Source organism: Acidovorax sp. BL-A-41-H1 (assembly GCF_051942715.1).
In genome coordinates this window covers 673234-899005 of record NZ_JBPVJQ010000006.1, presented here as the reverse complement: position 1 = coordinate 899005, position 225772 = coordinate 673234, and the positions used below count along the sequence as shown (strand labels likewise).

At 66.0% G+C, this 225772-nt stretch carries 212 protein-coding genes, 1 tRNA gene, 2 pseudogenes and 1 other annotated feature (2 of these 216 running past the window's edge); of the genes and pseudogenes, 135 read left to right on the top strand and 80 right to left on the bottom strand.

Going from position 1 to position 225772, the window contains the following annotated elements:
• Positions 1-765, bottom strand: the 5' portion of a protein-coding gene (locus ACTPOI_RS17375; protein ID WP_440111034.1) for a Bug family tripartite tricarboxylate transporter substrate binding protein. Its footprint begins 195 nt before the window's first position; the window shows 765 of its 960 coding nt (coding positions 1-765); its start codon is at positions 763-765; its stop codon lies beyond the left edge, outside the window.
• 115 nt (positions 766-880) lie between these two features.
• Between ACTPOI_RS17375 and ACTPOI_RS17370 the strand changes: the two genes are divergently transcribed.
• From ACTPOI_RS17370 to ACTPOI_RS17360, 3 genes are read left to right on the top strand one after another with little or no spacing between them, the layout of a single operon-like run.
• The gene (locus ACTPOI_RS17370) at positions 881-1582 is read left to right on the top strand and encodes a response regulator (RefSeq protein WP_440111032.1); all 702 of its coding nucleotides are present in this window, start codon (positions 881-883) and stop codon (positions 1580-1582) included.
• Positions 1579-3051 carry a sensor histidine kinase gene (locus ACTPOI_RS17365; RefSeq protein ID WP_440111030.1) on the top strand — a complete coding sequence of 491 codons (1473 nt, stop codon included), beginning with the start codon at positions 1579-1581 and terminating at the stop codon, positions 3049-3051. Before ACTPOI_RS17370 ends, ACTPOI_RS17365 begins: the two co-directional genes overlap by 4 nt.
• A complete protein-coding gene (locus ACTPOI_RS17360; protein ID WP_440111028.1) occupies positions 3048-3473 on the top strand; it encodes an RNA-binding S4 domain-containing protein in 426 nt (141 codons plus the stop codon). The genes ACTPOI_RS17365 and ACTPOI_RS17360 overlap by 4 nt, the downstream gene beginning before the upstream one ends.
• Before the next feature lie 149 nt (positions 3474-3622).
• Here ACTPOI_RS17360 and ACTPOI_RS17355 read toward each other — a convergent pair.
• The 5 genes from ACTPOI_RS17355 to cysS all read right to left on the bottom strand — a co-directional run bounded on the left by ACTPOI_RS17355 (position 3623) and on the right by cysS (position 8126).
• Positions 3623-3715 (bottom strand) — tRNA-Ser (locus ACTPOI_RS17355).
• Between the two features lie 195 nt (positions 3716-3910).
• Positions 3911-4876, bottom strand: coding sequence for a tRNA lysidine(34) synthetase TilS (tilS, locus tag ACTPOI_RS17350; protein WP_440111026.1), 966 nt, complete (start codon positions 4874-4876; stop codon positions 3911-3913).
• 78 nt (positions 4877-4954) lie between these two features.
• Positions 4955-5932 carry an acetyl-CoA carboxylase carboxyltransferase subunit alpha gene (locus tag ACTPOI_RS17345; RefSeq protein ID WP_069103187.1) on the bottom strand — a complete coding sequence of 326 codons (978 nt, stop codon included), beginning with the start codon at positions 5930-5932 and terminating at the stop codon, positions 4955-4957.
• Positions 5933-6032: 100 nt separating this feature from the next.
• Positions 6033-6698 (bottom strand): DNA-3-methyladenine glycosylase family protein, encoded by a 666-nt coding sequence (locus tag ACTPOI_RS17340; RefSeq protein WP_440111024.1) that lies wholly within the window; start codon positions 6696-6698, stop codon positions 6033-6035.
• Between the two features lie 48 nt (positions 6699-6746).
• Positions 6747-8126 (bottom strand): cysteine--tRNA ligase, encoded by a 1380-nt coding sequence (gene cysS, locus ACTPOI_RS17335; protein WP_440111022.1) that lies wholly within the window; start codon positions 8124-8126, stop codon positions 6747-6749.
• A gap of 210 nt (positions 8127-8336) precedes the next feature.
• On the opposite strand from cysS, the gene ACTPOI_RS17330 reads away from it, so the two are divergent.
• The 6 genes from ACTPOI_RS17330 to ACTPOI_RS17305 all read left to right on the top strand — a co-directional run bounded on the left by ACTPOI_RS17330 (position 8337) and on the right by ACTPOI_RS17305 (position 13654).
• The gene (locus ACTPOI_RS17330) at positions 8337-9467 is read left to right on the top strand and encodes a L,D-transpeptidase Cds6 family protein (RefSeq protein ID WP_440111020.1); all 1131 of its coding nucleotides are present in this window, start codon (positions 8337-8339) and stop codon (positions 9465-9467) included.
• 81 nt (positions 9468-9548) lie between these two features.
• Entirely contained in the window at positions 9549-10838 is a 1290-nt protein-coding gene (locus ACTPOI_RS17325; protein ID WP_440111018.1) for a L,D-transpeptidase family protein, read from the top strand.
• Positions 10835-11419, top strand: a complete 585-nt coding sequence (locus ACTPOI_RS17320) for a peptidylprolyl isomerase (RefSeq protein WP_440111016.1) — start codon at positions 10835-10837, stop codon at positions 11417-11419. The genes ACTPOI_RS17325 and ACTPOI_RS17320 overlap by 4 nt, the downstream gene beginning before the upstream one ends.
• Positions 11420-11450: 31 nt before the next feature.
• Positions 11451-11957: a peptidylprolyl isomerase gene (locus ACTPOI_RS17315; RefSeq protein ID WP_440111014.1), complete on the top strand. Its 507-nt coding sequence runs from the start codon at positions 11451-11453 to the stop codon at positions 11955-11957.
• A 39-nt stretch (positions 11958-11996) separates the two neighbouring features.
• Positions 11997-12788: a UDP-2,3-diacylglucosamine diphosphatase gene (locus ACTPOI_RS17310; RefSeq protein WP_440111012.1), complete on the top strand. Its 792-nt coding sequence runs from the start codon at positions 11997-11999 to the stop codon at positions 12786-12788.
• Positions 12789-12826: 38 nt separating this feature from the next.
• Positions 12827-13654, top strand: a complete 828-nt coding sequence (locus tag ACTPOI_RS17305) for a zinc-dependent peptidase (RefSeq protein ID WP_440111010.1) — start codon at positions 12827-12829, stop codon at positions 13652-13654.
• A 63-nt stretch (positions 13655-13717) separates the two neighbouring features.
• Here the strand turns inward: ACTPOI_RS17305 and ACTPOI_RS17300 are convergent, their stop codons facing one another.
• On the bottom strand, positions 13718-14185 hold the full coding sequence (locus ACTPOI_RS17300; RefSeq protein WP_440111008.1) for a nuclear transport factor 2 family protein: 468 nt from the start codon (positions 14183-14185) through the stop codon (positions 13718-13720).
• Between the two features lie 128 nt (positions 14186-14313).
• On the opposite strand from ACTPOI_RS17300, the gene ACTPOI_RS17295 reads away from it, so the two are divergent.
• Entirely contained in the window at positions 14314-14946 is a 633-nt protein-coding gene (locus tag ACTPOI_RS17295; RefSeq protein WP_440111007.1) for a TetR/AcrR family transcriptional regulator, read from the top strand.
• A 45-nt stretch (positions 14947-14991) separates the two neighbouring features.
• On the opposite strand, the gene mdeB is transcribed toward ACTPOI_RS17295, so the two are convergent.
• Positions 14992-17658, bottom strand: a complete 2667-nt coding sequence (gene mdeB / locus ACTPOI_RS17290) for an alpha-ketoglutarate dehydrogenase (RefSeq protein WP_440111005.1) — start codon at positions 17656-17658, stop codon at positions 14992-14994.
• 101 nt (positions 17659-17759) lie between these two features.
• Between mdeB and ACTPOI_RS17285 the strand changes: the two genes are divergently transcribed.
• Positions 17760-18227: an Lrp/AsnC family transcriptional regulator gene (locus ACTPOI_RS17285; protein ID WP_440111003.1), complete on the top strand. Its 468-nt coding sequence runs from the start codon at positions 17760-17762 to the stop codon at positions 18225-18227.
• A gap of 156 nt (positions 18228-18383) precedes the next feature.
• Here the strand turns inward: ACTPOI_RS17285 and ACTPOI_RS17280 are convergent, their stop codons facing one another.
• The 5 genes from ACTPOI_RS17280 to ACTPOI_RS17260 all read right to left on the bottom strand — a co-directional run bounded on the left by ACTPOI_RS17280 (position 18384) and on the right by ACTPOI_RS17260 (position 21661).
• Positions 18384-19055, bottom strand: coding sequence for an alpha/beta hydrolase (locus ACTPOI_RS17280; protein ID WP_440111001.1), 672 nt, complete (start codon positions 19053-19055; stop codon positions 18384-18386).
• A 48-nt stretch (positions 19056-19103) separates the two neighbouring features.
• Positions 19104-19970: a DODA-type extradiol aromatic ring-opening family dioxygenase gene (locus ACTPOI_RS17275; protein WP_440110999.1), complete on the bottom strand. Its 867-nt coding sequence runs from the start codon at positions 19968-19970 to the stop codon at positions 19104-19106.
• Positions 19971-20171: 201 nt separating this feature from the next.
• Positions 20172-20591 carry an alternative ribosome rescue aminoacyl-tRNA hydrolase ArfB gene (gene arfB, locus ACTPOI_RS17270; protein ID WP_440110997.1) on the bottom strand — a complete coding sequence of 140 codons (420 nt, stop codon included), beginning with the start codon at positions 20589-20591 and terminating at the stop codon, positions 20172-20174.
• A 40-nt stretch (positions 20592-20631) separates the two neighbouring features.
• Complete coding sequence (aroQ, locus tag ACTPOI_RS17265; RefSeq protein WP_440112658.1) at positions 20632-21102, bottom strand: type II 3-dehydroquinate dehydratase; 471 nt, start codon at positions 21100-21102, stop codon at positions 20632-20634.
• A gap of 205 nt (positions 21103-21307) precedes the next feature.
• The gene (locus ACTPOI_RS17260) at positions 21308-21661 is read right to left on the bottom strand and encodes a hypothetical protein (RefSeq protein WP_440110995.1); all 354 of its coding nucleotides are present in this window, start codon (positions 21659-21661) and stop codon (positions 21308-21310) included.
• 172 nt (positions 21662-21833) lie between these two features.
• On the opposite strand from ACTPOI_RS17260, the gene ACTPOI_RS17255 reads away from it, so the two are divergent.
• The 3 genes from ACTPOI_RS17255 to ACTPOI_RS17245 all read left to right on the top strand — a co-directional run bounded on the left by ACTPOI_RS17255 (position 21834) and on the right by ACTPOI_RS17245 (position 25179).
• Positions 21834-23657 carry a glutamine--tRNA ligase/YqeY domain fusion protein gene (locus ACTPOI_RS17255; RefSeq protein WP_440110993.1) on the top strand — a complete coding sequence of 608 codons (1824 nt, stop codon included), beginning with the start codon at positions 21834-21836 and terminating at the stop codon, positions 23655-23657.
• 132 nt (positions 23658-23789) lie between these two features.
• Entirely contained in the window at positions 23790-24860 is a 1071-nt protein-coding gene (locus ACTPOI_RS17250) for a DUF1266 domain-containing protein (protein WP_440110991.1), read from the top strand.
• A gap of 103 nt (positions 24861-24963) precedes the next feature.
• Positions 24964-25179 carry a hypothetical protein gene (locus tag ACTPOI_RS17245; RefSeq protein WP_440110989.1) on the top strand — a complete coding sequence of 72 codons (216 nt, stop codon included), beginning with the start codon at positions 24964-24966 and terminating at the stop codon, positions 25177-25179.
• Between the two features lie 72 nt (positions 25180-25251).
• Here ACTPOI_RS17245 and ACTPOI_RS17240 read toward each other — a convergent pair.
• A protein-coding gene (locus ACTPOI_RS17240; RefSeq protein WP_440110987.1) for an IS3 family transposase occupies positions 25252-26477 on the bottom strand; the annotation gives its coding sequence in 2 pieces (ribosomal slippage) (positions 25252-26189 and positions 26189-26477; 1227 coding nt in all).
• Positions 26083-26199 (bottom strand) — a sequence feature (AL1L pseudoknot). Its footprint overlaps the gene before it by 117 nt.
• Before the next feature lie 70 nt (positions 26478-26547).
• Here ACTPOI_RS17240 and ACTPOI_RS17235 point away from each other — a divergent pair.
• The 6 genes from ACTPOI_RS17235 (at position 26548) to ACTPOI_RS17210 (ending at position 29153) form a co-directional block, all read left to right on the top strand.
• On the top strand, positions 26548-27012 hold the full coding sequence (locus ACTPOI_RS17235; protein ID WP_440110985.1) for a hypothetical protein: 465 nt from the start codon (positions 26548-26550) through the stop codon (positions 27010-27012).
• A 113-nt stretch (positions 27013-27125) separates the two neighbouring features.
• Positions 27126-27665, top strand: coding sequence for a DUF924 family protein (locus ACTPOI_RS17230; protein ID WP_440110983.1), 540 nt, complete (start codon positions 27126-27128; stop codon positions 27663-27665).
• A gap of 102 nt (positions 27666-27767) precedes the next feature.
• Positions 27768-28076: a nucleotidyltransferase family protein gene (locus ACTPOI_RS17225; RefSeq protein WP_440110981.1), complete on the top strand. Its 309-nt coding sequence runs from the start codon at positions 27768-27770 to the stop codon at positions 28074-28076.
• Positions 28066-28398, top strand: a complete 333-nt coding sequence (locus ACTPOI_RS17220) for a hypothetical protein (RefSeq protein ID WP_440110979.1) — start codon at positions 28066-28068, stop codon at positions 28396-28398. Before ACTPOI_RS17225 ends, ACTPOI_RS17220 begins: the two co-directional genes overlap by 11 nt.
• A gap of 120 nt (positions 28399-28518) precedes the next feature.
• Positions 28519-28809: a nucleotidyltransferase family protein gene (locus ACTPOI_RS17215; RefSeq protein ID WP_440110977.1), complete on the top strand. Its 291-nt coding sequence runs from the start codon at positions 28519-28521 to the stop codon at positions 28807-28809.
• Positions 28806-29153, top strand: coding sequence for a HepT-like ribonuclease domain-containing protein (locus ACTPOI_RS17210; protein WP_440110975.1), 348 nt, complete (start codon positions 28806-28808; stop codon positions 29151-29153). Before ACTPOI_RS17215 ends, ACTPOI_RS17210 begins: the two co-directional genes overlap by 4 nt.
• A 57-nt stretch (positions 29154-29210) precedes the next feature.
• Here the strand turns inward: ACTPOI_RS17210 and ACTPOI_RS17205 are convergent, their stop codons facing one another.
• Positions 29211-30212 (bottom strand): M14 family metallopeptidase, encoded by a 1002-nt coding sequence (locus ACTPOI_RS17205; RefSeq protein WP_440110973.1) that lies wholly within the window; start codon positions 30210-30212, stop codon positions 29211-29213.
• A gap of 302 nt (positions 30213-30514) precedes the next feature.
• On the opposite strand from ACTPOI_RS17205, the gene ACTPOI_RS17200 reads away from it, so the two are divergent.
• The 5 genes from ACTPOI_RS17200 (at position 30515) to ACTPOI_RS17180 (ending at position 32918) form a co-directional block, all read left to right on the top strand.
• A complete protein-coding gene (locus ACTPOI_RS17200; protein WP_440110971.1) occupies positions 30515-31045 on the top strand; it encodes a YqhA family protein in 531 nt (176 codons plus the stop codon).
• A 25-nt stretch (positions 31046-31070) separates the two neighbouring features.
• Complete coding sequence (locus tag ACTPOI_RS17195; protein ID WP_069103212.1) at positions 31071-31397, top strand: hypothetical protein; 327 nt, start codon at positions 31071-31073, stop codon at positions 31395-31397.
• A 112-nt stretch (positions 31398-31509) separates the two neighbouring features.
• Complete coding sequence (locus tag ACTPOI_RS17190; protein WP_440110969.1) at positions 31510-31827, top strand: DUF2322 family protein; 318 nt, start codon at positions 31510-31512, stop codon at positions 31825-31827.
• 204 nt (positions 31828-32031) lie between these two features.
• On the top strand, positions 32032-32493 hold the full coding sequence (locus tag ACTPOI_RS17185) for an SRPBCC family protein (RefSeq protein WP_440110967.1): 462 nt from the start codon (positions 32032-32034) through the stop codon (positions 32491-32493).
• 170 nt (positions 32494-32663) lie between these two features.
• Entirely contained in the window at positions 32664-32918 is a 255-nt protein-coding gene (locus ACTPOI_RS17180) for a hypothetical protein (RefSeq protein ID WP_440110965.1), read from the top strand.
• A 195-nt stretch (positions 32919-33113) separates the two neighbouring features.
• Here the strand turns inward: ACTPOI_RS17180 and ACTPOI_RS17175 are convergent, their stop codons facing one another.
• Positions 33114-34409 carry a phospholipase D-like domain-containing protein gene (locus ACTPOI_RS17175; protein WP_440110964.1) on the bottom strand — a complete coding sequence of 432 codons (1296 nt, stop codon included), beginning with the start codon at positions 34407-34409 and terminating at the stop codon, positions 33114-33116.
• A gap of 296 nt (positions 34410-34705) precedes the next feature.
• On the opposite strand from ACTPOI_RS17175, the gene ACTPOI_RS17170 reads away from it, so the two are divergent.
• From ACTPOI_RS17170 to ACTPOI_RS17160, 3 genes are all read left to right on the top strand, one after another.
• Positions 34706-35680: a peptidoglycan DD-metalloendopeptidase family protein gene (locus ACTPOI_RS17170; RefSeq protein ID WP_440110962.1), complete on the top strand. Its 975-nt coding sequence runs from the start codon at positions 34706-34708 to the stop codon at positions 35678-35680.
• A 114-nt stretch (positions 35681-35794) separates the two neighbouring features.
• Positions 35795-36331: a pseudouridine synthase gene (locus ACTPOI_RS17165; protein ID WP_440110960.1), complete on the top strand. Its 537-nt coding sequence runs from the start codon at positions 35795-35797 to the stop codon at positions 36329-36331.
• A 131-nt stretch (positions 36332-36462) separates the two neighbouring features.
• Entirely contained in the window at positions 36463-37014 is a 552-nt protein-coding gene (locus ACTPOI_RS17160) for a dihydrofolate reductase family protein (protein ID WP_440110958.1), read from the top strand.
• Between the two features lie 63 nt (positions 37015-37077).
• Here the strand turns inward: ACTPOI_RS17160 and ACTPOI_RS17155 are convergent, their stop codons facing one another.
• On the bottom strand, positions 37078-37572 hold the full coding sequence (locus ACTPOI_RS17155) for a DUF2242 domain-containing protein (protein WP_440112656.1): 495 nt from the start codon (positions 37570-37572) through the stop codon (positions 37078-37080).
• A 563-nt stretch (positions 37573-38135) separates the two neighbouring features.
• Between ACTPOI_RS17155 and ACTPOI_RS17150 the strand changes: the two genes are divergently transcribed.
• Both ACTPOI_RS17150 and ACTPOI_RS17145 read left to right on the top strand, forming a co-directional pair.
• On the top strand, positions 38136-38555 hold the full coding sequence (locus tag ACTPOI_RS17150) for a thermonuclease family protein (protein WP_440110956.1): 420 nt from the start codon (positions 38136-38138) through the stop codon (positions 38553-38555).
• A 190-nt stretch (positions 38556-38745) separates the two neighbouring features.
• The gene (locus tag ACTPOI_RS17145; protein WP_440110954.1) at positions 38746-40047 is read left to right on the top strand and encodes an MFS transporter; all 1302 of its coding nucleotides are present in this window, start codon (positions 38746-38748) and stop codon (positions 40045-40047) included.
• Between the two features lie 3 nt (positions 40048-40050).
• Here the strand turns inward: ACTPOI_RS17145 and ACTPOI_RS17140 are convergent, their stop codons facing one another.
• Positions 40051-40965 carry a DHH family phosphoesterase gene (locus ACTPOI_RS17140; protein WP_440110952.1) on the bottom strand — a complete coding sequence of 305 codons (915 nt, stop codon included), beginning with the start codon at positions 40963-40965 and terminating at the stop codon, positions 40051-40053.
• A 137-nt stretch (positions 40966-41102) separates the two neighbouring features.
• On the opposite strand from ACTPOI_RS17140, the gene ACTPOI_RS17135 reads away from it, so the two are divergent.
• Positions 41103-41555: a TerB family tellurite resistance protein gene (locus tag ACTPOI_RS17135; protein ID WP_440110950.1), complete on the top strand. Its 453-nt coding sequence runs from the start codon at positions 41103-41105 to the stop codon at positions 41553-41555.
• A gap of 129 nt (positions 41556-41684) precedes the next feature.
• Here ACTPOI_RS17135 and ACTPOI_RS17130 read toward each other — a convergent pair whose 3' ends face one another.
• A complete protein-coding gene (locus ACTPOI_RS17130) occupies positions 41685-42035 on the bottom strand; it encodes an ankyrin repeat domain-containing protein (protein WP_440110948.1) in 351 nt (116 codons plus the stop codon).
• 107 nt (positions 42036-42142) lie between these two features.
• Here ACTPOI_RS17130 and ACTPOI_RS17125 point away from each other — a divergent pair, with 107 nt between their 5' ends.
• From ACTPOI_RS17125 to ACTPOI_RS17105, 5 genes are all read left to right on the top strand, one after another.
• Positions 42143-42910 (top strand): pseudouridine synthase, encoded by a 768-nt coding sequence (locus tag ACTPOI_RS17125; RefSeq protein WP_440110946.1) that lies wholly within the window; start codon positions 42143-42145, stop codon positions 42908-42910.
• Positions 42911-42974: 64 nt separating this feature from the next.
• Positions 42975-43940 (top strand): NAD(P)H-dependent flavin oxidoreductase, encoded by a 966-nt coding sequence (locus ACTPOI_RS17120; RefSeq protein ID WP_440110944.1) that lies wholly within the window; start codon positions 42975-42977, stop codon positions 43938-43940.
• A gap of 421 nt (positions 43941-44361) precedes the next feature.
• The gene (locus ACTPOI_RS17115) at positions 44362-44961 is read left to right on the top strand and encodes an MgtC/SapB family protein (RefSeq protein WP_440110942.1); all 600 of its coding nucleotides are present in this window, start codon (positions 44362-44364) and stop codon (positions 44959-44961) included.
• Positions 44962-45106: 145 nt separating this feature from the next.
• Positions 45107-46000, top strand: a complete 894-nt coding sequence (locus ACTPOI_RS17110) for a DMT family transporter (RefSeq protein ID WP_440110940.1) — start codon at positions 45107-45109, stop codon at positions 45998-46000.
• Positions 46001-46167: 167 nt separating this feature from the next.
• Positions 46168-46398: a hypothetical protein gene (locus ACTPOI_RS17105; protein ID WP_440110938.1), complete on the top strand. Its 231-nt coding sequence runs from the start codon at positions 46168-46170 to the stop codon at positions 46396-46398.
• 190 nt (positions 46399-46588) lie between these two features.
• Here ACTPOI_RS17105 and ACTPOI_RS17100 read toward each other — a convergent pair whose 3' ends face one another.
• Positions 46589-47524, bottom strand: coding sequence for a succinylglutamate desuccinylase (locus ACTPOI_RS17100; protein WP_440110936.1), 936 nt, complete (start codon positions 47522-47524; stop codon positions 46589-46591).
• A gap of 100 nt (positions 47525-47624) precedes the next feature.
• Here ACTPOI_RS17100 and ACTPOI_RS17095 point away from each other — a divergent pair, with 100 nt between their 5' ends.
• From ACTPOI_RS17095 to ACTPOI_RS17085, 3 genes are all read left to right on the top strand, one after another.
• Positions 47625-49334, top strand: a complete 1710-nt coding sequence (locus ACTPOI_RS17095) for a hypothetical protein (protein WP_440110934.1) — start codon at positions 47625-47627, stop codon at positions 49332-49334.
• Positions 49335-49398: 64 nt separating this feature from the next.
• Positions 49399-49542 (top strand): hypothetical protein, encoded by a 144-nt coding sequence (locus ACTPOI_RS17090; RefSeq protein WP_197506387.1) that lies wholly within the window; start codon positions 49399-49401, stop codon positions 49540-49542.
• Between the two features lie 368 nt (positions 49543-49910).
• Positions 49911-50330 carry a DUF6980 family protein gene (locus ACTPOI_RS17085; protein ID WP_440110931.1) on the top strand — a complete coding sequence of 140 codons (420 nt, stop codon included), beginning with the start codon at positions 49911-49913 and terminating at the stop codon, positions 50328-50330.
• An 827-nt stretch (positions 50331-51157) separates the two neighbouring features.
• On the opposite strand, the gene ACTPOI_RS17080 is transcribed toward ACTPOI_RS17085, so the two are convergent.
• The 3 genes from ACTPOI_RS17080 to ylqF form a co-directional block, all read right to left on the bottom strand.
• Complete coding sequence (locus tag ACTPOI_RS17080) at positions 51158-51670, bottom strand: hypothetical protein (RefSeq protein WP_440110929.1); 513 nt, start codon at positions 51668-51670, stop codon at positions 51158-51160.
• Positions 51654-52064 (bottom strand): Imm70 family immunity protein, encoded by a 411-nt coding sequence (locus ACTPOI_RS17075; protein WP_440110927.1) that lies wholly within the window; start codon positions 52062-52064, stop codon positions 51654-51656. The genes ACTPOI_RS17080 and ACTPOI_RS17075 overlap by 17 nt, the downstream gene beginning before the upstream one ends.
• A 417-nt stretch (positions 52065-52481) precedes the next feature.
• The gene (ylqF, locus tag ACTPOI_RS17070; protein WP_440110925.1) at positions 52482-53459 is read right to left on the bottom strand and encodes a ribosome biogenesis GTPase YlqF; all 978 of its coding nucleotides are present in this window, start codon (positions 53457-53459) and stop codon (positions 52482-52484) included.
• A gap of 169 nt (positions 53460-53628) precedes the next feature.
• Between ylqF and ACTPOI_RS17065 the strand changes: the two genes are divergently transcribed.
• On the top strand, positions 53629-53886 hold the full coding sequence (locus ACTPOI_RS17065; protein ID WP_440110923.1) for a hypothetical protein: 258 nt from the start codon (positions 53629-53631) through the stop codon (positions 53884-53886).
• A gap of 67 nt (positions 53887-53953) precedes the next feature.
• Entirely contained in the window at positions 53954-54124 is a 171-nt protein-coding gene (locus ACTPOI_RS17060) for an oxidoreductase-like domain-containing protein (protein WP_440112654.1), read from the top strand.
• A 148-nt stretch (positions 54125-54272) separates the two neighbouring features.
• Here ACTPOI_RS17060 and gshA read toward each other — a convergent pair whose 3' ends face one another.
• A complete protein-coding gene (gene gshA, locus ACTPOI_RS17055) occupies positions 54273-55799 on the bottom strand; it encodes a glutamate--cysteine ligase (RefSeq protein ID WP_440110921.1) in 1527 nt (508 codons plus the stop codon).
• A gap of 148 nt (positions 55800-55947) precedes the next feature.
• Entirely contained in the window at positions 55948-56856 is a 909-nt protein-coding gene (locus tag ACTPOI_RS17050; protein WP_291520019.1) for an SDR family NAD(P)-dependent oxidoreductase, read from the bottom strand.
• A gap of 245 nt (positions 56857-57101) precedes the next feature.
• Here ACTPOI_RS17050 and ACTPOI_RS17045 point away from each other — a divergent pair, with 245 nt between their 5' ends.
• From ACTPOI_RS17045 to tolA, 11 genes are all read left to right on the top strand, one after another.
• A complete protein-coding gene (locus ACTPOI_RS17045) occupies positions 57102-57383 on the top strand; it encodes a DUF427 domain-containing protein (RefSeq protein ID WP_069103239.1) in 282 nt (93 codons plus the stop codon).
• 571 nt (positions 57384-57954) lie between these two features.
• Positions 57955-58590 carry a DUF938 domain-containing protein gene (locus ACTPOI_RS17040; protein WP_440110919.1) on the top strand — a complete coding sequence of 212 codons (636 nt, stop codon included), beginning with the start codon at positions 57955-57957 and terminating at the stop codon, positions 58588-58590.
• Positions 58591-58644: 54 nt separating this feature from the next.
• Positions 58645-58938: a 2Fe-2S iron-sulfur cluster-binding protein gene (locus ACTPOI_RS17035; protein WP_440110917.1), complete on the top strand. Its 294-nt coding sequence runs from the start codon at positions 58645-58647 to the stop codon at positions 58936-58938.
• Between the two features lie 232 nt (positions 58939-59170).
• Positions 59171-60310 (top strand): bifunctional 3,4-dihydroxy-2-butanone-4-phosphate synthase/GTP cyclohydrolase II, encoded by a 1140-nt coding sequence (gene ribBA / locus ACTPOI_RS17030; protein WP_440110915.1) that lies wholly within the window; start codon positions 59171-59173, stop codon positions 60308-60310.
• Positions 60311-60386: 76 nt separating this feature from the next.
• Complete coding sequence (ribH, locus tag ACTPOI_RS17025) at positions 60387-60851, top strand: 6,7-dimethyl-8-ribityllumazine synthase (RefSeq protein ID WP_440110913.1); 465 nt, start codon at positions 60387-60389, stop codon at positions 60849-60851.
• Positions 60848-61447: a transcription antitermination factor NusB gene (gene nusB, locus ACTPOI_RS17020; protein WP_440110911.1), complete on the top strand. Its 600-nt coding sequence runs from the start codon at positions 60848-60850 to the stop codon at positions 61445-61447. Before ribH ends, nusB begins: the two co-directional genes overlap by 4 nt.
• Positions 61448-61547: 100 nt before the next feature.
• Complete coding sequence (locus tag ACTPOI_RS17015) at positions 61548-62732, top strand: pyridoxal phosphate-dependent aminotransferase (protein WP_440110909.1); 1185 nt, start codon at positions 61548-61550, stop codon at positions 62730-62732.
• Positions 62733-62742: 10 nt separating this feature from the next.
• Entirely contained in the window at positions 62743-63162 is a 420-nt protein-coding gene (gene ybgC, locus ACTPOI_RS17010; RefSeq protein ID WP_440110907.1) for a tol-pal system-associated acyl-CoA thioesterase, read from the top strand.
• A complete protein-coding gene (gene tolQ / locus ACTPOI_RS17005) occupies positions 63159-63866 on the top strand; it encodes a protein TolQ (RefSeq protein ID WP_291520027.1) in 708 nt (235 codons plus the stop codon). The genes ybgC and tolQ overlap by 4 nt, the downstream gene beginning before the upstream one ends.
• A 15-nt stretch (positions 63867-63881) precedes the next feature.
• Positions 63882-64304 (top strand): ExbD/TolR family protein, encoded by a 423-nt coding sequence (locus ACTPOI_RS17000; RefSeq protein ID WP_440110905.1) that lies wholly within the window; start codon positions 63882-63884, stop codon positions 64302-64304.
• A 32-nt stretch (positions 64305-64336) separates the two neighbouring features.
• Positions 64337-65347 (top strand): cell envelope integrity protein TolA, encoded by a 1011-nt coding sequence (gene tolA / locus ACTPOI_RS16995; protein WP_440110903.1) that lies wholly within the window; start codon positions 64337-64339, stop codon positions 65345-65347.
• Positions 65348-65406: 59 nt separating this feature from the next.
• Here tolA and ACTPOI_RS16990 read toward each other — a convergent pair whose 3' ends face one another.
• Together ACTPOI_RS16990 and ACTPOI_RS16985 are read right to left on the bottom strand one after the other, a co-directional pair.
• On the bottom strand, positions 65407-66270 hold the full coding sequence (locus ACTPOI_RS16990) for a YihY/virulence factor BrkB family protein (RefSeq protein ID WP_440110901.1): 864 nt from the start codon (positions 66268-66270) through the stop codon (positions 65407-65409).
• A complete protein-coding gene (locus tag ACTPOI_RS16985; protein WP_440110899.1) occupies positions 66267-66803 on the bottom strand; it encodes a pyridoxamine 5'-phosphate oxidase family protein in 537 nt (178 codons plus the stop codon). The genes ACTPOI_RS16990 and ACTPOI_RS16985 overlap by 4 nt, the downstream gene beginning before the upstream one ends.
• A 452-nt stretch (positions 66804-67255) precedes the next feature.
• Between ACTPOI_RS16985 and ACTPOI_RS16980 the strand changes: the two genes are divergently transcribed.
• Positions 67256-67495, top strand: coding sequence for a YgjV family protein (locus ACTPOI_RS16980; RefSeq protein WP_440110897.1), 240 nt, complete (start codon positions 67256-67258; stop codon positions 67493-67495).
• Between the two features lie 152 nt (positions 67496-67647).
• Here ACTPOI_RS16980 and ACTPOI_RS16975 read toward each other — a convergent pair whose 3' ends face one another.
• The gene (locus ACTPOI_RS16975) at positions 67648-68988 is read right to left on the bottom strand and encodes an MFS transporter (protein ID WP_440110895.1); all 1341 of its coding nucleotides are present in this window, start codon (positions 68986-68988) and stop codon (positions 67648-67650) included.
• Positions 68989-69244: 256 nt separating this feature from the next.
• On the opposite strand from ACTPOI_RS16975, the gene cyoA reads away from it, so the two are divergent.
• The 7 genes from cyoA (at position 69245) to ACTPOI_RS16940 (ending at position 76292) form a co-directional block, all read left to right on the top strand.
• Entirely contained in the window at positions 69245-70303 is a 1059-nt protein-coding gene (gene cyoA, locus ACTPOI_RS16970; RefSeq protein ID WP_440110893.1) for a ubiquinol oxidase subunit II, read from the top strand.
• 100 nt (positions 70304-70403) lie between these two features.
• Positions 70404-72410 (top strand): cytochrome o ubiquinol oxidase subunit I, encoded by a 2007-nt coding sequence (gene cyoB, locus ACTPOI_RS16965; RefSeq protein ID WP_440110892.1) that lies wholly within the window; start codon positions 70404-70406, stop codon positions 72408-72410.
• Positions 72403-73035, top strand: a complete 633-nt coding sequence (gene cyoC / locus ACTPOI_RS16960) for a cytochrome o ubiquinol oxidase subunit III (protein ID WP_440110890.1) — start codon at positions 72403-72405, stop codon at positions 73033-73035. The genes cyoB and cyoC overlap by 8 nt, the downstream gene beginning before the upstream one ends.
• Complete coding sequence (gene cyoD, locus ACTPOI_RS16955) at positions 73036-73494, top strand: cytochrome o ubiquinol oxidase subunit IV (RefSeq protein WP_440110888.1); 459 nt, start codon at positions 73036-73038, stop codon at positions 73492-73494.
• Complete coding sequence (locus tag ACTPOI_RS16950) at positions 73491-74378, top strand: SURF1 family protein (RefSeq protein WP_440110886.1); 888 nt, start codon at positions 73491-73493, stop codon at positions 74376-74378. Before cyoD ends, ACTPOI_RS16950 begins: the two co-directional genes overlap by 4 nt.
• Positions 74359-75705: an ATP-binding protein gene (locus ACTPOI_RS16945; RefSeq protein ID WP_440110884.1), complete on the top strand. Its 1347-nt coding sequence runs from the start codon at positions 74359-74361 to the stop codon at positions 75703-75705. The genes ACTPOI_RS16950 and ACTPOI_RS16945 overlap by 20 nt, the downstream gene beginning before the upstream one ends.
• Before the next feature lie 38 nt (positions 75706-75743).
• On the top strand, positions 75744-76292 hold the full coding sequence (locus ACTPOI_RS16940; RefSeq protein WP_440110882.1) for a response regulator transcription factor: 549 nt from the start codon (positions 75744-75746) through the stop codon (positions 76290-76292).
• A gap of 269 nt (positions 76293-76561) precedes the next feature.
• On the opposite strand, the gene acnB is transcribed toward ACTPOI_RS16940, so the two are convergent.
• The 4 genes from acnB to ACTPOI_RS16920 form a co-directional block, all read right to left on the bottom strand.
• Positions 76562-79147, bottom strand: coding sequence for a bifunctional aconitate hydratase 2/2-methylisocitrate dehydratase (gene acnB, locus ACTPOI_RS16935; protein ID WP_440110880.1), 2586 nt, complete (start codon positions 79145-79147; stop codon positions 76562-76564).
• 113 nt (positions 79148-79260) lie between these two features.
• Positions 79261-79908 (bottom strand): hypothetical protein, encoded by a 648-nt coding sequence (locus ACTPOI_RS16930; protein ID WP_440110878.1) that lies wholly within the window; start codon positions 79906-79908, stop codon positions 79261-79263.
• A 32-nt stretch (positions 79909-79940) separates the two neighbouring features.
• Positions 79941-81023, bottom strand: coding sequence for an HpcH/HpaI aldolase/citrate lyase family protein (locus ACTPOI_RS16925; RefSeq protein WP_440110876.1), 1083 nt, complete (start codon positions 81021-81023; stop codon positions 79941-79943).
• A 17-nt stretch (positions 81024-81040) separates the two neighbouring features.
• Positions 81041-82027, bottom strand: a complete 987-nt coding sequence (locus tag ACTPOI_RS16920; protein WP_440110874.1) for a malate dehydrogenase — start codon at positions 82025-82027, stop codon at positions 81041-81043.
• A gap of 239 nt (positions 82028-82266) precedes the next feature.
• Between ACTPOI_RS16920 and ACTPOI_RS16915 the strand changes: the two genes are divergently transcribed.
• The 16 genes from ACTPOI_RS16915 to ACTPOI_RS16840 all read left to right on the top strand — a co-directional run bounded on the left by ACTPOI_RS16915 (position 82267) and on the right by ACTPOI_RS16840 (position 100209).
• Complete coding sequence (locus ACTPOI_RS16915; protein ID WP_440110872.1) at positions 82267-83046, top strand: GntR family transcriptional regulator; 780 nt, start codon at positions 82267-82269, stop codon at positions 83044-83046.
• Between the two features lie 134 nt (positions 83047-83180).
• On the top strand, positions 83181-83615 hold the full coding sequence (gene sdhC, locus ACTPOI_RS16910) for a succinate dehydrogenase, cytochrome b556 subunit (protein ID WP_440110870.1): 435 nt from the start codon (positions 83181-83183) through the stop codon (positions 83613-83615).
• 66 nt (positions 83616-83681) lie between these two features.
• A complete protein-coding gene (gene sdhD, locus ACTPOI_RS16905) occupies positions 83682-84047 on the top strand; it encodes a succinate dehydrogenase, hydrophobic membrane anchor protein (RefSeq protein WP_440110868.1) in 366 nt (121 codons plus the stop codon).
• A 25-nt stretch (positions 84048-84072) separates the two neighbouring features.
• The gene (sdhA, locus tag ACTPOI_RS16900) at positions 84073-85881 is read left to right on the top strand and encodes a succinate dehydrogenase flavoprotein subunit (RefSeq protein WP_440110866.1); all 1809 of its coding nucleotides are present in this window, start codon (positions 84073-84075) and stop codon (positions 85879-85881) included.
• A 22-nt stretch (positions 85882-85903) separates the two neighbouring features.
• Positions 85904-86608: a succinate dehydrogenase iron-sulfur subunit gene (locus ACTPOI_RS16895; protein ID WP_069103264.1), complete on the top strand. Its 705-nt coding sequence runs from the start codon at positions 85904-85906 to the stop codon at positions 86606-86608.
• Between the two features lie 4 nt (positions 86609-86612).
• Positions 86613-86948 (top strand): succinate dehydrogenase assembly factor 2, encoded by a 336-nt coding sequence (locus ACTPOI_RS16890; protein WP_440110864.1) that lies wholly within the window; start codon positions 86613-86615, stop codon positions 86946-86948.
• Between the two features lie 57 nt (positions 86949-87005).
• Entirely contained in the window at positions 87006-88316 is a 1311-nt protein-coding gene (locus tag ACTPOI_RS16885) for a citrate synthase (RefSeq protein ID WP_440110862.1), read from the top strand.
• A 494-nt stretch (positions 88317-88810) separates the two neighbouring features.
• Positions 88811-89077: a metal/formaldehyde-sensitive transcriptional repressor gene (locus ACTPOI_RS16880; protein WP_440110860.1), complete on the top strand. Its 267-nt coding sequence runs from the start codon at positions 88811-88813 to the stop codon at positions 89075-89077.
• Positions 89078-89270: 193 nt separating this feature from the next.
• Positions 89271-90389: an S-(hydroxymethyl)glutathione dehydrogenase/class III alcohol dehydrogenase gene (locus ACTPOI_RS16875; protein WP_440110858.1), complete on the top strand. Its 1119-nt coding sequence runs from the start codon at positions 89271-89273 to the stop codon at positions 90387-90389.
• A gap of 259 nt (positions 90390-90648) precedes the next feature.
• Positions 90649-91500 carry an S-formylglutathione hydrolase gene (gene fghA / locus ACTPOI_RS16870; RefSeq protein ID WP_440110856.1) on the top strand — a complete coding sequence of 284 codons (852 nt, stop codon included), beginning with the start codon at positions 90649-90651 and terminating at the stop codon, positions 91498-91500.
• 218 nt (positions 91501-91718) lie between these two features.
• Entirely contained in the window at positions 91719-94703 is a 2985-nt protein-coding gene (locus tag ACTPOI_RS16865) for an EAL domain-containing protein (RefSeq protein ID WP_440110854.1), read from the top strand.
• Entirely contained in the window at positions 94700-94963 is a 264-nt protein-coding gene (locus tag ACTPOI_RS16860; RefSeq protein WP_440110852.1) for a hypothetical protein, read from the top strand. The genes ACTPOI_RS16865 and ACTPOI_RS16860 overlap by 4 nt, the downstream gene beginning before the upstream one ends.
• The gene (locus ACTPOI_RS16855) at positions 94960-95853 is read left to right on the top strand and encodes an HDOD domain-containing protein (RefSeq protein ID WP_440110850.1); all 894 of its coding nucleotides are present in this window, start codon (positions 94960-94962) and stop codon (positions 95851-95853) included. The genes ACTPOI_RS16860 and ACTPOI_RS16855 overlap by 4 nt, the downstream gene beginning before the upstream one ends.
• Complete coding sequence (locus tag ACTPOI_RS16850; RefSeq protein ID WP_440110848.1) at positions 95850-96863, top strand: ATP-binding protein; 1014 nt, start codon at positions 95850-95852, stop codon at positions 96861-96863. The genes ACTPOI_RS16855 and ACTPOI_RS16850 overlap by 4 nt, the downstream gene beginning before the upstream one ends.
• 45 nt (positions 96864-96908) lie before the next feature.
• The gene (locus ACTPOI_RS16845) at positions 96909-98306 is read left to right on the top strand and encodes an HD domain-containing phosphohydrolase (protein ID WP_440110846.1); all 1398 of its coding nucleotides are present in this window, start codon (positions 96909-96911) and stop codon (positions 98304-98306) included.
• A 142-nt stretch (positions 98307-98448) separates the two neighbouring features.
• Positions 98449-100209, top strand: coding sequence for a phosphoethanolamine transferase (locus ACTPOI_RS16840; RefSeq protein ID WP_440110844.1), 1761 nt, complete (start codon positions 98449-98451; stop codon positions 100207-100209).
• A 16-nt stretch (positions 100210-100225) separates the two neighbouring features.
• Here ACTPOI_RS16840 and ACTPOI_RS16835 read toward each other — a convergent pair whose 3' ends face one another.
• Positions 100226-101395: a PA0069 family radical SAM protein gene (locus ACTPOI_RS16835; RefSeq protein ID WP_440110842.1), complete on the bottom strand. Its 1170-nt coding sequence runs from the start codon at positions 101393-101395 to the stop codon at positions 100226-100228.
• A gap of 203 nt (positions 101396-101598) precedes the next feature.
• Between ACTPOI_RS16835 and rnk the strand changes: the two genes are divergently transcribed.
• Positions 101599-102012, top strand: coding sequence for a nucleoside diphosphate kinase regulator (gene rnk, locus ACTPOI_RS16830; RefSeq protein WP_440110840.1), 414 nt, complete (start codon positions 101599-101601; stop codon positions 102010-102012).
• Positions 102013-102078: 66 nt separating this feature from the next.
• On the opposite strand, the gene ACTPOI_RS16825 is transcribed toward rnk, so the two are convergent.
• The 9 genes and pseudogenes from ACTPOI_RS16825 to ACTPOI_RS16785 form a co-directional block, all read right to left on the bottom strand.
• On the bottom strand, positions 102079-103197 hold the full coding sequence (locus ACTPOI_RS16825) for an acyltransferase family protein (RefSeq protein WP_440110838.1): 1119 nt from the start codon (positions 103195-103197) through the stop codon (positions 102079-102081).
• Between the two features lie 297 nt (positions 103198-103494).
• Positions 103495-104628, bottom strand: a complete 1134-nt coding sequence (locus tag ACTPOI_RS16820) for an ABC transporter substrate-binding protein (protein WP_440110836.1) — start codon at positions 104626-104628, stop codon at positions 103495-103497.
• Positions 104629-104913: 285 nt separating this feature from the next.
• Entirely contained in the window at positions 104914-105867 is a 954-nt protein-coding gene (locus ACTPOI_RS16815; RefSeq protein WP_440110834.1) for an NAD(P)H-dependent flavin oxidoreductase, read from the bottom strand.
• Positions 105868-106010: 143 nt separating this feature from the next.
• On the bottom strand, positions 106011-107801 hold the full coding sequence (locus ACTPOI_RS16810; protein WP_440110832.1) for an acyl-CoA dehydrogenase: 1791 nt from the start codon (positions 107799-107801) through the stop codon (positions 106011-106013).
• A 75-nt stretch (positions 107802-107876) separates the two neighbouring features.
• Positions 107877-108809, bottom strand: coding sequence for an electron transfer flavoprotein subunit alpha/FixB family protein (locus ACTPOI_RS16805; protein WP_440110830.1), 933 nt, complete (start codon positions 108807-108809; stop codon positions 107877-107879).
• Positions 108810-109559 (bottom strand): electron transfer flavoprotein subunit beta/FixA family protein, encoded by a 750-nt coding sequence (locus ACTPOI_RS16800; RefSeq protein ID WP_440110828.1) that lies wholly within the window; start codon positions 109557-109559, stop codon positions 108810-108812. It lies immediately after the preceding gene.
• A gap of 250 nt (positions 109560-109809) precedes the next feature.
• Positions 109810-111142 (bottom strand): annotated as a pseudogene (locus tag ACTPOI_RS16795) (mechanosensitive ion channel family protein).
• An 83-nt stretch (positions 111143-111225) separates the two neighbouring features.
• Positions 111226-112017, bottom strand: coding sequence for an enoyl-CoA hydratase (locus ACTPOI_RS16790; RefSeq protein ID WP_440110826.1), 792 nt, complete (start codon positions 112015-112017; stop codon positions 111226-111228).
• Between the two features lie 150 nt (positions 112018-112167).
• Positions 112168-113121: a histone deacetylase family protein gene (locus ACTPOI_RS16785; protein ID WP_440110824.1), complete on the bottom strand. Its 954-nt coding sequence runs from the start codon at positions 113119-113121 to the stop codon at positions 112168-112170.
• Between the two features lie 53 nt (positions 113122-113174).
• Here ACTPOI_RS16785 and ACTPOI_RS16780 point away from each other — a divergent pair, with 53 nt between their 5' ends.
• From ACTPOI_RS16780 to mltB, 4 genes are all read left to right on the top strand, one after another.
• Positions 113175-114095 carry an AAA family ATPase gene (locus ACTPOI_RS16780; RefSeq protein ID WP_440110822.1) on the top strand — a complete coding sequence of 307 codons (921 nt, stop codon included), beginning with the start codon at positions 113175-113177 and terminating at the stop codon, positions 114093-114095.
• Positions 114096-114205: 110 nt separating this feature from the next.
• Positions 114206-115168, top strand: coding sequence for a DUF58 domain-containing protein (locus ACTPOI_RS16775; RefSeq protein WP_440112652.1), 963 nt, complete (start codon positions 114206-114208; stop codon positions 115166-115168).
• A gap of 107 nt (positions 115169-115275) precedes the next feature.
• On the top strand, positions 115276-117336 hold the full coding sequence (locus ACTPOI_RS16770) for a transglutaminase family protein (protein ID WP_440110820.1): 2061 nt from the start codon (positions 115276-115278) through the stop codon (positions 117334-117336).
• A 64-nt stretch (positions 117337-117400) separates the two neighbouring features.
• A complete protein-coding gene (mltB, locus tag ACTPOI_RS16765; protein WP_440110818.1) occupies positions 117401-118528 on the top strand; it encodes a lytic murein transglycosylase B in 1128 nt (375 codons plus the stop codon).
• Between the two features lie 72 nt (positions 118529-118600).
• On the opposite strand, the gene ACTPOI_RS16760 is transcribed toward mltB, so the two are convergent.
• Positions 118601-119959, bottom strand: a complete 1359-nt coding sequence (locus tag ACTPOI_RS16760) for a branched-chain amino acid ABC transporter substrate-binding protein (RefSeq protein ID WP_440110816.1) — start codon at positions 119957-119959, stop codon at positions 118601-118603.
• A 94-nt stretch (positions 119960-120053) separates the two neighbouring features.
• On the opposite strand from ACTPOI_RS16760, the gene ACTPOI_RS16755 reads away from it, so the two are divergent.
• Positions 120054-120443 (top strand): Hsp20/alpha crystallin family protein, encoded by a 390-nt coding sequence (locus ACTPOI_RS16755; protein ID WP_440110814.1) that lies wholly within the window; start codon positions 120054-120056, stop codon positions 120441-120443.
• A gap of 94 nt (positions 120444-120537) precedes the next feature.
• On the opposite strand, the gene tsaD is transcribed toward ACTPOI_RS16755, so the two are convergent.
• Both tsaD and ACTPOI_RS16745 read right to left on the bottom strand, forming a co-directional pair.
• Positions 120538-121584, bottom strand: a complete 1047-nt coding sequence (gene tsaD / locus ACTPOI_RS16750) for a tRNA (adenosine(37)-N6)-threonylcarbamoyltransferase complex transferase subunit TsaD (protein WP_440110812.1) — start codon at positions 121582-121584, stop codon at positions 120538-120540.
• 48 nt (positions 121585-121632) lie between these two features.
• A complete protein-coding gene (locus ACTPOI_RS16745) occupies positions 121633-122793 on the bottom strand; it encodes a branched-chain amino acid ABC transporter substrate-binding protein (protein WP_440110810.1) in 1161 nt (386 codons plus the stop codon).
• Between the two features lie 208 nt (positions 122794-123001).
• On the opposite strand from ACTPOI_RS16745, the gene ACTPOI_RS16740 reads away from it, so the two are divergent.
• From ACTPOI_RS16740 to ACTPOI_RS16725, 4 genes are all read left to right on the top strand, one after another.
• The gene (locus tag ACTPOI_RS16740; RefSeq protein ID WP_440110808.1) at positions 123002-123628 is read left to right on the top strand and encodes an ANTAR domain-containing response regulator; all 627 of its coding nucleotides are present in this window, start codon (positions 123002-123004) and stop codon (positions 123626-123628) included.
• A 450-nt stretch (positions 123629-124078) separates the two neighbouring features.
• On the top strand, positions 124079-125323 hold the full coding sequence (locus ACTPOI_RS16735; RefSeq protein ID WP_440110806.1) for a CmpA/NrtA family ABC transporter substrate-binding protein: 1245 nt from the start codon (positions 124079-124081) through the stop codon (positions 125321-125323).
• A gap of 58 nt (positions 125324-125381) precedes the next feature.
• Entirely contained in the window at positions 125382-126353 is a 972-nt protein-coding gene (gene ntrB, locus ACTPOI_RS16730; protein WP_440110804.1) for a nitrate ABC transporter permease, read from the top strand.
• Complete coding sequence (locus ACTPOI_RS16725; RefSeq protein WP_440110802.1) at positions 126350-127177, top strand: ABC transporter ATP-binding protein; 828 nt, start codon at positions 126350-126352, stop codon at positions 127175-127177. The genes ntrB and ACTPOI_RS16725 overlap by 4 nt, the downstream gene beginning before the upstream one ends.
• A gap of 214 nt (positions 127178-127391) precedes the next feature.
• Here the strand turns inward: ACTPOI_RS16725 and ACTPOI_RS16720 are convergent, their stop codons facing one another.
• The gene (locus ACTPOI_RS16720) at positions 127392-127829 is read right to left on the bottom strand and encodes a CBS domain-containing protein (RefSeq protein ID WP_440110800.1); all 438 of its coding nucleotides are present in this window, start codon (positions 127827-127829) and stop codon (positions 127392-127394) included.
• Between the two features lie 666 nt (positions 127830-128495).
• Between ACTPOI_RS16720 and ACTPOI_RS16715 the strand changes: the two genes are divergently transcribed.
• A complete protein-coding gene (locus ACTPOI_RS16715) occupies positions 128496-128783 on the top strand; it encodes a DUF4148 domain-containing protein (RefSeq protein WP_440110798.1) in 288 nt (95 codons plus the stop codon).
• Between the two features lie 102 nt (positions 128784-128885).
• The gene (locus ACTPOI_RS16710) at positions 128886-129179 is read left to right on the top strand and encodes a DUF4148 domain-containing protein (protein ID WP_440110796.1); all 294 of its coding nucleotides are present in this window, start codon (positions 128886-128888) and stop codon (positions 129177-129179) included.
• Between the two features lie 153 nt (positions 129180-129332).
• Here ACTPOI_RS16710 and ACTPOI_RS16705 read toward each other — a convergent pair whose 3' ends face one another.
• The 5 genes from ACTPOI_RS16705 to ACTPOI_RS16685 are packed head-to-tail and all read right to left on the bottom strand — an operon-like array spanning position 129333 to position 133008.
• Positions 129333-130352 carry a TRAP transporter substrate-binding protein gene (locus tag ACTPOI_RS16705; protein ID WP_440110794.1) on the bottom strand — a complete coding sequence of 340 codons (1020 nt, stop codon included), beginning with the start codon at positions 130350-130352 and terminating at the stop codon, positions 129333-129335.
• 49 nt (positions 130353-130401) lie between these two features.
• On the bottom strand, positions 130402-131706 hold the full coding sequence (locus tag ACTPOI_RS16700) for a TRAP transporter large permease (RefSeq protein WP_440110792.1): 1305 nt from the start codon (positions 131704-131706) through the stop codon (positions 130402-130404).
• A 2-nt stretch (positions 131707-131708) separates the two neighbouring features.
• Positions 131709-132236: a TRAP transporter small permease gene (locus ACTPOI_RS16695; protein WP_440110790.1), complete on the bottom strand. Its 528-nt coding sequence runs from the start codon at positions 132234-132236 to the stop codon at positions 131709-131711.
• Positions 132233-132754 (bottom strand): gluconokinase, encoded by a 522-nt coding sequence (locus ACTPOI_RS16690; RefSeq protein ID WP_440110788.1) that lies wholly within the window; start codon positions 132752-132754, stop codon positions 132233-132235. Before ACTPOI_RS16690 ends, ACTPOI_RS16695 begins: the two co-directional genes overlap by 4 nt.
• A gap of 11 nt (positions 132755-132765) precedes the next feature.
• Positions 132766-133008 (bottom strand): hypothetical protein, encoded by a 243-nt coding sequence (locus ACTPOI_RS16685; RefSeq protein ID WP_440112734.1) that lies wholly within the window; start codon positions 133006-133008, stop codon positions 132766-132768.
• On the opposite strand from ACTPOI_RS16685, the gene ACTPOI_RS16680 reads away from it, so the two are divergent.
• Positions 132926-133951 (top strand): LacI family DNA-binding transcriptional regulator, encoded by a 1026-nt coding sequence (locus tag ACTPOI_RS16680; protein WP_440110786.1) that lies wholly within the window; start codon positions 132926-132928, stop codon positions 133949-133951. The two genes, ACTPOI_RS16685 and ACTPOI_RS16680, sit on opposite strands and share 83 nt — an antisense overlap.
• Before the next feature lie 258 nt (positions 133952-134209).
• Here ACTPOI_RS16680 and ACTPOI_RS16675 read toward each other — a convergent pair whose 3' ends face one another.
• Positions 134210-135859 carry a methyl-accepting chemotaxis protein gene (locus ACTPOI_RS16675; RefSeq protein ID WP_440110784.1) on the bottom strand — a complete coding sequence of 550 codons (1650 nt, stop codon included), beginning with the start codon at positions 135857-135859 and terminating at the stop codon, positions 134210-134212.
• Between the two features lie 423 nt (positions 135860-136282).
• On the opposite strand from ACTPOI_RS16675, the gene nirB reads away from it, so the two are divergent.
• The 7 genes from nirB (at position 136283) to ACTPOI_RS16640 (ending at position 146525) form a co-directional block, all read left to right on the top strand.
• Entirely contained in the window at positions 136283-138730 is a 2448-nt protein-coding gene (gene nirB, locus ACTPOI_RS16670) for a nitrite reductase large subunit NirB (RefSeq protein WP_440110782.1), read from the top strand.
• 20 nt (positions 138731-138750) lie between these two features.
• Positions 138751-139566, top strand: coding sequence for a type IV pili methyl-accepting chemotaxis transducer N-terminal domain-containing protein (locus ACTPOI_RS16665; protein WP_440110780.1), 816 nt, complete (start codon positions 138751-138753; stop codon positions 139564-139566).
• 51 nt (positions 139567-139617) lie between these two features.
• Positions 139618-140001: a nitrite reductase small subunit NirD gene (gene nirD, locus ACTPOI_RS16660; protein WP_440110778.1), complete on the top strand. Its 384-nt coding sequence runs from the start codon at positions 139618-139620 to the stop codon at positions 139999-140001.
• A gap of 923 nt (positions 140002-140924) precedes the next feature.
• Positions 140925-143762, top strand: a complete 2838-nt coding sequence (locus ACTPOI_RS16655; protein WP_440110776.1) for a nitrate reductase — start codon at positions 140925-140927, stop codon at positions 143760-143762.
• Between the two features lie 172 nt (positions 143763-143934).
• Positions 143935-144870 carry a DNA-binding protein YbiB gene (gene ybiB / locus ACTPOI_RS16650; protein WP_440110774.1) on the top strand — a complete coding sequence of 312 codons (936 nt, stop codon included), beginning with the start codon at positions 143935-143937 and terminating at the stop codon, positions 144868-144870.
• Positions 144867-145724: a uroporphyrinogen-III C-methyltransferase gene (gene cobA, locus ACTPOI_RS16645; RefSeq protein WP_440110772.1), complete on the top strand. Its 858-nt coding sequence runs from the start codon at positions 144867-144869 to the stop codon at positions 145722-145724. The genes ybiB and cobA overlap by 4 nt, the downstream gene beginning before the upstream one ends.
• Before the next feature lie 81 nt (positions 145725-145805).
• A complete protein-coding gene (locus ACTPOI_RS16640; protein WP_440110770.1) occupies positions 145806-146525 on the top strand; it encodes a methyl-accepting chemotaxis protein in 720 nt (239 codons plus the stop codon).
• Between the two features lie 17 nt (positions 146526-146542).
• On the opposite strand, the gene ACTPOI_RS16635 is transcribed toward ACTPOI_RS16640, so the two are convergent.
• Positions 146543-147031: an acyl-CoA thioesterase gene (locus tag ACTPOI_RS16635; RefSeq protein ID WP_440110768.1), complete on the bottom strand. Its 489-nt coding sequence runs from the start codon at positions 147029-147031 to the stop codon at positions 146543-146545.
• Between the two features lie 104 nt (positions 147032-147135).
• On the opposite strand from ACTPOI_RS16635, the gene ACTPOI_RS16630 reads away from it, so the two are divergent.
• On the top strand, positions 147136-148269 hold the full coding sequence (locus ACTPOI_RS16630; protein WP_440110766.1) for a sterol desaturase family protein: 1134 nt from the start codon (positions 147136-147138) through the stop codon (positions 148267-148269).
• A gap of 75 nt (positions 148270-148344) precedes the next feature.
• Here ACTPOI_RS16630 and ACTPOI_RS16625 read toward each other — a convergent pair whose 3' ends face one another.
• On the bottom strand, positions 148345-148824 hold the full coding sequence (locus ACTPOI_RS16625; RefSeq protein ID WP_440110764.1) for a DUF4124 domain-containing protein: 480 nt from the start codon (positions 148822-148824) through the stop codon (positions 148345-148347).
• A gap of 208 nt (positions 148825-149032) precedes the next feature.
• Between ACTPOI_RS16625 and ACTPOI_RS16620 the strand changes: the two genes are divergently transcribed.
• The 3 genes from ACTPOI_RS16620 (at position 149033) to ACTPOI_RS16610 (ending at position 151974) form a co-directional block, all read left to right on the top strand.
• Entirely contained in the window at positions 149033-150208 is a 1176-nt protein-coding gene (locus tag ACTPOI_RS16620) for an ABC transporter substrate-binding protein (RefSeq protein WP_440110762.1), read from the top strand.
• A 101-nt stretch (positions 150209-150309) separates the two neighbouring features.
• On the top strand, positions 150310-151563 hold the full coding sequence (locus ACTPOI_RS16615; RefSeq protein WP_440110760.1) for an NAD(P)/FAD-dependent oxidoreductase: 1254 nt from the start codon (positions 150310-150312) through the stop codon (positions 151561-151563).
• Positions 151564-151659: 96 nt separating this feature from the next.
• A complete protein-coding gene (locus ACTPOI_RS16610) occupies positions 151660-151974 on the top strand; it encodes a hypothetical protein (RefSeq protein ID WP_440110758.1) in 315 nt (104 codons plus the stop codon).
• A 21-nt stretch (positions 151975-151995) separates the two neighbouring features.
• Here the strand turns inward: ACTPOI_RS16610 and ACTPOI_RS16605 are convergent, their stop codons facing one another.
• The gene (locus tag ACTPOI_RS16605) at positions 151996-155250 is read right to left on the bottom strand and encodes an EAL domain-containing protein (protein WP_440110756.1); all 3255 of its coding nucleotides are present in this window, start codon (positions 155248-155250) and stop codon (positions 151996-151998) included.
• Positions 155251-155533: 283 nt separating this feature from the next.
• Between ACTPOI_RS16605 and rpsU the strand changes: the two genes are divergently transcribed.
• Together rpsU and ACTPOI_RS16595 are read left to right on the top strand one after the other, a co-directional pair.
• On the top strand, positions 155534-155746 hold the full coding sequence (gene rpsU, locus ACTPOI_RS16600; protein WP_069103317.1) for a 30S ribosomal protein S21: 213 nt from the start codon (positions 155534-155536) through the stop codon (positions 155744-155746).
• Positions 155747-155969: 223 nt separating this feature from the next.
• Entirely contained in the window at positions 155970-156416 is a 447-nt protein-coding gene (locus ACTPOI_RS16595; RefSeq protein WP_440110754.1) for a GatB/YqeY domain-containing protein, read from the top strand.
• Between the two features lie 89 nt (positions 156417-156505).
• On the opposite strand, the gene ACTPOI_RS16590 is transcribed toward ACTPOI_RS16595, so the two are convergent.
• On the bottom strand, positions 156506-157450 hold the full coding sequence (locus ACTPOI_RS16590) for a LysR substrate-binding domain-containing protein (RefSeq protein ID WP_440110752.1): 945 nt from the start codon (positions 157448-157450) through the stop codon (positions 156506-156508).
• Between the two features lie 123 nt (positions 157451-157573).
• Here ACTPOI_RS16590 and ACTPOI_RS16585 point away from each other — a divergent pair, with 123 nt between their 5' ends.
• The 6 genes from ACTPOI_RS16585 to ACTPOI_RS16560 all read left to right on the top strand — a co-directional run bounded on the left by ACTPOI_RS16585 (position 157574) and on the right by ACTPOI_RS16560 (position 163518).
• On the top strand, positions 157574-158677 hold the full coding sequence (locus ACTPOI_RS16585) for a tartrate dehydrogenase (protein WP_440110750.1): 1104 nt from the start codon (positions 157574-157576) through the stop codon (positions 158675-158677).
• Between the two features lie 210 nt (positions 158678-158887).
• Positions 158888-159454 (top strand): lipocalin family protein, encoded by a 567-nt coding sequence (locus ACTPOI_RS16580; RefSeq protein ID WP_440110748.1) that lies wholly within the window; start codon positions 158888-158890, stop codon positions 159452-159454.
• A complete protein-coding gene (locus ACTPOI_RS16575) occupies positions 159451-160467 on the top strand; it encodes an NAD(P)/FAD-dependent oxidoreductase (protein WP_440110746.1) in 1017 nt (338 codons plus the stop codon). The genes ACTPOI_RS16580 and ACTPOI_RS16575 overlap by 4 nt, the downstream gene beginning before the upstream one ends.
• Before the next feature lie 23 nt (positions 160468-160490).
• Entirely contained in the window at positions 160491-160646 is a 156-nt protein-coding gene (locus tag ACTPOI_RS16570; RefSeq protein WP_291517524.1) for a DUF2256 domain-containing protein, read from the top strand.
• Positions 160643-161959, top strand: a complete 1317-nt coding sequence (locus ACTPOI_RS16565) for a DASH family cryptochrome (RefSeq protein WP_440110744.1) — start codon at positions 160643-160645, stop codon at positions 161957-161959. The genes ACTPOI_RS16570 and ACTPOI_RS16565 overlap by 4 nt, the downstream gene beginning before the upstream one ends.
• Positions 161956-163518 carry a cryptochrome/photolyase family protein gene (locus ACTPOI_RS16560; RefSeq protein WP_440110742.1) on the top strand — a complete coding sequence of 521 codons (1563 nt, stop codon included), beginning with the start codon at positions 161956-161958 and terminating at the stop codon, positions 163516-163518. The genes ACTPOI_RS16565 and ACTPOI_RS16560 overlap by 4 nt, the downstream gene beginning before the upstream one ends.
• A 51-nt stretch (positions 163519-163569) precedes the next feature.
• On the opposite strand, the gene pmbA is transcribed toward ACTPOI_RS16560, so the two are convergent.
• Positions 163570-165015, bottom strand: a complete 1446-nt coding sequence (gene pmbA / locus ACTPOI_RS16555; RefSeq protein ID WP_440110740.1) for a metalloprotease PmbA — start codon at positions 165013-165015, stop codon at positions 163570-163572.
• Between the two features lie 64 nt (positions 165016-165079).
• On the opposite strand from pmbA, the gene yjgA reads away from it, so the two are divergent.
• The 3 genes from yjgA to ACTPOI_RS16540 all read left to right on the top strand — a co-directional run bounded on the left by yjgA (position 165080) and on the right by ACTPOI_RS16540 (position 167444).
• Complete coding sequence (gene yjgA, locus ACTPOI_RS16550) at positions 165080-165754, top strand: ribosome biogenesis factor YjgA (RefSeq protein WP_440110738.1); 675 nt, start codon at positions 165080-165082, stop codon at positions 165752-165754.
• Entirely contained in the window at positions 165747-166358 is a 612-nt protein-coding gene (gene mog, locus ACTPOI_RS16545) for a molybdopterin adenylyltransferase (RefSeq protein ID WP_440110736.1), read from the top strand. Before yjgA ends, mog begins: the two co-directional genes overlap by 8 nt.
• Before the next feature lie 111 nt (positions 166359-166469).
• Entirely contained in the window at positions 166470-167444 is a 975-nt protein-coding gene (locus ACTPOI_RS16540; protein WP_440110734.1) for a hypothetical protein, read from the top strand.
• 52 nt (positions 167445-167496) lie between these two features.
• On the opposite strand, the gene cysE is transcribed toward ACTPOI_RS16540, so the two are convergent.
• Together cysE and ACTPOI_RS16530 are read right to left on the bottom strand one after the other, a co-directional pair.
• Positions 167497-168276 carry a serine O-acetyltransferase gene (gene cysE / locus ACTPOI_RS16535; protein ID WP_440110732.1) on the bottom strand — a complete coding sequence of 260 codons (780 nt, stop codon included), beginning with the start codon at positions 168274-168276 and terminating at the stop codon, positions 167497-167499.
• A 32-nt stretch (positions 168277-168308) separates the two neighbouring features.
• Positions 168309-169112: an RNA methyltransferase gene (locus ACTPOI_RS16530; protein ID WP_440110730.1), complete on the bottom strand. Its 804-nt coding sequence runs from the start codon at positions 169110-169112 to the stop codon at positions 168309-168311.
• A gap of 162 nt (positions 169113-169274) precedes the next feature.
• Here ACTPOI_RS16530 and ACTPOI_RS16525 point away from each other — a divergent pair, with 162 nt between their 5' ends.
• Entirely contained in the window at positions 169275-170255 is a 981-nt protein-coding gene (locus ACTPOI_RS16525; protein WP_440110728.1) for an inositol monophosphatase family protein, read from the top strand.
• A gap of 101 nt (positions 170256-170356) precedes the next feature.
• Here the strand turns inward: ACTPOI_RS16525 and ACTPOI_RS16520 are convergent, their stop codons facing one another.
• The 3 genes from ACTPOI_RS16520 to ACTPOI_RS16510 are packed head-to-tail and all read right to left on the bottom strand — an operon-like array spanning position 170357 to position 178965.
• Positions 170357-171487: a response regulator gene (locus tag ACTPOI_RS16520; protein ID WP_440110726.1), complete on the bottom strand. Its 1131-nt coding sequence runs from the start codon at positions 171485-171487 to the stop codon at positions 170357-170359.
• An 18-nt stretch (positions 171488-171505) separates the two neighbouring features.
• Entirely contained in the window at positions 171506-176362 is a 4857-nt protein-coding gene (locus ACTPOI_RS16515; RefSeq protein ID WP_440110724.1) for a PAS domain S-box protein, read from the bottom strand.
• 56 nt (positions 176363-176418) lie between these two features.
• A complete protein-coding gene (locus ACTPOI_RS16510; protein ID WP_440110722.1) occupies positions 176419-178965 on the bottom strand; it encodes a putative bifunctional diguanylate cyclase/phosphodiesterase in 2547 nt (848 codons plus the stop codon).
• Positions 178966-179225: 260 nt separating this feature from the next.
• Here ACTPOI_RS16510 and mutS point away from each other — a divergent pair, with 260 nt between their 5' ends.
• From mutS to ACTPOI_RS16475, 7 genes are all read left to right on the top strand, one after another.
• Entirely contained in the window at positions 179226-181847 is a 2622-nt protein-coding gene (gene mutS, locus ACTPOI_RS16505) for a DNA mismatch repair protein MutS (RefSeq protein ID WP_440110720.1), read from the top strand.
• A gap of 220 nt (positions 181848-182067) precedes the next feature.
• Positions 182068-182895, top strand: coding sequence for a peptidase (locus ACTPOI_RS16500; protein WP_440110718.1), 828 nt, complete (start codon positions 182068-182070; stop codon positions 182893-182895).
• A gap of 44 nt (positions 182896-182939) precedes the next feature.
• Complete coding sequence (locus ACTPOI_RS16495) at positions 182940-183752, top strand: alpha/beta hydrolase (protein ID WP_440110716.1); 813 nt, start codon at positions 182940-182942, stop codon at positions 183750-183752.
• A gap of 156 nt (positions 183753-183908) precedes the next feature.
• The gene (locus ACTPOI_RS16490) at positions 183909-184730 is read left to right on the top strand and encodes a carotenoid biosynthesis protein (protein WP_440110714.1); all 822 of its coding nucleotides are present in this window, start codon (positions 183909-183911) and stop codon (positions 184728-184730) included.
• 26 nt (positions 184731-184756) lie between these two features.
• Positions 184757-186241 (top strand): oxygenase MpaB family protein, encoded by a 1485-nt coding sequence (locus ACTPOI_RS16485; RefSeq protein WP_440110712.1) that lies wholly within the window; start codon positions 184757-184759, stop codon positions 186239-186241.
• A gap of 20 nt (positions 186242-186261) precedes the next feature.
• Positions 186262-188073, top strand: coding sequence for a diguanylate cyclase domain-containing protein (locus ACTPOI_RS16480; RefSeq protein ID WP_440110710.1), 1812 nt, complete (start codon positions 186262-186264; stop codon positions 188071-188073).
• A gap of 212 nt (positions 188074-188285) precedes the next feature.
• A complete protein-coding gene (locus ACTPOI_RS16475) occupies positions 188286-189929 on the top strand; it encodes a diguanylate cyclase domain-containing protein (protein ID WP_440110708.1) in 1644 nt (547 codons plus the stop codon).
• A 24-nt stretch (positions 189930-189953) separates the two neighbouring features.
• Here the strand turns inward: ACTPOI_RS16475 and ACTPOI_RS16470 are convergent, their stop codons facing one another.
• From ACTPOI_RS16470 to ACTPOI_RS16445, 6 genes and pseudogenes are all read right to left on the bottom strand, one after another.
• Complete coding sequence (locus ACTPOI_RS16470; RefSeq protein ID WP_440110706.1) at positions 189954-190892, bottom strand: MipA/OmpV family protein; 939 nt, start codon at positions 190890-190892, stop codon at positions 189954-189956.
• A 1-nt stretch (position 190893) separates the two neighbouring features.
• Entirely contained in the window at positions 190894-191718 is an 825-nt protein-coding gene (locus ACTPOI_RS16465) for an undecaprenyl-diphosphate phosphatase (protein ID WP_440110704.1), read from the bottom strand.
• 204 nt (positions 191719-191922) lie between these two features.
• A complete protein-coding gene (locus ACTPOI_RS16460) occupies positions 191923-193374 on the bottom strand; it encodes an efflux transporter outer membrane subunit (RefSeq protein WP_440110702.1) in 1452 nt (483 codons plus the stop codon).
• Positions 193375-193535: 161 nt separating this feature from the next.
• Positions 193536-196535, bottom strand: a pseudogene (locus ACTPOI_RS16455) (efflux RND transporter permease subunit); the annotation flags it as partial.
• 56 nt (positions 196536-196591) lie between these two features.
• A complete protein-coding gene (locus ACTPOI_RS16450) occupies positions 196592-199696 on the bottom strand; it encodes an efflux RND transporter permease subunit (RefSeq protein ID WP_440110700.1) in 3105 nt (1034 codons plus the stop codon).
• 16 nt (positions 199697-199712) lie between these two features.
• The gene (locus ACTPOI_RS16445) at positions 199713-201056 is read right to left on the bottom strand and encodes an efflux RND transporter periplasmic adaptor subunit (protein WP_440110698.1); all 1344 of its coding nucleotides are present in this window, start codon (positions 201054-201056) and stop codon (positions 199713-199715) included.
• 357 nt (positions 201057-201413) lie between these two features.
• Here ACTPOI_RS16445 and ACTPOI_RS16440 point away from each other — a divergent pair, with 357 nt between their 5' ends.
• From ACTPOI_RS16440 to ACTPOI_RS16415, 6 genes are all read left to right on the top strand, one after another.
• Positions 201414-201824: a DUF2306 domain-containing protein gene (locus ACTPOI_RS16440; protein WP_440110696.1), complete on the top strand. Its 411-nt coding sequence runs from the start codon at positions 201414-201416 to the stop codon at positions 201822-201824.
• Between the two features lie 55 nt (positions 201825-201879).
• A complete protein-coding gene (locus ACTPOI_RS16435) occupies positions 201880-202449 on the top strand; it encodes a DUF6622 family protein (protein ID WP_440110694.1) in 570 nt (189 codons plus the stop codon).
• An 80-nt stretch (positions 202450-202529) separates the two neighbouring features.
• Complete coding sequence (locus tag ACTPOI_RS16430; protein ID WP_440110692.1) at positions 202530-202829, top strand: 2TM domain-containing protein; 300 nt, start codon at positions 202530-202532, stop codon at positions 202827-202829.
• 50 nt (positions 202830-202879) lie between these two features.
• A complete protein-coding gene (locus ACTPOI_RS16425; protein ID WP_440110690.1) occupies positions 202880-203164 on the top strand; it encodes a 2TM domain-containing protein in 285 nt (94 codons plus the stop codon).
• A complete protein-coding gene (locus tag ACTPOI_RS16420; RefSeq protein WP_440110688.1) occupies positions 203161-204261 on the top strand; it encodes a sensor histidine kinase in 1101 nt (366 codons plus the stop codon). The genes ACTPOI_RS16425 and ACTPOI_RS16420 overlap by 4 nt, the downstream gene beginning before the upstream one ends.
• Positions 204258-205112, top strand: a complete 855-nt coding sequence (locus ACTPOI_RS16415) for a LytR/AlgR family response regulator transcription factor (protein WP_440110686.1) — start codon at positions 204258-204260, stop codon at positions 205110-205112. Before ACTPOI_RS16420 ends, ACTPOI_RS16415 begins: the two co-directional genes overlap by 4 nt.
• Positions 205113-205153: 41 nt before the next feature.
• Here ACTPOI_RS16415 and ACTPOI_RS16410 read toward each other — a convergent pair whose 3' ends face one another.
• On the bottom strand, positions 205154-205783 hold the full coding sequence (locus ACTPOI_RS16410; RefSeq protein WP_440110684.1) for an ABC transporter ATP-binding protein: 630 nt from the start codon (positions 205781-205783) through the stop codon (positions 205154-205156).
• Between the two features lie 104 nt (positions 205784-205887).
• Between ACTPOI_RS16410 and ACTPOI_RS16405 the strand changes: the two genes are divergently transcribed.
• The 5 genes from ACTPOI_RS16405 (at position 205888) to ACTPOI_RS16385 (ending at position 209516) form a co-directional block, all read left to right on the top strand.
• Positions 205888-206256: a hypothetical protein gene (locus ACTPOI_RS16405; protein ID WP_440110682.1), complete on the top strand. Its 369-nt coding sequence runs from the start codon at positions 205888-205890 to the stop codon at positions 206254-206256.
• A gap of 118 nt (positions 206257-206374) precedes the next feature.
• Positions 206375-207343, top strand: a complete 969-nt coding sequence (locus ACTPOI_RS16400) for an MBL fold metallo-hydrolase (RefSeq protein WP_440110680.1) — start codon at positions 206375-206377, stop codon at positions 207341-207343.
• Positions 207344-207413: 70 nt separating this feature from the next.
• The gene (locus ACTPOI_RS16395) at positions 207414-208007 is read left to right on the top strand and encodes a histidine phosphatase family protein (protein WP_440110678.1); all 594 of its coding nucleotides are present in this window, start codon (positions 207414-207416) and stop codon (positions 208005-208007) included.
• 309 nt (positions 208008-208316) lie between these two features.
• Positions 208317-209219, top strand: coding sequence for a transglutaminase-like domain-containing protein (locus ACTPOI_RS16390; protein WP_440112650.1), 903 nt, complete (start codon positions 208317-208319; stop codon positions 209217-209219).
• A gap of 126 nt (positions 209220-209345) precedes the next feature.
• Positions 209346-209516: a hypothetical protein gene (locus ACTPOI_RS16385; RefSeq protein ID WP_197506389.1), complete on the top strand. Its 171-nt coding sequence runs from the start codon at positions 209346-209348 to the stop codon at positions 209514-209516.
• Between the two features lie 164 nt (positions 209517-209680).
• On the opposite strand, the gene ACTPOI_RS16380 is transcribed toward ACTPOI_RS16385, so the two are convergent.
• From ACTPOI_RS16380 to ACTPOI_RS16365, 4 genes are read right to left on the bottom strand one after another with little or no spacing between them, the layout of a single operon-like run.
• A complete protein-coding gene (locus ACTPOI_RS16380; RefSeq protein ID WP_440110676.1) occupies positions 209681-212212 on the bottom strand; it encodes a PAS domain S-box protein in 2532 nt (843 codons plus the stop codon).
• A gap of 1 nt (position 212213) precedes the next feature.
• Positions 212214-213053, bottom strand: coding sequence for an ABC transporter substrate-binding protein (locus ACTPOI_RS16375; protein WP_440110674.1), 840 nt, complete (start codon positions 213051-213053; stop codon positions 212214-212216).
• A 34-nt stretch (positions 213054-213087) separates the two neighbouring features.
• Positions 213088-213861, bottom strand: a complete 774-nt coding sequence (locus ACTPOI_RS16370) for an HD-GYP domain-containing protein (RefSeq protein WP_440110672.1) — start codon at positions 213859-213861, stop codon at positions 213088-213090.
• Positions 213862-213863: 2 nt separating this feature from the next.
• Positions 213864-214235: a response regulator transcription factor gene (locus tag ACTPOI_RS16365; RefSeq protein WP_440110670.1), complete on the bottom strand. Its 372-nt coding sequence runs from the start codon at positions 214233-214235 to the stop codon at positions 213864-213866.
• A 138-nt stretch (positions 214236-214373) separates the two neighbouring features.
• Between ACTPOI_RS16365 and ACTPOI_RS16360 the strand changes: the two genes are divergently transcribed.
• Genes ACTPOI_RS16360 through ACTPOI_RS16345 form a run of 4 tightly spaced genes read left to right on the top strand, consistent with a single transcriptional unit; the run spans position 214374 to position 217038 of the window.
• Positions 214374-215036, top strand: coding sequence for a response regulator (locus tag ACTPOI_RS16360; RefSeq protein ID WP_440110668.1), 663 nt, complete (start codon positions 214374-214376; stop codon positions 215034-215036).
• Positions 215033-215803, top strand: a complete 771-nt coding sequence (locus tag ACTPOI_RS16355) for a response regulator (protein ID WP_440110666.1) — start codon at positions 215033-215035, stop codon at positions 215801-215803. The genes ACTPOI_RS16360 and ACTPOI_RS16355 overlap by 4 nt, the downstream gene beginning before the upstream one ends.
• A gap of 15 nt (positions 215804-215818) precedes the next feature.
• A complete protein-coding gene (locus ACTPOI_RS16350) occupies positions 215819-216508 on the top strand; it encodes a glutathione S-transferase family protein (RefSeq protein WP_440110664.1) in 690 nt (229 codons plus the stop codon).
• Positions 216505-217038, top strand: coding sequence for a low molecular weight protein-tyrosine-phosphatase (locus ACTPOI_RS16345; RefSeq protein ID WP_440110662.1), 534 nt, complete (start codon positions 216505-216507; stop codon positions 217036-217038). The genes ACTPOI_RS16350 and ACTPOI_RS16345 overlap by 4 nt, the downstream gene beginning before the upstream one ends.
• A 16-nt stretch (positions 217039-217054) precedes the next feature.
• Here ACTPOI_RS16345 and ACTPOI_RS16340 read toward each other — a convergent pair whose 3' ends face one another.
• From ACTPOI_RS16340 to ACTPOI_RS16310, 7 genes are all read right to left on the bottom strand, one after another.
• Positions 217055-218149 (bottom strand): XdhC family protein, encoded by a 1095-nt coding sequence (locus tag ACTPOI_RS16340; protein WP_440110660.1) that lies wholly within the window; start codon positions 218147-218149, stop codon positions 217055-217057.
• A gap of 76 nt (positions 218150-218225) precedes the next feature.
• Positions 218226-218858, bottom strand: coding sequence for a CoxG family protein (locus ACTPOI_RS16335; RefSeq protein ID WP_440110658.1), 633 nt, complete (start codon positions 218856-218858; stop codon positions 218226-218228).
• Positions 218859-218940: 82 nt separating this feature from the next.
• On the bottom strand, positions 218941-220170 hold the full coding sequence (locus ACTPOI_RS16330) for a vWA domain-containing protein (protein ID WP_440112648.1): 1230 nt from the start codon (positions 220168-220170) through the stop codon (positions 218941-218943).
• 17 nt (positions 220171-220187) lie between these two features.
• The gene (locus ACTPOI_RS16325; RefSeq protein ID WP_440110656.1) at positions 220188-221093 is read right to left on the bottom strand and encodes an AAA family ATPase; all 906 of its coding nucleotides are present in this window, start codon (positions 221091-221093) and stop codon (positions 220188-220190) included.
• 233 nt (positions 221094-221326) lie between these two features.
• A complete protein-coding gene (locus ACTPOI_RS16320) occupies positions 221327-222124 on the bottom strand; it encodes an FAD binding domain-containing protein (RefSeq protein ID WP_440110654.1) in 798 nt (265 codons plus the stop codon).
• An 11-nt stretch (positions 222125-222135) separates the two neighbouring features.
• Positions 222136-224523 (bottom strand): xanthine dehydrogenase family protein molybdopterin-binding subunit, encoded by a 2388-nt coding sequence (locus ACTPOI_RS16315; protein ID WP_440110652.1) that lies wholly within the window; start codon positions 224521-224523, stop codon positions 222136-222138.
• Between the two features lie 35 nt (positions 224524-224558).
• On the bottom strand, positions 224559-225032 hold the full coding sequence (locus tag ACTPOI_RS16310; RefSeq protein ID WP_291518254.1) for a (2Fe-2S)-binding protein: 474 nt from the start codon (positions 225030-225032) through the stop codon (positions 224559-224561).
• A 199-nt stretch (positions 225033-225231) separates the two neighbouring features.
• Here ACTPOI_RS16310 and ACTPOI_RS16305 point away from each other — a divergent pair, with 199 nt between their 5' ends.
• On the top strand, positions 225232-225772 hold the 5' portion of the coding sequence (locus tag ACTPOI_RS16305) for a helix-turn-helix domain-containing protein (RefSeq protein ID WP_440110650.1). 665 nt of this gene lie beyond the right edge of the window; the window shows 541 of its 1206 coding nt (coding positions 1-541); the start codon lies at positions 225232-225234; its stop codon lies off the right edge, out of view.

Genomic DNA, 225772 nt, shown 5'->3' with positions numbered 1-225772 from the left:
CGCGCCGTACACGCCGCGCCAGTTGCCGATCTCCACGTTGATGCCCTGCTCCTTCAGCGTCGGCACGTTCACGCCCTTCAGGCGTGTGGCCGATGTCACACCGATCGGGCGCATCTTGCCGGTCGAGATGTATTCGGCAAACTCGCTGTAGCCGCTGCCGCCCACCGTGACGTTGCCGCCCAGGATGGCCGCGGTGGCTTCGCCGCCCCCACGGAAGGCCACATAGTTGATCTTGGCCGGGTCCACGCCCACGTCACGCGCAATCATGGCGGCGGCAATGTGTTCGGTAGAGCCACGCGAGCCGCCACCCCACTTCACGCTGCCAGGGTCCTTGCGCAGCTGGTCGATCACGTCCTTCATGGTCTTGAAAGGCGAATTGGCAGGCAGCACGAATACGTTGTATTCGCTGGTCAGGCGTGCGAGTGGCGTGACCTTGTCCAGGCCCACCGGTGGCTTGCCGGTGATGATGCCGCCCAGCATCACGGCGCCCATCACCATCAGGGCATTCGGGTCGCCCTTGCTGGCATTGACGAACTGCGCCAGGCCGATGGCGCCCGCTGCACCGCCCTTGTTGTCATAGGTGACGGTGGCCGCAGCACCGGCATCCTGCATGGCCTTGCCCAGCGCGCGGCCGGTGGAGTCCCAGCCGCCGCCCGGGTTGGCGGGAATCATCATCTTGATAGCAGACGCAGTCTGCGCAGACACCGGCAGGGCACCAGCGGCCGCCAGGGCAGCCAGTGACTTGAGAAACATATCGCGACGCATGGGTTGTCTCCTTTTGAGGTTTCCGAACCAGTCGATGATGCGCGAGCCGCCTGTCAAACGGCTGTCCGCAGACTCAGGGAAAACACTCATGCAGGGGGCCCGGCAGGACAGTGCTATGGTGCCGCGCATGCAACTGCTTCTCGTCGAGGACGACCCCACCATGCAGGCCACGCTGCACCGCGCCCTCACGCGCCGCGGCATGGAAGTGACCGCCACGGGCGACGGCCGCACCGCACTCAGCCAATGGATTGCACGCCAGCCCGACGCCGTGGTGCTGGACCTCACCCTGCCCGGGCTGGACGGCCTGCAGGTGCTGCAGCAGGCGCGCGCCAAGGGCCTGCGCACACCGGTGCTGATCCTCACCGCGCGCGGCACTGTGGGCGACCGCGTCATCGGCCTCAACGCGGGTGCGGACGACTACCTGCCCAAGCCTTTCGACCTGGACGAGCTGGAGGCACGCCTGCGCGCCCTGGTGCGGCGCAGTGCCGACCCCACAGGCGGGAGTGGCACAGCGCCCGGCACGGTGCAGATGGGCGCCATCCGGTACGACAAGGAAAGCGGCGCGCTGTACCGCCACGGCGAGGTGATGGAGCTCACTCCGCGCGAGCTTGCGCTGATGCATGCACTGCTGGCCCAACCCGGGCATGCCGTGGCCAAGGAGCGCCTGTATGAACTCGTGTTCCCGGGACAGCTGGATGTGCAATACGAAGCCATCGAGGTGGTGGTGTACCGCCTGCGCAAGAAGCTGGCGGGCACCGGGCTCACGCTGATGACCCTGCGCGGGCTGGGCTACCTGCTGCGGACCGACGAGGCATGAGCACTGCACAGCCCAGCCGCGCGCGCCACCACTCGCTCAGGCGTCGGCTGCTGGTGGGCATCCTTGTGCCTGTGGCGCTTTTCATTGCCTTCAACACCTTCAGCCTGTACCAGCAGACGCTGACGTCGCTCAACACCGCGTACGACCGCACGCTGCTCGCATCGGCCAAGAGCATCAGCGAGCAGCTGGACGTGACAGGCTACGACGCCGCAGCGCAACTGCGTGCCACCGTGCCCTACTCGGCCCTGGAAGCCTTTGAGGCTGACAACCAGAGCCACATGTTCTACCGGGTGTCCACCCTGCGCGGCGAGCTGGTTTCCGGGTTTGAAGAACTGCCGTTCTGGACCGGCACCATCCCCGCGCGCCCGCCGTATGCAGCCCTGGTCGACTTCTACGACGACCGCTTTCGCGAACGCAACGTGCGCGTGGCCGTGCTGCTGCAACCGGTGGCCAGTGCCGAGGGCCGCACCATGGCAGTCGTGCAGGTGGCCGAGACCCTGGAGGTGCGCGAAACGCTGGCGCTGCAGATCCTGTGGAACACCCTGCTGCGCCAGGCCCTGCTGATCGCCGTGGTGGCCTTCACGGTCGTGCTGGTGGTGCAGCGCGCCACCAACCCCGTGCGCCAGCTCAGCCACCAGTTGCAGGCGCGGCGCGAAGGCGACTTGAGCCCCATCGCTGCCCCGTCGGCCCCGCGCGAACTGCAGCCGCTGATCGACGCCACCAACCAGGTCATGCAGCGGCTGCGGCACCTGCTGCGCCACCAGAAGCGCTTTGTGCGCGACGCATCGCACCAGCTGCGCACGCCGCTGGCCGTGCTCAAGACGCAGGTGCAATCTGCGTTGCGCGGCGATGTGGAGCCCGTGCAGGCACTGCGCGAAATCGGCGACACAGTGGACCGCGCCACGCAGCTGGCCAACCAGATGCTGGCGCTGGCCAAGGTCGAGCAGCTGCGCCAGCAACGCGAGCCGCCCCTGTCGCGGCTGGACGAGATCCTGCGGGCCGTGGCGCTCGACATCTCGCCGCTGGTGGCGCAGCGCGACCTCGACTTCGGCATCCATACCGAGCCCGCTCCCGTGCAGGCCCACGAATGGATGCTGCGCGAGCTGTGCCGCAACCTGCTGCACAACGCGATCCGCCATGCCCCGCCCGGCAGCGAACTCACCGTGGATCTGCGCATGCAGGGCAACGTGGTCACGCTCACCATCAGCGACCGCGGCCCGGGCATTGACGACGAACTGGCCGCGCGGCTGTTTCAGCCCTTCTCCGCAGGCGACGTGCGCACCGGCAGCGGCCTGGGCCTGGCCATCTGCCAGGAGATCGTCCAGGCGGTGCAAGGCACCATTGCACTCACCAACCGCTATGACGGCGGCGCCATCGTCCAGGGTCTCGACGCAGTCGTGCGCCTACCAGGGGTTTTGCCCCACGCTGACAGCCGCGCCAGCACCGGCGCAGGACAATCGGGCGCATGAACACGATGGAGTCGATGCGGCTGGACAAGTGGCTGTGGTGCGCACGCTTTTACAAGACGCGCAGCCTGGCCACCGACGAGATCACCAAGGGCCGTGTCACGGTCAACGGGCAGGCGGCCAAGCCCGCACGCGACCTGCGCTGCGGCGATACCGTAGCCCTGCGCCAGGGGCCTGTGGCCCGCACGGTGCTGGTTCGCGGCCTGAGCGCCGCACGGGGCCCTGCCCCTGTGGCCCAGCAGCTCTACGAAGAAACCGCCGAGAGCATCCAGACCCGCGAGAAAGCGGCCGAACTGCGCCGCCTGGCCCCCGAGCCCGCAGCCGCGCTCAGCCAGGGCCGCCCCACCAAACGCAACCGCCGCGACATCGAACGCGCCGGAGCGCAGGGCTGGGGAGACCGGTGGAGCGCGTCGCTGGACGAATGAACGCTTGAAACCTGCACCCCGATGCGCTGTACGTCTTGTGGCAGCGGTCGAATGCATGCCTGACCTGCCGCGCACGGTACTTACGAGACGCTCGACACCCATCCGCCCAAGAAAAAAGCCCAAGTGATCAGATCACTTGGGCTTTATCTTGGCGGAAACGGAGGGATTCGAACCCTCGATGAGGCTCTACACCCCATACTCCCTTAGCAGGGGAGCACCTTCGGCCACTCGGTCACGTTTCCAATCCCTCCATTATGCCTCATTTCATGGGCGCTTTAGACGGGGAAAGGCGGTTCGGGCCACTTCCTGGTGCCGCTCGGAAGCCTTGTGCAGACTGCGCACGGCGACTTCCACATCCTTCTCGTCAGTCACCACCGAGTTATTGATTTTCAAGGTCGGGATGATCTGGACATCGATGCCATCTTCGCTTTGTGCGTTCAGGGCACCACAGCCCCGGCGTCGTACCAATCGAGGAGCAGGCCCGACCGCACGATGAAGCCGCGCCCCACCTTGAGATGGATGTGGTGGCCCCGCGTTGTGCATGCGGCGATCTGGTCCAGCAGCTCGGCCAACTGGGCTGCAGATGGCGTGGTCTGATGGTGATGGCGCAGCCAGTGGCGCAGCGCGTTGGCCTGGCGGGCACGGCTCAGTTGCTGCAACTGCGCGAGGGCCGGGCGCAAACCGACCCGGGCAAGGTCTTCCTGCGCGATTTCCGCCAGCAGCTCCGCTGCCTGCCACGCGTTGGCCGCCGTGCGCGCAAACGTCTCGCGAAACGCCGGGAACACGGCCTCGACGGCCGGCAGAAGCTGGGCCCGGATGCGGTTGCGCGTAAAGCGGGTGTCTCTGTTGGTGGGGTCTTCCACCCAGGCAATGCCCTGCTCGCGCAGCCAGCGGCGCACGTCGGCACCGGGCACCTGCAGCAAAGGCCGGTGCCACGCCACAGCTCCGCGCTCCCACCGGGCGGGCATGGCCGCCAGCCCTGCCACGCCGGCACCGCGCGAAAGGGCCAGCAGCAGGGTTTCGGCCTGGTCGTCGGCATGCTGCGCAATCGCTATTGATTTGATAGCAATATCACCTTTTGCAGCAAGCACTACGGCGTCAAAAGCCTCATATCTTGCCCTTCGCGCAGCATCTTCCGGGCTCTGGCCCGGTGCCGCGGTCGCATCCACCCTGCAAACCGTGAGCGGCACGCCCAGCATGCTGCACAGCGTCTCGCAGTGCTGGGCAAACCCATCTGCCGCTGCCTGCAGGCCATGGTGCACATGAATGGCACGCACCTGCCCGGGCCATCGGCGCGCGCAGGCCACGGCAAGCGCGGTCGAATCCGCCCCGCCGCTCAGCCCTACCGCCAGCGGCAGGGTCGGCGCAAAACCCTCGATGGCGACCTCAAACCGTTGTGCCATGCCCTGCCCCGCGCCCCATAACGCACAACGGCCCCGAAGGGCCGTCAGCAGACAGGATGGCCTGGCAGGACAACCCGGTCAACGGCTGTCCGCCTTGGTATCGCTGAAGCGGCCGTAGCTCTGCAGACGCTCGTAGCGGCGGTCCAGCAGGTCCTTGGTTTTCAGGTCAGCCACCTGGCGGAACGCATCGCCCAGGGCGCGCTTGAGAAACGCGGCCATCTGCTTGTGGTCGCGGTGGGCGCCGCCCACTGGCTCGCTCACGATCTTGTCGACCAGACCGAGTGCCTTCAAGCGGTGGGCTGTAATGCCCAGCGCATCGGCCGCTTCCTGGGCCTTGTCGCTGGTCTTCCAGAGGATAGACGCACAGCCCTCGGGGCTGATGACGGAGTAGATGGCGTATTGCAGCATCACCACCTGGTCTGCCACGCTGATCGCCAGCGCGCCACCCGAGCCGCCCTCGCCAATGATGGTCGTGATGATGGGCACTTCCAGCTGCGCCATCTCGAAGATGTTGCGGCCAATGGCCTCGGACTGGCCGCGCTCTTCTGCGTCGATACCGGGGTATGCGCCGGGCGTGTCGACAAACGTGAACACGGGCAGCTTGAACTTCTCGGCCGTCTTCATCAGGCGCAGGGCCTTGCGGTAGCCCTCGGGCTTGCTCATGCCAAAGTTGCGCATGGCGCGCTCCTTGGTGTCGCGCCCTTTCTGGTGGCCCAGCACCATGCAGGCGTGGCCGTTGAAGCGGGCCAGACCGCCCACGATGGACAAGTCATCGGCGTAGTGCCGGTCGCCGTGCAGCTCGACAAAGTCGGTGAAGATGTCGCGCACGTAGTCGAGCGTGTAAGGGCGCTCGGGGTGGCGGGCGATCTTGGTGATCTGCCAGGGGCTCAGCTCGCTGTAGATGTCCTTGGTGAGCTGCTGGCTCTTCTTGCTGAGCTGGTCGATCTCTTCCGAGATGTCGACAGCGCTTTCGGTCTGCACGTAGCGCAGTTCTTCAATCTTGGATTCCAGTTCGGCAATGGGCTGCTCGAAATCCAGAAATGTCTTTTTCGCCAACGTTTTTCTCCTTGGGATCGCGCCGCTGTGGGCGGGCTGCTGCAAGCGGCTCGCACTTTAACCGAGGCGCAACGGGTTGTGTAGGCTCGTCGGGGAGGCGTCAGTAGGTCACGGGCAGGGGGTCCAGCGAGCGCCAAATATACCAAGTCGCCACGCTGCACCAGGGCTTCCAGGCCTCAGCGACTTCACGGGCCTCGCTGCGGCTGACCGGATCGCCCGAGAAGTAGTTCTGGCTGATGCCGTTGATCAGGCCCACATCATCCAGGGGCAATACGTTGGGCCGCATCAAATAGAAGATGAGGAACATCTCGGCCGTCCAGCGGCCGATGCCGCGGATGGCCACCAGCTCGGCAATGATGGCCTCGTCGCCCATCGCCGCCCAGTCCTTCACATGCAGTTTGCCGCCCTCGAAGTGCATGGCCAGGTCCACCAGGTAGTCCACCTTGCGTGCTGACAGACCTGCGGCACGCATGTCATCGATCTTGAGCTTGAGCACGCTGGCGGGCTTCATGCTGCGCGGCAGCGCCGCAAAGCGCTCCCACACCGTCTGCGCGGCCTTCACCGAAATCTGCTGTCCCACGATGCTGCGCGCCAGGGTGGTGAAAGCGTCGCCCCGCGTCTGCAGGGCGGCGTCACCAAACTGCGGGATGAGCCGTTTCATCACCCGGTCTTTTTTCATCAGGTGCTTGCAGGCCTCGGCCCAGTACTCGGGCGTGGCCAGCACGGGCGCAGCGGCGTCGGCCGCTGTCTTTTTAGTAGCCGCCACCGCTTGCCCCGTATGCCGCAGGGGCCACTATTTCCTTGAACGAAGCGGTCACTGGGCCGCTTCCCAGGTGGTGCCGGCGGCAGAGTCCTTGAGAACGATGCCCTGGGCCAGCAGTTCCTGGCGGATGCGGTCGGCTTCGGCAAAGTTTTTGGCGGCCTTGGCAGCTGCACGGGCCGCGATCTTCGCCTCTATGTCGGTCTCGTCCACGCCTGCGCCCGCCTGCAGGAATGCGCGCGGGTCGCCCTGCAGCACACCCAGACATCCGCCCAGTGCGCGCAGCAGGCCCGCCAGTGCGGGCGTGCGGGTCCTGTTGACCTCGCCTGCCAGGTCAAACAGTACGGCCACGGCCTCGGGCGTGCCGAAGTCTTCGTCCATTGCAGCCTTGAAGCGCGCTGCGTAGGGGTCGGCCCAGTCAATCTGCTCCAGCTCTGCCGGCGCAACCAGGCTGAGCGCTGTGTACAGGCGCTTGAGCGCCTGGCGCGCGTCGTCCAGGTGCGCGTCGCTGTAGTTCAGCGCGCTGCGGTAGTGCGCACGCACAATGAAGAAGCGCACGGTTTCCGCGTCGTACTGCTGCAGCACATCGCGGATGGTGAAGAAGTTGCCCAGGCTCTTGGACATCTTCTCGTTGTCCACGCGCACAAAGCCGTTGTGCATCCAGAACTTGGCCAGCGGCTTGCCGGTGGCGCCTTCGCTCTGGGCAATTTCGTTTTCGTGGTGGGGGAACTGCAGGTCGGCACCGCCGCCGTGGATGTCAAAAGTTTCACCCAGCGTGGCGCAGCTCATGGCCGAGCACTCGATGTGCCAGCCGGGGCGGCCCGCGCCGAAGTCGCTGTCCCATTTGGCTTCCGGCGGTTCTTCGGCCTTGGCCGCCTTCCAGAGCACGAAGTCGAGCGGGTCTTCCTTGGCACCCTCCACCGCGACGCGCTCGCCAGCGCGCAGTTCGTCCAGCGACTTGCCCGACAGCTTGCCGTAGCCCGCAAACTTGCGCACCGAGTAGTTCACGTCGCCGCTGGCGGCACGGTAGGCCAGGCCCTTGCCTTCGAGCTGGCTGATGAGCGACAGCATCTGCGGCACATATTCGGTAGCACGCGGTTCGGCGGCAGGAGGCTCGATGCCCAGGGCACCGATGTCTGCGTGCATGGCGGCAATCATCTCGTCGGTGAGCGCTCGGATGGTGATACCCCGCTCCAACGCGCGCTTGATGATCTTGTCGTCAATATCGGTAATGTTGCGCACATAGGTCACGCGCATGCCGCTGGCCTTGAGCCAGCGCTGCACCACATCGAACGCCATCATCATGCGGGCATGGCCGATGTGGCACAGGTCATAGATGGTCATGCCGCACACATACATGCGCACATGGCCAGGCTCGAGCGGGGAAAACTCCTCCAAGGCACGCGAAAGCGTGTTGTAGATGCGCAAACTCATGGGATTTCAGTAACGGGGAGACCGGATGGAGTGGACCCAAAAGGGGCCCGGCAGCGGCAGGCGGCAGCCCGCGGCAGGGGAGGCCTGCAAGGGGTGCGAAGCCCTCAACAGCAGCGGCAACAGCGTACCGTCATGACAACCCCCTCAGCTACAATCCGCCGCAGTATAAGCCCCGACCGGCCAGTAGCGGCCCAACCCACCGATCCGCACATGAAGCAAGTTCGACGCACCCTTCCACAACTACTGCGCTTGGTGGCCCTGACCGCACTGCTGGGCACAGGCGTGGTCCATGCCGACGACTATGCCGACATTGCGCAGCTGCTAAAGGCGGGCAAACCGGCCGATGCGCTGGCCAGAGTAGAGCAGCGCCTGGCGGCCAACCCGCGCGACCCGCAACTGCGCTTCCTGCGTGGCGTGGCCCAGGCAGATTCCGGCAAGCCGGCCGATGCCATCGCCACGTTCACCAAGCTCACCGAAGACTACCCCGAACTGCCCGAGCCCTATAACAACCTGGCAGTGCTGTACGCCAACCAGAACCAGCTGGACAAATCCCGCACCGCGCTGGAGATGGCGATCCGCACCAACCCCAGCTACGCCACGGCGCATGAGAACTTGGGCGACATCTACGCCAAACTGGCCAGCCAGGCCTACAACAAGGCGCTGCAGCTCGATGCGAACAACGCCAATTCGGTCAAGCCCAAGCTGGCGCTGATCCGTGAACTGTTCTCGGCCGAACCCGCTGGCAAGGGTGCGCGCGCAGCAGCCGCGCCTGCTCCCGTGGTGGTCGCGCAGCGCCCGGCGGCAGCGCCTGCTCCAGCGGCTGCGCCGGCCGCAAGCAAAGCGCCGCAGCCCGCTCCCGCCCCAACGCCCTCCCCGACCCCAGCCCCGGCACCAGCCCCGGCTTCGGCACCCGCCGCAGCCCCTGCCCCAGCGCCTGCTCCCGCACCAGCGCCTGCAGCGCCTGCAGCTCCTGCTGCAGCCGCTCCCGCTGCGGAGGACGCCGCCGCCAAGGCCGTTACCGCTGCCGTGCAGGCCTGGGCTGCTGCCTGGTCCGCCAAGGACATGTCGCGCTACCTCGCGGCCTACGACAAGACGTTCGATCCGCCTGGCAACCAGACCCGCACCGCCTGGGAAAAGGAGCGCGAGGCCCGTATCGTCGGCAAGTCGAAAATCAGCGTGAACATCAGCGACCTGAAGGTTTCGGTCGAAGGCAACAAGGCCACGGCGCGGTTTCGCCAAGCCTACACGGCTGATTCGCTGAACGTGGCCAGCCGCAAGACGCTGGACATGGTCAACAGCAACGGCCGCTGGACCATCGTTCGCGAATCCACGGGCGGCTGAGCGTGCCATCCGAGCCGGCGACCGCACACTGCGTGCGGGCCCTGACCGCCGCCCTGCGCTGACCCGCAGCCGAGAGCCAGCATGTTTGTCGAGCTGTCCGCACGACGTCGCCGGGCCGCGGCTGGCGCACTGGTGCTTGCAGCCCTGCTGCAGGCCACGGCATCACACGCCCAAAGCAACAACAAGCCCGAACGCAGGTCTGCACAGGCCGCTGCAGCCACCACGGCCCAGCCACCTGCCCCCCTGCGCGATGGCGATGCCGAGGAACGCCTGCTTGCCGTCTACAAACTGATCGGCGCAGGCCAGAACCGCGAAGCCCTGCAAAAGGCCGAGGCACTGGCGCGCGACTACCCCAACTTCCAGCTGGCACAGCTGGTGGTGGGCGACTTGCTCACGGCGCGGCTGCGGCCCATACGCCGCATGGGCGATGTGCCCGAACCCGACACGCTGCGCAGCATCCAGGCGGCCGCCACACTCGACGAGCTGCGCAACGAATCACGCCAGCGTGTGGACGCACAGCGCATCCGACCACCGGCTGGCACCATCCCGGCGCAGTTCCTGGAGCTGTCGCCGCGTTCGCGCCACGCCATCGCGGTGGATGCCACCCGCTCGCGGCTGTACCTGTTTGAAAACACCGCCACCGGCCTGCGCCTGGTGGCCGACTACTACGCATCCGTGGGCAAGCTGGGCATCGAGAAAAACCTCGAAGGCGACCAGCGCACGCCACTGGGCGTGTACTTCATCACCAGCCGGCTCGACCCGTCCTCGCTCAAGGACTTCTACGGCTCGGGCGCCCTGCCCATCAACTACCCCAACCCGCTGGACCAGAGCCGCGGCAAGACCGGCAGCGGCATCTGGCTGCATGGCACGCCGCCTGACCAGTTCGCGCGTGCGCCGCTGGCCACTGACGGCTGCCTGGTGCTGGCCAACCCCGACCTGGAGCGCCTGCTGCGCACGGTGGAGCCGCGCTCCACGCCTGTGGTGATCGCGCGCCAGCTGAACTGGGTGGCCCCGCACAGTGTGCAGGCCGACCGCAAGGCCTTCGAAGCCGTGCTGGATGCCTGGAGCAAGGCCAAGACCGACGGCGACATGAAGCGCCTGCTGTCGTTTTACGCCCCCGACTTCCAGAGCCACCGCAAGAAGCCGCTTGATGAGTGGACGCAGGTGCTGCAGGCCGAGGCGCGCGCACTGCGCGGCCGGGAACTCCATCTCAAGGACAAGTCTTACCTGCGCTGGACAGACTCGGCAGACACCATGGTGGTAACGTTCGGTGAGGTTGCAGCCGGCGCCCGCACGGGGCCCGTCAAGCGCCAGTACTGGACCCGCCGCGGCCAGCAGTGGCAAATATTTTTCGAAGGAGTGATTGGATGATTTCCAGAAGAAATTCGGCCCTTGCGCTTGTCGCAATTGCCTCCGCAGCTATGTTTTCAATAGCACCTGCACATGCACAGGGTGCTGCCCCCAAGGTCAAGCTCGCCACCTCCATGGGCGACATCGTGGTGCAGCTCGATGCGGCCAAGGCCCCCAAGACGGTCGAGAACTTCCTGGCCTACGTGAACGACAAGCACTACGACGGCACGGTGTTCCACCGCGTGATCGACGGCTTCATGATCCAGGGTGGTGGCTTTACCGCCGACATGCAGCAAAAGCCCACCAAGGCGCCCATCCCGCTCGAAGCCAGCAATGGCCTGAAGAACGACACCTACACCATCGCGATGGCGCGCACGGGCAACCCCAACTCGGCCACCTCGCAGTTCTTCATCAACGTGAAGGACAACGCCATGCTCAATGCCCCCAGCCCTGACGGCCACGGCTATGCCGTGTTCGGCAAGGTCGTGGAAGGCACCGCCGTGGTCGACAAGATCAAGGCCGTGGCCACCGGCAACAAGGGCCCGCACCAGAACGTGCCCAACACCCCCGTCACCATCAACTCCGCCACGCTGGTGAAGTGATCCCCCATTTATCTGAAGGAAGAAGCATCCCATGAGCAATCCACAAGTCGAACTCCACATCACCGGCTACGGTGTCATCACCCTCGAACTCGACGCCGCCAAGGCGCCCAAGTCGGTCGAGAACTTCCTGGCCTACGTGAACAAGGGCCACTACAACAACACCATCTTTCACCGCGTGATCCCCGGCTTCATGGTGCAAGGCGGCGGCTTCGAGCCCGGCATGACGCAAAAGTCGTCCGACGCGCCTATCGAGAACGAAGCCAACAACGGCCTGAAGAACGCCAACTACACCGTGGCCATGGCCCGCACGAGCGACCCGCACTCGGCCACCGCGCAGTTCTTCATCAACGTGGCCGACAACGGCTTCCTGAACCACACCGCTCCCTCGGCCCAGGGCTGGGGCTATGCCGTGTTCGGCAAGGTCGTGTCGGGCACCGACGTGGTCGACAAGATCAAGGCCGTGAAGACGGGCCGCAAGGGCTTCCATGACGACGTGCCCAAGGATGACGTGGTCATCGAGAAGGCCGTCGCGCTCTGAGCTTGACTGGAATCCGGCGCTGATCTGACTTCAAAGTCCGTGACCACGACCGTGCCCCGGTTCGAGGAGCTTGCCGCTCCTTCGCACTGGCGCACGGTCGATTTCATTTCAGACCTCCACCTGCAGGCCAGCGAGCCCGCCACGGTGGATGCATTTACGCACTATCTGGCGCATACCCGCGCCGATGCACTCTTCATCCTGGGCGACCTCTTCGAGGTGTGGGTGGGCGACGACGCCATTGCAGAGGCCGGCAGCTTTGAAGCCCAAGGCTGTGCCGCTCTCGCAGCCGCTTCCAAGCGCATGCCGGTGTACTTCATGCACGGCAACCGCGACTTTCTGGCGGGCCCGGGATTTGCGCAGCACTGCGGCATCACGCTGCTGGCTGACCCGACCGTGCTCTCGTTTGCCGGCCAGCGCTACCTGCTGAGCCATGGCGACCTGCTGTGCATTGATGACGTGGACTACCAGCGCTTTCGCGTGCAGGCCCGCAGCAGCGCTTGGCAGCAGCAGTTCCTGTCCCAGCCCCTCGCTACACGCCGCGCGCAGGCGCGCGGCATCCGACAGGAGAGCGAGGCGCGCAAGCAGTCGGGCGCGAGCTATGCCGATGTGGACCAGACTGCTGCTGCCGCGTGGCTGCACGCCGCAAATGCACGCACCCTCATCCACGGCCACACGCACAAGCCCGCCACGCACACGCTGGCGCCCGGCCTGCAGCGCGTGGTGCTGAGCGACTGGGACGCCGCCGCATTGCCCCCCCGCCTGGAAACACTGCGTTTATCCGCCGCGGGGCTGGAACGCATTGAATTGACCCCTACCTACCAGCCATCCTGACTGAGGGGCCGTGATCGCGTCCCCGCCCGATCACTGCCATGCCGCCCATCCTCAACCGCCTCTGGCGCCGCGTACGCGCCACCGTCGCCCCCGTGCCCGACATCTCGGCAGACCTGTGGCTGCAGACGCTGCGGCGCTATCCGTTTCTGGCGGCCCTGTCGCTGCCCGAGCAAGCCAAGCTGCGCGCACTGAGCGCACTGTTTCTGGACCACAAGCAATTCCACGGCGCACACGGCCTGCAGGTGACGGATGCCATGGCCATCGACATCGCGGCGCAGGCCTGCCTGCCGCTGCTGCACCTGGGCGAAGCCAGCAAGGCGCTGGGCTGGTACGACGATTTCGTGACCATCGTGGTGCACCCGGCCGAGGCCGTGGCGCGCCGGCAAATCACCGACGAAGCGGGCGTGGTGCACGAGCACACGCAGGTGCTGCTGGGCGAGGCCATGGAGCGTGGCCCGGTGATGCTCAGCTGGGAACACGTGGCCAACGCCACCGAGAACACCGCGCGCGGCCACAACGTGGTGGTGCACGAATTTGTGCACAAACTCGACATGAAAAGCGGCGACGCCAACGGCTGCCCGCCCCTGCCCGCGGGCTTCATGGGCGCACGCACCGGCCGCGCAGCGTACGAAGCCTGGTGGAACACCTGGGAGCCGGCCTACCAGGACTTTCGCGAGCGCGTGATCATGGCCGAGCGCTTTGGCGCCGAGCGCCCCTGGCTAGATGCCTACGGCGCCACGGCGCAGTCCGAATTTTTTGCCGTGGCGTGCGAGGCGTACTTTGTGAACCGGGCCCGTTTTGCGCAGGAGTTTCCAGCGCTGATGCCGGTGCTGGATGCGTTCTTCCGGCGCGAAGAAAGCGCGTAGCCACGGCCCGCCTTTGCCGCGCTTCGCACAGCAAGCCCCGTCCACGCGTGGCGCTGATGCGGCCTACAACCCCAGCGCGCTCAGCGAAGCATGGTCGTCCGGCCTGCGTCCCAGGGGCCAGTGGAACAACCGGTCCTGGGCGCTGATCTGCAGGTCGTTGATGCTGGCATAGCGCCGCTCCATCAGCCCCTGCGCGTTGAACTCCCAATTCTCGTTGCCGTACGAGCGCCACCACTGCCCCGCCGCGTCATGCCATTCGTACGCAAAGCGCACGCCGATGCGCGGGCCGCCAAAGGCCCACAGCTCCTTGATAAGCCGGTAGTCAAGCTCACGCTCCCACTTGCGCTGCAAAAAGGCGCGCACCTGCTCGCGCCCCACCGGAAACTCCGCGCGGTTGCGCCAGCGCGTGTCCTCGGTGTAGACCTGCACCACGCGGCCGGGGTCGCGGGAGTTCCACGCGTCTTCGGCCATGCGCACCTTCTGCGCAGCAGTGTCGGCGGTAAAGGGAGGGACGGGTGGGCGAGATTCCATGGCAAGGGCTTTCAGGGCAGACGAAGACGGACGCGACGCATCGCAAAAATGCCGCGCGATGTGGACAGACCTGTCTACATCTGCACCGCACTCTACCCAATGTAGACAGACCTGTCTATCATCCCGCCATGTCGGTCACATCCTCTATCGCGCCCCCCGCCGCCGCCCCTGACCAGCCCGCGCGCGAGCGCATCCTGTGGACGGCCTGCGCCCTGTTCTATCGCGACGGCGTGCGCGCCACCGGCATCGACCGCGTGATTGCCGAGGCGGGCGTCACCAAGGTCACGTTCTACCGGCACTTCCCGAGCAAGAACGACCTGGTGCTGGCCTTCCTGGTCGACCGGCACACGCGCTGGATGGCCTGGTTTGATGCCGCGCTGCAGCGCCACGGCAACACGCCGGCCGCCCTGGTGCCCGCGCTGGCCGAGTGGCTGGAGGATGAAGGCTTCAGGGGCTGCGCGTTCCTGAACACCAGCGCCGAGCTGGGCGGCAGCGTGGATGGTGTGAACACCCTCACCCGCCAGCACAAAAGCGATTTGGCCCACCGGATCGAGGCCCTGATACCCACAGCGGGGAAAGCCCACCCGGGTACCTTGCCGCCGCCTGCAGCGCTGGCCCGCATGCTGTGCATGGCGATGGACGGCGCGGTCACGCATGCCTTGTTTGGCACGCCGCCCGCGCAGGCGCTGGCGGGCCTGGCGCAGGCCGTGGCCTTGCTGCCCGCGGCATCGCGGCGCAGGCGCCCTGCACCGGCAGCCTGAGCTACCTTGCCCCGGCGTTACCGTTCGCCTGGCTGCACGGCGCGTTCAGCCCGCCTGCAAAGCCTTGCGCGCAGCATGCGCCACGCTGGCCGCATCCACACCGAAAAACTGCCGCAACGCCGCCCGCGTATCGCTGCGACCAAAACCGTCGGTGCCCAGCGTCAGGTACTTGCGCCCTTCGGGAATGAAGGCGCGCACCGTCTCGGGTACGGCGCGCACGTAGTCTGTTGCAGCCACAACCGGTCCGCTTGTGGCGGCCAGTTGTGCTGCAAGCCAGGGGGTACCTGGCTCAACCTCTTCTTCGGACGCCAGCGCGCGCTGCTCGCACGCTACGCCGTCGCGGGCCAGCTCGCTCCAGCTGGTCACGCTGAGCACCGTCACATTGATGCCTTCGGCTGCGAGCAGCTGCGCAGCCTTGACCACCTCGGTCAGGATGGCCCCAGAACCCATCAAAGCGACGTTTTTGGATGAAACAGGGCTGAGGCCTTGGTTATTCAATGCCTGATAGCTATTAAAAACATAGCAACCACGCAATACGCCTTCGGCTGCGCCCTCGGGCAGGTCGGGCTGGGCGTAGTTTTCATTCATCAGCGTCACGTAGTAGAAAACGTCGCGCTGCTCGGTCACCATCTCGCGCATGCCCGCGTCGACGATCACGGCCATCTCGCCCGCATAGGCCGGGTCATACGCCTTGCAATTGGGGATGGTGGCTGCCACCAGGTGGCTGGTGCCGTCCTGGTGCTGCAAGCCCTCGCCGCCCAGCGTGGTGCGGCCCGAGGTGGCGCCCAGCAAGAAACCACGAGCGCGCTGGTCGGCGGCGGCCCAGATGGCGTCGCCCACGCGCTGGAAGCCGAACATCGAGTAGTAGATGTAGAACGGCAGCATGGCCAGGCCGTGCACGCTGTAGCTGGTGGCGGCGGCCGTCCAGCTCGCAATCGCACCGGCTTCGCTGATGCCCTCTTCCAGAATTTGCCCGTCCAGCGCCTCGCGGTAGCTCAGCACCGAGCCGATGTCTTCAGGCGCGTAGCGCTGGCCCACGCTGCTGTAGATGCCGACCTGCTTGAACAGGTTGGCCATGCCGAAGGTGCGCGCCTCGTCGGCCACGATGGGCACGATGCGCGGGCCCAGCGTGGCGTCTTTCAGCAGCGTGCCCAGCATGCGCACAAACGCCATGGTGGTGCTCATCTCCTTGCCATCGGCCTGCAGTGCGAACTGGGCGTAGCTGGCAAGGGGCGGCACGGGCAACGCGTCGCACGTCGTCTCGCGCCGGGGCAGGTAGCCGCCCAGTTGGTGGCGGTGGCGGCGCAGGTAACTCATCTCTGCACTGTCTTCGGCGGGTTTGAAGAAAGCCAGGCTGGTGGCCTGCTCGTCGGTGAGCGGCAGGTTGAAGCGGTTGCGAAACTCGATGAGGTCCGTCTCGTCCAGCTTCTTCTGGCTGTGCGTGGTCATCTTGCCCTGCCCGGCCGTTCCCATGCCGTAGCCCTTTTTGGTGTGGGCCAGGATCACCGTGGGCTGACCTTTGTGCGCAGCGGCTGCGGCGTAGGCGGCGTGGATCTTCACCAGATCGTGCCCGCCGCGCTTCAAGCGGTCGATCTGCTCGTCCGTCATGCCCTGCGCCAGCGCGGCCAGCTCGGGGCTTTGGCCAAAGAAGTTGTCGCGGTTGAAGCGTCCGTCCTTGGCCGCAAAGGTCTGCATCTGGCCATCCACGGTGCCTTGCAGCGTGCGCACCAGCGCGCCGGTCAGGTCGCGGGCAAACAGGCCGTCCCAGTCGCTGCCCCACACCAGCTTGACCACGTTCCAGCCCGCACCGGCAAACAGGCGCTCCAGCTCGTCGATGATGCGGCCGTTGCCGCGCACCGGCCCATCCAGCCGCTGCAGGTTGCAGTTGACCACCCACACCAGGTTGTCGAGGCCCTCGCGCGCGGCCAGGGTCAGCGCGCTCATGCTTTCGGGCTCGTCCATCTCGCCATCCCCAAACACGCCCCATACCTTGCGGCCCGCGCAGTTGAGCAGGTTGCGGTGCGTGAGGTAGCGCATGAACCGCGCGTGGTAAATGCTGCTGATGGGGCCGATGCCCATCGATCCGGTGGGGAACTGCCAGAAATCCGGCATCAACCACGGGTGCGGGTAGCTGCACAGGCCCTGCGCACCGGCGGCGGGTGCGGTCAGCTCCTGCCTGTAGTGCATCAGATCCTGCTCGGACAAGCGCCCTTCCATAAACGCGCGCGCATACACGCCCGGCGCGCTGTGCGGCTGAAAGAACACCAGGTCGCCCCGGTGCTGCCCCTCGCCCAGGCCTTCGCGGGCACGGAAGAAGTGGTTGAAGCCGCTTTCAAACAGGTCGGCCGCGCTGGCATAGCTGGCAATGTGCCCGCCCAGTTCGCCGTACGCCTGGTTGGCCCGCACCACCATGGCCAGCGCATTCCAGCGCACGATGGAGGCCACGCGCTCTTCCACCGCAAGGTCGCCGGGGAACACCGGCTGGTCTTGCACCGCCACCGTGTTCACATAGGGCGTGTTCAGGTCGGGCTGCCAGCCAATGCGATGGGCGCGCGCCAGTTGCACCATCTCTTGCAGGATGAGCCGGGCGCGTTCAGGGCCTTCGGTGGCGACCAGCGCGGTGAAGGCGTCGCGCCACTCGGCGGTTTCCAGCGGGTCGGTATCGGCCAGTGCCGGGGGCTGCAGCAGGGTGTGGGGCGTGGGGGCGTTCATGCAGTCACTGTAGCCAGCCGCCACCCAAATGAGTTGCTGTTTTGGGGCGCTGCCAGGCGTTTTGCAGCATTTAATGCTGCCATTCAAATAAAATGCAGCACATGAAGCTCGGCACACTCGATTTGCGCATTCTGGCCGAGCTGCAGGCCGATGGCTCCCTCTCCAACGTGGAACTCGCGCGGCGGGTGCACCTGTCGCCGTCGCCGTGCCTCGCGCGGGTGAAGGCGCTGGAGGCGGCGGGCGTCATCAGCCGCTACGTGGCGCTGGCCAGTGCGGCGGCGCTGGGCCTGGGGCTCAACGTGTTCATCAGCATCAGCCTCAAGACGCAGAGCAAGGAAGCCCTGGCCGACTTTGAACGCCGCATTGCCGAGCACGACGAGGTGATGGAGTGCTACCTGATGAGCGGCGACAGCGACTACCTGATCCGCGTGGCGGTGGCCGACATCGGGGCGCTGGAGCGTTTCATCTTGGAGCAGCTTTCACCTATACCGGGTGTGGAGAAAATCCGCTCCAGCTTTGCGCTTAAGCAGGTGCGCTACAAGACGGCGCTGCCCCTGCCTGGGGGCTGACGGGCGCGCTACCGCGGGGTGCGTGGGCGCGCGGCATCGGCCGGGGGGGGGGCCAGCACCGCGCTGTGCCCATCGCCGTCGCTGCTCAAGCTGAAACGCAGCGCACGGCTTCGACAGGTTCAGCGAGGGTCTGCCAACACGCCCGTCAAAACCGCATCAAAACGCAGGCGGCGTGGTCGACAACGCCTGCAGCCAGCTCACCGTGGCCGACAGCTCCGCAGGCCGGATTTCGTGCGCACCCGGGAATTCGCGGTACGTCACCGCCACGGGCAGCGGCGCCATGTGGTGCACGATGGCCTGCGCGTGCGCCAGCGGGATCACGTTGTCGTGCGTGCCGTGGCTCAGCCACAGCTGCTTGCCGCGCAGCGCATCGGCGGGGGCGGTCAGCGGCACCACCTGCGGCAGCAGGCGGCTGTGCCACACCATGGCGGCGTGCAGCAGTGCGGGCTGCGTCAGCAGCAGCGACAGCGCCATGATGCCGCCCTGGCTGAAGCCGCCCACCACCACCCGTTCGGGCGGAATGCCCAGCTGGTCTGACGCGGCCTGCACCGTTTGCGCCACCAGCGCGCGGCTCTGGGCTTCTTGCGCCTCGTTGATGGAGCGCTCGCCGTTGGGCTCAATCGAGAAGTCAAACCACGCGTGCGAGCCCGGCCCCATGCGGAACGGCGCGCGCAGGCTGACCACGTGAAAGTGCTCGGGCAGGTGCGGCGCCAGGCCAAACAGGTCCTGTTCGTTGCTGCCCACGCCGTGCATCAGCACCAGCAGCCAGGGGCGCGGGTAGTGGGGCGCAGCGGGGCGCTGCAAAAATGTGAGCGGAAGGTCAAGCATGGATAAGCGCCAGGGGCTGTTTTAAATGGATAAATGGCTGGCAGACCGTCAATGCGCCGCCTGCAGAGCAAACGCGTCCATCGACAGCATGCTGTACATCACCTCGCGGCTCAAGTAATTTGCGTGCAGGTCGTCACCGGCCGCGCCCAGCGCAAAGAAGATGGGCAAGAAGTGGTCTTCGGTCGGGTGCGCGCGCTGGGCGTGCGGGGCCTCTGTGCGGTAGTTCAGCAGCGCCTGCAGGTCGCCCCGCGCCAGGGCGGATTCGATCCAGCGACTGAACTCCAGCACATAGGGCGCAGGCTCGCGCGCGCCGCCAAAGAACTCGGCCAGGTTGTGCGTCATGCTGCCCGAGCCCACCACCAGCACGCCCTGGCTGCGCAGGCTGCGCAATGCGGCGCCCAAGGCATACACCTCGGCGGGGCCGGCCTGGGCGGGCAGCGCCACCTGCACTACGGGCACGTCGGCCTGCGGAACCAGGTGCATCAGCGGCACCCAGGCGCCGTGGTCAAACGGCCGGGCTGCATCGCCCTGTGCGGCCAGCCCGGCGGCATTGAGCAGCGCCAGCACCTCTTGCGCCAGTGCAGGCGAGCCCGGTGCCGGGTACTGCAGCTGGTACAGCGCGGGCGGAAACCCGCCAAAGTCGTGCCAGGTGGCGGGCTGCGGGCCGGTCATCACCAGCGGCGAACGCGCCATCCAGTGCGGTGACATCACGACGATGCCGCGCAACTGCGGAAACTGCTGGCGCAAGGCCGCGCCCCACTGCGTGAGCGCGGGGCCGGTGGTGCCGGCATCCAGCGCAAACAGCGGTGCGCCGTGGGAGACAAACAGGGCAGGCAGCGCCGCGCCGGGCGGCGGTGAAGCAAGGGGCTGGGCGGCTGTTGCGGCAATGGGGAGGCTCTGCAGGGCGGCTGTCATGGTGTGGGCTTTCCGTTCTTGGTTGGACTGTAGACCGAGCGCCGCCCCGCACCAAGCCCTGCGCCACCAACAGATCGTTCCACCCGTGATGTCAATCAAGCGCTATGCACGGGCTGCCCCCGGCTCAGGCACTGGGCACTGGGCACTGGGCACATTCGCCTGCCCCCGCCCGCACCCGTCGCCCGCCTGCGCGCAGCCGGCCTACCCGCCGTCGCGCACCCTGCTCCGCAGGGCCTTGGTCTCCGACCGCTGGGTCTTGCCCTCCAGCCGCCGCTGTTTGGATCCATACGTGGGCTTGGTGGCGCGGCGCACGCGGGGCGGCACGGCCACGGTGTTGACCAGTGCCGTCAGCCGCGCCAGCGCATCGGCGCGGTTTTGATCCTGGCTGCGGTACTGCTGCGCCTTGATGACGACCACGCCCTCTTGCGTGATGCGGCTATCGCGCAGGGCCAGCAGGCGCTCTTTCACATCTTCGGGCAGCGACGATGCCGCCACGTCAAACCGCAGGTGGACGGCGCTTGATACCTTGTTGACGTTCTGCCCGCCCGCCCCCTGCGCCCGCATGGCCGTGATCTCGACCTCGTCCTCGCGGATCTCCAGTGGCGGCGGGGTGAAGGTCATGGCAGCCGCCCCGGCAGTCGCAGGGCGCCAGTCAGCCTGGTCAAGCGGACGCTGCAGGCGGCTGCATCTGCGCCAGCCCGTCAATGGCCAGGCCGTAGCCCGCCACACCAAAGCCGCACATCACTGCCCGGGCGGCTGCGGCCATGTACGAGTGGTGGCGGAACGCCTCGCGCGCGTGTACGTTGCTGATGTGCAGCTCGATCAGCGTGATGCCCGTGCCCTTGACGGCATCGTGCAGCGCAATGCTGGTGTGGGTGTAAGCCCCCGCATTGATCACGGCACCGGCCAGCTGGCCCGCCGCGTGCAGGCGGCCCGCCTCGTGAATCCAGTCCACCAGCGCGCCTTCGTGGTTGCTCTGGTGAAACCGCAGCGCAAAGCCGTGGCGGGCGCACGCCTGGGCGCACAGCGTTTCCACATCGGCCAGGGTTTGCGCGCCGTACACCGCTGGCTCGCGCGTGCCCAGCAGGTTCAGGTTGGGGCCATTCAGGACAAAAACGGTTTTCACAGGCAAACGCTCCACGGCAGGGTGCCCGCCACGGCGGCGGGATGCGCGGAATTATCGGCCAGCCCTGCCACCACGCACGGTGGGCACCGCCCAAAGAAAAGCGGCCCCGAAGGGCCGCTGTAAAAGGCAGCCTGTGCAACGCTGCCTGTGAGCGACTTGCGCGCAATGAATTCAGGCGGTGGGCGTACCGGCAGGGGCACACCCATGCGGATCAGCGGTCCCAGTGACCGTGACCGCGACCGTGGTGGCGGTGCCCGTGACCATAGCCACCGTAGTACACCGGTGCCGGTGGTGCGTAATAAGCAGCGGGCGGTGCGTAGTACACCGGGCGGGGTGGCGCGTAGTACACGGGTGGCGGCGGCGCGTAGTAGATGGGCCGTGGGGCCACATACACCGGGGCCGGAGCGTAGTAGCCGCCATTGCTGGCCCCCACCACCACGCCGGGCACGCCAATGCCTACGGACCAGTTGACGTCACGGGCCTGGGCTGCGCCCGCACCGGCCAGCAGAGCCAGCGCCGCGCCAGCCGAAGCGGCCACGGCATAGATAGAACGGGTTTTCGTCATGAGATATCTCCTGTTTGAGCGAGGGCAGCCAGCCAGACGGACTCTCCTCACTGATGCATAACGCACGAGGTAGCAAAAAGGATGGCACAGGTTGCGCTTTACGTTGTGACTGAACGTACACACCCGTCCCACGGCACCCAGCCACGGCAGAACGCCCCCCTAAAATGGCCCGATGAGCACCCAAACCCCCGCCAACACCGCCGACAACGCCGCCGCAGCCGCCCCGGAAGCCACCAAGACCAGCAACTTCCTGCGACAAATCATTGAAGCCGACCTGGAAAAAGGCACCTACGCCAGCCGCCGTTGGGCCGGCACCCCGGGCGACGCCGCCCACCACGCTGCAGGCCAGCCCGACCCGGCCAAGATCCGCACCCGCTTCCCGCCCGAGCCCAACGGCTACCTACACGTGGGCCACGCCAAAAGCATCTGCATCAACTTCGGCCTGGCGCGCGACTACGGCGGCGTGTGCCACCTGCGCTTTGACGACACCAACCCCGAAAAAGAAGACACCGAATACGTCAACAGCATCATCGACGCGGTGAAATGGCTGGGCTTTGACTGGAACGGCAGCAAGGATGCCGCCCCCTACCAGGCCAGCGACTACTTCGACTTCATGTACCGCGCGGCCGAATACCTGATTGAAGCCGGGCATGCCTATGTGGACGAGCAGACGGTCGAGCAGATCCGCATCAACCGCGGCGACTTCAGCAAGCCCGGTGTGAACAGCCCGTTCCGCAGCCGCACCCCGGCCGAGAACCTGGCCAAATTCCGCGAGATGCGCGACGGCAAGCATGAAGACGGCAGCATGGTGCTGCGCGCCAAGATCGACATGGCCAGCCCCAACATCAATATGCGCGACCCGGCTATCTACCGCATACGCCGCGCCACGCACCACAACACGGGCGACACCTGGTGCATCTACCCCATGTACACCTACGCGCACCCCATCGAGGACGCGTTGGAGCAGATCACCCACAGCCTGTGCACGCTGGAGTTTGAAGACCAGCGCCCGTTTTACGACTGGCTGCTGGATCGCCTGACGGAAGGTGGCCTGCTGGCCGCCCCAGCCCCCCGCCAGTACGAATTTGCACGCCTGAACCTCACATATGTGATCACCAGCAAGCGCAAGCTGGCCCAGTTGGTGTACGACCATAAAGTCAGCGGCTGGGACGACCCCCGCATGCCCACCATCGTGGGCCTGCGCCGCCGCGGCTACACCCCCGCCGCCATCCAGACCTTTGCCGACCGCATCGGCGTGACCAAGTCCGACAGCTGGATCGACTACAGCACCTTGGAAGGCTGCCTGCGTGAAGACCTGGAGCTGAAGGCACACCGCGGCATGGCCGTGCTCAACCCCGTCAAGCTGGTGCTGACCAACTGGGACGACGTAATGGGCGCAGGCCACCTGGAGCCCTGCACCCTGCCCGCCCTGCCCCACCCCCCCGAGGGCGTGGAAAGCCCCGTGCGCCACTTCACCATCGGCAAGGAAGTCTGGATCGAACGCGAAGACTTTGAAGAAGTGCCGCCCAAGGGCTACAAGCGCCTCTTCCCCGGCAACAAGGTGCGCCTGAAGGGCGGCTACGTGATTGAGTGCACCGGCAGCTCCAAGGATGCGAACGGCAACATCACCGAAGTGCTGGCCACCGTGGTGCCCGACACCAAGAGCGGCACCCCAGGTGCTGACACCGTCAAGGTCAAAGCCGCCATCACCTGGGTGGGCGTGGCCGACGGCGTGAACGCCGAAGTGCGCATGTACGACCGCCTGTTCCTGGACGCCCACCCCGACGCGGGCGGCAAGGACTTCATTGAAAGCCTGAACCCGAACAGCCTGAAGGTGGTGACTGCCATCGTGGAGCCGTCATTGGCCAATGCGCAGCCGGATGACAAGTTTCAATTTGAGCGGCACGGGTACTTTGTGGCGGATCGTATTGACCACAAGGCGGAGAAGCCGGTGTTTAACTTGGCTGTGGGATTGAAGGATTCTTGGGGGAAGTGATTGTTATGCCGCGGTCAGACTTAACAGTAGCTTCTCCGCGACGGCCATTCACCCGACAAGTTATCACCAGGATCGCAACCCGCATCGAGTTAGGCGCGACCCAAACACCATCTTGATACGCAACTCTAAGCCATGCTGCAAAACCATCCCGGAGAAACGGAGTCACCCGTTTCCAACGACTGGAGCCCACCCCAAGCCTCCTTGAGGCTCACCGGCGGCGAACGGGCCTTGGCGCATGGCACGTTCAGCCTGAGCTTGCTCACTTTGGGTCCCGCAGTGATTGGCACAGGCATCGTTTCGGAAGCCAAAGGGCCGTTTCCTGCAGGGTGGATGATCGTGGGCGCGCTGGCACTGGTGGGCATCCTGTGCCTGGCAATTACTGCGCTCATGCTCTACAAAGGCGCCACCCGCCGAGTCAAGGAGCAGCTAACCTACTACCAAATCTCGGGGATATCTGGCCGTTACCCAGAAACCCATAGAGAAGCATTGCAGCTTGACGGCGTCAACGCAGTAGGCAATTGGAGCGAAACGCTGGAAAACTGGCCCTGCGAGGTTCGCATGAACCGATCATTGGCGACCTTCAAATCCTTCTCCTTGTGCAGCGTCGATGAAGCCAAGACTGCGCTTGATGAAGACTGGGGGGTGCTCACGCGCGAGGGCTACGACCAAACGGTCAGATCGCTGATGGAAGGCCTGCACACTCGACAATTCCTGCACGAGTCGCTCAGTGGTCATCGACAGTCGATGTTCCAGCGGCTATCGGCACTCACCGGCCTTGCCGCAAACGATATTGAAGCGCTGGTGTCGTCGCCCACCAATGCCCACAGTCCTACACAGCTGATTTGGGCTTGGGACTGGTGGCGCGTGATTCCACTATCACGCAACGCGTTCATGGCAGGACTGATTCCGGAAGAGGTTGCCTGGGAAAACATTCTGACCGTGAGCAGTTGGACCCATGCTCTATTTGACAGCTTGCCCGCCTATCACCGCAACCTTCGGGTCGGCCACGCATTTTGGAGCAACAACTACGCCATGGGACAGGCGCGCAAGACCGTCTTGGACACGTTCGAAAACAGCTCGCTACCGATACGGAAGGTGAAATGGCGAAGCATTGACAGCGGCTTATTGCCGAGATACGTCTTGGACGGACTGGCAGAGGAACGTGACGACGAGCATCACGGTTCGCACGGACTCCTGAACTGAGAACAACAGTATCGGGTGGGATCTTGCCTTTTGTCTTTGTTGACGACTTGAGGCAGATGTAGTCAGCAAGCCACAGCGCTCTGTTTCATGGGGATATACATCAATGGCTAAATTTCTTTCGACAACAGGCACCAACTACCACCTTGAAGAATTAATCAAGAGTGCTTCAGATCGCCTGATTCTGATCAGCCCCTTCCTCAAGCTCAACGACCGGATGAAGGAACTGCTGGCCGATAAAAACCGCCTGAAAATCGACGTCCGCATCGTCTATGGCAAAAGCGAGTTGCAGCCGCAAGAGATTGAATGGCTGGCGGCCTGACCTACATTCGCACCAGCTTCTGCAAGAACCTGAACCGCCCCGGGTTTCGCGGAGGCTGTTTGGTTTAAGTGCTCATGCCACTGCAGCTGATTGCTCGACGAGTTGGCGGTAGTAGTTTGCCTCAGCTTCAGCAGGCGGGATGTAGCCCAGCGGCCCCATCAGACGATGGTTGTTGAACCACGAGACCCACGTCAGCGTGGCGAGCTCGACTGCCTCGCGGGTCTTCCAAGTCCGTCGGTGGATCACCTGGGCCTTGTACAGGCCGTTGATCGTCTCGGCCAGGGCGTTGTCGTAGCTGTCGCCTTTGCTGCCCACAGACGGCTCGACCCCTGCCTCTGCCAAGCGTTCCGAGTACCGAATCGAAACGTACTGCGAGCCGCGATCCGAGTGGTGAATGAGGCTGCTGTCGCGCTCGGGTTGCCGCTCGTACAGCGCTTGCTCCAGAGCATCGAGAACGAAGTCCGTGGTCATCGATGTGCTCACGCGCCAGCCCACGATGCGCCTGGCGAAGACGTCAACGACGAATGCCACATAGAGCCAGCCCTGCCAGGTAGAGACATAGGTGAAGTCCGAGACCCACAGCTGGTTCGGCCGCTGTGCATGGAACTGCCGATTCACCTTGTCCAGCGGGCACAGTGCCTTACGGTCACTGATGGTCGTGCGAATCACCTTACCGCGTCTGACACCCTGCAGCCCCATTCGCTTCATCAGGCGCTCGACCGTGCACCGAGCAACGACCTCGCCCTCGCGGTTCAGCTGCATCCACACCTTGTCGGCGCCGTAGACCTGCAAGTTGGCGTTCCACACCCGCTCGATGGTCGGCATCAACACCGCATCGCGCCGGGCCCTGTGGCTGAGCAGGCCGGTGTCGCGCAACCGGGCTGCATGCCTGCGATAGGCCGACGGGGCGATCTGCAGCAGCCTGCACATCGGCTCGACCCCGTGGACTTCGCGGTGTTCGTCCACGAACCGGTACATCACTTCAACCGGCGGTCGAGCTCCGCCTGGGCGAAAAACGCGCTGGCCAGCTTCAATATCTCGTTGGCCCGGCGCAATTCTTTGACCTCGCGTTCCAGCTCCTTGACCCGTTGGGCTTCGGCCGTGGTGACACCTTCTCGCGTACCTGCATCAACTTCGGCGCGTTTGACCCATTCGTTCAGTGTCTGTGGCACGCAGCCAATCTTGGCGGCGATGGACTCGATGGCGGCCCACAGTGAAGGGTACTCCCCGCGCTGCTCCTGCACCATCCTCACTGCGCGCTCACGCACCTCAGGCGAGAACTTGTTCGTCTTCTTCATGGCTCAATCCTCTCAGAGTGTTGAGCCTCCTCGAAACCCGGGGCGATTCAACCTGCATGCCAAGTGCTACATGAACGAAGAGATGTGCATCATCACCAGCCTGAATCTGTACGAATTCAGCCAGGTGAACAACAACGAGATGGGCATCCTTATTCAGCGCAGCGACGACGGGCAGCTCTACAAAGATGCTTATGAAGAGGCGCAGCGCATCATCCGTATCAGCGATGAGGTGCGCATTTCTCTGGAGCGTGTGGCCAGCAGCGAGCCCGAACCTGCGGCAACGCCTCTTACGGAAGCCTCTGGCCCCGACAGCGAAACAGCCGCCGGCGACAAGATTCCGTCGTCCAAGCTGGCTCAGAAGTTCGGGCTCAAAACGGCACAACTGCTGGACCGGGCCACCGAACTGGGCTATCTGTCGCAGCAAGGGGACAAACACGCGCTCACGGCGAAGGGCGAGCAGGCGGGTGTGGAGTTTGTCGCCAAGTCCCGTTTTGGCCCTTACTTTCTGTGGCCGCAGGATCTGGCCTTGGGCTGAACCGCGGCGAAACGGGATCGCGTCTTGCGGCAACCTCGTCGGGCGGCGAGCACGCGCAGCACGTTTGGAGCCCATCGGCAAACTCAGCATTAGGCGGCGGATATCCTTGTGCGATGCAGCCTCAAAACGTCCTCCACTTCTGGTTCACCGAGCTAACCCCTCAGCAGCACTTCGCCAAAGACGCAGCCCTGGACGAATTCATCCGCGCCCGTTTCGGCCCCACGCTGGAGGCCGCTACCCGCTGCGAACTGTTCGCTTGGCGCTCCACTCCAGAAGGCCGGCTGGCAGAAATCCTGGTGCTGGACCAGTTCTCGCGCAATGTGTGGCGCGACACGCCCGGCGCCTTTGCGCAAGACGCGCTGGCCCTGGCCCTGGCGCAAGAACTGGTGGCCAGCGGGCAGGACCGCAGCCTGCCCACGGCGCAGCGCGTGTTTGCCTACATGCCGTACATGCACAGCGAATCTGCCGTAATCCACGAGCAGGCGCTCACGCTGTTTGCGCAGCCGGGCATGGAAAACAACCTCGACTTCGAGCACCGGCACAAGGCCATCATCGACCGCTTTGGCCGCTACCCGCACCGCAACGCCGTGCTGGGCCGCGCATCCACGCCCGAGGAGCTGGCGTTTTTGAGCGAGCCTGGGTCGTCGTTCTGAGCGGCACGTCCAAGCAGCTACAAACTTCATAGCTGCCCGTCCATACAAATAAAGCCACAGGCCGAAATAGCCGTGTTTCGAGTGCTCGATTAAACTGCGCCCATGCATCCCGCCATTGCCCAACACCGCCCAGGTATTGCCGCCATTTGCCAGCGCTACGGCATTCGGCGGCTAGAGGTATTTGGGTCGGCTGCGAGCGCGAGTGACTTTGACCCGGTCCGCAGCGACGCCGATTTTTTGGTGGAGTTTGCGCCGGGGGTTGAGCCTGGGCTCCATGCGATTTTTGGTGCCAAAGCCGACTTGGAAGCCCTGCTTGGTCGGGGCGTGGACCTGGTGGAGCCGGGCGCGGTCCGTAACCCCTATGTCCTGGACAGCATCAACCGCCACCGCGAGGCCGTTTATGCAGCGTGACACACCCCAGGCCGGGTCGTCGCTGTTCACTCCCACCTTCGCCCACGTAGCACCCGGCCCGCTGGCTGGCCCCTTGCAGCTGCTGCCCGTCAACGCCGGAGTGGTGTCGGTGCACACGGCCGATGGCGCGCATGTGGGCTCGCTCAAGCAGGTGGGCGGGGTGTGGAAGTTCAAGGCCATGGGCTACGACGCTGCCGGCCGCATGGAGCCGGGCCACGGGCCGCTGACGGATCAGCACAACATGGCGTTTGCCGCGCTGGATGCGGCCGAGGTGAGTGCGCGGCTGCTGGGGGCGTTGGGCGGCGACCTGCTGGCGGGCTGACGACACCACTAGCCAGCCGTTTTTTTGTCGTCTGTCGTACTGCAAAGACTGCCCGTCGACGGGACGGTTGGCAGGGTCAGGTTTGACAGAGAAACATGCAGCACCGCTAAACTCAAAGGCATGCGCCCCTCACTCGCCCTCAGCCAACACCGCGATGCTGTTTTTCAGGCAGCTGCGCGTTATCGGGTGGCCAACCCGAGGGTGTTTGGCTCCGCTTCGCGGGGTGACGATCAGGAAGGTAGCGATCTGGACTTGCTGGTGGAGACCTTGCCCGGCACTACGCTGCTGGATCTGGGTGGCCTGCAAGACGAACTGCAGGAGTTGCTGGGCGTGTCGGTAGATGTGCTCACACTGAATGACTTGCCCGCCAAGTTCCGTGACGCTGTAGCGCGCGAAGCCAAACCGCTATGAACGCAAGCAGGCTGCCAGATTACCTGGATCACATGCGGCAAGCCATTGCCGACGCGCAGTCTTTTGTGGATGGCATGGCGCAGGCCGACTTCATGCAGGACAAGCGCACCCAGCAGGCAGTGGTGATGAGCCTGATTGTTCTGGGCGAAGCCGCCACCAAGGTGATGGATCAGCAAGCTGCCTTTGCGGCTGAACACAGCCAGATACCGTGGCGCAGCATGCGAGGCATGCGTAACCGCATTGCCCATGGCTACTTTGACATCAACCTGGAAGTAGTCTGGGACACCGTTCAAACGGCGTTGCCAATGCTGAAATCACAGCTCGACGCACTGCCGCCCACCTGAGCAAGCTTGCCGGAGATGACCAGCCCGGCTGCGCAAGTGCTGCCCAGGCTCATCCTTTCAAGCGATGCTGGTCCCCATTGGCATCGAACCCGACGGGCGATTTGCCCCGCACACAAAATCCACCGCCGCACACACCGCCGCCACCTGCGCGGCAATGCACTGCTCGGGCGTGGCGCGGGGGCTGTCGGGGTACACCTCGGTGGTGGTGGTGTAGCGCGCGCCGGTCGCGCTGGCGCACAGGCCCCAGGCGGCCAGCTGGTAGCGGATGACGCCGGGCTCGGTCATCGGGCTGCCAATGATTTCGTTGTTGGCGTCGGGCGGGGCAATGTGGGTGACCTGGGCCACGGCCTGCAGCACGGCGTGCTGGAAGGCGGGCTGGGGGTTGTCGGTGTCGTCCACCAGATAGAAGCCGTCCGGAATGCTGCCGGGCTCAAACGCCTTGCCGTCGCGCGCGGCCACGGCGGGGCGGTATTCAGATTCGTCGGTGTCGGTGGTTTCGTGCAGGTCGATGTGGGCGGCAAACTGGCCTTGCAGGGGTGCGATCAGCGCCAGCAGCGCGGCGGCCTCTTGCACGTTGGTGCCGGGGCGGAAGCTGCGGTTGGGGTCGATGGCGTCGTGGTTCCAGCGCTGGATGCGCTCCCAGCCCCAGGGGCTGACGCAGGGGGCCACCAGCCAGTTCACGCGGTCGGCATAGCGCTGGCCGTGCTCTTGCACAAAGCGCAGCGCGCCCAGCACGCCGCTGGTTTCGTAGCCGTGCACGCCGCCGGTAATGAGGATGGTGGGGCGGCCTGCGGCCCACTGGCGCGGGCGGATGCATTGCAGGGCGTAGCGGTCTTCGCCATAGGCCACTTCGCCGTAGCTGCGCACGTCAAAGCGATCGCGCAGCGCATCGACCACGGCCAGCACGTCGTGCGCATAGCTGCGCTGGCGCACCTGGCGGGCGCGCCACTGGGCCAGCTCGGCCTGGCCCCAGGGCTGGCCGGGGGTGCCGATGGGGTACGAAGCGGGGGGAAAGGCCGATGCGGGCGCAGTGACGGGGGCGGGGGCCGTAGAGGTCATGGTGTGCGGTGGCTGGATCAGAAAGTGCCGGACAAGGTGCATAGGGCGTAGGCGCCAAGGCACGGATTGTGCAGGGCCTGGTGGCGTGGGTGGCAGGGGCCGTAATGCGCGGATCGCCTGACGCGCCAAAGCGCCAGCCACCGGGGCAACGACAGCCGCGCACGGCACACGGCCGCCCGCACCACCCACTGGCCCATTGCCCTGCCCTGCCGGGCCTTTGCGCCGCCCGCCTATGATCCGGCCCGGCTGCGCGCACGGGTCTGCTTGTGCAGCGCGGCCTTCAATACACAACAAGGGATGTCATGGACAAGATTCTTTCGGGCATGGGCTCGCTGCTGTACCGCATGCGGTTCACCATGCTGTTTTTCTACGTGGGGCTGGTGGCCATCATCTTTGGCATCCTGGGCAAGTTCCTGATGGAAACCTTCAAGCTCATGCAGACGCTGCTGCTGGGCGACCTGGAGAAGATCGAGCTGATCATCAAGGTGCTGGAACTGGTGGACATGACCATGGTGGCCCAGCTGGTGTGGGTGGTGGCGCTGGCGGGGGTGTCGCTGTTTGTGACCACCGGGCACTTTGACAAGAGCGACATGAAAAAGCCCGACTGGCTGGACCATGTGAACACCTATAACCTCAAGCTCAAGCTGGCGTTTGCCATCATTTCGATCTCGGGCGTGCACGCGCTCAAGACGTACCTGAGCGGTGATTTGTCGATGGAGAGCGTGACAGTGGTGACGTACATCGCCATCATCCACTTCACGTTCGTGCTGTCGGCCATCGGCATATCGTTTGCCGAGCGCCTGACGCGCGAGAAGCCGCACGAGGGGCACTGAGCCCCACGGCACCCCACCCCACCGCATGGCCCGCCGCCCACACCACCACGTCTATGTCGTCGAGCTGTCGAAAGACGTGCTGCTGGAGCCGCGCTTTCGCAAGTGCAACCCGGGCTACATCGACGGCAAACCCTGCGTGTACGTGGGCATGACCGGGCTGGACCCTGATGTGCGGTTTGACAAGCACAAGGCGGGCATCCAGGCCAACCGGTACGTTACGCAGTACGGCCTGCGGCTGCTGCCCGACCTTTACGAGGGCTTCAACCCCATGCGCTACGAAGACGCGGTAGACCGCGAGATCGAGATCGGTATCGACCTGCGCTCGGCCGGATTCGGGGTGTGGCAGGCTTGAGGGCGTAGCGCACACCCTGAAGTACACGCAAAGCCAAACGCTATTATTTCAGTAGCATTGAGTGCAAATAAATCTTGGGCTACAGCCTGTTTTCATTCAAAAATCGCTTCCCATGCAGTTTTCAGACCGACTCCAGCAGCTCCCATCCGCCAGCCACCTTGCCGCCCTGCACCTGCTGGGCGCCGATGGCCAGCTGCTGGCCACCATCGAGAACAAGCCCGGCCAGACGGGCTCGATGGTGGTGTATGCCGCACTGGCCGCGCTGTACGGCGGGCGCATCACGCCACAGGCCGCCACCCTGGGGCTGGAGTGGTATGCCGAGCATGTGGCCGATGCGCAGGCCCACCCGGGCAAGCACCCCAACATCGACCGGCTGCTCGGCTGGGCGCACGGCAGCGTGAGCTTTGCGGTGCGGGCCGTGGCGGCCTGACGCGCTGGCGGGGCCACACGTCTAAAACAAGCGGCAAGCCAGCCCTTGCGGCACGCCCGGTAACAACCTGGTGTTGCGCACAGCACGGGGCAGCGCATATCGTGGCGGTCCCGTATGCAGCCGGCTCTGCCACGCAAGCCGGTCGCAAACTCGCTGCCACCCCTGCCACGCCAGCCGCGCGTGTCCACCAAGGAAGGCAAACGCATGACCAGCACCGCATCCACCCCCGGCACCGTCACCCTGCACCGCGTGCTGCGCGCCCCGCCCGAGCGCGTGTACCGCGCCTTTCTCGACCCCGACGCCATGGCCAAGTGGCTGCCGCCGCACGGTTTTACCGGCCGCGTGATCAGCATGGATGCACGCGTGGGCGGCAGCTACCGCATGCAGTTCACCAACCTGGGCACGGGCGGCACCCATGTGTTTGGCGGCACGTATGTAGAGCTGGTGCCCGGCGAGCGCATCGTCAACACCGACCGGTTTGACGACCCCAACCTGCCCGGCGAAATGCGGAACACCGTCACGCTGAAGGCCGTGGCGGTGGGCACCGAGCTGACGGTGGTGCAAAGCGGCATACCGGCCGTGATACCCACTGAGGCGTGCTACCTGGGCTGGCAGGAGTCGCTGCAACTGCTGGCGCTGCTGGTGGAGCCAGATATTCCGGGCTGACGCGGGCTGGGGCTGCGTGTGCCCCACCGCAGTGCACTTGCAAGTGGTCGGGCGTGTGGGCACACCCTGCGGCGCAGTGGCAAACAGGCATCACGCATGGCCTGCGCAAAACCGTCACGCCACTGGGTTACCCTGCGCGTCTTGATTGAAACGCACCAAGGAATCACAGCATGAAGCAACTCACCATCACCATCCAGCTGCAAATGACCGTCCCTGACGACTGGGAAGTGCAGGAAACCTCTGAAGGCACGCCGGTCATCCGCATGGGCGAAGGCAAGTTCCTGGACATGGCCGTAGAGCCCCTGTTTGCCACCGACCCCGAAGACATGTGGAGCAGCACCGACGACGAAGCAGCGCTCGAAGAGATCATGGAGATGGTCGAAAGCGAGGAAGTGACGTACGAGCTGCAGCCAGAGGCCGAGTAGGCGGCGCCACGCGTTTTCCGCGCGCTGGCCGCGCGGCGCAGGGGCCTGTACCGCCGCAGTGCATCGCCCTTGCCCATACCGCGCGCTGACCGGCGCTGTGGCACAAAGCAATTGCCTTGCGATGCCTGCATGGTATTTGCTATTCAATACATAGCATCAGGGCATTATTCCTGCTGGGCTTGGGCCCAGTTTGACTCAAAGCTGCGAGCGCAGCAGCCCTGACAGACGCTCGGCCAGCTTTTCCGTCCACGGGCGGTCCAGCCAGGCCTCGTACGTCACGCGTTCCGACTGCCTGATGTCGGCCTCGAACACCTTGGTCTGCCGCTTGGCAAAGCCCGCGTCGTACACGTTGAGGTTGGCCTCGTCGTTCAGCCGGAACGAGCGGTTGTCGAAATTGGTGGATCCCACCGATACCAGCAGGTCGTCCACGATCAACACCTTGCAGTGGTACATGGTGTGGCGGTATTCATAAATCTCGGCGCCGGCCTGCAGCAGCTGGCCCCAGGTGCCGCGCGATGCTGCCTTCACGGTTTCGGTGTCGGTGTGTTCGCCGGGGGTGATGATGCGCAGCCGCACGCCGCGGCCCAGTGCGTCCATCAGCAATTTGAGCGTGAGGTCATCGGGCACAAAGTACGCGGCCGACAGGTCGATGCTGCGGTCGGCCGCGGTGGTGGCCAGGTGGTACATCAGCTGCATGCTCTCGCTGCCGCTGGATGGCGAGCTGGAAAACATCTGCGCCTTTTGTGTGCCCACGGGCGGGGTCTGCGCCAGCGGCGGAAAGTACAGGTCGCCGTGCAGCACCTTGCCGGTGACCTTGAGCCAGTTGTCCAGAAACGTGGCCTGCATCTGCGCCACCACGGGGCCGCGCACCAGGTAGTGCGAGTCGCGCCAGTGGTCGGGGTCCTGCGCGTTGCCCGTCCACTCGGGCGCTATGCCCACGCCGCCGGTAAAGCCCACCTGCCCGTCCACCACCAGCAGCTTGCGGTGGGTGCGGTTGTTCAGCCGCGCCAGGTTGTACCAGTGGGGTTTGTGGAATTTTTCGATCTGCACGCCCGATGCGCGCATCTCGTTGAGGTAGCTTTCTTCCATCTTGGCCGTGCCCACCCAGTCCAGCAGCACATGCACCTTCACGCCCGCACGCGCGCGCTCGCTCAGCGCATCGGAAAAGGCCTTGCCGATGTCGCCCGACCAGTAGATGTACGTCTCGAACGTGATGGTCTTTTGCGCGGCCTTGATGGCCGCCAGCATGGGCGGAAAGATCTGGTCGCCGTTGAGCAGCTCGGTCACTTCGTTGCCATCCACCAGCGGGGGGCCCAGCAGGCTGCCCAGTGCGCGTTCAAACTGCGGGTCGGCCGTGGAATACAGGCGCGGGAGCTGCTTTTGCACCTTCTTCTCACCGGCAGTGAAGTTCAGGGCCACCAGGCCCAGCACCACGGTGAGGACCACGGTCAGTACAACGATGAGCCAGCGCGAACGGCCGAGTTTTGGCATGGCGCGATTGTGGTGGGCCGCATGAGGGGGGCATGTAGGCAAACGCCGCCACTGTTGAGCTTGCGCCTGCGCCGAAGACGCGCCTTTCGCGCCGCTGCGGGCGTGCAGGCCGGGGCCTTGAGAAGTGCAGCGCATTGCCGATACGCGCTGTTGCCAATGGGTGGCCTTGCGTACGCGGGGCGCAAGGTACAGTCGCTCCCGCAGCGCCCCCCCGGCTACCGGCCTTGCAGTGCGCACCGCCTCCATTCGCATCCTATTCGCCTCTCTTCCGCAAGCAATTCGCCCTCTGCCGCACGATGCCCACCCTGCCCCTTACACCGCCACCTGCTTCTTCCCCTGCCCCCCTTGCCGAGGCAGAACACGCGGGTCACCGCGCCACCGTATCCCGCCGCGCGGCGCTGGCGGCGGCAGGCGCTTGGTTGGCACTGCCCGGCGCGGCCTGGGCTGCCAAGGCGGCGGCTGCAGTGCCCTCTGCCGCCCCCGGCGTGTGGCCGCAGGCGCTGCAGGTGCCCGGCGGCGTGGCGCGCCTGTCGCTCGGCCCGGCGGCCAGTCGGCCCGTGGTGCAGGTACGCCAGGGCGATGCTGATGTACCGGTGCTGGTAACGGGCGATGCCATCGAGTGGACGGCCGTGGTGGGCATTGCGCTGGCGGCGGTGCCGGGCGATGCCCACATCACCGTGCAGCCCACCGCAGCAGGCGCAGCGGTGCGCACGGTGCCCTTCAGCATTGCCGCCAAGCGTTATGCCGAGCAGCAGCTCAAGGTGTCGCCACGCACGGTAGACCTGTCACCCGAAGACCAGGCGCGCTACGAGCGCGAACGCGACCACCAGGCCGTGGTGATGGCCACCTTCAGCGAGCGGCCTGCGGGTGTGGCGCTGCCATCGCTGCAGATGCGCGTGCCGGTGCCCGGGCGTCGCTCCAGTTCGTTCGGGCTGCGCCGCGTGTTCAACGGGCAGCCGCGCAATCCGCACAGCGGCATGGACATTGCCGCCGCCACCGGTACGCCCGTGGTGGCCCCGCTGCCGGCCCGCGTGATCGACGTGGGCGACTACTTCTTCAATGGCGGCACGGTGTGGCTGGACCACGGCCAGGGCCTGCTCAGCATGTACTGCCACCTGAGCCGCATGGACGTGCAGGTGGGTGATGTGCTGCAGGCGGGCGATGCCTTCTGCAAGGTGGGCGCCACCGGCCGCGTGACCGGCCCGCACCTGCACTGGGGCGTGATGCTCAACCGCACCATGGTCGACCCGGCGCTGTTTGTACCTGCCTGACGGTGGCCCCGTGCCAAGGGGCTGCATTTTTGAAAGCCCCAGTCGATCTACATTTGATGCTGCCCGGCACAGGCGCTGCGGGCGCGCTCTTCTTTCGGCCTGACATCTGATCCCATGACCTCCCGCCTGATCCGCTTCAACAAACCCTATGGCGTGCTCAGCCAGTTCACGCCCGAAGGCAAATGGCAGGGCCTCAAGGACTACATCGACCTGCCCGGCGTGTACGTGGCCGGCCGGCTGGACGCGGACAGCGAAGGCCTGCTGCTGCTGACCAGCGACGGCAAGGAGCAAGCCCGGATTGCCGACCCGCGCTTCAAGATGGAGAAGACCTACTGGGTGCAGGTGGAAGGCATTCCGGATGAAGCTGCCCTGGCAACGCTGCGCAGCGGCGTGGTGCTGAACGACGGCCCCACCCTGCCCGCCCGCGCACGCCTGCTGGACCCCGCGCCCGATGTGTGGCCGCGCAACCCGCCCATCCGCGAGCGCAAGGCCATCCCCACCGCCTGGATCGAACTCGTCATCCGCGAAGGGCGCAACCGCCAGGTGCGGCGCATGACGGCGGCGGTGGGCTACCCCACACTGCGGCTCATCCGCGCAGCCATCGGGCCGTACACGCTGGACGGGCTGGCGCCGGGCACCTGGGCCGCGTGACGGACCGGGGCAGCAAGCGCATGCCGAGCCCTGATGGTTGCAGCATGGCTGCACCACACTGCTGCCAATACGGTGTCAGCAGGTGATGCGTACAGTGCGCCGCTTCGCATCTACCCACGGCGCACCGGCCCATGACCACCCAGTTCTACGGCGCATCCAGCCTCGACGGCTTCATCGCCACACCCGACCACGACCTCGGCTGGCTGCTGCAGTTCGGAGACATCGACGGCTCCAGCTACCCCGCCTTCATCCGCGAAGTGGGGGCGCTGGCCATGGGCTCGCACACTTACGAGTGGATGCTGAAACACGCCATCGACGCCGGGCAGCCCTGGCCCTACACCGCGCCGACATGGGTGTTCAGCACGCGTACCCTGCGCGCTGTGGACTGCGCCGATGTGCGCTTTGTGCGCGGTGATGTGCAGCCGGTGCACACGGCCATGCTGCAGGCCGCCGCGGGCCGCAATGTGTGGATTGTGGGCGGGGGTGACCTGGTGGGGCAGTTTCATGACGCCGGGCTGCTCGATGAACTCATCGTGCAGATTGCGCCGGTGACGCTGGGTACCGGCACACCATTGCTGCCGCGGCGCATCACGCAGCCGCCCTTGCGACTGAAGTCCGTCACGATGCTGGGTAGCGTGTTTGCCGAAATGCGCTATGACGTCCCGCGCAAGGCTGACACCTGAGCACACGCGGCCAGTGAACCGCCCGCCGCCTGAGCACGCTTCAGGCACCCCAGGCCTGCCCGGTCACTGGGCCTCGTCAATCACCAGGTAGCGTTTGACGAGGTCAAAGAAGTTCTCGTAGAACGTGTCCTTGGTCACGGTGGCGCTACCCACCTTGACCAGCGAATCGCTGCTGGCCGCAAACGGCAGCGACACCGACCCGATGGCGCCCACGCCCACACTGGCCGAGTTGTTGGTCTTGCGCAGGGCATAGGTATCTTGCAGCGCGGTCACAAAGCCCAGGCTCACCTTGCCCTCGTTGGCCTCGGGCACGCACACCACGCGCACGGTCATCTGCAGGTGCGATTCGGCATCGGGCTGAAAGCTCTTCTTGCCCTCCACCAGATCTGTACTCTGCGCCGCAATGATGTAGCCCTGGCTGAGCAGGGCGCGGCGCGAGGCCTCGCAGGTCTGGGCGGGTGTGGCGTCAAAAAGGCGCGAGAACGTGGTGGCGGAATTGAAGTTTTCCTGCACTTCAAATGTGCGCGGCCCGCTGGTGGCCACGCAGCCCGAGAGCATCACCAGGGCAGCGCCCGTGAAGGCGACCAGCCCGGTCAGCCTTGCGCGGGTCCACCGTCCCGTGGCGGCCACCGGCTCACGGGCTGTGCGGGGGTGCGATGCAGATGGCAGAAGGCTGTAGCGACGGGTCATCGGGTCCTTTGATCGGGCGGCAGATGGGGCAGCCAATGGAAACACTGGTGGCACGGGTGCGCAGCGCGACGCTGCACGCCATTCAGACGGTGACCGGCTGAAACGGTTCCCAACGGTGTCATTCTAGGCAGCGCGAATGCCCATACGGTGCACCCAATGCGTATGCAGCGTGGATGTGTATGCACGGTGTTGCGCACGGGCCCGCCATTGGTTTTTGCACGCGCCACGGATGCACGGGGCGCCCGTGAGCCGCAGCTAAACTGGGCCGCGTGGCACCGGGCGCACGAGCACTGCCAGCCACCTCATCACGGCCTGGGCAGTTCACCGGAAAAGATTGTTTCAGCCGGTTGCATTCAGTTCCCATGGCCTGGCTGTGGCGTATCTTCACATCCCATTTCTTCACCGTTTGATAACCCGTGCCACTGGCCTCCTTGCTCTGCCTCGTCGTCGCCATCCATGACGGCGATACCCTCACCGCGCGCTGTGGCAGCCCCGCCAGCTACCAGCAGGTGCGGCTGCGCGTAGCGGCCATCGACGCACCCGAATCGCGCCAGGCTTTCGGCCAGAAGTCGCGCCAGCACCTGGCGCAGCTGTGCTTTCGCCAGCAGGCCACGCTGCAGCCGGTGGAGAAAGACAAGTACGGCCGCACCGTGGCCCATGTGCGCTGCGCCGGCACCGACGTGGCCGCCGCCCAGGTCGGCGCGGGCATGGCCTGGGTGTATGTGCCCTATGCGGCAGACCGGCCGGGGCTGACGGCCCTTCAGGACCGCGCAAAAGCGCAGCGCACGGGGCTGTGGTCTCAGCCGCGGCCGCAGGCGCCGTGGACCTACCGGCACAGGCACCTGCGGTAGGCACACGCGGCAGTGCGGCCGTCGCGCTGGCAGGCGCTGAACCCTGTGCCGCAGCGCCAGCGCGCTCGCGCACAAGCCGGTAGCATCCAGGGTCAGCATCACGCGCATCACCCGCACATCCCATAGCGCTCCGCGGCCGGTGCGTCCCCTGCATTTCACACCGGCAGCGCGCCGCGATTTCCCTCTGCCCATGCCTGCCCACCCGCCTTCTGCGCCCGGCGCTGATACAGCTTCCCACCCCGCCGGCACGCAGCCCCCGGCCAGCGTTTACCGCCACACCGCGTTCCTGGCCTTTCTGGTCGCCCGCGTGGTGGCCGTGGTCGCCACGCAGGTGCAGGCGGTGGTGGTGGCCTGGCAGGTGTACGACCTCACGCGCAACCCGCTGTCGCTGGCGTATGCGGGCCTGGCGCAGTTTCTGCCCATGCTGTGCCTGCTGTTGCCTGCAGGTGATTTGATCGACCGCTTTGACCGCCGTCGCATCCTGGGCATGGCGTGGTCGGTGGGCGCGGTGTGCAGCGCGCTGCTGTGGTGGCTCACGGGGCATGGCAGCAGCGGGGTGGCGGGCATCTACGCGGTGCTGGTGCTGTATGGCTGCGCCCGGGCGTTCTCGGGCCCGGCGATGCAGAGCCTGCTGCCGCAGATCGTGCCGCGCGCGCAGCTGGCGCAGGCCATTGCCGCCAACAGCATGCTGATGCGGGTGGCCAGCATTGGCGGGCCGCTGCTGGGCGGCGTGCTGTATGCGCTGGGCGGTGGCGAGCTGACCTATGCCGTGTGCTGCGCCTGCTTTGTGCTGGGGGCGTTGCTGCTGCTGCGCGTGGTGGTGGCCCATGCGGGCACGCGGGCGCCTGCGCAGGGGACGATGTTTGAGCGGTTTGGCGCGGGCATTGCGTTCATCCGCTCGCGGCCCATCATCCTGGGCACGATCTCGCTGGACCTGTTTGCCGTGCTGCTGGGCGGCGTGGTGGCACTGCTGCCGATTTATGCGCAAGAGGTGCTGCATGTGGGCCCGGCGGGCCTGGGCGCGCTGCGCAGCGCGATGGCCGTGGGCGAGGTGGGCGCAGGGCTGTACCTGAGCATGCGGCCCTTCAACCGCCAGGTGGGGCGCACCATGTTCATCGCGGTGGCCATCTTCGGCATGGCCAACCTGGTGTTTGCGCTGTCTACCGCATTCTGGCTGTCGTTTGCGGCGCTGATGGTGGCAGGCGCGGCCGACATGGTGAGCGTGTACATCCGCGGGGCGCTGGTGCAGTTCTCCACACCGGATGACATGCGCGGGCGGGTGAACGCGGTGAACATGCTGTTCATCGGCTCGTCGAATGAACTGGGCGAGTTCCGCGCGGGCACCAGCGCGGCGTGGCTCGGCGCCGTGCCCGCTGCGGTGGCCGGCGGCCTGTGCACGCTGGCCGTGGTGGGCGGGTGGATGGCGGCCTTTCGCCCGCTGCTGCGGGTGGACCGGTTCGAGGAGGCCGTGCCTCCTTCTGGGCGAAACTGAGCCTCAGGCGTTGAAGGTGCCGCTGAGCAGCTCGGGCAGCCGCTCGACCTTCATCTTGAAACCGCAGGCCTGTGCGTGGCCGCCGCCGCCCATGCTTTCGGCCAGCGCGATGCAGTCGAAGTTGCGCTGGGCACGCAAGCCCACTTTCACGCCCTTGGCACCTGCGCTCCACATCAGCGCAAAGGTACCGGTCTTGGCCGACAGGATGTCGCCCACCAGGCTGTGGAACATGCCGGGCGCGTTCACCATCAGCCCCGTAATGCCGTTAAACACCAGGGGCTGCGCGCCCTCGGCAATGTCGGCCGCGAGCTTGCGGTACTTCTCGTCCATGGCCGCGCCGCGCGCCATGAACTGCTCCATCTGCGCGGGCGTGAAGCTGGCAATGTCGCGCCAGCGGTCAAAGGTCTGCGGTTCCATGTCCAGCGCCGACAGGAAGCCCGCGCTCTCGGCAAACTCCCACTTCCAGATGTCGCGGTCTTCCACGTATTGCAAGAGCGGCGGCACGGGCGTGTGGGGCAGGAAGAACTCCCACGCCAGGCGCGCGCCCGACTTGTTCATGTCGAAGTGCACCACGCCGCAGCGGCAGGCAAAGCCGGTGAGCTTTTCGGCCGCGCTCTTGTGGTGGTCCAGCATCACCAGTTTGGCGGCGCGCTCGTCCAGCGCGGCCATGATCTCGTTGGCGAACGAAAAGTCCAGGATGTACACCGCCCGGCCGCGCACATCAGGCAGGTCGTCGATGCTGGCAACGTCGCCGTGGTCCAGGCCCAGGTACTCGGCGGTGTCGCCGTAAAAAAGCCAGGCGGCCAGGGCGGCACCAAAGCCGTCGGGGCAGCCGCGGCCGTGGTACAGGATCAGGGGCGCGGGGTCGTTCTTGTCGGGGGCAACCAGCAGTTGCAGGGGAAGAATGGTCTGTTTCATGCCCCCCGATTGTCGCGCGGCGGGACCATGGGGCCTGACCAAAGACCCGAGCCGACAGCGGAACCTATCGCGCCGCGTGCCGTCCACCCTGTATCTCCACAGCGTTGCGCCGCATTGCCTGCCCCGCACATCCACCCATGCTCAAGACCCTCAAGGACCTGTTCGACAGCTTGACCCAACCCTCCCCCACCGAGAACGCCGCCCAGCGCGCCCACGCCGTACAGCTGGCCGCGGCCGTGCTGCTGGTGGAGGTGGTGCGCTTTGACGGCAAGGCCGATGAGGCCGAGCGCGCCGCCATGGTGAATGCCCTGCGCAGCCGCTTTGCGCTGACCGACGACGAGGTCGCTGGCCTGCTGGAGCTGGCCCACACCACATCGCAGACCGCCTACGACTACCAGCGCTTCACCGGCAGCCTGAACGACCATTTCACGCAACCCGAAAAAATCAGCCTGGTGGAGGCCATGTGGCAAGTGGCCTATGCCGACTCCTACCTGGATGCCAACGAGAACCACACCATCAGCAAGGTGGCGGGCCTGCTGCATGTGACGCATGGCGAGTACATCGCCGCGAAATTGCGAGCGAAGCAGTAACCCCCCCCTGAGTCGCCTTCGGCGCCATCCCCCCCGAGGGGGACGCCGCCCGTGCGGCGGGGCGGCCCTTGCACGGCGGCCGCTGGCGTAGGCAGCGCGGGCGCTACCGTCTGGTGGCGGGCTTGGCAGCTACACAGGTAGCCAGCGCCACCAAAACGGCTTCTTGTCGGCTTTAGCGCCCCGGGCTTGTAGCAGCGCGATGAAGTCGGTGCGCCGGTAGCGCTGCGCGGCCTCCAGCGGGGTCATGTCGTCAAAGTCGGAGCGCAACTGCGGATCAGCCCCATGCGCCAGCAGATGGCGCGCAATTTCGTCATGCCCGTGGATGAGACTGGCCACCAGCGGTGTGCACAGGATCTCGGGGTGCTGGTAGTTGGGGTTAACGCCTGCGCTGATGTGGTGGCGCACCAGCGCCAGGTCGCCTGCCACGGCCGCGGCGTACATGTCTTTCCAGTCTCCGGCCGACATCGGGGTTCCTTGCATGGTTTGGAAGATGGCGCCAGTGTAGGCAGCGCCGGCTGCTGCACAATGCGCGCCTTCCCTGCCCTACCGACGAAGGGGTGCGCCGCCTGCGGCCGCACCCGCCTGCCATGCACCACCCCCTGCACATCCTCTGGCGCGACGAGCACCTGGTAGCGGTCTACAAGCCGGCCGGCTGGCTGGTGCACCGCACGGGGCTCGATGCGGGCGAAACGCGCTTTGTGATGCAGACCCTGCGCGACCAGCTGGGCCAGCATGTCTACCCCGTACACCGGCTGGACAAGGGCACCTGCGGCGTGCTAGTGATGGCGCTGCACAGCGACGCGGCGCGGGCCCTGTCGCAGGCGTTTGAACACCAGGCCACGCACAAACGCTACCTGGCCATGGTGCGCGGCTGGGCGCCCGAAGCCGTGGAGGTGGACCACGCCCTCAAGCCTGACGACGCGCCCGACGATGCCCCCGTGCAGGAGGCGCACTCGCGCTTTCGGCGGCTGGCGCAGCTCACGCTGCCCGAGGCCAGCGACAGCCGCTTTGCCACCACGCGCGCATCGCTGGTAGAGGCCATTCCGACCACCGGGCGTCGGCACCAGATCCGCCGCCACCTCAAGCACATCGCCCACCCCATCCTCGGCGACGCCACGCATGGCAAGGGCCCGCTCAACCGCTGGTGGGCCGCGCGGCTGGGCCAGCAGCGGCTGTGGCTGCATGCGTGGCAGCTCACGCTGCCTCATCCCATGACCGGCGAGGTGATGACCTTCGACAGCGGGCTGCAATGGCCGCCTGCCGCCATAGGTGGCGATGTGCCATCCGGCCCCACGGCAGACTGGCAGCAACTGCTGACCACCTTGCCGTGGGAAGCGACGGTGCCCCAGCCGTAACCCGTGCGACATGGCCGCAGCGGGTGCGTCGAAATAATGGCCTCCAACACATACAGGAGACCCCATGACCGCACCCGGCAGCACCGCCAGCACCACCAACCGCGTCCTCGCCCACACCGGCGCGCGCTACCCCATCATCCAGGCGCCCATGGGCTGGATTGCGCGCACGCAGCTGGCATCGGCCGTGTCGCGCGCGGGCGGGGTGGGCATCATCGAAACATCGTCGGGCGAAACGGCCAACTGCCAGGCCGAGATCACGAAGATGAGCGCGCTGGGCCTGCCGTTTGGGGTGAACCTGCCCATCCGCTTTCTGAAGGACGACGCCATGCTGCGCTTTGTGTGCGCATCGGGCGTGAAGTTCGTCACCACCTCGGCGGGCAGCCCGGCCAAGTTCATTGCGCCGCTCAAGGACGCGGGCATCACCGTGTACCACGCCGTGCCCACGCTGGACGCCGCGCTCAAATGTGTGGACGCAGGCATCGACGGCCTGGTGGTCGAGGGCGGCGAAGGCGGCGGCTTCAAGAACCCCGAGGAGGTCTCTACACTGGTGCTGCTGCAGGCCATTCGCGCCCGGGTCGATGTGCCGCTGGTGGCCGCGGGCGGCATCTGCGACGGGCGGGGCATGGCCGCTGCCTTTGCGCTGGGCGCCGAGGCCGTGCAGATGGGCACGCGCTTTGTGAGCTGCGCCGAAAGCCCCGTGCACGACAACTACAAGAACGCCATCGTCAACGCGCCCACCACCGGCACCTGGATGCTCAACACCAAGGCCAGCCCCTGCATCCGCGCGCTGAAGTCCGAACGCACCCGCGCCATCCACGAAGCCGGGCTGATGCCCGCCGACAGCTTTGCGGGCATCCAGCAGGTGTACTTTGGCGGCGACATGGAGGCCGCCCCGGCCCTGGCCGGGCAGAGCGCGGGGCTGATCGATGCGGTGAAGACGGCGCAGCAGATCATTGACGACACGGTGGCGGAGTTCTTTGCCATCACGCAGCGGCTGGGCGCGCTGGGGGCGGCGCGGTCGTTTGGGTGACCGGGCTGGGTTTTTGAGCGGCGCAGCCTTGGGGAGGCGCTGTGCGCTGGCTGTGACCCGGCCAGGTGGATGGCCTGAGTTCGCCGTGCGGATTTCGGTGCTTCGCATCACCCGCCTCGGCAAATTTTGGGCAGGCACCGCGCCTGCCCTTCTCCGGCTGTCACCTGCAAGCACCCCAACAGCGCTGCGTCCTACACGGCAGCCCGCAGCCTGCCGCTACCGCCGCGGCGGTGGCCCGCAGACAGTAAGGGCGCGCCCGCGGGCCCGTGCCGCCTGCTGCCACGCCACCCAAGGACCACGATGTTTTTCTGCCCCCCGATTCCACCCATGCCCGCGCATTGGGCAACGGCCCGCCGTGCCGTGCACCATGCCCCGGCCCATGCTGCCGTTGGCGCTACCTTGGCAAGCACAGGGGTACGACATGGATGACCTCTGGCCCTCCATCGCCCGCGCGGTGGTGCGCGAATTTTCCGACGTGCCCGACGCGGCGCAGGCCACGCGCATCGTGGTGCGGATGCTCATGGCAGCGCTGCTCGGCGGGCTGCTGGGCTGGGAGCGCGCCCATGCGGGCAAGGCGGCAGGCATCCGCACGCACATGCTGGTGGCGATGGGCTCTGCCCTGTTCGTGCTGGTGGCGCAGCAGGGCGGCATCGAGCCCGGGGACAACAGCCGCGTGATGCAGGGCGTGATCGCAGGTATCGGCTTTTTGGGCGCAGGCACCATCCTCAAGGGCAATGCCGAAGGCCAGGTACGCGGACTGACCACGGCGGCGGGCATCTGGATGACGGCGGCCATCGGCATTGCTGCAGGGCTGGGGCAGGAGGCCACGGCCGTGCTGTGCACGGCGCTGGCGCTGGCGGTGCTGTGGCTGATTCCTTCGTCGCAAGACATCCAGCCCGAAGGCGAGGACGTGGAGCGGGTTGCCAAGGATGGAGGGGCCAAGGGCGATCAGGCCGGCCGAAGGGGTAGTGAAGCGGGCTCCACCGGCATGGAAGGTGTGGACCGGCCGCCGGGGGTCTGAGCGCGCCTGCGCGGCGCGTTGCAGTGCAGCGCAGGCGCCCGGGGCGATGTACTTCGTGTTCGGAATGTAACAACCGCTGCCACGGGATGCGCATCCCCTACACTTTTCGGCCGTCCACCGCTGCACCGACTGCCGTTTCGCCCCCATGCACCCCACGCCTCCCACGGCCGCGCAGGCCAACCTGCGTGGCATTCTTGCCATGGTTGCCGCCGTGGGATTTTTCTCGCTGATGGATGCGCTGCTCAAGACGCTGACGGCCAGCTACCCCGCCATGCAGGTGGCCGCGCTGCGCGGCTGGGCGGCCCTGCCGCTGGTGGTGCTGTACGTGCTGTGGCGCGGCGAGGTGCGCGGCCTGCTCAAGGTGCGCTGGCCGCTGCACCTGCTGCGCGGCGGGCTCAACATCAGCATGCTGGCGCTGTTTGCCTATGCGCTCAAGGAACTGGGCCTGGCCGAGGCGTACACGCTGTTTTTCATTGCGCCGCTGATCATCACCGTGCTGTCCACAGTGGTGCTGGGCGAGCGGGTACGCGCATCGCACTGGGTGGCAATTGTGCTGGGCATGGTGGGCGTGCTGGTGGCCCTGCGGCCCAGCCAGGATGCGTTCTTCAGCCTGGGGGCGCTGGCGGTGCTGGGCGCTGCCACGGGGTATGCCGTGTCGGCCGTGACGGGCCGGCTGCTCACGCGCACCGATTCGAGCGCCAGCCTGGTGTTCTGGACCACGGCGCTGCTGGCGCTGGGCGCGGGCACGCTGGCCCTGCCGGGCTGGGTGGCCGTGCATCAGGTGCACTGGCCGCTGGTGGCGGGGCTGGCCGTCACGGGCTTTCTGGGCCAGCTGGCGATTACCGAGGCGTTTCGCCACGGGCAGGCATCGGTGGTGGCACCGTTTGAATACACAGCCCTGGCCTGGGGCATGGGGCTCGACTGGGTGCTGTGGCAGGCCGTGCCTGGCGTCGCCACGCTGCTGGGGGGCGCCATCATCATCGGCAGCGGGCTGTATCTTGTGCGGCAGGAGCGCACGCAGCCTGTGCTCCCGCCCTGACCCTGCCCGTGCTGCCGCCTTGAGGTGGCCCCCGGATCACCCGTGGCATGCGGCGCATTCGCGCTGGGCGCGCGCAGCACACGCCGGCCACGTCTTACACCAGCGTTCGCTGGCGGCCTTTCCAATGGCGTATGAGCGGCAGCCTTCGCTGCCCGGAGAAACACACCATGACCCAGCACGCCACCATCCACGGAAAAGTCACCTTCACCCCCGGCGACGGCGCCCCGCTGCCCATCCCCAAGGGCCCGGTCGAGATCGAAACCGCCAAGGACAGCGCCACGCTCAGCTGGACTGCCGACAACGATGCAGCAGGGTCCGCGGCCCTGCCCAAGGACCAGTTCAACCAGTACGTGCGCGACGGAAAGATCCGCATTGAGGACGGCGAGCCGAAAGCCTGAGGCGTTTGCCCACCCCCAGACTGTTGCGCCGGACCTGCAAGGCAGCAGGTGGCTACCAGTTTGCTATCTATTTAATAGCAGTCAGGGCAAATAAACCAGGCGCTACAGGCCAAAAAGACCAAAAATGGGGCGCCTCCGGACCTCGCAGCGCCCCCTGGCTTGGCGCTGCAGCCCCCTCCAATACTCCGCACTACACCGGCCGGGTCAGATACACCGCCTCACGACCCACGATGGGCTCACGCGTGGGCATGAACACCGTGCAGTCGTCGCACAGCGCGCGAATCTCATGCGGGCCGTCCGTGGCAATGAGATCGCCCTTGGCGAACACTTCAAAGCCCAGTAGCGGCCGGGTGAACTGGAAGTCTGGCGTACGCACCATGCAGGTCTCCAGCAGCTCGTACCGGCGCTGCGCCGCGGCCGGGCGTGCTGCGGTGCGCGGCGCGATGAGACCAAAGTGCGCGAGGAAGTCCAGCGCCACGCCGGTCGCCATGTCTGCAGCCGATTGCAGGAAATGCTGGCCGCATTCCACCACCACGCCCACGCCGTTGCCAGCGGCCTGCCCGTGGCGGCCGTGCTGGATCAGCGGCGTGCCCGATCCCAGACCGCTGGGCATGACCAGATGCGCCGGGGGCGTGCCGATGGCAAGGGCCGCTTCGGCATTGCGCGCATAGGCCGGGTACACCCAGAAGGGCTCCACATCCTGGCTGGTGGAGTGGATGTCCAGGATGTGGTCTGCCGCCGCCACCACGGGCCGCAACTCGCGCGCACGCTGCAGTTCGGGGCTGTGTTCGGTGCCGTCCAGCTCGGCCGCCGACCAGATGCGGTTGAGGTTGTGCACCAGCTGGCGGCTTTCAAACGGCCGGGCTTGGTCAAACGACTCATACGCCGCCACGTTGGCAAGGCTGATGGTGAGCGTGCCGATCAGCGGGCGCACGCCCGTGTCCAGCAGGTGGGTGGCGGCCACCATGCCGCAGATCTCGTTGCCGTGCGTGAGCGCATTGATGAGCACATGCGGGCCGGGCTTGCCGGACTCGAAACGGTGCACATAGTCGATCCCGACATTGCCATGGCGATAGGCCGACAGGTCGCGTGGCAGGACTTCAAAAACAGGCTGGGGCTGGCTCATGGCGGGTAATTAATAAGAGAACACACGATTGTCTGCGCAAACCCGTGCGCGTGCAGTCGCCGGGTGTACGATCCCCGCCGCCTGCCCTGCTTTGTTGCCCATGCCCTCCGCCCGAATTTGCCCGCTGGCCGAAGTGGCCCACCGCCTGTCTGCGGCGAGCCCGCTGGGGGCTGAACCGGGTGCCCTGGCACTCCACATCACGGGCGACATGCACCTGCCGCAGCTGGGCCTTGACGATCCGCTGGCGGACCTGAGTGCCTGGGTGCAAGCCGGGCTGATGGATGCTGGCCCCGGTCTGCACGGAGTGGTGCACGACGGCATCGCAGTCCCGGTAGCAGGCCCACGCATCGCCCTCGTGCTGATCGATGGCAGCCTGCACCTGGACGGAGCCCTCACCGCGCACACGGAGCCTGATGGCGACGCCAACCGCCCCACCCAGCCCGCCCATCTCGTCGTCACAGGCGACCTCCACGCACGCAGCGCCGTGCTGGCCCGCACCCACCTGCACGTCGACGGCGCACTGCACATAGCCGACCTGCTGTGGTGCCATGGCGATCAGGGCACTCTGGCGGTACAGGGCGCGCTGGTGGCCCGCGTGGCGGTGTTCACCGGCGGCCATGCGCTACACATTGCGCCTGCTGAACAGGTGGCCTTTCTCATCGATGAAGTGCGCGGCGGCCCGCACCTGGCGGAGTTTTCTTGCGAAGCGGTGGGTGCCTTGGTTCCCCACGCATTGCTGCGCCGCCTGAGCGACGGCGAGCACGGCGTGGCCGACCTGCTGGACCGCCGCGCCGTGCTTGCCGCCGTGCGCAGTGGCGGCAGCGCGGCGCGCAGCAGCGACGAGATTGCCGCCGCCCTGCCCATCGCCGACGACGTGTTTACCGGCACCGACATCAGCATCGGCAACCTCCGCGCGGCACTGCGCTCGCCGGTGATCCCGCACAAGCAGTTCACGGCCACCGGATGGTTCGGGCAGACGGATTTTTTGCTGTGCCGCAAGCATGTGGATGCCGACGGCGACGCGCGCGACGACCACATCCACATCACGGTGTGGAAGACCTGGGACTTCTATCTGTCGGTGGATGAAGCGCCGGTGCGCACCGGGCTGCGGGCCCGCCTGGGGGCGGCAGCCCGACTGCGCCGCGTGCCCACCGCACCGCGCCTTACGTTGGCCTTCCGTGCCTATGCGGCAGGCGTGCCCGGCCCCTGGCAACCGCTGGATGCCGCCAGCCACCCCGCGGCCTGGCAGGCGTGCGAGCGGGCATGGCGCGGCGTGCTCGACTACGTGCGCCGCGGCGTGGGGCAGCACCGCGCGCACTACCCGCTGCACCACCGCCTGCAGGCCGAGATGACGGCGGCGAGCATCGAAGAATTCACCAGCCTGCCCGTGTTTGCCGAGCGCTGCAGCGACTGGTGGGATGACGCGCACAATGGCTGGTGGGAGGGCGACGTGTGGCTGGGGGCGCGCCAGCCCTGCATGCACAACGGCGTGCCCCGGGCCCGCGCCCTCAAGTTCAGCTGGAAGAATGGCGACGATGCGCCCGGCGACGCGCCAGACACCACGCACAGCACCTACCAGATGGACGTGGACGAAGCCCGCGAAGGCCCGGCTCTGGTGGCGTTCACCTATGCACAGCGCCAGGGCGAGCCGCGCGAGCCCCTGCCGCCCTGCGCGGCCGACCACATGGCGCGGCTGCTGCGCCTTCACCACGGGCTGCAAGCGCAGCTGCGTCCCGTGTCGGCAGCCGATTGCCCGGCAGATGCCGGGCACAGGGCGCCGCCGAATGCAACAGAGGCCCCACCGGGCTGAAGAGGGCCGGTTTGTCCCTTACCATGCGGCACGGTTTCATCCCGAGACCCTTACAGGAGGCAGCATGGCCAAAGGCGAACAACGCAGCAACAAGATGGCAAAGAAACCCAAGAAAGACACCTCGCTCCCCAAGGAGGGCAGCGTGTCTGACCGCCCGATGCCGCCCATGACCGCGGTCATCCCGCGCGGCAAGGACAAGAACAAGTAAGCTTGGGTGGTGCAGGCCGTTAAATGCCTGAACGCTACTCAAAAGATAGCTGCCAGCGCATATACAACAAGCGCCAGCAGCTATTTTTTTACGGATTTTTGACAGCCGGCTGCTGATCCGGCTCACCCGGATTGGACCGTTTACGCTCAATTCATTCCGCCCGGCGAAAGGCTTCGCCAAGCGCCGGGCGGAAAACCACTGCACTTCAGAAATGGCGCTGCTGATCTTTGGGGTTTGTGAGCCGTGCTGAATCGGGAGCGACGGGGACGACAGAACAGGATCTGGATTCCCTTGTGGGGCCTGCGCGGAAAGCTGGTTCTGTCCGGTAGGCGCGGTGGCCAGTTCCCAGCGCCTGTTCCGTAGTGGGTATGGCGGGCACCCGCACGCGGGGCATCTTCCATGGAGACGCCTTGTTGCGGAAGTTCACCCGCCACGCAGCGTCGAGCTGCTGCCATAAGGCGCAGTCGGCAAGCGGCCAAATGCTGACGTTGGGGCGGAGGGTTGACATGAGTATTCATTGCTGTCGCGAGATGACGAGCCATATCGAGGCTGCTGAGTTGCATCTTTCCTACGATTGCCGCTTTCGTGAGTACGGTATTTACTACCGTTCCGAGTGTGGGGGCGCCAGCATCCAGAAGTTTTTGTATTGCCCTTGGTGCGGGTCTCAGTTGCCAGACTCCCTTCGTGATGCCTGGTTCGAAGAGTTGGATCGTTTAGGGCTCGAACCAGAGGACGAATTGCCTACTCCTCTGCGATCGGACGCATGGTGGCGTACGCCGACACAATGACACCCTCCGGCCAGCAGCCTCTGGAGGTGTGCTGCTCCAGGTTCCCCCCTTGAGGCGTTTGGCAGATCGCCGCATGGGCTAGGGAATGGGTTCTACGCGCCAGCGGAACTCGGACGCGAAGTCGCTGAAACACTGGTCGCAAATCCATCTGTACCGGTCGGACGTTGAATAGCCCTCTGACAAAGTGCCCACTTCACCGTTTACGGAGAATTCCACACCGCAAAATTCGCAGTGATCGTGGTCGTTTTGGATACTTGAAGGCGCGTAACCGCACCGTGAAAGCACGGCTTCCTTGAGGTACAACTCTTGATTGGTGAGCCGCCAGTCTTGTGGAGTGGCCATTTGCGGATTTCCCTTCTTGGCGTTGTCGCCTCGTGAATGTCCAGCGTCTAGGCAGCTAAGGGAGACATTAACTATGGGTAGAACTTGCGGGTCAACACTGCATCGCCACGACCTACTCGCCAGCGAGATAGCTGGGTGCTACTACTGCTTGGAAAGTTACGCTCCACGCGCCATCAAGGACTGGTGTGATGGGGACAATCAAGACCAGACAGCCCTTTGCCCTAAATGTGGCATTGATGCAGTAGTTGGGTTCAATGGGCCGCCAGATGATGCGTGGCTCAAAGCTGCACGCGCACGTGCATTCGGGGCGGACTGAGCGGCAGCTGTGGGCCCATCGCAGTCTTCCCGATTGTTCGATTGCGGTCGCTCAACGGAGTGAGTGAGCCGACGTTGTGCAGCAGATTCCCGCTACTGCGAAACGCGGGAGCTAAGAAGCGCAAAAGGCGTTCGACTTGAGCGGTCAGTCGGTATCAGCGCAGTGCTCTTCACTTGTACCGTCTCATTCTTTCAGCGTGGACGCTGCCATCATCGGTCATAGATTGGCTTCTGCCTCCTCCAAAGACGGCGACCCAACCGGCACCGAAAGACAGAACGGCAAACAGAGCTATAAGCCCAAAGTCGGCAAGGACGTCGGCGCTCTGTGCCACGTGCCAGGCCCCTAGCGCGAACAACGCAGAAATGCTCCCCAGGACTAGCCTGCGCCCCCACAGCCACAAGCCCATCATCACCCGCTCACCCAGTGATGGCGGCACTGACGAACCTAGCGTGTCCTCATACATGGCCTGCCACAGCGCCCAGTAAGCGCATAAAAGCAGAGCACCGCCGCCGGTGGCTCTTTCAGGACTGGTTTTGACAAAGAAAAGCCATCCGGCCCATCCCAGCAGACCCGCCGCTATAAGAAGCAGCACGTATCTCTCAATAATTTCCCAGCGATGCATTCGATGTCTAACGTGAATGTCCGGATGTGGCCGACTGCAGCCTTCATTCGAGAACGGCATCCCGCCGCTCCTCAGCAGAGGCCGCCAGGGCCTCCTCGAATATGCCGAAAACATCGCGTCCTGTGCTCGACACGAAGTAGTTGCTTAGGTTGGTGATATGGGATGCGATGTTGTCGCCCCACGGAGGCCTGGACAGGCGGTTGTCGATGTCCCAGACGACCGAAGCGGGAGGCAGATTGATCAGAATCGCCCTCGCCGCATGCAATTCTCCGAGCGCGAGCAAGGCATTCGCATGAGGGAGACGACCGCGATACAACTCGTTCATCATGTGAGGGAAGCGACTCCCCCAGCCAGAGGGCTCGCAATGCGCACTGATGGTCGAGAAAGACGAGTGGACGAACGACGACGCACCAAGCTCGTCTGTGATTGACCCCACCCTCACTCCGACAGCCATCGACAACCCTCATAGTTGATGTCGCCTCAGGCGACAGTCTTGGTCTGATTCCAGCCGATTGTGCCGCAGGGCGACGCCTGCGCACATCCTCAATTCGTGTGATTCGACCAAGGGGCCGCTTTCGGGCGTTCGTCTCCGTGCAGGGCGAAGGTCCGGTTGTGGCCGATTTGGGCCATCGGACCCGCGCGCTCGCTATCGCCCTTGAAGGCTCAGGCCTCGCCATCAATAAAAGCCAAAGATCCGTGGCGTAGGCCCCCCGCGGTCGAATCTACAGTGTCGAGCCCATCGAAACTTCAAAGCTCGCGGTCGAGTGCGGTGGAGGTTGACTGCTGACAGTTTTCGCTGAAGGACCGACGCCACTGCGCACTCAGCCCGAAAGGGTCTTTCAGGTGCAACGAAGCCTGCCCAGCAGTTATCTCAATCACCCTGCGGCGCATCGCCCGCATCCGGGTCGCGCTTGCCAGAGCCCTTGCTTTTGGACTTGGCCCGCGCGTCCTTCTTGGCCTGGCGTTTGGCATCCTCGGCCAGGCCTGCGGCGCGCCAGGCCTCGAACTCTTGCGGCGTCTCCAGCGTGATGCGGCCCAGGATGGCGGTGCGGAAATCGGTCATCACGATCTCGGCCGTTTTTTGCAGGTTGACCCTGCCGCCGCCCAGCATGGCGCCGCGCTTTTTGCCGATGGCTTCCAGCAGTTCGTCGTCCTGCATGGTGGCCATGGCGCCTGCGGGCAGGCCAAGCTTGTAACGGGCCTCCAGCAGTGGCGCATAGTGCCGCTGCAGGCGGCGCAGCAGCTCCAGCGCCACCAGTTCCTCGTCGTACGCGTTGCGGCCCACGGCGCCGCTGGCGGCCAGGTTGTAGCCGCTTTCGGGCACGATGATGCGCGGCCACAGCATGCCGGGCGTGTCCCACAGATAAAAGTCGTCGGCCAGCGTGATGCGCTGCTCCAGCTTGGTGATGCCGGCCTCGTCGCCCGTCTTGGCCTGGCGCTTGTTGCTCAGGGTGTTGATCAGCGTGGACTTGCCCACGTTGGGCACGCCGCAGATCAGCACGCGCATCGGCTTGGCCATGCCGCCGCGGTTGGGCGACAGCAGGTGGCAGGCGTCGATCAGCTTGCGCGTGGGCGCGGGGTCGGACGCATCGAGCGGCAGCGCGCGCGTGTCGCTCTGGGCGTTGTACCAGTCCACCCACAGCGCCGTGCGCGCCGGGTCGGCCACGTCCTGCTTGTTGAGCACCTTGAGCGTGGGCTTGTGGCCCGTGATCTCGGCCAGCAGGGGGTTGGCGCTGGAGCCGGGCAGGCGCGCGTCCAGCACCTCGATCACCACGTCAATGTCCTTGATGCGTTCGGTGATGGCTTTGCGGGTAAGGTGCATGTGACCGGGGAACCACTGGATGGCCATGCGGGGAGTCTTTCTTGGGTTGTCGGGGTGGAGGCTGAGGGCCTGCACTGAAGAGGTTGCCTGGCCATCGCAGTGGCTGCGGCAAAACCGGCCGGGGCGGCACCGTCGGGGTGGCAAGGATAATCGCGGTCTTCCTGGTCCCGGTTCGCACGCCATTTTCTCCTTTCCCATGCCAACACCCCACGCCCCCTCCTCCGCAGCCACCATGAAAGCCGCGAAGGCCGACAAGGAACTGCTTTTCAAGGGCGTGACCTGCGCGCTCATCGGCCTCGTCATCCTGCTGGCGCCGTACATCGCGCGCTCGGGCAGCGTGCGCGAGCTGATGGCCCAGGCCACCGTGGTGGGCTGGTTTGCGCTGGTGCTGGGCATTGCCTTTGGCGTGCAGTACGGCCTGCGCCGCGCCAGGGCGGCCCGCAACGCACCGTGAGCGCCCAGTGAGCGCTCCGCTGCCGCCCCCGCCCCCCGCCGCTGTGGACGCGGCGACTGCGCAGGCCATGTTTGCAGCCCTGCAGCAGCGGGCAGCCGCAGCCGGCATCAGCCTGCGCAACCCGCCGCCCGAGCCCACCACCTGCTGCGGGCGCGGCTGCAATGGCTGTGTGTGGGAAGGTTTCCTGGCGGCGGCCGAATACTGGCGGCAAGAGGCGCTGCTGGTGCTGCAGGGCTGAATTTGCGGCCATATTGGCCGCAAGCCCAGGATTCAAAAGCACTAATAGCTATCAAATCAATAGCGTTTTGCTGCCCCATGCCTGTGCCACCGCGAAACGGGCCGCAGGTGGTGTCCCGATGGGGGGCGGCGGCCCCGCCGCCCGGGGGTCAGCCCAGTTGCGAAACCGACATGTACTGCTCGCGCCACGCCTCAAACGGCAGCGTGTCGGCTGCCTCAATGGCCTTTTGCGCCGCGATGGACTCGTCGGCCATGGCCAGGTAGCGGGCCTGTTGTTCGGGCGTCCACGGCAGGGCCAGCAGCGCATCGCGCGCCTTCTCGGACTGCTGGCGGGCAAAGTGCTCGAAGTGGTGGCCATGGTGGCGCACCATGTCATCCAGCACGCGGGCCGATGGCGTGCGCTCGGGCGCGACCATGAGGGCGCGCGCATCGCGCACCGCGGCGCTGTAGTCAGTGGTGCCGTGGGTGGCATCCAGCGCGGCGGCCAGGGGCTCGCAGGCGGCCAGCACCTCGTCGCCCCAGGTGGTCAGCGCCACGCTGTGGCCGTTGCGGGTGAGATGCAGGCCTGGCTCGCGGCCGCGCTCGGCCGTGAGGTGCTGGTTGTGCTTGAGCTCGGCGATTTCTTCGGGCGTATCGGGCGGGCTGTCAGACAGCAGGCAGTGCAGCAGGAACACGTCGAGCAGCCTCATGGTGGGCGCGGTGATGCCCACGGGCACGAACGGGTCCAGGTCCATCAGGCGCACTTCGACGTATTCCACACCGCGCTCGCGCAGTGCGTGCAGCGGGCGCTCGCCCGTGCGCACCGTGCGCTTGGGGCGGATGGTGCCGTAGAACTCGTTTTCGATCTGCAGCAGGCTGGTGCCCAGCTGGTTGTAGTCGCCACCCGGGTTACGGATGCCCACGGTTTCGTAGGCCGGGTAAGGTTTGGTCAGCGCTTCGTGCAGCGAGTTGGCGTAGCCCGTCAGGCCGTTGTAGCTCACGGCCAGCGTGGCCTGCGCGTCGCTCTGGTAGCCCAGGCGGCCCATGCGCAGCGACGTGGCGTGCGGCAGGTACAGGGCGTGGCCTCCGGGCATGGCCTGCAGGCGGTGCTCGCGCCCTTCCACAAAGCAGGGGCACAGCGCGGGCGATGCGCCAAACAGGTACAGCAGCACAAAGGCATGGCGGCGGAAGTTGCGGATCAGCGCAAAGTATTGCTCGCTGTCCACACCGGGCAGGGACCAGTTGTAGTGGATGCCCGAAATGGTCTGCATGCGGCGGCCATAGCGGTGGCCCAGGCCCATGCGGTACACGCTCTTGGCGCGGCCCACGTTGGAGCTGCCGTAGCGGCCGATGGGGATCGTCTCGTCGGTGGGCAGGCCGCAGGGCATGCTCGACGCCCACAGCAGCTCGCCGCCGCTGTCCTTCAGGGTGTGGTGCACAAACTGGTGCACTTCGGTCAGCTCATCCAGGCACTGCTGCACGCCCTTGTGGGCGCCGGTGATCAGCTCCAGCTGCGATTCGCTGTAGTCGGTGGTGATCAGCGGGTGGGTGAGCGCAGCGCCCAGGGCCAGCGGGTGCGGCGTGAGGGCCAGGCCCCCGGTGGGCAGCACGCGCAGCCCTTCCTTCTCGATGCCGCGGCGAATGCCCCCCAGCGCGTCCGCCGGATAGGCGGCCAGTCTCTCTTGCAGTTTGCTCATGTATTGGGTCCGGTCCATCTCTTCTGTCGGCCCGGAACTTAGCACGGCAGGGACAAGGGCGTACGAAGCCAGCTTATCCAGGATGGTGTAGCGCCCCAGCGGGTGCCGCGCGCGCAGGCCCTGCAGCCCGCACGCACGTTGACGCAGGTCAAGCCCGCGCAGCCATCGCCTTGCCGACCTCGTTGGTGCCCTGGGCGGCGCCGCTTTGCGGCACCTGCTCGCCCTCGCGCGCCGTCACCTCGGCCAGCCGCGCGGCCAGTTGCTCGGGCACGTCACCACCCACACCCAGGTGAATGCCTTGCGTCAGGGTGATGTTGGCTGCCTCGAAGGTGCCCGCACCGGCACACAGAATGGTGCGGGTGGGCGCCGATTCATGCGCCAGCACCAGCATGGCGGGCACCACGGCTTCGGGCTTCAACGCATCCAGCACTTCCTGCGGCATCAGGCCTTCGGTCATGCGGGTGGCGGCCGTGGGGGCCAGGGCGTTCACGTGGATGTTGTACTTGGCGCCCTCGATGGCCAACGTTTGCATCAGGCCCACCTGCGCCAGCTTGGCCGCGCCGTAGTTGGCCTGGCCGAAGTTGCCATACAGGCCGGTAGACGATGTCGTCATGACGATGCGGCCATATTGCTGCGCCACCATGTGCGCCCACACGGCCTTGCAGCAGTGGGCCGCGCCCATCAGGTGCACATCGACCACCAGGCGGAAGTCGTCCATGTCCATCTTGGAAAACGACTTGTCGCGCAGGATGCCCGCGTTGTTGACCAGGATGTCCACGCGGCCCCAGGCGTCCACGGCCTGCTGCACCATGGCCTGCACCGCGGCAAAGTCGGTGACCGATGCGCCATTGGCCAGAGCCTCGCCGCCGGCGGCACGGATCTCGTCCACCACGGCCTGCGCGGCCGTCACCGTGCCGCCGCTGCCGTCCACTGCGCCGCCCAGGTCATTGACCAGCACCTTGGCGCCGCGCGCTGCCAGCGCCAGTGCATGCTGGCGGCCCAGCCCGCCGCCCGCGCCCGTCACGATGGCCACGCGGCCCTTGAAATCGATATCCATGGTGAAGTTCTCCTGTGGTGGTTGTGTGGGGTGCCGCGCTGCACAACGCAGCCCGGCCAGCGCGTGGGACTGTAAGGCACACACCGCCGGCCGCCGGTTGCGCACGCGACTTGGGCCCGCCTGCACGGTGCAGCAGCGATTGGGGTATCGTGCGTGCGCCGCACCTGCTGCGGCCGCGGTCGGGCTGGGCCCCAGCCAATGCAGCACCGCCCGCACCTCCCAACCGAACAACAAGGATGTCATCCATGAAAGCAGTCTGGAACGGCGTGACCGTCGCCGAGAGCGACGACACCGTAGTGGTCGAAGGCAACCACTACTTCCCTGAGAGCGCACTCAAGCGCGAATACTTCACCTTCAGCAACCACAAGACCACCTGCGCCTGGAAGGGCCAGGCCAGCTATCTGTCGCTGCTGGTCAACGGCGAGATGAACACCGACGCTGCCTGGTTCTACGCCGACCCCAAGCCCGAAGCCGACGAGATCCGCGGACGTGTGGCCTTCTGGAAGGGCGTGAAGGTCGCGCCCTGAGCATTCCCGCACGGGTGCGCTCACCGACGGTTTCGCGGGTTATCCCTGATGCCGCTGGACAATCATGTGGATAACTGCGGACAAGCACTGTATGGGCCGGCTAAGTGGTTGATTTTGCAGGCCAATGCTTGCAATGCTCAAATTTTAGGCACCGCGTTACAAGTGGCCCTGTGTTATCCCGGCCTGCACTGGACAAAACTGTGGACAACCCGGGACAACGCCTGTATGAACCGCGTAAGTCATTGAAGTAAAAAGACTTTCATTGCCGCGCTTAAAAAACAGGCATACCTGACCGACCTATTTACCCGCCACTGAGAAGCGTGAAACGCCGGTCCAAAACGTGGGTTATCCCTTCCAGGCGGGGACAATGGTGTGGATAACTCTGAACAAGCCTTGTATGGGCACGCCAAGTGCTTGATCTGCAAGGGAAATGTCTGCACCGCCTAAAAACAAGGCACCACGGCGCGTCCCGGACATCCGCTAAAGTGCGATGCGGCGACCCGAAAAACGCTATTCTTTTGATAGCATCCTGGCATTTGAATGCAAGGGCTACAGGCCAAAAACACCCAAAATGCCCAGCGCACACCTCCCTCACAGCCCCGCTGCAGAGCGCAACCAGGCTCCCATCCTGGCGCAGCTGCTTGCCCTGCTGCCCGCCCGCGGTGCCGCGCTCGAGATTGCCAGCGGCACCGGTCAGCACGCCGCCCACTTTGCGGCCGCCCTGCCCGGCTGGAGCTGGCAACCCACCGACCTGCAGGAAACCCTGTTCACCGCCATCACGGCATGGGCCGCCGAGGCAGGCGCCCCCAACGTGCTGCCGCCCGTGGCCCTGGACGTGCTGGCCCCGCGCTGGCCGGTGCAGGGCCAGGCCTTTGCGCCCGGCGCCTTTGACCTGATCTACTGCGCCAACATGTTGCACATCGCCCCATGGGCGTGCTGCGCCGGACTGATGCAGGGCGCGGCGCGGCATCTCGCGCCCGGCGGGCGACTGGTGACGTACGGCCCGTATCTGGAAGAAGGCGTGCCCACGTCACCCGGCAACCTCGCGTTTGACACCAGCCTGCGCGCGCAGGACGGCCAGTGGGGCATCCGCCGGCTGGAAGACGTGAGCGCGGTGGCCACGCAATCCGGCCTGGCCCTGCAAGCCCGCCACGCCATGCCCGCCAACAACCTGCTGCTGGTATGGGCGCGGGCTGGCAAAGCCTGACGCAACCTCAGCCCTCACACTGCCCCCTCTTTTGCACCCTTGTCCCGTCTAGCCATGACCCAACCCAGCGCCCCTTTCTTCATCGCCACCGTCGAACCCGACGGCCTGCAATGCGATGCCTGGCCCGAGCAACCCCTGCTGCAGTCGCTGGAAGGCGGCGGCATCGACTGGCCCAGCTCGTGCCGTAACGGCACCTGCCGCACCTGCCTGGGGCAACTGGTGCAGGGCGCCGTGCGCTATGAGATCGAATGGCCCGGCCTGACCGCCGAGGAAAAGGCCGAAGGCTGCGTGCTGCCCTGCGTGGCCTACCCGGTGTCCGACGTGGTGCTGCAAGGTTCAGCCATCTGACCTTGCCCGGCCACAACGGCACTGCAGGCAAGGGATTCTTGCGCCCGCTGCCGGGGACCTGGGGGCCGGTGAACTAAAATCCGGGGTTTTGCGGGCCTGCTGCACCGATGGTGCGGGGCCCCTCAGACGAGCGGCAGCGCCGCACGCATGTTCTTTGGGTGGGATACGGGCCGCGCCAGCGTTGCCCGGCCCCGGGACCTGCGATGCAGCGGCCCAACGAAAGCCCCCATCCATGAACACCCCCCTCACCCCTGTGCCCATCTCGCCGGTCGAAGACATCGTGGCCGAAATGCGCGCCGGGCGCATCGTCATCCTGGTGGATGAAGAAGACCGCGAAAACGAAGGCGATCTGGTGCTGGCGTCAGACCACGTCACCCCCGAAGCCATCAACTTCATGGCCCGCTTCGGCCGCGGCCTGATCTGCCTGACGCTCACGCGCGAGCGCTGCGAGTTCCTCAAGCTGCCACCCATGGCCGCCCGCAACGGCACGGTGTACAGCACCGCCTTCACGGTGTCGATTGAGGCAGCCGAAGGCGTGACCACCGGCATCTCCGCCGCGGACCGCGCCCGCACTGTGCAGGTGGCCGTAGACCGCAAGAGCCAGCCCACCGACCTGGTGCAGCCCGGCCACATCTTCCCGCTGCAGGCGGTGGATGGCGGCGTGCTCATGCGCGCAGGCCATACCGAAGCCGGCTGCGACCTGGCCGCCATGGCCGGCTGCAGCCCGTCGTCGGTGATCTGCGAGATCATGAAGGACGACGGCACCATGGCCCGCCTGCCCGATCTGCAGCTGTTTGCCGCCGAGCACGGCCTCAAGATCGGCACCATTGCCGACCTGATCGAATACCGCAGCCGCAACGAATCGCTGGTCGAAAAAATCGGCGAGCGCCGCCTGAAGACCACCTACGGCGAGTTCACCGCCCATGCCTTCCGCGACAAGCCCAGCCAGGCTGTGCATCTGGCGCTGGTCAAGGGTCAGTGGAATGCCGACGACGTGGTGCCCGTGCGCGTGCACGAGCCGCTGTCGGTACTGGATGCACTGGAGATTGACCGCTCCATGCACTCGTGGGGCCTTGACACCAGCCTGCAGTACCTCGTCAAGCAGGGCAAGGGCGTGGCCGTGCTGCTCAACTGCGGCGAAAGCGCCGAGCAGATGGTGGCCCAGTTTGAAGGCACGGCGCGCTCGGCACAGGCGCCCGAGCGCGGCCGCATGGACCTGCGCACCTACGGCGTGGGCGCGCAGATCCTGCGTGAATGCGGCGTGCAGAAGATGGCGCTGATGGGCCAGCCGCGGCGCATGCCCAGCATGGCGGGCTACGGCCTGGAGATCACGGGCTTCATCCCCAAGGACGCCCAGGCCACAGGCGGCTAAGCCGCCCGGGCCTTCCCCTCCCCGTGCGGGGGCACGCTCACGACAGTCACCCGGTTATCAGAGAAAGTACACACACATGTTTGGCGCAGACAAAGGCACCGCAGACCACCTGGACGGCAAGAAGCTGCACATCGGCATCGTGCAGGCCCGTTTCAACGAAGGCATCACCAACACCCTGGCAGCGGCCTGCCGCGCCGAGCTGCTGGCCCTGGGCGTGCAGGAGAAGCACATCAAGCACGTGCTGGTGCCCGGCGCGCTGGAAGTGCCCGTGGCCCTGCAGGCCATGGCCGAGAGCAACGACTACGACGCGCTGATTGCCCTGGGCTGCATCATCCGCGGCGAGACCTACCACTTCGAGCTGGTGGCCAATGAATCCGGCGCCGGCGTCACGCGCCTGTCGCTGGACTACCAGATCCCGATTGCCAACGCCATCATCACCACCGAGAACCTCGAACAGGCCATTGCGCGCCAGACCGAGAAGGGCACCGACGCCGCCCGCGTGGCGGTGGAAATGGCCAACCTGCTGGACGAACTTTCATGAGCGACAACAACAACCATAACGACACCCCTGCAGGTGCCCGCCCCCCCAAGCAGGTGCGTACCGGCCTCAAGTCCACCGGCGTGCGCAAGGCAGCGTCCAAGTCGGCCCGTAGCCGCGCACGCGAATTTGCGCTGCAGGCGCTGTACCAGCACATCGTGGGCGGCAACGAGGCCTCGGCCATCGACGCCTTCACGCGCGACCTGGCGGGCTTTCACAAGGCCGATTCGGCCCACTACGACGCCCTGCTGCACGGCAGCATCGCCACCGCTGCCGACATGGATGCGCTGATCACCCCGCTGCTGGACCGCAAGATGGCCGAGATCTCGCCCATCGAGCGCGCCACGATGTGGATCGGCGTGTACGAGTTCCAGAACTGCCTGGATGTGCCGTGGCGCGTGGTGCTCAATGAGTGCATCGAGCTGGCCAAGGAGTTTGGCGGCACCGACGGCCACAAGTACGTGAACGCCGTGCTCAACGGCCTGGCACCGCGCCTGCGCGCGGTGGAAGTGGCGGCCGACAAGGCATCGGGTGCAGCTGGCGCGGCGCCTGCCGCCGCCCCGGCAGGCGACAGCAACGCCCCCGCCACCGGCGCCTGACGCGCGCCCTGCCCGCCTGGCTGCAGCCCGCCTGCAGCCGGTCCATCGGCGGGTTTTGCCCCCTGAACGACGCCCGCCAGCGCGGGCAGGAAGCCTGTCCATGAAGTTTTCCACGCGCGCTGAGCGCATCGAACCGTTCTACGTGATGGAAGTCGCCAAGGCCGCACAGGCCCTGGCTCGCGAGGTGGCCGGCAGCGCCGACCCGATCATCTTCCTGAACATCGGCGAACCCGACTTCACCGCCCCCCCGCTGGTGCAGGAAGCCGCTGCCAAAGCCGTGCGCGATGGCGCCACGCAGTACACCAACGCCCTGGGCCTGGAGCCCCTTCGCGAGCGCATCAGCGGCTGGTACAAGACGCGTTTTGGCGTGGACGTGCCTGCGCGCCGCATCGTGGTCACCGCGGGTGCATCGGCAGCGCTGCAGCTGGCCTGCCTGGCCCTCATCGAGGCCGGCGACGAGATCCTGATGCCCGACCCGAGCTACCCGTGCAACCGGCACTTCGTGAGCGCCGCCGAAGGTCGCGCGGTGCTGCTGCCCACCACGGCGCAGGAGCGCTACCAGCTCAGCGCCGACAAGGTGCGCGCGGCCTGGGGCCAAAAGACGCGCGGGGTGCTGCTTGCGTCCCCCTCCAACCCCACCGGCACCTCCATCGCGCCCGATGAGCTGCGCCGCATCAACGACGTGGTGCGCGAGCACGATGGCGTGACGCTGATCGACGAGATCTACCTGGGCCTTTCGTACGAAGAGGCCTTTGGCCACACGGCCCTGGCCATTGATGACCACATCATCAGCATCAACAGCTTCAGCAAGTACTTCAACATGACCGGCTGGCGCCTCGGCTGGATGGTGGTGCCCGACGCGATGGTGCCGGTGGTGGAGCGCCTGGCGCAAAACCTGTTCATCTGCGCCAGCACCGTGTCGCAGCACGCGGCGCTGGCCTGCTTCGAGCCCGAGAGCATTGCCGAATACGAACGCCGCCGCGCCGAGTTCAAGGCCCGGCGCGACTTCTTCATCCCCGCCCTGCAAGGCATGGGCCTGCAGGTGCCGGTGATGCCTGACGGCGCTTTCTACGCCTGGGCCGACTGCACCGATGCCGCCGCGCGCCTGGGCGTGCAGGGCAGCTGGGACACCGCCTTTGCGCTGATGCGCCGTGCCCATGTGGCCGTGACGCCGGGGCGCGACTTTGGCACGGCCGACACGGCGCGCTTCATCCGCTTTTCGACCGCCAACTCGATGGCGCAGCTGCAGGAGGCTGTGGCCCGCCTGCAGCGCGTGCTGGCATAGGGCGGAGGCCATGGCGTTCGAGTTTCCGGTCCGCGTGTATTGGGAAGACACCGATGCCGGCGGCATCGTGTTCTATGCCAACTACCTCAAGTTCTTTGAGCGCGCGCGCACCGAGTGGCTGCGCTCGCTGGGCATCGGCCAGCAACGATTGCGGGAACAAACCGGCGGCATGTTTGTCGTAACCGATGCGCAGCTGCGCTACCACCGCAGCGCCCGCCTGGACGATGCACTGATTGTTACCGCCGCCCTGCAGGACATGGGCCGGGCATCATTGACAATAGTGCAGCAGGCGCTCCTGAAACCAGAGCAGATGTCCGACCAAAACCCCACGCTGCTGACCGAAGGCACCATCCGCATCGGATGGGTGGATGCAGCGAGCATGCGCCCCGCGCGCATCCCCGCGACCCTTGTGGAAATACTCTCGAAATGAACTCGCAAAACATGTCCATCGTCTCCCTGGTGCTGCAGGCCAGCTGGGTGGTGCAACTCGTCATGCTGCTGCTGGTGACGGTGTCGGTGGCCAGCTGGGCGGCCATCTTCCGCAAACTGTTTGCCCTGAAGCGCGTGAAGGCACTGAACGAAGAATTCGAGCGCGAGTTCTGGTCGGGCACCAGCCTGAACGACCTGTATGCCAGCGCCGCGCAAAACGCCAAGCAGGCCGGCCCCATGGAACGCATCTTTGCCAGCGGCATGCGCGAGTATCAAAAGCTGCGCGAGCGCCGCATCAGCGACCCCGGCACGCTGCTCGATGGCGCCCGCCGCGCCATGCGCGCGAGCTTCCAGCGCGAGATGGACGTGGTGGAGTCCAGCCTGTCGTTCCTGGCCTCGGTCGGATCGGTATCGCCCTATGTGGGCCTGTTTGGCACGGTGTGGGGCATCATGCATGCCTTCACCGGCTTTGCCGGCATGGAACAGGTCACGCTGGCCACCGTAGCCCCCGGCATTGCCGAGGCGCTGGTGGCCACCGCCATCGGCCTGTTTGCCGCCATCCCGGCCGTGATTGCCTACAACAACTTTGCCCGCGACATCGACCGCGTGGCCACGCACCAGGAGACCTTCATCGAAGAGTTCTCCAACATCCTGCAGCGCAACCTGGGCGCCCAGCCCGGCGGCCACACGGCCTCGGGCCACTGACCGGAGGCCCGCACCATGCCCGCCATGGCATCCCGCGGCCGCGGACGCCGCACCATCAACGAAATCAACATGGTGCCGTTCATCGACGTCATGCTGGTGCTGCTCATCATCTTCATGGTCACAGCGCCCATGCTGACGCCCGGCATGATCGATGTGCCCAGCGTGGGCAAGGGCAAGACCATGCCCAAGGCGGTGGCCCAGGTCATCGTCAACAAGGACGGCACGCTGCAGTTCAAGACCCCTGAAGCCACACGTAGCCTGAACCAGCGCGAGATCGGCGACGCCGCCATCCGCTGGCAAAAGGGCCAGGGCGCAGACAGCGCCGTTGTGATCAGCGCCGACAAGGGCGTGCAGTACGAAACCGTGGTGAAGGCCATGGATGCGTTGCAAAAGGCCGGCGTGCAGCGCGTAGGCCTGTCCGTCAAGCAGGGCGGCTGAGCCCGCCACGCCCCGCGCACACCCGCCAGCCCATGCACGCCCAAGACGACCGCGACCAGTTCACGCCGCCGCAACCGCCTGCACGCCTGCGCGCCATCGCGCTGGCTGTGCTGGTGCATGCCGTGCTGATCGGCGCGCTGACCTGGGGTGTGAACTGGCAGACCAGCACAGACCAGCCCGCCGTGGAAGCCGAACTTTGGGCCGCCGTGCCGCAGATGGCCGCGCCGCGCGAAAGCACGCCGCCGCCAGAGCCGCACGCCCCACCGCCACCACCACCACAGGTCACGCCCACGCCACCGCCGCCTCCACCACCGCCACGCGCAGCAGAGCCGCCCGACACGCGCGAGGCCGACATCGCCATCGAGCGCGAAAAGAAGCGCCTGGAGCAGGAAAAGAAAGCCCGCGAACAGCAGGCCGAGCGGGACAAGCGCGAGCGCGAACGCAAGGAAGAAGAACGCCGCGAACGCCTGGAGCAGGAAAAGAAAGAGCGCCTGCAAAAAGAGAAGGCCCGGGAAAAGGAAAAAGAGCGCGAGAAGGAAAAGGCGCAGGAGCTGCGTGAAAAGCAGCTGGCCGAGCAAAAGAAGGCCGAGCAGGAAAAGCAAAAGAAGCTGGCTGAGGACAAGCGCAAGGCTGAAGAGGCTGCCAAGCGCAAGGCTGAGGCCGACGATAAACAGCTTGCCAAGCAGCGCGAAGAAAACCTGCGCCGGATGCAAGGCCTGGCCGGAGCGACCGGCGGCGAAAACGCCACGGGCACCGCCCTGCGCAGCGCAGGCCCTTCGGGCAGCTACGGCGGCAAGGTGGCGGCCAAGGTACGCCCCAACATCGTGTACCCCGACGTCATCTCGGGCAACCCGCGCGCCGAGGTGGAAGTGCGCCTGGCACCCGACGGCACCATCGTCGGCAAGCGCCTCGTGCAATCGAGCGGTAACAAGGCGTGGGACGATGCGGTGCTTCGTGCACTGGAAAAAACCGAGACGCTGCCGCGCGATGTGGACGGGCGGGTGCCTTCATCTCTGGTGATCGGGTTCCGGCCACAAGATTGAGCCCGACATGCTTGGCGGATCAATGCCAAGTTGCCAGACCTGCCTCAAACGCCTCTTGATCAGCGCTGCCGTTCACGCAGCACCGCATTGACCTCAGCCCCGTAGATCAGCGTGGTGGCGCTCACGTAGAGAAAAACGAGCGTGGCCACAACGCCTGCAAAGCTGCCATAAATGAGCGCAAGCTTTCCCGCACTGCGCAGCGTGTACGACAGCGTGGCGGCGGCCACCACCCACAGTCCGGCACCCACCAGCGCGCCCGGCAGCACCGTGTACACGCGCTGGGGAATGTCCGGCAACCAGCCATACAGCAGCGCATACAGCACCACCAGGGTGACGTATGCAGCCCCGTAGCGCACGCTGTCGTAGAGCCAGATCACCTCCTGACCGTCCACCGCCACGTTGGTGACCAGCAAATGCCAGACGCGCGGCATGACGATCACCGAACTGAAGACCAGCAGCACGCCAGATCCCACGAGCACGGTGAACAGCGTGGACTTCAGGCGCGCCTTCCAGAATGGCATGCCGCGCTCGATACCGTACGAGCGGTTGAGCGCCGCGCGCACCGCCTGCATGCCGGATGACCCCGTCCAAAGCGTGATCGCCAGGCCCACCGTCAGCAGCGCCTCGTTGCGCTGGGCCAGCACCTGCCGCACCACCGGCTGCATGACATCGCGCACCAGCTGCGGCGCATAGCCCAGCACGCGCTCGGCCAGCGCAGCCGCGTCGCCTGGCTGGCCCATGTACGCTGCGGCCGCCGACAGCAGGAGCAGCAGCGGAAACATGGCCAGCACTGCAGAAAACGCCAGACTGCCCGCCTGGTTGGCGCTCTGGTGCAGCACATAGTTGCGCACGGCCAGGCAGAGCACGCCCACCACCGGTAGGTTCGCAGCCGCGTGGCTCAGCCGCCGCAAACCCTGCATCATGGGAGCAGGCGCCCTTCCACCGAGTCGTCCAGCGTCTTGCCCAGGGCAGCGCCAATCATCATCTTGGTCGCTGCGATCAGACTCCCGTGCTTGTTGTCCCAGTAATAACCGGTCACGGGCGCCACTTCGATCACCGTGATGCGCGGGTCATCCTTGCCGCCGGTGAACCAGGTTTTCATGATCGGGTCCCACAGCGCATCAATGAGGGCCTGGTCGCGGTGGATGCTCGCGGTGCCATCCAGCACCATGAAGCCTGCGTGCTTGGAGCCCTGCATGAAGATACGCACATTGGGGTCGGCCTCGATCTCGCGGTTCTTGTAGCTGTCCGACGCACTCAGAAACCACAGGTGCCCCGCTTCATCCACCTTCTCCACCCCCATCGGCCGCGTGCCGCGGGTTTCGCTGTGCGGGGCGTTGGTGCTGAAGAAGCATGACCCTGCATCCTCGGCCAGGTCGCGGATGCGCTGCGTGGCCTCTGCCCCGCTCAGGTGCTGGTGCGTGTTCTCGGGCTGGTTACTGTTGATTGAATCCATGGCGATCTCCACCTGTAAATGGGGTGTTTGGATTGCACAGGAGCCAGGCAGCGGGTGATGTAGGAGCGAGGCCATTTGCGCTGCCCCCGCGTGCCATCGCATCACGGACCTTTGTAAAACTGGTGCCTCTCAAAGGAATGCGTTGGCAGGCGCGCGCAATGAATTACCCATTCGCACGGTCACGCTCGGGCAATGCGCTGACACCGACGCGGTCCATAGCAAATTAATGTTCGAGCAGGGTAAGGCACGCAGCCCACCGACACGGCCGCCCTAAACAGCTTTTGACAACCAAGTGCCTCACACGCAAAGGTCGCACGCAGCGTACCTCCGCAATGAGCCTCTACTTCACAACCCTCTAGCCATGAAGTCCTGTTGCCATCGATCTCTGACGCGTCACCGGAGCCCAAGCGCTGCTCATGGTGCAGGAGCCAGATCACTTGAGGCGGCACCCCATGGGTGACTGGGCCGATCTCATGCAGTGGCCCGCTTTTGTGGCGTCGGTAGCGGCCGCGTGGCTGGTGGGCTCCAAGAGTGAACATCGCCGGAAGATCGGCTTCTGGGTTTTCCTCGCGAGCAACGTGCTGTGGGTGTGCTGGGGCATACCAGCAGGGGCCACGGCGGTCATCGCGTTGCAGGTGTGCCTGGCGGTGATGAATATCCGTGGGCTGGTCAAGGCGAAGGAGGCCGAATGAGGGCGTTTTACGGAGCCCCTCCCGGCGCGGGCATTCCATGAAAAACGCCCTGCAGTGCAGGGCGCCATCCTTCAGAGGCATTTCCAAGCCTTTTTGGCCGCAGGCGGTCTTTCTATTTGCCTCCGTAGCTATCAATTAAATAGCAAACCGCATCAATCCCGCTGTTGCTCCACCATCCGGTTGATCCGCAGCGCTCCCAGCGTGCACACCACACCCGACAGCAGGTACAGCGTGACGGCGCCCAGCCCGAACTTGGCCGACAGGCCCAGGGCCACCAGCGGGGCAAAGGCTGCACCGATCATCCACGCGATGTCGGTGGACAGGGCGGCGCCCGTGTAGCGGTAGCGGGCCGAGAAGTTGGATGTCACGGTGCCCGATGCCTGCCCGTACGACAGCCCCAGCAGCACGAAGCCGCTGATCAGGAAGATGTTGTTGCCCACCGTACCCGCGTCCAGCAGCCAGGGCACCAGCAGGCTGAACACGCCGATCAGCACGGCCATGGAGCCCAGCAGGGTGCGGCGGCCCACGCGGTCTGACAGCCAGCCGGACACCATGATGGCGCCAGCAGCCAGGAAGGCACCGACGATCTGCACGCCAAGCACTTCGGTGATGGGCTGGTCGGAATACATGGTGATCCACGACAGGGGGAACACCGTGACCATGTGGAACAGGGCAAAGCTGGCCAGCGCGGCAAAGGCGCCCAGCAACACGTTGCCGCCTTCGTCCCGCATGACGCGGCTCACGGCCACGGGTTGCAGCTCGCGCTCTTGCAGCAGTTCGGTGTAAGACTGCCCCACCACCAGGCGCAGGCGGGCGAACAAAGCCACCACGTTCACGGCAAACGCCACGAAGAACGGGTAGCGCCAGCCCCAGGCCAGAAACTCTTCGACGGAAAGACTGCTGTACAGGTAGGCGAACAGCCCGGCGGCCAGGACGAAGCCGACGGGGGCGCCGAACTGGCCGATCATGGCGTACCAGCCGCGGCGGTTCTTGGGGGCCGACATGGCCAGCAGGGATGGCAGGCCGTCCCACGTGCCGCCCAGGGCCAGGCCCTGGCCGATGCGCAGCACCAGCAGCGCGACGATGGCAGCTGTGCCCACGCTCGAATAAGACGGCAGGAAGGCCATGCCCACCGTGCACACGCCCAGCAGGAAGAGCGCAATGGTGAGCTTGGTACCCCGGCCCCAGCGGCGCTGGATGGCCATGGATACCGCCGTGCCCACGGGCCGCACCACAAACGCCACGGCCAGCAGTGCAAACGACATCAGCGTGCCATCGAGCCGCGACAGGAACGGGAACAGCAGCGACGGAAACACCAGCACGCAGGCGATGCCGAACACGAAAAAGTCGAAGTATTCGGAGGCGCGACCAATGATCACGCCGACGGCGATCTCGCTGGGGGTCACTTCCTCATGGGTATCGGCCCGCGAAAGGGATTCAGGGCTTTCTTCAAAGCCGGCGGCCGGGTAGGCGGCGGTGGCGGGGCTGCTCATGAACAGGGCTCCTTGACGTTGTGCAGTGCAATGAACCCGTTTTACACCGCCCTTGGCGGGCCCACAACTGGGCTTTCGCTAACCAGAGCGCAGGACAAGGTCGCTTTTGTTGATCTGGCAGGGGGCGGCGCCCGCCCTGCGTTTGACCTTGGACAAAATGTCCAATCGACAAAAAAGCTAGGCCTATTACATTCCATCGCACACCGTTATCCGCGTTTACCCCTAAAGCAAAACGCATCCAACGAGCGCTCTTGAAATGTCCAAAACCTTTACTTCCCGCGGGCCGGCGTGGCTGGCCGCACTGGCTGCCACGGGCACCCTGGCTGGCTGCAGCAAGGCGGTTGTCCTGAACCCGGCGGGCGACGTGGCGTCGCAGCAGGGGCTTCTGGTCGTCCAGGCCACTGTCCTCATGCTGATCATCATCGTGCCGGTGATCGCCCTCACGCTGTGGTTTGCCTGGAAATACCGGCATAACAACGCGGCCAATACCGAAGACGACTACGACCCTGAGTGGCACCACTCCACCACGCTGGAGCTGGTGATCTGGACGGTACCGCTGCTCATCATCATTGCGCTGGGCGCGCTGACATGGATCGGCACGCACAAGCTCGACCCGTACCGGCCGCTGGACCGTATCTCGGCCACCAAGCCGCTGGCGCCGCAGGTCAAACCCCTGGAGGTGCAGGTGGTGGCCATGGACTGGAAGTGGCTGTTCTTCTACCCCGAGCAGGGCATTGCCACGGTGAACGAGCTGGCCGCGCCGGTCGACCGCCCGATCATCTTCAAGCTGACCGCCACCTCGACCATGAACGCGTTTTTCGTGCCCGACCTGGCCGGAATGATCTACGCCATGCCCGGCATGCAGACCGAGCTGAACGCCGTGATCAACAAGCCCGGCGTGTACAAGGGACTGTCGTCGCACTACAGCGGCGCGGGCTTTTCGGGCATGACGTTCAAGTTCCACGGCCTGAGCGACGCCGACTTTGCCCAGTGGGTGCAGACCGCCAAAACCGAAGGCAAGGCGCTGGACAAGCAGACCTACCTGAACCTCGTCAAGCCCAGCACGCGCGACCCGGTGCAGCGCTTTGGCCGCGTGGAAGAAGGCCTGTACAACAAGGTGCTCAACCGCTGCGTCGAAGACGGCCAGATGTGCATGCACCACATGATGGTGATCGACGAGCGCGGTGGCGAGGCCTACATGCGCGCCGCCGGCCTGAACCTGCCGCAGGACGTGTGCACGTCGCAAAACGCCGACCAGGTGGTGGCCACGCTCGAAGCCCAGCTGGCAGCGCCCGCCCGGGCCACGGCGCAATGACTGCGCCTTCCACATCCCCCATGCACCACAGCACTCCCCGCACATACATGACGCGCCAGCAGCCATCCTGCTGCCGCTGACGTCACCTCAGAGAGTACCTATGTCCTCCGTCATCCCTACCGAACCGCACTGGGCCCTAGGTCGCATCACCTGGGACTCGATACCCATGGCGCACGATCCGATCGTGCTCTGGACCTTTGTCGCCACCATGCTGGGCGGCCTCGTCGTGATGGCGGGCCTGACCAAGTACCGCCTGTGGGGCCCGCTCTGGCGCGACTGGATCTGCAGCATCGACCACAAGAAGATCGGGATCATGTACATGATCCTGGGCCTGGTGATGCTGCTGCGCGGCTTTGCCGACGCCGTGATGATGCGCCTGCAACAGGCCATGGCTTTTGGCGACAACATGGGCTACCTGCCACCGCACCACTACGACCAGATCTTCACCGCCCACGGCGTGATCATGATCTTCTTCGTGGCGATGCCGCTCGTTACGGGCCTGATGAACTACCTGGTGCCGCTGCAAATCGGCGCGCGCGACGTGTCGTTCCCATTCCTGAACAACTTCAGCTTCTGGATGACCACGGCCGGTGCCGTGCTGGTGATGTTCTCGCTGTTCCTGGGCGAGTTCTCCACCTCGGGCTGGCTGGCGCTGTCCAACCTGGGGTCGCAGAACCCGGGGGTGGGGCTGGATTACTACATCTGGTCGCTGCAGATTGCGGGGGTGGGTACCACGCTCTCGGGTATCAACCTGATCGTCACCATCATCAAGATGCGCGCGCCCGGCATGAACCTGATGAAGATGCCCATCTTCACCTGGACGGCCCTGTGCACCAACGCCCTGATCGTGGCGTCGTTCCCCGTGCTGACCGCAGCGCTGGTGCTGATGTCGCTCGACCGTTATGTCGGGACCAACTTCTTCACGAACGACCTGGGCGGCAACGCCATGCTGTACGTGAACCTGATCTGGATCTGGGGCCACCCCGAGGTCTACATCCTGATCCTGCCGTGCTTTGGCATCTTCTCCGAAGTGGTGGCCACGTTCTGCCGCAAGCGCCTGTTCGGCTACACGTCGATGGTGTACGCCACGGTGGTGATCACCATCCTGTCGTACCTGGTGTGGCTGCACCACTTCTTCACCATGGGCTCCGGGGCCAGCGTGAACACGTTCTTTGGCATCACCACGATGATCATCTCGATCCCGACGGGCGCCAAGATCTTCAACTGGCTGTTCACCATGTACAAGGGCCGCATCCGTTTCGAGCTGCCCATGCTGTGGACGGTGGCCTTCATGGTGACGTTCGCCATCGGCGGCATGACGGGCGTGCTGCTGGCCGTGCCCCCGGCCGACTTCGTGCTGCACAACAGCCTGTTCCTGATTGCGCACTTCCACAACGTCATCATCGGCGGTGTGCTGTTCGGCCTGTTCGCTGGCATCAACTACTGGTACCCCAAGGCCTTTGGCTACAAGCTCGACCGCACCTGGGGCCTGCGCTCCTTCTGGCTGTGGGTGGTGGGTTTCTGGGTGGCCTTTGGCCCGCTGTATGTGCTGGGCCTGATGGGCGTCACGCGCCGCGTGAGCCACTTTGAAGATCCGTCGCTGCAGATCTGGTTCATCATCGCCGCCATTGGCGCTGCCATGATTGCTGCCGGCATCGCCTGCTTCATCATCCAGCTGGTGGTGAGCTATCTGAAGCGCGACGAACTGCGCGACTGGACCGGCGACCCCTGGGACGGCCGCACGCTGGAGTGGGCCACCTCGTCGCCCCCACCGGATTACAACTTTGCCTTCACGCCGGTGGTGCATGAAATTGACGCCTGGTGGGACATGAAGCGCCACGGCTACCAGCGCCCGCTGGCCGGCTTCCAGCCGATCCACATGCCTGCCAACACCTGGGCCGGTGCAGTGATCTCGGGCATCTCGCTGGTGTTCGGCTTTGCGCTGATCTGGCACATGTGGCTGCTGGCCGGCGTGTCGTTTGTGGCGCTGCTGGCAGTGTCCATCGCCCACACGTTCAACTACAAGCGCGACTTCTACATCCCGGCCGCCCAGGTGGCCGAGACCGAACGCATCCGCACACAACAACTGAGCGCAAGCCATGTCTGATATCCGCCTTTCCGCCAGCGGCGCCGCGGCAATGCCTGCCCGCGCCTACCACCTTGCGCACGAGCCACACCCGCCCAACGGCACGGCGCTGGGCTTCTGGCTGTACCTGATGAGCGACTGCCTCATCTTTGCTGCGCTGTTTGCCACCTTCGGCGTGCTGGGGCGCAGCTATGCCGCAGGCCCCACGGGTGCACAGCTGTTTGACCTGACGCTGGTGGCCATCAATACGGCCTTTCTGCTGCTGTCGTCCATCACCTTCGGCTTTGCCATGCTGCGCAAGCAGCAAAAAGATGTGCGCGGCACGCTGGCGTGGCTGGCGATCACCGGCGTCCTGGGCCTGTGCTTCCTGGGCCTGGAGCTGTATGAGTTTGCTCACCTGATCGGCCAGGGCGCCACGCCGCAGCGCAGCGCCTTCCTGTCTGCCTTCTTTGCGCTGGTGGGTACGCACGGCCTGCACGTGACGTTTGGCGTGATCTGGCTGGTGGTGCTGATGGTGCAGATCAACAAGCACGGGCTGATCCCCGAGAACAACCGCCGCCTGATGTGCCTGTCGATGTTCTGGCACTTCCTGGACGTGGTCTGGATCGGCGTCTTTACCTTTGTGTACCTGATGGGGGTGCTGTAAATGAGCGCACAACACACAACAACCCACGCAACCACGCATGCCGGCGCGCACGGTCACCATGGCGACGGCCACCACGATGACCACGACCACCACGGTGACGAACCGCACAGCACCTTCTCGGGCTACATGACGGGCTTTGTGCTGTCGGTCATCCTGACGGCCATCCCGTTCTGGCTGGTCATGGCCAAGGTCATCACCGACCGCAACACCGCCGTCATGGTGCTGGGCGCGTTTGCCGTGGTGCAGATCCTGGTGCACATGGTGTACTTCCTGCACATGAACGGCAAGATCGAGGGCGGCTGGACGTTGCTGGCCACCATCTTCACCGTCGTGTTTGTGGCCATCACCATCAGCGGCACGCTCTGGGTGATGTACAACATGAACGCCAACATGATGCCGGACCACCCCACGCCCCAGGTGCCCGCGCTGCATGAAGCACCGGGGCATTCGACACCTTGACCGCCTCCGCCACGTCTGCCCCTGCGCCTGCGTCTGCGCCTAGCCGGCGCCTTCGCAGGGCCGTGCTGGCACTGGTGGGCGTGGTGCTGCTCCTGGGCTTTGTGGCCCTGGGCACCTGGCAGGTGGAGCGCCGCGCATGGAAACTGGCGCTGATCGAACGCGTGGAGGGCCGGGTGGATGCACCGCCCTCCCCTATTCCGCCCGAAGCCACTTGGCCCGCCATAGAAGTGGCTGACCACGAATATCTGCCCGTTACCCTCCAAGGCCGCTGGCTGCCAGGCAAGACGGTGCTGACCACGGCAGTGACCGAACTGGGCGCTGGCTTCTGGGTTCTGTCGGCATTGCAGCAGTCCGACGGCACCACGGTGCTGGTGAACCGCGGCTTTGTGCCGCAGGACCAGCGCAGCCGGTGGCTGCCCGGTGCCCCGTCCACGGCCAGCGCGACCCCAGCCACAGGGGCAGCCGAAAGCCCCGTACAAATCACCGGCCTGCTGCGTATTACCGAGCCAGATGGTGGGTTCCTGCGCACCAACGACGCCGCGGGCGGGCGCTGGTTCTCGCGCGACGTGGCGGCCATCAGCACCGCGCTGGGCCTTCCGCGCGCGGCGCCGTTCTTCATCGACGCCGGCCTGCCCGCCGCCACCACCGCCGCCCCCGGCAGCAGCGGCGATACCGACGCCCGCAGCGCCAGCACAGGCCCCTGGCCCCGCGAAGGCATGACGGTCATCCGCTTTCACAACAGCCATCTGGTCTACACCCTCACCTGGTACGGCCTTGCCCTCATGGTTGTGGTGGCTGGCTGGTATGTGGCACGCTATGAGCGTTCGCTTGCATCGGCAGGCAACCGTGCCACCCCCACCACCGATGAGCCCCACGCAACCTGAAACCCCGCCGCCCACTGCGGCCACGCTGCTGCAGCAGCGCAGCACGGCCCGGTCGGCCGATGCCACCGCGGGCGTCAAGAACCTGCAGCAGCTGATCCAGCTGCGCTGGACCGCCGTGATCGGGCAGGTGCTGACGATCGAGATGGCGCACTACAGCCTGGGCCTGGTCCTGCCGGTGCGCGAGATGCTGCTGGTGGTCGGCTGCCTGGCGTTGTTCAACGTGGTCAGCCTGCTGCGCCTGCGCATGGGGCGGCCGGTGCGCAATGTGGAGCTGTTCCTGGCACTGCTGATCGACGTGGCGGTGCTCACCGTGCAGCTTTACCTGAGCGGGGGCACCAGTAACCCGTTCGTGTTCCTGTACCTGCTGCAGATCACGCTGGGCGCCGTGCTGCTGCGCGGCGCATACATCTGGACCATTGTGGCCATCACCGTGGCCTGCTTTGCCGCGCTGGCCGAATACCACCTGCCGCTGGCGCTGCCGCAGGACCTGGACCAGGGCCTGTCGAGCCTGTACATGCTGGGCCTGCTGGTGTGTTTTGTGCTCAACGCCACGCTGGTGATGGTGTTCATCACCCGCATCCACCGCAACCTGCGGGAGCGCGATGCCCGGCTGGCCGCGGCCCGCCGCCGCCGCGTGGAAGAAGAACACATCGTGCGCATGGGCCTGCTGGCCTCGGGCGCTGCGCACGAACTGGGCACGCCCCTTTCAACGCTGGCGGTCATCCTGGGCGACTGGCAGCACGACAAGCGCCTGCTGGGAGACGCAGCGCTGCGGGAAGAAATTGCAGAAATGCAGACGCAGGTGCAGCGCTGCAAGAGCATCGTCAGCGGCATCCTGCTGTCGGCAGGCGAAACGCGTGGCGAAGCATCGACCCAGACCACCGTGTGCACTTTTGTAGATGCACTGGCCCAGGAATGGCGCGACACGCGGTCGATGCCGCGCTTTGAATACGAGAACCACTTCGGCGCAGACACCCCCATGGTGTCTGACACCACGCTCCAGCAGATGGTTTTCAATGTGCTGGACAACGCCCGCGACGCCTCACCCGCCTGGGTGCGCCTGTCGGCAGCGCGCCAGGACGACAGCCTGCGCATCACCGTGACCGACGCCGGGCCCGGGTTTTCGGCCGACATGCTGTCGCGGCTGGGCACGCCCTACCAATCGACCAAGAATCGCCCGGGTGGCGGGCTGGGGCTGTACCTGGTGCTCAACGTGGCGCGCACACTGGGCGGCGGCGTGACGGCGCGCAACCGGGCCGAAGGCGGCGCCGAAGTCACCATTGACTTGCCACTGGCTGCGATTGCGTTGCGCACACAGGCCCACTGACGCGCCACGACCGCCCCCCAAAAGAAAAAGACGCGCGCATGGACACACCCGAACAAGAAGAACGCCTGCTACTGGTCGTGGAGGACGACGAGGCGTTTGCGCGCACGCTGACGCGGTCATTCGAGCGGCGCGGCTACCGCGTGCTGCACGCAGCCAGCCTGGCCGAGGTAGAGAAATTGCTGGAAGACCACGAGCCCGGATATGCCGTGGTGGACCTCAAGCTCAAGGGAGATGCATCGGGCCTGGTGTGCGTGCAAAAACTGCACGCCGCCAGCGCAGACATGCTCATCGTGGTGCTTACCGGCTTTGCCAGCATTGCCACCGCGGTCGAGGCCGTCAAGCTGGGTGCATGCCACTACCTGGCCAAACCCTCGAACACGGACGACATCGAGGCCGCCTTCGGCATGAAGGCCGGCACCACCGAGGTGGAGCTGACCAACCGCTCCAGCTCCATCAAGACGCTCGAGTGGGAGCACATCAACGAAGTGCTGGCCGAGACCGAATTCAATCTGTCAGAGGCCGCCCGCCGGCTGGGCATGCACCGGCGCACCCTGATCCGCAAGCTGGAAAAAAAGCAGGTGCGCTGATACCGGTCGGTTCCGCACAAAGGTGCCCGGAAGATGGCTGGCAGCCGCAAGCCAGGAGTGGATGGCTGCAGGGACCGGCCGAGTGGGCCCGGGAGGCGCTGTGCGGGCACTCCAGAGCGAATTTTCGGTCATATCGGCCTGCAGTCCAGGTATTATCATGCCTGAATGCTATCAATTACGTAGCAATCGAATCAAGCTGCGTGCCTCCCAAGTAAAAAGCCCGCACCGGCTTGCACCGGGCGGGCTTGAAGGGTTCGCCGCTGGCGTGATTACACAGTCACTTCCTTGGCCGTGTCAGCAAACTCGGCGATCTGGTCGAAGTTCATGTACTTGTAGATCTTGTCGCCGTTCTTGTTGATCACGCCGATGTCTGCCAGGTACTCTTCCTTCGTGGGGATGCGGCCGAGCTTGGAGCAGATCGCCGACAGCTCTGCCGAGCCCAGGTACACGTTCGTGTTCTTGCCCAGGCGGTTCGGGAAGTTCCGGGTGCTGGTAGACATCACGGTGGCGCCTTCCTTGACCTGCGCCTGGTTGCCCATGCACAACGAGCAGCCGGGCATTTCCATGCGGGCACCGGCCGCGCCGAACACGCCGTAGTGGCCCTCTTCGGTGAGCTGCTGGGCATCCATCTTGGTGGGCGGGGCCATCCACAGCTTGACGGGGATGTCCTTCTTGCCTTCGAGTAGCTTGGAAGCCGCGCGGAAGTGGCCGATGTTGGTCATGCACGAGCCGATGAACACTTCGTCGATCGCGGCGCCGGCCACGTCCGACAGCGTCTTGGCGTCGTCGGGGTCGTTGGGGCAGCAGACGATGGGTTCGGTGATCTCGGACAGGTCGATCTCGATGACGGCGGCGTACTCGGCGTCTTCATCGGGGGCCAGCAGCTGGGGGTTGGCCAGCCAGGCTTCCATGGCCTTGATGCGGCGACCGATGGTGCGCGCATCCGCATAGCCCTGGGCAATCATGTTCTTGAGCAGCACGATGTTCGAGTTGATGTACTCGATCACGGGTTCCTTGTTCAGGCGCACCGTGCAGCCAGCGGCAGAGCGCTCGGCCGAAGCGTCGGACAGCTCGAACGCCTGCTCGACCTTCATGTCGGGCAGACCTTCGATTTCCAGGATTCGGCCCGAGAAGATGTTCTTCTTGCCCTGCTTGGCCACGGTGAGGTGGCCGGCCTTGATGGCGTACAGCGGAATGGCATGCACCAGGTCACGCAGGGTGACGCCGGGCTGCATCTGGCCCTTGAAGCGCACCAGCACCGATTCGGGCATGTCCAGCGGCATCACGCCCGTAGCGGCAGCAAACGCCACCAGGCCGGAGCCAGCCGGGAAGCTGATGCCGATGGGGAAACGGGTGTGCGAGTCGCCGCCGGTACCGACGGTGTCGGGCAGCAGCATGCGGTTGAGCCAGCTGTGGATGATGCCGTCGCCGGGCTTGAGCGAGATGCCGCCGCGCGTGCTGATGAAGTCTGGCAGCTCGTGGTGCATCTTCACGTCCACGGGCTTGGGGTAAGCAGCGGTGTGGCAGAACGACTGCATCACCAGGTCGGAGCTGAAGCCCAGGCAGGCCAGGTCCTTCAGTTCGTCGCGCGTCATGGGGCCGGTGGTGTCCTGCGAGCCGACCGAGGTCATGCGGGGTTCGCAGTACGTGCCGGGCACCACGCCCTGGCCTTCGGGCAGACCGCAGGCGCGGCCGACCATCTTCTGCGCCAGGGTGAAGCCCTTGCCAGTGGCAGCGGGCACCTGGGGCAGGCGGAACAGCGTGGAAGGTGGCAGGCCCAGGGCCTCGCGGGCCTTGGTGGTCAGGCCGCGGCCGATGATCAGCGGAATGCGGCCGCCAGCGCGCACTTCGTCAAACAGTACTTCGCTCTTGACTTCGAACTCGGCGATGACCGCGCCGTCCTTGAGCGCCTTGCCGGCGTAGGGCAGCAGCTCGATCTCGTCGCCCATGTTCATCTGGCTCACGTCCAGCTCGATCGGCAGGGCGCCGGCGTCTTCCATGGTGTTGTAGAAGATGGGAGCAATCTTGCTGCCCAAGCAGACGCCGCCAAAACGCTTGTTGGGCACGAACGGGATGTCTTCGCCCGTGAACCACAGCACGCTGTTGGTGGCCGACTTGCGGCTCGAACCCGTGCCCACTACGTCGCCCACATAGGCAACGAGGTTGCCACGGGCACGCAGGTCTTCGATGAACTTCACCGGGCCGCGCTTGCCGTCTTCTTCAGGCGTGATGCCGTCGCGCTTGTTCTTGAGCATGGCCAGCGCATGCAGCGGGATGTCGGGGCGGCTCCAGGCGTCGGGTGCGGGCGACAGGTCGTCGGTGTTGGTTTCGCCGGTGACCTTGAGCACCGTGAGCTTGATGCTCTGGGGCACTTCGGGACGGCTGGTGAACCATTCGGCATCGGCCCAGCTTTGCAGCACAGACTTGGCGAACGTATTGCCCTTGTCGGCCTTTTCCTTGACATCATGGAACTGGTCGAACATCAGCAGCGTCTTCTTGAGCGCTTCTGCAGCCACCGAGGCCACTGCTGCGTCGTCGAGCAGGTCGATCAACGGGGTGAGGTTGTAGCCGCCCAGCATGGTGCCCAGCAGCTGCGTGGCCTTTTCGCGGCCGATGAGTGTGCAGACCTCTGTACCGTGCGCCACGGCAGCCAGGTAGCTTGCCTTGACCTTGGCCGCATCGTCCACGCCCGCAGGCACGCGGTGCGTGATCAGGTCCACCAGCGTGGCTTCTTCGCCAGCGGGCGGGTTCTTGAGCAGCTCGACCAGTTCGCTGGTCTGCTTGGCGCTCAGCGGCAGGGGCGGAATGCCCAGCGCAGCGCGCTCGGCCACATGGTCACGGTAGGCTTTCAACATCATTTTTCTCCGGTTGCGTCTATCTATTCAAAGTGGGGCACGAGGGCAAGGCAGCCAGCCGGCATGTCGCTCTGGGGCGCCTTCAAGGCGGCCAGCGGCTGCACGGGGCTTGGTTACTTGAGGGGTTCGAGCACGCTCACGGGCGGGTTCTTCTTGATGGCTTCGGCCACCACGATCTGCTCGGGGCTCATGCATTCATCCGCCAGGCGCTGGCCCAGCCGCTGGTTCATGAGCATCGACTTGTTGGCAATCTGCAGCCACACGGCGCCGCCCTTGGCGTCTTCCAGCCGGACGGTGCCGGTGGTGGTGGCCACAGGCACCATGAAGTACTTGAAGCCCTTGCCTTCCACGCGGAAGTGGCCGGGGCTGGCCGGTTCAGCCGTCACCGTGACAAAGGCACCCAGCTCACACGGCATCCGGCCCACATGCACGCGCTCGGCAATGGCCAGTTCCTCGGGCGAGAGCGCGGCCTCGGCCGCCATGATGCCGGTAGCCACCTGGTTGGCCTCGCTCTTGAGCTGCGAGCGGCTGCTGGGCGGCTCGGCCTTGGCCACGGCCTTCTTGGGGGCTGACTTGGCCGAATCGGCGCTGGCAGCCTTGGACTCAGCCTTGGGAGCCGGTTTGGTCGCCGCCTTGGCAGCGGGCTTGGCGGCTTCAGCCTTGGCGGCGGGCTTTGCCGCTGGCTGAGCAGTGGCAGCGGCCTGCGCCAATGCCAGAGTGGGCGCCAGAAGCATCAGGGCGGAGGCAATGAGGGTTTTCATGGGAATTCCTGCGTTGAGAGGTTCAGGATGGTTCAGGAATGAACCGGAGAAACCGCGCTGTCGAACCAGTGGCGCACCGCCGCCGGAAGCACGCGGCCCGTGTGGTGGGCGCGCTCCAGCACCTGCCAGTAAAAGCGGAAGCTTGCGCGGTCGTGCAGGGTACCACCGTGACTGATGGGAGCCCAGTCCGCATCTGCCGCGGCAGCTATGATTTTGGAAGCATCTTCGATATCGTCCTGCCGAGGCGCAAACGCCTGCAGGATCGCCCGGATCTGCGCCGGGTGGATGCTCCACATGCGTGTGTAGCCAAGCTCGTTGGCGGCACGGCCTGCGGCATCGCGCATGGCGCCGGCATCGGCAAACTCCATCACCACGCAGTGCGACGGCACCTTGCCATGCGCATGGCAGGCCGCTGCTATCTCGAGCTTGGCCCGAACAACCAGGGGGTGGGAGAACTGGCCGGTGGAGCTCATGCCGTGCGCCGGGATCGCCCCGCCATGGGCCGACACGAAATCCATCAGGCCGAAGCTCAGGCTCTGCACCGCCGGGTGCGCCGCGATCTCGAACACGCGCTGCACTGCGGCGGGGGATTCGATCAGGGCATGCACGGGCAGGTGGGCCGCGCCCGCACGGGCGAGCGCGCGCTCCACACGCAGCACGTCGTCGACGGACTCCACCTTGGGAACCATGATGTGGCAAAGCCGGTGCCCGGCCTCGGACGCCACGATGTCCACATCGTTGGCGAACGCCGGGTGATCAACTGCATGGACGCGTACGGCCACGCGCGCCTCGGGCGCGGCCTCGGTCGCAAGACGGGCCACCAGACGGGCGTGCCCGGCCTCCAGGCCGACGGGCGCGCCATCTTCACAGTCCAGGGTGACGTCAAACACGCAGGTACCGAACTCCTGCGTCATCTCGGCCTGCAGTTGCAGGCTCTTTCGCATCCGCACCTCAACGCCGCTGTAGTGGTCACACACCGGCAGCAGATGGCTCTGCGCCTGCGGCCCCAGGAGCACGTCCCGCGGATGGGGGCGAACAGGCGGTGATGCAGCGCCCGGCCCCTGGGAGGGGCGCTCGGCGGCCGTGGGGCCCGATGCCTGTGGCGTCGGCTGCATCTTTGCGCGGGCTGGCTTTACAGCAGGTGCTTGACGCCGTCCTGCTCGCCTTGCAGCTCAGCCAGCGTCGTGTTGATGCGCTCCTGGCTGAATGCGTCGATTTCAAGGCCTTCCACGACCTTGTACTCGCCGTTTTCGCAGGTCACGGGGAAACCGAACATGGTGTCCTTGGGGATGCCGTATTGGCCGTCCGAAGGCACGCCCATCGTGACCCACTTGCCGTTGGTGCCCAGGGCCCAGTCGCGCATGTGGTCAATGGCGGCGTTGGCAGCCGAAGCAGCCGACGACAGGCCACGGGCTTCGATGATGGCCGCGCCACGCTTGCCCACGGTGGGCAGGAATGTGTTGGCGTTCCATTCCTGGTCGTTGATCATCTTGGCCACACTTTCACCCTTGATGGTGGCGAAGCGGTAGTCGGCATACATCGTGGGCGAGTGGTTGCCCCACACGGTCAGCTTTTCGATATCAGCCACGGCCTTGCCGGTCTTGGCGGCGATCTGGCTGGCAGCACGGTTGTGGTCCAGGCGCAGCATGGCGGTGAAGTTCTTGCGTGGCAGGTCAGGCGCCGACTTCATGGCGATGTAGGCGTTGGTGTTGGCAGGGTTGCCCACCACCAGCACCTTGACGTCGCGCGAGGCCACAGCGTTCAGGGCCTTGCCCTGCGCGGTGAAGATGGCGCCATTGACGGCCAGCAGCTCGGCACGCTCCATGCCGGGGCCGCGTGGGCGCGAGCCGACCAGCAGGGCGTAGTCGACATCCTTGAAGGCGGTCATGGGGTCGCTGTGCGCAGTCATCTCGACGAGCAGCGGGAATGCGCAGTCGTCGAGTTCCATCATCACGCCCTTGAGGGCCTTTTGCGGGCCTTCCACCGGCACTTCGAGCAGCTGCAGGATGACGGGCTGGTCCTTGCCCAGCATTTCGCCGGAGGCGATGCGGAACAGCAGTGCGTAACCGATTTGGCCAGCGGCGCCGGTGACGGCCACGCGAACAGGCTTCTTGCTCATGGTGAAAACTCCAGGGAGGTGAAAAAACAGGGGATGCAACGCTGCACCAGCGCCTGTTACCAGCAGCCCGTGCCTTGCAAAACAGCCTCGGATTGTACCGCCGAACAAAGCAGGGGGTCAATTTGTCTTATGTCTTATATAAGATATGATTCGGCCTGCCCGAAGCTGCCGGCGCCTGCCTTGCGCGGGCGGCAATCTCCCCACGGAGCCTGGCCCAGCAATCACCTTCACCATCGCCCATGTCATCCCAGCCCTTTGCCGCTGACGCCGCCGCCCCGATGCAGGGCGGGGCCACGCCAGCGTTCAGCCCGCTGTACCAGCAGATCAAGGGCCTGATCCTGCAAAGCCTGCAGCAGGGCGAATGGAAGCCGGGCGAAGCCATACCCAGCGAAATGGATCTGGCCGCGCGTTTTCGCGTGAGCCAGGGAACCGTGCGCAAGGCGATTGACGAGCTGGCGGCCGAAAACCTGGTGATGCGCCGCCAGGGCAAGGGCACGTTTGTCGCAACGCATGCCGAGCAGCATGTGCAGTACCGGTTCTTGAAGCTGCAGCCCGATTCGGGCGACGCCCGCGTCGAGGGCCCTGCCCAGCGCCGCGTGATCGACTGCCGGCGCGTGCGTGCCAGTGCAGACGTGGCCCGCGCACTGGCGCTGCGCACCGGCGATGCCGTGATGCAGGCGCGCCGCATCCTGTCTTTTGCGGGCGTGCCCACCATCCTGGAAGACATCTGGCTGCCCGGCCAGGCGTTCAAGGGGCTCACCGCCAACCAGCTGGCCGACTACCAGGGCCCCACCTACGCGATGTTCGAGCTGGACTTTGGCGTGCGCATGGTACGGGCCGAGGAAAAAATCCGCGCCGTGCTGCCGGACGAGGAACAGACGCAATTGCTGTCGATTACCCCCGTGACGCCCCTGCTCAGCGTGGAACGGATTGCCTACACCTACAACGACGCACCTATGGAGTTACGGCGCGGGCTTTATCTCACCGATACCCACCATTACCGTAATGAATTGAGCTGACATGGGGCTGGCACCCGAGCTTTAAGGTCGAAAATTTCGCTGTATCAAAGACCTTCATTGTTGCGTTGCAATAGAATTTTGTGTTGTTTGCATAGACCGATTACAGAACAGTTACATCCACGAAAGCACAAGACATGACAGAGCTAGCCAAAAAACGGCCTGAATTCCGGAACATCAATGCCTTCAAGGACCTGACGACGTACCGCCTGCCACCCGCGGGCTGGGTGTCGATCCTGCACCGCGTCAGCGGTGTGATCATGTTCCTGCTCCTGCCCTTCATTTTGTGGATGTTCGATACCTCGGTGTCGTCCGAGATTTCGTTTGCAAAATTCAAGGCGGTCTTCAATATCGGCGTGGGCTTCGTACCCGGCTGGTTCTTCAAGCTGGTGGTTCTGGCGCTGATGTGGGCTTACCTGCACCACTTCATCGCGGGCCTGCGCCACCTCTGGATGGACGTGAGCCACGACGCCGTGAGCAAGGAATTCGGCAAGTCTTCGGCCGTTGTCACCCTGGTGCTGAGCATTGCGCTCACGCTGGTGCTCGGTGCCAAGCTGTTCGGCCTGTACTGATGCCATACCCGGCCCGGTGCGCAATGCGCGCACCCCGCTGACGCAAACATTCAAAGGAAAAAACACATGTCTGTCAATTACGGCTCCAAGCGCATCGTCGTCGGTGCCCACTATGGTCTGCGCGACTGGCTGAGCCAGCGTGTCACCGCGGTCCTCATGGCCGTGTTCACTGTGCTCGTGCTGGGCCAGCTGCTGCTCGTCAAAGGCCCCATCGGCTACGACGCCTGGGCAGGCATCTTCTCCAGCCAGTGGATGAAAGTGATCACCTTCTCGGTGATCGTCGCTCTGGCGTGGCACGTGTGGGTCGGCGTGCGCGATATCTTCATGGACTACATCAAGCCCGTGGGCGTGCGCCTGGCACTGCAGGTGTTCACCATCGTCTGGCTCGTTGCCTGCGCCGGCTGGGGCATCCAGGTTCTGTGGCGTCTTTGAATCCCGCGACTGAAGGCATAAAACAATGAGCTACACCAACGCAAACATCACCAAGCGCAAGTTCGACGTCATCATCGTCGGCGCCGGCGGTTCCGGCATGCGCGCCTCGCTTCAGCTGGCACGCGCCGGCCTGAACGTCGCAGTGCTCTCCAAAGTGTTCCCCACCCGCTCGCACACCGTGGCGGCGCAGGGCGGTATCGGCGCCTCGCTGGGCAACATGTCCGAGGACAACTGGCACTACCACTTCTACGACACCATCAAGGGCTCCGACTGGCTCGGCGACCAGGATGCCATCGAGTTCATGTGCCGCGAAGCGCCCAAGGTCGTGTATGACCTGGAGCACATGGGCATGCCGTTTGACCGCAACACCGACGGCACGATCTACCAGCGTCCGTTTGGCGGCCACACCGCCAACTACGGCGAAAAGCCCGTGCAGCGCGCCTGCGCAGCAGCTGACCGTACCGGCCACGCCATGCTGCACACGCTGTACCAGCAAAACGTCAAGGCCCGCACCAACTTCTTCGTCGAGTGGATGGCGCTGGACCTGATCCGCGACGCCGACGGCGACGTGGTGGGCGTGACCGCACTGGAAATGGAAACCGGCGAACTGCACATCCTGGAAGCCAAGACCACGCTGCTGGCCACCGGTGGCGCAGGCCGCATCTTTGCCGCATCGACCAACGCCTTCATCAACACCGGTGACGGCCTGGGCATGGCGGCGCGCGCCGGCATCCCGCTGGAAGACATGGAGTTCTGGCAGTTCCACCCCACGGGCGTGGCCGGCGCAGGCGTGCTGCTGACCGAAGGCTGCCGTGGTGAAGGCGCGATCCTGCTCAACAGCAATGGCGAGCGTTTCATGGAGCGCTATGCGCCCACGCTGAAGGACCTGGCACCGCGTGACTTCGTCTCGCGCTCGATGGACCAGGAAATCAAGGAAGGCCGTGGCTGTGGTCCCAACAAGGACTACGTGCTGCTCAAGCTCGACCACCTGGGCGCGGAAACCATTCACAAGCGCCTGCCCTCGGTGTACGAAATCGGCGTCAACTTCGCCAACGTCGACATCACCAAGGAGCCGATCCCAGTGGTGCCCACCATCCACTACCAGATGGGCGGCATCCCCACCAACATCAACGGCCAGGTGGTGATCCAGCAAGGCGGTAACGACAACCTCGTGGTCAACGGCCTGTACGCAGTGGGCGAATGCTCGTGCGTATCGGTGCACGGCGCCAACCGCCTGGGCACCAACTCGCTGCTCGACCTGCTGGTGTTCGGCCGCGCCGCGGGCAACCACATTGTCGAGTTCAACGACAAGAACAAGAACCACAAGCCCCTGCCCAAGGACGCGGCCGACCGCACCCTGGAGCGCCTGAACCGCCTGCAGGGCGCCAGCAGCGGCGAATACGCACAGGATGTGGCCAACGACATCCGCGCCAGCATGCAGCTGCACGCCGGTGTGTTCCGTACGCAAGCCAGCATGGACGAAGGCGTCAAGAAGATCGCCGAGCTGCGCAACCGCGTGAACAGCGTGGGCCTGAAGGACCACTCCAAGGTGTTCAACACGGCCCGTATCGAAGCGCTGGAAGTGGAGAACCTGATCGAGTCCGCCCAGGCCACCATGGTGTCGGCAGCGGCCCGCAAGGAGTGCCGTGGCGCCCACACCGTGAGCGACTACGAGCGCCCCGCGGACGACCCGGTGGCACCACTGGGCCGGGACGATGCCAACTGGATGAAGCACACCCTGTGGCACAGCGAGAGCAACAGCCTGACCTACAAGCCCGTCAAACTCAAACCCCTGACCGTGGATTCAGTTCCGCCCAAGGTTCGTACGTTCTAAACGGATACAGGAGCACCCCACCATGGCAAAACGCACCTTCCAAATCTACCGCTACGATCCTGACAAGGACGCCAAGCCCTACATGCAGACCGTCGAGGTGGAACTCGACGGCAGCGAGCGCATGCTGCTCGACGCCCTGATGAAACTCAAGGCCCAAGACCCTACCCTGTCGTTCCGCCGCTCGTGCCGCGAAGGCGTGTGCGGCTCGGACGCGATGAACATCAATGGCAAGAACGGCCTGGCCTGCCTGACCAACATGAACACGCTGCCTGGCACCGTGGTCCTGAAGCCCCTGCCCGGCCTGCCCGTGATCCGCGACCTGATCGTGGACATGACGCAGTTCTTCAAGCAGTACAACTCGATCAAGCCGTATCTGGTGAACGACAACGTGCCGCCCGAAACAGAGCGCCTGCAGTCACCAGAAGAGCGCGAAGAGCTCAACGGCCTGTACGAGTGCATCTTGTGCGCGAGCTGCTCGACCAGCTGCCCCAGCTTCTGGTGGAACCCCGACAAGTTCGTGGGCCCCGCCGGCCTGCTGCAGGCCTACCGCTTCATCGCCGACAGCCGCGACGAAGCCACAGCACAGCGCCTGGATAACCTCGAAGACCCTTACCGCCTGTTCCGTTGCCACACCATCATGAACTGCGTGGATGTGTGCCCGAAGGGCCTGAACCCCACCAAGGCGATCGGCAAGATCAAGGAATTGATGGTGCGCCGCGCCATCTGACCCGATGCTTCCGACAGCCATGGGTGAAACCGCCAACAACGTGCCGCCGGCAGCGTCCCCGCTGCTGACAGAGCGCGAGCTGAGCAAGCTGCACTGGCGTTGCCGCCGCGGCCTGCTCGAAAACGACCTGTTCATCGAACAGTTCTTCGCCCGTTTCGAGCCTGAGCTGAACCAGCGACATGCATACGGCCTCGCGGTCCTGATGGACCTGGCGGACAACGACCTTCTGGACCTGCTGCTGCGGCGGCGGGAGCCCACGGAGGCGCTGGACACGCCCGAGGTTCATGAAGTGCTGGGCATGCTGCGGCGAGGCGGCGGCACCCCTGTGCTGCAGGCCTGAGGGCCCGTCAGCCCCACCCGACCGGATGATCATCGGCAAAACCAAAGGAAACTAACAATGAAGCTAGCTGACAACAAAGCCACCCTGTCCTTCAGCAATGGCAGCCCCAGCGTGGACCTGCCGGTCTACCAGGGCAGCATCGGCCCGGACGTCATCGACATCCGCAAGCTGTACGCACAGACGGGCATGTTCACCTACGACCCGGGCTTCCTGTCGACAGCGGCCACCCAGTCGGCCATCACGTACATCGATGGCGACAAGGGCGAGCTGCTGTACCGCGGCTACCCCATCGAGCAGCTGGCTACCAACTGCGACTACCTGGACACCTGCTACCTGCTGCTCAACGGCGAACTGCCCAACGAGACGCAGCGCACCGATTTCCACAAGCTCGTGACCAACCACACCATGGTCAACGAGCAGATGCAGTTCTTCCTGCGCGGCTTCCGCCGTGACGCTCACCCCATGGCTGTGCTGACCGGCCTGGTGGGCGCGCTGTCGGCCTTCTATCACGACAGCACGGACATCAACAATCCGCAGCACCGCGAGATCGCCGCCATCCGCCTGATTGCCAAGATGCCTACCCTGGTCGCCATGGCCTACAAGTACGGCGTGGGCCAGCCCTACATGTACCCGCAGAACCACCTGAGCTACTCGGGCAACTTCCTGCGCATGATGTTCGGCACGCCCTGCGAAGAGTACAAGGTCAACCCCGTGCTTGAGCGCGCGCTGGACCGCATCTTCATCCTGCACGCTGACCACGAGCAGAACGCATCGACGTCGACCGTGCGCCTGTGCGGTTCGTCTGGCACGAACCCGTTTGCAGCCATTGCCGCTGGCGTGGCCTGCCTGTGGGGCCCCGCGCACGGCGGCGCCAACGAAGCAGCCCTGAACATGCTGCACGACATCCAGGCCCAGGGCGGCGTGGAAAAGATCGGCGAGTTCATCAAGCAGGTCAAGGACAAGAACTCCGGCGTCAAGCTGATGGGCTTTGGCCACCGCGTGTACAAGAACTACGACCCCCGCGCCAAGCTCATGCAGGAAACCTGCAATGAAGTGCTGGCCGAACTGGGCCTGGAAAACGACCCGCTGTTCAAGCTGGCCAAGGAACTGGAAAAGATCGCTCTGGAAGACGACTACTTCGTGCAGCGCAAGCTCTACCCGAACGTGGACTTCTACTCCGGCATCGTGCAGCGCGCCATCGGTATCCCGGTGAACCTGTTCACCGGCATCTTTGCCCTGGCCCGTACCGTCGGCTGGATCGCCCAGCTCAACGAAATGATCGGCGACCCCGAGTACAAGATCGGCCGCCCACGCCAGCTGTTCACCGGTTCCGTGCGCCGCGACGTGCCTCCTCTGGCCAACCGCTGATCGGTACGGCGCACTGCGCCGTCCGTACGCAACCATCAAGCCCGCAGGCAACGCCTGCGGGCTTTTTTCATGGTCGGGCGCCTGAGAATGGTGTGACTGGCGCGGCCTCCACAACGGCCAATGGCACGCGGGCACCCGCTGGCAGGCCTCACGCAACAGTCTGCGGTGGCTTGATGCTGCGCCCGCGCACCAGATTGCCAGGCAGCGCGGGCGCTTCGCGTCGCAACCAGGCATCGACGCCCTGGCGGTTACCGCTGCGAAACCGGCGACGCAGCAAGCCGTGGTTGCCTTCTCTGGGTGGAAATCGCCTTTAAGCGTTACACCGCCACTCAGACGGTACTCCCCCCCAGTAGTGGAGGTTATTCGGCCGGTAGCGCAAGCACTCATTGGACTGGCGTTTTATACTGCACCCTAGTACCTGACTGTTTGACGAACTGACAACGCCCACCCGCCTACGCATCGGGCGACCACGCAGACCTCCACACGATCCACCCATGCCCCACACCGCCGAAGACAAGCAACGCGCCATCACGCGCCTGCGCCGCATCCGGGGCCAGGCCGAGGCGCTGGAGCGCGCGGTGGAGGCCGGCAGCGACTGCGCCCCCATCCTGCAGCAGCTGGCCGCCATGCGCGGGGCAGTGCATGGCCTGATGGCCGATCTGCTGGACAGCCATGTGCGCGAAACGCTGGCCGAAAAGCCCGCGCCATCGCAGGCCGCGGTTGAGGAAACACTGGCGTTGCTGCGCTCGTACCTCAAATGACAGCGCCATATCTCGCCCCGGGCATACACCTGCCGCCGACTCGCACCATCGGTGCGGGCGCCCCTTCCCTGCGCGTCAAGCGTAAGGCGACCGACCTGACCGGTGCCCCCGTCGTGAACCCGGCATCCACCGCTTGCGCCTGATAACCACCCAATCCTTCCCATCCCATCCGTTTTCGCCAAGGAGCCACCCCATGAAATCCCGCGCCGCCGTTGCCTTCAAAGCCGGAGAACCCCTGCAGATCGTCGAAATCGACGTCGCCCCACCCAAAAAGGGCGAAGTGCTGATCCGCATCACCGACACCGGGGTGTGCCACACCGATGCCTTCACCCTGAGCGGCGAAGACCCCGAAGGCCTGTTCCCCGTGGTGCTGGGCCATGAAGGCGCAGGCATCGTGGTGGAGGTGGGGGAAGGCGTGACCAGCGTGAAGCCGGGCGACCACGTCATTCCGCTGTACACCGCCGAATGCGGCGAGTGCCTGTTCTGCAAGAGCGGAAAGACGAACCTGTGCGTGGCGGTGCGCGCCACGCAGGGCAAGGGCGTGATGCCCGATGGCACCACGCGTTTCAGCTACAACGGCCAGCCCATCTACCACTACATGGGCTGCAGCACCTTCAGCGAATACACCGTGGTGGCCGAGGTGTCGCTCGCCAAGGTCCACCCTGACGCCAACCCCGAGCAGGTGTGCCTGCTGGGCTGCGGCGTGACCACGGGGCTGGGCGCGGTGAAGAACACCGCCAAGGTGCAGGAGGGCGACACCGTGGCCGTGTTCGGCCTGGGCGGCATTGGTCTGGCGGTGATCCAGGGCGCCAAGCTGGCCAAGGCGGGCCGCATCATCGCGGTGGACACCAACCCTTCCAAGTTCGACCTGGCCCGCACCTTCGGCGCCACCGACTGCATCAACCCCAAGGATTTCGACAAGCCAATCCAGCAGGTGATCGTGGAGATGACGACCTGGGGCGTGGACCATTCGTTCGAGTGCATTGGCAACGTCAACGTGATGCGCGCTGCGCTGGAATGCGCGCACCGTGGCTGGGGCCAGAGCGTGATCATCGGCGTGGCGGGCGCGGGGCAAGAGATCAGCACCCGCCCCTTCCAGCTCGTTACCGGCCGCAAGTGGCTGGGCACAGCGTTCGGTGGCGTCAAGGGCCGCAGCGAGCTGCCCGGCATGGTTGAAGACGCCATGGCCGGCCGGATCCAGCTGGAGCCGTTTGTGACGCACACCATGGGCCTCAAGGACATCAACACCGCGTTCGACCTGATGCACGAAGGCAAGTCGATCCGCTCGGTCGTCAAGTACGCCGCGGCCTGAGCCCGACGCGCAGGCGCCTGCCTTCATGGCATTAGCCGCAGGTGCCCCGCGTGCACGGAGCACGGCATCACCCCGGTGATGCCCGGCGTTGCCGGTGGCGGTGTGGCCGCAGCCCTGCACCATGCGTTCCGCCCTGTAGCGGACGTGGAGCGCAGGGCGCTGGGAAAACGGGGTGGTCCGCTCAAGCGATTTTCAAGCGAAATCGGCTGCAAGCCCAGATATTAAAAGCCTCGATAGCTATTAAATTCATAGTAAAAACATGACGACAACTCTGGACCTGCAAAGCAGCCATGCCTGCTTTGGCGGCGAGCAGCGCTTTTACCGGCACGACTCCACCACCATCGGCCTGCCGATGAAGTTCTCGGTCTTCCTGCCGCCGCAGGCCAGCCAGGGCCCGGTGCCGGCGATGCTCTATCTGGCGGGCCTCACCTGCACGGAAGAGACCTTCATGGTCAAGGCGGGGGCGCAGCGCAAGGCGGCCGAACTGGGGCTGGCACTGATCACCCCCGACACCAGCCCCCGTGGCGCCGATGTGCCCGGCGAGGCCGACAGCTGGGACTTTGGCGTGGGTGCCGGTTTTTACCTGGACGCCACAGAGGCGCCCTGGGCCCGCCACTGGCGCATGGAAAGCTACCTGCTTGGCGAGTTGCTGCCCGCTATCACAGCCGTACTGCCGGTAGACGCGGAGCGCCTGGGCATCTGCGGCCACTCGATGGGCGGGCACGGCGCGCTCACGCTGGCGCTGCGCCACCCGGGCCGGTTCAAGGCGGTATCGGCCCTGGCGCCCATCTGTGCGCCCACGCAGTGCCCCTGGGGCGAAAAGGCGTTTTCGGGCTACCTGGGGCCGGACCAGTCCGCCTGGGCCGCCCACGATGCAACGGCGCTGATGCAGGCGCAGCCCATCGCCCCATACCCACAGGGCATCCTGGTCGACCAGGGGCTGGCCGACAAGTTTCTGGCCGGGCAGCTGCACCCGCACCTTCTGGAGGACGCCTGCATGCACATTGGCCAGCCGCTCACGCTGCGCAAGCATGCGGGCTACGACCACGGCTACTACTTTGTGCAGACGTTCATTGGTGACCACCTGGACCACCACGCCGCCCGGCTGTGACGGCTGGTGCCACCGACAGGCCTTGCTCGGCACACCACGGCGGCGCTCCGCCCGGCGGGCCCCCACGGCATTGCGGTCGGGGCAGCCACTATCAGCGGCTGTGATGAGTTGCGTCAAACCGCGATAATTTGATAAATATGCTTTGAAATATCAGATTTTGAACTGATAATGTCCCCAGGCCTCAACACTTCCCTGTGGTCCGGCCTGCAGAGGACAGCATGAACCCTACCGACACCGCGCCTTCGATTTGCCTGCCATCGGCCCCTGAGAACCTGGGCCCCGACGAGGCTTGCACTGCGCCGGAGCTCCCTTCCCTGCCCGACAGCGCGACTCAGAAGTGGCTCAAAGCCCAGCTTTTCGACTCGACGCCCATGGGCCTGTGCGTACTGCACCACGGCCGGCCGCTGTTCATCAACTTCCACCTGGCCCACATGCTGGGCGGAGACGACGGCGACGCCCACGCCACACCTCACGAGCTCCAGCAGCGCTGGCCGGAGCTGTGGCCACAGTTAATGCACATCGGGCGCGAAACGCGCATGGTGCACAGCAAGCGCAAGGACGGCAGTCTGCTCGTGGGCAGAGCCTACACCCGGTCGTTGCAGGCCCTGCTGGACGGCGCCGAGGTCGTGACACTGGTGGACGACACGCGGCGCGAGGGGCGCGGTTTTTCGGCCACCTGGCGCGCACGCATGCTGGAACAGGCCGAGACCATTGGTCGCAGCGGCTCGGCCGAGATCGATATGACCACGGGCAAGATGGTCATCTCCAAGGGCATGCACAGCCTGCTGGGCATTCCGTTCAGCCCGGAGCCGATGCGCAGCGAGCGCTTTCTGCGCTGGGTGCCCAAGGAGGAGCGCGGCTACGTCGCAGCCATCTGGCAGGGTGCCATCACCGATGAACCGTTCGAGTTCCAGCACCGCCTGGTGGGCAAGGATGGCACGCGCATGGAGGTCCTGCAGCGCGGCATGGTCGAGGAAGACGCCACCGGCCAACAGCATGGGTACCTGATCGTCCAGGACATCACCGCGCAGCGCCAGGCCGAGCAGCGCATCCAGCAGCTGGCCCACCAGGATGTGGTGACCGGGCTTTCCAACCGCACGCATCTGCTCGACCAGATCGATGCCGCCGTCAACCATGCCCGGTGGGACCCCGGCACGTTCCTGGTGCTGTCGGTACAGGTGGACAAGGTCGACCAGCTCAAGCAGGCCATGGGCTATGGCGCCGGCGACAGCATGGCGCGTGCCGTGGCCGAGCGCCTCAAGGGTCTGGCCGAGTCCGGCGACGTGGTGGCGCGCATCGATGGCGGTGAATTCGCCATCATGGTCTCGCCCCACAGCAGCCGGCTTGATGCCACAGGCCACATCCATGCCCGCGCCGTGGTGGATGCCCTGTCGCACGCCGAGCGCGTGGCGGTGTCCGAGATCGTGCCGGGTGCGCGCGTGGGCGTGGCACGGTTCCCGCAAGATGCCGAGACCGCCGGAGAGCTGCTCGAAGCCGCACAGATGGCGCGCATGCGCATCGACGCGCAGGGCGAGCAGGTGGCAGTGTTCACGCCCGAGACCCGCGCCCTGGCCATGCGCCGCCTGGCCATCGAATCCGGCCTGCGCCACGCGGCCGACCGCGGCGAGCTGGCGCTGTCCTACCAGTTGCAGGCCGATCTCTCCAACGGTGAAGTGATCGGCGCGCAGGCGGTGCTGGAATGGACCAGTGCCGAGCTGGGCCCGGTGCCCCTGGAGGAATTCATGCCCGTGGCCCTGCAGTCGGGCCTGGTGGTGAGCCTGGGCGACTGGAAGCGCAACGCACTGTGCGCGCAGCTGCAGGCCTGGGAGCAGGCCCGCGTGCGCGTGCCCCGCATGTCCACGCGCATCAGCACGCTGGAGCTGCAGCAGCACGACGTGTTCGAGAAGATGCGGCGCTGCATGAAGCAGTACGGCCTGACGCCGCAAAGCCTGGGCGTGGAGATCAGCGAACGGGCTCTGGTGGAAGGCGGCGACAGCCTGGGCCCCACGCTGACGCAGCTCAAGGCGCTGGGGGTGGAAATCACCCTGGGCGACTTTGGCGCCAACTTCACCAACCTGGCCCTGCTGCGCAGCCTGCCGGTGGACGTGATCAAGGTAGACCGCTCGTGCGTGCCGGATGTGACGGCCGCGGTGGGCGCGGTGTCGCTCACCCGCGCCATCATCAACATGGGCCACAGCCTGCAAATGCAGGTCATGGCCGAAGGCGTGGAGACCACCGGCCAGCTCACGCTGCTGATTGCCAGCGGCTGCGACCGCATGCAGGGCCCGGTGCTGGCCCCGCCCGTCAACGGCGAGACCCTGATCCAGATGCTGGCGCAGCGAACCCGCCTGCCCGACAGCATGCTGTCGCGCCGACGCGAACGTACGCTGCTGCTCGTGGATGACGAGCCGAGCATCGTCTCGTCGCTCAAGCGCCTGTTCCGCCGCGACGGGTACCGCATCGTTACCGCAGGCAGCGGCGCCGAAGGCCTGCAGCGCATGACCGAGTACGAGGTGGACGTGGTGCTGTCGGACCAGCGCATGCCCGGCATGACCGGCGTGGAATTTTTGCGTCGCGCAAAAGACCTGTACCCCGACACCGTGCGGCTGGTGCTGTCGGGCTACACCGAGCTGCAGTCCATCACCGATGCGGTGAATGAAGGCGCGATCTACCGCTTCCTGACCAAGCCATGGGACGACGAGCGGCTGCTGGAGCATGTGCGCGAAGCGTTTGCGCACAAGGAAATGGCCGATGAGAACAAGCGCCTTGCCACCGAGGTGGTGGCCGCCAGCGAGGCCCTCACGCAGGCCAACGAGCGGCTGGAGCTGGTACTGAACAACCAGCAGCAGCAGATTGACCTCGAAGCCGCCCGCGCCAACACGGCCCGCGACCTGCTCGACTCGCTGCCCGTGGCACTGCTGGGGGTAGACCCCCACGGCACCATCGTTTTGACCAACCAGGAGCTGCAGCGCGCGCTGGGTGCCCACACGCCGCTGCTGGGCGAGTCTGCGGCGCACGCGCTGGGACACGACTTCGCGGCCCTGGCGGCTGCAGGTGTTGCCAGCGATGCCGCTGCAAGCCAGATCGAGCTGCCCCTGGGCGGGCGCACCTGGCAGGCCCGTGTACGGGCCTTGGGCGATACGCACCCGCGCGGCATCATCCTCACACTGATCGACCCCCTTTCACCCCAGGCACAACCATGACCTCCCTCGCCATCGCTTCCCCGCTAGCGCAAGCCACACGCACCGCTGCCCCGGGCACCTTGGCCGATGCACCGGCTGCAGCAAGTCCGCTCGCCGTCTCCGCCGCATCCGCCGCATCCGCCGCATCCGCCGACAACGCTACAGACGCGCCAGACCCTGCCGCACAAAGGCTTGCGCACCTGTTCCGGCGGGTCTCTGCCAGCCAGGTGCCGCCCGAACTTCAGCGCGCGCTGTACGCCCACCGCGGAGTCGCCCCATGAACGTCCTGCACGCCCCTGCCCTGCGTACCCCCTCCATTGCGCTCGACCGCGAAGCGCTCGCCCGCGATGTGAGTTCGCTGCCGTCGCTGCCCACCGTGGTGGTGCAGCTGCAGTCACTCATGCAGCAGACCGATACCCCGCTGGACAGCTTTGCCAACACCCTGCAGCTGGACCAGGCGCTGTCGGTCAAGGTGTTGCAACTGGCCAATTCGCCCTTTTACGGGCTGTGCAACCGCATCGGTTCGGTACGCGATGCCATCAACGTGCTGGGCCTGCGGCAGCTGGGCACGCTGGTGCTGGCGGCCGCGCTCACGGTGCAGTTTGAAAAGCTGCATGGCAAGGCGCTGCACATCGAGGCCTTCTGGCGCCACTCGATCTGCTGCGCGGTGGCAGCACGCCAGATTGCCCGGCTGCACGGCATGAACGAGCCCGCCGCCTTCACCGCAGGCCTGCTGCACGACGTGGGCCGGCTGCTGGTGGACAGCCGCCACCCTGAAGACGCCGCCGCCATCCTGGCCTGGGCCGAGTCGCAGGACATCGCGTACTGCGAGGCCGAACTGGCCCTTACCGGCATCGCCCATGCCGAGCTGGGGCAGTGGGTATGCCAGCACTGGCACTTTGCGCCCGAGATCACCGATGCCATCGCAGGGCACCACCAGCCGGGCGCCGCCACACAGGTGTCGCTGGCCGATGTGGTGCACGTGGCCGACGCCCTGGCCCACGCGCTTGACCTGGCCGGACTGGACAGCGAAGCTGTACCTGCCGTCGACCGCGGCGCCTGGCAGCGGCTGGCGCTGACCGAACAGCGCACCGCCGTGCTGCTGCGCGGCATCGAAGAAGAGTTTCAGCAATTGCAGGCGGTGCTTCGCCCCGGAAAGGAAACGACATGACCTCGCTCGCCCAGGTTGGCACGGCGGCCCCCGCCGAGTTGCCCGAAGCAAATGGCCCTGTATGCACCCTCGTGCAACCCTCCGAACTCACGCTCGCCGAAATGTCGGACGTACAGATCCGCGCGATCGTCGGCGAGCTGCTGCAGGCCAACAAGGAACTCAAGGTCCTGAACTCCAAGCTGTCGGACGCCAAGAACAAGCTCATCCAGTCGGAAAAGCTGGCCTCCATCGGGCAACTCGCGGCAGGTGTGGCCCACGAGATCAACAACCCCATCGGGTTCATCTTCTCGAATTTCGGGACGCTGGAGCAGTACCTGCAGGACCTGTTCCAGATGCTTGCCGCCTACGAAGAGGCGGAGGCCAGCATGACGGATGTTGACGCTGTCGCCCGCATCCGCGAACTGCGCGAGGAACTGGACATCGAGTACCTCAAGGAGGACATTCCGACCCTCATGCGAGAGTCGCGCGACGGCATCCAGCGCGTGCGCAAGATCGTGCAGGACCTCAAGGATTTCTCGCGCGTCGATGCACGCCAGGAGTGGGAGAGCGTGAACCTGCACCACGGCATCGACTCGACGCTGAACATCGTCAACAACGAGATCAAGTACAAGGCCGACGTCGTCAAGCAGTACGGCGACCTGCCCGAGGTGCAGTGCCTGCCGTCCGAACTGAACCAGGTGTTCATGAACCTGCTGGTCAACGCTGCCCACGCCATCACCAAGGAACGCGGCACCATCACCATCCGCACCGGCACCGAGGGTGCCGAGGCCTGGGTGGAAATTGCCGACGACGGCGCCGGCATTGCCGAAGAGAACCTGCAGCGCATCTTCGACCCGTTCTTCACCACCAAGCCCGTCGGCCAGGGCACGGGGCTGGGGCTGTCGCTTTCGTATGGCATTGTGCAAAAACACAGCGGCCGCATGGAAGTCACCAGCGAAGTTGGCAAGGGAACCACCTTCCGTGTCACCATTCCGGTACAGCGGACCGACACTGCACCGACGCCTGCCTGAGCGGCGTGCCGCAGTACCCCCCGAGCCAACGGAGCCTCGCGCAAGATGACCGATACGGACACACCTACCGCCCCACCCAGCCCGCCTGAACCGCAAGGCGCACTCTCCACACCCGCTCCGCCCAACCAGCAGGTGAAGGCGGCCCAGCCGCCTGCCCCTGCGACCAGCGCCCCCGAAGCGCCCTGGACCGTGCTCTGCGTCGATGACGAGCCGGGCATTCTGTCGGCACTCAAGCGCGTGCTGCGCGCCGAGGACTGCAAGGTGCTGCAGGCCAATGGCGGCGCAGAAGCACTGCAACTGCTGGAGCAGCACCCGGTGGATGTGGTCGTGAGCGACATGCGCATGCCGGGCATGGACGGCGCTGCCCTGCTGGCCGAGGTGCGCAAGCGCTGGCCCGAGACCGCCCGCATCCTGCTGACCGGATACGCGGACATGAACGCGACCATTGCGGCCATCAACAACGGGCAGATCTACCGCTACATCCACAAGCCGTGGGATGAGACCGAGCTGCGCCTGACCGTACGCCAGGCGGCGGAGCACCAGCTGCTGCAGCGCGACCGCGCACGGCTGCAGGCGCTCACTGCGGCGCAGAACGAGGAACTGCGCGTGCTCAACACGGGCCTCGAGGAGCGGGTCCAGGCGCGCACCGCAGATCTGGAAAAGGCCAATGACCAGCTGCGTCGCAACTACCTCACCAGCATCAGGATCTTCTCCAACCTGCTGGAGCTGCGCAGCGGCGTGCTGGCGGGACACGGCAAGCGTGCTGCGGGCCTCGCCCGCAAGGTGGCCAATGCCATGGACCTGACCAGTGAGGAGACCCAGGATGTTTTCGTCGGGGGGCTGCTGCACGACATCGGCTTCATGGCCCTGCCGGATTTCATCCTGGCCAAGCCGGTGGGCAAGCTCACAGCCGCAGAAATGGTGCAATACCAACGCCATCCGGTGCTGGGCGCGCAGTCGTTCATGGCGCTTGACGAACACCAGGCGGTGGCCGCGCTGATCCGGGCGCACCACGAGCGCTTTGACGGCACCGGTTTTCCCGACAAGCTGCAGGGCACGCAGATCCCGATGGGTGCGCGCATCCTGGCGATTGCCAGCACCTACGATGACCTCACGCATGGCCACCTCACCGGCATGCCGCTGACCGAAGCCGAGGCCCGCACCATCCTTCAGCGCGGCCGCGGCACGCAGTTCGATCCCGAGGTGCTGGATGTTTTCCTGCACGTTACACAGGAGGTCAAACCCAAGCCTGTGCGCATCGACAGCTTCACGCCTGAAAACCTGCAGCCCGGCATGGCACTGGCCAAGGACCTGCTCTCCAAGGAAGGCGTACTGCTGCTGTCGGCCGGGCACTCGCTGTCGGCCGAGATGATCAGCCGCATCCGCAAGTACGAGAAGTCCGAAGGGCTATCGCTGCTGCTGGACATCCGCATGCCGAACTGAGTGTGCTGCATTGGCGCTCGGGCAACGCCCGGCGCCAGGGATCGGCAGCACTGCAGACAGGAGGAGGAAGGCTGCACCCGCGAGGGGCTGCCTGAAAGGCGCCTTAATGCTGGTTTAAGGCCCCGCGCAGACGATGCGCTCCATGCCATCCATTCTTCCGCGGCTTCGGTCTGTCCGTCCTGCCCCCGGCAGCCTGCACCTTGACGGCGCTGCACCACCTACTTTCCCCTACTCCGCCCGGCTTGCTGTCTTCACCAGCCTGTGGATTGCCACCGTGTGCAATGTGCCGCTGTGGGCCGCTGTGCTGGACCTGGGGGGCCATGGGGCAGCGCTGCACCGGCTGGGCTTCCTGCTGGCCTTTGGCGCCGTGGTGGCCGCGGCCAACGTGGCGCTGCTCAGCCTGCTGGGATGGCGGGGCGTGGCCAAGCCGGCCGCCGCTGCGCTGGTGCTGATGGCGGCCTTCGGCGCGTACTTCATGCTGGCCTATGGCGTGGTGATTGACGCCACCATGCTCACCAACGTCCTCCAGACCGATGTGCACGAGGCAGGAGACCTGCTCAACTGGCGGCTGTTCACTACCGTAGCCGTGCTCGCAGGCCCGCCGCTGTGGTGGCTATGGCGGCACCCGCTGCCACAGCGCGCCCTGCTGCGGCAGGCACTGCACAACGCGGGCCTGTTTGCCGCGGCGCTGGTGGTGGCGGTGCTCAGCCTGCTGCTGGTGTTCCAGGAATTCGCGTCCACGATGCGCAATCACACACAGCTGCGTTACCTGATCAACCCGCTCAACAGCGTCTATGCACTGGGCAACATTGCCACCCGGCCGCTGCGCATGGACACGCGCCAGATCCTGCCCGTCGGCCGCGATGCACAGCTGGGCGCGAGCTACGCACAGCAGGCGCGCCCGCCACTGCTGGTGCTGGTGCTGGGCGAAACCGGCCGCGCCGGCAACTTTGCCCTGAACGGCTACGGCCGCCCCACCACCCCGCTGCTGTCGGCGCGCAGCGACCTCATCAGCGCGCGCAATGCCTGGGCGTGCGGCACCAGCACGGCGGCGTCGGTGCCCTGCATGTTCTCGCACCTGGGGCGCACCGGTTTCGAGGCCCGCAAGAACAACTTTGAAGGGCTCATGGACGTGCTGCAGCATGCCGGCCTCGCCGTGCTGTGGGTGGACAACCAGTCGGGCGGCAAGGGCGCCTGCGACCGCATTCCCAACGCCAACACGTCCGGCGAAAAAGACCCGGCCCACTGCCCCGGCGGCTCGGATTGCCTGGACACCATCATGCTCAAGGGCCTGGACGAGCGCCTGGCAGCGCTGCCCGCCGAGCAACGACAGCGCGGAACCGTGGTGGTGCTGCACCAGATGGGCAGCCACGGTCCCGCGTATGCCAAGCGGTCGGCCGCCGAGCGCAAGGTCTTCCTGCCTGAATGCCAGTCCACTGCGCTGCAGGAGTGCGGCCGCGAACAGGTGGTCAACGCCTACGACAACAGCATCGTAGAAACCGACTTTTTCCTCGATTCAGTGCTCAAATGGCTTGCAGCGCATGAAAAAAATGCCCAGACAGCTATGGTTTATGTAGCAGACCATGGCGAATCGCTGGGCGAAAAAAACATCTACCTGCACGGCCTTCCCTACTCGATTGCACCCGATGTGCAAAAGCATGTGCCGTGGCTGACGTGGCTCTCGCCCGCCATGCAGGCCCGCGCGCGTACCAGCGCGGGCTGCCTGCAGCGGCAACTGGCCACGCAGCGCATCACGCACGACCATTACTTCCATTCGGTGCTGGGGCTGATGGATGTACAGACCGGCATCTACGACCCGGCGCTGGACATCTTCAGGGACTGCACGCGGGCTGCTGGAGCCGCCAGCAGCGTGGCGCCCACAGCGCAGCCCGCGCGCAGCTGAGGACTTTGTCTCTCGCTCAAAACAGGCTGGTCTGCCCCCGCAGGTGACCCGGCCGGAACTGGCCCAGGTCCAGCCCCTGCCGCTCGCGGTTGAGCCCCAGCGTGCGGCAGGCCTTGGCAAAGCGCTGGCGCAGCAGGTCGGCCCATAGCCCGCTTCCCTTCATTCGCTGAGCGAAATCGCTGGTGTAGGCCTTGCCGGCAGTACGCTGGGCTTCGCTCAGGCCGTGCAAGTCCTGCACACGGGCCATCACGCGGGCTGCGCGCTGCGGGTAGTGCACCTGCAGCCATTCGCGGAACAACGCGTCCAGCTCCCACGGCAGGCGCAGCACGGTGTAGAACGCGCTGGTGGCACCGGCCTCGCGTGCAGCCTGCAGCACCTGCTCCATGTCTTCGTTGATGAACGGAATCTGAGGCGCCACGCTCACGCCCACCGGTATGCCCGCCTCCGCCAGCGTGCGGATGGTGCGCAGCCGCCGGTGCGGCGCAGCGGCGCGCGGCTCCATGCGCCGGGCCAGGGCCGGGTCCAGCGTGGTGATGGTGATGTACACCGCAGCCAGCCGCCGGGCCGCGAGCGGGGCCAGCAGGTCGAGGTCGCGCTCGACCCCGCTGGATTTGGTGATGAGCGAGAACGCATGGCCCGCTTGGCCCAGGACTTCGATCACGCTGCGCGTGAGCTTCAGTTCACGCTCCACCGGCTGGTAGCAGTCGGTGGCGGAGCCGATGTTGAGCATGCGCGGCACGTAGCGCGGCTGGCACAGTTCTGTGCGGAGCACGTCCGCAATGTTGTGCTTGGCGATGAACCGCGTTTCGAAGTCGAGCCCCGGCGAAAAGTTGAGGTAGCTGTGCGTGGGCCGCGCATAGCAATAAATGCAGCCGTGCTCGCAGCCGCGGTAGGGGTTGACCGACTGGTCAAACGAAATGTCGGGCGAGTCGTTGGCGCACAGGGCGCTGCGGGCGGTCTCGAAATGCACCTGCGTGCCGGGGCCTGCCGTGCCGGGGCCATCCCCTTGCCATTCTTCTGCGCCCAGCCCATCCCAGCCGTCGTCCACCACCGCGCGCACTTCGCGCGCAAACCGGTGGGCCATGCTGCTGCCAGTACCCCGCCCATGGAGCAGTACAGGCGCAGGCCGCACGGATTCAGCCGGGTCCGGCGAGTCGGCGGAGCGGTCGATGGTGATGCGGTCCATGGGAGGGCTCAGACATGGCAGGCGGCACTTGTACTGTTCATTTATACAGTATTTTATTGCTATCGTCGCCCACAGCGCAGTCGGCACCGCCTGCACGGCGCGCTGGGGATGTGCTGGCCGCTGGTGAAGACCGCGCGCAGCAGTGCGAGATTCGCGATGGTCTACAGTCGCGCGCTTTGCAACCACTACAAGGTAGTCTCGCCATGGCGCGCAAGCCCTCCATCCTCCTGTCGTCGCTCGATGTCGATCGCATCGAATCCCTGCTGGCCGTGATTCCGGCCAATGCTTTTCCGGGCAAGGCCGAGCTGCAGGCAGAGCTCGACCGGGCGGACGTGGTGCCGCCCGAGGAAATTCCGCCCAACGTGGTCACCATGAATTCCACCGTGCAGTTCTCCATCCTGGAGACCGGCAAGGAGTTCTGCCTGACGCTGGTCTACCCGCGTGATGCCGATGGCAGCGCCGACAAGCTGTCGGTGTTTGCGCCCGTGGGCAGCGCGCTGCTGGGGCTATCGGTGGGGGATGAACTGGCCTGGCCCGGACCGGGTGGCAAGACGATGACGGTGCGTGTAAAGGCCATCCTGTTCCAGCCGGAAAGCGCTGGCGAACTGCACCGCTGAGACGCAGCGCCATCGGCGGGCGGCAACGATGGCCGCCTGCTCAGCGATGTCCCTGGCTGCCGGTCGTCAAACCCACTGCGCCGGCACCGCCAGCAGCAGGCCAGCGCCGACCAGCCCGCACTGCCAGCGCAGCGCGGTGCGCCAGGTGGGCACGTGTCGCTCCACGCGCAGGTACAGCAGTCGCCCCATGGCCAGCGACAGACCGAACGCCAGCGCCATGCCCAGCGCGTTGATGACTGGCGATGCGGGCCACAGCGTGCCCACCACGGCATTGACCAGCATGCACACGGCAAAGTGCACCAGAAAGACCGAGTACGACATCTGCCCCAGCAACACCAGCGGGCGTACGCCCTGCCAGTTGCGAAAGGCCTCAGAGCGCAGCGCCCACACCAGCGACAGCGCCGTCAGCAGCGCCACCAGGATGCGGCTGCGGTAGTCGATGGTTAGCGCCACCCCGCCCAGCAGCAGCATCAGTGCCACCCACCCACGAGCGCGGGGCGCGTGCACCGCCCAGAAGGCCAGCATGCCCAGCCCGTAGGCGCCGAAGAAATACAGCGCCCACATGTCCAGCCCGCTCATGCGATTGAACACCCACAGCGATGCGGCCGTGCCCGCCACCACGAGGCCCTGCCCCAGCGGGGCGGCATACCGCGCGGCGGCGGGCCCGGGCAGCATCCGCAAGGCCGCCCAGATCAACGCCGACAGCGCAAACAGCTGAAAGTCGATGGCCACGTACCACACGCCGGCCGACAGGGCGTCTTCACCGAGCACATCCTGCAGGAGCAGCGCATTGGCCAGAAGCTGGGCAAGGGTGGGATCACCGGGCACCGAAGGATGATCAAACCATGGACGTACGATGGCAGAGACGGCCACGGTGAGGACCAGCGCGACCGCATACGGCACCACCAGCCGCACGAATCGTTTACCCACCGTGCTGTTCCACTGCGCAAAGCGTGCCATGCCCTGCGGCGCCATGCTGCCCGCAGCCAGATAGCCACCCACCACCAGAAACACCTGTACGGCAATGCGTGCGTGGTCGTACAACCAACCCATGAGGTCCGGCGCCAGCGGATGCGCGATGTCGGACATGGGTCCGTAGAAGGCCAGGTGATGCCACACGATGGCGATGCAGGCCAACGCCTTGACCATGTCGATCAGCGGCGTTCGGGAAGAGGCAGGCGGCATGGGGACGTGATGAAAGAGGTGGGCCGGTGCAGCAGGCGCCCGGTACGGCAAAGCCCTCTATTGTCTGCGGTCTTTCACGGGTGCGCCAGCGGGTGGGCGACACGCCCGCCAGCTCCTTGGCAGGCGCCCGGGACGGCCGCGCACCACCGCCGTCCGCCGCCACACAAACGACAGCGTGCTCAGCACGTGCAGCCGCCGCACCCCACTCGCAAGGTAGATACCGCCAATGCGTCGCGGCCCCTACGAGCGCGCCCCAACGTCAAGGGCGTTGACAGGCCCTCAGAGGCTGTCCATGGGTCAGTACCGCAGGTTGCCGTCCGCGTCCATGATGGCCAGCTCGACATAGGTCGAGCCGTTGTGGCTGCGCGGCGAGTAGCGCACGCTGAACCGGCCGAAAGTGATTTCGCCCGCATCTTCCATGGCCTTGGTGAAGCTCTCGGTGGAAAGGTTGCGCCCGGTACGGCGCAGGCCTTCGACCAGCAGCCTTGCATGGACGAAGCCATCGAACTGCGCCGCCGAGGGCCGCGCCTTCGGTGATTTGGCCTTGAGCAGTGCCAGGTATTCGGCCACCACCGGGATGGTCGTGTTGCGCAGCGAAGGGATGATCTGCGCCAGGATGATGCCGCGCGCCTTGGGGCCCAGGTCGCGGTGCACCGCGTCACTGCTGGCAACCGAAAACCCGTAGAACGACGGCCGGGCTGATGTGGCCTGCACCTGCTTGATGTAGTCGGTAAAGGTAGCGCCAGCTGTGGCCACGATCACGGCCTGGGCTTCGGTCTTCTCGGTCTGCCTGGCCGCCGCTGCGAAGTCAGGCTGCTTGGGGTCCAGCCTGATCTCCGCCACAAAGGGCAGCTTCTCCGCTTCGGAGGCCTTGCGCAGCTCGGCCAGCAGGGTCTTGGCCAGCCCGTCATCCGGGTAGAACACCGCCACGCGGCTCACACCCTGCTGGCGCAGCTGCGAGACGATGCGGGTCGCTTCGCTAGCGTAGCCCGCGCGTACATGAAACACCAGTGGGTCGAAGGTATCGCGGAACACCGACGCCCCGGTGACCGGCCCGAACAGCAGCGTGCGGTGCTCCTTGATGAGCGGCAAGATGGCTGCGGTCTGCGCGGTGCCGGTGCTGTGAAAGATCATGAAGACCTTGTCGGTCTCCAGCAGGCGGCGGGTGTTCTCGACAGCACGGGCCGGGTCGAACCCGTCGTCCAGCGTGGTGTATCGGATCATCCGGCCATGCACGCCGCCCTGCGCGTTGACGGCATCGAACAGGAGCCGCGATCCCTCGCCGTACTGCGCCGTCTGCGGGCCCAGCGGGCCCGAAAGCACTACCGACGCACCCAGCCGGATCTCATCGGCCGTCACGCCCTCGTTGCGGGCCAGGGCGCTGCTGCAAAGGCACACCGCCAGCAACGCCATCCATACGCGAACCATCATGAAAGCTCCTCGGGCAAGCAGCCAGACGTGCGCCTTCCAACAAGTTCCGCGCCTCCCTCCCGCTGTTTATTGATTATTTAACATCATCATTATCAGGGCCGCCACGGCTTTCGTGTTGGGGGTTTGCCCTGCCTTGGCGCGCCTGTCACGCAGGCATCAAAAACACCAACGCCCGCGAGCGCATGAGCGCGGCGGGCGATGAAGGAGTACATCAGGCCGGGCACTGCTGGCAGCCACACGGCCACGCAACGGCGACCGGGTGACCCGGTGCATGGGCGTGCGTACTCAGAGCTTGAGGCGGGCGCGTGCGGCTTCGTATTCGGCGCGGAACTTGGCCACCATCTCGGCGGTGCTGGTCACGGCGTTGATGGCGCCGATGCCCTGGCCGCAACCCCAGATGTCCTTCCAGGCCTTCTTGGCATCGCCGCCAAAGTTCATCTTGCTGGGGTCGGACTCGGGCAGGTTGTCGGGGTCCATGCCGGCTGCGCGGATGGAGGGCGCCAGGTAGTTGCCGTGCACACCCGTGAACAGGTTGCTGTAGACGATGTCGTCGGAGTTGCTGTCAACGATCGCCTGCTTGTAGGCATCGCTGGCACGCGCCTCGTGCGTGGCAATGAAAGCCGAGCCGATGTAGCCGAAGTCTGCGCCCATGGCCTGCGCGGCCAGCACCGCACCGCCGCTGGCAATAGAGCCGCTCAGGGCCAGAGGGCCGTCGAACCACTCGCGGATTTCCTGAATGAGGGCAAACGGGCTCTTGGTGCCGGCATGGCCGCCAGCGCCGGCAGCCACGGCGATCAGGCCGTCAGCGCCCTTCTCGATCGCCTTGTGGGCGAACTTGTTGTTGATGATGTCGTGCAGCACCACGCCACCCCAGGCATGTACGGCCTGGTTCACGTCTTCGCGCGCGCCCAGGCTGGTGATGATGATCGGCACCTTGTACTTGGCGCACACCTGCATGTCGTGCTCCAGGCGGTCATTGCTCTTGTGCACGATCTGGTTGATGGCGAAGGGCGCGGCGGGCTTGTCGGGGTTGGCCTTGTTGTAGGCCGCCAGGGTCTCGGTGATCTCGGCCAGCCATTCGTCCAGCAGCTCGGCGGGGCGGGCGTTCAGCGCAGGCATGGAGCCCACCACGCCGGCCTTGCACTGCTCGATCACGAGCTTGGGGTTGCTGATGATGAACAGCGGCGAGCCGATGATGGGCAGCGACAGGTTTTGCAGGACGGGTGGCAGTTGGGACATGGCAACGACTTCCAGGAAACGGTTTTTGATCGAAATAGCCCGCTAGCGCTTTATTTACTTGCACCAGATGCTACTATTTTTATAGTAAAGGCCTGTAGAGCGCACAGGCCTTGTCTCACCTCAACGGATGCGCCAGCGCAGCTTCAGAAGGACTCCAGCGCCAGCTCGGTCACGCTGGATGCGCCTTCCACAATGCTGTCGCGCAGGCACGGCGCCTTCACCAGGATGTGCTCGGCATAGAACTGGGCCGTGGTGATTTTTGCGCGCATGAAGGCTGCGTCCTGTCCCTTTTGCAACAGCTCCTGCGCCACGAGCAGGCTGCGCGCCAGCTGCCAGCCCGCCACCACGTTGCCCGCCAGCATTAGGTAGGGCACGCTGCCCGCAAACACGGCATTGGGCTGGGCCTTGGTGCCACCGGCCACAAAGTCGATAACATCCAGCAGTGCCTTGCGGGCAGCCGTGAGGCGCTTGCCCACAGCCAGTGCGGCGGGCGTGCCGCTGGCCAGCAGGTCGGCCTCGGTCTTCTCGATCTGGGCAGCGATGCCCTTGGCCACTTGGCCGCCATCGCGCGCCGTCTTGCGGCCCACCAGGTCGTTGGCCTGGATGGCGGTGGTGCCTTCGTAGATGGTCAAAATTTTCGCGTCGCGGTAGTACTGCGCCGCGCCGGTTTCCTCGATGAAGCCCATGCCGCCGTGCACCTGCACGCCCAGGCTGGTCACTTCCAGGCTGGTCTCGGTGCTGTAGCCCTTGACCAGCGGCACCATGAATTCGTAGAACGCCTGGTTCTGCTTGCGCGCCTCGGCATCGGGGTGGTGGTGCGCGGCGTCAAACGCCGCCGCTGCCACGGTGGCCATGGCGCGGCAGCCTTCCACGGTGGCGCGCATCGTCATCAGCATGCGCTTCACATCGGGGTGGTGGATGATGGCTGCGCTGGCGTTGATGCTGCCGTCCACGGGGCGGCTCTGCACGCGGTCCTTGGCGTACTGCACGGCCTTCTGGTAGGCGCGTTCGGAGATCGCGATGCCCTGCATGCCCACCGCGTAGCGCGCGGCGTTCATCATGATGAACATGTATTCGAGGCCGCGGTTTTCCTGGCCCACCAGGTAACCCACCGCGCCGCCGTGGTCGCCAAACTGTAGCACCGCGGTGGGCGATGCCTTGATGCCCAGCTTGTGCTCGATGCTCACGCAGTGGGCGTCGTTGCGGGCGCCCAGACTGCCATCGTCGCCCACCATGAACTTGGGCACCACAAACAGGCTGATGCCCTTGACGCCCTCGGGCGCGCCCTGCACGCGGGCCAGCACCAGGTGGATGATGTTCTCGGCCATGTCGTGCTCACCGTAGGTGATGTAGATCTTGGTGCCGAAAATCTTGTAGGTGCCATCCGGCTGGGGCTCTGCGCGCGTGCGCACCAGGGCCAGGTCAGAGCCGGCCTGGGGTTCGGTCAGGTTCATGGTGCCGGTCCACTGGCCGGTGACCAGCTTTTCCAGGTACTTGGCCTTGAGCTCATCACTGCCGGCCGTCAGCAGCGCCTCGATGGCGCCGTCGGTCAGCAGCGGGCACAGCGCAAAGCTCATGTTGGCGCTGTTGGTCATCTCGATGCAGGCCGCGCCGATGGTCTTGGGCAGGCCCTGGCCGCCAAAGTCGGCGGGGTGCTGCAGGCCCTGCCAGCCGCCTTCGCCGTACTGGCGGAAGGCCTCCTTGAAGCCGGGCGTGGTGGTCACAACGCCTGCGTTGAAGCTCGACGGGTTCTTGTCGCCTTCCCAATTGAGCGGGGCCAGCACGCCTTCATTGAACTTGGCACACTCTTCCAGCACGGCAGCGGCCGTGTCCAGGCCGGCGTCTTCAAAGCCGGGGATCTGCGCGATCTGTTCAATGTTGGCCAGGTGCTCGATGGCGAACAGCATGTCCTTGACGGGGGCGGTGTAGCTCATGGGTGTCTCCGGGAAAGCGAAATTTCGTCAAAAAAAAGGCATCGCGAGCGATGCCTTTGTGCAATCAACAGGGCTTTAAAGTGCCTTGACCAGTTCCGGCACGGCCGCAAACAGGTCCGCCTCCAGCCCGTAGTCGGCCACGCTGAAGATCGGGGCCTCGGCATCCTTGTTGATCGCCACGATCACCTTGGAGTCCTTCATCCCAGCCAAGTGCTGGATGGCGCCCGAGATGCCCGCTGCCACGTACAGCTGCGGCGCCACGATCTTGCCGGTCTGGCCCACTTGCCAGTCGTTCGGTGCGTAGCCTGCGTCCACCGCGGCGCGGCTGGCGCCCAATGCGGCGCCCAGCTTGTCGGCCAGCGGGGTCATGACTTCGTCGAACTTTTCCTTGCTGCCCAGCGCGCGGCCACCGGAGACGATGATCTTGGCTGCGGTGAGTTCGGGGCGGTCGCTCTTGGCGATTTCGCTGCCGATGAAGCTGCTCTTGCCGTTGTCGGCGGTGGCGGCTGCGGTTTCGACGGCTGCGCTGCCACCCGTTGCGGCTGCGGCGTCAAAGCCGGTGGTGCGCACGGTGATGATCTTGACGCTGTCTGCGCTTTGCACGGTGGCAATGGCGTTGCCGGCGTAGATGGGGCGCTCGAAGGTGTCGGCGCCCACCACCTTGGTGATGTCGCTGATCTGCGCGACGTCGAGCTTGGCGGCCACGCGGGGGGCGATGTTCTTGCCGCTGGCAGTCGCCGGGAACAGGATGTGGCTGTAGTTGCCGGCGATGGCCAGCACTTGTGCGGCTACATTTTCGGCCAGGCCGTGTTCCAGGCCGGCTGCGTCGGCGTGGATGACTTTGGCGACACCGGCGATCTGGGCGGCAGCTTGTGCGGCTGCACCTGCGTTGTGGCCGGCCACCAGCACGTGCACGTCACCACCGCAGGCGACGGCTGCGGTGACGGTGTTCAGGGTGGCGCCCTTGATGGACGCGTTGTCGTGTTCAGCAATAACGAGTACCGACATTTAGATCACCTTCGCTTCGTTCTTGAGTTTCTCGACCAGGGCGGCCACGTCGGCCACCTTGACGCCGGCGCCGCGCTTGGCGGGTTCGGTCACCTTGAGGGTTTTCAGGCGGGGAGCCACGTCCACGCCGAGGTCTTCGGGCTTGACGGTATCGAGCTGCTTTTTCTTGGCCTTCATGATGTTGGGCAAGGTGACGTAGCGGGGCTCGTTCAGGCGCAGGTCGGTGGTGATGACGGCGGGCAGGCTCAAGGCCAGGGTTTCCAGGCCGCCGTCGACTTCGCGGGTCACGCTGACCTTGTCGGCTGCGAGTTCGACTTTGCTGGCAAAGGTGGCCTGGGGCAGGTCAGCGAGGGCAGCCAGCATCTGGCCGGTCTGGTTGGCATCGTCGTCGATGGCTTGTTTGCCCAGGATGATGAGCTGGGGTTGTTCCTTGTCGACCAGGGCCTTGAGCAGCTTGGCCACGGCCAGGGGCTGCAGTTCGACGTCGGTTTCCACCAGGATGGCGCGGTCGGCGCCAATGGCCATGGCGGTGCGCAGGGTCTCCTGGCACTGGGCCACGCCGCAGCTCACAGCGATGACTTCGGTCACCAGGCCTTTTTCTTTCAGGCGCACGGCCTCTTCAACGGCGATTTCGTCAAAGGGGTTCATGCTCATCTTCACGTTGGCGATGTCCACACCCGTGTTGTCCGACTTGACGCGGACCTTCACGTTGTAGTCCACCACGCGTTTGACAGGGACCAAGACCTTCATTGCTGCGGCTCCTAGAGTTGATTGAATTGACGTTTACGTAAACTGGAACATTCTATGCCGCACTGCACCAAGCAGGCCGCAGGGCAGAACGCATCGCATGCAGAAAAAAAGAACGATCGTGCTTTTTCCGGATTATAGGCCAGTAAACCCATCCTGCGTACATCCCCACGGGAATACGGGCCATGGCCTTGTGCGAAACCGTTTAAGGCAGGGGTCCGCGGCGAGGCGCCTTGGCGTGCGGGCTTGTGCGTCAGGGCGGAAGTCCATGGCCCTGTGACGATTCGTGTAGCGAAGGCGACGGAACCCCGGGTCGTGCGCTGGTCGGCAAATCCGCAGCCTGGAAATGCACCACGCGCTGGGGAAACGGCACCTCCACATGGTGCTCGCGCAAGGCACGAAGAATCGCCATGTTGATCTGCGATCGCAGCCCCAGCGTGCCGTTCTCGGGGTCGGCAATCCAGAAACCCACCGTGAACTCCAGCCCGTCTGCGCCAAACGCGCTCAGCGCCACGGCTGGCGCAGGCTCGCGCAGCACGCGCGGGCTGACCAGCGCGGCCTCACCCAGCAGGCGCGCAACCAGATCGACATCGGAGTCGTACGCCACGCTGACCACCGTGGAAATCCACACCTGCGGGTCCGAGAGCGACAGGTTTTCCACCCGCTGCGTGATCAGCAGCTCATTCGGCACGATGGATTCGCGGCCCGACGGAGACCGGATGACGGTGTAGCGCGCGTTGATCTGGGTGATGCGGCCCTCGAACGCGTCGAGCTTGACGTTATCGCCAATGCGCATGCTGCGCTCGGCCAAAATCACAAAGCCGCTCACGTAGTTGGCCGCGAGCTTCTGCAGGCCAAAACCGATGCCCACGCCCACGGCACCGCCCAGCACCGACAGCGCCGTGAGGTCGATGCCCACGGCCGACAGGGCCATGATGAGCCCCACGAACACCAGCACCGCGCGCAGGGCGTTGCTGATGGCCTTGCGCAGCGACAGTTCGCTGCCGGTGGCCGCGCGCAGCAGCCGCGCCTCGATGGCTGCAGAGATCCACAGCGCCACCAGCAGCACGGCCCCAGCGGTGATTGCGCCCTCTATCATCGTTCGCACCGACAGCGTCGATGCACCCACCTTCCAGCTGATCTTGTCGAGTTCCTGCAGCACCAGCGGCAGCAGGCCGGTGACCCACAACACCATGCCCAGCCATGCCAGCCATGAGAATGCTGCGCTCGATCGGCCGCACCCAGGCCGACTGCGGAAACGCCACCTGCAGCACCTTGACGCCGATGCGGATCACCACCAGCGACACCAGCACCGGGATGGCCACCTTGAACACTGCCAACGGCACCCACTGCGCGGCCAACGTGCGCGCCAGATATCCCAGGCTCAACAGCACCAGCGGAAACAGTGCGCCATCGACCATGCTTGATCCGAACCAGATCGACCGCGGGTCTTTGTCATGGATGCGGCGACGCAGCGCCCACACCACCGTCCAGGCCGATGCCACGCACAGCACCAGCAGACCCAGCTCGACCAGCACGGAAGGCTGGGTGAACGCCTGCGCCCACTGGCCCAGGTCGGTGATCATCGACGGGTCCTCGGCGGCAGGTGCCGGCGTACCAGACCCGGTGCCGTGGGCAGTAGCGCCCCCAACAACAGCAGGGTTTGCCATCAGCGCTTCCAGTCGGGCTGGCGTTTTTCGGCGAATGCGCGCGCACCCTCCTGGGCCGCTGCATCCATCATGTTCACTGCCATGGCCTGGCTCGCGAGCTGGTAGGCGGCGTCGATACCGAGTTCGCGCTGCTGATGCACTAGCGCCTTGCCCATGGCCACGGCCACACGCGGTTTTTCGAAGATGGACTGCACGAGTTTTTCCACCTCGGCATCCAGCAGGTCAGCGGGCACCACGCGGTTGACCAGGCCCTGCGCCAGTGCCGTCTGCGCATCGATGAAGTCGCCCGTGAGCAGCATTTCCATGGCACGCTTGGCCGGTACGTTGCGCACCAGGGGTACGCTGGGCGTGGCGCAGAAAAGGCCATAGTGGATGCCGCTGGTGGCAAACGTCGCGGCGTCGGCCGCGACGGCCAGATCGCACTGCGCCACCAGCTGGCAGCCGGCCGCAGTCGCCATGCCATGCACGCGCGCAATCACCGGCACCGGCAGCTTGTGGATGGCCAGCATGACCTTGCTGCACTGGGCAAACAGCGCCTGGTACCAGGCCAGATCCGGGTGTGCAGCCATGTCCTTGAGGTTGTGCCCCGCACAGAACGCCCGGCCGCTGGCTGCCAGCACCACGGCGCGCGCCGTCTCGTCGCGGGCCACGCCGTCCAGCGCCTGCTGCAGCGCAGCCAGCATGTCGCTGCCCAGGGCGTTGAAGCGTGCGGGGTCGTTCAGGGTGAGGGTGACCACGCCGCGGTTGTCGCGGGCGGTCTGTAACAGGTCATTCTGATTCGTGGGTGTCATGCGTATATCTCTCCTTAGAGGCTGGCCACCGAAACCGGCGCGGCCCAGGCCAGCGGACGCCGCGCAAGGGCCGCCCCGCCGCGCTGGCGTCGTCCCCCTTCCCGGCGAAGCCGAGAGAAGAGGGAAGCCGCGCAGCGGCTCAGGGGGTTGTCACAAATCAGCCAGGACCCGCAAGTGGGCTTCCACGCTGCGCGCCAGCGGAGACATGACATAGCCACCTTCCAGGCACGACACGATGCGACCTTTGGAAAACCGCTTGGCCACATCCATGATGCGCTGCGTGATCCAGGCGTAATCCTGCTCGGTCAGGCCCAGCTGGCCCATGTCGTCTTCGCGGTGGCCGTCAAAGCCCGCGCTTACAAAAATCATTTCGGGCTTGAAGGCCTCCAGGCGGGGCATCCACATCATTTCGATGAGCTCGCGGATGTCCATGCCGCGCGTATAGGCGGCCACGGGCACGTTGACCATGTTGGGCGCCGGATCGTGGTCGCCGCTGTAGGGGTAGAACGGGTGCTGGAAGATGCTGACCATCAGCGCCCGCGGGTCGTGCGCCAGGATGTCTTCGGTGCCGTTGCCGTGGTGCACATCAAAGTCCACCACCGCCACGCGCTTGAGGTTGTAGCGCTGCAGCGCGTACTTGGCAGCCACCGCTACGTTGTTGAAAAAGCAGAAACCCATGGCCTTGCTGCGGCAGGCATGGTGGCCAGGCGGGCGCACGGCGCAAAAGGCGTTTTGGATCTCGCCGGCCATCACGGCGTCGGTGGCTGCCAGCGCCGCACCCGCTGCACGCAGGGATGCTGCCCATGTGTGGGCGTTGATGGAGGTGTCGGTGTCGATCTGCGCGTACTGGGGGCCGCCGGCCAGCAGTTCTTCGTTGAGCCGGTCTGACATCCCGCGCATCGCTGCCACGTGCATGCGGTCGTGCGCCAGCTCGATGTCGGCCAGCGAAGCCTCGGGGGCCTCGTAGCGCTCCAGCGCGTCGGCCACGCCGGTGATCAGCAACCGGTCTTCGATGGCATCGAGCCTTTCGGGGCACTCCGGGTGGCCCGGCCCCATCTCGTGTTTCCAGCAATCCCGATGGGTGAAATAGCCCGTCTTGCTCACAGTCTTGTCCCCGCGTGTCACGTTTGGCCTGTTTTTTCGGATAACGTCATGCCATGAACGCACAGCACAAGATTAAATCCCTTTTGGATCAGCTTAACACGGTGATTGTGGGGAAATCGGCCCAGGTTCAGGACTGCGTGGCCTGCCTGCTGGCAGGAGGGCACCTGCTGATCGAGGACGTTCCGGGGGTGGGCAAGACCACGCTGGCCCATGCGCTGTCGCGCACCTTTGGCCTGCAGTTCTCCCGAGTGCAGTTCACGGCCGACCTGATGCCCAGCGACCTCACGGGCGTGTCGGTGTACGAGCGCGGCAAGGAGGCCTTTGTGTTCCACCCCGGCCCCGTGTTTGCCCAGGTGCTGCTGGCCGACGAGATCAACCGCGCCAGCCCCAAGACACAAAGCGCGCTGCTCGAAGCCATGGAGGAAAAGCAGGTGTCGGTGGAGGGTGAAACCCGTGCCCTGCCCCACCCGTTTTTCGTGATTGCCACGCAAAATCCGCACGACCAGCTGGGCACGTTTGCGCTGCCTGAATCGCAGCTCGACCGCTTTCTGATGCGCATCTCCATCGGCTACCCCGACCGGGCCGCCGAACGCATGCTGCTGGCGGGCGCCGACCGGCGTGACATGGTCGACGGCATGCTGCCCCTGTTGTCCGACGACGAGCTGATGCAACTGCAGCGCGAGGTGCAGGCCATCCACACGGCCGAGCCGCTGCTCAACTACGTGCAGGACCTGATTGCCGCCACGCGTTCGGGCCGCTGGTTCCTGCAGGGGCTGTCGCCCCGCGCCGGCATTGCCCTGGTGCGTGCAGCCAAGGCGCAGGCGCTGATCAGCGGGCGCGACTATGTGGCGCCTGACGACGTACAGGCCATCCTGCCGCAGACCATTGCCCACCGCCTGGTGCCTGTGGGCGATGCCGGCCGGGGCGCTGTGGAGCAGGTGCGCGCCATGGTGGACGCCGTGCCACTGCCCTGAAGGCGGGCCGCACCGTGAGTACCGCCATCGATCCCCCCGGCGCACCCGCCGCTGGCGTTGCGCGCGCCGGATGGCGCACGGAACTTGCCGCCGTTACCCCCTGGGCGGCCATGCGCCGCCGCTTTCGCCGCTGGTGGGAGGCCCGCCTGCCCCTGAGCGACACGCTCGTCCTCACGCAACGAAACGTCTACATCCTGCCCACCGCATCGGGCTGGATGCTGGCGCTCACGCTGCTGGTGCTGCTGGTGGCCTCCATCAACTACCAGCTCAACCTCGGTTACCTGCTGACCTTTCTGCTGGCGGGCAGCGCCGTGGTGGGCATGCACATCTGCCACGCCAACCTGCGCGGCCTGACGCTGCACCTCAACGCACCCGAGCCGCATTTTCTGGGCAGCGCCGCGGCGGTCGAGGTACAGCTCTCCAGCGACCGCAAGAGCGCCCGCTACGGCGTGGCGCTGTCGGTGCATGGCGACGGCAGCGAAGCCCACCACTGGGCATGGACGGATGTGCCTGCCCAAGGTAGCGCCACGGTGCAAATTGCCTTCAAGCCTCCGCGCCGCGGGCTGCACCGCATTCCCACCCTCACGGCCGAAACACGCTTCCCGCTGGGCACCTTTCGCGTGTGGACCTACTGGCGCCCGGCGGCACAGGTGCTGGTGTACCCTGCCCCCGAGTCGCCAGCCCCGCCCCTGCCCGCGGGCGAGCCGCGCGGTGGCGGCACGGGCAGCGCCCAGTCGCAGGGCATCGGCGAGTTCGATGGCGTGCGGGCCTACCGGCGCGGCGACCCGCTCAAGCTGGTGGTCTGGAAGAAGGCCGCCAAGTCGCTCGGTACCGGTACCGACGATCTGGTCAGCCGCGACGCCCAGCAAGCCCAGCGCCACGAACTGTGGCTGGACATGCAGCAGGCCAGCTTGCAAAACCCCGAGGCCCGCATTTCCCGCCTGGCGGCCTGGGTGCTGCAGGCCGATCGGCTGGGCCTGGACTACGGCCTGCGCGTGCCGGGCACCGAAATCGCGCCTGACACCGGCCCGGCCCACCGGCGGCGTTGCCTGGAGGCCCTGGCGTTGCTCTGAGCAACCCCACCAGCCTGTTTTTGAATGAAAACGGCCTGAGGCCCTTTTATCATCATCCCCGATAGCTATCAATTAAATAGCAAACACCCATCCAGCGGCACCACCCGATGACTCTGCGCCAGACCTTCGCATCCCTGCCCCGCGACGCGCGCGACACGCTGTTTCTGCTGTTTGTGATCGTGTGGGTCATCGCGCCGCAGGTCGGCAACCTGCCGGGCTGGGCGACGCTGATGGCTGCCGGCCTGATGCTGTGGCGGGGCTGGCTGGCCTGGAAGGGCCTGCCCCTGCCCAGCCGCTGGACACTGCTTGTCTTCGTGGCGGCGGCCGTTGCGGGCACGCTCTTCACCCACCGCACCATCCTCGGGCGCGATGCGGGGGTGACGCTCATCGTGATGCTGCTGGCGCTCAAGATGCTGGAGCTGCGCGCACGGCGCGACGCCATGGTGGTGTTCTTCCTGGGCTTCTTCACGATGCTCAGCAACTTCTTTTACTCGCAGTCGCTCGTAACCGCCGCCGCCATGCTGGTGGCGCTGGTGGGGCTGCTCACTGCACTGGTCAATGCCCACATGCCGGTGGGGCGGCCGCCTCTGGCGCAGTCACTGGGGACAGCGGCGCGCATGGCCCTGCTCGGCGCGCCCATCATGGCCGCGCTGTTCATGCTGTTTCCGCGGATGGCGCCGCTGTGGGGCGTGCCCAGCGACGCCATGGCCGGACGCAGCGGCCTCTCGGGCGTGATGAAGGTCGGTACGGTGGCGCAGCTCGCGCTGGACGACAGCGTGGCGATGCGGGTGCGCTTCGACACGCCGGACGGCGCGGCGCCGCCCCAGCGGGACCTGTACTTCCGCGGCCCGGTGTTTGGCAGCTTCAACGGTACCGAGTGGCTACCACTGTCGTACGGCCCGGGCGACCTGCGGATGGACCGCCTGCCTACGCTCGCCAACCTGCGCACCGAAGGTGAACCACTGCGCTACGAGGTGACCCTGGAGCCCCACAAGCAGCCGTGGCTGCTGCTGCTGGATGCGGCGCCCGAGCAACCCCGGCTCCCCGGCATGGGCCTGTTCATGACGCAGGACCTGCAGTGGTTCTCCACCCGCCCGGTGACCGACGTGCTGCGCTACCAGGCGGTCAGCTACCCCCGCTTCACCCACGGCCCCATGGCCATGACGCCTGCCCTGCGCACCTACACCGAGTTGCCGGCGGGTTTCAATCCGCGCACGCTCGCGCTGGCCCAGCAGATGCGCAACGATCCGCGCATCGCCCCCGACCCGGCGCAGGACAACACAGTGGCGCTGGTCGAAGCGGCGCTGACGCGGCTGCGTACCGGCGGGTTCGTGTACTCCCTGGACCCGGGCCTGTACGGCCAGCACACGGCCGACGAGTTCTGGTTTGACCGCAAGGAAGGCTTCTGCGAGCACATTGCCTCGGCCTTCGTTGTGCTGATGCGCGCCCTGGACATCCCGGCGCGCATCGTCACGGGCTACCAGGGGGGTGAGCGCAATTCGGTAGATGGACTGTGGACAGTGCGCCAGAGCGATGCCCACGCCTGGACCGAGGTGTGGATGGCCGGACAGGGATGGGTGCGCGTGGACCCGACCAGCGCCGTGTCGCCCGGGCGGACCGGAGCGTTCCAGCGCCTGCAGGCGCCGCAGGGGGCATTTGCCACGGCCGTGGGCACACTCAGCCCTGGCCTGGCGCAGAACATGCGCGCCGTGTGGGAGGCCGTCAACAGCCGCTGGAACCAGTGGGTGCTCAACTACACCCAGTCGCGCCAGATGGACCTGCTCAAGGCGCTGGGGTTCGAGTCGCCCAGCTGGCAGGACCTGACCATGGTGCTCGGCTTCATCGTGATGACCTTTGCGCTCGGCGGCGTGGGCTGGAGCCTGTGGGAACGCAGCCAGCACGACCCGTGGCTGCGGCTGCTGGCGCGGTCGCGCCGGCGCATGGCGGCGGCAGGCCTGAACCTGCCGGATAACCTGCCGCCGCGGTCGATGGCGCAGCGCGTGCAGGCACAGTTCGGGGCGGAGGGAGCTGCGGTGGCCGACTGGCTGCTGCGCCTGGAGCGTCTGCGCTACGCGCCCAACGCGAACGCAGCGCACGCAGCGTTGGCCGACCTGCGCCGCGAGTACCGCGCGCTGCGCTGGCCCAAGGCCGACCCGAACCGCAGCTGAGGCATGGCTGACGCGGTAGAGCCGCCCAATCGGCCGAACACCCGGGCGCACAGCGCGACAATGCATGGCAATGAACACCGCAGCACGAAGCATCACCATCGCTATTACGTTAGTAGCAGCCAGCACAATCGCGGCAAACGCTACCCCGCAAAAACCCTCCAAACCCGTCAAGCCTGCAGCCACCCGGGCTGCAGCCTCGGCGGGCCAGGCCGCAACGGGCACGAAGGCACCAGTGCTCTACGCGTCGCGCCCCGAGGCCATGCAGTTTGCCGACGACCTGGCCGCCCGGCGCGACCTCGACCGCGAATGGGTGCGCCAGGCCATCGGGCAGGCCCGCTTTCTGCCGCAGGTGCCCCGGCTGATGCTGCCGCCGCCCAAGGGCACGCCCAAGAACTGGCGCGCCTACCGTGGCCGCTTCATCGACCCGATCCGCATCCGTGCGGGCGTGCGTTTCTGGCAGGAGAATCTGGCCGCACTGGAGCGGGCCGAACGCGAGTACGGCGTGCCCGCCGAGATCATCGTGGGCATCATCGGGGTCGAGACCATCTACGGGCAGCAGATGGGCACCTTCCGCGTGATGGATGCCCTGGCCACGCTGGCGTTTGACTTCCCGGGCGCGCACCCGCGCGCGCCGGAGCGCACCGAATTCTTCCGGCGCGAGCTCGAGCAGTTCCTGAGCCTGTCCAACCGCAGTGGCACCGACCCTTTTGAAGCACGCGGCAGCTACGCCGGGGCGATGGGGCTGGGCCAGTTCATGCCATCGAGCTGGGTGCGCTACGCCATCGACTACGACGGCGACGGGCGCGTGGACCTGTTCAAGAGCCCGGCCGACGCGATCGGCTCCGTGGCCAACTACTTTCGCGGGCATGGGTGGACACCCGGCATGCCCACGCATTTCGCCGTGGAGTTCGACCCCGCGCGCCTGCAGCTCGATGACCTGCTGGCCCCGGACATCCTGCCCACCTTCAGCGCGGCCAGCATGCAGGCCAAGGGCGCCATGCTCGACGCTGCAGGCGCCCAGCACACGGGCCCGCTGGCGTTGGTGGAGCTGCAAAACGGCGCCGAGCCGCCGAGCTACGTGGCCGGTACCGAAAATTTTTACGCCATCACGCGCTACAACTGGTCCAGCTACTACGCCATGTCCGTCATCGATCTGGGCCGCGAGGTGACCGCCGCACGCCGCGGCCAGTGAAGGCCCAGATGCCCCGGTGCAGGTACCGGGGCTGAAAGCGGCAGCCCCCACCCCAGGGGGCCGCGCCATGTTTCAGGAGGGCCGCTGCATGTTGCAGCTGTGCGGCTGCTGCGCCTTGGCCGCGGGTATCTGCCGCACCACGCGGAAGCCGTAGCCCGAGCCTTCCACATCGAACTTGACGCCGGGCGCACCCTTCTTATCCATCACACCCACGGCCAGCGCCTGCTGGAACTGGTGGTCGCCCGCACGCATGCTGCCGGCCTGGCCTGACAACTGCACGCTGGCGGTCTCCATCTGGCGCGCGATGGCCAGCGTGTCGGTGCTGCCCGCGCGCTCGATGGACTGGGCCAGCGCCTCCATCATGAGCTGCATGCGCATGTGCACGTAATCGTCCTGCGGCTTGGGAAAGCGCGTGCGGAACGACTGGTAGAACGCCTCGCTCTGCGCACCGGGGACGTTGGGCAGCCAGTCAGCCACGGCAAACACCTTGCCGATGCCCGCATCGCCCATGGCCGCAGGGGCACCGAGCGCATTGCCGTAAAAGGTATAGAAGCTGCCGTCATAGCCCACCTCGCGCGCGGCCTTGACCAGCAACGTCAGGTCGTTGCCCCAGTTGCCGGTGACCACGGCCTGCGCGCCGCTGGCCTTGATCTTGACGGCGTATGGCGCAAAGTCCTTCACGCGGCCGATGGGGTGCAGCTCGTCCCCCACGATGGCCACATCAGGGCGCTGGGCGGCCAGCTGCTTTTTCGCCTCGCGCAACACGGCCTGGCCAAAGCTGTAGTCCTGGCCGATGAGATACACGCTCTTGATGGCCTTGTCTTCACGCATCACCTCCATCAGCGCCGCCATGCGCATGTCGGCATGCGCATCAAAGCGGAAGTGCCAGAAGCTGCACTTTTCATTGGTAAGGATCGGGTCTACGGCCGAATAGTTGAGGAACAGCACGCGCTTGCCGGGCTCGCGCTCGTTGTGCTTGTTGATCGCGTCGATCAGCACCGCCGCGGTGGCCGACGAATTGCCCTGCAGGATGACCTGGGCGCCATCATCGATGGCGGCGCGCAGCGCGGACAGCGCCTCTTCGTTCTGGCCCTTGCTGTCGTAGCGCTCCAGCGCCAGCGGGCGTGGGCCGCCTGCGGCTGCTGGCAGTTGCACGCCACCCCGCGCATTCACGCGCTCCATGGCCCAGTACACGTTGCGGTACACGGCCTCGCCGGTGTTGGCGAAGGCGCCAGACAGGCTTTCAATGAGCGCGATCTTGACCGGGCGGACCTGCGATGCAGGCACGGTGGCTGGCGCCGCAGAAGGCGCAGTCTGGGCCCAGACGTGTGACGCAGGCAGCAGGCAGGCCAGGGCCGCAGAAGCGGCGCAAACCGCCGGACGTAATGCCGCAAGGCCCGTTTTCAAGCCTGCAGGACGCAATTTATTCATGCCAGTGATTCCCTTGAAATGCGTTGTGGGCGCACACACCTCCCTGGCATGCGGCGACCACGTCGAGAGCCGCGCAGTGTATAGGAGCCCCTCCATGATCTTCGCCCCCATGATTCCCCGCGCCGCCTATGTGCATCACCCACGCCGTGCTGACCTGGCGCTGCAGCGCTTCCTGATGGGCGCACTCGCCAACCCGGCCCCTGCATCTTCCGCAGGATGCACCGTGACGCAGGACGACAAGACCACCACGCTGGCCCTGGACGTACCCGGCCTGGCGCGCGAGCAGCTGCAGATCAGCATCGAGGGCAACACCGTCACCGTGCAGAGCGTGGAAGGCGCACCCCGCAAGCTGCACCGAGCCTGGGAACTGGCCCAGGACGTGGACGCCGCGGCCAGCCGCGCCACGCTGGAAAACGGCGTGCTGACCCTTACGCTGGCACGCGTCGAGCCCGCGAGCAAAGCCACCCGCCTGGCCATTGACTGAAAGCGGATGGGCGATGCGCTGCGAGCACTGCGCACGCGCAGCGCTCTCCGGTCGCTTTGAAACCCGCAGGCTGCGGCCTGCTGGCCTGGCTTGATCAGGCCGCGGCCAAGATGGCATCCAGCGGCCAGCGCGGCTTCACGTCAAACGCGTAGTCGGTGTTGGCCTGCTGCTGCCCTGCCTGCAGACGCATGGCGGCGGCCATGGCGATCATGGCGCCGTTGTCGGTGCACAGGTGCAGCTCGGGGTAGTGCACGCGCACCCTGTTTTTTTCGCAGGCGGCATTGAGCTGCGCACGGAGGTGCCGGTTGGCCCCCACGCCGCCCGCTACCACCACGCGCTGCAGCCCGGTCTGTTTCAGCGCGGCCAGGGTCTTTTTCACCAGCACGTCCACGATGGCCGCCTCGGTGCTGGCGGCCAGGTCCGCCTTGCGGGCTTCCAGCTCGTCGCCCAGCTTTTTGGCCTGGGTCAGCACGGCCGTCTTGAGGCCCGCAAACGAAAAGTCCAGATCGCCGCTGTGCAGCAAGGGGCGCGGCAGCTTGAAGGCCGTGGCACTGCCCTGCTCTGCCAGCCGCGACAGCGCCGGCCCGCCGGGGTAGCCCAGGCCCATGAGCTTGGCGGATTTGTCAAACGCCTCGCCAGCCGCATCGTCAATGGTTTCGCCAAGAATCTCGTAGCGGCCCACGCCGTCCACGCGCATCAGCTGGGTGTGGCCGCCCGACACGAGCAGTGCCACAAACGGAAATTCAGGCGGGTCCGCGCTGAGAAACGGCGACAGCAGGTGCCCTTCAAGATGGTGCACGCCCAGCACCGGCTTGCCCAGCGCAGCACCCAGGGCGCAGGCCACGCCCGCGCCCACCAGCAGCGCACCGGCCAGCCCGGGGCCGCGCGTGTAGGCCACCACATCGACATCGGCCAGCGTTTGCTGCGCCTCGGCCAGCACCTCTTTGGCCAGCGGCAGCACGCGGCGGATGTGGTCGCGGCTGGCCAGCTCGGGCACCACGCCGCCATAGGCCTGGTGCATGTCGATCTGGCTGTGCAGCGCGTGCGCCAGCAGCGTGGGCACGGCATGGTCCGTACAGCGGACCAGTGCCACGCCCGTCTCGTCGCAGGAGGATTCGATACCGAGGATCAGCAAGCTCATGCCCCGAGTGTAAAACCCGGGGTTCCGCCCCTGCGCGGCGGTGGCCCGTTACCAGCGGTCGGAGCGCATGCGCAGCTCCCACGTCCCGGCGCGCAGTTCGTACACGCCCACGGCGCCGTAGCGCTGCTCGCCCTTGGCATCCCAGGTCATGGTGCCGATCACCGGCGCATAGCCGTTGATGCTGCTCATGGCCTTGGTGATCTCCTTGGGGTCGGCGGACTTGGCCTTCTGGATGGCGGCCGACAGCACATACATGCTGTCGTAGCTGTAGTGGCCGCCGTAAGCAGGTGGCTTCTTGTACGTGGCCACGTACTTTTCAAGGAAAGGCTTGCCGGTGCTGAACTCCTTGGCCTCCAGCACGGGCGACGTGGCGTACACGCCTTCGATCATGCCCATCGCCTTGGTCATGTCGGTGGTCTTGATGGTGTCGCCGCCCAGCAGACTGACCTTGGTGTAGTCGATCTTGCGCAGTGCCTCCAGCAACGCCAGCGCCTGGAAGTCGTTCAGGGTCGACACAATGACTTCGACCTTCGCGGCCTTCAGCTCTGCGGCCAGCGCATCGAAGGCCACGGTCTTGTCGTCAAACGACTTGCGGACCAGGACTTCCTTTTTCTCGGCCTTGAGCTGCTCGGCCGCGCCATCGGCCAGCCCCTTGCCGTAAGGCGTACCGTCGTCCAGTGCCGCGTAGCGCGCAGCCCCCAGCTGCGTGGCCGCAAACGAGCCGATGGCCCGGGCCTGCAGGTTGTCGTTGGCCACCATGCGGAACGTGGTGGGCAAGCCGAGCTGGGTGAACTTGGGGTTGGTCGAGATGGCGATCTGCGCAATGCCCTTGGCCGCGTATATGGGCGCGGTCTCGATGCTCACGCCCGAGTTGAGGTGACCGATGACGGCCACGACGCCCGAATCCACCAGCTGCTGGGCCACCGTCTTGCCGGTGGCTGCATCGGCCTTGTCGTCCACGGCCACCACCTCCAGCGTCACGCGCTTGCCGTCCACGGTGTAGCCGCCCTTGTTGAGCTCTTCCACGGCCAGGTTGACGCCGTTGAGCAGATCCTGCCCCAGCGCGCCCAGCGGGCCGCTCAGCGGCTGGGCCACACCGATCTTGATGGTGTCGGGCACCTTGCCGCAACCCGAGAGAAGCGTGGCGGCGGCCACAGACAGCACAGCCATGCTGGCCGTGAAACGGCGCCGGTCAAGACGTTTGTTCATGCAAGAAGCTCCAATCAATGTATCAATGTGAGCGGAGGTATATGCGACGCGGCTGTGAGGCCACCATCGGGTATGCCCTGCCGTGTAACCAAGTATTAGCAAGTTTCAGGCCCCGCAAACCCGACGCCCCAGTGTTAACCCTTGAAAAAACGGCCTTTGCACCGCATTGGGGCGCAGCGAAGGCGTGAAACTTGCTTGCGCTGGGCCCATGAACGAGACCTTGCGCATCGTGGTGGTGGCCCCGGACCTGGCGGTGGCTGACCCCGACGACGACCATGCCGTGCTGCAGGCCGAGCGCTCACGCGCGCTGCGCATCGGGCTGCTCGAAAACAACTTCAACCTGGTCGCCACTTTGCCGGCCGATGTGTTCCTGAGCGACCGCCTGGCACAGCTGCAGCCGGATCTCATCATCGTGGACGCCGAAAGCGAAGCCCGCGACGCGCTGGAACATGTGGTGATGGCCACCCGCGACGAGCGCCGCCCCATCGTCATGTTCACCAACGACGAGGACACCTCGCACGTGAAGGACGCCGTGGCGGCCGGGGTGTCGGCGTACATCGTGGCGGGGCTGGCCCCGCAGCGCATCCGCCCCATCCTGGACGTGGCCATGGCGCGCTTTCAGCACGAACAGGCGCTGCGCGCCGAACTGGCCGACGCGAAGAGCGAGCTCAAGGACCGCAAGGTCATCGACCGCGCCAAGGGTCTGCTGATGCAGCGCCAGGGCCTGACCGAAAAGGCCGCTTATGAAAAGCTGCGCAAGACTGCCATGGACAAGGGCCTGCGGTTGGCCGAAGTGGCCCAGCGCATGCTGGACGCCGCCGAGCTGCTGGGCTGAAGACCGCACTGAGCGGGCTGCGCTGACCCGGTGCGCAAAACGCACGCACCCTGACCCTGATACCGGTCGTGGTGCAGCGCACAACTAGCGTGCAGCCATCGGTCAGCCGCCGGCGCAACAGCCCAGTGCGTCTGTACGGCTTCCAAATGTGCAATTTCAAGCCCTATAGGCCTGAATCCCATGCAAATCAATGCCCTATAGCTATGTTTTTAATAGCATTTTGATGATGAAATAGCGCTTGACGGACCTGGCACGCTGTTTGCAACAAGCTATCCAAGACCAATGACGGTCCCCCGGCAGCACCGGCCCAATGGCGGGCAGGTGCTGTCCCGAAGCCCCCAAGGCTTCCCCAGGACAAAGGCGTCCCCACCTACCCGGAGCATGCACAGCATGGCCCCGGGTGCGGTGAGGACGCCTTTTTGCTTTTCTAACGCTGCGAGGAACCGCCCCATGACCGATCTGTTGAAAACCAGCCTCAACCGCCGCACCGTGCTGCAGGCCGCCAGCGTGGGCGCCGTGGGTGTGAGCCCCGCCCTGCGCGCCCTGGTGCATGCCCAGGGGTCTGATGCCCCCGAGAAGAAGGAAGTCAAGATCGGCTTCATCCCGCTGACGGACTGCGCCAGCGTGGTGATGGCCTCGGTGCTGGGCTTCGACAAGAAGTACGGCGTGACCATCATCCCCAACAAGGAAGCCAGCTGGGCCGGCGTGCGCGACAAGATGGTGAACGGCGAGCTGGACTTTGCCCACGTGCTGTACGGCCTGGTGTACGGCGTGCACATGGGCACGGCCGGCCCCAAGAAAGACATGGCTGTGCTGATGAACCTGAACCACAACGGCCAGGCCATCACGCTCTCGAAGGCGCTGGCCGACAAGGGCGCTGTGGACGGCCCCAGCCTCGCCAAGCTGATGGCCAAGGAAAAGCGCGAATACACGTTTGCGGGCACCTTCCCCACCGGCACACACGCAATGTGGATCCACTACTGGCTGGCCGCCGCGGGCATCAACCCGCTGTCGGGCGCCAAGCTGATCACCGTGCCGCCGCCGCAGATGGTGGCCAACATGCGCGTGGGCAACATGGACGGTTTTTGCGTGGGCGAGCCCTGGAACCACCGCGCCATCATGGACGGCATCGGCATCACGGCCAACACCACGCAGGACATCTGGAAGGACCACCCCGAGAAGGTGCTGGGCACCACGGCCGAGTTCGTCAAGAAGTACCCCAACACCACACGCGCCGTGATGATGGCCATCCTGGAAGCCGGCCAGTGGATCGACGCCAGCCTGTCCAACAAGATGAAGATGGCCGAGACGGTGGCCGGCAAGGCCTACGTGAACACCAGCGTGGACGCCATCAACCAGCGCATCCTGGGCCGCTACCAAAACGGTATGGGCAAGACCTGGGACGACCCCAACCACATGAAGTTCTTCAACGACGGCACGGTGAACTTCCCGTACCTGTCCGACGGCATGTGGTTCCTCACGCAGCACAAGCGCTGGGGCCTGCTCAAGAGCCACCCCGACTACCTGGCCGTCGCGAAGGAAGTCAACCAGGTGGAGCTGTACAAGTCGGTGGCCAGCGCGATGAAGATCAACGTGCCCAAGGACGTGATGCGCACCAGCAAGTTCATGGATGGTGTGGTGTGGGACGGCAAGGACCCCGCCAAGTACGCCGACGGTTTCAAGATCAAGGCCTGAGCACCGCTCTGCCGCAGCCGCATTTCATCCACGCCCTCCAAAGGCACAGGAGAACACCATGGTCAGCGCCGTATTCCACAACCCTCTGGAGCCCACCCCCGGGCTCGCCACCGGCTCCACGCCCTCCGCTATGAAAAATGTAGCACCCAGCCCAATCAATGAAAGCGCCAGGGGCCAAAATGCCTCCAAAGCGGTCGCTGGAGCCCCTGTGCAGGCCAGCCAGCCCGCCGGGCGCGACTGGGCGGCCCTGTCGCGCAGCTTCTGGATGGCGGTGCTGCCACCGGTGTGCGGCCTGGGTTTGCTGGTCGCCCTGTGGGCCGTGGTCTCCACCACCACGGGCGGCAACATCCCCAGCCCCAAGGCCACCTGGCTGCAGGCGCTGGAGGTATTCAGCAACCCGTTCTACCGCAACGGCCCCAACGACCAGGGCGTGGGCTGGAACGTGCTGATGAGCCTGCAGCGCGTGGCCATCGGCTTTGGCATGGCGGCGCTGGTGGGCATACCGGCAGGCTTCATCATCGGGCGGTTCAAGTTCCTCTCGCGCATGTTCAACCCGCTGATCAGCCTGCTGCGGCCCGTGTCACCGCTGGCCTGGCTGCCCATTGGCCTGCTGGTGTTCAAGGGCGCCAACCCGGCCGCCATCTGGACCATCTTCATCTGCTCGATCTGGCCCATGATCATCAACACCGCTGTGGGCGTGCAGCGCGTGCCGCAGGACTACATGAACGTGGCCCGGGTGTTGAACCTCTCCGAGTGGAAGATCGCCACCAAGATCCTGTTCCCCGCCGTGCTGCCCTACATGCTGACCGGCGTGCGCCTGGCGGTGGGCACCGCATGGCTGGTGATCGTGGCGGCCGAAATGCTGACCGGCGGCGTGGGCATCGGCTTCTGGGTGTGGGACGAGTGGAACAACCTCAACGTCAAGAACATCATCATCGCCATCTTCGTGATCGGCATCGTCGGGCTGGTGCTGGAGTTCGCGCTCATCAAGCTGGCCACCGCATTTACGTTTGAAGAGGTGAAGGCATGACCACCACATCCACCCACGCATCACACACCACCAAGTTCATCGAGGTCCAGGGTGTGGAGCAGACCTTCAAGACCGCCAAGGGCCTGTTCCCTGCGCTCAGGGACATCAACCTGACCATTGCCAAGGGCGAGTTCGTGGCGTTGATCGGGCACTCGGGCTGCGGCAAGTCCACCTTGCTGAACCTGATTGCCGGGTTGACCACACCCACCAATGGCGCGCTGCTGTGCGCCAACAAGGAAATCAAGGGCCCGGGCCCCGAGCGGGCGGTGGTGTTCCAGAACCACTCGCTGCTGCCCTGGCTCACCTGCTTTGACAATATCTACCTGGCGGTGGAGCGCGTGTTTGGCGGCAAGGAAACCAAGGCGCAGCTGCGGGCACGCACCGATGCAGCGCTGGCGCTGGTCGGCCTCACCCCCGCTGCCCAGAAGCGCCCTGGTGAAATCTCGGGCGGCATGAAGCAGCGCGTGGGCATTGCCCGGGCGCTGTCAATGGAACCGCAGGTGCTGCTCATGGACGAGCCCTTTGGTGCGCTCGACGCCCTGACACGCGCCAAGCTGCAGGACGAGCTGCTGGAGATCGTGGCGCGCACGCAGAGTACGGTGGTCATGGTGACGCACGACGTGGACGAGGCCGTGCTGCTGTCCGACAAGATCGTGATGATGACCAACGGCCCGGCCGCTACGATTGGCGAGGTGCTTTCCGTCGACCTGCCCCGCCCGCGCAAGCGCGTGGAGCTGGCCGAAGACCCGCAATATGTGCACTACCGCAAGGCGGTCATCGACTTCTTGTACACCCGCCAGGGGCACGTGGAAAAGGCTGCCTGACTCGCACCACAGTCCGCCAGCCGGGGCTGCCGCCACACACAGCGCGCCGCACAAGCCGCCCTCACAGAACAATGCCCGCTGTCCTCTGCCAGCGGGCATTGTGTTTTTGGAAGAGCCCGGGTGATGGGGCAGCCCCTCACGCTGGCTGTGCAGGCGGGCCGCCCCGCATCACGCTGGCAGTAAAGGGCTGTGCTCGCCGGTGATGCAGCCCCCTTCAGCGTGCGCCCACGATGTATTGCTCGAGCTGCTCGATGATGTACTTCTGCTCCGAAATGATGTCCTTGACCAGGTCGCCGATGGAAATCATCCCGATGGCCTTGCCGTTGTCGACCACGGGCAGGTGGCGCAACCGGTGCGTGCTCATGATCTGCATGCAGTCTTCGCTGGTCTGGTCTGGCCGCACGAAAAGCACCGCCGATGTCATCACGTCCTTGACCTGGGTGACCGTGGAAGTGCGCCCCATGAGTGCGATCTTGCGGGCGTAGTCACGCTCGGTGAAGATGCCGGCAATGGTCTCGCCTTCCATCACCAGCAGGGCACCGATGCCCTTGTCGGCCATGAGCCTGAGGGCGTCGAACACCGAATCCGAAGGCCCGATCGAATACACGGCGGCCTCGGGTTTGGACTGAAGAATCTTTGCGACAACGGTCATGGGAACCTCCCTCAAAAACGCACAACGGCAGTGGTCATCTGCAGGCTTGGCTCAGCCTGCATCCACCGAGGCCGGACACGCCGGCCATTCGCATCAGCAGGGCTGCATTGCAAGCAACACCGCCACGCTGACTGAGGACCATTTCAGCCCATAAGTGGCCCCGGCGCAACCGGGCACAACCATGGCAGGGCACGGCTTGTTGCGCCCACCATGCCTGCAGTTACAAAAGTTGCGATTCACACGGTTTCTTGAATCTTAGCGGCCAGTGTTGCGGGCTTGTTGCAAGGCCCCGCGACCGAAACAAAACGAAAACAACCGAAACCGCAAAGAGACCCCTGCGCTGGTGCCGCGCTGCACCATAGCACCCATGTCCAGCACACAAAAGCAACTATCACCCAAGGATTCTGGCCTGCGCCAGGGTGGTGCGTTTTTGGCGCGGGGCATGCGTTGGGGGGAGACAAAGGCACCGTCGATTGTTTCCATTACCGGAACAGTCAGTTTGCGACTGGGTAGTTTTTCTCTTCCCCTCCCCCGCGTACAGTTCAATCCATCGATGAGCCGATCCCGCAAGGCGACTCACCGAACCCCGGTACCAAGGCCCTCGGGCCCGCCCTTCCGGTTTGTTTGTCTGGGACGCTTTTCTCCTGTCTTCAAAGGATTTTCATCATGAACAAGTCTGCTCGTTTCCTGTCCATCGCCGCTGTTGCTGCCGTCGCTTCTTTTGGCGCCATGGCCGATGAGGCCGATGCCTCGCAATTTGCCACCAAGTTTGATACCAACCGCACCCGCGCCGAAGTCGCCGCCGAGGCTGCCACCGTGGCCCAGACCCGCAGCATTGAGCCCGCCGGCTCGCGTGTGACGACCTACCAGAGCTCGGCCGACCGCAGTGCCGTGCGTGCCCAGGCTGCTGACGCGGTTCGCACCGGCCAGATCCCTTCGGGCGAGCGCGGCTGATTGTTTTTGCAAGGTTTTTGAATCCGGCACCGGCCCTGGGGCGTATTCCAAGGTGCCGGGGTTTTATTTGTTTCCACTGATCTGACTTACTGGAGTTTCACCATGAACAAGTCCGCACGTTTCCTGTCCATCGCCGCTGTGGCTGCTTTCGCTTCGTTTGGCGCCATGGCTGATGAGGCCGATGCATCGCAGTTCGCCACCCAGTTCGATACCAGCCGCACCCGCGCCGAAGTGGTAGCCGAAGCCGCCACCGTGGCCAAGAACAGCAGCACCATCCCTGCCGGCTCCCGCGTGCTGGCATTCACGTCCACCGCAGACCGCAGCGCCGTGAGCGCACAGGCTGCAGACGCGCTGCGCAGCGGCAAGATTTCCGCTGGCGAAATCGGCTCCCTGTAATCGGGGGTGCCGGGCAGACCATCGCGGCCTGCCGTCACAAAACGCAAAAGGCCAGGGCCCTCACGGGTCCTGGCCTTTTCTCATGCGCGCTGCATTCCAGTGCAATGGGCCTCAGCCCCCAGTGGCAGGCCTTACGACCCGTCAACGGTTTTTCTACTTGCCAGCGCGGGCCTGCGCCACGGCGCCCTGCACTTCCTTCCACAGGGTTTCGCCCACATTGGCAGCGATGCTGGCGTTCACGGCGCTGAGCTTTTCGCGCATGCGGTTGGCCTCGGCGGCTGGCAGCTCATTGACCTGCATGCCCTTGGCCTTCAGGTCGGCCAGCGCCTTGTCGGCCTCGGCGCGTGTGTCCTGGCGCTCGAAGTCACGGCTCTTTTTGGCGGCGTCCAGCAGCACCTTCTGCTCGGCTTTCGAGAGGCCATCCCAGTATTTCTTGCTCACCAGCACGATCCAGGGGCTGTAGACGTGGTTGGTCACTGTGAGGTACTTCTGCACCTCATAGAACTTGCTCGACAGGATGGTGTTGTACGGGTTCTCCTGGCCATCCACCGTCTTGGTTTCCAGCGCGGTGAAGAGTTCGGAGAACGGCAGCGGCACCGCGTTGGCACCCAGGGTCTTGAAGCTGTCCAGGAACACGTTGTTCTGCATCACGCGCAGCTTGATGCCGTCCATGTCTTCGAGCTTGTTGACCGGGCGCTTGCTGTTGGTGAGGTTACGGAAACCGTTCTCCCAGTACACCAGGCCCACCAGGCCTTTTTCCTGCAGCTTGTCCATCACCTTCTGGCCTACCGGGCCATCCAGGACCACGTCGGCTTCACGCGCGTTGTTGAACAGGAACGGCGTATCCCAGATCGCCATTTCCTTGGTGATGCCCACCAGCGTGGCGGTGGAGCCCACCATCATTTCCTGCGCGCCTCCGATGAGGGCCTGTTGCATCTGCACGTCAGAGCCCAGCGCCGCGGCACCGATGGCGCGCACCTTCATCTTGCCGCCCGAGGCCTTCTCAACCTCTTCGGCAAAAAGCTTGGTGGCACGGCCCTGGTTGGACACTTCATTGAGGCCGTAGCCAAAGCGGATGATGCGCGGCTTGAAGTCTTGCGCTGCGGCCTGGAACGAAGCGGCAAGGGCAGCCACCGACAGTGCGGCGAGCAGGGAGCGACGGAAAGTTTTCATGGTTGTCTCCATTGGCAAAGGGGGGGGGAAGGGAACGGGGAACAAACGGCTATCTCATCCAGACCACGGGCGCAGTCACGATCTGCGGGAATGCGACCAGCAGGGCAAGAATCAGCACGTAGGTGAACAGGAACGGATTGACGCCCTTGATGACGCTGTGCATCGAGATGCGCCCCACTCCGGCCACTACGTTGAGCACAGTGCCCACGGGCGGAGTGATGAGGCCAATGGCGCCGTTGAGCACGAACATCAGGCCGAAGTAAACGGGGTCGATACCAGCCTTGACGGCGATCGGCAGCATCACCGGCGCAAAGATCAGGATGGTCGGCGTGAGGTCCAGCGCGGTGCCGATCAGCACCAGCACGATCATCATCACGGCCATCAAAAGGCGGGGGTTGTCCACCAGCGGGCCCAGCCAGCTGGTGAGCACGTTGGGCAGGTCGGCCAGCGTGATCATGTAGCTGGCCACTTGCGCACCAGCACAAAGGAACATGACGATGGACGTGGTCTTGGCAGCACGCACCAGCACCCCATAGACCTCGGCGAATTTCATCTCGCGGTGAATGAACAGGGCCACAGCCAGCGCGTAGAACGCGGCCACGACAGCCGCCTCGGTCGGCGTGAATACCCCCGACTTCATGCCACCAATGATGATGAGCGGCATCAGCAGCGCCCAGAAGGCGCGTGCCGTGGCGCGCAGCCGTGCCTTCACAGGCAGAGGCTCACCCTGGGGCAGGTCCATGCCGCGCAGCACCCAGCGCCACGCAAAGATCAGCCCCGCGCCCATCATCAGCCCCGGCACGATGCCCGATACGAAGAGCGCCGAGATCGAGGTGTTGGTCGTCACGCCGTAGATCACGAACGGCATCGACGGCGGGATGATGGGCGCGATGATCCCGCCCGAGGCAATCAGCCCGGCCGACGTGTTCATGGGGTAGCCCTGCTGGCGCATCATGGGCAGCAGGATGGTGGCCAGCGCGGCTGTGTCGGCGAGGGCCGAGCCGCTCATGCTGGCCATGAGCACCGCGGCGCCGATGGCCACATAGCCCAGCCCGCCACGGATGTGCCCCACCCAGGCCTGTGCCATGTCGATGATGCGGCGGCTGATGCCGCCCGAGTTCATCAGCTCACCGGCAAGAATGAAGAACGGCACGGCCAGCAGGGGAAAGCTGTCCACCCCCGCCACCAGGTTCTGGGCGAGCAGTTGCGTGTCCCAGAAGTCGAGCACGAACGCCATGCCGGCACCGGTGAGTACCAGGGCCAGGCCCATGTTCATGCCGGTTGCCATCAGCACCAGCATGCCCAGCGAGAAAACGATGAATGCCTGCGCCTCAGGCCCGATGGGGAGCATCATGGTCATTCCACCTCTGCGCCGTGACCCAGGTCCAGCGGCTTGCGTTGAAGAAGCTCGAGCAGCGCCATGGCACCGATAGCCACGGAGCACAGGAGCGCTGGCAACGGCAGCAGCGCGGCCGAATAGCCCAGCACCACAGAATGGCTGCCCATGCCCACCACCACCTGCTGCCAGGCGCCCCAGCCCAGCATGGCGCAGGCGGCCAGCACCAGCACGCGCACCAGGCCCGTCAGCAGGGCAAAGGCAGCGCGGCGTTTTGCCAGCAGCCCCGCAAGGCTCGTGAACGCCATGTGCTCGCCCGCCGGGTAGGCTGCCGCCGCTCCGATGAACACCATCCACACAAACAGCAGGCGCGAAAGCTCTTCGCTGGCAGCGATACCGCTGCCAAAGCCGTAGCGCAGCACCACGTTGACGAACACTGCCAGCGCCATCACGGCCAGGCAGGCGGCCATCAGCACATGCGACGTTTTCTCGAACCGGCCGGGAGTTCGCGGTGCGTGGGGGTCGGCAAGCCGGGTGGAATCGCTCATGCGGCCTCCGCAGGGATGATCCAGGCAGAGACCTGCTGCTGGAGGGTGGTCAAAGGCGCGAGCGCATCCACGCGCAGAACGCCGGGTTCGCCCTCCGGCGGCTCCAGCGTTGCAAATTGGCTGTCCACCAGCGCCGCCGAGAAGAAGTGGACGCCTGCACGGGCGGCCACACGCTGGCCAGCGGTGGCGCGGTCGATGTCCAGGTACACAAAGCGCAGCGCGGGGCATGCTGCACGAAGCCGGTCGCGGTAACTCTTCTTGAGGGCGGAACACGTCAGCACCGCGCCGGCGGGGTGGGCCTGCAGCAGCAGCCCCAGGGTATGCAACCAGCCATCGCGGTCGGCGTCGGTCAGGGCAATGCCCTGCCGCATCTTTTCGCGGCTGGCCGGGCTGTGGTGGTCATCGCCTTCGATCAGCGGCAGGCGCTCGGCAGCGGCCAGCGCCGCACCCAGGCTGGACTTGCCGCATCCAGCGACGCCCATCACCACCAGAAACAACGAAACAGGGGGAACATCCATGATTGGTAGCGCTATCCAACGAACTTATAAAAAAGCACCCCGACCGGATGCGTCAAAATAAAACCTGCTGCGGGCTGCAGCGCGTCCATATCGCAGTGGAATGTGTTGCCACTGCGCATGGACAGCGCTATCCTAACCAGATCAACCTCCTCAACAATTACGGGTTTACCCTTGACCAAACCGGACGCCAGACGCCGCTCCAGCGGGCGCACCACCCTGAGCGATGTCGCCAGGCTTGCCAGCGTGAGCCCCATCACCGCATCGCGCGCCCTGCGGGGGGAACGCGGTGTAGCGCAGGAACTGGTGCAGCGCGTGAAGGATGCCGCCCAGCAACTCGGGTACGTGCCTGACCCGGCCGCCCGCGCGCTGGCGTCCCAGCGCAGCGTGCAGGTGCCGGTGCTGGTGCCGCTGCTCTCCAACACACTGTTTGTTGACGTGCTGGACGCGGTGCACCGCACGTTGTTCCCCCACGGGTATCAGGCCCTCATCGGCGTGACGCACTACGACCCCGGCGAAGAGGAACAGCTGCTGCGCACCTACCTGGCGCACCGCCCGGCCGGGCTGCTGGTCACGGGGTTTGACCGTACCGAAGCCTCGCGCCAGCTCATTGCCGCCAGCGGGGTGCCCTGCGTGCACCTGATGGAGATGACCACCGCCAGCGGCGTGTACTGCGTGGGCTTCTCGCAGCAGGATGCCGGGCATGCCATGACGGCCCATCTGCTGCAGCGCGGCTACCGGCGCGTGGCATTTGTGGCGGCGCAACTGGACCCGCGCACCATGCAGCGGGCCGAGGGCTACCGCCGCTGCCTGCGCGAGGCTGGGCTGTATGAGCCGCGGCTGGAACTGCTCAGCCCGCAGCCCTCCTCGATGCGCCTGGGCGGCGAGCTGCTGGAAGAGTTGCTGCGCACGCGCCCCGGCGTAGATGCCGTCTTCTTTTGCAACGACGACCTCGCACAAGGCGGCTTGCTGGCCGCGCAGCGCCTGGGCATTGCGGTACCGGGCAGCGTGGCCATCGCCGGGTTCAACGACCTGGCTGGCAGCGACCAGATGCTGCCACCCCTGACCACCGTGCGGACCCCCCGGTCTGCCGTGGGCGAAGCCAGCGCAACGATGCTGCTGGCGCTCATGCGCGGAGAAACGCCGGTTCAGAACTCGGCCGATCTGGGTTTTGAACTGATGGTGCGCGCCAGCACTTGAGCACGCACCATCGGGCGAGCCGGTAGCCGGCTCGGGTTGCCCTGGATACCAAGGGCGGACTGAAGCCCATGCTCGCCCACAAAGGCCCGAAGCCCTCGCGATGGCTTATGGCTCTCGCCTTCGCATTGCCCCCCACTCGGCTCCCCAACGCCGCACAGGGGACTCGGCCCCGCATCGAGGGGCTCCGAGCCTCGCAGACTCCGCCCCTGCACTGCCGCCCAGAGCGGGCTTGGAATCCCGCTCCCGCCAGCGAGCGTTTCAGGACGATGCCAGTGCCCGTGCGCCCGACGCTGCCTTCATCTCGCGGCGCAGGGCTACCGCGTCGCGGCCCGGGGCGGGCGCCGATGCGTCCACACGGAACACCTGCACCGTTTCGGTGACGGTCTGGGCCAGCTCGTTGAGGTGCATGGCAGACGCGGCATTCTGCTCGACCAGCGCCGCGTTCTGCTGCGTGATCGTATCGAGCTGCGCCACCGCGGCATTGACCTGAGAGATGCCGCTGAGCTGCTCGCTGGAGGCATTGTTGATCTCGCCAATGAGCGTACCCACGCGGCGCACCAGCTCCAGGGCTTCCGACATGGTCTTCTGGGCCTGGTCGGTCTTCTGGTGCCCTTCCGATACCGTGGCGGCCGATGCATCGATCAGCTGCCGGATTTCCTTGGCGGCAGACAGCGTACGGTGCGAGAGGCTGCGCACTTCCGCGGCCACGACAGCAAAGCCGCGCCCCTGCTCGCCCGCACGGGCGGCTTCCACAGCAGCGTTCAAGGCAAGGATATTGGTCTGGAACGCGATGCTGTCGATCAGCTGCGTGATCTCGCTGATGCGACTGGATGAGGTCTGTATCTGCTGCATGGTGATGGCCACGCCATCCACCGCAGAGCTGCTGCGCTCGGCCACTGCCGTCGCCTGCGAGGCCAGCGAAGTAGCCTGCCGCGCGGACTCGGCCGTCTGGCGCACCGTACCGGTGATTTCCTCCATGGAGGCTGCCGTCTGCTCCAGATTGCTGGCTTGCGACTCGGTGCGGGCCGACAGGTCCTGGTTGCCTTCGGCAATCTCGCGCGTGGAGACCTGCATGCGGCCGCTCTCCTGGCGCGCATCCCGAACAATCGACATCAGGTTCACGTTGAGTTGCGCGAGGGCCTGCTGCAGGAAGCCTACGGTGTCATCGCGCGTCACGGTGATCTTCTGGGTCAGGTCGCCAGCCGCCATGCGATTGGCCCATGCCAGCATCTGGCGCAGGGGTGCAATGGTCATGGTGTGCAGGTACACGGCTGAACCTGCAGCCAATGCGAGGACGCCCAACCACGAGAGCACCGCCCACATCGACAGCGATGCCCCGCCCACCATGGCCGCGCCAAAGGCAGCCAGCACCACCATCGTCTGCACCACCACCATCTTGGCGGCCGGCCCAAGGCGGGCCAGCAATGCCAGGCGCCCCAACAGGTCCATCTTGACCAGCCTGCCCCCGCGTAACACGTGCACCGCCTTGCCGGCGGCTTTTTCATCGCGCATGGTCTTGTACAACTGCTCGGCGTTCTGGATCTGCTCGCGGGTGGCCTCGGTGCGTACCGACATGTAGCCCAACGGGCTGTCGCCATCCATCAGGGGCGTGACGTTTGCCATGACCCAGTAGAAGGTGCCGTCCTTGCGGCGGTTCTTCACCGGCGCAGACCACGGAATTCCCTTTTCAATCGTGGCCCACATGTCGCGAAACGCCTCTTCAGGCATTTCGGGGTGCCGGATCATGTTGTGGGGCTGGCCCAGCAACTCCTCCTTTTCATAGCCGCTCACCTCAATGAAAGTGGGGTTGCAGTAAAGGATGCGACCTTTCAGGTCGGTCGTCGAAACCAGCGTTTCCCCCTTTGGAAAAGGGTACTCGTGCTGGCTTACGGGCAGGTTTACGCGCATGACGTTGTCTCCTTGGGGGGCCCCTTGCAGGATCTGTGCCCTGTCTGGTGGCGAAATGTTGATGCCCTCAAATTCATCTTATGAGGCATGCCAACAAAAGAATACAGAAACATCCCGTTACCCCGCAAGCGAGTTGACCCAGATCAAGCCGAACGCAGGGGATGACCGGGAGCGCGAGCCCAAGAGGACCGTTTTCACGGCCATGCCCCGCAACGGTGCACAAGCTCTGGCACGCACCTTGCATTGATGAACGCATGCAGGCCCGCTCAAGGGCCTGATGCCCGGTGCAACGGCGCACCTTGCGGCAGACCGGACGAAGGCGTCCCCACATGCGGTTTCGAGATCCTCGAAGCAGCATCGTGTGGACGCCTTTTTTGTTTTTTGCAACGCGCCAACGGCCCGCCGTGGCGCAGGGGAATCACGATGACGAAAAAGCTCAAGCTGGTGATGGTGGGGAACGGCATGGCCGGCGTGCGCACGCTGGAAGAGCTGCTCAAGATCGCACCCGACCTGTATGACATCACGGTGTTTGGCGCCGAGCCTCACCCCAACTACAACCGCATCCTGCTGTCGCCGGTACTGGCGGGCGAGCAGACCATCGACGAGATCATCCTCAACGACTGGCAGTGGTATGCGGATAACCACATCACCCTGCACACGGGCTTTACCGTGACCGACGTGGACCGTGTGCGCCGCGTGGTCAGCGCCACCAGCAAGGACGGCGACGTCATTACCGCCGAGTACGACCGCCTCATCATGGCCACGGGCTCCAACCCGTTCATCCTGCCCATCCCCGGCAAGGACCTGCAGGGCGTGCTGGCCTACCGCGACATTGCCGACACCCAGGCCATGATTGATGCGGCAGCCACCTATAAACACGCGGTGGTCATCGGCGGTGGCCTGCTGGGCCTGGAAGCAGCCAACGGCCTGATGAAACGCGGCATGCAGGTGAGTGTGGTGCATGTGGGCGACTGGCTGATGGAGCGCCAGCTCGACGATGTAGCCGGCAAGATGCTGCAGAAGTCACTGGCCGAACGCGGCATGCAGTTTTTGATGGGCGCGCAGACGGCTGAACTGGTGGGCAACGCAGAAGGCCGTGTGGCAGGCGTGAAGTTCAAGGACGGTACCGAGGTCCCCGCCGACCTGGTGGTGATGGCCGTGGGGATCCGCCCCAACACGGCCTTGGCTGAAAAGATGCGCCTGCACGTCAACCGTGGCATTGTGGTGAGCGACACCCTGCAGACCACCACCGACGCCCGCATCTACGCCGTGGGCGAATGCGCTGCGCACCGTGGCATCGCATACGGGCTGGTGGCGCCGCTGTTCGAGCAGGGCAAGGTACTGGCCAACCACCTGGCTGAGTTCGGCATTGGCCGCTACCAAGGCTCGCTCACGTCCACCAAGCTCAAAGTGACGGGCATCGACCTGTTCTCGGCAGGCGACTTCCAGGGCGGCGAGAACACCGAAGAGATCGTGATGAGCGACCCCTTCGGTGGCGTGTACAAGAAGCTCGTGATCAAGGACGACAAGCTGGTGGGCGCCTGCCTGTATGGCGACACGGTGGATGGCAGCTGGTACTTCAAGCTGCTGCGCGACGGCCGCAGCGTGAGCGACATCCGTGACAAGCTGATGTTCGGCGAGAGCAACATCGGCGACGTGGGTCACCAGGGCCAGAGCAAGGCATCGGCCATGGCCGACACCGACGAGGTGTGCGGCTGCAACGGCGTGACCAAAGGCGCGATCTGCAAGGCCATCAAGGACAAGGGCCTATTCACACTCGAAGAAGTGAAAAAGCACACCAAGGCCAGCGCATCGTGCGGCTCGTGCACAGGTCTGGTGGAGCAGATCCTGATGTTCACGGCAGGCGGCGACTACAGCGCCACCCCCAAGACCAAAGCCATGTGCGGCTGCACCGACCATGGCCACCAGGCTGTGCGCGACGCCATCCGCAGCCAGAAGCTCCTGACGATTGGCGACGTGTTCAAGGCGCTGGAGTGGAAGACGCCCAATGGCTGCGCCACCTGCCGGCCGGCCGTCAACTACTACGTCACCAGCACCTGGCCCAAAGAGGCAAAAGACGACCCGCAAAGCCGCGCCATCAACGAACGCAGCCACGCGAACATCCAGAAAGACGGCACCTACAGCGTGATCCCGCGCATGTGGGGGGGGGAGACCACGGCCGACGAGCTGCGCCGCATTGCCGACGCCGCCGACAAGTACAACATCCCCACCATCAAGGTCACGGGCGGCCAGCGCATCGATTTGCTGGGCGTGAAGAAAGAAGACCTGGTCAACGTGTGGAAGGACATCGGCATGCCCAGCGGCCATGCCTACGCCAAGGCGCTGCGCACCGTCAAAACTTGCGTGGGCAGCGAGTGGTGCCGCATGGGCACACAGGACAGCACCCAGATGGGCAAAGACCTGGAGCGCGCCATGTGGCGCATGTACGCCCCGCACAAGGTCAAGTTTGCCGTCAGCGGCTGCCCGCGCAACTGCGCCGAGGCGGGCATCAAGGACGTGGGCATCATCGGCGTGGACAGCGGCTGGGAGATGTACATCGCCGGCAACGGCGGCATCAAGACCGAGGTGGCGCACTTCTTCACCAAACTGAAAACCGCCGAGGAAGTGCTGGAGTACACCGGCGCATTCTGCGAGCTGTACCGCCAGGAAGGCTGGTACCTGGAGCGCACCGTGCACTACGTGAACCGCGTGGGCCTCGACTATGTGAAAAAGCGCATCCTCGAAGACCACGAAGGCCGCAAGGCACTGTGGGAGCAGCTGCAGTTTGCGCTCGATGGCGAACCCGACCCCTGGTTCGAATTTGACAAGGCGGCCGTGGATACGCGGCAGTTTGTACCCCTGGGCGCCTGACCCACCGAAGGAGGCCACTCATGCAAAGACGCGCTCTTTTGTCGGCCGCAGGCTGCACGACGGCCTGGGGTGCCATGGGCCTGCTCATGCCCGGCGCCAGCGCCCATGCCCAGGTCACCGACCTGAACGATGCCATCAACAAGGCCGGTCGCCAGCGGATGCTGAGCCAGCGCATGGGCAAAGCGTGGCTCACGCTGGCCCACAAGCCCGACACCCCGGCGGCGCGCAGCGTGATGGACCAGTCGGTCGCGCTGTTCGAGCGGCAGTGGGCCGAACTCAAGGCCTTTGCCCCCACGCCCGCCATCCGCGAAACGTATGACAAGCTGGGCGCTGCGTGGGCCCTGCAAAAGGCCGCGCTCCTGGGCACGACGCCGTCGCGCGACGGCGCGGCAGCGCTGCTGCAGGCCGACGCGCAGGTGCTGGCGCTGGCCCACCAGGGCACCGTGCAATACGAAGCCGCGTCGGGCAAGCCCGTGGGGCGGCTGGTGAACATTGCAGGCCGGCAGCGCATGCTGAGCCAGCGCATGGCCAAGTTCTGCCTGTCGGCCATGCTGTCGGTCGACGCAGCAGCCGCCACAGCCGAGATCGCCAAGGCCCGCACTGAATTCCTCGCTGCGAACGAATTGCTGCGCAACGCCCCAGAGGCCACCACCCGCATCCGGCAGGAGCTGCTGCTGGCCGATGGGCAATGGGTGTTTTTTGACGCGGCCCTGCAGCGCCTGGGCGAGACCAGCCAGAACAGCTTTCGCCAGGTATCGGAAGTGTTTGTGAGCAGCGAAAACCTGCTCGCCAGCATGGATCGCATCACCGGCATGTACGCCGCGCTGGCTGCCTGACGACCTGCGAAGCAACCAGAACAACCCGAAACGACGAATAGAAAGCCTCCCATGACCGAATGGAAACCGATATGCCGTGTGGACGACATCCCCGTGCTGGGCTCACGCCGTGTGGCACGCCCGCAGGGGCTGGATGTGGCGATCTTCCGCAATGACAGCGGCGGCGTGTTCGCCCTGCTGGACCGCTGCCCGCACAAGGGCGGCCCGCTGTCTCAGGGCATTGTGTTTGGCACGCACGTGGCCTGCCCGATGCACAACTGGACGATCGGGCTGTGCGATGGGCAGGCGGCTGCGCCGGACGAGGGATGCACGCCGAAGTTTGCCGTGAAGGTGGAGGACGGCATGGTGTTTCTGGATGTGCAGGAGCTGGCGACCGTGGCTACCGATCTGACGCGGCCGGTGGCGGGGCCTGCGCGCAGGGTTTCGGTGGCTTGAGGAGGCGCGTGATGCCGGCGCCCCAACCGTTCGGGCTGAGCTTGTCTCAACCTTCGTTGGTTATGGCTACCGCATGCCTGTGTTCAGGGAGGGAGCCGGGAGTCGCCCGGCGTGCGAGTAACTTTCTTTTGGCTCGCCAAAAGAAAGTCACCAAAGAAAACGCGACCCCGCTGTCTGCGTCCCCTGCGCTTCGCTACGGGGCAACCTGCGGTGCTCGTGCGTGGGGCGCGCTGCGGAACTCGCTGCGCGCCTGCGGCGCTCCGCTCAGACAACCGCAGCGAGTCAGTCCACGAAGCGTGTGTCCTTCGGCACACGCCGCCCCACGCCCTGCGCTCCTCGGCGCATACAGAGGGGATGGGGAGCGGACATCCATTCGGGCCTTTGCTTCGCTCGGCCCCACTTCGCGGGTACAAGCGCCTCGCGCAGCCAAGCGTCGTTGGCGCTTTGCGCGGCCCATGCCGGGTCGAGCGCAGCGACGACCCGTGTGGCTGTTCGGCTGTTCGGTGCCCCACCCCCTTCTGGCTGCGCCTGCGCCGGGGCGGTTGCGGGGTGGCACGCGCGTCGGAGCGCGCGTGCTTCGTAATCTGACTCGCCGCGGCTGTCCGAGCGGCGCTGCGCAGCAGCAAAGCGAGTTCCGCGGCGCACCCCGCAACCGCCCCGGCGCAGGTCTGCCCCGCAGCGAAGCGAAGGGGTCGCAGACTGAGGGTCGCCTTTTCTTTGGTGACTTTCTTTTGGCGAGCCAAAAGAAAGTTACTCGCACGCCGGGCGACTCCCGGCTCCCGCACTGAGCAAACTCACGCGGTAGCCACACCCAAAAGCCAAAGAAAGCTCATCCGGACGCCAAACACCAGCCAGCTATCGAAATAATAGCTACAAGCGCTTATGAATCAAGCGCTAAGACCCAAAAACACCCCAAACACGCCATGCAAGAAACCAAATCCACCTGCCCCTACTGCGGCGTAGGCTGCGGCGTGATCATCGAATCCGAAGGCCCGCAGATCACCGGCGTTCGCGGCGACCCCGCACACCCCGCCAACTTCGGCCGCCTGTGCACCAAAGGCTCCACCCTTCACCTCACGGCCACCAGCCCCGTCACCCTGCAAACCCGCCTGCTGCAACCCTTGCACCGCACCCAGCGCAGCGCCGCACCCGCACCGCTGGCATGGGATGCAGCCCTGACACTGGCAGCCGACAAATTCGCCAGCACCATCGCGCAGCACGGCCCGGACTCGGTCGGCCTCTACGTCAGCGGCCAGTTGCTCACCGAGGACTACTACGTCTTCAACAAGCTCGCCAAGGGCCTCATCGGCACCAACAACATCGACACCAACTCGCGCCTGTGCATGAGCAGCGCCGTGGCCGGCTACAAGCAGACACTGGGTGCCGACGCGCCTCCCGCCTGCTACGACGACGTGAACCACGCGCAGTGCCTGTTCATCGTGGGCAGCAACGCGGCCTGGGCGCACCCGGTTTTGTTCAGACGCATCGAAGATGCACGCGCAGCCAACCCGGGCATGAAGGTGATCGTGGCCGACCCGCGCCGTACCGACACCGCCGGCATGGCCGACCTGTTCCTGCCCATCCAGCCCGGTAGCGACGTGATGCTGTTCAACGGCATGCTGCACCTGATGCTGTGGGAGGGCTGGAGCAATGCCGAATACATCGCCGCCCACACCACCGGGTTTGACGAACTGAAGGCCCTGGTGCGCGACTGCACGCCAGAGCGCGTGGCGCAGGTGTGTGGCATTTCCGTAGCCGACCTGACCACCGCAGCAAAGTGGTTTGCGACATCCAAGGCCACGTTGAGCCTGTACTGCCAGGGCCTCAACCAGAGCAGCAGCGGCACCGCCAAGAACGCATCGCTCATCAACCTGCACTTGGCAACAGCACAGATTGGCAAGCCGGGCGCAGGCCCCTTCAGCCTGACCGGGCAGCCCAACGCCATGGGCGGGCGCGAGGTGGGCGGTCTGGCTAATCTGCTCAGCGCTCACCGCGATCTGTCCAACCCGCAGCACCGCGCCGAAGTGGCTGCACTGTGGGGCGTGGCCGATGTGCCATCCAAGCCTGGCAAGACGGCCGTGGAGATGTTCCAGGCCGCTGCCGACGGCGAAATCAAGGCCTTGTGGATTGCCTGTACCAACCCCGCGCAGAGCATGCCCGACCAGGCCACCGTGCGCCGCGCGCTGCAGCGCGCCGAGTTTGTGGTGGTGCAGGAGGCCTTTGCCACCGCCGAAACCTGCGCCTATGCCGACCTGCTGCTGCCCGCCACCACCTGGGGCGAGAAGACGGGCACGGTGACCAACAGCGAGCGCCGCATCTCGCGCGTGCGCATCGCCGTGCCCGCACCGGGCGAGGCGCGCCACGACTGGGCCATTGCGGTGCAGTTTGCGCACCAGCTGGAGGCACGCCTGCGGCCCGGCGCGCCCACGCTGTTTCCATACACCACCAACGCCGCCGATGCCGGCGCCCAAACCATCTGGAACGAGCACCGCGCAACCACCCGCGGGCGAGACCTGGACATCACGGGCTTGTCATGGGACCTGCTGGAATCAGCAGGCCCCCAGCAGTGGCCGTTTGCCGCAGACGCCACCACCGGCAAGGCCCGCCTGTACGAAGACGGCGTCTTCCCCACTGCCGATGGCCGCGCACGTTTTGCCGCGCACGCCTGGAAGCCCACGGCCGAGCAGCGCGAGTCGCGCTACCCCTTCAGCCTGACCACCGGCCGCTTGCGCGACCAGTGGCACGGCATGACGCGCACCGGCACGCTGGGCCGCCTGTTTGGACATGTGGCCGAGCCCAGTGTGCAGATGCACCCGCAGGACATGGACCGGCGCGGGCTGAAAACGGGTGATCTGGTGCACCTGACCAGCAAGCGCGGCTCCATCGTGGTGCCCGTGCAGGCCGACGCCACGCTGGGCCTGTCGCAGGTATTCATGGCCATGCACTGGGGCAGCCAGTACCTGAGCGGTATCTCGTCCACCGGCGAGCGCCTGGCGGGCGTGAACGCGCTCACCACCTCGGCGTTCTGCCCCACCTCGAAACAGCCCGAACTGAAACATGCCGCCGTCAAGCTGCTCAAGGCCGAGCTCCCTTGGACGCTGCTGGCCATGGCCTGGCTGCCTGCCGACAAAGCCATTGCTGCCCGCGAAGCGCTTTCGGCGCTGATGGCGCAGTTCCCGTTTGCCAGCTGCGTGCCCTTTGGCAACAACACCCCGCTCGATGAGCCCGGCCGTGAGCGCACCGGCGTTCTGCTGCGCGCCGCCGCCCACGAGGCACCGCCCGATGCATGGATCACCCAGGTCGAAGCGCTGCTGGGCATGACAGGTGCGGATACCCTGCGCTATGCCGACCGCAAACGCGGCCAGCGCCGGGCTGCACGGCTGGTGCGCAACGGTGAGAACACCACGCTTGAAGGCATCGTGCTGGCGGGCGACACCAGCGCCGAAGGCTGGCTCAAGACCCTGCTGCAGGAAGAACTGCCCGCACAAACCTACGGCCGCCTGTTGCTCGTGCCCGGCGCCAAGGCGCCGGTGGCGGTGCAGTCCCGCGGCAAACCGGTGTGCACCTGCTTCAACGTCACCGACGCCGCCATCACCGCCGCCCTGGCGCAGTGCCATGGCACCGATGACGACCGCCTGGCGCAGGTGCAGGGCCAGCTGCGCTGCGGCACCAACTGTGGCTCGTGCGTGCCGGAACTCAAACGGATGGTGCGCAGTACCGGGCCGCTCGCACCCAGGCCGCAGGCGCAGGCAGCCTTATAACCAGAAGTTGGCTTGACTGCGCCAAAATAGCCATCCACCCCACCACTCACGCACCAGGACTTGTGCAACAGGGCACCCGCTAGGCGCTTTCGGCGCAGACAGTACGCCTAGTACGGCAAGCCGAAACAACGACGCTGGTGCCCTGTTTCACAAGTCCCGCCACCAGACCAACATGGGCATTAGCCAGTACATCAAAGAGATCGGGCGCGGCGCGCGCGGCGCCAAACCACTCTCGCGCGAGCAGGCAGCCGACCTGTTCGGCCAGGTGCTGGACGGTCAGGTCACCGACCTGGAGATCGGAGCCTTCTGCCTGGCCATGCGCATCAAGGGCGAGACGTCCGAGGAGATGTGCGGCTTTCTGGATGCCACGCACCAGCGTGTGGCACAGCTGCCCGCCACCGACCGCCCCCTCATCGTGCTGCCCAGCTACAACGGTGCGCGCAAGCTGCCGGTGCTGACGCCGCTGCTGGCGCTGCTGCTGGCGCGCGAAGGCCTGCCCGTGCTGCTGCACGGCATGCGTACCGAGGCGCGGCGGGTTTTGGCGTCAGATGTGCTGCTAGCGCTCGAAATACCTGCCCTGGAAGCTCCTGAATTCATAGCGAACGGAGCAGTCCGCCATATCCACACACAGAACCTGCATGGTGGACTGGCACGCCTGCTGGCGGTGCGCGAGGTGGTGGGCCTGCGCAACCCGGGGCACAGCGTGGTCAAGCTGATGAGCCCGGGCGCGGGGTCGTCCGTGGTGGTCACGGCGTACACGCACCCCGAATATTTCGAGATGCTGCAGACCACGTTCCGCACGCTGGGCATGAGCGCCCTGCTGTCGCGCGGGCTGGAGGGCGAAGTGGCCACCGACCCGCGCCGCACGCCACGCTACGACGGGTTTGTACACGGCGCGCATGCGGTGCTGGATTCGCAGCAGCCCGGCACCGCCAGCGAGGTGCCCGGCCTGCCCGCCGAAATCGATATCGCCACCACCGCGGCGTACACCCGCCGTGTGCTGGCGGGCGAACTGCCGGTTCCACCCGCGATCGAGCGGCAGGTGGAACATATCTTGCAGATCGCTGTTCGAACTGCGGAACCCACCGCTTCGGAGACAACGCCATGAGCCGCCCCACCAACGACAACGCCCTCCCCACGCACCGGCCCCACCTGGGCACCGGCGGCAGCTGCACGCTGGTGGGCGCCGGGCCCGGCGATCCGGAGCTGCTGACGATCAAAGCCCTCAAGGCCATCCAGGCCGCCACCGTGCTGCTGGTGGACGACCTGGTCAGCGACGCCATCGTGGCCTACGCATCGCCCAAGGCCCGCGTCGTCTACGTGGGCAAGCGCGGCGGCTGCAAGAGCACACCGCAGGCCTTCATCGAAAAGCTGATGCTGATGGCAGTGAACGAGGGCGAGAACGTGGTGCGCCTCAAGGGTGGCGACCCGTTCATCTTTGGCCGCGGCGGCGAAGAGGTGGAGCACCTGCGTGCCGCGGGCGTGCAGGTCACCGTCATCAACGGCATCACGGCCGGGCTGGCGGGACTCACATCGCTGGGCGTTCCGCTCACGCACCGCGAGCACGCACACGGCGTGGTGTTTGTCACCGGCCACGCGAAACCGGGCGACACGGGTACCGACTGGCGCCAGCTGGCTGCCACGGCGCGCGATGCCAAGCTCACTCTGGTGATCTACATGGGTGTGAGCGGCGCCGCCATGATCCAGCAGGAACTGCTGACCGGCCTGCCGGCCGTCACGCCCGTGGCCATCATCCAGCACGCCAGCTTGCCCCAACAGCGGCATGCCGTGACCACGCTGGGCACGCTGCACGACACCATCGTGCGCGAAGGCCTGGCAAGCCCATCCGTCATCGTGGTAGGGGATGTGGTGCAGGGCGTGGCACTGGCCAGCGCAGACGCCAGCGCACGCGCTGCACACAGCCACAACAACACCGGCTTGGCGCAGCAACGCGCGGTCTGACCGCGTTGGGCCCGCAGGCCCACGCTGGCGCGGCTATTGCTTGATGGGTGTCACCCGAATGCAATCGGAACAAGGAACACCATGGCCGCCCTTCCCGACTCCATCCGCCCGCGTGCACTGCCCATTGCTGCCATTGCACCGACATCGCCCGCCCGACCCGCATCGCCCGGCGACAGCGGCATGTCACTCGTCAACATTGCTGCGCGCCAGCGCATGCTGTCGCAGCGCATGGTGCTGCAGACCGTGCTGGCCGCACGCGGCAGCGATCTCCACATGAAGGCCGCGCGCAGTTCTCTCAAGCTTTTCATCGACAGCCAGGCCAAGCTGGTCGACACGCCCCGTCATCTCGACGCCGTGGGCGCGGACATCGTTCGCACCGCCTACCAGGGCCCGCAGGGCGTGGGCAGCACCATCGAAGCGTTTGCGCAGCAGGTAGGCACCGTGCTGGACCTGGCCGAGCGCCAGAGCCCGCGCACCGAAGAAGCGCTGGGCAAGCTGGTCGAGACCACCGACGCCGTGCTCGATGCGCTCAATACCGCCACGACCGCGTTCGATCAGGTGAGCAAGGCCCAATCAGAACGGCTCATGAAGGAGCTGGCAAGCATCGTCGCATCCATACAGACCGTGGCGCGCGAGGCCAAGGTAGTGAGCTTCAACGCACAGGTAATGGCAGCCCGCGCAGGTCAGCACGGACGCGAATTCGCTGTGGTGGCGAACGTGCTGTCAGGCATCACGCACGAGATTGACGGCCTGTCGCTGCAGGCGGTGTCGCTGGCGGGGCGCAGCCGCGGCGCGGCATAGGGACTCCGCGAAGTTGATCACTCCACCGGGGTGTTTCGCACCTGCTCGAACCGTTCGGCCAACTCCTTGCGCAAGGATTTGCGCAGCAGGGCGGCATCCCAGCGACGGCGCTCATCGGGCGTGGATGGCGACAGGCGCGGCACCTGCACGGGCTTGCGTGACTCATCGACCGCCACCATGGTGAAAAAGCAGCTGTTCACATGCCGCACCACCTGCGAGCGGATGTCCTCGGCCACCACCTTGATGCCGATCTCCATCGACGAAGAGCCCGTGTAGTTGACGCTGGCCAGAAAGGTCACCAGTTCGCCCACATGGATGGGCTGCAGGAACATCACTTGGTCCACGCTCAAGGTGACCACGTAGCAGGCCGAATAGCGGCTGGCGCACGAGTACGCGACCTGGTCGAGCAGCTTCAAGATGGCACCGCCATGCACATTGCCCGAAAAATTGGCCATGTCAGGGGACATGAGCACGGTCATGCTCAGCTGGTGTGAAGGGATGTTCATGGGCGGGATTCTAGGGGCCCGGTGGCGCAGCCGGCGCGCCTTCCAGTCGCTACACTCGCGCCACAAAAGCACATCAATGGCCGCAGCAGGCCGGGAGGGAACCGATGCTCGAAATCGACAAGCTCAACGAATTCACCGAAAGCCACGGCGCCTTGCGGCGCGGGCGCGGGCTGGTGTCTGGCGTGATCGCGCTCACGCTGGCCATCCTGTGCTTTTTGGGCGTGCTCGCGTTTCACTTCCCCGAGTACCTCACCACGCCCCAGCTGCGCAAGAGCTATGACGTGGCGGTGATCCGCAACATCATGCTGGGCGCCATGGCAATTGCGGGCGGCATCTCGCTGGTCAACATCCTGTTCAACCGTGCACGCTGGCTGGCCAGCTTTGCATTTGCAATGGTGGTGCTCACCGCGCTGCTGGGCGGGCACAAGGTCGAGGTAGACCCGAACTTCCCCGACAACACACCCTACATCGGCCTGGACTGGTTCATCCTTGACCTGCTGGGCAGCTCGCTGATCTTCATCTTCATCGAGAAGCTGTTTGCCCTGCGCAAGGATCAGCCTGTGTTCCGCGCCGAGTGGCAGACCGACTTCCACCACTTCATCGTCAACCACATGGTGGTCGGCTTCGTGCTGCTGGCCACCAACCTCATGGTGCACAAGTTCTTTGGCTGGGCCGCCAGCGACGGCATCCGGGGCTGGGTGCAGGGGCTGAACTTCTGGGTGGCGCTGTTCCTGATCGTGCTGGTGGCAGACCTGGTGCAGTACTGGACACACCGGGCCTACCACGAGGTGCCGGTACTGTGGCGCCTGCACGCCGTACACCATAGCGTCAAAAGCATGGACTGGATGGCTGGTTCGCGCCAGCACATCCTGGAACTCGTCATCACCCGCACCCTGGTGCTGGCACCCATCTACGTGCTGGGTTTCAGCAAGGAAGTGATCGACGCATACATCGTGATCGTGGGCTTCCAGGCGGTGTTCAACCATGCCAACGTGAGCGTGCGCCTGGGGCCGCTGCGCTACGTGCTGGTCACGCCCAACTTCCACCACTGGCACCACAGCCAGGACCACGAAGCGCTGGACAAAAACTACGCGGCGCACTTCGCGTTTCTGGACTACCTGTTCGGCACCGCTGTCAAAAGCACGAAGCTCTGGCCCGAACACTACGGGGTGCTGGGCGACTACGTGCCCAATGGGTTTGTGAAGCAGTTCAAGTTTCCGTTTGTCTGGAAGGGTTGAGGCCCGTCAACGCGGCACTTGAGCCGTAGCGGAGGCAGCGACTCCCTGAGGGGCTGACGCCAAGGGGGCGCGAAGTTACAGCGCAGCCAATTCTTTCTCAAGCGACTGGAGCTGCTCGCGGAGCGCCTCTGTACGGGCCTGGCAGGCGGACTTGCTATCGGCAGCCTTCTCGGCTCCTTCTTGGGCAAACTGATTGCCCGAAGCAAGCGATCCCCTTCGCAGCGGCCCGGCCTGCGCGACCACATCGCCTTGGGCTGCGCACTCCCGCTGGTTGCGATCTACGGCCATGCGTGCCTGTGGAATGCCCTGTGTCTGCAAAAAGTTCTTGCGCTGCCATGTGGGACCGAAAGCTCCCTCGGACGTTACGCTGCTGGGGGCTTGCACAGGCGTGGCGCCCTGCATGCTGGGTCGCACCTCGATCTTTTCGCCTTTGCCCGTACACGGCGCGTCCTGGAACGAGACCCTGCCGTTGGCATCGGTGCACTTGTTGATCGCCCAAGCTGGGGCGAAGAAGCCCAGCACGCAAATCCAGCAAGCCCAACGGAAGGTGTTCATGGAACGGTCTTTATCAACGGGCAAAACGCCATGTTAGCGTGGTGCTCACGGCGTGGAGCCTGCCGCAGCAGGCCGCATCTGTGACGGCTCGGACAGATGTCCCCCACATGACCCTGTACCGGTAAAAACCCCCGTGGATGCATGCGGACCACACCCCTACCATCGCCGCACTTTGTGGCTGTGCCACGCCTTCCAGGAGAAGCTGTTGATGAAGACGCCGACAACGATGCACACCGGGCTACTTCCAACCTTGGGCAGCCGGCGCAGCATCCTGCGGGCCCTTGCCAGCACAGCCGCGCTTGCCGCCGTGCCCGCGATTGCACAGCAGGGGCCAGCCCGGGGCGACATCCTGATCGGGCGATCCACAGCGATGTCGGGGGGCATGGCGCCTTTTCTGGCGCCCATCCACGAGGGGCAGGACGCCGCCATCGAGGACTTCAACGCCAAGGGCGGCGTAGGCGGCCGCAAGGTGCGCCTGGTGACGATGGACGATGGCTTTGACGCCCGCCGCACGCTGGAGAACGCCAAACAGATGACCGAAAAGGACGGCGTGCTGGCGCTTTTCGGGGTGTCGGGCACCACACAGGTGATGACGCTGCTGCCCTACCTCGCGCAGGCACGCGTGCCGCTGATTTCGGTGTACACCGGCAGCCCGGCCGTGCGTGCGCAGCAGCACCCCTACCTGTTCACCACGCGCGCAAACTACGCCGACGAGCTGGTGAAGATCGTGCGCAACCTGGTGGCCGTGCAGACATCCCGCATTGCAGTGGCGTACGAAAACAACGACTTCGGCAAGCTGCTGCTGCCACTGGTCGAAAAGACCATTGCCGCCGAGAACGCCACGCTGGCGGGTTCGCACGCACTGGCCTCCAGCGGTGAGGATGCCGCGGTGGCAGCGAAGGCGCTGTCTGCGAGCAAGCCGCAGGCGGTGCTGCTGGTGGCGGCGGGCCCGTCGGTGGTGGCTTATGTACGGGCCAACCGGGCGCACATGGGCGTGCCGGTATACACGCTGTCGCTCGGCGCAGGCACGGCGGTGCTCAAGGCCCTGGGTGACGACGCGCGCGGCCTGGCCGTGGCGCGCACCGGTCCCTCGCCTTCGCGGCCCAACATCCAGCTCACGCGGGATTTCCAGGCGTCGATGAAGCGCCACGACAAGCCGGTGGACTACGACCGCTACACCGGCTACATGGATGCGCGCGTGCTGATCGAGGGCCTGCGCGCGGCGGGCCCGAACGTGACGCGCACCAGCCTGGTGCAGGCCATGGAAGGCCTGGGCAACCTGGACCTGGGCGGCTATGTCTACCAGTTCAGCGCGCAGAACCACCACGGCTCCAACTACGTGGACATTGCCGTGGTGGGTGCCGGCGGCGTGTACCGCCAGTAGCTGCCCACCGCGGCGCAGCGTGACTACCGGGCCCCGGGGGCGCCGGGCTGGCACGGGCGACAATGGCGGCCTTCGCCCACCGCCAACGCCCCTTCGTACCCGTGCCACATCCCGATCATTCTTTCGACGCAGTCATCATTGGTGCGGGCGCCGCCGGGCTGTTCTGCGCAGCGCAAGCCGGGCAGCGCGGCCTGAAGGTTCTGCTCATCGACCATGCCGACAAGGTGGCCGAAAAGATCCGCATCTCGGGCGGCGGGCGCTGCAACTTCACCAACCGCGACCTCGACCCGGCGGCGCCGCACAAATACTTTGTGGGCCAGAACCCGCAGTTTTGCCGCTCGGCGCTGTCGCGCTACACGCCTGGCGACTTCATTGCCCTGCTGCAAAAGCACGGCATCGCGTTCCATGAAAAGCACAAGGGCCAGCTGTTTGCCGACCGATCGGCCGAAGACATCATCGCCATGCTGCTGGCCGAGTGCGCAGCCGGCGGTGTCGAGCGCTGGCAGCCCTGCAGCGTCAAAAAAATAGTGTTTTTGCCGTCAAGCCTAGGTTCCGATTGCCTCGGCAGCTATCAAATTGATACCACCCGCGGCCCGGTGAAGGCACGCTCGCTGGTCATCGCAACGGGCGGGCTTTCCATCCCCAAGATTGGCGCCACCGATTTCGGCTACCGGCTGGCCGAGCAGTTCGGCGTGCCGCTGGTGGAGCGGCGGCCCGGCCTGGTGCCGCTCACGTTCGACGGCGACGCGTGGCAGCCCTACGCGCAGCTGGCAGGGCTTGCGTTGCCGGTACGGATCAGCACAGGCAGCAAGAAGGCCCACATGGCCTTCGATGAAGACCTGCTGTTCACGCACCGAGGCCTGTCCGGGCCGGGTGTGCTGCAGATCTCCAGCTACTGGCAGGAGGGCACGCCGGTGGCCATCAACCTCGCGCCCGGCGTGCCACTGGCCGAGGCACTGCCCAGGGCCAAAGCCCGCTCGCGCAAGCTGATTGCCAACGAGCTGGCCACGTTGGTGCCAAGCCGCCTGGCCGACACCTGGGCCCAGCGCGACGCCGAATGGCAACGCCCGGTGAACGAGGCATCCGACAAGTCCCTGGCGCGGCTGGCCGAGCAGCTGGCGCGCTGGGAGCTGACGCCGACCGGCACCGAGGGCTACCGCAAAGCCGAGGTGACGCTGGGCGGCGTCGACACCCGGGCGCTGTCGCAGCAAACCATGGAGTGTCGGTCCCAACCCGGCCTGTATTTCATTGGCGAGGTGGTGGACGTGACGGGCTGGCTGGGCGGCTACAACTTCCAGTGGGCATGGTCCAGCGCCTTTGCCTGTGCGCAGGCCCTGCCTGCAGCGGTCGCGTGAGGCCCATCGGGTAAGCAGGCCCAGTGATGCAGCTCCCGCGCACAACGCATCGCCCCAGTGTGTGCCAGCACAGCCATGCTACGGGGAAGTACTGCCATGGATGGCTTTGAACGGGCCGAGCGGTGGCAGGCGGCCGCCACCGCCGTGGGGACGCTGCTGGCAATCGTCCCGGCGGCCAGCGTCTCGGGAAACATCTTTGTTGCCATCCTGGCGGCGCTGGGGGCAGGGTCGCTGGCGGGCGGCGCCGTCATGCTGTGGTGGCTGCGCACCCCCGAGGGCGATGCCTGCCTGCGGGCCGATGCACGCATTTCCGGCCGGTCCACAAAGCGCCGGGCACTCTGGCTGGGGAACCTGTCGCCCGGCATGGTGTTGATGCTGCTCTCCTGGGCGCTGCACATGCGCGTGGGCTGACCGCGCACAAGCGCGGCGCCGTCATGCCTTGTGCGGCGCCCCAGTTTGCTGCGCCAGATGCCGGGCGGCCCATGCCAGCAGCTCATCTTCGGGCAAGGGGCGGCTGAAGTAAAAGCCCTGCAGTTCCTCGCAGTCGAGCGCACCCAGCACCTGCGCGGTGGCCATGTCCTCCACGCCCTCGGCCACGATGGCCAGGCCGAGGGTGTGGCCCAGAGCGATGATGGCGCGGGTGATGGCCATATCGGCCGGGTTGTTCAGCATGTCGTGCACAAACGATTTGTCGACCTTCAGCCGGTCGATGTCAAAACGCTTGAGGTAGGCCAGGCTGGAATAGCCTGTGCCGAAATCATCGATGGCCAGCTGTACACCCAGCGCCTTCAGCGCCGCCAGCTGCTGCTCGGCCGCATGGGCGTTGCCCATGAGGTGCGACTCGGTGATTTCCAGTTCGAGCCGGTGCGCTGGCATGCCGGTGCGCGCGAGCAGCGCCTCGATGTCGTGCACGAGCATGGGGTCGGCCATCTGCGCGGCAGACAGGTTGACCGACACGCTGGTACCGGCCAGCACCGGCGGCGCGGAACCATCGCACTGCACCGGGCCCGGCGCGGCCTGCCAGCGTACCCACTGCTCGCATGCCTGTTGCAGCACCCAGCTGCCAATGGGGCGGATCATGCCGGTCTCTTCAGCGATGGGGATGAATTCGCTGGGCGGAATGCTGCCCAGCACGGCGTTGTTCCAGCGCAAAAGGGCTTCCATGCCCAGCAGGCGGGCGCCGCGGGCGCTCACGCGTGGCTGGTAGTGCAGGCTGAACTCGCCGCGCTCCAGCGCGCGCCGCAGCTGCTGCTCGAGACCTTGGCGCGCCAGGGTCCGCTGGTCGGTCTCGACCGAGTAGAACAGCGCCATGTCCCGCCCCGTGGTCTTGGCCTCGTACATCGCGGCGTCGGCCCGGCGCATCAGTTCGTCGATGTCGTCGCCATCGTCCGGATACACGGCAATGCCCACGCTGCACGACACGTTCAGTTCATGCCCCTGCACCGGGTGGCTTTGCCGGATCAGCGGGATCAGGCGGCGCTCGACCAGCTGGCGGACGTCGTCGGGCCCGGCCACGTCGCGCATCACCACGACGAACTCGTCGCCCCCCAGGCGGCTGACGGTGTCGCGCGATCGCACCGCCTGCGTCAGCCGCGCCGCCACCGAGCGCAACAACCCGTCGCCCACATGGTGCCCCAGCGTGTCGTTGATGGCCTTGAAGCGGTCCAGATCGATGAACAGCACGGCCACTTTTTCGCCCGTGACAGATGCCTGGCCCAGCGCAGCGCGCAGCCGCTGCACGCACAGCGAGCGGTTGGGCAGCTCGGTCAGCACGTCGTGGTGCGCCAGAAACTGGATGCGCTCCTCGCTGCGCTTGCGGTCGGTGATGTCGATGGCAATGCCGATGTGGTTGGTCACCTCGCCGCCCTTGCCCTCGCGCACGGCAGACACCATCAGCCAGGCGGGGTAGGTCTCGCCCGAGCGGCGGCGAAACCGCACTTCGCCCTGCCAGGATTCCTTGTCCTGCATGGCCCGGCGCACCACGGCAGCCAGCGGCTCATCGCCAGGCTCCTGCTGCAGCAAGAAACCCAGGTCTTCTCCAACGATTTCGTAGAAGTCGTGGTGCGTGCTGCGGCACAGCGCGTGGTTCACGCTGACGATCCGGTGGTCGGCATTCATGATGATGATGCCCTCGGACGAGGCCTCGAACACCTTGGCCCACAGCTCCAGGCGCTGCTCCATCACCTTGAGCACGTTGATGGGCGTGAAGGCCGTGAGCATGGCGTCGCGTCCCTGGAACAACAGGCGCCGCGCCGACAGCACCGCCCACGATGGCTCGGGGCCGGCCTTCCAGCGCACCTCGAACTCATCCACCGAGCCGTGATCGGCCAGCCGCTGGAAAAAGCGCGCACGCACCCCCGGCTCCAAGCCCACGGCCCAGGGGTCTGCGCGGCGGCCGCCCAGCCATTGCGCGGCCGGCGCGTTGGAATGCAGCACCTCGTGCTCCGGGATGGACGTGACCACCATCGGCATCGGGAACGCCTCGACCAGCTCACGCTGGGCCTCGGCGGCGCGTGCACTGGCCGCCAGCTCCTGCTGCAGCAGCCGCTCGCGGTCGAGCTGGGCCAGCATGTCGTTGAACGCGGTGACCAGCCGGCCGATCTCGTCGCGGCTGGCCCAGCTGGCGCGCAGCGTGTGGTCGCCACTGCGCCGCACCTCGTCGGCCACACGGGCCAGGTGCTGCAGCGGCTTGGCAATCTGGCGCGCCACCAGCGTCACGAGGCCCAAGATGCAGCCCAGCAGCACCAGCGCAGTGCCCAGGTGCAGCCACATGCGGGCAAACAGGCTGTCCACACGCTGCAGCAGCAGGCCTTCCAGGTCGGTGATGCCCACGCCCCAGGCGTCGCGCAGGGCTTCCAGCACCCGGGCGTGCTGGGCAGCCGCCTGCACTGCGCCCAGGCGCGACTCGCCTGCCGCCGCGTCCTGCAGCTGCGCCTCGAATGCCGCCATGGCCGAGTGCAGGGCCTGGCGCGCGCGGCTCTGCGACGCGCGCAGGTCGGGCGAGCCGGCCGCAAACGCCTGGTCGTAGTCCGACTCCACCCCGAGCATCACGGCATTGAGCCGGCCGGCCAGCGTCAGCAACTCGGACGACCACTGCGGCCCGCGCCTTGCAGGGCTGGCGTCCAGAAAGCTCACCGTGTCGTGCACGGCCTGCAGCAGCTCGGGAAAGCGCAGCACCACCAGGGACATCACGTAGTAGCTGTCCAGGTCGGGGTCCAGGATCAGGTTGGACTGGTTGCCGACGGTCGTCAGCAGCGCCCGCCCTTCGCGCAACAGTGCGCTGCGCTGGCGGGAGATCCCCCGCACTTGCTGCGCATCCAGGGAGGTGCCGGGGTCGGCCCCCTGCACAGCCTGCAGGGTGTCGGCAAAGCGCTGGGCAGCCTCACCGGTGTGGAGCATGTCGTCGTGGCGCACCCGCACGTCGGCCAGGCGCTGCTGCACCGTGGGCAGCACCGCCGGCTGCGAGCCCCCCGGCGCAAACTGGCCCATCAGGGCGTCGCGCACCACCGCGGCGTAGGTGGTGCCGACCACCTCCTTGCGCGCGAAGTCGATGGCCAAGTACTTTTCATGGATCAGGATGCCCGACACATAGATCACCGCCGTAAGGTCCAGCAGATAGATGAGCATGAGTTTGCGGCCCACACTCAGGCGGCCCAGCCAGCCCGATACGCGATGCATGAATGCCATGGTCAAGCAGGATTCACCGGGACGCAGCGCAGGACGGGTTGCCCTGCAGCGCACTCCGGATAGTTATGACCAGTACCGATGCAAGTTCTGCGCCACTGCCCCCTGTCGGCCATGCCAAGGCCGGGATTGCGCTCAGCGGCGCCGATCACGCTATAATGCTCGGCTTTGCTGGCAATGCCCCGTCGGCCAAATACTAGTTACAGACGGGGAAACCGCTTTGTACGGACTTGAGGCCCGATCTCCCCAAGCCCCTCTGCAGGCACCATTTGGAAACCATTAGCTAATGACCACGATCCGCGTAAAAGAAAACGAACCCTTTGACGTCGCCCTGCGCCGCTTCAAGCGCACCATTGAAAAGCTCGGCCTGCTGACCGATCTGCGCGCCCGCGAGTTCTACGAGAAGCCTACTTCCGAGCGCAAGCGCAAGAAGGCAGCCGCCGTCAAGCGTCACTACAAGCGCGTGCGCAGCATGCAGCTGCCTAAGAAGCTGTACTAAGTACCGCTTCGGCCTCGTCAGTCCTGAACGGACGACAGCCGCCAAACCCGCGCTAGGGACGCCAAGCGCGGGTTTTTGTTTTTTCGGGTCTGCACAAAGCCCCTCTGGCGTCGTTGCGGCGCCTTGCCGTAGGGGCACTACTGTCTGCGGCGTTGACGCCTAGCCAGCGGAGCTTTGTGCAAACCCTCCGTCCCTGTCTGAAACCAAAAAAAGGAAGCCCGACATGAGCCTCAAGGAACAGATCACTGAAGACATGAAAACCGCCATGCGCGCCAAGGACAGCGAGCGCCTGGGCACCATCCGCCTGCTGCAGGCCGCGATGAAGCAAAAGGAAGTGGACGAGCGCATCGTGCTGGACGATGTGGCCGTGGTGGCCATCGTGGACAAGCTCATCAAGCAGCGCAAGGATTCGATCACCGCCTTTGAAGGCGCGGGCCGCCAGGACCTGGCCGACAAGGAAAAGGCCGAGATGGCGGTGCTGCAGGCCTACCTGCCCGAGCGCATGTCGGCGGAAGAAGCGCTGGCCGCCGTGAAGGCGATCGTGGCGGAGATCGGTGCTTCGGGCCCCGGCGACATGGGCAAGGTCATGGGCGTGGTCAAGACCCGCCTGGCGGGCAAGGCCGACATGGGCCAGGTGTCGGCAGCGGTGAAGGCTGCGCTGGCAGGCTGATCGGCCCTGCGGTCGCGCCCACGCTGCGGCCAGTATCGTTTTGATAGCTGCTTACGCTTGCAAGACGGGCGCTGGCAGCTATTTTTACTTCAAACCGACGCGTTTGCGCCGACACCGGTCTCAGCGCTGCGCGATGCCCACCCAGCGCAAAAATGCGCCTGCAGAAACTCCACGCACACCCGCACCTTGGCTGAGCGCTCCAGCCGCGTGGGGTACACCGCCCACACGTTGGCCTCCTGCTGCCACTGCGGCAGGACCTGCACCAGCCGCCCGGCCTGCAGGTGCGCGTCCACATCCCACAGCGAACGCAGTACCACGCCACGCCCGTCCACCGCCCACTGCACGGCCATTTCGCCGTTGTTGGCTGAGAGGGGGCCGCGCACCTTCACCGATGCTTCGTGCGCGCCGCTACGCAGGCGCCACACCCCAAACGGATGGTCGCGCTCCTTGATCACCAGGCAGTCGTGCGCGGCCAGGTCGGGGACCGTGCGCGGCGTGCCCTTGCGCTGCAGATAGGCGGGGGCGGCGCACAGCACACGGTGGTTGTCGGCCAAGCGGCGGGCGATGAGGTGCGGGGCAATGTCGTCGCCCACGCGCACATCCAGGTCAAACCCTTCGCCAGCCACGTCCACCAGCCGGTCAAACACCTCCAGCCGCACCTGGAGCCCCGGGTGCTGCTCCACCAGCGTGGACAGCGCGGGCGCCACGATCTGGCGGCCAAAGCCAAAGCTGCTGCTCACCCGCAGCAGCCCGCGCGGCACGCTGCGCGTCACAGCCACCTCTTGCAGCAACTGTTCCATGTCATCCTGGATGCGCTGCGCCCAGTGGAACACCCGCTCGCCCTCCTCCGTCACGGCCACGCGGCGGGTGGTGCGGTGCAGCAGCTTGACCTGCAGGTCCTGCTCCAGCAGGCGGATGCGCTTGCTTACGTAGGCCGGCGAGGTGCCCAGCTCTGCGGCGGCGCCGGCAAAGCTGGCCTTGCGTACCACCGCCGTGAACACGCGCAGGTCTTCAGCGGCAGGATTTTTATGCACGAAGTGTGAAGGATGAGGCCACGGCCAGCGCATTGTAGTTTTTGGCGGCGCTGGAACAATGTGCAGCAACGGCGTTGGCTGCATGGTGCAGTGGCGCTTTTTAAACCCTTCACGAGGCCTGCCATGACCCCATCTGCCCAACCCAAGCCCTTCCGCATCGCCCTCATCGCCGGAGACGGCATCGGCAAGGAGGTGATGCCCGAAGGCCTGCGTGCAGTGCAGGCCGCCGCAGGGCGCTTTGGCATTGCGCTGGAAACCACGGCCTTTGCATGGGCCAGTTGCGACTACTACGCCGCCCACGGACAAATGATGCCCGACGACTGGAAGGCGCAACTGTCGGGCATGGATGCGATCTTCTTCGGCGCCGTAGGCTGGCCCGCCACCGTGCCCGACCATGTGTCCCTGTGGGGCTCGCTGCTCAAGTTCCGGCGCGAGTTCGACCAGTACATCAACCTGCGCCCCGTGCGCTTGTTCGCGGGCGTGCCCTGCCCGCTGGCGGGACGCCAACCCGGCGACATCGATTACCTGGTGGTGCGCGAGAACACCGAAGGGGAGTACACGTCGGTCGGCGGCATCATGTACGAGGGCACCGACCGCGAAATCGTCATCCAGGAATCCGTCTACTCCCGCCACGGTGCCCACCGCCTCCTGAAGTTCGCCTTCGACCTGGCCCAAAGCCGCCCCAAGAAGCACGTCACCTTGGCCACCAAGAGCAACGGCATCGCCATCAGCATGCCCTGGTGGGACCAGCGCGCCGACGATGTCGCCCGGGGCTACCCCGAAGTGACGCTGGACAAGCAGCACATCGACATCCTCACCGCCCGCTTTGTGCTGCAGCCCGGGCGTTTTGACGTGGTAGCCGCCACCAACCTGTTTGGCGACATCCTCTCTGACTTGGGCCCGGCCACCACGGGCACCATCGGCCTGGCGCCCTCGGCCAACCTGAACCCCGAGCGCGCCTTCCCCAGCCTTTTCGAGCCGGTGCACGGCTCCGCGCCCGACATCTACGGCCAGAACATCGCCAACCCGATTGCCATGATCTGGTCGGGCGCGCTGATGCTGGACTTCCTGACCCACGGCCAGGGAGCAGGCCGCGCGGCCCACGATGCCATTGTCAAAGCGATTGAAGACGTGATCCAGAGCGGGCCGCGCACCCCAGACCTGGGCGGTACCGCCAGCACCACGCAGGTGGGCGAGGCGATCGCAGCGAGGGTGGCCGGGGTGTGAATCCATCGGCGTCGCCACTCCTTAATCGATAGCAACAGGTGCTTATTTGACCTGGGCTTCACGGCGATTTGGCCTTTAAGAGTGAAAACCGCTGCTTCCCTGGCCCCTGTGGCGGCAGGCCGCATATTCCAGTGCCACGGGCCGCCACCCAGGCGCCCAAGCGCTGTGTGATATACCATTGCGTATTTTTTGCGACCATACGGTTTAAATATGTCCACCTTGTTTTCCCCCGCCCGGCTGGCGTCATTGGCGCTGGCTGGCGCGGCCGTGGCCCTGCTGGCGGGTTGCTCCTCGACCCGCCCCCCTGATGGCATTCAAGCGGTGGCACCGTTCGAGCTGGCCCGCTATGAGGGCCGCTGGTACGAACAGGCCCGGCTGGACCACCGCTTTGAGCGCAACATGAACGATGTGAGCGCCACCTACCAGCGGCAGCCCGACGGCAGCGTGCGGGTGGTCAACCGCGGTTTTGACGAGGTCAAGAAAGAGTGGCGCGAGGCCGTGGGCAAGGCGCTGTTCACGGGCAGCCCACAAACCGCGTCCCTCAAGGTGTCGTTCTTCGGCCCCTTCTACGGCGGCTACCACGTGGCCGCGCTCGATGCCGACTACCGCTGGGCCATCGTGGTGGGGCCGGACCGCAGCTACTGCTGGATCCTCTCGCGCGACCGCCAGCTTGCGCCCGTCCTGCGCGAACAGCTCATTGCCCGCGTGGCGGCACTGGGCATCGATCCGCAGAACCTGATCTGGGTGAGCCAGCAACGTAAGGACCCGCAGCCATGACCCTCGCCAAGCCCCTTCCTGTGGCCGTGATCGGCGCCGGCCTCTCAGGCCTCTCGTGCGCGCACCGGCTGCTGGCCGCAGGCCACACCGTGCATGTGCTGGACAAGAGCCGCGGCCCGGCGGGCCGCATGAGCACCCGGCGCGCCGAGGACTCCACGGGCCCATGGCAGTGCGACCACGGTGCCCAGTACTTCACTGCGCGCGACCCCGCCTTTCGTGCCGAGGTGGCACGCTGGGAAGCCGCAGGGGCCGCGGCACGCTGGGACGCGCGCCTGGCCAGCTTTGATGGCACCGCCTGGTCCACCCCGCAAACCCCGCTGGAACGCTTCGTGGGCACGCCGCGCATGACCTCCCCGGCCGGCTGGCTTGCATCTCGCCTGGGCGACCACGGAACGCTGCAGTTGCAAGCCACCGTGCAACAGCTCGAACGCACCGCCGATGGCTGGGTCATCGCTTCTGCCGAGCACGGCCGGCACGCGCCCACCTACAGCGCGGTGGTACTGGCCATACCCGCACCCCAGGCCGCGCCACTGACAGCAGCGGTAGCGCCTGTAGCCGCCGCAGTGGCACGCAGCGCCCGCATGCGCGGCAGCTGGGCGGTGATGCTGCGCTTTGCCGCACCGGTGCCTCTGGCGTGGGATGGCGCCTTCATCAACGCCGGCCCGCTCCGGTGGGTGGCCCGCGACAGCAGCAAGCCGGGGCGGGAAGGCGAGGAAACCTGGCTGCTGCACGCCAGCCCCGAATGGAGCGAGGCCCACATCGAGGACGACGCCGCCGCAGTGACCCAGACACTGGTGGAGGCCTTCGTGGCCATCGGCGGACCATCGCCCGCCGCGGCCACAGCGCACCGCTGGCGCTATGCCGATACCGAGCCGCCGCTGACCATCGGCTGCTGGTGGGACGACGCCGCCCGACTGGGTCTGTGCGGCGACTGGCTGCACGGCGGCAAGGTCGAAGGCGCGTGGCTGAGCGGCCAGGCCGTGGCTGAACGGCTGCTTGCCACGGCAAGCTAGTACCACCCCCAGGCGATTCCCGGATGCGCAAGAAACACGACCTCCCCCAGAAAACTTGCCAGAGCTGCGGCCTGCCGTTCACCTGGCGCAAGAAGTGGAGCAAGGTGTGGGACGAGGTCAAGTACTGCTCGGACCGCTGCCGCTCTGAACGCAAGCGCACCGCCCCGGGCCAGCCATGAGCACGGTCATCTTCTGGTTCCGAAGCGACCTGCGCTTGCACGGCCAGCCTGCCCTGGCTGTGGCACTGCGCAGCGGCGCCACGCACCTGGTGCCCGTGGTGTGCCACCCGCCCGAGGCGGAATCCACCCCCTGGGGCTTCCCCCGGTGGGGTGTGCACCGTCGCGCCTTTGTGACGGCGGCCGTGCAGGCACTTGCCGACCGGTTGGCCGCCCTCGGTACGCCACTGGTCCAGTTGCAAGGCAGCGCCGCACAAGTGCTGCCCGCACTGGCCCGGTCCGTGGGCGCCACGCGGGTGGTGTGCGAGGACATCGCCGCCCCTTACGAGCAGGACGAGATCGCCGCGCTGCGCGCCGCCGGCCTGCAGGTGCGCACCGTGTGGCACAGCAGCCTGATCGACCCGGTAGCCCTGCCCTGGGGCACCCGCAACCTGCCCGATGTGTTCACCGCCTTTCGCAACGGGCTGGAGCGCAAGGGTGTGCAGCCGCCGCTGCCGCTGGCAGAACCGCCCCGGCTGCTGCCACCACCGCCGGGCATCGATGTACTGGCGGCATCCGGGCTGGCAACAGCCGGAGTGGAACCCGCAGCGCCCCGGTACGCCGCCGGTGCCACCGACGCGCGATCGTCCTTCCCGTACGGCCTGGCGGCATTCAATGGCAGCGAGACCGCGGCGCGTGCCCACCTGGCCCAGTACCTGGCCCGCAAGCTGCCGCACAGCTACAAGGCCACGCGCAACGGGTTGACCGGCATCGACTACTCCAGCAAGTTCTCGCCCTGGCTGGCCACTGGCGCGCTGTCGGCCCGCCAGGTGATGACTGAACTGCGCGCCTTCGAGCAGGCGCACGGCGCCAACGACGGCAGCTACTGGCTGTGGTTTGAGCTGCTGTGGCGCGACTACTTTCGCTTTCTGCACCTGCAGCACGGGCGCACGCTGTACCGCGCACGCGGCCTGGGCACCCTGCCACCGCCCACGCACAACCCGCTGGGCTTTGCACGCTGGTGCGAAGGCCGCACGGGCGAGCCCCTGGTCGACGCTGCCATGCGCGAGCTGGCTACCACCGGCTACCTCAGCAACCGCCTGCGCCAGATGGTGGCCAGCTACCTCATCCATGACCTGCAGGGCGACTGGCGCGCCGGCGCCGCGTGGTTTGAGGCGCAACTGGTGGACTACGACCCCTACAGCAACCAGGGCAACTGGCTGTACGTCGCCGGGCGCGGCACCGACCCACGGGGCGGCCGGCGGTTCAACCCGCAAAAGCAGGCGCAGGAGCACGATGCCGACGGCAGCTACCGCCACATGTGGGGCACGGCATGACGGCCGGAGGTACCGCAGTGCCTGCACCAGCCCACACGCTGCGCCTGCTGTTGGGCGACCAGCTCAACCCCCACCACAGCTGGTTTGCCACGCCGGACGATGGGGTGGTGTACGTGTTGATGGAGGTGCGGCAAGAGACGGACTACGTACTGCACCATGCGCAGAAGATCCTGGCCATCTTTGCCGCCATGCGTGACCTGGCGCGGCAGCTGCGCGAAGCGGGACACCGCGTGCGCTACGTGACCATCGACGACGCGAGCAACCGGCAGTCGATCCCTGCGAATCTGGAGGCGCTGATGGCGCACTACGCCGCCACACGGCTGCAATACCAGCAGCCCGACGAATGGCGGCTGGATGCTCAGCTGCGCGAATGGAGTGCGGCGCAGCCGTTTGCCGTGGACTGCGTTGACAGCGAGCATTTCTACACCACACGCACCGAGGTGGCCGAGCAGTTCAAGGGCCGCAAGCAGTGGCTGATGGAGAGCTTCTACCGCCGCATGCGCGCCCGCCACGCGGTGCTGATGGACGATGCAGGCGAGCCCGAGGGCGGGCAGTGGAACTTCGACCACGACAACCGCAAGCCCTGGCCGGGTACGCCCGCCCTGCCGCCGGATGCGCGGCCCATGCACGACCACAGCGCGCTGTGGGCCACCATCGAGGCCGCAGGCGTCAAGAGCTTTGGCAACCCGCACGCCGCGGCGTTGCGCTGGCCTCTCAACCGCGCCGAGGCGCTGGCGTGGCTCGACCACTTCATCGACACCACGCTGCCCGACTTTGGGGCGTACGAAGACGCCATGAGCACGCGCAGCGAGCGGCTGTTCCATTCACTGCTGTCATTTGCGCTCAACACCAAGATGCTGTGCCCGCACGAGGTGGTGCAGCGTGCCGAGGCCGCGTACCGGGCGGGCCACGCGCCGCTGGCGGCAGTGGAAGGCTTCATCCGGCAGATCCTGGGCTGGCGCGAATACGTGCGCGGCATCTACTGGGCGCAGATGCCAGGGTATGACGAGCGCAACGCGCTGGGCCACACCACGCCGCTGCCCGCGTGGTTCTGGACGGGCCAGACGCGCATGCGCTGCATGTCGCACGCGGTCGGCCAGTCGCTCGACGGGGCCTATGCCCACCACATTCAGCGGCTGATGGTGATCGGTAACTTTGCGCTGCTGGCCGGGCTCGACCCTGCGGCCGTGCACCACTGGTACCTGGGCGTCTACATCGACGCGTTTGAATGGGTGGAGTTGCCCAACACCCTGGGCATGAGCCAGTTTGCCGACGGCGGCCTGCTGGCGACCAAGCCGTATGTGAGCAGCGCAGCCTACATCGACCGCATGAGCGACTACTGCAAGGGCTGCGCGTACGACCGCAAGCAGCGCACGGGCGAGTCTGCCTGCCCCTTCAACGCGCTGTACTGGAATTTCTTTTTGCGCCACGAGGGCACGCTGGGCAAGAACGTGCGCATTGCCCTGGTGTACCGGCAGCTGCAGAAGATGCCGGAGGCCGACACGGCTGCCATCCGGGCCCAGGCGCAGCGGCTGCTGGGCCAGCTGGACGACCTCTGACGGAATGCGCAGCGCGCGCCTTGCCGGGCGCGGCCGCTGCGCAGAGTGGCTTTAGCTGCCCGCCACCTTCATGCGATTGACAAGGATGGAGCCCACCGTCTTGGCACCGTAGTTGTAGGCGTCTGCGCCCACGGCCTCGATGCCCTTGAGCATGTCCTTGAGGTTGCCGGCAATCGTGATCTCATGCACGGGGTAGGCAATGCGGCCGTTTTCCACCCAGAAGCCGCTGGCGCCGCGCGAGTAGTCGCCCGTGACGTAGTTCACGCCCTGCCCCATCAGCTCGACCACGAAGAGGCCCGTGCCCAGCTTTTGCAGCATGGCGTCCAGGTCGTCACCGGGCTGGGTGAGGCGCGAGGTCATGACCAGGTTGTGCGAGCCGCCGGCGTTGCCGGTGGTTTTCATGCCCAGCTTGCGCGCTGAATAGCTCGACAGGAAATAGCCCTCCACACGCCCGCCCTTGACCACCTTGCGCGGCGCCACGCGCACGCCCTCGTCGTCAAACGGCGAGCTGCCCTTGCCGCGCAGGATGAACGGGTCTTCCAGCACGTCGATGTGCTTGGGGAAGACCATCTTGCCCAGCGAATCGAGCAGGAAACTGCTCTTGCGGTACAGCGAGCCGCCGCTGACGGCCTGCACGAAGCCACCCAGCAGGCCTGCGGCCAGCGTCGATTCAAACAGCACCGGGCACTGCGTGGTGGGAATCTTGCGGCTGCCCAAACGGCTCAGGGCGCGCTGTGCGGCATAGCGGCCCACGGCCTGGGGTGAGGCCAGCTCGTCGGCATTGCGCATGGAGCTGTACCAGGCGTCGCGCTGCATCTCGGCGTTCTTGCCGGGCAGCGAGGCGATGGGCGCCACCGAAAAGCTGTGGCGCGAGCTGGCATAGCCGCCGCGAAAGCCACGCGTGTGGGCGCTGAAAAAGTGGCTCTGCTGGGCCGAGACGCCCGCACCTTCGCTGTTGGTGATGCGCCGGTGGGTCTTGAGCGCTGCCGCCTCGCACTCCATCGCGATACGGGCAGCGCCCTCGCTGTCAATGGCCCAGGGGTGGAACAGATCCAGGTCGCGGTGCGTCTCGGGCGGGGCGATGTCGTCGGCGTCGGGCAGGCCGGCCACAGGGTCTTCGGCAGTGAACCGGGCAATGTCGTAGGCCGCCTGCACCGTCTGCTCGATGGCGCGGGTCGAAAAGTCAGACGTGCTGGCGTTGCCCCGGCGCTGGCCGATGTAGACCGTGACGCCCAGCGACTTGTCGCGGTTGCGTTCCACGTTTTCCAGCTCACCCTTGCGCACGCTGACCGACAGGCCGCAGCCTTCGGAGGCCTCGGCCCCCGCATCGGTGGCGCCCAGCTTTTTGGCGTGCGCCAGGGCGCGGTCCACCAGTTCTTCAAAGAAGGGGCGGCTGTAGCTGAAGCCCTGTTCAGGCGCGTCGGACGGGGTGGTGCGGGCGGTCCCGGCAGCGTGGGCGCCGGCGGCGCGCACGGCGCCAATAGTGGGTTTGTTCATATCGGCAGCTATGATACTTGCCACTGCGGCGCACCCTGCGCCCGCCTCTCTTTGCCCCCACCCCATGTCACGCAAACCCAAAAAAGGCTACTTTGTGCGCGGCCAGTTCGTTGCCGAAGGCAGCGAACTGGACCTCCAGCTCAAGGCCGAACTCAAAGGCACGCCCGATGCCAGCCGCACCGACCTCAAGCGCGAGAGCGACGAGCTGCAGGACCTGGGCAAGGAGCTGCTGACGCTGCGCACCGACCTGTTCAACGCTGTGGGGCTGCCCGACAAGCTGGTGGATGCCCTGGCCGAAGCCAAGCGCATCACCAACTTTGAGGGCAAGCGCCGCCAGATGCAGTACGTGGGCAAGCTCATGCGCAAACTCGACCCCGAGGTGGTGCAGGCCGCCCGCCAGGCACTGGAGGAGCAGCACAAGGGCTCGGCCACCGAAAAGATGCAGCTGCACCTGGTCGAACACTGGCGCGACCGCCTGATTGCCAGCGACGACGCGCTGGCGCCCTGGATGGCCGAGCACCCCGATACCGATACCCAGCAGCTGCGCGCCCTGATCCGCCAGGCCCGCAAGGACGCGCAGCCTGCCGGCAAAGAGGCGAACGTGCAGGTCTCGCAGGGCCTGGCCCCGCGCAAGGGCCGCGCCTACCGCGAACTTTTCCAGCTGGTGCGCGAGCACCTGGGCGGCCCTGCAGCGGCCGATGACGACAGCACCGGTGCGGAGGACGAGTTCAATGACTGACCCGCAGGCAACCCAAAGCTTTGACGCCATCCGCATCGGCATCGTCTCGGTCAGCGACCGCGCCAGCACCGGCGTGTACGAAGACAAGGGCCTGCCTGCGCTGCAGGATTGGCTCACACGCGCGCTGCACAACCCCATCACCTTCGAGCCGCGCCTGATCCCCGACGAGCAGGACCGCATCAGCGCCACGCTGATCGAACTGGTGGACGCCGGATGCAACCTGGTGCTGACCACCGGCGGCACCGGGCCAGCCCTGCGCGACGTGACACCGGAGGCCACCCTCGCCGTGGCACACAAGGAAATGCCCGGCTTTGGCGAGCAGATGCGCCAGATCAGCCTGAAGTTCGTACCCACGGCCATCCTCTCGCGCCAGGTGGCGGTGGTGCGTGGCCAGAGCCTGATCATCAACCTGCCAGGCCAGCCCAAGGCGATTGCCGAGACGCTGGAAGGCCTGAAGGACGCTGACGGCAAGCAGGTCGTGCCGGGCATCTTTGCGGCCGTGCCCTACTGCGTCGACCTGATCGGCGGGCCCTACATGGAAACGCGGGACGAGGTGTGCAAGGCGTTTAGGCCGAAGAACGCGGTGCGGGCTCCCAGGCCATAAGGACCGTCTTTTAGCCTCCCCTCTGCGCGATAAGATCGCCCCCCAAAACATGAGAGGGAGGGTTGAATGATCTACATAATTCAGCTTTTTGCGGTCGCCTGCCTGGTGTGGGTGCTGTGGCAGAACCGGCAACAAAAGAAGCTGCAAGACGCCTTGGTCAAGCCGTTGCGGGGGAAGCGCTTTTGGCGTATTCACCTGGCAAGGCCCAGCTACCACCAGCGCTTCTGGCGTTTTTCTCCTGTCGAGGCCACCGGTGCCCTGATCGACGAGGACGACAAGATCCGCTTTTTGGGGTTTCGGCTCAGCAATAAACAGAGCATCGACATAGTCCTGAACAAAAGCGACGTCACGATCCAATGGCTGGGTCGCCAGATGTCCAAGGGACCTTTTTACTGGGCTGAATGCGTCAGTCCGCAAGGGAGCCTGCTCTTTTGCGCGGACAACCGAAACGTCCTGGAGTCGCGGTCAGCACTGCGCGACATGCTGGCTGGCGCCTTCCCTGCGCTCGAGTTCGACGAAGAAAAAACCGCCGATTTCGCGCTGGAAAAAAGCCCGCGCAGCGTTGCCACGATTGTGGCGTTCTTCGGCCTGTTCTTCTTCAGCATGATCGACTCCTTCGCGATCAACCGCTACGAGCTGACCGACGCCCAGATTGCATCCCTGATCTTCAGCCCCCCGGTGATGGCCGCCGCATTGCTCGCCACCGGCACCCTCGGGTTCGTGACCTTTCAATGGCTGCGCCGTGGCAGTGTCCCATCCATGGAATCCTGGGGGCTGGTCGCGCTGCTGATGCCCGCTCTCCTGGGAGCGGCCTTGCCGGGTGCCAAACGGGTCGACCAGTGGCTGGCCGGTGCGCCTTCGCAAGAGTACCGATACCGCATCGTGGCAGTCGCACGGCTGGAGCCCGTCGACCCCGCGCTGGGACTGCCGGTGATGCGTTTCCCACGGGGCAAGGACTACTGGCAACAGTTCCCGGTGGGCAGCGAATACGCCATCCCGTTTCTCCACGGCCCCATGGGCCTGTGGCAACTGGACCACGAACTGTTCGATCCGCCGCTGCGCAAGTTCTACGAACAAAAGAAATAGCGGCTGCAGCGGGGGCATGCAACGAGTCGGGGCGACACACCGCAGCCCGCTGCTACTTCCCCACCAGCTCGTTGAGCCTGCCCGCTTCGAACTGCTCCTTGAGCGCCGCGTCGCAGGGCACGCAGTCCTTGTTCTGCGGGTTGGCAGACAGCTTTTCGATGGCCTGCCACAGCAGCGCAATCTGGTGCTCCTGCGACGACGCGTTGTCGATCAGGCCGCGCATGGCCTGCGACAGCGGGTCGTCTTCCTGCGTGATGCCGTAGGCCGTGAACTTGCGGGCCTGCTGGGGCTCGGTCACGTCGGCGCTTTCGCCGGCCTTGGACGGGATGATGCGCGCCGGGATGCCGACGGCCGTGGCACCCGGGGGCACGGGCTTGATGACCACGGCGTTGCTGCCGATCTTCGCGCCGTCACCCACTTCAAAGCCGCCCAGCACCTTTGCGCCAGCACTGACCACCACGTCCTTGCCCAGCGTGGGGTGGCGCTTGGCGCCCTTGTACAGCGAGGTGCCGCCCAGCGTGACGCCTTGGTAAATGGTGCAGCCATCACCGATCTCGGCCGTCTCGCCCACCACCACACCCATAGCGTGGTCGAAGAAAACGCGTTCGCCGATCTTTGCGCCGGGGTGGATCTCGATACCGGTGAACCAGCGCGCAAAGTGCGATGTGAAGCGGCCCAGCCACTTGAACCCGTTGTTCCAGAACCAGTGCGCCGGGCGGTGCAGCCAGATGGCGTGCAGGCCCGGGTAGCAGGTGATCACCTCCCACGTGCTGCGGGCAGCAGGATCGCGGTCGAGGATGCACTGGATATCGGAACGCAGGCGATCGAACATGGGCGGTTTCTTTTTCTCGTGGGGCTGGCAGTCTAGCGTTTTGCCTCTGCGGCCTCGATCATGGCTTTGGCGACACCGCGCAGGATGTGGATTTCCTCGGGGGCGAGCTGCGCCCGGTTGAAAAGCTGGTTAAGGCGCGGCATGAGCTTCTTGGGTGCGGCGGGGTCGAGAAAGCCGATCTGCGTCAGGGCCTGTTCCCAGTGGGCCAGCATGCCGGCCACCTGGGCGGCGTCGGCGGCGAGGCGGGCTGGCGCGGCATCAGGCACCGCAAAGCTGCCCAGCGCCTGGCGCCATTCGTAGGCGATGACCTGGATGGCGGCACCCAGGTTGAGCGACCCGAAGCCCGGGTTGGTCGGAATAGACAGTGCCACGTGGCATCGGTAAACATCCTCATTGGCCATGCCAAAGCGCTCCGAGCCAAACAGGAAGGCGACGCCGGCCTGCACACGCGGCAAATCTTCGTGATTCTCTGGATTTTTGGTGTTTTCGGCCTGCAGTCCAGCATTCATAATGCCTGACCGCTCTCTTTTTAATAGCATCTCGAAATGCTGGCGGGGAGCGCTGGTGGGCGGGCCGAAGTCGCGCGGGGTCATGGCGGTGGCGCAAAGGTGGCTCATCCCGTCCAGCGCTTCGTCCAGGGTGGCGACGATGCGTGCGTTCTCCAGCACATCCAGGGCGCCGCTGGCACGCTGGATGGTTTCCTCGCGCCGCAGCACGTTGGGCCAGCGGGGGGCCACCAGCACCAGGTCATCAAAGCCCATGGTTTTCATCGCGCGCGCGGCAGCGCCTACGTTGCCGGCGTGGCTGGTGTTGATCAGGATGAATCGGGTCTTCATGGACGGGGCAATCAATGGGGAAAGCGCTGCAGCTAGGTGAAAACGCGCACTACAGGTAAAATTTCGCCCTCATTGTCGCCGCCCGCATCGCCGGGCGTGCCGATCCGCTCCTGATTTGCAGCGCGCCCCGTTTTGCGGTGCGCTGCGTAACACCACAACCGAATGTCGTCCAACCTGCACCCCATGCTTAACGTGGCCATCAAGGCCGCACGCGCCGCCGGCGCCATCATCAACCGCGCGGCCCTTGACGTGGAATCGGTGCGGATCTCGCAAAAGCAGATCAACGACTTCGTGACCGAAGTGGACCACGCGTCCGAAAAAGTCATCATCGAGACGCTGCTCACGGCCTACCCCGGCCACGGCATCCTGGCCGAAGAGTCGGGCAAGGAATACGGCGCCAAGGATTCGGAATTCGTCTGGATCATCGACCCGCTGGACGGCACCACCAATTTTATCCACGGCTTTCCCGTGTACTGCGTCAGCATCGCGCTGGCCGTCAAGGGCAAGGTCGAGCAGGCCGTGGTGTACGACCCCACCCGCAACGACCTGTTCACCGCCACCAAGGGCCGCGGCGCCTACCTGAACGAGCGCCGCATCCGCGTGAGCAAGCGCACCCAGCTCAAGGACTGCCTGATCTCCACCGGCTTCCCCTTCCGCCCGGGCGACAACTTCAAGAGCTATCTGAACATGATGGCCGACGTGATGCAGCGCACCGCCGGCCTGCGCCGCCCCGGCGCTGCCGCGCTGGACCTGGCCTACGTGGCTGCGGGCTATACCGATGGTTTCTTTGAGACCGGCCTGTCCATCTGGGACGTGGCTGCCGGTTCGCTGCTGGTGACCGAAGCCGGTGGCCTGGTGGGCAACTTCACGGGCGAGGCAGACTTTCTGGAGCAACGCGAATGCCTGGCGGGCAGCCCGCGCATCTATGGCCAGCTGGTGCCTATCCTGGGCAAGTACAGCAAGTTCGCGAGCGCGGGTGACAAGGCCGCCGTGCGCCAGGCCGCGCAGGTTGCCGATCCCGACGCATCCACTGCAGATGCGGCCGACGATGCCGCAAACACGGAAGCGGAGGCACCCACCGCCACCCCTGGCAACGCAGCAGCAACACCGTCAGCCAGCAAGGACGACAGCGCGCCGTTCTGACATCGACCCCATTGCGCTGGCGCGCCCGTCAAGCGCGACCAGCAGCGCAGCCGGGCCGCGCGCAACAGCGTGTCATGCCGGGCCCTGGATGGCGCCTGCGGTCAGGACGGGTCGGGATACTTTTCGGCAATCTTGCGGAAATCTTCTGCAAGGTCCACAAAGGCATCGACCATGTCGGGGTCGAAGTGCGTGCCCTTGCCGCGGATGATGGTGTTGCAGGCCTGGTCGTGCGAGAAAGCGGGCTTGTACACCCGCTTGCTGATGAGCGCGTCGTACACATCCGCCACCGCCATCAGCCTGGCTGATACCGGGATGGCATCACCCGCCAGCCCTAGCGGGTAGCCCGTGCCATCCCACTTTTCCTGGTGGCTGTAGGCGATCTCCTTGGACACGCTCAGAAACGCCACCCGCATGCCCAGGCGGCGCTCGGCGTCTTCGATGGCGTCGCGCCCCAGCGTGGTGTGGGTCTTCATCACCTCGAACTCTTCCACCGTCAGCTTGCCGGGTTTCAGGAGGATGCTGTCGGGTATGCCGATCTTTCCGATGTCATGCAGCGGCGCCGACTTGTACAGCAGGTCGATCATCCGGTCGTTCAGGAGATGCTCGAAGCGGGGATGGTGCCGCAGCCGCTCGGCCAGCGCCTTCACGTACAGCTGTGTGCGGCGAATGTGGTTGCCGGTCTCGTTGTCACGGGTTTCGGCCAGCGAGGTCATCGCCATGATGGTCACGTCCTGGATCGCCTGCACCTCCAGGGTGCGCATCGCCACTTCGCGCTCCAGATAGGCACTCTTGTCGCGCAGGAAGTCTGCTGTGGCCTTGAGCGCAAGGTGGGTGTTCACACGCGCGAGCAGGATGGGCGGGCTGATGGGTTTGGTGATGTAGTCCACCGCCCCCAGTGCGAGGCCAGCGCGCTCGTCGTCAGTGTCGGAGCGCGCCGTGAGGAAGATCACCGGGATGTTGCGCGTGGCGGCGTTGTCCTTGAGCTGACGGCACACCTCGTAGCCGTCGAGCCCGGGCATCACGATGTCCAGGAGGATCAGGTCCGGCTGCGGGGCCGATTGCGCGATGCGCAGCGCCTTTTCGCCGCTGTTGGCCACCTTCACCGTGTAGTGCTCCTTGAGGAGCGTTCCCATCAGCGTCAGGTTGTCGGGCGTGTCGTCCACCACCAGGATCGTGGCAATGGGCTTGTCGACCAAGCTAGCCTGACTGGAAGCAAAAGGCGCGTTGTCCATGGGAGTGTCCTGCGTGTTTCAGGGGGGCGGCTCGTCGGGCGGCAGCATGTCCAGAGCCAGATCGAAATCAAAGTTGAGGATGTGCGTCTCGACCCTGTCGAAGGCGCTTCCCATCAAACTTGCCAGCACCGGGATATTGTGCTGAAAAAACTCCGTGGCAGCGGGGTCGTCCTGCGCAAGCAGTGCACGCAGGTGGGTCAATACTTCGGCCGGATCTGCCACGGCCTGCTCGTTGGCAGGCAGCACCGCGACCGCGGCCGCGTCCAGGCCAGCGGCCTGCGCCTGCCACTCGTGCAGTCCTGCAAGCAATGGCTCCAGCGCTGCCGCAAGCGCCTCCAGGAGCGGCACCGCAGTGGTTGCCCCGCCGCGCAGGGCGGCTTCCACGGCCTGGGCGCGCTCGGACACGGCTTGCGCGCCGATGTTCGCGGCGACGGAACGCAAGGTATGCGCCAGCCGCTCTGCCAGTGCCGTGTCCTGTTCGGCCAGCGCCTGCTGCAGGCGCGCTACGACGTCTGCCTGGCCGCTGGCGAACCGGCACAGCAATTGCAGATACAGCGCAGGGTTGCCCAACGCGCGCTGCTGACCCAGCATGGTGTCGAGCCCGGGCACGACAGGAAGGCTGACCTGCGGCGCTGCTTGCGCTGCGTCGGCACGGATGTCATCGCGGGCACCCGTATGCACTGCCGGGCCCGCCAGCAACTGCCCCAGGCCCGGCCTGGGGCGTATCCAGCGGGCGAGCGCCGCCCACAGCGCAGCCGGCTCTATGGGCTTGGCCACGTGGTCGTTCATGCCCGCAGCAAAGCAGCGCTGGCGGTCTGCTTCCATCGCGTTGGCGGTCATGGCGATGATGGGGAGCTGCGCATGGCGCGGGTCCGCGCGCAGGGCGCGCGTTGCGGCCTCGCCATCCATCACCGGCATCTGCATGTCCATCAGCACCAGGTCGTAGTGCTTGCGATCTGCAAGGTCGATGGCCACCTGCCCGTTCTCGGCTACATCGACCGCAAAGCCTGCGTCGTGCAAAAGCTCCACCGCCACCATCTGGTTGAGTTCGTTGTCCTCCACCAGCAGCACATGGGCGCCGCGCAGCTCCAGCGGCAGTTGGTCCGCCGCAGGCGGGGCCGCAGCCGCGCTCGCGGCAGACCCGATGGAGTGCTCGCTGGGCTGCATGAGCGTGTCGAATAGCAGTGATGCGTTGACGGGCTTGATGAGCACCGTCTCGATGCCTTGAGCCCGCGCCGCCCGCATCACGTCCTCACGGCCATAGGCGGTGACCATGAGCATCTGCGGCACCCGCTCCATGCCCAGCGCACGGATGTGGCCCGCCAGTTCGACCCCGTCCATGCCCGGCATGTGCCAGTCCAGCAGCAGCAACCCGAAGTGCCGGCCCTGCGCCATCGATTCGCGCAGGCGGCTCAGCGCCTGCAGGCCGGAGTGCGCCTGCTCGACGATGAAGCCCATGGACTGGAGCATGTCTGACAGCACCGTGGCCGCGGTGTGGTTGTCGTCCACCACCAGCACCCGCTGACCGCGCAGGTCGGGCGGAGGCACCAGCTGGCGCGCGGGCGCGCCGCGTTGCAGGGGAACCGTGAGGAAAAAGGTGGAGCCCCGCCCCGGGGTACTGTGCACACCCACCTCTCCGTGCATGAGCTCCGCCAGGCTCTTGCAGATGGCCAGGCCCAGGCCGGTGCCACCGTAGCGGCGCGTGGTCGAGGTATCGGCCTGCTGGAAGCTCTGAAAGAGCCGGCCAATCTGCTCGGTGCTGAGCCCGATGCCTGTGTCGCGCACCTCAAAGCGCAGTACCACCGTGTCGCCCAGGTCATCGTGCAGGCGCACCGCAATGCTGATCTCACCCTGCTCGGTGAACTTGATGGCGTTGTTGGCGTAGTTGATCAGGATCTGTCCCAACCGCAACGAGTCCCCCACCAGGTTGGGGGGCACATCGGCGCCCACATCGCACACCAGCTCCAGGCCTTTGGCACCGGCCTTGTAGCCCACCACATCGCTCACGCTCTCCAGCATGCGGTCAAGCACGAACGGCCGGTTCTCGACCTCCAGCTTGCCGGCCTCGATCTTGGAAAAGTCGAGGATGTCGTTGATGACGCCCAGCAGGTGTTGCCCGGCCTGCTGGATCTTGCTCACATAGTCGTGCTGGCGCGGGCTCAGGCCCGAGCGCAGCGCCAGGTGCGACATGCCGATGATGGCGTTCATGGGCGTGCGGATTTCGTGGCTCATATTGGCCAGGAAGGTCGACTTGAGGGCCGTGGACTCTTCGGCAAGCTCCTTGGCCCGGCGCAGTTCCTGCTCGGCCTCCTGGCGGTCCGAGATGTCCACGAAAGTGCCGATGGCGCCGCCCGGCGAGCCATCGGCCCGCGAAAACCCATGCAGCCAGAAAAGCGTGTGGTGGGTCTTGCCGTCTGCGTACGGCAGATCCACCACCTTGTGCACCGATCTCTCTCCCTGCAACGCCTCGCGTGCATCCGCGTCGAAACGGGCGCGGTCTTGCTCCGACAGGTAGTCGAGGTCGAGCACGGTCTTGCCGATGAGCTCTTCGCGCCGGATGCCAAAGGCCTGCTCGTACGCCCGGTTGAAGCCCAGGTAACGGCCATCGGCGTCCTTGTAGAAAAGCGGCACCGGCACGGCATCGATCAATGCCTGCTGGAAATCGAGTTGCTCAGCCACCTTGGCCTCCAGCAACTTCTGGTCGTGGATATCGACGTTGACGCCCACCACGCGCACGGCACGCCCGGCATCGTCGCGGAAGATCCGTGCCGCAGACAGGAACCATGGCACCGAGCCGTCAGGCCGCACGATACGCCATGAATCACGCACATAGCTGCCGGTACCGGCGATGGCCTGCGCGATGTGCTGCACGGCCCGTTCCCGATCCTCTGGATGCAGGCGATCGGCCCAGTCGCTGGTGCTGCGCACCTGGGTGCCCGGCGGCAGGCCGAACATGGCAATCAGCTTGTCGCTCCACAGAACGGTGTCCGATACAGGGTCGACATCGAACACACCGATTTTCCCGGCCTCCTGCGCTATTTCAAGACGCTCGCTCGCTCGCCGCACCGCCAGCTCCGCTGCACGCTGCTCGGTCACGTCCTCGATCACCCAGATGGACGCCAGCCCCACACCCTCCATCTTGAGCGTGCGGCCGGCCAGGCGCGCCTCGAACTGGCTGCCATCGAGCCGGTAAAGCGTGGCGCTTTCCCGTACGGCGCGCCGGGCTGCCAAGCGAGCGGCCGCCTGCGCCAGAAACTGCTCGGCACGGCCGGCCCCGCCCAGCAGCCGCGAGACCTCCATACCCTGCAGCTGCGGTGCAGTGCCACCCATCAGCTCCATGAAGGCAGGGTTGAATTGCCGGAACCGTCCGTCGCATACGAGCAAGATGGGGGGCGCGTTGTCAAAGATCGCCGTCTGCTGCTCCAGCAGTTCATTGAGCAGAAGCTCGCGCCGCTGCAGTTCCTCCTGCGCACGGATGCGCTCGGTCACGTCCTCATGCAGGCCCACGATGCCGATGCGCCTGCCGCGCCAGTCCAGCACCGCCGACAGCGTCGCTTCATCGTGGTAGACGCTGCCATCCTTGCGGCGATTGACGAACTGGCCGCGCCACGACTGCCGAGACAGCAGCGCCGACCACATGGCCTGGTAGGTGTGTGCCGGGGTCTGGCCACTGGAGACGATGGAAGGCTTGTGGCCGCGCACCTCAGCCAGCGTGTAGCCCGTATTGCGCTCGTATTGCGGGTTCACCCAGTCGATCAGGCCGTCGCCGTTGGTGATCACGACGGAGACCGGGCTGTTCTCCAGCGCCGCGCCCAGCAGCCGAAAGCGCTCGCGGGCATCGCGCACACGCAGGCGGCTTCCCACCAGGTCCAGCAGCAAAAGCCCCAGCAGGCACAGCGCCACAAAAGCGCCAGCGCCCCACCACAGCCGGTGGGTCAGCGGCATCAGGGCGCTGATGTCGTCCAGCATGACCAGCTGCCATTGACCGCCGGGATCGTTCCAGTCCAGTGCGCGGCGGTCTACCGCGTAGGGCACACCGTTTAAAACTGCCTCATCCGCATCGGGCTCAAAAGGCAGCGCCGACGCAAGGCCGTTGTCGAAGTGGCTGCCGAACTGTCTCGACGCACGAATGGCATCGATGCGTGCCTGCGTGAGCGGGGGCGCCACGGCAAACTCCCAGTCGGTGCGCGTGGCGGCAAAGGCCACCCCCTGCGGCGAAAGCAGCAATGTGGTGAACCCCGAGCGCTTGAGCAGCAGGTCGACGGTGTCGAAACTTGCCTTGAACATCACCACGCCAATGATGCTGCCCGATGGGGTTTCGCCTTCATACAGCGGCGCCGCGTAGTACAGCCCGCGCTCGCGCGAAGTGCTGCCCACCGCTGCATACACGCTGATGGCGCCGTTGATGGCCTGCTGGAAATAAGGCCTGAACGCCAGATTGCGGCCTGTGGACCGCTCGCCCGCCGTCTCGTGGGCCATCACCGTGCCATCGGCCGCAATCACATACACGCCGCTGACCAGAAACCGCCCCCGCGCCACTGCCAGCCGGGATAACACGCGCGAGTCGTCCTGCGCGAGGCGGCCACGCGCAATGTCCTTGAGGAGCGGCTCGCTCAACCCCAGCAGCGACACCGCGCCCAGGATGCGGTCCCCCGTGGTGTGGCTGACCAGGGCGTCGGTCGTTTCCCGCAGCAGCGCTGCCCGGGCTTCGGCACGGTCAGCAGCACGCCCGTGCGCCACAGCCTGCACCACAAGCCAGGCTCCCAGCAACGACATGGCCGCCACGATGAGCAGCAACCGAAGGCCCGAAGGCCCGTGCCGGGCGCGCAACCCGTCCACCAGAAAACCCGACTCGACCGCGCCAATCTTGTCCATGGGATCAGCCATTCACCCTGCCACACGCAAGGCGCGGTGATGCGTGCAAAGAGGCGCTAGGCAACCGGGCGCAGGATGGCATCAATGTCCTCCGCGGGGGCGGGCCTGCCAAAGAGGTAGCCCTGGAAGCCCTCGCAGCCATGCAGCCGCAGGAAGGCCAGCTGCCCGGTGGTTTCCACACCTTCGGCCACCACGTCCAGGTCCATGCTGCGGGCCAGCGCCAGAATCGTGCGCACGATGGCCGCATCGTTGGGGTCGGCCAGCACGTCACGCACGAAGCCCTGGTCGATCTTGACCTGGTCCAGCGGCAGTCGCTTGAGGTAACTCAGCGACGAGTAGCCCGTACCGAAATCGTCCAGCGAAAAACCGACGCCTTCGCTCTTGAGCTGCGCCATGCGTGAGATGGTGTCCTCAATGTCCCCGAGCAACAGGCTCTCGGTCAGCTCCAGCTTGAGTTTTTCGGGTGGTACCTGGTGGTCCCGCAGCGCCTGCAACACCTCGGATACAAAACCCGGCTGGCGGAACTGCCGCGCGCTCACGTTGACCGATACGGACAGGTGCGAAGTCTCCGCGTGCTGGCCCCACTTGTGCAACTGGGCACAGGCAGCGTGCAGCACGAACCGCCCCAGGGGCAGGATGAGCCCGGTCTGCTCGGCCAGCGGAATGAAGTCGGCCGGGCTGATCATGCCGCGCTGCGGGTGCCGCCATCGCACCAGTGCCTCGGCCCCCAGATACAGCGCATGGTGGTTGACCACCGGCTGGTAATGGACGAGCAGCTCGCCACGCGCCAGGCCCTGGCGCAGGTCGGCTTCCAGGTTGGAGCGCGCGTTAACGGCCGCCTGCATGTCGGGGTCGAAAAAGCGCTGTGTGTTACGCCCGGCAGCCTTGGCCTGGTACATCGCCAGGTCAGCCCGCTTGAGCAGTTCGTCCACCGACAGGCGTTCGTCGCCAAACAGCGTGATGCCGATGCTCGGGGTGCTGTAGTGCTGGCCGCCATCGAGTTCAAAGGGCTGATTCAGGCTGGCCAGCAGCTTCTCGGCCACCACTTCGGCCTGGGTGGCGGCACCTGCCAGCTCGGGGGCCAGGGCCTCCAGCATGACCACGAATTCATCGCCGCCGAAGCGTGCCACCGTGTCGGCCTCGCGCACGCTTCCCACCAGGCGCGCGGCCACCTGCGCCAGCAGCTGGTCGCCCATGTCGTGCCCGAGGGTGTCGTTCAGGTCCTTGAAGTTGTCGAGGTCGATGAACAGCAAGGCACCGAGGTTGCGCGTGCGCTGGCAGGCGGCGACGGCGCGCTGCAGACGGTCCAGCAGCAGCCTTCGGTTGGGGAGCCCGGTGAGCGCATCAAAGAACGCCAGCCGCTCGATCTCATGCTCGGCGCGCTTGCGGTCGGTGATGTCCATCGTGAAGCCGTGCGACACCACGGCGCCGTCGGCCTCGCGGTGGGGAATGGCATTGGTCATATGCCAGCGCACGCTGCCATCGGGCATGCGCACGCGGTACTCGCACTGCCAGGGCACCAGCTTGCGCACCGAGGCCATGGCCGAACGTTGCACATGCGGCAGATCTTCGGGCAGCACGCGGCGGAGCAGCACGCCGTGGTCGGCCGTCACCTCACTCGGCTCGACCCCCATGAACTCGCGCACTGCATCACTGATGTATTGCACGCTGACGGGCTGGCCAGGACGCGATCGGTACTCGTAGATGAAACCGGGGATGCGGCTGGCAATGCGCCGGATGAACAGCAGCTGCTCCCGCAGCTGCTCGGCGGCGCGGTGCTCTTCAGTCACATCCTGCACCACCCCCATCACCGACCGCACGCCTTCGCGTGCCAGTGCGCGGCTCACACGCGAGCGCATCCACCGGATCTGACCGTCTGGGCGGCGCCAGCGGTACTCCACGTCGGTGCTGCCCCCGGCGTGCGACGCGGCGTCAAATGCCTTGCGGTCTTCCGGCAGGATGCCGCTCACGGCATGGGCCGGGTCCAGCCATTCCTGCCGCTCGAACCCGGCGATCTCGCACAGGCCGGGCGACCACAGCAAGACCGTTTCTCCCGGGTCTTCGATACGGCGCCAGTGGCCGGTTCGGGCCATGCTCTCCATGGTGTGGAACACCTCGGTCTGCTCGCGCAGCTCGCGCCGCGAATCCTCCAGCGCACGCTCGGCAGCGGCCAGGGATGCGCGCAAGGTCTCGGCCTCGGTCGCGTCGCGCACGGTGACCACGATGCAGTCGCTGGTGACACGGCGGGCCGAAAGATCCCAGGCCAGCAACAAGCGGCCGGGCTCGCGGGCCACCTGGCGGCAATCCAGCGGAACGCCCACGCGCACCACGCCCATCAGCTGCTCGAGCAGGGGGGTATCGGCAAGCAGATCAAAGACCTCGGCAGCGTCGGCGCCCGGATTGCGCACGGCCCCAAGGCCCGGCATGCGCCGCGCGGCAGCATTGGCAGCCAGCAGCATCAGGCGCCCGTGCTGCAGACGGAACTCCACCAGCGCCACCGGAACGGCATCCATCAGCGCCTGCAGGCGCGCCCTCGCCATGGGCTCGATCGGCCCCTCGCCAAAGGGAGCCAGTAGGTCGGTCAGCAGTTCGGACGAGATCACGGTCGCTCTGAAGCCTCTGAAACCTGCAGTGGATGGTCTGCCCGACGGGCCGGTGGCTCCGCCCTGAAGGCAAAACTGTCAGCATAACGCCAAGAACAGGAATATGTCCAAACGTAACCGGACCAAAATTGCCGCCCAGTGACACCACGGGAAAACCCTGATCCAACAGCCGGTCAGCGTGTGAGGCACGCCCCGCGGCCCGGCCAGGGTGAACTGCTAAAGTCCACCGCTCCTTTCGCCCCCTCGCCCCCCAGCCGCGCATGCCGGACACGCTTGACCACCACACCCCCATGATGCAGCAGTACCTGGCCCTGAAGGCCGGGTACCCCGAAACGCTCCTCCTGTACCGCATGGGCGACTTCTACGAGCTGTTTTACGGCGATGCAGAGAAGGCGGCGCGGTTGCTGGACATCACACTCACGCAGCGCGGCCAGTCGGGAGGGCAACCGGTGGTGATGGCCGGGGTGCCGTTCCACGCGCTCGAGAACTACCTGGCGCGCCTGATCAAGATGGGCGAGTCGGTGGCGATTGCCGAACAGGTGGGCGAGGTCGGCACCACCAAGGGCCCGGTGGAGCGCAAGGTGGTGCGCGTGGTCACGCCTGGCACGCTGACCGACACCGAGTTGCTGTCCGACAAATCCGAATCGATGCTGCTGGCCGTGCACCAGGGCCCGCGCGCCCGCTGCGGCCTGGCCTGGCTGAGCGTGACGCAGGGGCGCATTCACCTGGCCGAATGCACGCAGGACGAACTGGCCCACTGGCTGGGCCGCGTGGCGCCCAGCGAGCTGATCTACAGCGCAGGCGTGACCGAGCGCTTTGAACAGCAGCTTGTGGTGCTGCGCCAGGCCGGCGCCTTCACCTGCCCCATGAGTCTGCGGCCCGACTGGCAGTTTGACAGTGCCCTGGGCGAGCGCAAGCTGCTGGAGCACCTGGGCGCCGCCAGCCTGCAGGCCTGGGGCGCCCACGGCCTGGGCGAAGCGCACGCCGCCGCCGCCGGGCTCCTGGCGTATGCCGAACACACGCAGGGCCGCAGCCTCACGCACGTGCACAGCGTGCAGGTGCAGCGTGGCGACGACCTGATCGACCTGCCCTCCACCACGCGGCGCAACCTCGAGCTGGTGAAGACCTTGCGCGGTGAAGACACGCCCACGCTGTTTTCATTGCTGGACACCTGCATGACCGGCATGGGCAGCCGCCTGCTCAAGACCTGGCTGCTGGAGCCCCGGCGCGACCGCACTGAAGCCCGCCACCGCCTGTCGGCCACCACGGCCTTACGTGGCGCAGGTGGCGCTGGTGGCGGCTCCGGCCCGTGGGTCGCGTTACGGGCACAGCTCAAGGGCGTGAGCGATGTGGAGCGCATCACCGCCCGCATCGCGCTGCGCCAAGTGCGCCCCCGCGAGCTGGTGGCGCTGTGCAAGACGCTACAAAAATCAGAGCTACTGGCGCTTTCAGGACAAACGCCAGAGCCGTATTTGATCGAAATATTCAGCCACCTGCACCCGCCCGAAGGCTGCACCGCGCTGCTGTGCGCCGCCATTGCCGAAGAGCCCGCGGCGCTGGTGCGCGACGGCGGCGTGATCGCGGGCGGGTTTGACACAGAGCTGGACGAGCTGCGCGCGATCCAGACCAACTGCGACGCCTTTTTGCTGGACCTGGAAATCCGCGAGAAAGCCCGCACCGGCATCCCCAACCTGCGGGTGCAGTTCAACAAGGTGCACGGCTTCTACATCGAGGTGACCGGCAGCCACCTGGACCGCGTACCCGAAGACTACCGCCGCCGCCAGACCCTGAAGAACGCCGAGCGCTTCATCACGCCCGAGCTCAAGACGTTTGAAGACAAGGCCCTGTCGGCCAACGAACGCGCCCTGGCCCGCGAAAAATGGCTGTACGAGCAGATCCTGGACCAGCTGCAGCCCCATATTGCCGCGCTGACGCGCCTGGCGCAGGCCCTGGCCGCGCTGGATGTGCTGTGCACGCTGGCCGAGCGCTCGCTCACGCTCAACTGGTGCGCGCCGCAATTCGTGCCCGAGCCGTGCATCGACATTGAAGCCGGCCGCCACCCGGTGGTGGAAGCCCGGCTGGCCGAGACATCGAGCACCGCCTTCATCGCCAACCACACGCGGCTGAACGCCAACACGCGCATGCAGGTCATCACCGGGCCGAACATGGGCGGCAAGTCCACCTACATGCGGCAGGTGGCCCTGATCGTGCTGCTGGCCAGCATCGGCAGCCATGTGCCGGCCGCCAGCTGCCGGCTGGGGCCGATTGACGCCATCCACACCCGGATCGGCGCGGCCGACGACCTGGCCAACGCGCAGTCCACCTTCATGCTGGAGATGACCGAGGCGGCGCAGATACTGCACGCCGCCACGCCCCATAGCCTGGTGCTGATGGACGAGATCGGCCGCGGCACCAGCACGTTTGACGGCCTGGCCCTGGCCAGCGGCATCGCCACGCACCTGCACGACAAGACGCGCGCCTTCACGCTGTTTGCCACGCACTACTTCGAGCTGACCGAGCTGCCCGCCCGGGCCCGGCATGCCGTGAACATGCACGTGAGCGCGGCCGAGGCCGGCGCAGACATCGTCTTCCTGCACGAGATCCAGCCCGGCCCCGCCAGCCGCAGCTACGGCATCCAGGTCGCCAAGCTGGCGGGCATGCCCTCGCCGGTGCTGCACCACGCCCGCCACACGCTGGCCGCGCTGGAGGAACGCGCGGGCGAGGACGACCTGCAGGTCGACCTGTTTGCCGCCCCCGCCGCGCCGCCTGACATGGGAGCGAGCGCGGCCGAGGCCGCCCTGGCCGCACTGAACCCCGACGCCATGAGCCCGCGCGAGGCGCTGGATGCGCTGTACCAGCTCAAGAAGCTGGCGGCACGATAACGGCAGCACCGGCTTGCACTCTCCGCGGGATCCTTCCACCGGCCCCACAGGCCAATTAAGTGTCAAATCGGGCTCAGGCGCTTTATTCATAATGCCTGGTAGCTATCATTTTTGATGGCCGCCGGCATTCGGCCGCGATACCTCGCGTTGGCTGACACGGCGCCTGCACCCGGGGGACTAAACTCGCGGCTCCTTTTTCAACATCTCCCCACCCCTGTACATGACGTACTGCGTCGCTATCAAACTCAATGCCGGGCTGGTTTTCCTGTCCGATTCGCGCACCAACGCCGGCCTCGACCAGATCAGTTCGTTTCGCAAGATGATGGTCTATGAGAAAACGGGCGACCGCTTCATGGTGCTGCTGTCGGCCGGCAACCTGTCGATCTCGCAGTCGGTGCGCGAGATCCTGCAGACCGAGCAGCTCAAGGACAGCGACACCGGCGAGAGCCTGACCATCTGGAACGCCAAGAGCATGTTCGACGCCGCCCGCGTGCTGGGCGCCGCCGTGCGCCATGTGCACGAGCGCGACGGCGCGGCGCTCAAGCGCTCGGGCGTGGATTTCAATGTGTCGATGGTGTTCGGCGGCCAGATCAAGGGCGAAGGCATGCGCCTGTTCCAGGTCTACTCGGCGGGCAACTTCATTGAGGCCACATCGGAAACGCCGTACTTCCAGGTCGGCGAATCCAAGTACGGCAAGCCCGTGCTCGACCGCGTGCTCACGCCCGAAACCCCGCTGGACGAAGCCGCCAAATGCGCACTGGTGTCGATGGACAGCACCCTCAAGTCCAACCTGTCGGTAGGCCTGCCGCTGGACCTGGTGGTGTACGAGGTGGACCGTTTCTCGACCGAGAAGGTGATCTGCATCGACGAACACAACCCGTACTTCCGCATGCTGCACGACAGCTGGGGCCACAAGCTGCGCCAGGTGTTCGACAGCATCGAGGACCCGGCCTGGAGTGGAGGCACCACCAATGTCCCGATCATGGTGACACCCTCGCGCAGCAAGCCCCTCAAGAAGATCACTAACCACCTGGACAAGCTCATCTGAGCTTTTTTCAGGCCCTGCGGGCGCCAGCCAGTTCGCCCTTTTCCATGCTCCCCATCGTTTTCTCGCACGCCAACAGCTTCCCGGCCAGTACCTACCGCGTGCTTTTCAGGCACCTGAACGCCCGCGGTTTCGACGTATCCGCGGTCGAGCGCTACGGGCATGACCCGCGCTACCCCGTCTCCAATAACTGGCCGCACCTGGTGCAGCACCTGGCCGACTTCGCCACCGAGCAGGTCGAACGCCTGGGTGAGCCGGTGTTCCTGGTGGGCCATTCGCTGGGCGGGTTCCTCAGCGTGATGGCCGCCGCCCGCCACCCGCACCTGGTGCGCGGCGTGCTGCTGATCGACTCACCCCTGATCGGCGGCTGGAAGGCCAACGCCCTGGGCATGGCCAAGCGCACGCAGGTGGTCGGCTCGATCTCGCCGGGCAAGGTCAGCCGCCAGCGCCGGTTCAGCTGGGCCAGCAACGAAGAGGCGCTGGAGCACTTTCGCCGCAAGAAGACGTTTGCACGGTGGCACCCCGAGGTGCTGGCCGACTACATCGCGCATGGCCTGCAGGACCACGATGGCAAGCGCGTGCTGGCCTTCGACCGCGCGGTGGAAACCGCCATCTACAACACCCTGCCGCACAACCTGGGGCGTCTGCTCTCGGCGCATCCGCTGCAATGCCCGGCGGCTTTCATCGGCGGCCGCGATTCTGACGAGATGAAGCAGGTGGGAATGACCATGACGCTGCGCATCACCGAGGGGCGCACCATGATGCTCGACGGCAGCCACCTGTTCCCGATGGAAAAGCCATTGGCCACCGCGGCGGCCATTGAGGCATCGCTGCTCAACCTGGAATCGCTGCGCGGCTGAGCCGGCCTGATTCGGGCGTCGGTCAGAGGCTACCCACTGGTCGGCCCGGCCCGCTTGCTTAAGCCGACCAGGCTGTTTCCCGCCTCAGGGGAAACAAGGGCATGGCCCCCTCGGGCCATCCCCTACACTGTCAGGAGTTACACCCCGATACACGACATGTCCGTCCCTCTGCTGCCGGCTGCAAGACTGCCCATGGTGAGCCTCGCTCTGGGCATGGTGCTTTTGGCCGTGATGACAGCCAACGGCGCCAGTGGGACCACCCTGGCCATCGCGGCGGCTTCGGTGGTGATGTTTGCGGCCTGCTGGGCCAATGCGGCCCGGTTGCTGGGCAGTGCCAACGCGCTGCGTTTCGTGGTGATTGCCGTGGGCGCCGGCTGGTTTGCCGAGCAGATGGGCTCCACCCACGGCTGGTTCTTTGGCGAATACCACTACACCGATGTGCTGGGGCCCCGCGTGGGCAGTGTGCCATTCGTGATACCGCTGATGTGGTTTGCGCTGACGTACATCGGCTTCGTCATGGCCAACCTCATCGTGTGGCATGCGCCGCTGGACGGCGCGCAGGGCCTGGGCCCTGCCGTTTTGCTGTCATTTCTGGCAGCCATGATCGTGACTGCGTTCGATCTCGGGGCCGACCCTTATTTTGTCTTTGTCCTGAAGGCCTGGATCATGGTCAAAACGGACGGCGCCTGGTTTGGGGAAACGGTGCAGGGTTTCCTGGGCTGGATGTTCGTGGCCTTCGTCATCATCGCGGTGTTTCGGCTGTGGGCGCGCGGCCCCGCCGGGCGCACGGCGGGCGCTTTCACGGCACGCCATGCGCTGTTACCCCTTGGCATGTACGCATCCGGCATGGTTTTTCAAATGATCTACGGCCACCCGGTCGAAATCCGTTCGATCGCTCCGTTCGCCATGGGCATCCCGCTCGTCTGTGCATGGGCGGGGCTGCAACGCTGGCGCGCCACGGGCGGGGCCGCTGCATGAGCCGCAGCGTGCGTAGCCACGGCAGTATGCGCTCCGCAGAGCTGGACGCGTTCCAGCTCCAGGCCGACCCGCTGGCCGACCAGACTGTCGCCGCCATCCTGGGCGAATGGCCGATGGGCGTGGCCCATGAAACCGCTTTGCAGTGGGAGCGCATCCAGACGGTCAACATCCTGCTGGACCAGTGGGTCGACAACGCAAGCCTGTCCTGGTGGACTGCACCGAGGGGCGCGATCCGGGGCACCGTCGGCAACCGGGAAATCGAAGGCCATGTGGACGACGCCATGGCCGACGCCCTGAACCACTACATCCAGGCCGCGCAGATACTTCCGTCCTGGGCGGATGCGGCACAGATCGAGCGCGCCGAAACGCTGTTCATGGAGCATGGGGCGCTGTCGTGCATCCTGCTTTTCTGCTCCAGCCTGCCCGAGTGCTATGTGGTGCCCGACCTGTCGAGCGTGCTGCACGCCACGGGCCAGCTGGAGCAGAACACCGAATACCGCATCCGTTCCACCGCAGCCATGATCTTCCCCGTGATGATGCACGGCGGCCTGGCGGCGCGCGGCGCGGGCATCGCCCAGGTGCTCAAGGTGCGGCTCATCCACGCCATGGCGCGCAACCTGATCCTGCACGGCTCCCCGCAAGACGTGGTGCGCAGTGTGCAGGCAGGCCAGGACGGCATCATCAAAGCGCAGCCCCGGCCTGCAGCCACGGGCGGACGCGGCGTGATGTACCAGACGCTTTTTGCGCATGGCTGGAACACATCGCGCGACGGCCTGCCCTGCAACCAGGAAGAACTGGCGTACACGCTGCTCACCTTTGGCTATGTGTTCCTGCGCAGCCTGCGCAGGCTGGGCATTGGCCTGCCACGGCAAGACGAAGAAGCCTATCTGCATGCCTGGAACGTGGTCGGCCATGTACTGGGCATCGAGCGCGCGCTGATGGTCCACACCATGGACGAAGGCCAGGCGCTGATGGCCGCCATGCAGGCCCGCGGCCGCGCGCAACCAGTCACGCCCGACCCCCGGCCGGCGCTGGGCCAGGCGTTGATGCAGACGATGGCTGGTGCACTGCCTTGGAAGATCGTCAAGCCCTTCCCGCCGCTGATGACGCGCTACCTGTGCGGCAGCGCCACTGCGCACGACCTCGGCCTGCTGGCGCAGCCCGTGCCCTGGCTGTCGGTCGCGCTGTTCTGGGCCGTGCTTGCGGTGGCAAGGGCGCTGGACACGCTGGCTCGGCTCGTCGTGCCGCAGTTTTCGCTGGTCCGGGCGCTCACGCGGGTGGTGGGCTATCACTTCATGAGCCGGGTGCTCATGAGCCAGACCCGCCCCCTGCAGCTGCCCGTGGGCCTGCTGTCGCAGGTGGATGCACTGGTGCACGGCTGGAGTGATGACGTGCGCGCTCCGCGCTGGCTCAACCGTCTGGAAGACCGGCTCACCACCCGTGGCAGCTGGAGCGCCGACCTGGCGGGCACCGCGGCAGCGCAAGGTGCAACCGGGCAGCAGTCCCGCTAGCAGCAGCCACGTCACGCCTCATGCTCCTGCTGCTTCGCCATCTCCTGGTCGTGGTCCGAATGGTCCGTACCGGCCGCGCGTACCGCTGCATAGCGCAGGCTGCTGCCGCAGCGCTACTTGTATTCGCCACGGGCTTGCCTCTTCCGGCACAGGCGTTGGCGCCCCTGGTGTTGACCTCCGAGACCACCCGCGTCAATCCCTGGGAAACCATCACGCTCAAGGCCGACCCGACCTACCAGCTCACCGCACAGGACATGCTGGGGCGGCTGAACGAGTTCGAGCAGCCCGCCCGGCGCGGCGGTTCGCTGGGCATCCACAAGGCGGCTATGTGGCTGCGTATCCCAGTGATTGCGCCGCAGGCATCGAACACGCCCTGGGTGGTCGACATCGGCTACGCATCGCTTCGGGCAGACATTTACCTTGCCAGCGGTGGCAAGCTTGTGCAGCAGCTGAGCGACGACGCGGCGACAGCGCAGCTGTCCAGCCGCACGCCCGCCATGGCGTTCGAGTTGCAGCCCGGACAGCCATATGACCTGCTCATACGCATACAGGCCACCGGGCCATTGATTCTGCCGATCACCATCGGCACCATGCCAAGCCAGCTGCACCACGCCTTGCGCGACCAGATGCTGCAGGGCCTGCTCAACGGGCTGGCTTTCTTCCTGCTGGCGTACAGCCTGATCCAGTGGATCACGCAGCGCGAGCGTCTTTTCGCCTTCTATGCACTGGTAGTGATCGGCAGTGCGGGCTTTTCGCTACAGTTCTTCGGGATCGGGGCGCAGTTCCTGTGGCCGGACAACGTCTGGATGGCGCGGCACGGGGGCGTGGCCGCGGGCCTCACGGCCCTGGCGGGATCGTTCCTTTTCCTGGGCCACGCGCTTTCTGACAGCCGCCGCCCTACCCGGTACACGCGCATCATGCGCTGGGGCGCCGCCATCACCGGCACCCTGTGCGTTGCCATGATGCTCGGCTGGGTCAGCGTGCCGATCGCGATCGCCTTCATGAGCCTTGTAGGCCCCCTGCCATCGATTCTGAGCGTACCCGCGGCGCTTGCACTGGTTCGAAAGAAAGACGCCATCGGCGCCACGCTGCTCGTGGCCTGGGTGGCCTATGGCGTGGCCGCAGCGGTGATGGTGTGCCTGGTCCAGGGCTGGGTGCCCGCGAACTTCTGGACGATGCACTCGTTCCAGTTCGGAGCCACCGTCGACATGCTGCTGTTCCTGCGCGTGATGGGCCTGCGTGCCCGCGCGATCCGGGTCGAAGCCCAGGAGGCCCGGCGCGACGGCGAGATCATGCGGCGCCTGGCCCACAGCGACCCGCTCACGGGCCTGAGCAACCGGCGCGGGTTGCAACGCGAGCTCAACACCGCGCTGGAGTGGTGCAGCCCCAACCGGCTGGTGGCGGTCTACCTGATCGATCTGGATGGATTCAAGCCGATCAACGACAAGTACGGCCACGACGTGGGCGACGACCTGCTGGTCGCTGTGGGACACCGCCTGCAGGCCAACGTGCGGCAGCACATTGACGTGGTTGCGCGCCTCGGTGGAGACGAATTCATCATCCTGGCGCACGACCTGGAAACGCCGCAGCAGGCGGAGGACATCGGAATGGCTTTGCTGACCGCTTTCGACCATACGTTTGCACTGGGTCCGCTGCAGATCGACGTGGGCCTGACCATTGGCTATGCGCTGGCGCCGCTGGACGCACAGGACGCGCAGGCGATGGTGCGCCTTGCTGACTCGGCCATGTATGCCGGCAAGCAGGATGGCAAACGCACCCTGCGGCGCGCCCGGGGGAGCAACGCCCGTGCTGGCAAGGAGACCGCAGCATGACCATGGGCACGGAGCGTACGAAGGCGTGGGTCGCACCCGGCCTACGGAGGCCAGCAGCGGACCTGCCGCTGCGCCAGCCGGCCCTTGCTGCCGCGTGGAGGTGGCTGGCGGCGCTGTGGCTGGGCCGGGCAATCGCAGCTTTTCTCTTGTTCGGGACGGCGACGACTCAGGCGTGGGCACAAAGCGCCGCACTGTTGACCGATGAGGTCCCGGTGTCAAAGGTATGGCCATCGGTCACCGTGCTGCCCGACCCCACCCGCGAGCTCACGGTGCACGATGTGCTGGCGCGGCTGGCAGCATTCGAGCCCCCGTCGGGCAACAGCGGCACACTGGGCGTGCGTGCAGAGCCGGTGTGGCTCAGGCTGCCTGTGGCGGTATCGCCCGCTTCAGACGGCCACTGGGTGCTGGACATTGACTACCCCGTGCTCAACCGGGTGGATGTGTACCTGGTGGCCGCGGGCGAGGTGGTGCAGCAGGTGCGGCTGGGCAGCCTGCAGCCGTTCGCCGAGCGCCCCATGCGCAGCCGCTCGCATGCAGCCACGCTGGCCGTGAAGCCGGGCGGCCAGTACGAGGTGCTGCTTCGCGTGGAGACCCGCGGCGCCATGGTGCTGCCCATCCGGCTGATGAAACCGGCCGAATGGAACAGCGCTGCACTGAACGAGCAGATGCTGCAGGGTGTACTGACCGGCCTGGCGCTGTGCCTGCTGATCTACAGCCTGGCCCAGTGGGTGAACCTGCGCGAGGTGCTGTTCGTGCAGTACGCCCTGCTGACCATGGGCAGCCTGCTGTTTTCGGTGCACCTTTTCGGCCTGGGCACGCAATACCTGTGGCGAGACCTGCCGTGGGTCGAGGCGCACGCAGCGGGCCTGTCGGCCCTGATGGCCACCTGCGGATCATTCCTCTTCATCAGCCAGGCCCTGGCAGGCGACCGACCCCGCAGCCTGCTGCTCAAGAGCATGCGTGGTGGTGCCATGCTGTGCGCCTTGCTGGCGCTGGTGTATGCACTGGACGTGCTCAGCACCCCGGCCATTGCCGCCATCATCAGCATCATGGGGCTGGTGCCGGCACTGATGGGCATCCCTGGGGCGGTGCAGCGCACCCTCCGCGGCGATGCCGTGGGCAGCAGCCTGCTGCTGGCGTGGCTGGTGTACTTTGTGGCCACCGCCATCGTCATCGGCGTGATCCGCGGCTGGGTGCCCGTCAATTTCTGGACGCTGCACTCGTTCCAGTTCGGCGCCACGCTGGACATGCTGCTGTTCATGCGCGTGCTGGGTTTGCGCACCAAGGACCTGCGCATCCAGGCCGTCAGCGCCAACCGCGAGCGCGATGCCATGCGCTCGCTGGCGCACACCGACCCGCTCACAGGCCTTCCCAACCGCCGCGGCCTGCACACGGCACTGAACACCGCCCTGTCACGGTGCAGCCCCGACCGCATGCTGGCCCTGTACGTGATGGACCTGGACGGCTTCAAACCCGTGAACGACCAGCACGGTCATGACGTGGGCGACGAGCTGCTGGTCGCCGTCACGCGAAGGCTGCAACGCCACGTGCGCCAGAGCGACGTGGTCGCGCGCCTGGGTGGCGATGAGTTTGTGGTGATGACGGGCGAGCTGGGCAGCGAGGACCAGGCGCACGAACTGGGTCAGAAGCTGCTGGAGGCCTTTCGCCTGCCGTTCTCGCTGGGCACGGTGCAGGTCGAGGTGGGCCTGACCATTGGCTACGCCCTGGCACCCGCAGACAGCCACGATGCCGTAGGGTTGCTCAAGCTGGCTGATGCAGCGATGTACAGCGGCAAGCAGGGCGGCAAGTTCTGCCTGCGCCGCAACAAGGGTGACCTGGCGCTGTCTTCCGTTTGATGCGGCCTGACAGCAGCGCTCAACTCAGCGACAGCAGCGGTACGCAAGCCCCAGCGATACCGAGTACCCCGTGGGCTCGATCGTCAACGGGCTGCGGCGTGCATCCCCGCGCAGCTGCGATGCCCGCACCGCTCCCAGCGCCACCCAGTGGCGGTTGAGGGCGGACATCACCTCCACACCGCCATCCACGCTGTACAGCCCCCCGCCCGGCTCGAACGCCGGCAGCGCCCCCACGCCACCGGCGGGCACACCGAAATGCGAGCGCAGGTAGGTGCGGTCGGCAAAGCTGGCCCCGGCACTGAACGACATGCGTGTCTGCTCGGTCAGGGGCCATGTGTAGCCCATGCTGGTCGTCCACTGTGCGCCACCGTCGCGTCCCAGAATATCCTGCGACAGCCCCGCCCCCAGCGACCAGCGCGGGGTCAGCGCATAGCCCGCACTGAGCCGCCCACGCAGCGTGGCGCGCACGGGCGGCAACCCTGCGAGGATGGGCGCGTCAGACTCATCGCGGCCCCGGTCGATGCGCAGCGAGGCGCTCAGGTTGAACTGGTCGCTACGCGCCAGCGTGGCGCTGGCCCCCGATTCGCGCGGGCTGAGCCCATGCCCCAAAAAGGCACTGCCGCGCGAACTGCTGACCCGAAACCGCCCGTACTCGATCGCCCACGCGGGCCTGAGCCCCGTCGTGCGGCTGCCGCCACCGGCATAGTCAGGGCCATTGGTCACCAGCAAGCCGAGCGCGTAGTGGATGGCCGCGGGCGAGGCTGCAGCAGGGGCAGGCGCCACGTCTTCGCGGGCCAGGCTGGGCGCGGCGTGGTCGGCAGGCGCCAGCGCGGCATCGGCTGCCTGGGCGCGGGCCGCCAAGGGCACGGTGCCCAGCAGCAGCGCCAAGGCCAGCGCCAAGGCCAACGTTAAGCCCGTGCCGGCGGGCACATCCAAAATCCGCTTGTGGTTCACCACGGTCATGTCACTCTGCCCACTGCACCCAGCCTGTCCACGCCGTGACCAGCACCACGATGCCGAACACGATGCGGTAGTAGGCAAACGGCACAAAGCTGTGCGAGCTGATGTAGCGCAGCAGCCAGCGCACGCAAAGCCACGCGCTCAGAAACGAAAACACCAGCCCGGTGGCAAACATGGGGATGTCGGCCACCGACAGCAGTGCGCGCTCCTTGTACAGGCTGTACACGCCGGCGCCGATCAGCGTGGGCATGGCCAGGAAAAACGAATAGTCGGTGGCCGCCTTGCGCGACAGCCCGAGCAGCATGCCGCCGATGATGGTCGCCCCGCTGCGGCTGGTGCCCGGCACCATGGCCAGGCACTGCACCAGCCCCACCTTCAGTGCATCCAGCGGCGTCATCTCGTCCACTGTCTGCACGCGGGTGTGGGCAGGCGAGCGGCGCTCGGCCCACAGGATGATGAACCCGCCAATGATGAACGTGCTGGCCACCACCACCGGGGTAAAGAGGTGCGCCTTGATCGCCTTGCCCAAGAGCAGCCCGAGGATGACCGCGGGCAAGAAACCGATGAACACATTGAGGGCAAACCGCTGGGCCTGGCGCTCGGTGGGCAGCGCCACCAGGGTTTCGCGGATCTTCTGCCAGTACACCAGGATCACGGCAAAGATCGCGCCCGTCTGGATGGCAATGTCAAACACCTTGGCCTTGGCATCGTCAAACCCCAGCAGTGCCCCGGCCAGGATGAGGTGCCCGGTGGATGAAATGGGCAGGAACTCCGTCAGCCCTTCGACAATGCCCATGACAGCGGCCTTGGCCAGCAATACGACGTCCACTCGTGTTCCTTGGAAAAATTGGGCCAAAATGGCCTAAAGCCCTTACTCCATAATGGCATATAGCTATCAAAACAGGAGTAAATGAAGGTCCATGGAGCCTCCGCTTGCATCCAGCGGAAGCGCTGCGACGCAGCCCGCCCGGGACCGCAGATGCGCACACCGCCGTGATCGTGCGGAGGATGCCTGGAGGTGCGGGATTATCGTTCAGGGCTGCGGCTGCCAGGGCGCCTGCCACCCGCCGCCCAGCGCCTGCACCAGTGCCACTGCCGCCAGCTGGCGATTGACCTGCAGCTGCAGCAAGGCCCGCTGTGCCGACAGGGCTGACGCCTGCGCCGCCACCACCTCGGAATAGCCCACCTGCCCGGCGCGGTAGCGGTTGAGCTGCTGCTGGGCCGCACGCTCTGCAGCCGCCACGGCGTCACGGCGCAGGGGCTCCTGCTCACGCAGTGTGCGCAGCGCCGTCAGCTGGTCTTCCACGCCCTGAAAGGCTTCCAGCACCGTCTGACGGTACCGCGCCACGCGGGCATCGCGGGACGATTCGGCCTCCTGCACGCGCGCGGCCGTGGCACCGGCATCAAACAGCGTCTGCGCCACCGACAGCCCCAGCGACCACACGCTGGTGGATGCGCGAAACAGGTCGGCCACATTGCCGCCGCCCGTGCCCAGCGATGCGCCCAGGCTGATGCTCGGGAAGTAGGCCGCCCGCTGCACGTCGATCTGCGCATTGGCGGCAGCCACGGCACGCTCGGCGGCGGCGATGTCGGGCCGGCGCTGCAGCAGCGCCGACGGCACCGACAGCGGCACGGGTGGAACCTCTGCCGACCATGCCGGCGCTGGAGCCACGGCAAAACCTGCCGGTGGCTGGCCGGTCAGCACCGCCATGGCGTGCTCCAGCCGCGACCGGTTCTGGCGCACGCCCGCCATGTCGGCCTGCGCATTGACCAGCTGGGTGCGCGCCTGCAGCACGTCTGTCTCGGCGACCACGCCTGCGGTATAGCGGTTGCGCGCGATCTGCAGGTTGCGCTCGTACCCCTGCACGGTGGCATCGAGCAGGGCCAGCTCGGCGTCGGCTTCGCGCAACTGGAAATAGGCCGACACCAGCGTGCCTGCGGCCGACAGGCGGGCCGAGGCCAGGTCGGCCTCGCTCGCCTGTGCGCTGGCCTGGGCACTGCTGATGCTGCCTGCAAGACGCCCCCACAGGTCTGGCGCCCAGTCGGCCGCGAGCGTCGCCTGCGTGCTGGTACCCGAGCGGCTGGCGCCCTCGCCGCCCGCGCGGGACGCCCCGCCGCTCAGCCGGACCCCCGGCAGTAGCCCGGCGCGCTCCTGGCGCACCACCGCCTGGGCCTGGCTGTACGCGGCCACTGCGGCCGCAATGTTCTGGTTGGACAGCTGCACCTGCGCGGCCAGGCGGTTGAGCTCGGCATCGCCAAACATCTCCCACCAGGGGCCGCGGTCCATCGCATCGGCAGGCGCGGCGGGCATCCAGGTGGCCGAGGCCTCTTTGAACGCGGCTGGTACCGGGGCCGCGGGCGGGCTGTACGGTGGGGGGGTGGAACACGCCGCCAGCAAGCCGCACAGCGCAGCGGTTGCGACCGTGCGCACTAGGTGGAGCGGTTCAGCAAGGGCCGGTGATGGCTCAGGGGTGGGTGCAGTCATGGAATCGGTGATCAGGTGGGTCATGCAGCGGCCCCGGTTTCGTCTTGCCCGGCGGCGCGGCTCAGCCTGCGCTCATCCGGCGTGCGGGTGCGCAGGCGATCCAGCAGCACATAGACCACGGGGGTGGTCAGCAGCGTGAGCAGCTGGCTGGCCACCAGCCCGCCGATGATGGCAATGCCCAGCGGCTGGCGCAGCTCAGAGCCCTGGCCGAAGCCGATGGCCAGCGGCAGCGCGCCCAGGGCAGCCGCCAGCGTGGTCATCAGGATGGGGCGAAAGCGCAGCATGCAGGCCTCGCGCACGGCCTCCAGCGCCGTCAGTCCGCGGGCTCGCTCGGCCTCCAGCGCAAAGTCGATGATCATGATGGCGTTCTTCTTGACGATGCCAATGAGCAGGAACACCCCGATGAGGGCAATGATGGTGAACTGCATGTCAAACAGCATCAGCGCCAGCACGGCGCCCACGCCGGCCGATGGCAGCGTCGTCAGCACGGTGATGGGGTGGATCAGGCTTTCGTACAGCACGCCCAGCACGATGTAGATGACCACGATGGCGGCAATGATCAGAAAGGTCTGCTGGTTCTCCGACTCCTGCGCGCTCAGCGCCGTGCCCTGGAAGCTGCCGCGCACGTTGATGGGCATGGCGATGTCGGCCTCGGCCTGCTCGATCACGGCGCGGGCCTGCGCGAGCGAGGTACCGGGGTCGATGTTGAACGAGATGGTGGTGGCCAGCTCGCCATCCTGGTGGCTGATGGACGTGGGTGACGCGCGCTCCACCACACGTGCGATGTCGCTCAGGGGCACCATGGTGGATGGCGCGGTGCTCAGCACGTTGCCGGTAGATGCCCCGCGCTGCGCCGGATTGGCGGCGCTGCCCACCGCGCCCGTGGGGTTGGCCGCCACATACACATCCTTGAGGGCCGGCGGCCCGCGCGTGTACTCGGGGCCCCATTCCATGATGACGGCGTACTGGTTGAGCTCGCTGTAGATGGTGGCCACCGACCGCTGCCCGAACGCGTTGTACAGCGCGTTGTCGATGGCCTGCGAACTCACGCCCAGGCGCGAGGCGCTGGCGCGGTCCACCTCCACATAGGTCTCGACGCCGTTCTCTGCCTGGTCGGTGTCCACGTCCTGCAGCAGCGACTCGGTCTTGAGGCGATCGGTCAGCCGGGTGGCCCAGAGCTTGAGGTCGGCGAGGTTGTCGCTCTTGAGGGTGTACTGGTAGGTGGAGTTGCTGGACCGCCCGCCCATGCGCAGGTCCTGCACCGGGTTCAGAAACACGCGCAACCCGGTGATCTGGTTGAGCTGCGGGCGCAGGCGCGCAATCACGGCCTGGGTACTGTCCGCCTTGTCCGTTCGATCCTTGAGCGGCTTGAGGTTGACGAACATGAAGCCCCCGCCTGCGCGGCTGCCACCTGAGAAGCCCACCACCGTGTCCACCGCCGGGTCCTTGCGGATGATGTCCACCGCCTGGCGCAGCTTTCGCGCCAGGGCCTCTGACGAGATGCTCTGGTCGGCCCGCAGCCCGGCGTTGAGCTGGCCGTTGTCCTGCTCGGGGAAGTAGCCCTTGGGGATCTTGGCAAACAGGTACACGTTCATGCCAACCACCGCCAGCAAGATGGCCACCACGATCCACTGGCTGGCCAGCGCCCAATCCAGGCTGTTCGCATAGCCGCGCAGCACGGCCTGGTAGCCGCGGTCTGCCCAGCGCGCAATGCGCCCCGGGGGCTTGTCCCGGGCGGGGTCGTGGGCGCGCAGCAGCAGCGCACACATCATGGGCGTGGTGGTCAGCGATATGACCAGCGAAATCATCACCGCGACCGAGAGCGTCACCGCAAATTCGCGGAACAGCCGGCCCACCTGCCCATCCATGAACAGCAGCGGGATGAAAACCGCCACCAGCGACAGGCTGATGGACAGCACGGTAAAGCCCACCTCGCGCGCGCCCAGCAGCGCCGCCTGCACGCGGTCCATGCCGGCCTCGATATGGCGCGCGGTGTTCTCCAGCACCACGATGGCGTCGTCCACCACAAAGCCGGTGGCCACCGTCAGGGCCATGAGGCTCAGGTTGTTCAGGCTGAAGCCCAGGAAGTACATCACCCCGAAAGTACCCAGCAGCGAGACCACCGTGGCCACCGCCGGGATCACCGTGGCGCGCGCCTTGCGCAGGAACACGCCCACCACCAGCACCACCAGCACGATGGACACCATCAGCGTGAGCTCCACCTCTTTCAGCGACGAGCGGATGGTATTGGTGCGGTCCGAGGCGACCGCGATCTTGATGTCCTGCGGCAACTGGGCCTGCAGGTCGGGCAGCAGCGCCCGCACCGAATCCACTGTCTCGATGATGTTGGCAGCGGGCTGGCGCGTGACGAGCACGATGATGGCGGGGCTGCCGTTGAACAGGCCCACCGTGCGCCGGTTTTCCACGCCATCGATCACCCGCGCCACATCGCCCAGCCGCACGGCCGCGTTGTTGCGCCAGGCGATCACCAGCGATTCGTACTCCGCGGCCTTGCGGGCCGGGGACGGGGTGTAGATCTGCAGGCGGCGTCCGTCGCCCTCGATGGCGCCCTTGGGCCGGTTGGCGTTGGAGGCCTGGATGGCGGCACGCACATCCTCGCTACTGATGCCGTAGCGGTTGAGGGCAAACGGCAGCAGTTCCACGCGCACCGCAGGCAGCGAGCCACCGCCAATCTCGACATCGCCCACGCCCTCCACCTGCGATAGCCGCTGGGTGACCACGTTCGACACGGCGTCGTAGATCTCGCCGGGTGTGCGCGTCTCGGACGTCAGCGCCAGGATGATGACGGGCGACGCCGCCGAATTGCGCTTGCGGTAGGTGGGGTTGCTGCGCAGCGTGGCCGGCAGGTCGATACGGGCGCCGTTGATGGCTGCCTGCACTTCGCGGGCAGCTGCGTTGATGTCGCGGCTCAGCTCGAACTGCAGGCTGACCCGGGCCGAGCCGTTCGAGCTGGTCGAGGTCATCTCGTTCACGCCGGCGATCACGCCCAGGCGCCGCTCCAGCGGCGTGGCCACGCTCGATGCCATGGTGTCGGGGCTGGCGCCCGGCAACGTGGCCGACACCGTGATGGCCGGGTAGTCCACCTGCGGCAACGGTGACACGGGGAGCGCAAAAAACGCTGCGATGCCCGCCAGCGCCACGCCAATGGTCAGCAATACCGTGGCCACCGGCCTTTCGACAAACGGACGCGAGAGATTCACACGCGCTCCCCGGGTGCCATCGGAGCCGCCGCGGTGCCGCGGCCCGTCCAGCGCCGGCCCAGGCGGTCAAACCCCAGGTAGATCACGGGCGTGGTGAAGAGCGTGAGCATCTGGCTCACGATCAGCCCGCCAAAAATGGCCAGCCCGAGCGGGCGCCGCAGCTCGGCGCCCTCACCCCAGCCCAGCATCAGCGGCAGTGCGGCAAACAGGGCCGCCAGCGTCGTCATCAGGATAGGCCGAAAGCGCAGCAGCGCGGCCTGGTGGATGGCCTGCTCGGGGCCCATGCCCTGGTGGCGCTCTGCATCAATCGCAAAGTCGATCATCATGATCGCGTTCTTCTTGACGATGCCGATCAGAAGGATGATGCCGATGATGCCGATCACGCCCAGGTCGTTGCCGGTCACCATCAGCGCCAGCAGCGCGCCCATCCCGGCCGAAGGCAGCGTCGAGAGGATAGTGACGGGGTGGATGTAGCTCTCATACAGCACCCCGAGCACGATGTACACGCACACCATGGCGGCCAGGATGAGCCAGAGCTGGCTGGACAGCGATTTCTCGTACGCGCCCGCCGCACCCAGGAACTCCATCGACAGCCCCGCAGGCAAGCCGATGTCGCGGGCGGCCTGGCGCACGGCGTCTACCGCGCTGCCCAGCGATACGCCCGGCGCCTTGTCAAAACCAAGCGTGGCGGCCGGATACTGCGCCACCCGCGTGATCTGCAGCGGGGCCAGCTGTTCGCGGATGCTGGCCACGGCCGACAGCGGCGTGGGCTTGCCTGCGCCCGTGCGCAGCTGCAGCGTGCCCAGCGCTTCGGGGCTGGCCAGGCCCTCGGGCTGCGCCTCCAGAATGACGCGGTACTGGTTGGTCTCGGTGAAGATGGTGGAAACGATGCGTTGGCCGAAGGCGCTGTAGAGCGTGTCGTCGACGGCGCTCGCGGTGATCGACAGGCGCGACGCCGTGTTGCGGTCGATGTCGACAAAGGCCGACAGTCCCTGCGCCCCTGCATCGGTAGTGGCATTACGCACCCGCGGCTCGTCCTTGAGGCGTTCCACCAGCTTGTTCGTCCAGCTGTTAACCTGGGCTGAATCGACTCCGCCCATCGACACGCGGTATTCGGTGGGGCCGGTCTCGGCGTCGATGGTGAGGTCCTGCGTGGGCTGCAGGTACAGCGTGATACCGGCCACGGAGCGCACGCGCTCGCGCAGGCGTTCCATGATCGCGTCCTGGCTGTCCCGCTCAGGCTTCAGGTTGACCAGCATGCGACCCGTGTTGAGCATGGTGTTGTTGGCCGCATCCACGCCCACAAACGAGCTGAGCGACGCCACGTCGGGGTCCGCCAGGATGGCGCGTGCAGCCGCCTGCTGCAGTTCGGTCATGCGGGCGTACGAGACATCCTGCGATGCCTCCAGCCGCGCCTGCAGCTGGCCGGTGTCCTGCGTGGGGAACAGCCCCTTGGGGATCAGCACGTACAGCAGCGCCGTCAGCGCCAGCGTGAGCACCGCTGCCACCAGCGTGGCGCCCTGGTGGCGCAGCACCCAGCGCAGCCAACGGTCATACCCGGCAATCACGCGCTCGAACCCGCGGTTGATGCGCCGCGCAAAGCCACTGCTGCCCCCCTCGGGCTCGGCACGCAGCCAGCGCGCGGCCATCATGGGCACCAGCGTGAGCGACACCACGCCCGAGATCAGGATGGTGATGGCCAGCGTGACCGCAAACTCGCGAAACAGCCGCCCCACCACATCGCTCATGAACAGCAGCGGAATGAGCACCGCAATCAGCGACACCGTGAGCGAGATGATGGTGAAGCCGATCTGCGTGGCGCCCTTGAGGGCCGCGGTGAAAGGCGGCTCGCCCTTTTCAAGGTAGCGGGCGATGTTCTCGATCATCACGATCGCGTCGTCCACTACAAAGCCGGTGGCGATGGTGAGCGCCATCAGGGTCAGGTTGTTGAGGCTGTAGCCCAGCAGGTACATCACCCCGCAGGTTCCGATGAGCGAGATGGGAACGGCCAGGCTGGCAATGACCGTGGCCCGCAGGCTGTGCAGGAAGAAAAAGATGACCAGCACGACCATGAGCACGGCCAGCGCCAGCTCCATCTCCACATGCAGCAGCGACGCGCGGATGCCCGTGGTGCGGTCTGACAGCACCTCGACCTTGAGCGACGCGGGCAGGCCGGCCTTGAGCTCGGGCAGCTGCTTCTTGATGCTGTCCACCGTGGCGATCACGTTGGCGCCCGGCTGGCGCTGCACATTCAAAATAATGGCTGGCGTCTCGTTCGCCCACGCGCCCACCCGGTTGTTCTCGGGCGCATCCACCACGCGAGCCACTTCCATCATGCGCACCGGCGCACCGTTGCGCCACGCCACGATGAGGTTGCGGTAGTCGTCCACCGTCACCAGCTGATCGTTGGCGTTGATGGTGTAGGAGCGCTGGGGCCCGTCAAAGCTGCCCTTGGCGCTGTTGGCGTTGGAGGTGGTGATGGCAGTGCGCAGCGTGTCGAGCCCGATGCCGTAAGACGCCAGCGCCTTGGTGTCGGCCTGTATGCGCACGGCGGGCCGGTTGCCGCCCGCCAGCGTCACCAGCCCCACGCCCGTCACCTGGCTGATCTTCTGCGCGAGCCGGGTGTTGACCAGGTTCTGCACCTCGGTCAGGGGCAATGTGTCGGAGCTGATGGCCAGGGTCAGCACCGGCGCATCGGCCGGGTTGACCTTGGCATACACCGGCGGCGCGGGCAGGTCGGCGGGCAGCAGCGACGTGCCTGCGTTGATGGCCGCCTGCACCTCCTGCTCTGCCACATCAATCGCCAGCCCCAGGCCGAACTGCAGCGTGATGATCGAGACGCCTGCCGCACTGGAAGACGCCATGCGCTCCAGGCCCGACATCTGGCCGAACTGGCGCTCCAGCGGCGCACTCACGGTGCGGCTCATCACCTCGGGGCTGGCGCCGGGGTACAGGGTCTGCACCTGGATGGTGGGGTAGTCCACCTCAGGCAAGGCCGACAGCGGCAGAAACCGGAACCCCAGCAGCCCTGCCAGCACGATGGCCAGCATCAGCAGGGCGGTGGCTACCGGCCTTTCAATGAACGGACGCGAAGGACTCATGCTTGGCGGCCCGCGATCACGGCGTCTGCACCGGGCGCTGGCGCCGCTGTCCGGCTTCGCCCTCGGCCCCAGCCTGAGGCGCCGAAGCCCCGCCCCGGGGGCCGCTGGCCGCACCGCGGGGCCCGCTGGCGCCACCGCGGGGGCCGCGCGCACCTTGCGCTCCCGGCAGCTGCACGGCCATGCCGTCCTGCAGGCGGTCGCCGCCCTCGCTCACCACCCGCTCGCCTTCCTTCAGCCCCTCGGTGATGGCCATCTGCCCCACCGTGGCCTGGCCGCGCACCACCTTGCGCAAGGACACCTTGCGGTCTTCGTTGATCACGTACACATAGTCGCCATTGGCGCCCGTGCGCACGGCCGTCACGGGCACCACCACGGCCGACACCGTGCGCAGCATCAGCTGCACGTTGACGAACTGGTTGGGAAACAGCGCGCCCTGGGCATTGTCGAAGCGGGCCTTGGCCTTCACGGTGCCGGTCGTAGTGTCGACCTGGTTGTCCAGCGTGGAAAAGCGGCCCTTGTCCAGCTCGGTCTTGCGGGTGCGGTCCAGCGCCGTGACCACGAGGGCGGGCGACGCCGCCTGTGCAGCGCGGATGTCGCCCACGCGGTCCTGCGGCACCGAGAACTGCACATCAATCGGGTTGACCTGCGTGATGGTGGCCAGGCCTGTGGCGTCGCCCGAGGTGACGTAGTTGCCCGCGTCCACGCTGCGCAGGCCGATGCGGCCCGACGCAGGCGCCACGATGCGGGTGTAGCCGAGGTTCAGCCGCGCGGTGCCTTCCTGCGCGCGGTCGGTCATCACCGTGCCCTCCAGCTGGCGCACCAGGGCAGCCTGGGTGTCCACGTCCTGCCGGGCAATCGAGTCCTGCGCCAGCAGGGTGCGGTAGCGCTCTAGTGTGAGGCGCGCGTTCTCCAGCTGCGCTTCGTCGCGCTGGCGGGTGCCCTGGGCCTGCAACAGTGCCTGCTCAAAAGGCCGGGGGTCGATTTGCGCCAAAAGCTGCCCCTTCTTCACCATCTGGCCTTCGGTGAACAGCACCTCGGTCAGCAGGCCCGACACCTGCGGGCGCACCGTGACCGACGTGGCCGGGATCACGGTGCCCAGCGCATCGATGATGACCGGCAGCTCGGCGCGGCGCGCCACGGCATCGCCCACCGTCACCATGGGCCGGCCGCCGCCGGGCCGTGCAGGGGCATCGCTGGCGCCGCCGTTGGCCCGCTGCACCAGATACCAGGCACCGCCACCCACCAGGGCCACCAGCACCAGCGCCACCAGCGTGCCCACCCAGCGGGAACGCCGGGGTTTTGCACCCGGGGCCGGGGGTGGGGACGCGGGCACGGGTGCGGGGACTTCTTGCGGATTCATGGCGGTATTTCTGGGGAACTCGGTACGGATCGGGGCGCGGCGGGCCCGCGCTGTAGCAAGGCGGCGCGTGCCGAATCGTAGAGGGTGAACTGGGGCGCCGTCCTGAACGCTGTGCGAAGAAAAGTAAACCTCGGGGTTAAGAGCCTGTTCAAAGAACCCGTGCCAACAGGCATTGAGGGCAGCGCGGTGGCGCTCCCCAACCCGATCTGCACCGGGCGCAGTACACCGGTGGCGGCCCCGCCGTTCGCGCCGGGCGATGGCATTTCACGCCGCCCGCCCTGCATTTCGTCGCACGTTGGTGGTGGCGGCCGGTGGGTGGCGGCACAGTCCGCTCCATCGAACGACAGGAGCCCCGCCATGCAGATCACACCCGCCATCGCCATCCACCTTGCCGCCGCACTGGCGGCTGTGGCCTTGGGCCCCGTGGCCCTGTGGGCGCGCAAGGGCGCGCAGCAGCGCCCCCGCCTGCACCGTGCGGCCGGTTATGCCTGGGTGACCACCATGGTGGCCACCGCCGTGTCGGCCCTTTTCATCAGCGGCAGCGTGGGGCCCCGCTGGGGCAGCTTTGGAATCATCCACCTGCTGATCCCTGTGACGCTGGGGATGCTGGTGATGTCGTTTGTGTATCTGGCCCGCCGCAACATAGCGGGTCACCGGAAAACGATGCAGAACATCTACATCGGCGCCTGCGTGGTGGCAGGCGGTTTCACCCTGCTGCCCGGCCGGTTCCTGGGCAATGTCCTGTGGTCCGGACTCGGACTCATCTGACGGGCATGCCGCCTGTCACCCACGCCATCAAAGAACAATGAACGGAGCTGTTTCCATGCTGATTGAACTTCTCATCCGCCAGCCGGGCGCCATGGTCCAGATCGTGCAACAGACGCCCTACTGGGTCTGGGGGCTGCTGGCCGGACTGCTCGGGCTGGGCGCAAGCCAGATGTTTGCGCGCAGCGCCGGCCTGCTGCGCGTGCTGGCCACGCCAGTGGCCATGGCCATCCTTTCGGCGTACGGGGTGATCTCGGCATTCGGGCCGGCTGGCGAGGGCACCCGCGCCGCAGCGGTATGGCTCGCGGCTGCACTGGTCACCGCTGGGCTGGCCCTATGGCTGCAGCCCCACGCTGCGCCGGGCACGCGGTATGAGGCCGACACGCGCAGCTTTCACCTGCCGGGCAGCGCCATGCCCTTGGCGTTGATCCTGGGCATCTTCATGACCAAGTACCTGGTAGGCGTGGAACTGGTCATGCAGCCGGCGCTGGCGCGCGATACCACTTTTGCGCTGCAGATTGCAACGCTCTATGGCGTGTTCAACGGCGTGTTTGCCGCCCGCTCGGCGCGACTGCTGCGCATGGTCTGGCGCCCTGCCGCCCTGCCCTCGAGCGGCGTGACCGCCTGAATGCAATGCCCGGCGTCCGGGCGCAACAAACCTCCGGGCAATCACCTTCTTGCACCTTGGATACCGAAATGGATCGCACCATGAGCCCCCTCTCTACCGACCCCACCCACAACCCGCTGGAGCGCCTGGCGCGCCGACGCGCCCATGCCAGGCTGGGCTGGTACACCCATGCCTGCGTGTACGTGCTGGTCAACCTTGTACTGGTGGCTATCTCGTCAGCCAGCGGGCGCAACTGGGCGATCTTCCCTGCGCTCGGTTGGGGCCTGGGGCTGGCGATTCATGGCACGATGGTCTTCGTGTTGGCAGGCGGCACCGACCTGCATGAGCGCATGGTGCAGGCAGAGCGCGACCGCATTGCTCGCAGCGGGCGGGGCAGCTGAAGCAAGGGCGCACCTAGAATGAGCCGGCCACTACCCAAGCCGTCCTTTTCATGACCCCCGAAGACATCGAACAACTGGCCCGCCGGCGCGCCAACGCCAAGCTGGGCTGGTACATGCATGCCCTGGCCTTCGTGCTGGTGAATGCCGTGATTTTTGCGATGTCGCGCTATGCCTTCGGCACCCGGCCCTGGTCGGTGTATCCGCTGCTGGGCTGGGGGCTGGGGCTGGTGCTGCACGGGGTGTCGGTGTTTCTGCTGGGCAGCGGCAGCGGCCTGCGCGAACGCATGGTGCAGCGGGAGCGCGAAGCCCTGCAGCGCCGCCAGAAACGGCCATGACAGCGCAGCGCGCCATCAGCTGGATCAGCAAGCTTCGGCACTTTCTGCAGGTGCTGGCGTTCACGCTGGCGGTGGCCACCATCCAGTACGCCTTCATGCCCGACAAGCCCTACGGGCCGCCCGTGGTGTATTCGGTGCTGATCGGCACGTTTACCTGGGCCATCATCGACCTGGGGCGTGAACTGCTGCCTTCAGCCCACGAAACCGGGTGGTCGCAGGGCTGGCAGGCACCTGTGCTGGTCGCGGTGGGCATCGTGGTCGGCTACCTGGCGGGCACCAGGTTGGCAGACGCCCTGTGCACGCAATACTTTCACTTTTACCCGCCGGGGGGCGAGGTGTCGGACGCGGACCAGCGCACGTCCATCCTCATCACCGTCATCGCCGGGCTGGTGGGCACCTACTACTTCTACGCGATCAACAAGTCTTCATACCTTGAAGGCAAGATGGTCGAGGCACGCCAACACGCTAACGATGCACGCCTGAAGCTGCTGGAAACCCAACTGGAACCGCACATGCTGTTCAACACCCTGGCCAACCTGCGGGTGCTGATCGGCACCGACCCGGCCCGCGCACAGGACATGCTGGACCGCATGATTGCCTACCTGCGCGCCACGCTCACGGCCTCCCGCAGCACCGAACATCCGCTGGCGCACGAATTTGACCGCCTGCGCGACTATCTGGAGCTGATGGCGGTGCGCATGGGGCCCCGGCTGGCCTACACGCTGGAGCTACCCGACGGCCTGCGCGATGCACCGGTGCCGCCCTTGCTGCTGCAGCCGCTGGTGGAAAACGCCATACGCCACGGGCTGGAGCCGAAGGTGGAGGGAGGCCATATCCTGGTGCGCGCCCATTCCACGGGGCCAGAAGGCCGAGCGCCCGGCACGCAGCGTCTGCAGATCGAGGTCACTGACACCGGCGTGGGCTTGCCGCCGGTGCTGCCGCCGGCTGGGCCGGGCCAGAGCTTCGGCCTGGCGCAGGCGCGCGAGCGGCTTGCCACCCTGTACGGCGCAGACGGCACTATTGATTTGATAGCTACCAGCACAGGTGGAACGAGCGCCAGAGCCACATTTCCCTTGAAATTTCCATCCCAACCATGAATGTCCAAGCCCCGCGCGCCCTGATCGCCGAAGACGAGCCCCTGCTGGCCGCCCAGCTGCAGCACGAGCTGGCACAGGCATGGCCCGGGCTGGCGGTCGTGGCCACGGTGGCGGATGGGCTGTCGGCCGTGCGCCAAGCGCTGGAGCTGCTGCCAGATGTGCTGTTTTTCGACATCCGCATGCCGGGCCTCAGCGGGCTGGATGCTGCGGTGGAGCTGGCAGATGCCTGGCCTGCCGGGCGGGCGTTTCCGGCGCTGGTCTTCGTTACGGCCTACGACCAGTACGCGGTGCAGGCGTTTGAGGCGCAGGCGGTGGACTACCTGCTCAAGCCTGTGCAGACGGCCCGGTTGCAGAAAACTGTGCAAAAACTGCAGCTGGCGCTTGCTGCAAATGCCTCTTCTGCTATCAATATAGAAGCAACGGTGATGCAGTTGCGCCACCTGCTGGAATCACAGGCCCTGGGCGCGGTTCAGCCGTTGCAGCCGCCAGCCCAGGCATCGGCAAAGGCAGCAGGTATGGCAGCGCCGCCGCTCACGCTGATCCAGGCCAGCCATGGCACACAGATCCACATGGTGCCCGTGGCCGATGTGCTGTATTTCGAGGCCGCCGACAAGTACGTGCGCGTGCTGACCGCCGAGCGCGAATACCTCATCCGCACTCCGCTCAAGGAACTGACGGGGCAGCTTGACGCCAGCGTGTTCTGGCAGGTGCACCGCAGCATCCTGGTGCGCGCGGGCAGCATCACCACCGTGACCCGGGACGAGTCGGGCAAGCTGCACCTTGCACTTGCAGGCCGGCCCGAGCGCTTGCCCGTCAGCCGGCTGTACGCCCATCTGTTCAAGGCCATGTAGCGGCCGGGCGCTGCATTACCTTGGCTTGCAGCCCCGCAGCCTCAGTCGCCCAGATCGATGACCGCGCCCCACTGCGCGCCGGGCAGCGGCTCGTAATGCGCCACGAGCACCACGCGCACGGGCTGCGCAGCTGCCGATGAAAGCGCCCTGGCCAGGTACGCGGCCGAGGGCTTGTCGAGCCCGCTCACCGGCTCGTCGATCAGCGTGAGCGCTGCGCCCGAGGCCAGCGCGGCAGCCATCAGCACCTTGCGCTTGCTGCCGGTAGACAGGGCGTACAGCGGCTTGTCCGCGTGCTCGTGCAGGCTGAAGCCGTGGATGTGGGTGTCGAGCGCCCTGGCGTCCCACGCAGGGTACCGGGCGGGCAACCCGTTCCACCAGGCGCGCGCGCTCAGATTGTCCAGGCTGGTCGAACGCGCATCGGCCCAGAACACATGCTGCGCGTAGGCCTGCGGGTCTGCCGCCTGGTCCACGCCGTGCAGCACGATGCTGCCGCGCTGCGCTGCCAGTTCACCGGCCAGCAGCCGCAGCAGCGTGGACTTGCCCCGGCTCTCGCCCCCCTGCACCAAGGCCAGCCCGCCCGGCAGCTCCATGCCGAAGCCATCGAGCACCTTGCAGCCCGGGTAGGCAAAATCCAGATCCCGCACCTGCAGCACCACTGCGTTGTCCACCATGCTGTCTCCTGTCTGTTATTCAAGCCGCGTATCGATCTTGCTGCGTGTGCCACGTATGGCCGAGGCATTCTAGGAGCCGGCGCGCAGGCCCCGACAATCGCCCCATGACCCTCGACTACCTTGACTTTGACTACAGCGAAGACGCCGACGGCACCGGAACGTTTGATGCCATGGCCAGCGTGCAGCCCGCGCAGCTGGTGCATCTGCAGGCCGAGGTGGCGCGCGTGCTTGCCTGGGCACACGCCGGGTTTCCTGGCGAATGCCAGCCGCTCGAAGACGGTGGCACCTGGCAGTACGACCTGCGCGGCAGCCAGGAGATCAGTGCCCCGCTGGCGCTGGAGTTCGACGCCGAGACCTCGCGGCTGTTGGCCACGGCGGGCCCGGCGGGAGTACCGCGCACCACGGTGTGCGTCACCTTGAGCGGCAGCGCCAGCTTTTGCGCTGCCTTTCGCGACGCCTTTGGCGTGGATTGACGCTCGCCCGCCCGCAAAACCCCACGCTGCGCACAGGTTAACGGCGCCCTTAAGTGCAGGGTGACTGGCTCAGCTAAAGTGAAAACTTATCAGTTTTTATTCATCCCGGAGAGTTTTCATGATGCACCGCCGTAATTTCCTGGGCGCCGGCCTGGGCTTGGCCGCTTATGCGGCCGGTTCCTTTGTGCCCGTCTGGGCGCAAAATGCACCGAGCTTTGGCACGCCCACGCTGCCGACGCCCGGGTTCCGCCGCACCAAGATCGGCGACGTTGAGGTGATCGCGCTGAACGACGGCATCACGCGCCGGCCGCTGGGTGAAGAGTTCGTGAAAAACGCGCCCATTGCCGAGGTGCGTGCGCTCCTGGCCTCGCAGGGCCTGGCCACCGACTACATCGACGTACCCTACACGCCGTTTCTGGTGATCGCCGGGGCACGCAAGATGCTCATCGACACGGGCCTGGGCGAATTCGGTGGCCCCACCACCGGCAAGCTGCTGGACAACCTGCGCGCCGCCGGTCTGCAGGCTTCGGACATCGACACCGTGCTGATCAGCCACTTCCACGGCGACCATATCAACGGCATTCGTAACAAGGCCGGTGAACTCACGTTCCCCAAGGCCAAGGTCATGGTCCCCGCCGCCGAGTACGCATTCTGGATGGACGATGCACGCATGGCCGCCGCACCGGCCGGTATGAAGGGCGCGTTCGACAACGTGCGCCGCACATTCAGCACCATGACGGCAGACACCTTGGTGCAGTTTGCAGCGGGCGCTGAAGTCGGCCCCGGCATCCAGTCCGTGGCCGCCTACGGCCACACACCCGGCCATTCGCTGTTCGAGCTGACGTCGGCCGGGCAAAAGTTCTTCTATGTCGCTGACCTGACCAACGTGCCCGCGCTTTTTGCACGCAACCCCGACTGGGCCGTGACCTTCGACATGGACGCAGAGGCCGCGCGCAAGGTGCGCCGCGACGTGTTCCAGCGCGTGACCGCCAGCAAGGCCATGGTGGGCGGGTTCCACTTCCCGTTCCCGGCATTTGGCCGCATGGCGGCGGCGGGCAACGGCTATGCCTTCGAGCCACTGGCCTGACGGGTGCCGCACGGGCTGCTGCGCGGCCTGTGCCCCCCCTGCCCCGCCTGCGGCTGACGCTGCGGCCAGATTGCCCAGGCGCGCACTGCTAGCGGCCGCCGCCACGGGCGCGGGCCTGGCGCTGCTGCCCTGGCAGGCCCGTGCTGCGGCAGAGGCGCCCGAGGCAGCGGCTCTGTTGCGCCAGGGCGGTGTGGTGATGGCCTTTCGCCATGCCTTGGCGCCAGGCACGTTCGACCCGCCCGGTTTTCGCCTGGGCGATTGCAGCACGCAGCGAAACCTGAGTGACGGCGGTCGCGTGCAGGCACGCCGCATTGGCGAGTGGTTCAGCCAGCAGGCGCTGGTGCCAGCGCGGGTGGCCTCCAGCCCGTGGTGCCGGTGCCTGGACACCGCCAGCCTGGCCTTCGGGCAGGCTCCGGAGAGCTGGGCAGCACTGGGGTCGCCGCGCGGCTACTCCGAAGTTACCGGCGCAGCCCACCTTCAGGCGCTCCGTAAGTCGCTGACGGCGGCATCGGCCCGACCGGACCGTTTCGAGGTGTGGGTCACGCACATGTTTGTGCTGTCAGACCTGGCCGGAGCGAACGCTGCCTCGGGCGAAGGGCTGGTGTTGCGCATGGGCCGCAAGGGCAACGTGGAAACGCTTGCGCGTCTGGCAATCCCTGCCTGAGCGCGCGCCGTCGGCCTACAGCCGGGCATGCGGCTGAAATCTATCCTTGAAGCACGCTGGCGGATGAGCCGCCGGAGCACCCGCACCGGCCTCGGCCCAGCCAACGCGCTTCAACAGGATTCCCATGGTCTGCCGCTCCCTCCCCGCTTCCCGATCGTCTGCGCCTTTCGGCGCACGGGACTCTCATCTTTGCTGCACAGGGGCCTGCCCATGAGCGCGCGCCCTGCACTCTCGTCCGCACCAAGCGCGGCCCCTCCTGTTCTGTCCAGGGCGTCGCATGACTACAACGCCGCCGAGGCGGTTGCTGACATGCCGCCCTTGCTGCGCGCGCTTCACAGCCGCGTGCGCATCGAGCTGGAGATCGACCTGCGCTATCAGATCGACCAGTACGGGGCCGATTTCGTCTTCAACATCCACCCTGCGCAGACTGCCAGCCAGACACTCCACGACGAGCGGCTGCACATCAACCAGGATGTGCCCTACGACGTGCACACCGACCCGGCCACGGGCAACCGCCACCTGCGCCTGCGTGGCGAACCCGGGGTACTGGAAGTGTCGTATTCAGCGACGGTGGACATCGCGCACTACCACGGCGACCCGTCGTTGCTGGCAGAAGTACCGGTTCGGCTGCTGCCGCACGAGGCCCTTGGCTACATCTACCCCAGCCGGTATTGCCAGTCCGACCGGCTGTTGCGCCTGGCCTTCAACAAGTTTGGCGGCTTGCCCCAGGGCTACTCGCGCGTACGCGCCATCTGTGACTGGGTGCAGGCGCATGTGGCGTTCACGTCCAACACCTCCAACTTCAACACGTCGGCCGTGGACACGCTGGTGGAGCAGGTGGGCGTGTGCCGCGACTTCGCCCACCTGATGATCGCCCTGTGTCGCGCGGTGAACATCCCCGCACGCTTTACCACCGGCACAGACTACGGCGCCGACCCCGCGCTGGGCCCCCCTGATTTCCATGCGTATGTGGAGGTCTACCTGGGCAACCGCTGGTACATCTTCGATCCGTCCGGCACGGCCGTGCCCATGGGGCTGTTGCGCTTTGGGAGCGGGCGCGATGCTGCCGACGTGGCGTTTGCCACCATGTTCGGCGGCGTGCGGGGAGACGCGCCGGTGATCCGCACAGTCGCCATCGAAGATGCCGCACAAGGTCTGGTGCTGCCGCACCACTGCAGCACAGCGCTGTCGACCGATCCGGGGCCTACCTGAGGACCAGCGCGGCCCTGCGTTGCAGCAGTGCGGGGCAGCGCTGACACCGCAACAAGGCCTTGCCGGACCGGACCACCGTGAGGTATGGCCTAATATCGGTTTTTTCCAACCTACGCAGAGACCACCATGGGCAACAAGATCGTCACCGAAGCAGACCGCAAGCGCACTCCCCAACCTACCCCCCTGCCCGGCTTCTCGCTGCGCACACAGGGCCGTGGCCAGCGCGTGAGCCTGGAACGCGGCGTGGCTACGCGCAGCAAGAAGAACCCTGGCAAGCGTTCGCGCAAGGGCGGCTGATCTGCCCATGCCGTGCCCTCGGGCACGGGCCTCGTGTCAAAACGCCCTCAGCAGAGGGCGTTTTTATTTGTCCAGCAGAAAGCGCCCGGGACTTTCACGCCAGACACCGCCATCCGTACTGCTGATGGCATACATGCAGCTTCCGGTGCCAAAGCATGCCAGCGCTACTCCAGCGGCATGGGCTCCGTCTCGGTCTGGCCTCGGGCGGGCAAAACAATGTGAAAGGCCGTGCCGCCGCCTGTGACATTGCGCGCGTAAATCTGTCCGTTCATCGCTTCCACGATCTTGCGGCAGATCGCCAGGCCCAGGCCGGTGCCGCCTGAGCCGTCCTTGGTCTTGGTGGACTGCACGAACGCTTCAAAGATGTGCTCCAGCTCGGGCTCGGGAATCCCTGGGCCCTGGTCGCGCACGACCAAATGCACCTGCCCTTTGGAGTCAAGCCGGCCGGTCAGCGTGATCTTGCCGCCCGGTGGAGAGAACTTGATGGCGTTCGCCACGACATTGCGGATCACCTGCTCAAAGCGCAGCGGGTCAGCCTTCGCCATCAGCGGCACGTCTGCCAGCTGTACGTCCAGCAGCAGGCGGCTGCGCGTGAGCAGCGGGTCCAGCTCCCGCAACACCGGCCGTATCACGCCGCGCAGGTCGATGCGCTCCAGATGGAACGTGCCCACCGTACTCTCCAACCGGGACACCTCCAGCAGGTCATTGACCAGGTTGAGCATGCGCTGGCCAGCCAGATGGATGGATTCGAACATCGACGCCAGCTTGGGCTGTGCCGCGCCGCGCAGCACCCCCAGTTCCGCAAACCCAAGGATGGACTGAAGCGGGGTGCGCAGCTCGTGGCTCATGTTGGCCACAAATTCCGACTTGGCTCGCGATGCCTCCTCGGCAATGTCACGCGCCTCCTGCGTGGCGCGCTCTGCTTCACGGAACTCGCTGATGTCCATCAGGATGCTGAGCACCCCCGTCACGCGGCCGTGCTCGTCGGCAATGGCGGCTTTCTCCACCCGTGTATCGCGCCGCGAGCCATCACCGCGCAGCACCTGCACTTCAAAGAATGTGCGACCGCCCCATCGCACGAGTTGCGAGTTGGCCGACGCATGCACCCGCACCTCCTCGGGCGGCAGGAATGACTGGAGGGTGTGGCCGAGTACGTCTTCGCGGGCACGGCCCTTGTACTCTTCCCAGGCCCGGTTGACCCGCACCACGCGGTCGTGCGCGTCGGTCACGGAGATCGGCAGGGGGTTGGTTTCCAGGAGCAGCTCCTGAAACGCAATTTGTGCCTGCAACTGGTGCTGCGCCGTCCAGCGCTCGGTGACATCGACCGCACTGCCCGCAAATCCGGTCAGTCGCCCATCCACCCGCAGCGGCACCACGGCCACCTGCACCATCAATTGGCGCCCGCCGGGAAATTGCGCCATTGCCTCGCAGTGCCGAACGGTTTCGCGCGACTGGCGGTCCAGCAGGCGTGCCACCTCGCCCCGGCTTTCGGGAGCAATGAAGTCCTGCATCTGCTTGCCGATGGCGTTCGCTGCCGACTCGCCCGTAAACACGGTCCAGTGGGCGTTCACGTAGGTGATGAAGCCGCGCGCGTCCGTGCGGAAGATCAGCTCCTGCACGCTGCGCATCAGCACGCTCAGATCGTGCTCGCTCTGCGAGATGCGGCGCTGGGCAGCCTGAACCTCGGCCATGGCCGATTCGCGGGTGCGCGCGCCGCGCCAGACCGCCAGGGTGAGCCCGATGGTGAGCAGCGTGAGCGCGGCCCCGATGCCCAGCAAGGCGCGCGACTCCGAAAGCCACCGGTCTACGGCGCTACGGTAGGGCTCCTCCACCATCACGACCAGCGGTTTGGTGCCTGACACGCGAAAACCCAGGATCTGCCGTTCACCGGTGACTCCCTTGCCCACATAGGTGCCGTGCTCCTGCCTGGGCAGGTACTGGCTGAACACCGGAATGCGGCTGATCGACTGCCCGGCCATGGCAGCGGCCGCACCCGAACTGGCCAGCACCTGGCCGCTGTAGGATGCCACCACCGACTCGAACGTGTCGGTCTCCAGCGTCAGGCGCTGGAAGTTGGACAACGCATCCGGGTTGATCAGCGCCACGAGAGACATCAGGTCCCCACTTTCGCTTTTGAAGCCGTGTTGCACGGGGATGAAGCCCACACCGGGCGGCGCGGGTACGGAGGCGCCGTTCAGGCGAATGCTCAGCAGGCTCCGGCCGGCCACCCAGCCACCCAGCAGGGTCTGCCCTGCGCTTACGGTGGGCCCCAGGCGGGGAATATCGACAAACGTCTCGGCATCGCCTGCAAAAGTGCTGGCTACCACGCGGCCGCCAGAGTCCATCACCGCCAGCCCCCTGAGAAAGGTCAGCCCGGCCAATGCCTGTTTGAGGGCCTCTTCCATGCGAGGTGGAACGGTGCCCGACGACATCACCGCAGGCGAACTCGACAGTGCATCCAGCGCCAGTTCGGTGGTCTCGAAGGTGCGCGTGGCCTGGTCCTCGAGGATGCGCGCCAGCATGGCGGCGTGGGCGTGATTGCCCCGCATGGCCACACGAAAATCGTTGAAGGCGAGCGCAACAATGGCCGCAAACACTGCCGCAGACGCGAGCGCACCGACCAGCAGGACCAGATGGCTCGGCTGGGAAAACCAGGCGCGCAGCGAGCGGGGGGACGCCACCTTCATACGGTCCATCTCAGCGCACGACGATGGCCGCAAGGCCATTGCGGCCTGCTGCCTCTACCAGCCTTCCGTCGCGCTTGATCCGGGCCACAAAGGCGTCCATCTGACCAAGCCAGCGCTCGTCGCCCTTTTTGACGGCATAGCCGTAAGGGAGCACCGAAAACGGTTGGGGTGGCTCGACCAGCCGGGCCCAGTCTGCGTTGTCCAGCAAGCGACGGCTGTAGGGGTAGTCGGTCATGAACACATCCACGCGCCCGGCCATCAGTTCCCGCTCGCGCGTGGCCGGGGGCTTCACGGTCACCATGGTGGCCTTCTTGAGCCGCTGCGCCATGACCGGCTCCATGAAGGTGCCGGCCTGCACGCCCACCAGTACGCCGGGCTGGTCGATGTCGGCCCACTGGCGCACGACCGTATTGCTCTTGGTGGTGATGCCATAGATGTCGCTCTTCATGTAGGGCTCGGTGAACGCCAGCTTTTCCATGCGCTGGGGCAGCATGCCCACGGCAAACATCGCCACGTCGCAACGGTCCTGTGTCAGATCGTCAATCAGGCCGGGAAAGCTCGACTCCACATATTCGACGCGGGCCTTGATATCCTGCCCCAGGGCCGCAGACAGTTCGATGTCGATGCCCGCCAGCGCCTGCGTGCGCGGATGCCGGTACGTCACGCCGTAATAGTCGGGCCAGATGCAGACCTTGACGGTCGAGGTGGCCTGCACACGGTCTGCCACCGGCCCCGCCACCGCAGCAGGAACCAGAAAGCCAAGCACGCCTGCGGCAAGGCACAGGCCCGCCAGCAGCCTCGCGGCACACGGCCTGGTGTGGCCGCTGCGGCCGGTAGACGAAGGCATCATGGTCTCTCCAGTTGGTGGGCAGGCGCCCGCTTGCTCAATGGGAATCTATCAGGTCATCGAAGGACGGGCGCTCAACCGTAACCTTGCAGCGCAGGGCATCGATCTGCACCACATGAGCCATGAAAGCATCGACCACAACGGGATCGAACGCCCGAGCGCGCTCGTCAGCCAGCATCTGCAACGCGACGTCCACCGCGAACGCGGGGCGGTAGACCCGGTCCATCGTGAGCGCATCAAAAAAGTCCACCACGGCGGTAATGCGGCCCGACAACGGAATGGCATCGCCAGCCAGGCCAGCGGGATAGCCGGAGCCATCCCAGCGCTCATGATGTGTGACGGCGACCTCGGCCGCCATCCGGAACACGGGGATATTGTTCGATCGACCCAGAATCTCGGCGCCCATTGCGGCATGACGGTTCATCAGCTGACGCTCATCAGGTGTGAGCGTACCGGGCTTTTTGAGCACATGGTCGGGGATGCCTATCTTGCCGATGTCGTGCATGGGTGCGGCCTTTCGCAGCATGCGCGCGTAGCCCGGGCTTTGGCCGAGGATGAGCGCCAGCGCTTCTGCCAGATAACCGATGCGAACGATGTGCACGCCCGTGTCGTCATCCTTGAGCTCGGCAGCGGCCGACAGCTGCAGCAATGCCCCGTGGTGCGCGCGGGTCACTTCGCGCAGCGCATTGTTGCGCTCGCGATACATTCGCCCGAAGTCCTGGACGAACAGCTCCATCTGCCGTGCGGCTGCCTCGTCGAAGCAACGCGCCTCGGGCGAAGGCTCCCCGCAAACCAGGTGGCCGCTGTCCATCATTACAGGGCCGCTTCGAGGCGGTAGATTTTTTCCAGCACCTGCAGCGTGCTGAAAGGCTTCATGAGGTAATCGTCCGCCCCGGCGGCCATGCCCATCTCGCGGTCGCTGGCCTGCACACGTGCCGTCAGCATGATCACCTTGGTGTGCCGGGTGTTCGGGTCGGACTTGATGCGGCGGCAGACATCCAGGCCGGTGAGGGTGCCGGGCATCATCACGTCGAGCAGCACGATGTCTGGCCGGAGTTCCTGCGCAAGTTCCCAACCGGCATCACCGGTGGACGCTTCATGGATCTCGAAATCATCGAACTCGAGCGTCATTTTCAGCAGTTTGCGGATGTCCAAATGGTCTTCGACAATCAGGATTTTTTTCATGTGCAACTTTCAAGTGGACAAGAACGGGACAGAAAGAAGGAGTTAAAACAACTTTTTTCGTATGATTGAGATCATATCAATCATTTTTATCAAACTCAAGCCCACAGAACAAGATTTTCGCGACAAAATGGAGGCGTTATGCAAACTGAAACATCCTCCCCCATTCCTGCAGTGCCAGACCACTACACCACCCTGGAAGTCGCCAAACTGCTGGGAATGGCGGTTCGGTCGGTCCAGTTGATGGTTGACCGCAACGAACTCGATGCCTGGAAGACTCCGGGCGGGCATCGTCGCATCTCGCGCGCTTCGGTCGAGCGCTGGATCAACGCCCGTGGCCCTGCCGCCATCCAGGGTGGCTCCAACGGCACATCGGCGTCTGCACCGGGCGCTGCACGCCGCGCCGGCGGCGGGGCGGCGGCACAGGTGCTGCTCATTGAGGACTCCATCCACTTCCAGAATCTGGTGTCGCTGATCGTCCAGCAGCATTTCCCCGGGGTGGCCCTGCACGTGGCCAATGACGGTATTGCGGGCCTGGCGCTGTACGGCCAGACCCAGCCCGACGTCCTGATCGTGGACATCCTGCTGCCGGGCATCGACGGCGCCACGCTGATCACCACGCTACGCTCGCACCCGCAATTCACACGCAGCCAGCTGATCGTGGTGACCTCGCTGGATGAACAGCAGCGCGAGCCCTACGCCTTTGCACTGCAGGGCGTGCGAGTGATCCACAAGCCCAGCCTGGTGGCCGAGTTGCCCTCTGCACTCGCTGCCTGCCTGCCTGCGCAGCGGGGCGTGCAGTGACCCTGCCGAAGGTCCTGCTCATCGAGGACGACGCATCCATTACCCAGTTTGTCAGGATGGCCCTGGAAGACCTGGAGATTGAACTCCTGGCCTGCACCAATGTCGTCGACGCATGGCAGGTGCTGGAGGCGGGCGGAATCCGCCTGGTGCTGACCGACCTGATGCTGCCGGGCGAATCGGGCATCGACCTGATGCACCGTCTGCGCAACCACGCAGGGCGCGTACCGGCTGTGCCCGTGGCGGTATTCAGCGCGGGCCTGACGCCACCGGTGCGCGACGAGCTGACCGCGCTGGGCGTCTGGCGCATGCTGTCCAAGCCCATCCCGGTGATGGAGCTTGAGGGCTGCGTGCGCGAAGCGCTGACGCTGACAGGTGCTCCGGCCCCCTCCCCCGCCGGAAATGCCGTGCAAGGTGCGCCAGGCGCGCCCCTCACGCCGGCCGAAAGCGAAGCAGTCGCCACCCATTTCGGCGGCGATGAGCGCCTGTTTCGCGCGTACCGCGAGCTGCCACACGCAGTTTGCAGCCGATGTCAAACAGGGCGATGCTGCCCACGCGGCCGGCGACTGGCAGGCCTTGCGCCGCCTTGCCCACAGCCTTGGCACCGTGCTGCTGACGCTGGGACACCCCGGGCACAGTGCCGTGGCCAGGGCACTGGAAGACGCTGCAAGCCACCCCGACATTCCAGCCTGCCAGCAGGGCTGGGCGCGCCTGCGCAGCTTTCTGACAACCCTGTAGAGCCAGCCTGTCGGCAGCGAAGGGCGCGGTGATCTAACATCGCCCGCATGATCACCGTCCACCACCTTGAAACGTCGCGCTCACAGCGCATCCTGTGGCTGCTGGAAGAGCTGGGCCTGCCCTATGAGCTCAAGGTCTATCAGCGCGACAAGGCCACCAGGCTTGCGCCCGCTGCGCTCAAGAAGATCCACCCGCTGGGCAAGTCCCCGGTGATCACCGATGGAGATGACGTGATCGCCGAGTCCGGCGCCATCATCGAATACCTGGTGGAAACCTATGGCGGGGAGGCCACTGGCGAGCTGGCCCACCTGCAACCCGCTGCAGGCACGCCAGCCCACCGGCAATGCCGCTTCTGGATGCACTACGCAGAGGGCTCGCTGATGAACTGGCTGGTGATGAAGCTCGTGTTCATGAGCATTCCCACGCAGCCCATGCCGTTCTTCGTCAAGCGCATTGCCCGCGCGCTGTGCGCCAAGGTGCAGGAAAAGCTGATTGACCCGAATCTGGCCACGGCGCTGGCTTTCATGGAAACCCACCTGGCCAGCCACGCGTGGTTTGCGGGCGACCACATCAGCATGGCCGACTTCCAGATGAGCTTTGCGGTGGAAGCAGCGCTTTCGCGCACTGGCAACTCCGCCAGCGTGGGACGCCTGGCGGCCTACCGTGACCGCATGGTGGCGCGCCCTGCCTACCAGCGCGCCATCGCCAAGGGCGGGCCGGTGGTGATGGGGGCATGACCACCCGCCCACCCGGCGCCTGGCCCGGTGGCTACGGCGTGCTCTTTGTCTGCATGGGCAACATCTGCCGCAGTCCGACAGCGCACGGAGTGTTCCGCCACAGGGTCGCGGCGGCCGGCCTTGCCGACCATGTACGCGTGGATTCGGCCGGCACCCACAACTACCACCCGGGAGAGCCGCCCGACGCGCGCAGCCAGCGGCATGCGCTGGAACGCGGCTATGCGCTTTCCGACCTGCGGGCACGGCAAATCACCGAGGACGACTTTGCGCAATTTGACCTGGTGCTGGCCATGGACTGGGACAACCTGGCCCTGGCGCAAGACCTGTGCCCACCAGCCCACCGTGGCAAGGTGAAGCGGCTGACGGAGTTCTGCGTGCGGCTGAGCAGCCCGGTAGTGCCCGACCCTTACTACGGTGGCGCGCAAGGCTTCAGCGAAGTGCTTGACCTGGTGGAAGACGCCTGCGAAGGCCTGCTGCAGCATGTACAGCGCCAGCTTGCACGGGCACCGGCAGGCTCGGCACGGCACTGAGCCACTTCAAGCCGCCTCAGCGTACGCCGCAGACCAGCGCGCCCGGGTCGTTGTGGATCAGATCCCGCTCGTTCTTGGCCTGGGCCACTTCCATGTCCCGCGGCAGGGTCACGCCGTTTTTCACGGCCAGGATCTCCGCCATCACGCTCACGGCGATCTCGGGTGGCGTCTTGCTGCCGATGTAGATGCCGATGGGCCCGCGCAGGCGCGCCAGGCTGGCTTCGGTCTGGTCGAAGTGCTCGATCATGCGCGCGCGGCGGGCTTCGTTGTTGCGGCGCGATCCGATGCCGCCCACGTAGAACGCCTCGGTGTTGAGGGCTTCCAGCAACGCCAGGTCATCGAGCTTGGGGTCGTGTGTGAGGGCCACCACGCAGGTGCGGCGGTCGGGCTTGAACGCCAGCACCACATCGTCGGGCATGTCACTCACCACCGTGGCTCCAGGCACGCTCCAGGCGCCGCGGTACTCCTCGCGCGGGTCGCACACTGTCACGGCAAAACCGTTGAACAGCGCCATGGTGGCCAGGTACTCGGCCAACTGGCCCGCGCCGATGAGCAGTATGCGGTACTCGGGTCCGAACGTGTTGGTGATCTGCTGCGCGTCCACCACCAGATCGGCCGGGGCGGCGGCGGGCTGCAGGCTGGCCACCCCATCGGCCAGGCGCACGGTACGCTGCATCAGGCGACCGGACTCCAGCGCCGCAATCAGCGACGCCAGGGAAGCTGCGTCGGGGTCGTATTCGAGCAGCAACTCCAGCGTGCCGCCACAGGGTAGGCCGAAGCGGTGGGCTTCGTCCGCCGTGATGCCGTATTTCACGAAGGAAGGCGGGCCGCTGGGCATGTGGTGGTCGCCGGGCGATCCGGCCTGCGCATCTGTCGCGGCATTCACGGCGCTTGCTGCGTAGGCACGGGTGTGGCGATCGATCAGGTCGTCCTCGATGCAGCCGCCGGACACCGACCCCACTACCGACCCGTCTTCGCACAGCGCCATGATCGAGCCCACCGGCCGGGGCGACGAGCCCCAGGTGCGCACCACCGTGGCCAGCAGCGCACGCCGGCCTGCAGCACGCCATCCGTGCAGCGTGCGCAGCACCATCACATCCAGGTTTTCCATCCGTCTTCTCGGTGTTGCAGCAACCCGGTCGCGGCTGCTGCGGTGTTTCGTCGTAGCAACCGCAAGGCGCAGTGTGTCAGCGGTTGAGCCACCAGCCCAGTGCGGCCAGGGCCGCCGCCCCCACAGCCCAAACCCACACGGGTATGCCACCCCCATTGTCCTGCGGGCCCGCCGACGCGGCCATGGCCATGGCGCCGGGTTGCGTGGGTTCGTCAGAGAGCGCGGACTCTGCCACGGCCGCGCGCGGGTGGCGGCGCTGCATTTCGTCATCAAATCGCTTGAAGAAATCCTCGGCCATCGACTTGGCCGCGCCATCGATCAGGCGCTGGCCCAGCTGTGCGATCTTGCCGCCCACTGTGGCGTGCACGGTGTAATTCAGCTCGCAGCTTTCCTGGCCGGCAGCATCTGCGGCCAGCGGCACCAGTGATACCTTGGCATTGCCCTTGCCAAAGCCAGCCACACCGCCCGACCCATCGAACGCGATGGTGTAGCTCTGGGGCGGCACGATCTCGGACAAGGTGATCTTGCCCGCGAACTTGGCCGACACCGGACCGATCTTCAGCGCCATCGCCACGGTGTACTGGTTTTCCGCTGTGGGTTCGACCTTGTCGCAGCCGGGGATGCACAGCTTGAGGACTTCGGGGTCGTTGAGCGCGTCCCAGGCCTGCTGCTGGCTGACGGCAAGGGTGCGGCTGGCTTGCATTTCCATGATGGTTTCCTCTCGGACTGTCTGTGGTTGTCGTAGTGGGTCTTGGGCGGACCTGCAAAGGGTGTGAGCTGTGGCTACGGCCTTACCGCGCCCCGGGAGATCGCAGCAATGCGGCTAGGCTGCCCGCCAGATCCTGCAGGCGCGCCAGGTTGTGTACTGCCACCATGCCATGGGCCTGGCGGTGCAAGGCGGCTGCGCCGCGCGCCGTGGGTGCATACCCGTCAAAGCGCAGCAGCGGGTTGAGCCACAGCAGGCGGCCTGAGTGGCGGCGCAGCCAGCCCAGTTCGCGCTCCAGTTCTTCGGGCGCGCCCGTGTCCAGCCCGTCGCTCACCAGCAGCACCAGCGTGCGGCGGCCCACCAGGCGACGGGCATGGGCGGTGCGTAACTCGGCCAGGCAGGCGCCCAGCCGGGTGCCCCCGGCAAAGTCGGTGATGGCCACGCTGGCTGCCTCCAGCATGGCGTCGGTATCGGCCAGGCGGAAGGCAGCGCCCAGGTCGGTGAGCGTGGTGCCGAACGCAAACACGTCGCGCCGCAGGCCGCCGCCGGCATGGCGCGCTGCCGTGGCCGCATGCAAAAACGCCAGCAGCAGCCGGGTGTAGCGCTCCATGGAACCCGATACATCCACCAGCACCACCAGCGGCAGCGGCTGCTGGCGGCGCTGCAGCAGGGGCACGCGCAGCAGCTCGCCACCGGTGCTGGCCGCCAGCTGCATGGCGCCGGCCCAGTGCGGGCGCTGGCCACGCACACCCGGCCGCGTGCGGCGCGCTGCGTAGTGCGGCAGGGGCAGCGTGATGTCGCGGGCCAGCCGCTCCACCAGCAGGTATTCGCTGGCTGAGAGCTGGTTGAAGTCGGCATGGCGCAGGCGCTGCAGGTCGCTGGCCGTCATGGCGGCGTCGAACTCGATCTTGTCGTCCTCGCGGGCAGGCGGTGCACTGCGTGCCGCGCGCACCGGCGCCAGCGCCTCGTTCACGCGCGGGCGCCGCCGGGCGGGCTCGGCCTTGGCGGGCGCGCTGGGCAGCATCTGCGCCAGCAGTTTCTGCGCCACCTCGGGGTTGCGAAAGTACGCGTTGAACAGCTCCTGAAACACGGCGCGGTCCTGCTCGCGGCTCACGAGCACGGCCTCCAGCGCCGCGCAAAAGTCAGCCCGGCCGAGCCCGGTCAGCATCAGCGCCTGCTGGGCCAGCGCCATGCGTGCGGCATCCACCGGCACACCGGCGCGGCGCAGCGCACGGCCGAAGCCGCTCACGTTGTCCGCGAGCTTGCCGCTGCGCACATCGCCCAGCTGCGAATAGGTGGGTGCGGCCTGGTCCATGCGGGCAGCTGCCGTGGTCACGCGGCAGGTTCGGGTGCCAGCAGTTGGGTCGACAGGTCGCGCGTGAGCGCGGCCACGTCTTCACGCTGCTTGAACAGGATACCGGCGGTGTCGGACACCACCTCCGGGTCTACTACCAGCGTGTCGAGTGCGACGAGCGCCTTGGCCCATTCCACGCTTTCGGCGATGCCCGGTGCGCGGCTGAACGCATTGGCAAAGGGCTGGCTGCGCAACCGGCTGACAAACTCGGCCACCTGGCGGGCCAGTGCTTCGCTGGCACCCGGCGCCTGGGCGCGGACGATGGCCAGCTCGCGCTCGCGCTCGGGGTAGTCGAGCCAGTGGTACAGGCAGCGGCGCTTGACGGCATCGTGCAGATCGCGCGTGCGGTTGCTGGTGAGGATGGTGACCGGCGCTGCTGCAGCGCGCACCGTGCCCAGTTCGGGAATGCTGACCTGGTATTCGCCCAGGTATTCCAGCAGGAAAGCCTCGAACGGTTCGTCTGCGCGGTCCACCTCGTCGATCAGCAGCACAGCGCCGGGCGCAGGGGCCTGCAGCGCCTGCAGCAGCGGCCGCCGGATGAGGTAGCGATCCTGATAGACCTCGGCCTCGATCTGCGCGACATCGGCAGCGCCACGGGCTTCTGCCGCACGCATGTGCAGCAGCTGCGCGGCATAGTTCCACTCGTACAAGGCCTCGCGCTGCTCCAGCCCGTCGTAACACTGCAGGCGGATCAGGCTGCGGCCCAGCACTTCGCCCAGCGCCCGGGCCAAAGCCGTCTTGCCCACGCCTGGCTCACCCTCCAGCAGCAGCGGGCGCTGCAGCTGCAGCGCCAGGTACACCGCGGTAGCCAGGCGACGGTCTGCAAAATAGCCCACATCTTGGAGTGCGAGTACCAGGTCATCGACAGAAGTGGGCAGACTCATTGCTTCTTTTTTGATAGCTACAGGAGAATAAAATGAAAGGGCTTGCGGCCTGTTTGATCCAAAAATGGTGCCATGGTGGCTCCTGAAGCCGCAAAAGCCGCTGGCCGCTGGCCGCTGGCCGCTGGCCGGTGGCCTGGCCCTGGCCTCGCCGCGCCGCGCCGCGCCGAAGGCCGGCTCCCTTCTCCGGCCAGACCGGCAAAGCCGGAGGCCGGGAGAGCGAGCCGGCTCACCGCTCAGGAGGCAGCGTTCATCTGCGCGACCGCCCGCTGCGTCTGCACGCTGATCAGGTTGGCGCGGTAGGCAGCACTGGCGTGGATGTCGCCATTGAGGTCACTGGCGTCAATCTTCACGGCGGCCGCGGCGGCAGGGGTGAAGCTCTGGTTGAGCGCGGCCTCCAGCCCTGCATGGCGGAAAACGCTGCTGGCAGCGCCGGTGATGGCCACCCGCACACCGCTGTCGGTTTGTGCGGCAAACACGCCCACCAGCGAGAACCGCGACGCGGCCTGCTTGAACTTCATGTACGCCGCCCGCTTCGGGATGGGGAAGCGGATGGCAGTGATGATCTCGCCCTCGTCGAGCGCGGTGGTGTACATGCCCACAAAGAAGTCATCTGCCGGAATCTCGCGCCGGTTGGTGATGACCGTGGCCCCCAGGCCCAGCACAGCACTCGGGTAGCACGCGGCCGGGTCGTTATTGGCCACCGAACCACCGAGCGTGCCGCGGGCGCGCACCTGGCGGTCGCCAATGTGTGCAGCCAGGTCGGCCAGTGCAGGAATGGCAGCCTTGACCTCGGCACTGGCGGCCACGTCCATGTGGCGCGTCATGGCGCCGATGACCAGGGCATTGCCCTCACGGCGAATGCCGGCCAGCTCGGCCACACCGTTCAGATCGACGATCTTCTCGGGGTTGGCCAGGCGCAGGCGCATGGACGGCAGCAGGCTCTGCCCGCCCGCCAGCAGCTTGCCGCCCTGGGCGATGAGCTGCGCGGCAGCGCTTGTGGAGGATGGCGCTTCAAAGGTGAATGCGTACATGGTCGGTCTCCTTATGCCTTGGCACTTTGAATGGCTTCCCACACGCGGTGTGGCGATGCTGGCATGTCGAACTCCTTCACGCCCAGCGGGAGCAGGGCGTCCAGCACGGCGTTGATGACCGCAGGGGGCGAGCCGATGGCCCCCGCCTCGCCGCAGCCCTTGGTGCCCAGCGGGTTGTGCGTGCACGGGGTGCACACATGGCCGAGCTTGAACTCGGGGAAATCATCCGCGCGGGGCATGGCGTAGTCCATGAAGCTGCCGGTGAGCAGCTGGCCCGTCTCGCGGTCGTACACGCAGTTTTCCATCATGGCTTGGCCGATGCCCTGCACGAGCCCGCCATGCACCTGCCCTTCCACAATCATCGGGTTGATGATGGTGCCGAAGTCGTCCACCGCGGTGAACCTGTCCACCCGCGTGCTGCCGGTGGCGGGGTCGATTTCGACTTCGCAGATGTAGGTGCCGGCCGGGAAGGTGAAGTTGGTCGGGTCGTAGAACGCGGTTTCGTTCAGGCCCGGCTCCAGTACATCGAGCGGGTAGTTGTGCGGCACATAGGCCGCCAGCGACACCTGGGCAAACGGGATCTTCTTGTCGGTGCCGCGCACGCTGAATTCACCGCCCGCAAAGTCGATGTCGGCGTCGCTGGCCTCCATCAGGTGGGCCGCAATCTTCTTGGCCTTGGCCTCGATCTTGTCCAGCGCCTTCATGATGGCCGCGCCGCCCACGCTGATGGAGCGCGAACCGTAGGTGCCCATGCCAAACGGCACGCGGCCGGTGTCGCCGTGCACGATGTCCACGTTGTCCACCGGGATGCCCAGGCGTGCCGCCACCACCTGCGCAAACGTCGTCTCATGCCCCTGGCCGTGGCTGTGCGAGCCGGTGAACACCGTCACGCTGCCCGTGGGGTGCACGCGCACCTCGCCGCATTCAAACAGGCCTGCACGCGCGCCCAGCGCACCGGCAATGTTCGATGGCGCAATGCCGCAAGCCTCGATGTAGCTGCTGTAGCCAATGCCGCGCAGCATGCCCTTTGCTGCACTGGCTGCCTTGCGCTGCTCGAAGCCCGCCACATCGGCCAGCTTGTTGGCGCCGTCCATGCACGCAAAGAAGTCGCCCGTGTCGTACTGCAGCGCCACCGGTGTCTGGTACGGAAAGCTGTTGATGAAATTGCGGCGGCGGATTTCGTCTTGCGATAGCCCCATCTCCCACGCGCAGCGCGTGACCAGGCGTTCCAGCAGGTAGGTGGCCTCGGGGCGGCCTGCGCCGCGGTAGGCATCCACCGGCGCGGTGTTGGTGAACCACGAGTCCACCTCCACATACACCTGCGGCGTGCTGTACTGGCCTGCCAGCAGCGTGGCGTAGAGGATGGTGGGTACGGCGCTGGCAAAGGTGCTCAGGTAGGCGCCCAGGTTGGCGTCGGTGTGCACGCGCAGCGCCAGGAACTTGCCGTCCTTGTCCATCGCCATCTCGGCGTGGCTCACGTGGTCGCGGCCGTGGGCATCACTCAGGAACGCTTCGCTGCGGTCGGCCACCCACTTGATGTTGCGGTTGAGCTTCTTGGAGGCCCAGGTCAGGCACACGTCTTCGGCGTACAGGTAGATCTTGGAGCCGAAGCCGCCGCCCACATCGGGCGCAATCACGCGCACCTTGTGCTCGGGCAGGCCCATCACGAAGGCCGTCATCAGCAGGCGCTCGACGTGCGGGTTTTGGTTGCTCACATAGAGCGTGTATTCGTCGCTGGCGCGGTTGTAGCTGCCGATGGCCGCACGGGGCTCCATGGCATTGGGGATCAGGCGGTTGTTCACTAGGTCGAGCTTCGTCACATGCGCGGCGTTGGCAAACGCAGCATCCACCGCGCCCTTGTCGCCAATGGCCCACTTGAAGCAATGGTTGTCGGGGGCGATGTCGTGCAGGCCGGCACCAGCCACTGCGCCTGCAGCCGCGTCGGCCACGTTGACCACCGCGGGCAGCACGTCGTAGTCCACCTCCACCAGCTCGGCCGCATCGCGCGCCTGCTGCTGCGTATGGGCCACCACCATGGCCACGTGGTCACCCACGTAGCGCACCTTGCCCTGGGCCAGGATGGGGTGCGGCGGCTCCTTCATGGGCTCGCCGTTGGTGCTGGTGATGAGCCAGCCGCACGGCAGGCCGTTGATGCTGTCGGCCGCCACATCGGCGCCCACGAACACGCCCAGCACGCCGGGCGCGGCCTTGGCAGCATCAATGTTGATGCTGTTGATCTTGGCGTGCGCGTGCGGCGAGCGCACGAAAACAGCGTGGCTTTGCGCAGCCAGCACCACGTCGTCGGTGTACTGGCCAGCGCCGGTCAGAAAACGGTAGTCTTCCTTGCGGCGAACGGACTCACCGATGTGCGGAAGGTTCGAGAAATCGGATGCACCCATGGTCGTGTCTCCTTGGCGTTGTTGGTGGCGTGCGCTCAGGCCGACGCGGCCATGGCCTTTTGGCCCTGCTGCACGGCGCGCACGATGTTCTGGTAGCCGGTGCAGCGGCAGATGTTGCCCTCCAGCAGCTCGCGGATTTCGCCTTCGGAGGCGGCTGGGTGGTTCTTGCACAGGTCCACCGCGCTCATCACCATGCCGGGAGTGCAGAAGCCGCATTGCAGGCCGTGACACTCCTTGAACGCTGCCTGCATGGGGTGCATGGTGCCGTCGGGCGCGGCGAGCCCCTCAATGGTCTGCACGTCTGCGCCCTGGGCCTGCGCCGCCAGCATCGCGCACGACTTGACCGCGCGGCCGTTGACATGCACGGTGCACGCGCCGCACTGGCTGGTGTCGCAACCCACGTGGGTGCCCGTCAGTTGCAGGTGTTCCCGCAGGGCATGCACGAGCAGGGTGTTGGGAGGTACGTCAACACTGGCAGCGCGCCCGTTGACCGTGAACTGGACTTGCATCTGGCTGTCTCCTGGAATGGTTTTGGCTGGACTTGCACATCGAATCTTGTGCCTCGCCGTTTTCGCCATCCCTAGGGACAACCCTGAATTCACCCCGACCTGCGCCGGATATTCTCAATTTGAAACATGTTGCACTGCACAGCAGCGCATCATCCCGGCGGTTCGAGTCCGTCACCACCAAAAGCCTTCCGGGGGTCCGATGCAATTTTCTGCGGCGCCATTGCCTGTCGACCGCCATGCGCTGATTGCGCAGGCGCGGGAGGCGTTACTGGCACAGGGCACGGCCCCCGTGCGTGCTGGCGTGCAGTCGTGGATCACCCGCTCGTGGCAACGCTGCCTGGCCAACGGGCTGAGCCCAGCCCAGCGCGCATCTTTCGAGATGGTGAGTGCTCCGGCACTGCGACGCACCCAGGAGCAAAACCGCGCCCTGCTGGATGCGGCCCGCCCCGTGCTTGCACAGCTGACCCATGCCATCTCGGCCATGCGCTATTTCTCGATCCTCACCGACGCCCGCGGGATTGTTGTGGACGTGCAGGGCGCTGTGGACCGGCAGGATCCGCGCGCCAGCGCGATCGGGCGCGTGGGCATCGACCTGTCGGAAGCCGCAGTGGGCACCACCGCCATTGGCGCGGCGCTGGCCGAGCTGCAGCCGGTATGGCTGCACCGCGGAGAGCATTTTCTCGATGACAACAGCAGCTACAGCTGTGCGGGCGCGCCGCTGTTTGGCCCGCAGGGAGACT

Bases quoted from the DNA above. Each gene is read 5' to 3' on its own strand.
- ACTPOI_RS17370 (WP_440111032.1), top strand. From the start codon at position 881: ATGGTGCCGCGCATGCAACTGCTTCTCGTCGAGGACGACCCCACCATG.
- ACTPOI_RS17365 (WP_440111030.1), top strand. From the start codon at position 1,579: ATGAGCACTGCACAGCCCAGCCGCGCGCGCCACCACTCGCTCAGGCGT.
- ACTPOI_RS17360 (WP_440111028.1), top strand. From the start codon at position 3,048: ATGAACACGATGGAGTCGATGCGGCTGGACAAGTGGCTGTGGTGCGCA.
- tilS (WP_440111026.1), bottom strand. From the start codon at position 4,876: ATGGCACAACGGTTTGAGGTCGCCATCGAGGGTTTTGCGCCGACCCTG.
- cysS (WP_440111022.1), bottom strand. From the start codon at position 8,126: ATGAGTTTGCGCATCTACAACACGCTTTCGCGTGCCTTGGAGGAGTTT.
- ACTPOI_RS17330 (WP_440111020.1), top strand. From the start codon at position 8,337: ATGAAGCAAGTTCGACGCACCCTTCCACAACTACTGCGCTTGGTGGCC.
- ACTPOI_RS17325 (WP_440111018.1), top strand. From the start codon at position 9,549: ATGTTTGTCGAGCTGTCCGCACGACGTCGCCGGGCCGCGGCTGGCGCA.
- ACTPOI_RS17320 (WP_440111016.1), top strand. From the start codon at position 10,835: ATGATTTCCAGAAGAAATTCGGCCCTTGCGCTTGTCGCAATTGCCTCC.
- ACTPOI_RS17315 (WP_440111014.1), top strand. From the start codon at position 11,451: ATGAGCAATCCACAAGTCGAACTCCACATCACCGGCTACGGTGTCATC.
- ACTPOI_RS17305 (WP_440111010.1), top strand. From the start codon at position 12,827: ATGCCGCCCATCCTCAACCGCCTCTGGCGCCGCGTACGCGCCACCGTC.
- ACTPOI_RS17300 (WP_440111008.1), bottom strand. From the start codon at position 14,185: ATGGAATCTCGCCCACCCGTCCCTCCCTTTACCGCCGACACTGCTGCG.
- ACTPOI_RS17295 (WP_440111007.1), top strand. From the start codon at position 14,314: ATGTCGGTCACATCCTCTATCGCGCCCCCCGCCGCCGCCCCTGACCAG.
- mdeB (WP_440111005.1), bottom strand. From the start codon at position 17,658: ATGAACGCCCCCACGCCCCACACCCTGCTGCAGCCCCCGGCACTGGCC.
- ACTPOI_RS17285 (WP_440111003.1), top strand. From the start codon at position 17,760: ATGAAGCTCGGCACACTCGATTTGCGCATTCTGGCCGAGCTGCAGGCC.
- ACTPOI_RS17280 (WP_440111001.1), bottom strand. From the start codon at position 19,055: ATGCTTGACCTTCCGCTCACATTTTTGCAGCGCCCCGCTGCGCCCCAC.
- ACTPOI_RS17275 (WP_440110999.1), bottom strand. From the start codon at position 19,970: ATGACAGCCGCCCTGCAGAGCCTCCCCATTGCCGCAACAGCCGCCCAG.
- arfB (WP_440110997.1), bottom strand. From the start codon at position 20,591: ATGACCTTCACCCCGCCGCCACTGGAGATCCGCGAGGACGAGGTCGAG.
- ACTPOI_RS17260 (WP_440110995.1), bottom strand. From the start codon at position 21,661: ATGACGAAAACCCGTTCTATCTATGCCGTGGCCGCTTCGGCTGGCGCG.
- ACTPOI_RS17255 (WP_440110993.1), top strand. From the start codon at position 21,834: ATGAGCACCCAAACCCCCGCCAACACCGCCGACAACGCCGCCGCAGCC.
- ACTPOI_RS17250 (WP_440110991.1), top strand. From the start codon at position 23,790: ATGCTGCAAAACCATCCCGGAGAAACGGAGTCACCCGTTTCCAACGAC.
- ACTPOI_RS17245 (WP_440110989.1), top strand. From the start codon at position 24,964: ATGGCTAAATTTCTTTCGACAACAGGCACCAACTACCACCTTGAAGAA.
- ACTPOI_RS17235 (WP_440110985.1), top strand. From the start codon at position 26,548: ATGAACGAAGAGATGTGCATCATCACCAGCCTGAATCTGTACGAATTC.
- ACTPOI_RS17230 (WP_440110983.1), top strand. From the start codon at position 27,126: ATGCAGCCTCAAAACGTCCTCCACTTCTGGTTCACCGAGCTAACCCCT.
- ACTPOI_RS17225 (WP_440110981.1), top strand. From the start codon at position 27,768: ATGCATCCCGCCATTGCCCAACACCGCCCAGGTATTGCCGCCATTTGC.
- ACTPOI_RS17220 (WP_440110979.1), top strand. From the start codon at position 28,066: ATGCAGCGTGACACACCCCAGGCCGGGTCGTCGCTGTTCACTCCCACC.
- ACTPOI_RS17215 (WP_440110977.1), top strand. From the start codon at position 28,519: ATGCGCCCCTCACTCGCCCTCAGCCAACACCGCGATGCTGTTTTTCAG.
- ACTPOI_RS17210 (WP_440110975.1), top strand. From the start codon at position 28,806: ATGAACGCAAGCAGGCTGCCAGATTACCTGGATCACATGCGGCAAGCC.
- ACTPOI_RS17205 (WP_440110973.1), bottom strand. From the start codon at position 30,212: ATGACCTCTACGGCCCCCGCCCCCGTCACTGCGCCCGCATCGGCCTTT.
- ACTPOI_RS17200 (WP_440110971.1), top strand. From the start codon at position 30,515: ATGGACAAGATTCTTTCGGGCATGGGCTCGCTGCTGTACCGCATGCGG.
- ACTPOI_RS17195 (WP_069103212.1), top strand. From the start codon at position 31,071: ATGGCCCGCCGCCCACACCACCACGTCTATGTCGTCGAGCTGTCGAAA.
- ACTPOI_RS17190 (WP_440110969.1), top strand. From the start codon at position 31,510: ATGCAGTTTTCAGACCGACTCCAGCAGCTCCCATCCGCCAGCCACCTT.
- ACTPOI_RS17185 (WP_440110967.1), top strand. From the start codon at position 32,032: ATGACCAGCACCGCATCCACCCCCGGCACCGTCACCCTGCACCGCGTG.
- ACTPOI_RS17180 (WP_440110965.1), top strand. From the start codon at position 32,664: ATGAAGCAACTCACCATCACCATCCAGCTGCAAATGACCGTCCCTGAC.
- ACTPOI_RS17175 (WP_440110964.1), bottom strand. From the start codon at position 34,409: ATGCCAAAACTCGGCCGTTCGCGCTGGCTCATCGTTGTACTGACCGTG.
- ACTPOI_RS17170 (WP_440110962.1), top strand. From the start codon at position 34,706: ATGCCCACCCTGCCCCTTACACCGCCACCTGCTTCTTCCCCTGCCCCC.
- ACTPOI_RS17165 (WP_440110960.1), top strand. From the start codon at position 35,795: ATGACCTCCCGCCTGATCCGCTTCAACAAACCCTATGGCGTGCTCAGC.
- ACTPOI_RS17160 (WP_440110958.1), top strand. From the start codon at position 36,463: ATGACCACCCAGTTCTACGGCGCATCCAGCCTCGACGGCTTCATCGCC.
- ACTPOI_RS17155 (WP_440112656.1), bottom strand. From the start codon at position 37,572: ATGCTCTCGGGCTGCGTGGCCACCAGCGGGCCGCGCACATTTGAAGTG.
- ACTPOI_RS17145 (WP_440110954.1), top strand. From the start codon at position 38,746: ATGCCTGCCCACCCGCCTTCTGCGCCCGGCGCTGATACAGCTTCCCAC.
- ACTPOI_RS17140 (WP_440110952.1), bottom strand. From the start codon at position 40,965: ATGAAACAGACCATTCTTCCCCTGCAACTGCTGGTTGCCCCCGACAAG.
- ACTPOI_RS17135 (WP_440110950.1), top strand. From the start codon at position 41,103: ATGCTCAAGACCCTCAAGGACCTGTTCGACAGCTTGACCCAACCCTCC.
- ACTPOI_RS17130 (WP_440110948.1), bottom strand. From the start codon at position 42,035: ATGCAAGGAACCCCGATGTCGGCCGGAGACTGGAAAGACATGTACGCC.
- ACTPOI_RS17125 (WP_440110946.1), top strand. From the start codon at position 42,143: ATGCACCACCCCCTGCACATCCTCTGGCGCGACGAGCACCTGGTAGCG.
- ACTPOI_RS17120 (WP_440110944.1), top strand. From the start codon at position 42,975: ATGACCGCACCCGGCAGCACCGCCAGCACCACCAACCGCGTCCTCGCC.
- ACTPOI_RS17115 (WP_440110942.1), top strand. From the start codon at position 44,362: ATGGATGACCTCTGGCCCTCCATCGCCCGCGCGGTGGTGCGCGAATTT.
- ACTPOI_RS17110 (WP_440110940.1), top strand. From the start codon at position 45,107: ATGCACCCCACGCCTCCCACGGCCGCGCAGGCCAACCTGCGTGGCATT.
- ACTPOI_RS17105 (WP_440110938.1), top strand. From the start codon at position 46,168: ATGACCCAGCACGCCACCATCCACGGAAAAGTCACCTTCACCCCCGGC.
- ACTPOI_RS17100 (WP_440110936.1), bottom strand. From the start codon at position 47,524: ATGAGCCAGCCCCAGCCTGTTTTTGAAGTCCTGCCACGCGACCTGTCG.
- ACTPOI_RS17095 (WP_440110934.1), top strand. From the start codon at position 47,625: ATGCCCTCCGCCCGAATTTGCCCGCTGGCCGAAGTGGCCCACCGCCTG.
- ACTPOI_RS17090 (WP_197506387.1), top strand. From the start codon at position 49,399: ATGGCCAAAGGCGAACAACGCAGCAACAAGATGGCAAAGAAACCCAAG.
- ACTPOI_RS17085 (WP_440110931.1), top strand. From the start codon at position 49,911: ATGGCGGGCACCCGCACGCGGGGCATCTTCCATGGAGACGCCTTGTTG.
- ACTPOI_RS17080 (WP_440110929.1), bottom strand. From the start codon at position 51,670: ATGCCGTTCTCGAATGAAGGCTGCAGTCGGCCACATCCGGACATTCAC.
- ACTPOI_RS17075 (WP_440110927.1), bottom strand. From the start codon at position 52,064: ATGGCTGTCGGAGTGAGGGTGGGGTCAATCACAGACGAGCTTGGTGCG.
- ylqF (WP_440110925.1), bottom strand. From the start codon at position 53,459: ATGGCCATCCAGTGGTTCCCCGGTCACATGCACCTTACCCGCAAAGCC.
- ACTPOI_RS17065 (WP_440110923.1), top strand. From the start codon at position 53,629: ATGCCAACACCCCACGCCCCCTCCTCCGCAGCCACCATGAAAGCCGCG.
- ACTPOI_RS17060 (WP_440112654.1), top strand. From the start codon at position 53,954: ATGTTTGCAGCCCTGCAGCAGCGGGCAGCCGCAGCCGGCATCAGCCTG.
- gshA (WP_440110921.1), bottom strand. From the start codon at position 55,799: ATGAGCAAACTGCAAGAGAGACTGGCCGCCTATCCGGCGGACGCGCTG.
- ACTPOI_RS17050 (WP_291520019.1), bottom strand. From the start codon at position 56,856: ATGGATATCGATTTCAAGGGCCGCGTGGCCATCGTGACGGGCGCGGGC.
- ACTPOI_RS17045 (WP_069103239.1), top strand. From the start codon at position 57,102: ATGAAAGCAGTCTGGAACGGCGTGACCGTCGCCGAGAGCGACGACACC.
- ACTPOI_RS17040 (WP_440110919.1), top strand. From the start codon at position 57,955: ATGCCCAGCGCACACCTCCCTCACAGCCCCGCTGCAGAGCGCAACCAG.
- ACTPOI_RS17035 (WP_440110917.1), top strand. From the start codon at position 58,645: ATGACCCAACCCAGCGCCCCTTTCTTCATCGCCACCGTCGAACCCGAC.
- ribBA (WP_440110915.1), top strand. From the start codon at position 59,171: ATGAACACCCCCCTCACCCCTGTGCCCATCTCGCCGGTCGAAGACATC.
- ribH (WP_440110913.1), top strand. From the start codon at position 60,387: ATGTTTGGCGCAGACAAAGGCACCGCAGACCACCTGGACGGCAAGAAG.
- nusB (WP_440110911.1), top strand. From the start codon at position 60,848: ATGAGCGACAACAACAACCATAACGACACCCCTGCAGGTGCCCGCCCC.
- ACTPOI_RS17015 (WP_440110909.1), top strand. From the start codon at position 61,548: ATGAAGTTTTCCACGCGCGCTGAGCGCATCGAACCGTTCTACGTGATG.
- ybgC (WP_440110907.1), top strand. From the start codon at position 62,743: ATGGCGTTCGAGTTTCCGGTCCGCGTGTATTGGGAAGACACCGATGCC.
- tolQ (WP_291520027.1), top strand. From the start codon at position 63,159: ATGAACTCGCAAAACATGTCCATCGTCTCCCTGGTGCTGCAGGCCAGC.
- ACTPOI_RS17000 (WP_440110905.1), top strand. From the start codon at position 63,882: ATGCCCGCCATGGCATCCCGCGGCCGCGGACGCCGCACCATCAACGAA.
- tolA (WP_440110903.1), top strand. From the start codon at position 64,337: ATGCACGCCCAAGACGACCGCGACCAGTTCACGCCGCCGCAACCGCCT.
- ACTPOI_RS16990 (WP_440110901.1), bottom strand. From the start codon at position 66,270: ATGATGCAGGGTTTGCGGCGGCTGAGCCACGCGGCTGCGAACCTACCG.
- ACTPOI_RS16985 (WP_440110899.1), bottom strand. From the start codon at position 66,803: ATGGATTCAATCAACAGTAACCAGCCCGAGAACACGCACCAGCACCTG.
- ACTPOI_RS16980 (WP_440110897.1), top strand. From the start codon at position 67,256: ATGGGTGACTGGGCCGATCTCATGCAGTGGCCCGCTTTTGTGGCGTCG.
- ACTPOI_RS16975 (WP_440110895.1), bottom strand. From the start codon at position 68,988: ATGAGCAGCCCCGCCACCGCCGCCTACCCGGCCGCCGGCTTTGAAGAA.
- cyoA (WP_440110893.1), top strand. From the start codon at position 69,245: ATGTCCAAAACCTTTACTTCCCGCGGGCCGGCGTGGCTGGCCGCACTG.
- cyoB (WP_440110892.1), top strand. From the start codon at position 70,404: ATGTCCTCCGTCATCCCTACCGAACCGCACTGGGCCCTAGGTCGCATC.
- cyoC (WP_440110890.1), top strand. From the start codon at position 72,403: ATGTCTGATATCCGCCTTTCCGCCAGCGGCGCCGCGGCAATGCCTGCC.
- cyoD (WP_440110888.1), top strand. From the start codon at position 73,036: ATGAGCGCACAACACACAACAACCCACGCAACCACGCATGCCGGCGCG.
- ACTPOI_RS16945 (WP_440110884.1), top strand. From the start codon at position 74,359: ATGAGCCCCACGCAACCTGAAACCCCGCCGCCCACTGCGGCCACGCTG.
- ACTPOI_RS16940 (WP_440110882.1), top strand. From the start codon at position 75,744: ATGGACACACCCGAACAAGAAGAACGCCTGCTACTGGTCGTGGAGGAC.
- acnB (WP_440110880.1), bottom strand. From the start codon at position 79,147: ATGTTGAAAGCCTACCGTGACCATGTGGCCGAGCGCGCTGCGCTGGGC.
- ACTPOI_RS16930 (WP_440110878.1), bottom strand. From the start codon at position 79,908: ATGAAAACCCTCATTGCCTCCGCCCTGATGCTTCTGGCGCCCACTCTG.
- ACTPOI_RS16925 (WP_440110876.1), bottom strand. From the start codon at position 81,023: ATGCAGCCGACGCCACAGGCATCGGGCCCCACGGCCGCCGAGCGCCCC.
- ACTPOI_RS16920 (WP_440110874.1), bottom strand. From the start codon at position 82,027: ATGAGCAAGAAGCCTGTTCGCGTGGCCGTCACCGGCGCCGCTGGCCAA.
- ACTPOI_RS16915 (WP_440110872.1), top strand. From the start codon at position 82,267: ATGTCATCCCAGCCCTTTGCCGCTGACGCCGCCGCCCCGATGCAGGGC.
- sdhC (WP_440110870.1), top strand. From the start codon at position 83,181: ATGACAGAGCTAGCCAAAAAACGGCCTGAATTCCGGAACATCAATGCC.
- sdhD (WP_440110868.1), top strand. From the start codon at position 83,682: ATGTCTGTCAATTACGGCTCCAAGCGCATCGTCGTCGGTGCCCACTAT.
- sdhA (WP_440110866.1), top strand. From the start codon at position 84,073: ATGAGCTACACCAACGCAAACATCACCAAGCGCAAGTTCGACGTCATC.
- ACTPOI_RS16895 (WP_069103264.1), top strand. From the start codon at position 85,904: ATGGCAAAACGCACCTTCCAAATCTACCGCTACGATCCTGACAAGGAC.
- ACTPOI_RS16890 (WP_440110864.1), top strand. From the start codon at position 86,613: ATGCTTCCGACAGCCATGGGTGAAACCGCCAACAACGTGCCGCCGGCA.
- ACTPOI_RS16885 (WP_440110862.1), top strand. From the start codon at position 87,006: ATGAAGCTAGCTGACAACAAAGCCACCCTGTCCTTCAGCAATGGCAGC.
- ACTPOI_RS16880 (WP_440110860.1), top strand. From the start codon at position 88,811: ATGCCCCACACCGCCGAAGACAAGCAACGCGCCATCACGCGCCTGCGC.
- ACTPOI_RS16875 (WP_440110858.1), top strand. From the start codon at position 89,271: ATGAAATCCCGCGCCGCCGTTGCCTTCAAAGCCGGAGAACCCCTGCAG.
- fghA (WP_440110856.1), top strand. From the start codon at position 90,649: ATGACGACAACTCTGGACCTGCAAAGCAGCCATGCCTGCTTTGGCGGC.
- ACTPOI_RS16865 (WP_440110854.1), top strand. From the start codon at position 91,719: ATGAACCCTACCGACACCGCGCCTTCGATTTGCCTGCCATCGGCCCCT.
- ACTPOI_RS16860 (WP_440110852.1), top strand. From the start codon at position 94,700: ATGACCTCCCTCGCCATCGCTTCCCCGCTAGCGCAAGCCACACGCACC.
- ACTPOI_RS16855 (WP_440110850.1), top strand. From the start codon at position 94,960: ATGAACGTCCTGCACGCCCCTGCCCTGCGTACCCCCTCCATTGCGCTC.
- ACTPOI_RS16850 (WP_440110848.1), top strand. From the start codon at position 95,850: ATGACCTCGCTCGCCCAGGTTGGCACGGCGGCCCCCGCCGAGTTGCCC.
- ACTPOI_RS16845 (WP_440110846.1), top strand. From the start codon at position 96,909: ATGACCGATACGGACACACCTACCGCCCCACCCAGCCCGCCTGAACCG.
- ACTPOI_RS16840 (WP_440110844.1), top strand. From the start codon at position 98,449: ATGCCATCCATTCTTCCGCGGCTTCGGTCTGTCCGTCCTGCCCCCGGC.
- ACTPOI_RS16835 (WP_440110842.1), bottom strand. From the start codon at position 101,395: ATGGACCGCATCACCATCGACCGCTCCGCCGACTCGCCGGACCCGGCT.
- rnk (WP_440110840.1), top strand. From the start codon at position 101,599: ATGGCGCGCAAGCCCTCCATCCTCCTGTCGTCGCTCGATGTCGATCGC.
- ACTPOI_RS16825 (WP_440110838.1), bottom strand. From the start codon at position 103,197: ATGCCGCCTGCCTCTTCCCGAACGCCGCTGATCGACATGGTCAAGGCG.
- ACTPOI_RS16820 (WP_440110836.1), bottom strand. From the start codon at position 104,628: ATGATGGTTCGCGTATGGATGGCGTTGCTGGCGGTGTGCCTTTGCAGC.
- ACTPOI_RS16815 (WP_440110834.1), bottom strand. From the start codon at position 105,867: ATGTCCCAACTGCCACCCGTCCTGCAAAACCTGTCGCTGCCCATCATC.
- ACTPOI_RS16810 (WP_440110832.1), bottom strand. From the start codon at position 107,801: ATGAGCTACACCGCCCCCGTCAAGGACATGCTGTTCGCCATCGAGCAC.
- ACTPOI_RS16805 (WP_440110830.1), bottom strand. From the start codon at position 108,809: ATGTCGGTACTCGTTATTGCTGAACACGACAACGCGTCCATCAAGGGC.
- ACTPOI_RS16800 (WP_440110828.1), bottom strand. From the start codon at position 109,559: ATGAAGGTCTTGGTCCCTGTCAAACGCGTGGTGGACTACAACGTGAAG.
- ACTPOI_RS16790 (WP_440110826.1), bottom strand. From the start codon at position 112,017: ATGACACCCACGAATCAGAATGACCTGTTACAGACCGCCCGCGACAAC.
- ACTPOI_RS16780 (WP_440110822.1), top strand. From the start codon at position 113,175: ATGAACGCACAGCACAAGATTAAATCCCTTTTGGATCAGCTTAACACG.
- ACTPOI_RS16775 (WP_440112652.1), top strand. From the start codon at position 114,206: ATGCGCCGCCGCTTTCGCCGCTGGTGGGAGGCCCGCCTGCCCCTGAGC.
- ACTPOI_RS16770 (WP_440110820.1), top strand. From the start codon at position 115,276: ATGACTCTGCGCCAGACCTTCGCATCCCTGCCCCGCGACGCGCGCGAC.
- mltB (WP_440110818.1), top strand. From the start codon at position 117,401: ATGGCAATGAACACCGCAGCACGAAGCATCACCATCGCTATTACGTTA.
- ACTPOI_RS16760 (WP_440110816.1), bottom strand. From the start codon at position 119,959: ATGAATAAATTGCGTCCTGCAGGCTTGAAAACGGGCCTTGCGGCATTA.
- ACTPOI_RS16755 (WP_440110814.1), top strand. From the start codon at position 120,054: ATGATCTTCGCCCCCATGATTCCCCGCGCCGCCTATGTGCATCACCCA.
- tsaD (WP_440110812.1), bottom strand. From the start codon at position 121,584: ATGAGCTTGCTGATCCTCGGTATCGAATCCTCCTGCGACGAGACGGGC.
- ACTPOI_RS16745 (WP_440110810.1), bottom strand. From the start codon at position 122,793: ATGAACAAACGTCTTGACCGGCGCCGTTTCACGGCCAGCATGGCTGTG.
- ACTPOI_RS16740 (WP_440110808.1), top strand. From the start codon at position 123,002: ATGAACGAGACCTTGCGCATCGTGGTGGTGGCCCCGGACCTGGCGGTG.
- ACTPOI_RS16735 (WP_440110806.1), top strand. From the start codon at position 124,079: ATGACCGATCTGTTGAAAACCAGCCTCAACCGCCGCACCGTGCTGCAG.
- ntrB (WP_440110804.1), top strand. From the start codon at position 125,382: ATGGTCAGCGCCGTATTCCACAACCCTCTGGAGCCCACCCCCGGGCTC.
- ACTPOI_RS16725 (WP_440110802.1), top strand. From the start codon at position 126,350: ATGACCACCACATCCACCCACGCATCACACACCACCAAGTTCATCGAG.
- ACTPOI_RS16720 (WP_440110800.1), bottom strand. From the start codon at position 127,829: ATGACCGTTGTCGCAAAGATTCTTCAGTCCAAACCCGAGGCCGCCGTG.
- ACTPOI_RS16715 (WP_440110798.1), top strand. From the start codon at position 128,496: ATGAACAAGTCTGCTCGTTTCCTGTCCATCGCCGCTGTTGCTGCCGTC.
- ACTPOI_RS16710 (WP_440110796.1), top strand. From the start codon at position 128,886: ATGAACAAGTCCGCACGTTTCCTGTCCATCGCCGCTGTGGCTGCTTTC.
- ACTPOI_RS16705 (WP_440110794.1), bottom strand. From the start codon at position 130,352: ATGAAAACTTTCCGTCGCTCCCTGCTCGCCGCACTGTCGGTGGCTGCC.
- ACTPOI_RS16700 (WP_440110792.1), bottom strand. From the start codon at position 131,706: ATGATGCTCCCCATCGGGCCTGAGGCGCAGGCATTCATCGTTTTCTCG.
- ACTPOI_RS16695 (WP_440110790.1), bottom strand. From the start codon at position 132,236: ATGAGCGATTCCACCCGGCTTGCCGACCCCCACGCACCGCGAACTCCC.
- ACTPOI_RS16690 (WP_440110788.1), bottom strand. From the start codon at position 132,754: ATGGATGTTCCCCCTGTTTCGTTGTTTCTGGTGGTGATGGGCGTCGCT.
- ACTPOI_RS16685 (WP_440112734.1), bottom strand. From the start codon at position 133,008: ATGGGGCTCACGCTGGCAAGCCTGGCGACATCGCTCAGGGTGGTGCGC.
- ACTPOI_RS16675 (WP_440110784.1), bottom strand. From the start codon at position 135,859: ATGCGCGTAAACCTGCCCGTAAGCCAGCACGAGTACCCTTTTCCAAAG.
- nirB (WP_440110782.1), top strand. From the start codon at position 136,283: ATGACGAAAAAGCTCAAGCTGGTGATGGTGGGGAACGGCATGGCCGGC.
- ACTPOI_RS16665 (WP_440110780.1), top strand. From the start codon at position 138,751: ATGCAAAGACGCGCTCTTTTGTCGGCCGCAGGCTGCACGACGGCCTGG.
- nirD (WP_440110778.1), top strand. From the start codon at position 139,618: ATGACCGAATGGAAACCGATATGCCGTGTGGACGACATCCCCGTGCTG.
- ACTPOI_RS16655 (WP_440110776.1), top strand. From the start codon at position 140,925: ATGCAAGAAACCAAATCCACCTGCCCCTACTGCGGCGTAGGCTGCGGC.
- ybiB (WP_440110774.1), top strand. From the start codon at position 143,935: ATGGGCATTAGCCAGTACATCAAAGAGATCGGGCGCGGCGCGCGCGGC.
- cobA (WP_440110772.1), top strand. From the start codon at position 144,867: ATGAGCCGCCCCACCAACGACAACGCCCTCCCCACGCACCGGCCCCAC.
- ACTPOI_RS16640 (WP_440110770.1), top strand. From the start codon at position 145,806: ATGGCCGCCCTTCCCGACTCCATCCGCCCGCGTGCACTGCCCATTGCT.
- ACTPOI_RS16635 (WP_440110768.1), bottom strand. From the start codon at position 147,031: ATGAACATCCCTTCACACCAGCTGAGCATGACCGTGCTCATGTCCCCT.
- ACTPOI_RS16630 (WP_440110766.1), top strand. From the start codon at position 147,136: ATGCTCGAAATCGACAAGCTCAACGAATTCACCGAAAGCCACGGCGCC.
- ACTPOI_RS16625 (WP_440110764.1), bottom strand. From the start codon at position 148,824: ATGAACACCTTCCGTTGGGCTTGCTGGATTTGCGTGCTGGGCTTCTTC.
- ACTPOI_RS16620 (WP_440110762.1), top strand. From the start codon at position 149,033: ATGAAGACGCCGACAACGATGCACACCGGGCTACTTCCAACCTTGGGC.
- ACTPOI_RS16610 (WP_440110758.1), top strand. From the start codon at position 151,660: ATGGATGGCTTTGAACGGGCCGAGCGGTGGCAGGCGGCCGCCACCGCC.
- ACTPOI_RS16605 (WP_440110756.1), bottom strand. From the start codon at position 155,250: ATGGCATTCATGCATCGCGTATCGGGCTGGCTGGGCCGCCTGAGTGTG.
- rpsU (WP_069103317.1), top strand. From the start codon at position 155,534: ATGACCACGATCCGCGTAAAAGAAAACGAACCCTTTGACGTCGCCCTG.
- ACTPOI_RS16595 (WP_440110754.1), top strand. From the start codon at position 155,970: ATGAGCCTCAAGGAACAGATCACTGAAGACATGAAAACCGCCATGCGC.
- ACTPOI_RS16585 (WP_440110750.1), top strand. From the start codon at position 157,574: ATGACCCCATCTGCCCAACCCAAGCCCTTCCGCATCGCCCTCATCGCC.
- ACTPOI_RS16580 (WP_440110748.1), top strand. From the start codon at position 158,888: ATGTCCACCTTGTTTTCCCCCGCCCGGCTGGCGTCATTGGCGCTGGCT.
- ACTPOI_RS16575 (WP_440110746.1), top strand. From the start codon at position 159,451: ATGACCCTCGCCAAGCCCCTTCCTGTGGCCGTGATCGGCGCCGGCCTC.
- ACTPOI_RS16570 (WP_291517524.1), top strand. From the start codon at position 160,491: ATGCGCAAGAAACACGACCTCCCCCAGAAAACTTGCCAGAGCTGCGGC.
- ACTPOI_RS16565 (WP_440110744.1), top strand. From the start codon at position 160,643: ATGAGCACGGTCATCTTCTGGTTCCGAAGCGACCTGCGCTTGCACGGC.
- ACTPOI_RS16560 (WP_440110742.1), top strand. From the start codon at position 161,956: ATGACGGCCGGAGGTACCGCAGTGCCTGCACCAGCCCACACGCTGCGC.
- pmbA (WP_440110740.1), bottom strand. From the start codon at position 165,015: ATGAACAAACCCACTATTGGCGCCGTGCGCGCCGCCGGCGCCCACGCT.
- yjgA (WP_440110738.1), top strand. From the start codon at position 165,080: ATGTCACGCAAACCCAAAAAAGGCTACTTTGTGCGCGGCCAGTTCGTT.
- mog (WP_440110736.1), top strand. From the start codon at position 165,747: ATGACTGACCCGCAGGCAACCCAAAGCTTTGACGCCATCCGCATCGGC.
- cysE (WP_440110732.1), bottom strand. From the start codon at position 168,276: ATGTTCGATCGCCTGCGTTCCGATATCCAGTGCATCCTCGACCGCGAT.
- ACTPOI_RS16530 (WP_440110730.1), bottom strand. From the start codon at position 169,112: ATGAAGACCCGATTCATCCTGATCAACACCAGCCACGCCGGCAACGTA.
- ACTPOI_RS16525 (WP_440110728.1), top strand. From the start codon at position 169,275: ATGTCGTCCAACCTGCACCCCATGCTTAACGTGGCCATCAAGGCCGCA.
- ACTPOI_RS16520 (WP_440110726.1), bottom strand. From the start codon at position 171,487: ATGGACAACGCGCCTTTTGCTTCCAGTCAGGCTAGCTTGGTCGACAAG.
- ACTPOI_RS16515 (WP_440110724.1), bottom strand. From the start codon at position 176,362: ATGGACAAGATTGGCGCGGTCGAGTCGGGTTTTCTGGTGGACGGGTTG.
- mutS (WP_440110720.1), top strand. From the start codon at position 179,226: ATGCCGGACACGCTTGACCACCACACCCCCATGATGCAGCAGTACCTG.
- ACTPOI_RS16500 (WP_440110718.1), top strand. From the start codon at position 182,068: ATGACGTACTGCGTCGCTATCAAACTCAATGCCGGGCTGGTTTTCCTG.
- ACTPOI_RS16495 (WP_440110716.1), top strand. From the start codon at position 182,940: ATGCTCCCCATCGTTTTCTCGCACGCCAACAGCTTCCCGGCCAGTACC.
- ACTPOI_RS16490 (WP_440110714.1), top strand. From the start codon at position 183,909: ATGTCCGTCCCTCTGCTGCCGGCTGCAAGACTGCCCATGGTGAGCCTC.
- ACTPOI_RS16485 (WP_440110712.1), top strand. From the start codon at position 184,757: ATGCGCTCCGCAGAGCTGGACGCGTTCCAGCTCCAGGCCGACCCGCTG.
- ACTPOI_RS16480 (WP_440110710.1), top strand. From the start codon at position 186,262: ATGCTCCTGCTGCTTCGCCATCTCCTGGTCGTGGTCCGAATGGTCCGT.
- ACTPOI_RS16470 (WP_440110706.1), bottom strand. From the start codon at position 190,892: ATGACCGTGGTGAACCACAAGCGGATTTTGGATGTGCCCGCCGGCACG.
- ACTPOI_RS16460 (WP_440110702.1), bottom strand. From the start codon at position 193,374: ATGACTGCACCCACCCCTGAGCCATCACCGGCCCTTGCTGAACCGCTC.
- ACTPOI_RS16450 (WP_440110700.1), bottom strand. From the start codon at position 199,696: ATGAGTCCTTCGCGTCCGTTCATTGAAAGGCCGGTAGCCACCGCCCTG.
- ACTPOI_RS16445 (WP_440110698.1), bottom strand. From the start codon at position 201,056: ATGAATCCGCAAGAAGTCCCCGCACCCGTGCCCGCGTCCCCACCCCCG.
- ACTPOI_RS16440 (WP_440110696.1), top strand. From the start codon at position 201,414: ATGCAGATCACACCCGCCATCGCCATCCACCTTGCCGCCGCACTGGCG.
- ACTPOI_RS16435 (WP_440110694.1), top strand. From the start codon at position 201,880: ATGCTGATTGAACTTCTCATCCGCCAGCCGGGCGCCATGGTCCAGATC.
- ACTPOI_RS16430 (WP_440110692.1), top strand. From the start codon at position 202,530: ATGAGCCCCCTCTCTACCGACCCCACCCACAACCCGCTGGAGCGCCTG.
- ACTPOI_RS16425 (WP_440110690.1), top strand. From the start codon at position 202,880: ATGACCCCCGAAGACATCGAACAACTGGCCCGCCGGCGCGCCAACGCC.
- ACTPOI_RS16420 (WP_440110688.1), top strand. From the start codon at position 203,161: ATGACAGCGCAGCGCGCCATCAGCTGGATCAGCAAGCTTCGGCACTTT.
- ACTPOI_RS16415 (WP_440110686.1), top strand. From the start codon at position 204,258: ATGAATGTCCAAGCCCCGCGCGCCCTGATCGCCGAAGACGAGCCCCTG.
- ACTPOI_RS16410 (WP_440110684.1), bottom strand. From the start codon at position 205,783: ATGGTGGACAACGCAGTGGTGCTGCAGGTGCGGGATCTGGATTTTGCC.
- ACTPOI_RS16405 (WP_440110682.1), top strand. From the start codon at position 205,888: ATGACCCTCGACTACCTTGACTTTGACTACAGCGAAGACGCCGACGGC.
- ACTPOI_RS16400 (WP_440110680.1), top strand. From the start codon at position 206,375: ATGATGCACCGCCGTAATTTCCTGGGCGCCGGCCTGGGCTTGGCCGCT.
- ACTPOI_RS16390 (WP_440112650.1), top strand. From the start codon at position 208,317: ATGCCGCCCTTGCTGCGCGCGCTTCACAGCCGCGTGCGCATCGAGCTG.
- ACTPOI_RS16385 (WP_197506389.1), top strand. From the start codon at position 209,346: ATGGGCAACAAGATCGTCACCGAAGCAGACCGCAAGCGCACTCCCCAA.
- ACTPOI_RS16380 (WP_440110676.1), bottom strand. From the start codon at position 212,212: ATGGACCGTATGAAGGTGGCGTCCCCCCGCTCGCTGCGCGCCTGGTTT.
- ACTPOI_RS16375 (WP_440110674.1), bottom strand. From the start codon at position 213,053: ATGATGCCTTCGTCTACCGGCCGCAGCGGCCACACCAGGCCGTGTGCC.
- ACTPOI_RS16370 (WP_440110672.1), bottom strand. From the start codon at position 213,861: ATGGACAGCGGCCACCTGGTTTGCGGGGAGCCTTCGCCCGAGGCGCGT.
- ACTPOI_RS16365 (WP_440110670.1), bottom strand. From the start codon at position 214,235: ATGAAAAAAATCCTGATTGTCGAAGACCATTTGGACATCCGCAAACTG.
- ACTPOI_RS16360 (WP_440110668.1), top strand. From the start codon at position 214,374: ATGCAAACTGAAACATCCTCCCCCATTCCTGCAGTGCCAGACCACTAC.
- ACTPOI_RS16350 (WP_440110664.1), top strand. From the start codon at position 215,819: ATGATCACCGTCCACCACCTTGAAACGTCGCGCTCACAGCGCATCCTG.
- ACTPOI_RS16345 (WP_440110662.1), top strand. From the start codon at position 216,505: ATGACCACCCGCCCACCCGGCGCCTGGCCCGGTGGCTACGGCGTGCTC.
- ACTPOI_RS16340 (WP_440110660.1), bottom strand. From the start codon at position 218,149: ATGGAAAACCTGGATGTGATGGTGCTGCGCACGCTGCACGGATGGCGT.
- ACTPOI_RS16335 (WP_440110658.1), bottom strand. From the start codon at position 218,858: ATGGAAATGCAAGCCAGCCGCACCCTTGCCGTCAGCCAGCAGCAGGCC.
- ACTPOI_RS16330 (WP_440112648.1), bottom strand. From the start codon at position 220,170: ATGGACCAGGCCGCACCCACCTATTCGCAGCTGGGCGATGTGCGCAGC.
- ACTPOI_RS16325 (WP_440110656.1), bottom strand. From the start codon at position 221,093: ATGAGTCTGCCCACTTCTGTCGATGACCTGGTACTCGCACTCCAAGAT.
- ACTPOI_RS16320 (WP_440110654.1), bottom strand. From the start codon at position 222,124: ATGTACGCATTCACCTTTGAAGCGCCATCCTCCACAAGCGCTGCCGCG.
- ACTPOI_RS16315 (WP_440110652.1), bottom strand. From the start codon at position 224,523: ATGGGTGCATCCGATTTCTCGAACCTTCCGCACATCGGTGAGTCCGTT.
- ACTPOI_RS16310 (WP_291518254.1), bottom strand. From the start codon at position 225,032: ATGCAAGTCCAGTTCACGGTCAACGGGCGCGCTGCCAGTGTTGACGTA.